At 33.9% G+C, this 230,686-nt stretch carries 226 protein-coding genes, 4 tRNA genes, 1 other RNA gene and 2 pseudogenes (2 of these 233 cut by a window edge); 93 read left to right on the top strand and 140 right to left on the bottom strand.

Annotation, left to right across the window (positions count from 1 at the left end):
- Nucleotides 1–1,786, top strand: the 3' portion of a protein-coding gene (locus ACFFVB_RS18640; RefSeq protein ID WP_382384815.1) for a M1 family metallopeptidase. 521 nt of this gene lie to the left of the window's left edge; only the last 1,786 of its 2,307 coding nucleotides appear in the window; its start codon lies beyond the left edge, outside the window; the stop codon is at nt 1,784–1,786.
- Nucleotides 1,787–1,866: 80 nt separating this feature from the next.
- Nucleotides 1,867–2,154, top strand: coding sequence for a Sec-independent protein translocase subunit TatA/TatB (locus ACFFVB_RS18635; protein WP_382384813.1), 288 nt, complete (start codon nt 1,867–1,869; stop codon nt 2,152–2,154).
- On the opposite strand, the gene ACFFVB_RS18630 is transcribed toward ACFFVB_RS18635, so the two are convergent.
- The 5 genes from ACFFVB_RS18630 to ACFFVB_RS18610 form a co-directional block, all read right to left on the bottom strand.
- The gene (locus tag ACFFVB_RS18630; protein WP_382384811.1) at nt 2,155–2,796 is read right to left on the bottom strand and encodes an O-methyltransferase; all 642 of its coding nucleotides are present in this window, start codon (nt 2,794–2,796) and stop codon (nt 2,155–2,157) included.
- 192 nt (nt 2,797–2,988) lie between these two features.
- Nucleotides 2,989–3,438, bottom strand: coding sequence for a hypothetical protein (locus tag ACFFVB_RS18625; protein WP_382384809.1), 450 nt, complete (start codon nt 3,436–3,438; stop codon nt 2,989–2,991).
- A 1-nt stretch (nt 3,439) separates the two neighbouring features.
- The gene (locus ACFFVB_RS18620) at nt 3,440–4,222 is read right to left on the bottom strand and encodes an SDR family oxidoreductase (protein ID WP_382384808.1); all 783 of its coding nucleotides are present in this window, start codon (nt 4,220–4,222) and stop codon (nt 3,440–3,442) included.
- Nucleotides 4,223–4,441: 219 nt separating this feature from the next.
- Nucleotides 4,442–5,107, bottom strand: a complete 666-nt coding sequence (msrA, locus tag ACFFVB_RS18615) for a peptide-methionine (S)-S-oxide reductase MsrA (RefSeq protein ID WP_382384807.1) — start codon at nt 5,105–5,107, stop codon at nt 4,442–4,444.
- Nucleotides 5,108–5,213: 106 nt separating this feature from the next.
- Nucleotides 5,214–6,359, bottom strand: a complete 1,146-nt coding sequence (locus tag ACFFVB_RS18610) for an acyl-CoA dehydrogenase family protein (protein ID WP_382384805.1) — start codon at nt 6,357–6,359, stop codon at nt 5,214–5,216.
- A 95-nt stretch (nt 6,360–6,454) separates the two neighbouring features.
- Here ACFFVB_RS18610 and ACFFVB_RS18605 point away from each other — a divergent pair, with 95 nt between their 5' ends.
- The 8 genes from ACFFVB_RS18605 (at nt 6,455) to ACFFVB_RS18570 (ending at nt 12,648) form a co-directional block, all read left to right on the top strand.
- Complete coding sequence (locus tag ACFFVB_RS18605) at nt 6,455–7,525, top strand: anhydro-N-acetylmuramic acid kinase (protein WP_382384804.1); 1,071 nt, start codon at nt 6,455–6,457, stop codon at nt 7,523–7,525.
- A 325-nt stretch (nt 7,526–7,850) separates the two neighbouring features.
- Nucleotides 7,851–8,552 (top strand): MotA/TolQ/ExbB proton channel family protein, encoded by a 702-nt coding sequence (locus tag ACFFVB_RS18600; RefSeq protein WP_382384803.1) that lies wholly within the window; start codon nt 7,851–7,853, stop codon nt 8,550–8,552.
- Between the two features lies 1 nt (nt 8,553).
- Nucleotides 8,554–8,949, top strand: coding sequence for an ExbD/TolR family protein (locus ACFFVB_RS18595; RefSeq protein WP_382384801.1), 396 nt, complete (start codon nt 8,554–8,556; stop codon nt 8,947–8,949).
- A 1-nt stretch (nt 8,950) separates the two neighbouring features.
- A complete protein-coding gene (locus ACFFVB_RS18590) occupies nt 8,951–9,835 on the top strand; it encodes an energy transducer TonB (protein WP_382384799.1) in 885 nt (294 codons plus the stop codon).
- A 3-nt stretch (nt 9,836–9,838) separates the two neighbouring features.
- Nucleotides 9,839–11,056, top strand: a complete 1,218-nt coding sequence (locus ACFFVB_RS18585) for a bifunctional folylpolyglutamate synthase/dihydrofolate synthase (protein ID WP_382384798.1) — start codon at nt 9,839–9,841, stop codon at nt 11,054–11,056.
- 64 nt (nt 11,057–11,120) lie between these two features.
- Nucleotides 11,121–11,195 (top strand) — tRNA-Val (locus ACFFVB_RS18580).
- An 86-nt stretch (nt 11,196–11,281) separates the two neighbouring features.
- Nucleotides 11,282–11,356: transfer RNA gene (locus ACFFVB_RS18575), tRNA-Val, on the top strand.
- Nucleotides 11,357–11,463: 107 nt separating this feature from the next.
- The gene (locus ACFFVB_RS18570; RefSeq protein WP_382384796.1) at nt 11,464–12,648 is read left to right on the top strand and encodes a tyrosine-type recombinase/integrase; all 1,185 of its coding nucleotides are present in this window, start codon (nt 11,464–11,466) and stop codon (nt 12,646–12,648) included.
- On the opposite strand, the gene ACFFVB_RS18565 is transcribed toward ACFFVB_RS18570, so the two are convergent.
- From ACFFVB_RS18565 to ACFFVB_RS18490, 16 genes are all read right to left on the bottom strand, one after another.
- On the bottom strand, nt 12,640–14,490 hold the full coding sequence (locus ACFFVB_RS18565) for a hypothetical protein (RefSeq protein WP_382384795.1): 1,851 nt from the start codon (nt 14,488–14,490) through the stop codon (nt 12,640–12,642). The genes ACFFVB_RS18570 and ACFFVB_RS18565 overlap by 9 nt on opposite strands.
- Nucleotides 14,468–16,657: a hypothetical protein gene (locus ACFFVB_RS18560; RefSeq protein ID WP_382384793.1), complete on the bottom strand. Its 2,190-nt coding sequence runs from the start codon at nt 16,655–16,657 to the stop codon at nt 14,468–14,470. The genes ACFFVB_RS18565 and ACFFVB_RS18560 overlap by 23 nt, the downstream gene beginning before the upstream one ends.
- Nucleotides 16,658–16,659: 2 nt before the next feature.
- Nucleotides 16,660–17,061, bottom strand: coding sequence for a hypothetical protein (locus tag ACFFVB_RS18555; RefSeq protein WP_382384791.1), 402 nt, complete (start codon nt 17,059–17,061; stop codon nt 16,660–16,662).
- The gene (locus ACFFVB_RS18550; protein WP_382384789.1) at nt 17,061–20,960 is read right to left on the bottom strand and encodes a phage tail tape measure protein; all 3,900 of its coding nucleotides are present in this window, start codon (nt 20,958–20,960) and stop codon (nt 17,061–17,063) included. The genes ACFFVB_RS18555 and ACFFVB_RS18550 overlap by 1 nt, the downstream gene beginning before the upstream one ends.
- Nucleotides 20,961–21,069: 109 nt before the next feature.
- Complete coding sequence (locus tag ACFFVB_RS18545) at nt 21,070–21,255, bottom strand: hypothetical protein (protein ID WP_382384787.1); 186 nt, start codon at nt 21,253–21,255, stop codon at nt 21,070–21,072.
- A gap of 205 nt (nt 21,256–21,460) precedes the next feature.
- A complete protein-coding gene (locus ACFFVB_RS18540; RefSeq protein ID WP_382384786.1) occupies nt 21,461–21,919 on the bottom strand; it encodes a hypothetical protein in 459 nt (152 codons plus the stop codon).
- Between the two features lie 9 nt (nt 21,920–21,928).
- Nucleotides 21,929–22,573, bottom strand: coding sequence for a heavy metal-binding domain-containing protein (locus ACFFVB_RS18535; protein ID WP_382384784.1), 645 nt, complete (start codon nt 22,571–22,573; stop codon nt 21,929–21,931).
- A gap of 67 nt (nt 22,574–22,640) precedes the next feature.
- Nucleotides 22,641–22,844, bottom strand: coding sequence for a hypothetical protein (locus ACFFVB_RS18530; RefSeq protein ID WP_382384782.1), 204 nt, complete (start codon nt 22,842–22,844; stop codon nt 22,641–22,643).
- 35 nt (nt 22,845–22,879) lie between these two features.
- Complete coding sequence (locus ACFFVB_RS18525; protein ID WP_382384781.1) at nt 22,880–23,236, bottom strand: hypothetical protein; 357 nt, start codon at nt 23,234–23,236, stop codon at nt 22,880–22,882.
- 16 nt (nt 23,237–23,252) lie between these two features.
- Nucleotides 23,253–23,441: a hypothetical protein gene (locus ACFFVB_RS18520; RefSeq protein ID WP_382384780.1), complete on the bottom strand. Its 189-nt coding sequence runs from the start codon at nt 23,439–23,441 to the stop codon at nt 23,253–23,255.
- A gap of 41 nt (nt 23,442–23,482) precedes the next feature.
- Nucleotides 23,483–23,941 carry a hypothetical protein gene (locus ACFFVB_RS18515; protein WP_382384778.1) on the bottom strand — a complete coding sequence of 153 codons (459 nt, stop codon included), beginning with the start codon at nt 23,939–23,941 and terminating at the stop codon, nt 23,483–23,485.
- A complete protein-coding gene (locus tag ACFFVB_RS18510) occupies nt 23,938–24,873 on the bottom strand; it encodes a hypothetical protein (RefSeq protein WP_382384777.1) in 936 nt (311 codons plus the stop codon). Before ACFFVB_RS18510 ends, ACFFVB_RS18515 begins: the two co-directional genes overlap by 4 nt.
- Nucleotides 24,870–25,175: a hypothetical protein gene (locus ACFFVB_RS18505; protein ID WP_382384776.1), complete on the bottom strand. Its 306-nt coding sequence runs from the start codon at nt 25,173–25,175 to the stop codon at nt 24,870–24,872. Before ACFFVB_RS18505 ends, ACFFVB_RS18510 begins: the two co-directional genes overlap by 4 nt.
- Nucleotides 25,176–25,204: 29 nt before the next feature.
- Nucleotides 25,205–26,176 (bottom strand): DUF6712 family protein, encoded by a 972-nt coding sequence (locus ACFFVB_RS18500; RefSeq protein WP_382384774.1) that lies wholly within the window; start codon nt 26,174–26,176, stop codon nt 25,205–25,207.
- Nucleotides 26,177–26,179: 3 nt separating this feature from the next.
- The gene (locus ACFFVB_RS18495) at nt 26,180–27,547 is read right to left on the bottom strand and encodes a hypothetical protein (protein WP_382384773.1); all 1,368 of its coding nucleotides are present in this window, start codon (nt 27,545–27,547) and stop codon (nt 26,180–26,182) included.
- Entirely contained in the window at nt 27,537–27,800 is a 264-nt protein-coding gene (locus ACFFVB_RS18490; RefSeq protein ID WP_382384772.1) for a hypothetical protein, read from the bottom strand. The genes ACFFVB_RS18495 and ACFFVB_RS18490 overlap by 11 nt, the downstream gene beginning before the upstream one ends.
- 466 nt (nt 27,801–28,266) lie before the next feature.
- On the opposite strand from ACFFVB_RS18490, the gene ACFFVB_RS18485 reads away from it, so the two are divergent.
- From ACFFVB_RS18485 to ACFFVB_RS18465, 5 genes are read left to right on the top strand one after another with little or no spacing between them, the layout of a single operon-like run.
- Nucleotides 28,267–28,641: a hypothetical protein gene (locus tag ACFFVB_RS18485; protein WP_382384770.1), complete on the top strand. Its 375-nt coding sequence runs from the start codon at nt 28,267–28,269 to the stop codon at nt 28,639–28,641.
- 59 nt (nt 28,642–28,700) lie between these two features.
- A complete protein-coding gene (locus ACFFVB_RS18480; RefSeq protein WP_382384768.1) occupies nt 28,701–28,925 on the top strand; it encodes a hypothetical protein in 225 nt (74 codons plus the stop codon).
- A gap of 2 nt (nt 28,926–28,927) precedes the next feature.
- The gene (locus ACFFVB_RS18475) at nt 28,928–29,377 is read left to right on the top strand and encodes a JAB domain-containing protein (protein WP_382384766.1); all 450 of its coding nucleotides are present in this window, start codon (nt 28,928–28,930) and stop codon (nt 29,375–29,377) included.
- Between the two features lie 19 nt (nt 29,378–29,396).
- Nucleotides 29,397–29,774, top strand: coding sequence for a hypothetical protein (locus ACFFVB_RS18470; RefSeq protein WP_382384765.1), 378 nt, complete (start codon nt 29,397–29,399; stop codon nt 29,772–29,774).
- Nucleotides 29,767–30,411, top strand: coding sequence for an N-6 DNA methylase (locus ACFFVB_RS18465; protein WP_382384763.1), 645 nt, complete (start codon nt 29,767–29,769; stop codon nt 30,409–30,411). The genes ACFFVB_RS18470 and ACFFVB_RS18465 overlap by 8 nt, the downstream gene beginning before the upstream one ends.
- An 83-nt stretch (nt 30,412–30,494) precedes the next feature.
- Here the strand turns inward: ACFFVB_RS18465 and ACFFVB_RS18460 are convergent, their stop codons facing one another.
- The 39 genes from ACFFVB_RS18460 to ACFFVB_RS18270 form a co-directional block, all read right to left on the bottom strand.
- On the bottom strand, nt 30,495–30,911 hold the full coding sequence (locus ACFFVB_RS18460; RefSeq protein ID WP_382384762.1) for a hypothetical protein: 417 nt from the start codon (nt 30,909–30,911) through the stop codon (nt 30,495–30,497).
- 5 nt (nt 30,912–30,916) lie between these two features.
- A complete protein-coding gene (locus ACFFVB_RS18455; RefSeq protein WP_382384760.1) occupies nt 30,917–32,011 on the bottom strand; it encodes a hypothetical protein in 1,095 nt (364 codons plus the stop codon).
- Nucleotides 31,998–32,381: a hypothetical protein gene (locus tag ACFFVB_RS18450; protein ID WP_382384758.1), complete on the bottom strand. Its 384-nt coding sequence runs from the start codon at nt 32,379–32,381 to the stop codon at nt 31,998–32,000. The genes ACFFVB_RS18455 and ACFFVB_RS18450 overlap by 14 nt, the downstream gene beginning before the upstream one ends.
- A gap of 34 nt (nt 32,382–32,415) precedes the next feature.
- Nucleotides 32,416–34,119, bottom strand: a complete 1,704-nt coding sequence (locus ACFFVB_RS18445; protein ID WP_382384756.1) for a hypothetical protein — start codon at nt 34,117–34,119, stop codon at nt 32,416–32,418.
- On the bottom strand, nt 34,091–34,735 hold the full coding sequence (locus ACFFVB_RS18440; RefSeq protein ID WP_382384754.1) for a hypothetical protein: 645 nt from the start codon (nt 34,733–34,735) through the stop codon (nt 34,091–34,093). Before ACFFVB_RS18440 ends, ACFFVB_RS18445 begins: the two co-directional genes overlap by 29 nt.
- Nucleotides 34,719–35,186, bottom strand: a complete 468-nt coding sequence (locus ACFFVB_RS18435) for a hypothetical protein (RefSeq protein ID WP_382384753.1) — start codon at nt 35,184–35,186, stop codon at nt 34,719–34,721. The genes ACFFVB_RS18440 and ACFFVB_RS18435 overlap by 17 nt, the downstream gene beginning before the upstream one ends.
- A 186-nt stretch (nt 35,187–35,372) precedes the next feature.
- Nucleotides 35,373–35,615 carry a hypothetical protein gene (locus ACFFVB_RS18430; RefSeq protein WP_382384751.1) on the bottom strand — a complete coding sequence of 81 codons (243 nt, stop codon included), beginning with the start codon at nt 35,613–35,615 and terminating at the stop codon, nt 35,373–35,375.
- A gap of 13 nt (nt 35,616–35,628) precedes the next feature.
- The gene (locus tag ACFFVB_RS18425) at nt 35,629–36,249 is read right to left on the bottom strand and encodes a hypothetical protein (protein ID WP_382384749.1); all 621 of its coding nucleotides are present in this window, start codon (nt 36,247–36,249) and stop codon (nt 35,629–35,631) included.
- Nucleotides 36,242–36,646 carry a hypothetical protein gene (locus ACFFVB_RS18420; RefSeq protein ID WP_382384748.1) on the bottom strand — a complete coding sequence of 135 codons (405 nt, stop codon included), beginning with the start codon at nt 36,644–36,646 and terminating at the stop codon, nt 36,242–36,244. The genes ACFFVB_RS18425 and ACFFVB_RS18420 overlap by 8 nt, the downstream gene beginning before the upstream one ends.
- 110 nt (nt 36,647–36,756) lie before the next feature.
- Nucleotides 36,757–37,443, bottom strand: a complete 687-nt coding sequence (locus ACFFVB_RS18415) for a hypothetical protein (RefSeq protein ID WP_382384746.1) — start codon at nt 37,441–37,443, stop codon at nt 36,757–36,759.
- A gap of 369 nt (nt 37,444–37,812) precedes the next feature.
- Entirely contained in the window at nt 37,813–38,640 is an 828-nt protein-coding gene (locus ACFFVB_RS18410) for a hypothetical protein (protein WP_382384744.1), read from the bottom strand.
- A gap of 28 nt (nt 38,641–38,668) precedes the next feature.
- Nucleotides 38,669–40,852: a hypothetical protein gene (locus ACFFVB_RS18405; RefSeq protein ID WP_382384743.1), complete on the bottom strand. Its 2,184-nt coding sequence runs from the start codon at nt 40,850–40,852 to the stop codon at nt 38,669–38,671.
- A 32-nt stretch (nt 40,853–40,884) separates the two neighbouring features.
- Nucleotides 40,885–41,748, bottom strand: a complete 864-nt coding sequence (locus tag ACFFVB_RS18400) for a S49 family peptidase (RefSeq protein WP_382384741.1) — start codon at nt 41,746–41,748, stop codon at nt 40,885–40,887.
- 269 nt (nt 41,749–42,017) lie between these two features.
- Complete coding sequence (locus tag ACFFVB_RS18395) at nt 42,018–42,458, bottom strand: hypothetical protein (protein WP_382384740.1); 441 nt, start codon at nt 42,456–42,458, stop codon at nt 42,018–42,020.
- On the bottom strand, nt 42,373–42,735 hold the full coding sequence (locus tag ACFFVB_RS18390; protein ID WP_382384739.1) for a hypothetical protein: 363 nt from the start codon (nt 42,733–42,735) through the stop codon (nt 42,373–42,375). Before ACFFVB_RS18390 ends, ACFFVB_RS18395 begins: the two co-directional genes overlap by 86 nt.
- 98 nt (nt 42,736–42,833) lie before the next feature.
- Nucleotides 42,834–43,367: a peptidoglycan recognition protein family protein gene (locus tag ACFFVB_RS18385; protein ID WP_382384737.1), complete on the bottom strand. Its 534-nt coding sequence runs from the start codon at nt 43,365–43,367 to the stop codon at nt 42,834–42,836.
- Nucleotides 43,364–43,555, bottom strand: coding sequence for a hypothetical protein (locus ACFFVB_RS18380; protein WP_382384736.1), 192 nt, complete (start codon nt 43,553–43,555; stop codon nt 43,364–43,366). The genes ACFFVB_RS18385 and ACFFVB_RS18380 overlap by 4 nt, the downstream gene beginning before the upstream one ends.
- 22 nt (nt 43,556–43,577) lie before the next feature.
- Nucleotides 43,578–44,021, bottom strand: coding sequence for a hypothetical protein (locus ACFFVB_RS18375; RefSeq protein ID WP_382384734.1), 444 nt, complete (start codon nt 44,019–44,021; stop codon nt 43,578–43,580).
- 9 nt (nt 44,022–44,030) lie between these two features.
- Nucleotides 44,031–45,155, bottom strand: coding sequence for a leucine-rich repeat domain-containing protein (locus tag ACFFVB_RS18370; RefSeq protein WP_382384733.1), 1,125 nt, complete (start codon nt 45,153–45,155; stop codon nt 44,031–44,033).
- On the bottom strand, nt 45,152–45,544 hold the full coding sequence (locus tag ACFFVB_RS18365) for a hypothetical protein (protein WP_382384732.1): 393 nt from the start codon (nt 45,542–45,544) through the stop codon (nt 45,152–45,154). Before ACFFVB_RS18365 ends, ACFFVB_RS18370 begins: the two co-directional genes overlap by 4 nt.
- Nucleotides 45,534–46,088, bottom strand: coding sequence for a hypothetical protein (locus ACFFVB_RS18360; protein ID WP_382384730.1), 555 nt, complete (start codon nt 46,086–46,088; stop codon nt 45,534–45,536). Before ACFFVB_RS18360 ends, ACFFVB_RS18365 begins: the two co-directional genes overlap by 11 nt.
- A complete protein-coding gene (locus tag ACFFVB_RS18355; RefSeq protein WP_382384728.1) occupies nt 46,085–47,395 on the bottom strand; it encodes a hypothetical protein in 1,311 nt (436 codons plus the stop codon). Before ACFFVB_RS18355 ends, ACFFVB_RS18360 begins: the two co-directional genes overlap by 4 nt.
- A gap of 58 nt (nt 47,396–47,453) precedes the next feature.
- Entirely contained in the window at nt 47,454–48,029 is a 576-nt protein-coding gene (locus ACFFVB_RS18350) for a hypothetical protein (protein WP_382384726.1), read from the bottom strand.
- Between the two features lie 13 nt (nt 48,030–48,042).
- Nucleotides 48,043–48,561: a hypothetical protein gene (locus tag ACFFVB_RS18345; protein ID WP_382384725.1), complete on the bottom strand. Its 519-nt coding sequence runs from the start codon at nt 48,559–48,561 to the stop codon at nt 48,043–48,045.
- A 1,062-nt stretch (nt 48,562–49,623) separates the two neighbouring features.
- Nucleotides 49,624–49,869: a hypothetical protein gene (locus ACFFVB_RS18340; protein WP_382384723.1), complete on the bottom strand. Its 246-nt coding sequence runs from the start codon at nt 49,867–49,869 to the stop codon at nt 49,624–49,626.
- A 4-nt stretch (nt 49,870–49,873) separates the two neighbouring features.
- The gene (locus tag ACFFVB_RS18335) at nt 49,874–50,125 is read right to left on the bottom strand and encodes a hypothetical protein (RefSeq protein WP_382384722.1); all 252 of its coding nucleotides are present in this window, start codon (nt 50,123–50,125) and stop codon (nt 49,874–49,876) included.
- Nucleotides 50,126–50,143: 18 nt separating this feature from the next.
- Nucleotides 50,144–50,455: a hypothetical protein gene (locus ACFFVB_RS18330; protein WP_382384721.1), complete on the bottom strand. Its 312-nt coding sequence runs from the start codon at nt 50,453–50,455 to the stop codon at nt 50,144–50,146.
- A 67-nt stretch (nt 50,456–50,522) separates the two neighbouring features.
- Nucleotides 50,523–50,756 carry a hypothetical protein gene (locus ACFFVB_RS18325; protein ID WP_382384719.1) on the bottom strand — a complete coding sequence of 78 codons (234 nt, stop codon included), beginning with the start codon at nt 50,754–50,756 and terminating at the stop codon, nt 50,523–50,525.
- A gap of 56 nt (nt 50,757–50,812) precedes the next feature.
- Complete coding sequence (locus ACFFVB_RS18320) at nt 50,813–50,980, bottom strand: hypothetical protein (RefSeq protein WP_382384718.1); 168 nt, start codon at nt 50,978–50,980, stop codon at nt 50,813–50,815.
- A gap of 259 nt (nt 50,981–51,239) precedes the next feature.
- Nucleotides 51,240–51,401, bottom strand: coding sequence for a hypothetical protein (locus ACFFVB_RS18315; RefSeq protein ID WP_382384716.1), 162 nt, complete (start codon nt 51,399–51,401; stop codon nt 51,240–51,242).
- Between the two features lie 12 nt (nt 51,402–51,413).
- Nucleotides 51,414–51,725: a hypothetical protein gene (locus ACFFVB_RS18310; RefSeq protein WP_382384715.1), complete on the bottom strand. Its 312-nt coding sequence runs from the start codon at nt 51,723–51,725 to the stop codon at nt 51,414–51,416.
- Nucleotides 51,722–52,093 (bottom strand): hypothetical protein, encoded by a 372-nt coding sequence (locus ACFFVB_RS18305; RefSeq protein WP_382384713.1) that lies wholly within the window; start codon nt 52,091–52,093, stop codon nt 51,722–51,724. Before ACFFVB_RS18305 ends, ACFFVB_RS18310 begins: the two co-directional genes overlap by 4 nt.
- An 11-nt stretch (nt 52,094–52,104) precedes the next feature.
- The gene (locus ACFFVB_RS18300) at nt 52,105–52,509 is read right to left on the bottom strand and encodes a hypothetical protein (RefSeq protein WP_382384711.1); all 405 of its coding nucleotides are present in this window, start codon (nt 52,507–52,509) and stop codon (nt 52,105–52,107) included.
- Between the two features lie 162 nt (nt 52,510–52,671).
- Complete coding sequence (locus ACFFVB_RS18295) at nt 52,672–52,860, bottom strand: hypothetical protein (RefSeq protein WP_382384710.1); 189 nt, start codon at nt 52,858–52,860, stop codon at nt 52,672–52,674.
- 10 nt (nt 52,861–52,870) lie between these two features.
- Entirely contained in the window at nt 52,871–53,176 is a 306-nt protein-coding gene (locus ACFFVB_RS18290) for a hypothetical protein (protein ID WP_382384709.1), read from the bottom strand.
- Nucleotides 53,177–53,178: 2 nt separating this feature from the next.
- Nucleotides 53,179–56,070: a hypothetical protein gene (locus ACFFVB_RS18285; RefSeq protein ID WP_382384708.1), complete on the bottom strand. Its 2,892-nt coding sequence runs from the start codon at nt 56,068–56,070 to the stop codon at nt 53,179–53,181.
- Nucleotides 56,071–56,072: 2 nt separating this feature from the next.
- The gene (locus ACFFVB_RS18280) at nt 56,073–56,282 is read right to left on the bottom strand and encodes a hypothetical protein (RefSeq protein ID WP_382384706.1); all 210 of its coding nucleotides are present in this window, start codon (nt 56,280–56,282) and stop codon (nt 56,073–56,075) included.
- Nucleotides 56,283–56,502: 220 nt separating this feature from the next.
- A complete protein-coding gene (locus ACFFVB_RS18275; protein ID WP_382384705.1) occupies nt 56,503–57,060 on the bottom strand; it encodes a MalT transcriptional regulator family protein in 558 nt (185 codons plus the stop codon).
- A gap of 11 nt (nt 57,061–57,071) precedes the next feature.
- Entirely contained in the window at nt 57,072–57,347 is a 276-nt protein-coding gene (locus tag ACFFVB_RS18270; RefSeq protein WP_382384704.1) for a hypothetical protein, read from the bottom strand.
- A gap of 87 nt (nt 57,348–57,434) precedes the next feature.
- Here ACFFVB_RS18270 and ACFFVB_RS18265 point away from each other — a divergent pair, with 87 nt between their 5' ends.
- Nucleotides 57,435–57,761: a helix-turn-helix domain-containing protein gene (locus tag ACFFVB_RS18265; protein ID WP_382384703.1), complete on the top strand. Its 327-nt coding sequence runs from the start codon at nt 57,435–57,437 to the stop codon at nt 57,759–57,761.
- A 132-nt stretch (nt 57,762–57,893) separates the two neighbouring features.
- On the opposite strand, the gene ACFFVB_RS18260 is transcribed toward ACFFVB_RS18265, so the two are convergent.
- Nucleotides 57,894–59,177 carry a UDP-N-acetylmuramoyl-tripeptide--D-alanyl-D-alanine ligase gene (locus tag ACFFVB_RS18260; protein WP_382384701.1) on the bottom strand — a complete coding sequence of 428 codons (1,284 nt, stop codon included), beginning with the start codon at nt 59,175–59,177 and terminating at the stop codon, nt 57,894–57,896.
- Nucleotides 59,178–59,244: 67 nt separating this feature from the next.
- Complete coding sequence (gene gldJ, locus ACFFVB_RS18255; protein ID WP_382384834.1) at nt 59,245–60,909, bottom strand: gliding motility lipoprotein GldJ; 1,665 nt, start codon at nt 60,907–60,909, stop codon at nt 59,245–59,247.
- A 268-nt stretch (nt 60,910–61,177) separates the two neighbouring features.
- Here gldJ and porU point away from each other — a divergent pair, with 268 nt between their 5' ends.
- From porU to ACFFVB_RS18200, 11 genes are all read left to right on the top strand, one after another.
- Complete coding sequence (porU, locus tag ACFFVB_RS18250; protein ID WP_382384699.1) at nt 61,178–65,032, top strand: type IX secretion system sortase PorU; 3,855 nt, start codon at nt 61,178–61,180, stop codon at nt 65,030–65,032.
- 34 nt (nt 65,033–65,066) lie between these two features.
- A complete protein-coding gene (gene porV / locus ACFFVB_RS18245; protein ID WP_382384698.1) occupies nt 65,067–66,317 on the top strand; it encodes a type IX secretion system outer membrane channel protein PorV in 1,251 nt (416 codons plus the stop codon).
- A gap of 108 nt (nt 66,318–66,425) precedes the next feature.
- Nucleotides 66,426–66,908, top strand: coding sequence for a cytidine deaminase (gene cdd, locus ACFFVB_RS18240; protein WP_382384696.1), 483 nt, complete (start codon nt 66,426–66,428; stop codon nt 66,906–66,908).
- A gap of 88 nt (nt 66,909–66,996) precedes the next feature.
- A complete protein-coding gene (pdhA, locus tag ACFFVB_RS18235; protein ID WP_382384695.1) occupies nt 66,997–67,995 on the top strand; it encodes a pyruvate dehydrogenase (acetyl-transferring) E1 component subunit alpha in 999 nt (332 codons plus the stop codon).
- Between the two features lie 3 nt (nt 67,996–67,998).
- The gene (locus tag ACFFVB_RS18230) at nt 67,999–69,618 is read left to right on the top strand and encodes a dihydrolipoyl dehydrogenase family protein (RefSeq protein WP_382384693.1); all 1,620 of its coding nucleotides are present in this window, start codon (nt 67,999–68,001) and stop codon (nt 69,616–69,618) included.
- 162 nt (nt 69,619–69,780) lie between these two features.
- Nucleotides 69,781–70,461: an SDR family NAD(P)-dependent oxidoreductase gene (locus ACFFVB_RS18225; RefSeq protein ID WP_382384692.1), complete on the top strand. Its 681-nt coding sequence runs from the start codon at nt 69,781–69,783 to the stop codon at nt 70,459–70,461.
- Nucleotides 70,462–70,463: 2 nt separating this feature from the next.
- Nucleotides 70,464–71,111 (top strand): HAD family hydrolase, encoded by a 648-nt coding sequence (locus ACFFVB_RS18220; protein WP_382384690.1) that lies wholly within the window; start codon nt 70,464–70,466, stop codon nt 71,109–71,111.
- A gap of 56 nt (nt 71,112–71,167) precedes the next feature.
- Entirely contained in the window at nt 71,168–72,103 is a 936-nt protein-coding gene (gene ctlX, locus ACFFVB_RS18215) for a citrulline utilization hydrolase CtlX (protein ID WP_382384689.1), read from the top strand.
- A gap of 164 nt (nt 72,104–72,267) precedes the next feature.
- Nucleotides 72,268–74,046: an arginine--tRNA ligase gene (gene argS, locus ACFFVB_RS18210; RefSeq protein WP_382384687.1), complete on the top strand. Its 1,779-nt coding sequence runs from the start codon at nt 72,268–72,270 to the stop codon at nt 74,044–74,046.
- A gap of 247 nt (nt 74,047–74,293) precedes the next feature.
- Nucleotides 74,294–74,626: a hypothetical protein gene (locus ACFFVB_RS18205; protein ID WP_382384686.1), complete on the top strand. Its 333-nt coding sequence runs from the start codon at nt 74,294–74,296 to the stop codon at nt 74,624–74,626.
- Nucleotides 74,627–74,673: 47 nt separating this feature from the next.
- On the top strand, nt 74,674–75,699 hold the full coding sequence (locus ACFFVB_RS18200) for a TQO small subunit DoxD (RefSeq protein ID WP_382384685.1): 1,026 nt from the start codon (nt 74,674–74,676) through the stop codon (nt 75,697–75,699).
- Between the two features lie 75 nt (nt 75,700–75,774).
- On the opposite strand, the gene ACFFVB_RS18195 is transcribed toward ACFFVB_RS18200, so the two are convergent.
- From ACFFVB_RS18195 to ACFFVB_RS18130, 14 genes and pseudogenes are all read right to left on the bottom strand, one after another.
- On the bottom strand, nt 75,775–76,824 hold the full coding sequence (locus ACFFVB_RS18195) for a DUF481 domain-containing protein (protein ID WP_382384684.1): 1,050 nt from the start codon (nt 76,822–76,824) through the stop codon (nt 75,775–75,777).
- A gap of 202 nt (nt 76,825–77,026) precedes the next feature.
- The gene (locus tag ACFFVB_RS18190) at nt 77,027–78,550 is read right to left on the bottom strand and encodes a carbon-nitrogen hydrolase family protein (RefSeq protein WP_382384683.1); all 1,524 of its coding nucleotides are present in this window, start codon (nt 78,548–78,550) and stop codon (nt 77,027–77,029) included.
- Between the two features lie 75 nt (nt 78,551–78,625).
- Entirely contained in the window at nt 78,626–79,078 is a 453-nt protein-coding gene (locus ACFFVB_RS18185) for a tRNA (cytidine(34)-2'-O)-methyltransferase (RefSeq protein ID WP_382384682.1), read from the bottom strand.
- Nucleotides 79,079–79,144: 66 nt separating this feature from the next.
- Entirely contained in the window at nt 79,145–79,288 is a 144-nt protein-coding gene (locus tag ACFFVB_RS18180) for a hypothetical protein (RefSeq protein ID WP_382384681.1), read from the bottom strand.
- Between the two features lie 88 nt (nt 79,289–79,376).
- Entirely contained in the window at nt 79,377–80,153 is a 777-nt protein-coding gene (gene trpA, locus ACFFVB_RS18175; protein ID WP_382384680.1) for a tryptophan synthase subunit alpha, read from the bottom strand.
- 294 nt (nt 80,154–80,447) lie between these two features.
- The gene (locus tag ACFFVB_RS18170) at nt 80,448–80,726 is read right to left on the bottom strand and encodes a GIY-YIG nuclease family protein (protein WP_382384678.1); all 279 of its coding nucleotides are present in this window, start codon (nt 80,724–80,726) and stop codon (nt 80,448–80,450) included.
- A 227-nt stretch (nt 80,727–80,953) separates the two neighbouring features.
- Nucleotides 80,954–82,135 carry a tryptophan synthase subunit beta gene (trpB, locus tag ACFFVB_RS18165; protein WP_382384832.1) on the bottom strand — a complete coding sequence of 394 codons (1,182 nt, stop codon included), beginning with the start codon at nt 82,133–82,135 and terminating at the stop codon, nt 80,954–80,956.
- Between the two features lie 48 nt (nt 82,136–82,183).
- Nucleotides 82,184–82,762, bottom strand: a pseudogene (locus ACFFVB_RS18160) (phosphoribosylanthranilate isomerase); the annotation flags it as partial.
- Between the two features lie 23 nt (nt 82,763–82,785).
- Entirely contained in the window at nt 82,786–83,571 is a 786-nt protein-coding gene (gene trpC, locus ACFFVB_RS18155) for an indole-3-glycerol phosphate synthase TrpC (protein WP_382384677.1), read from the bottom strand.
- Between the two features lie 4 nt (nt 83,572–83,575).
- Nucleotides 83,576–84,568, bottom strand: a complete 993-nt coding sequence (trpD, locus tag ACFFVB_RS18150) for an anthranilate phosphoribosyltransferase (RefSeq protein ID WP_382384676.1) — start codon at nt 84,566–84,568, stop codon at nt 83,576–83,578.
- A 2-nt stretch (nt 84,569–84,570) separates the two neighbouring features.
- Entirely contained in the window at nt 84,571–85,137 is a 567-nt protein-coding gene (locus ACFFVB_RS18145; RefSeq protein ID WP_382384675.1) for an anthranilate synthase component II, read from the bottom strand.
- An 11-nt stretch (nt 85,138–85,148) separates the two neighbouring features.
- Entirely contained in the window at nt 85,149–86,552 is a 1,404-nt protein-coding gene (locus tag ACFFVB_RS18140) for an anthranilate synthase component I family protein (protein WP_382384673.1), read from the bottom strand.
- Nucleotides 86,553–86,848: 296 nt separating this feature from the next.
- Nucleotides 86,849–87,415 carry a YceI family protein gene (locus ACFFVB_RS18135; protein ID WP_382384671.1) on the bottom strand — a complete coding sequence of 189 codons (567 nt, stop codon included), beginning with the start codon at nt 87,413–87,415 and terminating at the stop codon, nt 86,849–86,851.
- Nucleotides 87,416–87,510: 95 nt separating this feature from the next.
- Complete coding sequence (locus tag ACFFVB_RS18130) at nt 87,511–87,966, bottom strand: MarR family winged helix-turn-helix transcriptional regulator (protein ID WP_382384669.1); 456 nt, start codon at nt 87,964–87,966, stop codon at nt 87,511–87,513.
- A gap of 278 nt (nt 87,967–88,244) precedes the next feature.
- Between ACFFVB_RS18130 and ACFFVB_RS18125 the strand changes: the two genes are divergently transcribed.
- Entirely contained in the window at nt 88,245–88,559 is a 315-nt protein-coding gene (locus ACFFVB_RS18125; RefSeq protein ID WP_382384668.1) for a rhodanese-like domain-containing protein, read from the top strand.
- Between the two features lie 6 nt (nt 88,560–88,565).
- Nucleotides 88,566–88,961 (top strand): rhodanese-like domain-containing protein, encoded by a 396-nt coding sequence (locus ACFFVB_RS18120; RefSeq protein WP_382384666.1) that lies wholly within the window; start codon nt 88,566–88,568, stop codon nt 88,959–88,961.
- A 103-nt stretch (nt 88,962–89,064) separates the two neighbouring features.
- On the opposite strand, the gene ACFFVB_RS18115 is transcribed toward ACFFVB_RS18120, so the two are convergent.
- The 7 genes from ACFFVB_RS18115 to ACFFVB_RS18085 form a co-directional block, all read right to left on the bottom strand.
- Nucleotides 89,065–89,550, bottom strand: coding sequence for a DUF192 domain-containing protein (locus tag ACFFVB_RS18115; protein WP_382384665.1), 486 nt, complete (start codon nt 89,548–89,550; stop codon nt 89,065–89,067).
- Nucleotides 89,551–89,562: 12 nt separating this feature from the next.
- Entirely contained in the window at nt 89,563–90,489 is a 927-nt protein-coding gene (lgt, locus tag ACFFVB_RS18110) for a prolipoprotein diacylglyceryl transferase (RefSeq protein WP_382384664.1), read from the bottom strand.
- Nucleotides 90,490–90,590: 101 nt separating this feature from the next.
- Nucleotides 90,591–90,812: a membrane protein insertion efficiency factor YidD gene (yidD, locus tag ACFFVB_RS18105; protein WP_382384663.1), complete on the bottom strand. Its 222-nt coding sequence runs from the start codon at nt 90,810–90,812 to the stop codon at nt 90,591–90,593.
- 48 nt (nt 90,813–90,860) lie between these two features.
- Nucleotides 90,861–92,345, bottom strand: coding sequence for a cysteine--tRNA ligase (gene cysS / locus ACFFVB_RS18100; protein WP_382384661.1), 1,485 nt, complete (start codon nt 92,343–92,345; stop codon nt 90,861–90,863).
- Nucleotides 92,346–92,357: 12 nt separating this feature from the next.
- Entirely contained in the window at nt 92,358–93,035 is a 678-nt protein-coding gene (gene folE / locus ACFFVB_RS18095; RefSeq protein ID WP_382384660.1) for a GTP cyclohydrolase I FolE, read from the bottom strand.
- Between the two features lie 157 nt (nt 93,036–93,192).
- Entirely contained in the window at nt 93,193–94,716 is a 1,524-nt protein-coding gene (locus tag ACFFVB_RS18090) for an OmpP1/FadL family transporter (protein ID WP_382384658.1), read from the bottom strand.
- Nucleotides 94,717–94,744: 28 nt separating this feature from the next.
- Nucleotides 94,745–95,839: a hypothetical protein gene (locus ACFFVB_RS18085; RefSeq protein ID WP_382384657.1), complete on the bottom strand. Its 1,095-nt coding sequence runs from the start codon at nt 95,837–95,839 to the stop codon at nt 94,745–94,747.
- A 29-nt stretch (nt 95,840–95,868) separates the two neighbouring features.
- On the opposite strand from ACFFVB_RS18085, the gene proS reads away from it, so the two are divergent.
- From proS to rpsT, 3 genes are all read left to right on the top strand, one after another.
- Nucleotides 95,869–97,347, top strand: coding sequence for a proline--tRNA ligase (proS, locus tag ACFFVB_RS18080; protein WP_382384656.1), 1,479 nt, complete (start codon nt 95,869–95,871; stop codon nt 97,345–97,347).
- Nucleotides 97,348–97,520: 173 nt separating this feature from the next.
- Nucleotides 97,521–97,592 (top strand) — tRNA-Glu (locus ACFFVB_RS18075).
- A 26-nt stretch (nt 97,593–97,618) separates the two neighbouring features.
- Nucleotides 97,619–97,870, top strand: a complete 252-nt coding sequence (gene rpsT / locus ACFFVB_RS18070) for a 30S ribosomal protein S20 (RefSeq protein WP_382384655.1) — start codon at nt 97,619–97,621, stop codon at nt 97,868–97,870.
- 1,135 nt (nt 97,871–99,005) lie between these two features.
- On the opposite strand, the gene ACFFVB_RS18065 is transcribed toward rpsT, so the two are convergent.
- The 3 genes from ACFFVB_RS18065 to ACFFVB_RS18055 all read right to left on the bottom strand — a co-directional run bounded on the left by ACFFVB_RS18065 (nt 99,006) and on the right by ACFFVB_RS18055 (nt 105,200).
- Nucleotides 99,006–99,965: a T9SS type A sorting domain-containing protein gene (locus ACFFVB_RS18065; RefSeq protein ID WP_382384653.1), complete on the bottom strand. Its 960-nt coding sequence runs from the start codon at nt 99,963–99,965 to the stop codon at nt 99,006–99,008.
- A gap of 363 nt (nt 99,966–100,328) precedes the next feature.
- Nucleotides 100,329–103,985, bottom strand: a complete 3,657-nt coding sequence (locus tag ACFFVB_RS18060) for an AAA family ATPase (protein WP_382384652.1) — start codon at nt 103,983–103,985, stop codon at nt 100,329–100,331.
- A 12-nt stretch (nt 103,986–103,997) separates the two neighbouring features.
- The gene (locus ACFFVB_RS18055; RefSeq protein WP_382384650.1) at nt 103,998–105,200 is read right to left on the bottom strand and encodes an exonuclease SbcCD subunit D C-terminal domain-containing protein; all 1,203 of its coding nucleotides are present in this window, start codon (nt 105,198–105,200) and stop codon (nt 103,998–104,000) included.
- Between the two features lie 368 nt (nt 105,201–105,568).
- Between ACFFVB_RS18055 and ACFFVB_RS18050 the strand changes: the two genes are divergently transcribed.
- Entirely contained in the window at nt 105,569–106,450 is an 882-nt protein-coding gene (locus tag ACFFVB_RS18050; RefSeq protein WP_382384649.1) for an NAD(P)-dependent oxidoreductase, read from the top strand.
- Nucleotides 106,451–106,615: 165 nt separating this feature from the next.
- Here ACFFVB_RS18050 and ACFFVB_RS18045 read toward each other — a convergent pair whose 3' ends face one another.
- The 3 genes from ACFFVB_RS18045 to ACFFVB_RS18035 all read right to left on the bottom strand — a co-directional run bounded on the left by ACFFVB_RS18045 (nt 106,616) and on the right by ACFFVB_RS18035 (nt 109,397).
- A complete protein-coding gene (locus ACFFVB_RS18045; protein WP_382384647.1) occupies nt 106,616–107,359 on the bottom strand; it encodes an NYN domain-containing protein in 744 nt (247 codons plus the stop codon).
- A gap of 276 nt (nt 107,360–107,635) precedes the next feature.
- On the bottom strand, nt 107,636–108,844 hold the full coding sequence (locus ACFFVB_RS18040) for a sensor histidine kinase (protein ID WP_382384645.1): 1,209 nt from the start codon (nt 108,842–108,844) through the stop codon (nt 107,636–107,638).
- A 241-nt stretch (nt 108,845–109,085) separates the two neighbouring features.
- Nucleotides 109,086–109,397: a hypothetical protein gene (locus ACFFVB_RS18035; protein ID WP_382384644.1), complete on the bottom strand. Its 312-nt coding sequence runs from the start codon at nt 109,395–109,397 to the stop codon at nt 109,086–109,088.
- A 559-nt stretch (nt 109,398–109,956) separates the two neighbouring features.
- Here ACFFVB_RS18035 and ACFFVB_RS18030 point away from each other — a divergent pair.
- A pseudogene (locus ACFFVB_RS18030) lies at nt 109,957–110,121 on the top strand (IS110 family transposase); the annotation flags it as partial.
- Nucleotides 110,122–110,330: 209 nt separating this feature from the next.
- On the opposite strand, the gene ACFFVB_RS18025 reads toward ACFFVB_RS18030, so the two are convergent.
- The 3 genes from ACFFVB_RS18025 to prmA form a co-directional block, all read right to left on the bottom strand.
- Nucleotides 110,331–110,404, bottom strand: a tRNA-Arg gene (locus ACFFVB_RS18025).
- A 133-nt stretch (nt 110,405–110,537) separates the two neighbouring features.
- On the bottom strand, nt 110,538–110,813 hold the full coding sequence (locus ACFFVB_RS18020; protein WP_382384642.1) for an ATP-dependent Clp protease adaptor ClpS: 276 nt from the start codon (nt 110,811–110,813) through the stop codon (nt 110,538–110,540).
- A 14-nt stretch (nt 110,814–110,827) separates the two neighbouring features.
- Nucleotides 110,828–111,661: a 50S ribosomal protein L11 methyltransferase gene (prmA, locus tag ACFFVB_RS18015; RefSeq protein WP_382384640.1), complete on the bottom strand. Its 834-nt coding sequence runs from the start codon at nt 111,659–111,661 to the stop codon at nt 110,828–110,830.
- A 69-nt stretch (nt 111,662–111,730) separates the two neighbouring features.
- On the opposite strand from prmA, the gene ACFFVB_RS18010 reads away from it, so the two are divergent.
- Nucleotides 111,731–112,930, top strand: coding sequence for a porin (locus ACFFVB_RS18010; protein WP_382384638.1), 1,200 nt, complete (start codon nt 111,731–111,733; stop codon nt 112,928–112,930).
- Nucleotides 112,931–113,003: 73 nt separating this feature from the next.
- Here the strand turns inward: ACFFVB_RS18010 and tpiA are convergent, their stop codons facing one another.
- From tpiA to ACFFVB_RS17990, 4 genes are read right to left on the bottom strand one after another with little or no spacing between them, the layout of a single operon-like run.
- Nucleotides 113,004–113,753, bottom strand: coding sequence for a triose-phosphate isomerase (gene tpiA / locus ACFFVB_RS18005; protein WP_382384637.1), 750 nt, complete (start codon nt 113,751–113,753; stop codon nt 113,004–113,006).
- A 21-nt stretch (nt 113,754–113,774) separates the two neighbouring features.
- Nucleotides 113,775–114,851, bottom strand: coding sequence for an ABC transporter permease (locus ACFFVB_RS18000; RefSeq protein ID WP_382384635.1), 1,077 nt, complete (start codon nt 114,849–114,851; stop codon nt 113,775–113,777).
- 10 nt (nt 114,852–114,861) lie between these two features.
- Nucleotides 114,862–115,968: a BT_3928 family protein gene (locus tag ACFFVB_RS17995; protein ID WP_382384633.1), complete on the bottom strand. Its 1,107-nt coding sequence runs from the start codon at nt 115,966–115,968 to the stop codon at nt 114,862–114,864.
- A 25-nt stretch (nt 115,969–115,993) separates the two neighbouring features.
- Nucleotides 115,994–116,539: a DUF1599 domain-containing protein gene (locus ACFFVB_RS17990; RefSeq protein WP_382384632.1), complete on the bottom strand. Its 546-nt coding sequence runs from the start codon at nt 116,537–116,539 to the stop codon at nt 115,994–115,996.
- A gap of 131 nt (nt 116,540–116,670) precedes the next feature.
- On the opposite strand from ACFFVB_RS17990, the gene folP reads away from it, so the two are divergent.
- Genes folP through ACFFVB_RS17975 form a run of 3 tightly spaced genes read left to right on the top strand, consistent with a single transcriptional unit; the run spans nt 116,671 to nt 118,913 of the window.
- A complete protein-coding gene (gene folP / locus ACFFVB_RS17985) occupies nt 116,671–117,444 on the top strand; it encodes a dihydropteroate synthase (RefSeq protein WP_382384831.1) in 774 nt (257 codons plus the stop codon).
- Nucleotide 117,445: 1 nt separating this feature from the next.
- The gene (locus tag ACFFVB_RS17980) at nt 117,446–118,090 is read left to right on the top strand and encodes a hypothetical protein (protein ID WP_382384631.1); all 645 of its coding nucleotides are present in this window, start codon (nt 117,446–117,448) and stop codon (nt 118,088–118,090) included.
- Nucleotides 118,091–118,127: 37 nt separating this feature from the next.
- Nucleotides 118,128–118,913, top strand: coding sequence for a diadenylate cyclase (locus ACFFVB_RS17975; RefSeq protein ID WP_382384629.1), 786 nt, complete (start codon nt 118,128–118,130; stop codon nt 118,911–118,913).
- On the opposite strand, the gene ACFFVB_RS17970 is transcribed toward ACFFVB_RS17975, so the two are convergent.
- Complete coding sequence (locus ACFFVB_RS17970; RefSeq protein ID WP_382384627.1) at nt 118,910–120,676, bottom strand: ABC transporter ATP-binding protein; 1,767 nt, start codon at nt 120,674–120,676, stop codon at nt 118,910–118,912. The two genes, ACFFVB_RS17975 and ACFFVB_RS17970, sit on opposite strands and share 4 nt — an antisense overlap.
- Complete coding sequence (gene truA / locus ACFFVB_RS17965) at nt 120,677–121,420, bottom strand: tRNA pseudouridine(38-40) synthase TruA (protein WP_382384625.1); 744 nt, start codon at nt 121,418–121,420, stop codon at nt 120,677–120,679. It lies immediately after the preceding gene.
- Between the two features lie 73 nt (nt 121,421–121,493).
- On the opposite strand from truA, the gene ACFFVB_RS17960 reads away from it, so the two are divergent.
- Nucleotides 121,494–121,985, top strand: coding sequence for a metallophosphoesterase family protein (locus ACFFVB_RS17960; RefSeq protein ID WP_382384623.1), 492 nt, complete (start codon nt 121,494–121,496; stop codon nt 121,983–121,985).
- Between the two features lie 59 nt (nt 121,986–122,044).
- Here ACFFVB_RS17960 and ACFFVB_RS17955 read toward each other — a convergent pair whose 3' ends face one another.
- Nucleotides 122,045–122,455, bottom strand: a complete 411-nt coding sequence (locus ACFFVB_RS17955; RefSeq protein ID WP_382384621.1) for a DUF4293 domain-containing protein — start codon at nt 122,453–122,455, stop codon at nt 122,045–122,047.
- Nucleotides 122,456–122,654: 199 nt separating this feature from the next.
- On the opposite strand from ACFFVB_RS17955, the gene rho reads away from it, so the two are divergent.
- A complete protein-coding gene (gene rho, locus ACFFVB_RS17950; protein ID WP_382384619.1) occupies nt 122,655–124,400 on the top strand; it encodes a transcription termination factor Rho in 1,746 nt (581 codons plus the stop codon).
- 150 nt (nt 124,401–124,550) lie between these two features.
- Here the strand turns inward: rho and ACFFVB_RS17945 are convergent, their stop codons facing one another.
- The 5 genes from ACFFVB_RS17945 to ACFFVB_RS17925 form a co-directional block, all read right to left on the bottom strand.
- Nucleotides 124,551–125,573: a helix-turn-helix domain-containing protein gene (locus ACFFVB_RS17945; RefSeq protein WP_382384618.1), complete on the bottom strand. Its 1,023-nt coding sequence runs from the start codon at nt 125,571–125,573 to the stop codon at nt 124,551–124,553.
- Nucleotides 125,574–125,632: 59 nt separating this feature from the next.
- The gene (locus tag ACFFVB_RS17940; protein ID WP_382384616.1) at nt 125,633–125,779 is read right to left on the bottom strand and encodes a hypothetical protein; all 147 of its coding nucleotides are present in this window, start codon (nt 125,777–125,779) and stop codon (nt 125,633–125,635) included.
- A 228-nt stretch (nt 125,780–126,007) separates the two neighbouring features.
- The gene (locus ACFFVB_RS17935) at nt 126,008–126,454 is read right to left on the bottom strand and encodes a response regulator (protein WP_382384615.1); all 447 of its coding nucleotides are present in this window, start codon (nt 126,452–126,454) and stop codon (nt 126,008–126,010) included.
- 145 nt (nt 126,455–126,599) lie between these two features.
- A complete protein-coding gene (locus ACFFVB_RS17930) occupies nt 126,600–129,419 on the bottom strand; it encodes a PAS domain-containing sensor histidine kinase (protein WP_382384613.1) in 2,820 nt (939 codons plus the stop codon).
- A gap of 122 nt (nt 129,420–129,541) precedes the next feature.
- A complete protein-coding gene (locus tag ACFFVB_RS17925) occupies nt 129,542–129,832 on the bottom strand; it encodes an HPF/RaiA family ribosome-associated protein (RefSeq protein ID WP_382384611.1) in 291 nt (96 codons plus the stop codon).
- Between the two features lie 203 nt (nt 129,833–130,035).
- On the opposite strand from ACFFVB_RS17925, the gene ACFFVB_RS17920 reads away from it, so the two are divergent.
- Entirely contained in the window at nt 130,036–130,944 is a 909-nt protein-coding gene (locus tag ACFFVB_RS17920; protein ID WP_382384609.1) for a YihY/virulence factor BrkB family protein, read from the top strand.
- A 67-nt stretch (nt 130,945–131,011) separates the two neighbouring features.
- Here ACFFVB_RS17920 and ACFFVB_RS17915 read toward each other — a convergent pair whose 3' ends face one another.
- A complete protein-coding gene (locus ACFFVB_RS17915) occupies nt 131,012–131,197 on the bottom strand; it encodes a CsbD family protein (protein ID WP_382384608.1) in 186 nt (61 codons plus the stop codon).
- 254 nt (nt 131,198–131,451) lie between these two features.
- On the opposite strand from ACFFVB_RS17915, the gene ACFFVB_RS17910 reads away from it, so the two are divergent.
- The 7 genes from ACFFVB_RS17910 (at nt 131,452) to ACFFVB_RS17880 (ending at nt 135,136) form a co-directional block, all read left to right on the top strand.
- Nucleotides 131,452–131,697: a DUF7218 family protein gene (locus ACFFVB_RS17910; protein WP_382384830.1), complete on the top strand. Its 246-nt coding sequence runs from the start codon at nt 131,452–131,454 to the stop codon at nt 131,695–131,697.
- Nucleotides 131,698–131,740: 43 nt separating this feature from the next.
- Nucleotides 131,741–132,781, top strand: coding sequence for an AI-2E family transporter (locus ACFFVB_RS17905; RefSeq protein ID WP_382384607.1), 1,041 nt, complete (start codon nt 131,741–131,743; stop codon nt 132,779–132,781).
- A gap of 116 nt (nt 132,782–132,897) precedes the next feature.
- A complete protein-coding gene (locus ACFFVB_RS17900) occupies nt 132,898–133,590 on the top strand; it encodes an SOS response-associated peptidase family protein (RefSeq protein ID WP_382384606.1) in 693 nt (230 codons plus the stop codon).
- Nucleotides 133,591–133,724: 134 nt separating this feature from the next.
- Complete coding sequence (locus ACFFVB_RS17895) at nt 133,725–133,889, top strand: DUF1328 family protein (RefSeq protein WP_382384604.1); 165 nt, start codon at nt 133,725–133,727, stop codon at nt 133,887–133,889.
- Nucleotides 133,890–133,915: 26 nt separating this feature from the next.
- Nucleotides 133,916–134,089, top strand: a complete 174-nt coding sequence (locus ACFFVB_RS17890; protein ID WP_382384602.1) for a hypothetical protein — start codon at nt 133,916–133,918, stop codon at nt 134,087–134,089.
- 107 nt (nt 134,090–134,196) lie between these two features.
- Nucleotides 134,197–134,544, top strand: a complete 348-nt coding sequence (locus ACFFVB_RS17885) for a hypothetical protein (RefSeq protein WP_382384600.1) — start codon at nt 134,197–134,199, stop codon at nt 134,542–134,544.
- A 37-nt stretch (nt 134,545–134,581) separates the two neighbouring features.
- Entirely contained in the window at nt 134,582–135,136 is a 555-nt protein-coding gene (locus ACFFVB_RS17880) for a helix-turn-helix domain-containing protein (RefSeq protein WP_382384598.1), read from the top strand.
- Between the two features lie 80 nt (nt 135,137–135,216).
- On the opposite strand, the gene ACFFVB_RS17875 is transcribed toward ACFFVB_RS17880, so the two are convergent.
- Nucleotides 135,217–135,753, bottom strand: coding sequence for a lipid-binding SYLF domain-containing protein (locus ACFFVB_RS17875; protein WP_382384597.1), 537 nt, complete (start codon nt 135,751–135,753; stop codon nt 135,217–135,219).
- A 243-nt stretch (nt 135,754–135,996) separates the two neighbouring features.
- Here ACFFVB_RS17875 and ACFFVB_RS17870 point away from each other — a divergent pair, with 243 nt between their 5' ends.
- From ACFFVB_RS17870 to ACFFVB_RS17855, 4 genes are all read left to right on the top strand, one after another.
- Entirely contained in the window at nt 135,997–136,590 is a 594-nt protein-coding gene (locus ACFFVB_RS17870) for a DUF502 domain-containing protein (protein WP_382384595.1), read from the top strand.
- A gap of 161 nt (nt 136,591–136,751) precedes the next feature.
- Nucleotides 136,752–139,106, top strand: coding sequence for a TonB-dependent receptor domain-containing protein (locus tag ACFFVB_RS17865; protein WP_382384593.1), 2,355 nt, complete (start codon nt 136,752–136,754; stop codon nt 139,104–139,106).
- A gap of 122 nt (nt 139,107–139,228) precedes the next feature.
- Nucleotides 139,229–139,675, top strand: coding sequence for a universal stress protein (locus ACFFVB_RS17860; protein ID WP_382384592.1), 447 nt, complete (start codon nt 139,229–139,231; stop codon nt 139,673–139,675).
- 55 nt (nt 139,676–139,730) lie between these two features.
- Nucleotides 139,731–140,090 (top strand): hypothetical protein, encoded by a 360-nt coding sequence (locus ACFFVB_RS17855; RefSeq protein ID WP_382384591.1) that lies wholly within the window; start codon nt 139,731–139,733, stop codon nt 140,088–140,090.
- A 72-nt stretch (nt 140,091–140,162) separates the two neighbouring features.
- Here the strand turns inward: ACFFVB_RS17855 and ACFFVB_RS17850 are convergent, their stop codons facing one another.
- Nucleotides 140,163–140,657 carry a c-type cytochrome gene (locus ACFFVB_RS17850; protein WP_382384589.1) on the bottom strand — a complete coding sequence of 165 codons (495 nt, stop codon included), beginning with the start codon at nt 140,655–140,657 and terminating at the stop codon, nt 140,163–140,165.
- 245 nt (nt 140,658–140,902) lie between these two features.
- On the opposite strand from ACFFVB_RS17850, the gene ACFFVB_RS17845 reads away from it, so the two are divergent.
- The 15 genes from ACFFVB_RS17845 (at nt 140,903) to ACFFVB_RS17775 (ending at nt 162,299) form a co-directional block, all read left to right on the top strand.
- Nucleotides 140,903–142,240 carry a Kelch repeat-containing protein gene (locus ACFFVB_RS17845; protein ID WP_382384588.1) on the top strand — a complete coding sequence of 446 codons (1,338 nt, stop codon included), beginning with the start codon at nt 140,903–140,905 and terminating at the stop codon, nt 142,238–142,240.
- Between the two features lie 356 nt (nt 142,241–142,596).
- The gene (locus tag ACFFVB_RS17840) at nt 142,597–144,954 is read left to right on the top strand and encodes a polysaccharide lyase 6 family protein (RefSeq protein ID WP_382384587.1); all 2,358 of its coding nucleotides are present in this window, start codon (nt 142,597–142,599) and stop codon (nt 144,952–144,954) included.
- Between the two features lie 33 nt (nt 144,955–144,987).
- On the top strand, nt 144,988–147,219 hold the full coding sequence (locus ACFFVB_RS17835) for an alginate lyase family protein (protein WP_382384585.1): 2,232 nt from the start codon (nt 144,988–144,990) through the stop codon (nt 147,217–147,219).
- Nucleotides 147,220–147,874: 655 nt separating this feature from the next.
- The gene (locus ACFFVB_RS17830) at nt 147,875–151,096 is read left to right on the top strand and encodes a SusC/RagA family TonB-linked outer membrane protein (RefSeq protein WP_382384584.1); all 3,222 of its coding nucleotides are present in this window, start codon (nt 147,875–147,877) and stop codon (nt 151,094–151,096) included.
- Between the two features lie 10 nt (nt 151,097–151,106).
- Nucleotides 151,107–152,654: a RagB/SusD family nutrient uptake outer membrane protein gene (locus ACFFVB_RS17825; RefSeq protein ID WP_382384583.1), complete on the top strand. Its 1,548-nt coding sequence runs from the start codon at nt 151,107–151,109 to the stop codon at nt 152,652–152,654.
- A gap of 13 nt (nt 152,655–152,667) precedes the next feature.
- Nucleotides 152,668–153,843, top strand: coding sequence for a PKD domain-containing protein (locus ACFFVB_RS17820; RefSeq protein ID WP_382384582.1), 1,176 nt, complete (start codon nt 152,668–152,670; stop codon nt 153,841–153,843).
- A gap of 12 nt (nt 153,844–153,855) precedes the next feature.
- Nucleotides 153,856–155,331 carry a PKD domain-containing protein gene (locus tag ACFFVB_RS17815; protein ID WP_382384580.1) on the top strand — a complete coding sequence of 492 codons (1,476 nt, stop codon included), beginning with the start codon at nt 153,856–153,858 and terminating at the stop codon, nt 155,329–155,331.
- A gap of 12 nt (nt 155,332–155,343) precedes the next feature.
- Entirely contained in the window at nt 155,344–156,264 is a 921-nt protein-coding gene (locus ACFFVB_RS17810) for a polysaccharide lyase family 7 protein (protein WP_382384579.1), read from the top strand.
- A gap of 116 nt (nt 156,265–156,380) precedes the next feature.
- Complete coding sequence (locus ACFFVB_RS17805; protein WP_382384578.1) at nt 156,381–157,085, top strand: FadR/GntR family transcriptional regulator; 705 nt, start codon at nt 156,381–156,383, stop codon at nt 157,083–157,085.
- Between the two features lie 112 nt (nt 157,086–157,197).
- Nucleotides 157,198–158,481, top strand: a complete 1,284-nt coding sequence (locus tag ACFFVB_RS17800; RefSeq protein WP_382384576.1) for an MFS transporter — start codon at nt 157,198–157,200, stop codon at nt 158,479–158,481.
- Between the two features lie 52 nt (nt 158,482–158,533).
- Nucleotides 158,534–159,298 (top strand): SDR family NAD(P)-dependent oxidoreductase, encoded by a 765-nt coding sequence (locus tag ACFFVB_RS17795; RefSeq protein WP_382384575.1) that lies wholly within the window; start codon nt 158,534–158,536, stop codon nt 159,296–159,298.
- Between the two features lie 207 nt (nt 159,299–159,505).
- Nucleotides 159,506–160,108, top strand: a complete 603-nt coding sequence (locus ACFFVB_RS17790; protein ID WP_382384574.1) for a TetR/AcrR family transcriptional regulator — start codon at nt 159,506–159,508, stop codon at nt 160,106–160,108.
- 53 nt (nt 160,109–160,161) lie between these two features.
- Complete coding sequence (locus tag ACFFVB_RS17785) at nt 160,162–160,962, top strand: haloacid dehalogenase type II (protein ID WP_382384573.1); 801 nt, start codon at nt 160,162–160,164, stop codon at nt 160,960–160,962.
- 67 nt (nt 160,963–161,029) lie between these two features.
- Entirely contained in the window at nt 161,030–161,764 is a 735-nt protein-coding gene (locus ACFFVB_RS17780; RefSeq protein ID WP_382384572.1) for an SDR family oxidoreductase, read from the top strand.
- A gap of 172 nt (nt 161,765–161,936) precedes the next feature.
- Entirely contained in the window at nt 161,937–162,299 is a 363-nt protein-coding gene (locus ACFFVB_RS17775) for a DUF1304 domain-containing protein (protein WP_382384571.1), read from the top strand.
- Between the two features lie 94 nt (nt 162,300–162,393).
- Here ACFFVB_RS17775 and ACFFVB_RS17770 read toward each other — a convergent pair whose 3' ends face one another.
- Nucleotides 162,394–163,251 carry an outer membrane beta-barrel protein gene (locus ACFFVB_RS17770; RefSeq protein WP_382384570.1) on the bottom strand — a complete coding sequence of 286 codons (858 nt, stop codon included), beginning with the start codon at nt 163,249–163,251 and terminating at the stop codon, nt 162,394–162,396.
- A gap of 232 nt (nt 163,252–163,483) precedes the next feature.
- Here ACFFVB_RS17770 and ACFFVB_RS17765 point away from each other — a divergent pair, with 232 nt between their 5' ends.
- Both ACFFVB_RS17765 and ACFFVB_RS17760 read left to right on the top strand, forming a co-directional pair.
- Entirely contained in the window at nt 163,484–164,173 is a 690-nt protein-coding gene (locus ACFFVB_RS17765; protein ID WP_382384569.1) for a peptidoglycan DD-metalloendopeptidase family protein, read from the top strand.
- 148 nt (nt 164,174–164,321) lie between these two features.
- Nucleotides 164,322–164,852 (top strand): dihydrofolate reductase family protein, encoded by a 531-nt coding sequence (locus tag ACFFVB_RS17760; RefSeq protein WP_382384568.1) that lies wholly within the window; start codon nt 164,322–164,324, stop codon nt 164,850–164,852.
- 104 nt (nt 164,853–164,956) lie between these two features.
- Here the strand turns inward: ACFFVB_RS17760 and ACFFVB_RS17755 are convergent, their stop codons facing one another.
- The gene (locus tag ACFFVB_RS17755) at nt 164,957–165,436 is read right to left on the bottom strand and encodes a thioredoxin family protein (protein ID WP_382384567.1); all 480 of its coding nucleotides are present in this window, start codon (nt 165,434–165,436) and stop codon (nt 164,957–164,959) included.
- A gap of 12 nt (nt 165,437–165,448) precedes the next feature.
- The gene (locus ACFFVB_RS17750; protein WP_382384566.1) at nt 165,449–167,803 is read right to left on the bottom strand and encodes a TonB-dependent receptor; all 2,355 of its coding nucleotides are present in this window, start codon (nt 167,801–167,803) and stop codon (nt 165,449–165,451) included.
- A 103-nt stretch (nt 167,804–167,906) separates the two neighbouring features.
- On the opposite strand from ACFFVB_RS17750, the gene ACFFVB_RS17745 reads away from it, so the two are divergent.
- Nucleotides 167,907–168,554: a metal-dependent transcriptional regulator gene (locus ACFFVB_RS17745; RefSeq protein WP_382384565.1), complete on the top strand. Its 648-nt coding sequence runs from the start codon at nt 167,907–167,909 to the stop codon at nt 168,552–168,554.
- A gap of 83 nt (nt 168,555–168,637) precedes the next feature.
- Here the strand turns inward: ACFFVB_RS17745 and ACFFVB_RS17740 are convergent, their stop codons facing one another.
- Entirely contained in the window at nt 168,638–169,219 is a 582-nt protein-coding gene (locus ACFFVB_RS17740) for a YdeI/OmpD-associated family protein (protein WP_382384564.1), read from the bottom strand.
- Nucleotides 169,220–169,234: 15 nt separating this feature from the next.
- Complete coding sequence (locus tag ACFFVB_RS17735; RefSeq protein WP_382384563.1) at nt 169,235–170,188, bottom strand: CorA family divalent cation transporter; 954 nt, start codon at nt 170,186–170,188, stop codon at nt 169,235–169,237.
- Nucleotides 170,189–170,399: 211 nt separating this feature from the next.
- Between ACFFVB_RS17735 and ACFFVB_RS17730 the strand changes: the two genes are divergently transcribed.
- A complete protein-coding gene (locus ACFFVB_RS17730; RefSeq protein WP_382384562.1) occupies nt 170,400–171,356 on the top strand; it encodes a phosphatidate phosphatase App1 family protein in 957 nt (318 codons plus the stop codon).
- Nucleotides 171,353–172,246, top strand: coding sequence for a diacylglycerol/lipid kinase family protein (locus ACFFVB_RS17725; RefSeq protein ID WP_382384561.1), 894 nt, complete (start codon nt 171,353–171,355; stop codon nt 172,244–172,246). The genes ACFFVB_RS17730 and ACFFVB_RS17725 overlap by 4 nt, the downstream gene beginning before the upstream one ends.
- A gap of 338 nt (nt 172,247–172,584) precedes the next feature.
- Here ACFFVB_RS17725 and ACFFVB_RS17720 read toward each other — a convergent pair whose 3' ends face one another.
- Nucleotides 172,585–172,911 carry a winged helix-turn-helix transcriptional regulator gene (locus tag ACFFVB_RS17720; protein WP_382384560.1) on the bottom strand — a complete coding sequence of 109 codons (327 nt, stop codon included), beginning with the start codon at nt 172,909–172,911 and terminating at the stop codon, nt 172,585–172,587.
- A gap of 136 nt (nt 172,912–173,047) precedes the next feature.
- Between ACFFVB_RS17720 and ACFFVB_RS17715 the strand changes: the two genes are divergently transcribed.
- On the top strand, nt 173,048–174,049 hold the full coding sequence (locus ACFFVB_RS17715; RefSeq protein WP_382384559.1) for a YhdH/YhfP family quinone oxidoreductase: 1,002 nt from the start codon (nt 173,048–173,050) through the stop codon (nt 174,047–174,049).
- A gap of 97 nt (nt 174,050–174,146) precedes the next feature.
- Here ACFFVB_RS17715 and ACFFVB_RS17710 read toward each other — a convergent pair whose 3' ends face one another.
- Entirely contained in the window at nt 174,147–175,097 is a 951-nt protein-coding gene (locus ACFFVB_RS17710) for a sterol desaturase family protein (RefSeq protein ID WP_382384558.1), read from the bottom strand.
- A gap of 874 nt (nt 175,098–175,971) precedes the next feature.
- Between ACFFVB_RS17710 and ACFFVB_RS17700 the strand changes: the two genes are divergently transcribed.
- Nucleotides 175,972–180,690 (top strand): chondroitinase-B domain-containing protein, encoded by a 4,719-nt coding sequence (locus ACFFVB_RS17700; protein WP_382384557.1) that lies wholly within the window; start codon nt 175,972–175,974, stop codon nt 180,688–180,690.
- Nucleotides 180,691–180,779: 89 nt separating this feature from the next.
- On the opposite strand, the gene ACFFVB_RS17695 is transcribed toward ACFFVB_RS17700, so the two are convergent.
- From ACFFVB_RS17695 to ACFFVB_RS17670, 6 genes are all read right to left on the bottom strand, one after another.
- On the bottom strand, nt 180,780–181,550 hold the full coding sequence (locus ACFFVB_RS17695) for a patatin-like phospholipase family protein (RefSeq protein ID WP_382384556.1): 771 nt from the start codon (nt 181,548–181,550) through the stop codon (nt 180,780–180,782).
- A 306-nt stretch (nt 181,551–181,856) separates the two neighbouring features.
- Nucleotides 181,857–182,576, bottom strand: a complete 720-nt coding sequence (locus ACFFVB_RS17690; protein WP_382384555.1) for a 3-ketoacyl-ACP reductase — start codon at nt 182,574–182,576, stop codon at nt 181,857–181,859.
- 227 nt (nt 182,577–182,803) lie between these two features.
- A complete protein-coding gene (locus ACFFVB_RS17685; protein WP_382384554.1) occupies nt 182,804–182,950 on the bottom strand; it encodes a hypothetical protein in 147 nt (48 codons plus the stop codon).
- Between the two features lie 22 nt (nt 182,951–182,972).
- Nucleotides 182,973–183,275, bottom strand: a complete 303-nt coding sequence (gene hpf / locus ACFFVB_RS17680; protein WP_382384553.1) for a ribosome hibernation-promoting factor, HPF/YfiA family — start codon at nt 183,273–183,275, stop codon at nt 182,973–182,975.
- Nucleotides 183,276–183,297: 22 nt separating this feature from the next.
- The gene (locus tag ACFFVB_RS17675; protein WP_382384552.1) at nt 183,298–183,696 is read right to left on the bottom strand and encodes a VOC family protein; all 399 of its coding nucleotides are present in this window, start codon (nt 183,694–183,696) and stop codon (nt 183,298–183,300) included.
- Nucleotides 183,697–183,834: 138 nt separating this feature from the next.
- A complete protein-coding gene (locus tag ACFFVB_RS17670) occupies nt 183,835–184,752 on the bottom strand; it encodes an AraC family transcriptional regulator (protein ID WP_382384551.1) in 918 nt (305 codons plus the stop codon).
- A gap of 206 nt (nt 184,753–184,958) precedes the next feature.
- On the opposite strand from ACFFVB_RS17670, the gene ACFFVB_RS17665 reads away from it, so the two are divergent.
- Together ACFFVB_RS17665 and ACFFVB_RS17660 are read left to right on the top strand one after the other, a co-directional pair.
- Nucleotides 184,959–186,455, top strand: a complete 1,497-nt coding sequence (locus ACFFVB_RS17665) for an aldehyde dehydrogenase family protein (RefSeq protein WP_382384550.1) — start codon at nt 184,959–184,961, stop codon at nt 186,453–186,455.
- 65 nt (nt 186,456–186,520) lie between these two features.
- On the top strand, nt 186,521–186,880 hold the full coding sequence (locus ACFFVB_RS17660) for a DUF779 domain-containing protein (protein ID WP_382384549.1): 360 nt from the start codon (nt 186,521–186,523) through the stop codon (nt 186,878–186,880).
- Nucleotides 186,881–186,882: 2 nt separating this feature from the next.
- On the opposite strand, the gene ACFFVB_RS17655 is transcribed toward ACFFVB_RS17660, so the two are convergent.
- On the bottom strand, nt 186,883–188,187 hold the full coding sequence (locus ACFFVB_RS17655; protein WP_382384548.1) for an ABC1 kinase family protein: 1,305 nt from the start codon (nt 188,185–188,187) through the stop codon (nt 186,883–186,885).
- A gap of 9 nt (nt 188,188–188,196) precedes the next feature.
- Nucleotides 188,197–188,853 carry a TetR/AcrR family transcriptional regulator gene (locus ACFFVB_RS17650; RefSeq protein ID WP_382384547.1) on the bottom strand — a complete coding sequence of 219 codons (657 nt, stop codon included), beginning with the start codon at nt 188,851–188,853 and terminating at the stop codon, nt 188,197–188,199.
- 1,099 nt (nt 188,854–189,952) lie between these two features.
- Between ACFFVB_RS17650 and ACFFVB_RS17645 the strand changes: the two genes are divergently transcribed.
- Together ACFFVB_RS17645 and ACFFVB_RS17640 are read left to right on the top strand one after the other, a co-directional pair.
- Complete coding sequence (locus ACFFVB_RS17645; protein ID WP_382384546.1) at nt 189,953–191,275, top strand: glycoside hydrolase family 2 TIM barrel-domain containing protein; 1,323 nt, start codon at nt 189,953–189,955, stop codon at nt 191,273–191,275.
- A 203-nt stretch (nt 191,276–191,478) separates the two neighbouring features.
- Entirely contained in the window at nt 191,479–195,024 is a 3,546-nt protein-coding gene (locus ACFFVB_RS17640) for a glycosyltransferase (protein ID WP_382384545.1), read from the top strand.
- A 184-nt stretch (nt 195,025–195,208) separates the two neighbouring features.
- Here ACFFVB_RS17640 and ssrA read toward each other — a convergent pair.
- Nucleotides 195,209–195,605, bottom strand: a transfer-messenger RNA (tmRNA) gene (ssrA, locus tag ACFFVB_RS17635).
- A gap of 247 nt (nt 195,606–195,852) precedes the next feature.
- Here ssrA and ACFFVB_RS17630 point away from each other — a divergent pair.
- The gene (locus tag ACFFVB_RS17630) at nt 195,853–197,058 is read left to right on the top strand and encodes an NAD(P)-dependent oxidoreductase (protein ID WP_382384544.1); all 1,206 of its coding nucleotides are present in this window, start codon (nt 195,853–195,855) and stop codon (nt 197,056–197,058) included.
- A 130-nt stretch (nt 197,059–197,188) separates the two neighbouring features.
- Here the strand turns inward: ACFFVB_RS17630 and ACFFVB_RS17625 are convergent, their stop codons facing one another.
- Genes ACFFVB_RS17625 through ACFFVB_RS17605 form a run of 5 tightly spaced genes read right to left on the bottom strand, consistent with a single transcriptional unit; the run spans nt 197,189 to nt 202,571 of the window.
- Nucleotides 197,189–198,736 (bottom strand): PepSY-associated TM helix domain-containing protein, encoded by a 1,548-nt coding sequence (locus ACFFVB_RS17625; protein ID WP_382384543.1) that lies wholly within the window; start codon nt 198,734–198,736, stop codon nt 197,189–197,191.
- Between the two features lie 4 nt (nt 198,737–198,740).
- Nucleotides 198,741–199,040, bottom strand: coding sequence for a hypothetical protein (locus ACFFVB_RS17620; RefSeq protein ID WP_382384542.1), 300 nt, complete (start codon nt 199,038–199,040; stop codon nt 198,741–198,743).
- 10 nt (nt 199,041–199,050) lie between these two features.
- On the bottom strand, nt 199,051–199,389 hold the full coding sequence (locus tag ACFFVB_RS17615) for a hypothetical protein (RefSeq protein WP_382384541.1): 339 nt from the start codon (nt 199,387–199,389) through the stop codon (nt 199,051–199,053).
- Nucleotides 199,390–199,449: 60 nt separating this feature from the next.
- Nucleotides 199,450–200,166 carry a DUF4198 domain-containing protein gene (locus ACFFVB_RS17610; protein ID WP_382384540.1) on the bottom strand — a complete coding sequence of 239 codons (717 nt, stop codon included), beginning with the start codon at nt 200,164–200,166 and terminating at the stop codon, nt 199,450–199,452.
- A 14-nt stretch (nt 200,167–200,180) separates the two neighbouring features.
- On the bottom strand, nt 200,181–202,571 hold the full coding sequence (locus ACFFVB_RS17605; protein ID WP_382384539.1) for a TonB-dependent siderophore receptor: 2,391 nt from the start codon (nt 202,569–202,571) through the stop codon (nt 200,181–200,183).
- Between the two features lie 179 nt (nt 202,572–202,750).
- On the opposite strand from ACFFVB_RS17605, the gene ACFFVB_RS17600 reads away from it, so the two are divergent.
- Complete coding sequence (locus ACFFVB_RS17600) at nt 202,751–203,116, top strand: DUF1801 domain-containing protein (protein WP_382384538.1); 366 nt, start codon at nt 202,751–202,753, stop codon at nt 203,114–203,116.
- Between the two features lies 1 nt (nt 203,117).
- Here the strand turns inward: ACFFVB_RS17600 and ACFFVB_RS17595 are convergent, their stop codons facing one another.
- The 4 genes from ACFFVB_RS17595 to kdsA are packed head-to-tail and all read right to left on the bottom strand — an operon-like array spanning nt 203,118 to nt 206,106.
- Nucleotides 203,118–203,585, bottom strand: coding sequence for a GNAT family N-acetyltransferase (locus ACFFVB_RS17595; RefSeq protein ID WP_382384537.1), 468 nt, complete (start codon nt 203,583–203,585; stop codon nt 203,118–203,120).
- Between the two features lie 2 nt (nt 203,586–203,587).
- Nucleotides 203,588–204,394 (bottom strand): META domain-containing protein, encoded by an 807-nt coding sequence (locus ACFFVB_RS17590; RefSeq protein ID WP_382384536.1) that lies wholly within the window; start codon nt 204,392–204,394, stop codon nt 203,588–203,590.
- An 18-nt stretch (nt 204,395–204,412) separates the two neighbouring features.
- Nucleotides 204,413–205,270, bottom strand: a complete 858-nt coding sequence (locus ACFFVB_RS17585) for a hypothetical protein (RefSeq protein WP_382384535.1) — start codon at nt 205,268–205,270, stop codon at nt 204,413–204,415.
- 17 nt (nt 205,271–205,287) lie between these two features.
- On the bottom strand, nt 205,288–206,106 hold the full coding sequence (kdsA, locus tag ACFFVB_RS17580) for a 3-deoxy-8-phosphooctulonate synthase (RefSeq protein ID WP_382384534.1): 819 nt from the start codon (nt 206,104–206,106) through the stop codon (nt 205,288–205,290).
- Between the two features lie 477 nt (nt 206,107–206,583).
- Between kdsA and typA the strand changes: the two genes are divergently transcribed.
- Nucleotides 206,584–208,383, top strand: coding sequence for a translational GTPase TypA (gene typA / locus ACFFVB_RS17575; RefSeq protein ID WP_382384533.1), 1,800 nt, complete (start codon nt 206,584–206,586; stop codon nt 208,381–208,383).
- Between the two features lie 350 nt (nt 208,384–208,733).
- On the opposite strand, the gene ACFFVB_RS17570 is transcribed toward typA, so the two are convergent.
- The gene (locus ACFFVB_RS17570) at nt 208,734–209,885 is read right to left on the bottom strand and encodes a glycosyltransferase family 2 protein (protein ID WP_382384532.1); all 1,152 of its coding nucleotides are present in this window, start codon (nt 209,883–209,885) and stop codon (nt 208,734–208,736) included.
- A complete protein-coding gene (locus ACFFVB_RS17565) occupies nt 209,882–211,171 on the bottom strand; it encodes a hypothetical protein (RefSeq protein ID WP_382384531.1) in 1,290 nt (429 codons plus the stop codon). Before ACFFVB_RS17565 ends, ACFFVB_RS17570 begins: the two co-directional genes overlap by 4 nt.
- A 326-nt stretch (nt 211,172–211,497) precedes the next feature.
- Between ACFFVB_RS17565 and ACFFVB_RS17560 the strand changes: the two genes are divergently transcribed.
- The 5 genes from ACFFVB_RS17560 to ACFFVB_RS17540 are packed head-to-tail and all read left to right on the top strand — an operon-like array spanning nt 211,498 to nt 217,302.
- Entirely contained in the window at nt 211,498–212,946 is a 1,449-nt protein-coding gene (locus tag ACFFVB_RS17560; protein WP_382384530.1) for an MBOAT family O-acyltransferase, read from the top strand.
- Nucleotides 212,947–213,855 carry a hypothetical protein gene (locus tag ACFFVB_RS17555; RefSeq protein ID WP_382384529.1) on the top strand — a complete coding sequence of 303 codons (909 nt, stop codon included), beginning with the start codon at nt 212,947–212,949 and terminating at the stop codon, nt 213,853–213,855.
- 16 nt (nt 213,856–213,871) lie between these two features.
- Nucleotides 213,872–214,849 carry a GNAT family N-acetyltransferase gene (locus ACFFVB_RS17550; RefSeq protein WP_382384528.1) on the top strand — a complete coding sequence of 326 codons (978 nt, stop codon included), beginning with the start codon at nt 213,872–213,874 and terminating at the stop codon, nt 214,847–214,849.
- Nucleotides 214,846–215,946 carry a DegT/DnrJ/EryC1/StrS family aminotransferase gene (locus tag ACFFVB_RS17545; protein WP_382384527.1) on the top strand — a complete coding sequence of 367 codons (1,101 nt, stop codon included), beginning with the start codon at nt 214,846–214,848 and terminating at the stop codon, nt 215,944–215,946. Before ACFFVB_RS17550 ends, ACFFVB_RS17545 begins: the two co-directional genes overlap by 4 nt.
- On the top strand, nt 215,947–217,302 hold the full coding sequence (locus ACFFVB_RS17540) for an O-antigen translocase (RefSeq protein WP_382384526.1): 1,356 nt from the start codon (nt 215,947–215,949) through the stop codon (nt 217,300–217,302).
- Here the strand turns inward: ACFFVB_RS17540 and ACFFVB_RS17535 are convergent.
- A complete protein-coding gene (locus ACFFVB_RS17535; protein ID WP_382384525.1) occupies nt 217,299–218,438 on the bottom strand; it encodes a glycosyltransferase in 1,140 nt (379 codons plus the stop codon). The genes ACFFVB_RS17540 and ACFFVB_RS17535 overlap by 4 nt on opposite strands.
- Before the next feature lie 33 nt (nt 218,439–218,471).
- Between ACFFVB_RS17535 and ACFFVB_RS17530 the strand changes: the two genes are divergently transcribed.
- Nucleotides 218,472–219,575, top strand: a complete 1,104-nt coding sequence (locus ACFFVB_RS17530) for a glycosyltransferase (RefSeq protein WP_382384524.1) — start codon at nt 218,472–218,474, stop codon at nt 219,573–219,575.
- Nucleotides 219,548–219,982 carry a sugar 3,4-ketoisomerase gene (locus ACFFVB_RS17525; RefSeq protein WP_382384523.1) on the top strand — a complete coding sequence of 145 codons (435 nt, stop codon included), beginning with the start codon at nt 219,548–219,550 and terminating at the stop codon, nt 219,980–219,982. The genes ACFFVB_RS17530 and ACFFVB_RS17525 overlap by 28 nt, the downstream gene beginning before the upstream one ends.
- Here ACFFVB_RS17525 and ACFFVB_RS17520 read toward each other — a convergent pair.
- The 3 genes from ACFFVB_RS17520 to ACFFVB_RS17510 all read right to left on the bottom strand — a co-directional run bounded on the left by ACFFVB_RS17520 (nt 219,965) and on the right by ACFFVB_RS17510 (nt 222,589).
- Nucleotides 219,965–220,906, bottom strand: a complete 942-nt coding sequence (locus ACFFVB_RS17520; RefSeq protein WP_382384522.1) for a glycosyltransferase family 2 protein — start codon at nt 220,904–220,906, stop codon at nt 219,965–219,967. The two genes, ACFFVB_RS17525 and ACFFVB_RS17520, sit on opposite strands and share 18 nt — an antisense overlap.
- 3 nt (nt 220,907–220,909) lie before the next feature.
- Nucleotides 220,910–221,800, bottom strand: coding sequence for a glycosyltransferase family 2 protein (locus tag ACFFVB_RS17515; protein WP_382384521.1), 891 nt, complete (start codon nt 221,798–221,800; stop codon nt 220,910–220,912).
- A 105-nt stretch (nt 221,801–221,905) separates the two neighbouring features.
- Nucleotides 221,906–222,589, bottom strand: a complete 684-nt coding sequence (locus ACFFVB_RS17510) for a cell division ATP-binding protein FtsE (protein WP_382384520.1) — start codon at nt 222,587–222,589, stop codon at nt 221,906–221,908.
- A gap of 183 nt (nt 222,590–222,772) precedes the next feature.
- On the opposite strand from ACFFVB_RS17510, the gene ACFFVB_RS17505 reads away from it, so the two are divergent.
- The 3 genes from ACFFVB_RS17505 to ACFFVB_RS17495 all read left to right on the top strand — a co-directional run bounded on the left by ACFFVB_RS17505 (nt 222,773) and on the right by ACFFVB_RS17495 (nt 228,219).
- On the top strand, nt 222,773–225,790 hold the full coding sequence (locus tag ACFFVB_RS17505; protein ID WP_382384519.1) for a tetratricopeptide repeat protein: 3,018 nt from the start codon (nt 222,773–222,775) through the stop codon (nt 225,788–225,790).
- 30 nt (nt 225,791–225,820) lie between these two features.
- Entirely contained in the window at nt 225,821–227,530 is a 1,710-nt protein-coding gene (locus ACFFVB_RS17500) for a porin family protein (protein ID WP_382384518.1), read from the top strand.
- Between the two features lie 149 nt (nt 227,531–227,679).
- Complete coding sequence (locus ACFFVB_RS17495) at nt 227,680–228,219, top strand: DUF2059 domain-containing protein (protein WP_382384517.1); 540 nt, start codon at nt 227,680–227,682, stop codon at nt 228,217–228,219.
- Here the strand turns inward: ACFFVB_RS17495 and ACFFVB_RS17490 are convergent.
- Nucleotides 228,209–228,913, bottom strand: coding sequence for a class I SAM-dependent methyltransferase (locus tag ACFFVB_RS17490; protein WP_382384516.1), 705 nt, complete (start codon nt 228,911–228,913; stop codon nt 228,209–228,211). The two genes, ACFFVB_RS17495 and ACFFVB_RS17490, sit on opposite strands and share 11 nt — an antisense overlap.
- A 68-nt stretch (nt 228,914–228,981) precedes the next feature.
- On the opposite strand from ACFFVB_RS17490, the gene ACFFVB_RS17485 reads away from it, so the two are divergent.
- Together ACFFVB_RS17485 and ACFFVB_RS17480 are read left to right on the top strand one after the other, a co-directional pair.
- Nucleotides 228,982–229,473 (top strand): YkgJ family cysteine cluster protein, encoded by a 492-nt coding sequence (locus ACFFVB_RS17485; RefSeq protein ID WP_382384515.1) that lies wholly within the window; start codon nt 228,982–228,984, stop codon nt 229,471–229,473.
- A 3-nt stretch (nt 229,474–229,476) separates the two neighbouring features.
- Entirely contained in the window at nt 229,477–230,376 is a 900-nt protein-coding gene (locus ACFFVB_RS17480; protein ID WP_382384514.1) for a hypothetical protein, read from the top strand.
- An 85-nt stretch (nt 230,377–230,461) separates the two neighbouring features.
- Here the strand turns inward: ACFFVB_RS17480 and ACFFVB_RS17475 are convergent, their stop codons facing one another.
- Nucleotides 230,462–230,686 carry the 3' end of an exo-beta-N-acetylmuramidase NamZ family protein gene (locus ACFFVB_RS17475; protein ID WP_382384513.1) on the bottom strand. The gene runs 999 nt beyond the window's last position, so 225 of the gene's 1,224 nt are visible here — the last part of the coding sequence; its start codon lies off the right edge, out of view; its stop codon occupies nt 230,462–230,464.

The following is a 230,686-nucleotide window of genomic DNA, read 5'->3' as shown; positions in this document are numbered from 1 at the left end:
ACCATTAAAGAATGGAGAGAAATATTCGTTCTCAATTAAATGGTGGTACAATATAAATAACCATGTCGACGGACGTGGACGTTCAGGATACGAGTATTTCCCTGAAGACGATAACAGAGCTTATGTAATAGCTCAATTCTATCCAAGAATGGCTGTCTACAATGACGTAGAAGGATGGCAAAATTCTCAATTCTGGGGACGTGATGAATTCGCATTACCTTTCGGAGATTTCGAAGTAAATATTACAGTTCCTGCAGATCATATCTTAGATGGTACAGGGGAATTAGTAAACAGAAAAGAGGTGTACTCTAAAGAAATGCTAAAGCGTTATGAAAAAGCAAAAAAATCTTTTGACGAGCCTGTTGTTATTGTAACACAAAAAGAAGCTGAAGCTGCAGAGAAAAAGTTTAGTACAGATACAAAAACATGGAAATTACATGCTAAAAATGTACGTGACTTTGGTTTCGCAACTTCAAGACGATTTATTTGGGATATGATGGCTGTAGAAATTGGTGGTAAAAACATCATGGCTGTATCTATGTACCCTAAAGAAGGAAATCCATTGTGGGAACAATGGAGTACAAAAGCTGTAGCTAGTACTTTAAAATCGTATTCTAGGATGACTTTCGATTACCCTTATCATAAAGCAATTTCTGTTCATGCTAAAAATCAAGGAATGGAATATCCTATGATTTGCTGGAACTACGGACGTCCAGATAAAGAAGGTAAATATACAGATAGAGTAAAATTCGGGATGATTAGTGTAATTATTCATGAAGTAGGTCATAACTTCTTTCCAATGATTGTTAATAGTGACGAACGTCAATGGACATGGATGGACGAAGGGTTAAATAGTTTTACGCAAATTGTTGCAGAAAAAGACTTCGGAGAATCATATCCAAATGCATTATCGGAAGGACAAACAGCTTATCCTTCACGAAGAGGACCGGTTGCTAATATAGTGCCATATATGGGAGGAGATCAAGATTATATTGCTCCTATTATGACAAAAGGATTAAATACATATCAGTTTGGAAATAATGCTTACGGGAAACCTGCTACTGCTTTAAATATTTTAAGAGAAACAGTAATGGGACGTGAGTTATTCGATTATTCTTATAAAGAATATGCACGTCGTTGGATGTTTAAACACCCTACACCAGAAGATTTCTTTAGAACTATGGAAGATGCTTCTGCATTCGACTTAGATTGGTTCTGGAGAGGTTGGTTCTATACTACAGATTATGTAGACATAGGCGTTAAGGATGTTAAGAAATACTACGTTTCATCAGAAATAAATGAAGCGACTAAGGCGCAAGCAAAGCGTTATAATATGGAAGTTAGCGATTTGCCGTCTTTAGTATATATGGTTGAAGAAGGTAGTGAAGAGTTTAAAGAATCTCTTAAAAACGGAAATTCTATGGAAAACTCTACAACATTAAAAGAATATGTTATGGACAATTTTACACCAGAAGAGCGTAAAAAATTAAAAGAGCCTAAATATTTCTACAATGTTACTTTCGAAAAACCAGGTGGGTTAGTAATGCCTATTATTGTAGAATATAAATATGCAGATGGGACTTCTAAAACAGAAACGTACCCAGCACAAATCTGGAGACTTAACGATTTAGAAGTAAGTAAATCTATTGCTTCAGATAAGGAAATAGTTGGAATAACTGTAGATCCAAACCTTGAAACTGCAGATGTAGATACATCAAATAATTCTTGGCCAAGAGAAACAAAACCAAATGAATTTGAGGCTTTTAAATCTAAGTCTAAAGATTAATTAAAACATTATGTTAAAGCCAACTTTTTTAAGTTGGCTTTTTTTTATTTTTGTAACCAAACACTTAGTATATTTACATCGTGATACAACATTCTACATTTTTATTTATTAGTGGTACAGAAATAATGTTTATATTATTTATTGTAGTCATGGTTTTTGGTGCCGATAAGGTACCGGACATTGCACGTGGTTTAGGTAAAGGCATGAAAGAAATTAAAAATGCCACCAACGATATTAAATCAGAGATCACAAAAACAGCAAGTAAAAGTGGTTTAGATACCTCTGTCACTAAAGATGTCCAAGACCAATTAAAGCAGGTAAAGGACGATTTAGAAGACTTTACAGGTTCTGTGCGTCGTAAGATGTAATTACTTTTTTCTGCTAATCGTTAAGCCATCCCGAACAGATAACAAAACGGTTTCAATTCTAGAATCTTCTTTTAAAAGTGTGTTATACTCCAAAACAGCTTTTGTAGATAAATCTTTCGGATTTAAAGGTTCAATTACTTTTCCACTCCAAAGGACATTATCAGATAGGATAACACCACCTGGATTAAGATTGTCTATAATCAAGTTAAAATAATTAGGGTAATTCTCTTTATCAGCATCAATAAATATTAAATCGAAGGTTGGTTCTAAAGTCGGAATGATATCTATGGCACTTCCTAAATATTGATGTATTTGAGTTCCATACTCAGAAGCATCAAAATACTTTCTCTGAAAATCGAACAATTCCTCATTTACATCTATAGTGTGTAGCGTTCCCTCTTGTTGTAAACCTTCAGCCAAACACAATGCAGAATATCCTGTATATGTGCCTATTTCCAAAATATGTATTGGTCTTATTAACTTAGAAATCATACTTAAAATGCGCCCCTGATAATGCCCACTAAGCATACGCGGTTGTAAAATTTTTTGGTAGGTTTCTCTTGTAAGTTGCTTCAGTAATTTTGGCTCGTCTTCCGTGTGTTTTACTACGTAATCGTCCAATTCTTGAGGTATAAAGTGCATGTTCTTAAATTCTAAATATTACTTTTTTAAGTGTTGTTTTGGGTGTTACTTTTAATTATTCAAAAGGAATACTCAAAAGTCGGGCTTTTCGTTATATCTTTTTTAATCAGAAAAAGAATAAAAAAGGATGCCACTTCAATCCCTAACACAAATTTACTGTTGTTTTATAATGTAGGATATTCAATAAGAAAATTATTCATTTTTAAAATTTTGAGTCATCACTCTCTTTCCTTTTCTTAAAAATAAATCTAAAATCTCATTTGGAAATTTAGACATATCTATTCCGACATAAATTTGATATGCAGGTTTTAATCCGTTCTTTTTTTCCTTAAATATAGTACGTTCATACCAAACTATAGGGGAAGAGTCTGTAACAGTTGTGATATCTTGTTTGGTGATTTTATTTCTAGGGTACGTTTTAGAAATATAAACAGATTCAATATTTAAATACGTTCTATCAATTACTTCGTCACTAGCTAAGCTGGGGTCTACACGTTCGGGTTGTCCGTAATGTATCCAGTTTACCACTTGTTCTATCGTTTGGAGTTCATTAATTTTTGCATTCGTGTAATTTTTTACCTGTAATTGCGCTTGTGCTTGTAGGCTAATAAAAAGAATAAATGCACTTAAAAAATATTTCATATTATAAACTTTTAGTTCGTCCACCATCAACCGGTAGATTAATACCATTAATATAAGCTGCTTGCTCACTAGCTAAAAAGACTATGGCATTTGCAATTTCCTCGGGTGCTGCAAATCGATTTACAGGAATAGACTGTTTTAAATTTTCAGCAACCTCTTCTTCTGTTAGTCCGGACTTATCAGCAGTATCTTTAAGGATGTCAAATAGACGATCTGTAGCTGTTGCGCCAGGAAGTACGTTATTTATTGTAATACCAAATTTGGCGACTTCGTTAGACAATGTTTTGCTCCAACTAGCTACAGCGCCGCGAATGGTATTACTTACACCAAGACCATCTAGGGGTTGTTTTACAGATGTTGAAATAATATTTATAATGCGACCAAATTTGGCATCCTTCATAAAAGGAACAACCGTTTGTGCTAGCACATGATTACATTTTAAATGTTGCGTAAAGGCGAGTTCGAAAGCATTGAGTGTTGCCGTAAAAATGGGGCCAGCAGCAGGACCTCCCGTGTTGTTAACTAAAATATGAAAGCCATGATTTGCGGCAATAAAAATATCTAGCTTTGTTTTTAAGTCTGTTGGATTCGAAAAGTCTGCCACGATATAACTATGAAGTTCAGGATTTGGTAATTCTGAACACACGTGTTTTAATTTTTCCTCGTTTCTTGCAACTAAAGTGATTGTTGCTCCCTCTTCTGCTAAAAGAAATGCAGTGGCCTTTCCGATACCTGCCGTACCGCCGCAAACTAGCGCGTATTTATTTTTTAAGTTGAAATTCATATAAAATAGATGTGAATTTTAAGATGCAAAAATAAGGATTATAATATGTTAGCGATTAAAAGAAGGAAGAGATTAACATATAACAAACAAAAACGCTTCAGTTGTTAATTACAACTGAAGCGTTCATCATATATATAGACGCGTATCGCGGAATGGTTACACTTTATATACGTTTGAAATACCTGATTTGGATGTCGAAATCAAGATTAATTTCGGAATTTATTGATTTTCCTTTAATAATTTAGGAAATTTCTTTTTGAAAGCATTTGTTCTAGGTACAGAAACATTTTGAATATATCCGTTATTTGGATGATGTTTCTTGTAATCTTGATGATAATCTTCTGCTATCCAGAATTTTTGAAACGGCATGACTTCAGCACCAACTTTCTGATTTAAAGATTTTTCTAAAAGTGATTTTTTCTTAATGATAATTTGCTTTTGCACATCATTCTGGAAAAAAATAATAGAACGGTATTGGGAACCATGATCTGGCCCTTGTCCATTAACTTGTGTTGGATCTTGCGAACCAAAATAAACATCTACTAAAGTCGCAAAATCTATTACAGTAGGATCGTAAATAACTTCTACAGCTTCTGCATGTCCTGTTCTTCCTGTATTACTAGCCTCGTAAGTTGGGTTTTTAGTGTGTCCGCCAGAATATCCAGAAATTACTTCTTTAACGCCAATAACACTGTCGTAAATAGACTCTACACACCAAAAGCATCCGCTTGCAAAGTAGGCACGAGCTTCGTTTTTAGTAGAAGCGACTGCTACCGGTTCTGCATTTTTAATAGCATCTTGTTTAGAATTGGTTTGGGCTTCGTTTTTACAACTAAAAGCAAACACCGTAATCAGTGTAAGTATGGATAGTTTTATGGATTTCATATACTGTTTTTTTAGTCAGTCGGATATTTATAGTAAACCTTAAAAAGATAAACGTAAAAAGTCTAACTATAAAGCTAGACTTTTTCAATTGTGAATTTTAGAGACACTATTTCGTTCCTATAAGTCGTCTTGAAATTATAATTTTCTGAATTTCGGATGTGCCTTCATAAATCTGTGTGATTTTGGCGTCACGCATTAAACGCTCTACGTGGTAATCTTTTACAAAACCATTTCCGCCATGTACTTGAACAGCTTCAATGGTGGTGTCCATAGCAACTTGCGAAGCGTATAATTTGGCCATCGCTCCAGAAACGGTATAGTCCATATTTTGATCTTTTTCCCATGCCGCTTTCATACACAAATGTCGGGCGGCTTCAATTTGAGTCGCCATATCTACCAATTTAAAAGCAATAGCTTGGTGGTTACAAATAGCTGTTCCAAACGTTTTACGTTCTTGGGAGTATTTTAAAGCCAATTCGTATGCGCCAGAAGCGATACCTAAGGCTTGTGCTGCTATACCAATTCTACCTCCTGCAAGTGTTTTCATTGCGAATTTAAATCCGAAACCATCTGCTCCAATTCTGTTTTCTTTCGGAACCTTTACATCGTTAAATTGCAAAGAGTGCGTATCACTTCCTCGAATTCCGAGTTTATCTTCTTTTGGGCCGATATCAAATCCTTTCCAGTTTTTTTCAACAATAAAGGCATTAATACCTTTATGTTCTTTTTCGATGTGTGTTTGTGCTATAACCAAATAAAAATCGGCTGTACTCCCGTTAGTAATCCAATTTTTAGTACCGTTTAAAAGATAATAATCGTCGTGTTCTATCGCAGTTGTTTTTTGAGAAGTTGCATCACTACCCGCTTCAGGTTCGCTTAGACAAAAGGCGCCTAATGATTCTCCTGTTGCTAATTTTGTAAGATATTTTTGTTTTTGTTCTTCGTTGCCAAAATGTTCTAAACCCCAACATACCAGAGAATTATTAACAGACATAACTACAGATGCAGAGGCGTCTATTTTAGAAATTTCTTCCATCGCTAAAATGTATGAAATGGTGTCTAAACCACTTCCTCCATATTTAGGGTCGACCATCATACCTAAAAAACCAAGTGCTCCCATTTTTTTTATTTGTTCTTTAGGGAATTCTTGTTTATTATCGCGTTCTATTACTCCAGGTAATAATTCTGTTCGTGCAAAATCGCGAGCAGCATCACGAATCATGATGTGTTCTTCGGTAAGGTTAAAATCCATAATTTCTGAAATTAATTGTTGATTTATCAAAAGGCCTTCTCAAATATATATTATTATTGGTAAATATGTAAAAAATGGCATTAAATTTTTAAGATATGTTAAAAAATAATTATAATATAATTGGAGTCATGTCAGGAACGTCTTTAGACGGAGTCGATATTATTTATGCGAGTTTTAGCTATTTTAATACTTGGGAATATACAATTATAAAATCAGAGACAATTCCGTATAATTCAGATTGGTTAACTGTTTTAAATCAGTTGGTTAGTTGCTCTAAAGATGAGTTGAAAGAGATAGATAAAACGTATACATCGTATTTAGGAACTCTAATCTTGCAATTTATTGAGAAACATAAATTAAAAGACATTGATGCCGTATGTTCTCATGGGCATACAGCGCAACATGATCCGGAACACGGATATACCTATCAATTAGGAAATTTGCCCAAACTAGCGCGAATTTTACGACAAGATGTGGTTTGCGATTTTCGCGTCCAAGATGTGGAACTTGGAGGACAAGGAGCTCCTTTAGTGCCTATAGGCGATGCGTTACTATTTTCGGATTTCGATTTTTGCTTGAATTTAGGCGGGTTTTCAAATGTGTCTACAGAAATTGATGGTGAACGTATTGCTTTCGATGTTTGTCCGATGAATATTGTATTAAACCATTATACTAAAATTATTGGATTCGATTATGACGATGGCGGAAAATTAGCGGCATCTGGAATGGTACATGCAGCTTTACTTCACGAATTAAATGCGTTACCTTTTTATAAAGCAGAATACCCAAAATCATTAGGATTAGAATGGGTTATGGCTCATGTTTTTCCTTTAATAGATAGTAAGAATCTAGAAACTCACGATATATTAAGAACGTTTGTAGAGCATATCGCGATTCAGATTGGAAAAATTTTACCAGTAACAAAATCAGTATCATTATTAATAACAGGAGGCGGTGCTTTTAATTCATTTTTATTAGAACGTTTAAAGGCATTAACTACTTGTGAGATTACAATTCCTAACCAATTAGTTATAGAATATAAAGAGGCTCTTATTTTTGGATTACTCGGAATACTAAAATTAAGAGGTGAAATTAATTGTTTAAAGAGTGTTACAGGAGCAAACAGAAACCACTCTACAGGTATAATTTATTCACATACAAAATAAATGTAAAATTAAACTTTCTGGATGTTTCATTCTTAATAAAGGGCCTAAAGCAGACCTGAAACAGGTTTTTAAACCTGCTTTAAGCGGGTAAATAGTGTTAAATATTTATAATCTACAATGGATTTAAGTGGGCTTAGCTTGATTCTTATGTTAAAAAACTAAATCTGAATTTAGTTATTTTATAATGTTGTGCAAGATTGAATAAAATTGATATTTTTGTTAGAGGATATTAAACAATACATAGTGCAAAAAGAACCGTGTGTTTAATATACTTAAGTAGAAAATTAAACGTTAATAATTCATCTAGTAAACTATTAAATAACTTATGTTAAACGCCCTTATTCAAAATCCTACAGAAGGAGTTGAAGTATTAACAGATACAGAACCTGTTAAGAAAACGCTTTCAATAATCGAGTTAATCAGCAGCGGGGGAGTTGCTGGACAATTTATTATTGGTCTCCTTTTTATTCTATTAATCGTTGCGCTCTATATTTATTTTGAACGTTTATTTGCTATAAAGGCAGCGTCTCAGATAGATCGGAATTTTATGAATGAAATCAAAGATCATGTTACCAACGGTAAAATAGATTCTGCTCAAACCTTATGTTCACAACAAAATACACCTGTATCTCGATTAATCGGAAAAGGAATTTCTAGAATTGGAAAACCTTTGGAGGATATAAATACAGCTATAGAAAATGCTGGTCGTCTTGAAGTCTATGGTTTGGAAAAGAATGTAAGCGTTTTGGCTACAATTTCTGGAGCAGCACCCATGATTGGATTTTTAGGAACCGTAATTGGGATGATACTTTCTATTTTTGAAATCGCGAATTCTGGTGGGCAAATAGATATTAAACTTTTAGCAGACGGACTTTATACTGCCATGACTACTACAGTTGCTGGTTTAGTTGTTGGTATTGTCGCTTACATTACTTATAATCATTTAGTGGTAAGAACAGATAAGGTTGTATATCAAATGGAATCTAATTCATTAGAATTTTTAGATCACTTAAACGAGCCAATTTAATATGAATATTAGAGGACGAAATAAAGTAACGCCAGAATTCAATATGTCGTCTATGACAGATATTGTATTCTTGCTACTTATCTTTTTTATGTTGGCATCGACTTTGGTAACTACAAATGCTATAGATGTTTTGCTGCCAAAAGCTAGTGGTAAAACAGAAAATAAACAAACCATAGCCGTTAGTATCAAAAAGGATTTAACGTATTATATCGATCAAAAGCGTGTTGGAGAAAGTGTTTTAGAACATGAAATTATAAATGCTTTAGCTAACGAAGATAAACCTACCATTGTGTTACGTGCAGAGCAATCTGTTCCTGTAGAACATGTGGTAAAGGTGATGGATATTGCAAATAGAAATAAATTTAAAGTGATTTTGGCAGTACGTCCAAATGATTAATATGAAATATTTAGAAACAAAACATGAACGCAATTCGGCAACAATTACACTATTAATTAGTGTGATTCTTTTGTTGTTAATGTTTGTTATGGGGCCACCTTATATGGATCCGCCTGAGGAATATGGCGTTGCAATAAATTTTGGAACTACAGATTTTGGTAGCGGAAACGTACAACCAAACGAGCCTATTAAATCGGAACCTGTTAATGTGAATAAAGTGCCGGAAGAGGTTACAGAGCCTGAGCCTGTAAAACCTGTTCCTGCTGAAGCGTCCCAAGTTAAAGAAAATGTACTGACCGAAGATAATGCTGAAGCTGTAGCCATTAAAAAGCAAAAGGAAGCCGATGCTAAAGCAAAAAAAGATGCCGAAAATAAAGCAAAAGCAGTAGCAGATGCAAAAGTAAAAGCGGAAGCCGAACGTGTGGCTAAAGAGCAACGCGAAAAAGAAGAGAAGAAAAAGAAGTTAGATGCCTTAATTGGAGGAGTAAGTAAATCTGATGGTACAGCAAAAGGTAGTGAAGGAAACGATAATAAAGTAGGCGATAAAGGACAATTAGATGGCGACCCATATGCTCCAAGCTATTTTGGAGGTGCAGGATCCGGAAGTGGTGGCGTTGGTTACGGATTAAATGGTCGAGGTAAAGCTAACTTTAATATCGTAAAACAAGATTGTAATGAATCCGGATTGGTTGTGGTGCGTATAGAGGTAAATCAACAAGGTGTAGTAACTAAAGCAGAACCAGGAGTTCGAGGTACTGAAAATACAAGTAAGTGTTTAATGGAACCAGCTCAAAAAATTGCTATGTCTCACAGATGGAAACCCGACCCAGATGCACCAGCAAGACAAATCGGTTTTGTAAGTATAAATTTTAGTGTAGGTCAATAAATTATGACATATCAAGAAACCGTACAATGGATGTTTTCTCAACTTCCCATGTATCAGCGTCAAGGCCAATCGGCGTTTAAGAAAGATCTTAGTAACACCATAGCGCTAGCGAATCATTTGAATCATCCAGAACACCATTTTAAATCTATTCATGTTGCTGGTACTAATGGAAAAGGTTCTACAAGTCATATGTTAGCGTCTATTCTTCAAGAAGCAGGATATAAAGTGGGGTTGTATACATCGCCTCATTTAAAAGATTTTCGGGAACGTATTCGGATTAATGGTGCCAAGATTTCAGAAACCTTTGTAACGGATTTTATCGCTTCTAATGAAGGATTCTTAGCACAACAAAAATTATCTTTTTTTGAAATGACAGTGGGTATGGCTTTCGATTACTTTAATAAAGAAGAAGTCGATATCGCCGTAATTGAAGTGGGTTTAGGAGGTCGATTAGATTCTACAAACATTATAACACCCGAAGTTTCTGTAGTCACGAATATAGGATTAGATCATACGCAGTTTTTAGGAACGACTTTAGCTGAGATCGCTTCAGAAAAAGGAGGGATTATTAAGTCTAAAGTTCCTGTTGTAATAGGAGAGACTCAAATTGAAACTGAATCTATTTTTAAAACTATTGCTGAAAAACTAGATTCTAAAATTGTATTTGCAGATCAAACTATTTCTAAAATATATCCAAGTGATTTAATAGGAACCTATCAAATTAAGAATATAAAAACGGTTTTACAAGCGATTGAAGAGCTAAGATTGTTAGGGTATTCTATTTCTGAAACACAAGTGAAAAAAGGTTTGCTAAATGTTATGAAAAACACAGGGTTGCAAGGGCGTTGGCAAGTGTTGCAAGAACATCCTAAAGTGGTTTGCGATACTGGGCATAATAAAGAAGGGCTTTTAGAAGTAATGAAACAATTGGAATTAGAACCTTTTGCAGCATTACACATGGTTTTTGGCGTGGTGAATGACAAGGACGTAACCTCTATTTTACCATTATTACCTAAAACGGCGAGATATTATTTTTGTAAACCCGATGTACCTAGAGGAATGCCTGCAGAAAATTTACAAGCTAGTTTTATAGCGTCTGGATTTGAAGGAGATGTTTATAATTCTGTAAATGAAGCATATAAAAGCGCGCTGTTACACGCCAAGCCAGATGATTTTATTTATGTTGGTGGTAGTACTTTTGTTGTTGCAGAAATAATTTGAAAAAAAATAAAAAAAAGTTTTTGTAGTATCAAAAACAGGTGTATATTTGCACACCTAATAATTAGGGCGCATAGCTCAGTTGGTTCAGAGCACTTGGTTTACACCCAAGGGGTCGGGGGTTCGAATCCCTCTGCGCCCACAACAGCTTCTCGACGTGAGAAGTTTTTTTATGATTTTTTAGCTTAGTAAAAAATCAAATTGTATTGAATACCTAATATAATATTAGGGCGCATAGCTCAGTTGGTTCAGAGCACTTGGTTTACACCCAAGGGGTCGGGGGTTCGAATCCCTCTGCGCCCACAATTACACTCTAATCGCAGGGTAAATCACACAACATATTGCAAACATTAAGCTTAAGAAAGCCTGTAAAATCAAGCTTTTCGCCTTAATCCCTAACTTATTGCAATATGAACTCCACCACAACGTATTTTGACACAAGAGTTGACACAAGCAAAGTCTATGTGCCAATGAACTTTAATTTTAAACCTAGAAACTACGAAAACAGTTCTGGAAAATCTCCTGTTTACTTACACGTAACCTCGAAAAACAAGCGTAAACGCATACATTTAGACGTTTATATTAACACTCAATATTGGGATGATAAATCAGCCAAATTATCTGGCCCAAAAGAAATTGTTTGTGACACAAATCTAATTCTCGATAATATCCGTGCCAAGATCACGAATATTCAAACTATGTATAAGTTATCGTCCAAAACGTTAACTATAGATTCTTTTATGGAAGAGTTTAATAATGAAATGCCACGCGTAAACTTCGTGTCTTTCATGAAGAAACTTTTAGCAGATCGAAAAAACACAATTAGTCCAGCTACCTACGAGAAAGAATATTCTATTTACAAGAAGCTTTACGCTTATAAAGAGGAAGTTTTATTTTGTGATATCGATAATTATTTTTTCCTAAAATATAGAAGCTATTTAGCTGGATTAGGGAACGTAGCTACAACAAGAAATGGAAATGTGAAAGTCATTAAAAAGTATCTTCGTATAGCGACCAAAGCAGGTATTAAATTACCAATTGCCCTGGACGATATTGCCGTGGGATCTACAAAAGGAAACCGGACATACTTAACAGCATTTGAGGTTAAATGTTTGTACGACTATTTTACAGCAACTTATATTTCTAAAAATATTAAAATAATTTTAGGATACTTTCTATTTAGTTGCTTTACTGGATTAAGAATTTCGGATGTCATGAATATTAAACGTGACGATTTGAAGCACGGAGTTCACACATTTAACCACATTAAAACAGGAAAACAGCAGGTTATAAAGTTAAATGGGAAAACGAAAGACATAATTGGAATGTGTCCGGACCTATTTATTACCAAATATTCAGATCCTTATATTAATGAAACTTTGAAAAGTATTTCAGCTCACGTTAACATAAACAAGCACGTTACATTTCACGTGGCTAGACATACATTTGCTACTAATTTTATATTACTAGGAGGTAATGTTGTTAAATTGCAAATGCTATTAAACCATAGCGATATTAAGGACACTATGGTTTACGTTCATCTTGCTGAAGGTGAAAAAAATACAGATATGAATTTAATGGATAACTTATTTTAAAGTTAAAATCTCAGCTTCAACATTCCAAATACCTCTACTTACCAAGTCTTTTGCTACAGATTTAATTATGTTATTATTTTTGTAGCAATAGACTTTATTCCTGATTTTTAAATCACGTAAATTTTCTTCCGTCATTTTAAAAGACCACTTAAATAGTGATCCGGTTAACCTTATGTTTAACCATTCTTGGTAATCACTTTCGTAGATAGATTGAATAAGTACATAAAAAGGATCTTGCGCTAGATTGCCTCCAGTTCCGTTATAGAAGATTAATTTTAATTTACTAGAATCATCTACAAAATGATGTGCTGTTTTTACACCATTACGCTCTATGATAGGTAAAGGAACTGCATTTATACTAATTTCTGAAGTGTCATCGTTAGTCGTAAAATTATTAATGGTTATTTTATTTTTCTCGATAAATACCTGGTCATAACTGTATTCATCAGATGTTATATCTTGAAACTTTAACAAGTAAGAATCTCCTGAAGACTTGGTTATTAGAGGTGCTTTAATTTCATAATTACGTAAATCCTTAACATCTGCAGGTGCTAGTTGATTATGTATATAATTTAAACCTACATAATCAGGCACTGAAAAATCTAAATCAAGATTTTTCCAATTTTTTAAAATCGTCATTAAATCTCCGAATGTCATATCCGGCACACATTCTGTTAATTTAATATCGTCTGGAGCAACTAATGAGGGTTCAAAATTTCCGCTTCCATCATACGATGAAAGCTTAGTTATTGTTAAATCTGATATAGCCTCGGTGCTAATATCGCCTTGGTAACCATCAGGAAACCGTGTTCTGTTTCCTTCAGATATCATACCAATAATTCCATCACCGGAAATATACTCTACAACAATATCTACTTGATAATAAAATGTGCCTGATTGCTCGTAATGCGTTAAGTGTTTAACGATATACTCACCTCCAAATTCCAAAGCGATTGCTCCCCAACTATACCATTTTCTAATAAATAAATTACCGGCAATTCTATAACGACCATAAGACGGAAGTGTATAATAATTAAAAAAATCACCATACCAATTCCCTCTTATTTGATATTCAGAACTAAATTCAGACATTTCCACTAGCCATGTGTCACTTGTGCCATTAATGGTTGAATAGTATTCTGAAACTTCAGAGAATAAAGCTTTTTTCCAGTTAACATCGTTTACTAAATCGCCTGTTATTTGTCTGCCAAACTCTGCAAATCCAACCTCTAATACATGCATTAAATAGGGCTGTGGTTGCATAATATTTCTATTCAACTGCAAATCGTCCACCGCATCATATTCATTTTCAATAAAAGCGCTTCCAACTCTTTTATTTAGTAAACCTTCAAAAGCTTGCCACTGATCACTGTCTGTGTCAAATTTATCTACATGTACTGCAGTGAAATTATGTGACACTTCAGGCCACGACTTACTAACCACACTATTTGCGTAGTCATATATATTACTATAAGGCGTATCGTCTAGATTAACATAATCTAAAGCGAGCTCGCTTAATTTGGTGTTGTGATTTGGTAAATCCTCATATCCAAAACGGATAGAAATACTCGCCTCACGTCCTGTAATATCTTCAATTTCTAGTACAGCTTCATGCTCTACCCCTAAATGATAACAATATCCTGACTCAATAGTTTCGGAGGAATCGGAATTATAACTTAATATATCTCCAAGCTTTTCATTCAATTCGTCTGTTATCGTTACTGTGATAGGTAACGTTTGTTTTGTTAAAAATCGGTCGCTAAACCAATGATTTTCATCTACAATAGACATGTTGTAGTTAGTAAGATCTAGCTCGAACTTAGAACAAGTAAATTTCTCCATCTTTTTTTAGATTTACATCAAATTGAATAGTATAGGCGTATAATTCCTGGTCGCTGTCGTAGTTTGTTATTTTGGTTGGTCTAGGTACTAATTCTATATGGTTGCCATCGTCGCGAAGTAACCAGGCTTTTTTACCGTCAAGAATCGCATCAATTATAGTCTGGTTTTTTCTAAAAACAACACCCGTGTTTACCGTTAAAACCACTTCACTTTCACTATCTACATTTTCAATAACACGATTTAAATCGCGGTAATAGCTCACGTTTTCTTTTTGAATATCTGAGGTTAGCACAATCGAACCAGTACACTCTAATAGCTCTAATACCTTGAAACTATTTACAAATGCAATATGATTGCTGTACTTCTCTTCAGGAACTACAGCGTATACTTTGGTAAATGTATTCCCGTCTGAAACGACTTGAACACGAACAACGTCTCCTGGTAAATAAGCGGAAAAATTAAAATAGTATCTAAATATATTTTGAGTTCCTGTAGAGTTAGCTGCTACTATTACTGCATCATCATTGTTTTTCTGAAGCTTCACGGTGTAATAACCTTTATCTACTAAAAAATTCACAATTTCCCGACTATTAGGAGTCACTCGTTTTATTCCTTCCGGCTTTGTTAGTATGCATTTATTCGCTGTAAAAGCATCAGGCTTTATACCTGCCACAAACTTCATGTCATGAATAGTCTTGTTGTATACAGAAGCTTTCGCAGTTTTATTAATGATATTCACAATAGCTTTTACAGAAGCAGGTTTGTAAACAGGTAGAACAGGGTATATTGTATCGAAATTATTGAGCATTCCAAAATCTGCTAAAGTAGCTGGCTTATCCATTAATCGCTCTACGATTTCCCCAATATGAATTTGAGTTTCATTATTAAAATACGGTAACGTATAGTCATAAGTAAGCTCTTTAGTTAAAAATGTTACATAATTATACACCGTAAAAACAAGTTGTAATTGTACATAATTAAGGGCTTCATCATAACCAGTCCTTAGTAAATTGTAAACTCTAAAATATTCCACTTCTTTGGTAAAGTTATAATTACCATCATCCAATAAGGTGTATACTGTGCCGGCAATTTCATATACTACTGGTAAAAAATATTCAGTGTCATCTGCAGCTGTAAGCACAATATTGCCTTCGTATTTTCCTTCGGTTAAATTTTCTGTAATTAAAGGAGTTACTGTAAATGTACCTGTATCTGTTCCAGAAGTACCAGACAACGTTAACCAGGAGGGTGTTGTTAGTGTATAAGCACCAAAACCAAAGACACTAAAATCTAAAGGTGTCGCCTCTCGTAAACCAATTACAGCGAAAAAAGATAAGCTTGGTGGATTAAAAATAAAGGTTTCGCTTTCGAAAATAGTAACCAAAACCTGAACAATTGTTGAAAATCCTTCTGTGTTTTGAAAAGCTATTTCGGTTAAAAAAGTAGATTGTGGCACTGTAGCCAACCCTGATTTAAAAGTAATATTTAAGTCTACATTTCCTGGTGCAGAAATTATTGTTTCTCCAGGCGTTGATGTGTCGCTAATTCCAGTTCCTGTAATTGCTAATAATGGAGACGTGACCAAGGTCCAACCGTAAGGAGAAGATACAGATAATGTTTTAGAGATTGGTAAATCACCATTTCTAACATACACATAAGATAAACTTTCTGGGGATGTTGTAATACTTCTTGGATTAACAACATGTAAGATTAAGCCATAATTTACTTGATCTATATTTTCTCGTAATCCAGTATTTTTATTCCTAGCTGTTACCCCAAATATCATATTTCCGTTATAATCCCCTTCTAGTAATAAACTTAAATTTTGAAGCGTAACAGTAGTTGTAACCTCTAAATTAAATTTAGTTATAACATAACGCGGGGTCGCAGCAGTAATCTCTCCTGAAACTGTAAACCAGTTTAAATTAAAATTTTCTGAATACGCAAGTATGGCAATACCTATTTCATCATAGGTATTGCTAGGAAGTGATGTAACATAATTTTTTATTCTAGTCTCAATATCTACGGGAACAGGAGTTACTGCGCCTAACTCATACGTAATTTCTAAAGTTGGAGAAGGATTAAACTCCCATCCATTTGCTAACGGGGCATTACTTCCAGATAGAGAAAATCCACGTGTTGGAGATATATTTATATTATAAGCCATAATTAAAGAATATTTACGGGGATTTCTGAATCGTCTTGAGCGTAAATGCCATTTACTTCTACAAAATTGACTAAGGCATTATACCAGATCTCAATATTAAATAAGCTTCCTACAATTTGAATCCTGTCTTGAAATACAACTGAATTAAATACAGCAATATGCGTCTGTATCTGGGTAGCAAACCAATTATATATATCAGGATCGTTAGTTACAAATGCAACTAACTTTACGTCTTCTAAAGCAGAACCTTGAATAATTTTCGCTACCGTTCCTGTTAATCCAAATGCATTATTGACAAGAGTTTCTGTGAATTGATTTTCTAATGCATCCATGATATTATTACAAACCACATTTGCATTCTGATTCGCAAATACGCCCTCGGTTGTGTATAGAGAATATGCCATTATATTTTACGTTTTTGTTTGAATTTATTATACTTTTCCTGTTCTTCTTGAAGCTCTTTTAAGTTTTTAAAATTGGTACTAAGAACCGCCATTACTCCATTTTTATTTAAAGCATCCAGCAACTCATTGGTTTTGGTAAGTGTAGCCAAGAGTAAAGGGTCTGAAGAATTAGACTGTGCAGAAAACTCTGGTGTACTGGTTTGATTTTGATAATACCCCGTCTCGTAACCTTTCATTCGGGCAACTTCGCCATATAAAGCTTCTTTTACATATGGGTTCATTTGCTTCATCGTACCACCATCAATAACCATTTCAGGCCAATTCTTACCACCTTCTCCAGCTAAGAAATAAGTAGGTTCGTTTACCATACCTGAAGTGGTTGTTCCTCCATATTTCGCATTGAATACCTTACCGTCCTGTTCCCGTTGTATGTTTTGATACAAACCTTGTTCGTAACCTTTTGCAGGAAGTGGTGCCTTAGCCACTGTAACTGCTTGCGCTAAACCTAATGCACCAACGACACCTGTTAATATACCGGCTGAAATACCAAAATCGAATTTAGGCACTTGCGCCCATATCCCCATAATAGCAGTTGCTGTATTAATAGCAATAGCCATTAAAGCAGCTTCCTTTTCACGTTTGGCTTGGTTGTATGCTATTTCAGCTTTTTTCTTTTCAAGGTCAGCATCCATTGCAGCAACACCTTCATTATACTGACGTTCGGTTATCATGCCTTGGTCTAATAACTCTTGGTGCCGTGACTTTTTAATATCTGTAGTCTTCTCGAAATCTGCCAACTCACGAGCTTCTCCTGCTGCAACAAATTCTTGATACATGGCAAAAGCTTCACCCATAGCGCGCATACCTAGAACTGCAGCGTTAAGCTTCCCTACGGTAGTATCTAAATTAGCAAACGTACTATCCCATTGTTCCGGAGTAAAACCTAAAATATCGGCTTGACCTCCTATAAATTGTAAATCGTCTTCACCGCCTTTACCACTCATTTTTCCTAAAAGAGCATTGATTTCTGAGATCGACAATCCAAGTTCTTTAAGTCTAGCTTTTATGGCGTTTACCTGATCTTCTGAAAGGACTTCTAAATCGAATCCTTTAAATTCTTCAGCATTCATTACGTTGAAGAATTCTGCTTTTACAGTTGCTAAATGTAATTTTTCGCGGACTAAACGATCTTTATTGTATTGTTGAGTTAAAGCCTTTTTAGCCTCTTCATTATCGCCTAATGCTACTAATTCGTTATTAAATGCGGTTTCACGATCTATCTCTGCCTGATTAAATGCATCTAAACGCGTTTGTAAATTATTAGTAATTCCATTCTCTAATATGGTAGCTTTTCTGATTTCGTGTAGTTGGTTCTCGCTTTCTATCTGGGCATTCAATTCTTTATTTTTAGCAATATAATCGTCGGCTAAACTGGTGTCTCCTTTAGCGATTGCACTGTTAATTGTGCCTTGACCTATAGTTTGATTATTTAAGTCTTCGATTTTTCGACGGTGATTAGCTTCTTCTATAGCCATTTCACGCTCAAAACTATCTTGTATTAATTCTAGGCGCGCATCTTCACTTGCACGTTGTAGTTTTAATAATTCCTCTGCTCTTTTTTTTGCCGTATCTATAGTTTTATCTGGAGTCCCTGTAGGCTTATTTATGACTGCTATCCATTTTCCATTTGAATACTTATATGTAACGTCTCCAATTGTTTTTACATCTCCTTCTTTTGGACCTGCATCTCCAGTTGGTACTTCTGGAGTCGCAAAGAATGCATCGGCATCTGCTTCTGTAAATTCTAACTCTTTAAGTTTCGCGTTTAAATCGGCTAATTTTTTATTCTTATTATACAGTTCCTGGTTTATGCTACCACTTTTTAAACGTGCTTGGTCCAAAGATTGGTAACCTTCTAAGCGTTCTAATTGTTGCTGTTTTTCTATAGCAGAAAGGCTACTAGCGTTTTTAATAGCTTCAATATCCTGTTTATTTACTAACTCGAAACCTTTACGTTCTTGATCTAGTTTTGATTCCGCTGCTTTTTTCTGAGCCTCTAAGTCTGCAATAGCATCTTTTACACCTTGCCGTCTTGACACCAAAGTTGAAGCTTCCTCGTCTGCAGATATTCGTTTTAAACGAATCTGCTCCCGAACAGCTGCAGTATTTAAAATATAAGCACCCGTTTCTTTATCTATTTCTATAACAGACTCGCCAAACATGTTTTTTAATCTAAACATTACAGTGTCTAGCTCTTCTTTTTGTTCGATGGTTGGTTCTAGAACCGCATTAAGTTCTTCGTACTTTTTTAATAAATTCTGACCTTCTGATACTAACTGCCTATTTGCTTTCGCAGTTTCGTAAGATACTTTTACTTCTTTATCGAATTGTTCGTTTACATCTTCAATAGCTCCTATTAGTTTACCAAACCATGAGGTTAATCCTGTAAGTCCGGCAATTACTGTTTCTGAAGAAAACGCACCAATAAGTTTCTTTTTAATTTTATCTAAAACCCCTGCTAAATTGTTGTTTTTTAGAGCGTATTCATCTGTTAACGATGTAGCCTTTTCGAGCGATTCATTGGACGTTAACTGTCTTTTTTCTAAAAGCTCTGTGTTGTTGGCTAAAGCAGAAAGGGCAGCAACCCCACGATCTCCACCAACTTCTAAATCTTCTAACTGGATTAACATTGCTCTTAAACCTGCATTATTTCCGTTTAATCCTTTTAAGAATTTAAGCATAGCGGCATTGGCATCTGTCTTTAATAAAGTCGTAAAGTCTTCTAGTGTTTCTCCAGCTATATTTGCATATAAATCTGTGTTTTTAAACATGTCCATCCAAACCTTATTCATAGCGGTTGCGGAGACTTCTACAGATTGTCCAATTTCATCGAATGTCGCAGCGTAGGCTAAATTATCTTCTGCAGATACATTTGCTTGTGCAGCAATACCGGCTTGTCGCTTTAAATAATCAACTAAAAATGAGGCATTGTTAGATCCGGATGCAGAAACTTCATTAATTGCAGAACCTAAAGCGAGCATTGAATTCTTAAAGTCTTTTCCTGTTTTTTCCCCGACTTTATAGACATTAACCATTTTACCGACCTCGCGAATAGCCGTGTCGCTTAAATCGTCGCCCAGTGCTACTTTTAATTGGTTAGCTACTTCAACAAAATCTTTTACATTTTTAACACCCTCAATACCTAATCGTCCAGCTTCTTCTGCGAGTTGCAATAATTCTATACGTGCGGTTCTGGTTTTAAGCAGACCGAAAGATTTAGTAAGCTCGTCGACTTCGTCTTTAGTTAAGCCGGTTGTTTTTTGTACGTTAGATTGTGCATCTGAAAGTTTACCATTATAATCTATTAATTGCTGAATAGACAATACGATACCTGTTAATGTCGCTATTACCGATGCACCTAATGCGGCGTAACGGTTAAACCCATCTGCAATACCACCAAGCGATAGTTTTGTTGCCTGAGCGTTTGTTTTTAATTCTTTTAATCTAGCGTTTACACTTTTTAAATCTGCATTAAGACGATTATAATCTGCACTACCAGGAACCATATTTCGTAACTGTAGCCTTAGTTGAGATGCACGAGTAGTTAATTGAGCCATTGTAAGACCTGTAACACCTATCTGCTTTTGCAGAAGCGCCATTTGAGTTTTATTACTCTTTATTGTAGCGGTATTGTCTTTTATTGTAGCTGTTAATGTTTTGTATTCGGCAGTGTTTTCCTTGCCTTGTGCAACTAACCGTTTTTGTTCTAGACGATATTGTTTATTCTCTTCGTTAAGTTTACGTGTAGATTTTTCTAGATCTAAAAGTTCTTTTTGTGCTTCATTGCCATTAACGACAATGGAAAACCTCATTTCTTCGTCTAAAATTCTTTTAGCCATAATGCGTTACATTTCTGTAATATTACCGCTGTTTATGGAGAGCATTTAAGACATGAGAACGCATAAAAAAAACGCCAACATCGAGATGCTGGCGTTTTGAGTTTAATAATTAATTATCTACTTTTTTAAAATGAAGACTATTTGCAGGCATTGTAGCAAACTGATCATCATCTACTAAAACAAATTCATTTGTTTTTAATTCCCAAAGGCTTTCGGATTCTACCAAAATACCTTCTGTTGTTGTTAGTTCTATAGTGTTGCGAAAGAACAGCGCTTGATTATTTTCTTTAGACATATCGAAAATTATTGAAACGCGAAGCCCACCCTTAGGTGTGTCTAAACAGTCTAGGACTGGATTTACCCTGTTTTCACGAGGGATCACCATAGACGGACTTCTATATTAAAATATGTAGTTTCGGATTTCTCCTAAACCTGTTTAGACGATGCTAATTTATATAATTATTTAATAGAAATACAACCTTATGGCTTAAAGTTGATAATTACCAAGTATCCTGCTTCTCGAGATTAGATATAACCTGCGGTAAATTTTCATTAATAAAGCTAACCCAACGTTTTTGAGACCCTTTTTTTAAGGTTTCTAAAGCGACTGTTCCGTAGCGAACATCATTAATTTTGAAGTTATTAATAGTTAGCTTGTATCTACCTTCTTTAAAGATTATTAATGCGTTATAGTGCATTTCCATGGCAGAACCGTATATCATTTTTGTGAAGAAAGATTCTCCTTTTACTCGGTCTTCGCTTATCTCCGTATCATCGTAATTTAATTCCTTTAAGTTGTTTTCAAAGATTTTAAGTCTAGTTTGGATATCTCCTTCATATTCTTGAACTTTTGTGAATTCGTATAGATTTAAGGATTCATTAAATGTGACTTCTTGGGCCGAAGCATTTAATGATAAGTAAGAAATTGAAACGAATAGAATAAGTAATTTAATTTTCATAATGTATAATTAAAATTGTTGCAATTTATTCAAGTACCTTAATCTATTAAAGATTTCATCATATTTACCAAAAACACGGGATCTACTTTCACCTAAAACCTCTAAGTTTTTTAATTTTATGGCGGTTCCTGTCATACAAACCATTAATATTCCTTTACCACTTCCTACTTCAGCGTAATCAATATCAGTAGCAATTACGGCATTCCCTCCTAAATCATAGGTTTGTTTTCTTAATTGAAACATGCATAACTTTTCTCCAGTTCTTAATTTTGAATTATGTCTGCCTGATGATTGTCCAAAAAAATCGGTAAAAGAAGAAGCAAATTCAGTAACAACACCAGTTCCTGTAGTAGATTGTCCAGTAACCATTTCGAGAGTGTCATAATCCCAATGTAAAGGTGAATGGGTTGAGACAACAGGTATCTGTTGAATTAGATCATTAAATCTGTCAGTTAAATGATTTATTTCTTTATTCATTTTCTGTGACGCAATCTTATATTTATCTCCAATACATTTAGAACAATAACCTTCTTTTGGGGTTTCCTCATACTCATTTATTATAACAGTTTGTTTATGATCAGACTGAACAACGCTTTTTAGTAATGTGGTTTTAAGTTCTGTCCCACAATTTGGACAATTAGAGTTCTTATTCATATAGTAAAGTATTTATTATGAGTAGCTAAAATAAAAAAACCCATCGAGAAAGACAGGTTTAGTTGGTTTAAGTTGGTTTAATATCTTTTAGTTTCTTTATCTGTTCTAAAAAATAATACACTTTTTGTCGTTTCTTTTTAGAATTAGCAACATCGCTATGCAGAAATACGTTAAGTAGTTCTGAGGTTATCATTTCAATGTCTTCTGGTGGGAAAAAATCGGATAGGTTGGTTAGCCAGTCGGTAATCTGGCACTCATTGTTAATAGGCATATAAATAAGAATTTAGAGTTCTTATAATCTAACTATTAACTACCACTTTGGGAGATTGTATTGTAAAGTTCTTGCATTTGTTCCTTTACGGCTTCGGTATATCCAAAATGTAATCGCTTTACAATGTTGTTAGCATGACCATACAATATACGGTTATGTATAGGGTGATTCTTTTTTCGTTTTTTTCCTGCTTTACTTTCGCGCGTTCGCATATCTACAAAACGGTGCTTAGCTAAGTGATCGTACTGCAGAGTTGTATCTGTAACTTTAAATCCTCGATCACTATAAAAATTAGAGGTGCTAAAACCACGACTTTGCATAAGTGAAGTTTGAGCACCATCGATAGCCACAGATTCTTCCTGTAATTGCTGTTTAATGAAAATGTTTTTCAATATTTGACTATTGGCATCAGTTCGCTTCTGGAGCAGGTTCATATAATTTTAATTTATTAGCTCGCCATAATACTTCTAGCTTGGTTGCTACCGTAAAGCGATGTCTAAGGTTATAGGTGGTCTTTTTATCGATGCCTAATTCTGCCTTTAGTACTTTGTTTTTTAATACTGATTCTAGAGCATCGTTAATATCTTGTTCGGTCATAAGTGTTAATTGTTAAGGTCGCTTAATATAGGACTTTTTAATTAACTATCAAAATTAAATTCTACACTCCAACCATTACATTCTGCTTTTGCCCAAATGGGAGTGATACGAATACTTTGAGCATTTAATTGTTTCATATACATACAGCCTGCGGCAGAATAATCGAACTTATCTGCAATCATTTTTTCTTTAATAGCCGTTGCCGTTAATAAAGTTTCTTGCATAATATTTAAAAACTCGTCGTGATTAACTTCGCTGTAACTGGTTTTGTTTAATACCAGAAACATGGTATCGGCTTTAAACTGTAAATCGTCTACATTCTTCCCGTCTGGATTAAAGTCTGGAATAACACAAAACAGTAAATGATTGTCGTGTTTGCTTCGGTCTTCTAAAAATCGAATCATTTGAGAATCGTCGACAATAACTTTATTAAAATGAATAGCGTCAATACTATCTTGTAACCGTTGGGTGTAGCCTTTAAGGAAATTAATGTCTATCATTTTGTTTTCGATTTAGATTTTGCTTCTGCAGCTTTAGCTCGTGCCTTTTCGTCCTGGTGTGTTTTTGTAATGTCGTAAAGCCGAATAAGTATTTCCCATAAGTTTGTTTCGCGAACCTCTGTATTGCTACCAAATACACCAGACTCTGAAATTTGATATTCGATGCTCTTTAAACCAATGCCCGGCATACCGCTTGATATTTGTTTTTCGGTAGGCTCGTCGAACAACATGCCTATACGTATTTGCTCACCATTTAAAGTGATTTCGCTATTGGTTAGGTATTCGTGGAAACTGGCAAACAATAAATAAAAGCCATAGGCGTAACCGTCAGGTAATAGTTTAATTTCTTTTACACGATCTTCTATTTTATGCTCGTTGTAACGTTCCCGAACATCTCCATTATAATTAGGCAACCGCTTTTTTAACCAATGAAATGCTCGTTTTTTACGGTAAAATACAGCCATTAAAAAGTATAATAATTCAGGTTCTTTTGTTTTGTTGAATTCCATAAAGAAGTTAAGCGCATCGCTATACTCACCTTCTGTTACATTTTTAAACGCATCTGATGGTCCATAAAACGTACACCATAATGGAGCAATGGTTGGAATGGGGTTGTGAATAAAATTTAGTTTTATCCGTTTTTCCTTAGCACCATCTTCCTCAATAGTTTCAAAATAAGATTCTATTAATTGAGATAAAGCGTAAATATTAGCATTCTTTTCTTCTTCGTGAGCTTCTGTAATGTTTTTGGTTGGTTTAAGATTTAGCAATTTGTAAACGGCCTTAATTTTAAAAGCTTCTAAGTCTATTTTATGCGCGTTATATTTCGCAATAAGATTACACATGTTAATGTATTGCTCGCTGTCGCATTCGGCTAAACATTCGGGCAGATACATATTTAGATTACGTTCTGGAATGTCCAAGGTTATCATAGTTTAACAAATTTAAGTTTACTGTTAAATGTTAAGCCATGCGCTCTTAACGCTTCACCATATTGATTATGAACTTCGGCAACTATTTTTTCTCTATGCTTAAATTTAGTTGGAATGTACTTGCTACGTCCGCCAATATTATATTCTTCTAATAAAAACAACCGTACTTTCTTTACCAGAGCAATACGGTCTGAATTTTTAATAATAATAGCGTCTTCTATTTTACCATTAATTTCTGAAATGATTTGTTTAGGAAAGAAGCGTAACCAAAATTTTAAAATAAGTTTTCTTAGTGTTTTCATGTGTTTTATTTGATGGTTATTTGATTGATTTAAAGTGCAACAAAACCGTCGCAATCGTCGAAGCCGAAAAACGGATCTGTAGGATCTAAGTTTTCTAAGTCTTCAGTGGTTGGTTCTGGAGCAACAAAATTTTGAATTTCTGTAAGGACTTGATCCGATAGCTTCTTGAATTCTTGTCTAGCGAGTTCGGTTTCCATTTTAGCAGATGGTAACTTTCCTTGAGTAGTCATTCTGTCTGATACGTAACGCTGAAGAATACCTTCTGGAAATAGCGTAACACGAAGCACTCCCATACTCCAAGCTAAAGCAGAGTATATGCAAGCATTCTTAATAAGCTCAACCAATTCTATTTCTTCTGGATCTAATTCGGTTCCTTCTATTATTTTTGCTTTTAAAGCGGTGTTTTTAATCGTGGTTATTATTGGTGGAATTTGCTTTTCAGCAATACGCAGTCCTGGTATTAATTTAAGTAATAATAAACGTGATGAAATAGGGAAAGTATCCTCAAAATCGTCTATTGTTCTCACATAATAGCGTTGTGATTTCGCGTAAGCATCGGAAGTTTTCCAAGTCTCATTTTCTTCGTCTAGATAATCGATAAGATTGTCTAACGCTTTGTAATATTTACGCTCGAACGCTTCATCGTCTCGATCAATCATCCACTCGAATGGCACTTTAATATGTTCGTCTACCCGGATTTTTCGTCCGTTGTTACCGTGAGTAATATCAGAAGACTTCGCATAATTTCTATACCCTTCTAAAGCTATTGGATAACGCACACGTTTAATTAAAGTTACATCGCCTATATCTTCAGATTCAGCTTTATAAAATGCTAAAGCTTCTGCATATACTTCTTTTCCTATTAGCTTAACAACTTCTATAGTGGCATCCTCTAAATCTGATTTTAGTTTTTCGAAAGAAATATCCTTGTCAATATGCCCGATTAATTCATATAATTCTGAGTCTCCCGATTTGCTCCCGTAGTTAAATAGTAATTCCATAGCTTATGTTTTAGGATTTCTGTCTTGTGGCGAAGTATCTTCCATTTTCTTTGTTCCTAAATGGTAGAAGCCAAGTTTTAGTTTTTTGGTTGGGAAATTGGCTTTAATAGCATAATTAATTGCCTTTAGGATTATCATTTCTGGAATATCTACAGATGTAGCCAAATAGTTATTTAATGCCTGATATTGCTCACTACCACTATCTGATTTACCTTGCTGACCAACATTAGCCAATGCAGAATGCACACCAGTAGAACCGGTAAGCACATGATCTGCACGTTCACTGATTTTGATTTGAGCAGTAACATAATCTTTAATATTCTGATCGATTTCTTTAATCGTCCAGCCGTGTTGTAATAGGTTAGTTCCGTCTACCTCTAATCGTAGAGTAGTGTGCAGAAATTTTCCAACATTATCCTGTCCAGATAAAACAGCGGTAATCTTTTTAAGATATTTTTTTTGATATTCAACTAGCATTGAATCCTTATATTCAATGCCTTTTTTTGTGCAGGATTCATTTATTTTTCGCTCCGCTTGGTCCCAAAAATATTCAGGCGATTGGATGTGATATTTTATGTTGATTGAATTGTCTGTAAGCGCCTTGAAAATTACAGGCACAGCAGTACTTCTTTTTATCCACTCTAACGAACCATACAACTCTGGAATAGTATAGTACTCTGTACAGAAGGAGTACATATTGCTATAAAAGATACTGTTCTTATGAGCGAAAGGTTTCTTATAATCGAATTTATGATAGGCTTTAGCCGATAGTATAGAATCTACGTTTTTAAACGCCCAATCTGTAATAACAACGTGAGTCGGCTTATGGTTTTCTAACGATGCAATGTGAGTTGCTAATCGTGCCTTATCTGGTTGCATATGCTCTAGTTTAGCAATAGCCTCTGTTCTGCCGCTTCTATTCCCTCGCTTTAAATATACCTTAGAGAATACTCCTTTTAAGTAGTTATAATCGACCACACATTTTAGTATATAGTCTTCGTATTCCCAAGAGTCTAACCATTCTTGGATCTCGGCATCTTCCTGCCAATTGTATATAAGTTCGCCTTCTTTAAACTCTTCCTTATATAACTTAGGTCCTTTACCCCATAGCATATTAGCCTGTTTATTAAGAGAGCCTGGTGCAAGGTGATTCTGTAGTACCGTCTCTTTAATAATGGTAGGTAGATTATTAGTATCTCCATAAGGATGAATACACCACTCACCAACAATATTCTGTTGGTTGTTCCAATTTAGAGTATCGGTATTACTTCTATAACCCTCAAAATCTCTAGGCGTTTCTGTTACTTCGAATGTAAATGCGACATTACTATCGTTTACAATGGCATTCTTGCCTATGAATTCAATTTCCATGATTGATTAGCTCTCCGTTAAACTTGATTATTAATGGCAAATGAACGTGCTTCGGTTCATCCGTTTCTAAATTAGTATAAGACAGCAGGGTGGTTGATGATGTTTGCCTTGCCACACGTAACAACGCCTTATTAACTACAACTAAACCCTTGCTGTTTTTTTCTGCTTGATTTAGCCCGATAAACTCCATACTAAATGGAATGCCATTATTAGAAAAGTATCGCATCTTCTTTATCACTTCGTATGTAACCATATTACTGTATTTAGTACAATACTAGCTATAAGGCACGAAATCCTTTAAGACATGAAAAGAGCCTTTATTGGTTGGTTCTTATACACTTCTGAAAAGAAGGGTAAAAGAGGCTAATTGGTTGGGTGCGCTGAGAAGTACCGCCAACACTAGGATTGTCATATGTCCATGGTTTTTTACATGAACACGTGCAAACACGGCTTTTAGCGGGACGGGGTATAACATCATACAAAAACAACACTCAACCCGCTACGCATGGTTTATTAGTTGTTTTTTAGATGTTTACATTTTTTTGTTTTTTATAAGGTGAGTTTTTTCGAGTTTTTTAATTCTGTTTTCACACTGTTTAGAACGTGTTTAAATAAGTGTAAGACGCACGTTTTAAGGGTGTTTTGTTGTTTAAAAAGTCGCTTATTTGGGTACTTTTTTGTATCTTTAAGTAAGTTAATAACAATAAAATTTTATAATTATGAGTACAAATGCAAAGGCAAAAGCGCCACAAACGGAAACAAAACCTAAAGAGGTTTTAAAAAAAGTAGAAAAAAGCAATACAGAGGTAAAAGATCTCTTCAACCCGACTGCAGAAAGCAGAATTAAAAGAGCTGAAAATTTTAAAATCTTAGCAGACAAATTCAAGTTTCTAAATGACAAAAACGACGATCTACAAAAATTTATTGTTTCGAGCGATGGAACAAAAGAAAAGATTGTTTTAGAAAATGCGCAAGGCTTCAAATTTGAGGTTTCAAATTCTAATGTAATTGAAAAAGTTTTAGATGTAGTTAAAAGCGAATTACAGAATATAACCAACGAAGCAGAAAAAGAAGTTTTAACCTTTCAAATATAACAAACAAAATGCCCTTACATTTTGCGGATGTGAGGGCATTAATAACAATATATTTTATCATGACCACACGACAAAACACAAACAAATGTAATCCTTTTTTAGTAAGTAATCAAGTTAAAGAAATTTTAACTCAAAAGGGTTTTTCTTCACTTTTCAATTATTCTGATTACGATTATTTTAAAAACCAATGCAAAAACGCATTTAACAAAGCCGTTGCAATAGCAGAGTTATTTATCCAGGAGGCAACACAAGAAAAGAACGATTTTAACGAATACATTTTTTAATTATGGTTAGCCTTTTAGACGTTCAAGAGATTGAAATCTCATACAAAAATAATGTACCAAAAGCAGACCGTTATATTATTACATGTTCCCAAGATGCTTATGCAGTTTTTTTAAAAGCATTCCATGAAAAAGTTGAATACAAAGAGCTTTTTTACATCATGATGTTAAACAATTCTAACGAAGTTTTAGGAATTACAAAAATAAGCGAAGCAGGTATTACAGGCACTTTAGTAGATACTAGAATTGTTTTTCAAACTGCATTAAAAGCACATGCAACCGCTTTAATACTTGCACACAACCACCCAAGCGGAAAACTAGAACCAAGCCAAGCAGATAAAAATTTAACAAGCAAGCTTAAAACAGCAGGCGAATATTTAGACATCAAAGTTTTAGACCATTTAATTATAACCAAAGAAGGACATTTAAGTTTTGCGGACGATAACCTTCTATAACAAATAACAATTTTAAGATATGACCACAACACAAACAACTTTAGCCGAACAAATGCACCAATGTGCAGACAGAACCGAGCGCAAACAGCTTTTAAAAGCATTAAGCAACGAAGCAAAACAAATTATAGAGTTAAACGGACTTGACAAACGAGTTAACGAAGTTTTAGTGCAAATGATGACAGACGGCACGCACAAAGAATTTAATAATTTTTGGGAGTGGAAAAAACAAGGGTACAAGGTAAAAAAAGGTGCAAAAGCTTTTTTTATATGGAGTAAGAAACGAGAAGCTACAAAACAAACCGAAAGCGGAGAGGACGAAGAATTTAAATTTTTTAGTCTTGCTTATTTGTTTTCTAACGCACAAGTCGAACCGTTAACAAAAAAAGCAAATGCCTAAATCTGTAGACGTACCAACGGAGTTAAAAAAGTTTAACTCCGTTTTTAATATGTTGTCACGCAAATACGATGCGAGCCAAGTTTTTAACGACTTTCTAACAATTGTTATTTGTTGTATGTGCAGAGAACAGCAGGAAACTTTATATTTTGAAACTATAAAAAGATACGAAAAAGACGAGTTAAACCAATTTGCACAACTTTTTGGAGAAATAGCGCTTATTTATCACAATGCCGAAATTTTAGGCAAATGGTGTGACCCTCTAGGGCAGTTTTACGAAGCCTTAGCGAGTAACTATAAAAAAAGTAGTTTCGGGCAGTTCTTTACGCCTAAAGCGATTTGCGACTTAATGAGTGGTTTTATTTTGGAGCCAAATACATTTGGTAAAAAAGTAAACGAACCCGCTTGCGGAAGTGGGCGAGCTGTTTTATCTGCAAATAATTATGCTCCGGGTAATTATTATATTTGTCAAGATTTGGACCCGATTTGCTGTAAAATGGCAGCTATAAATTTATGTTTTCACGAGGTTAGGGGAGAGGTGCATTGCATGGATACATTAAGAATGTCAGACCCCACACAAAGCTATTATATTAATTACGAGTTTTGGAAACATAAAACAAAGCTAATAATCATGAAATAAACCGCTATAATAGGCGGTTTTTTTACGTCCAAACTAAACGTAAAATTAACTCAAAAAAAATCGCCCTAGGGGGCGATTGTCTGCTAACACCTGTTAGCTATATAAACTTTGTGAATCCTTTCATCTTCCAAATCCTCAACCCCAGAAACTCTTACCAATTCTCCATTGTACATAATAGAATCACTTAATTCAAGAGGTTTATCTAATTCATAATCAATATGCACGCGCTCAAATTGTCCTGTAATATTTTCTCTCATAAAAATTACATCCCAACGCTCACCGTTTTTCAATATTCTATTATGGGAATTTGTTTTAAATTGAAACAAAATTTCATTAATCTGCTTTCTCTTTTCATTATCATTCAAATAAACCTGCATTAATTTATATAAATCAATTTCGCCATCAGATCCACTTTGAAATTTTAATTTATCACAAAAACTTATTACAGCATCGTTAATAGAATCTATGTTTCTCTTATACTTCTCTTTAGTTTTATTCATATATATTAGTCTCTGTTTTTTAATAAATACTGTAATGTTTCAAATTCCTGTTGTGTGAACCACCTACCTCTATTAGCTTGTAAATCTCTTAAACGCTCAATTTCATCACTAATAAAAGTTATAAATATAAATTCTTTAGGCATATCATCTTTAAAAACAAGTAAGAAACCTCTATATCTCCTTGGCGATTTTGAATCTGAAGATACCACATGATTTAAGCTCTCTAAAAGTTCTTTTTTACTAGAATGTAAAGTTAAACAGTAGTCTTCAGTTATTGTGTTATCAGGAAGGTTTAGTTTGTCAAGAAACGTATCAATATCGAAAGCTCCAAATTGCTCATTTGGTTTTGGTATTGTAGAGTCGCAATAATAACTCAGTTCATTTATTGTAGAACTCCCGTACAAACCTAATGGATTATCTTTCGGAATATTCAATTTAACACCATTGGCCATTTCAAGATTAAAATCACTGCATTCATCAATAAAAATATGCGTGTAACGTTTACCATTATCCTTATTTAAGGAATCTTTCCTAAATGAATCTGGTGATAATCGCCTAGTTTCTTCAAAAAATGAACGCTTTCGTTCAGAATGCGCTTTCATTTCTTTATCCCAAAAATTTATCAATTCTTCATTTAAAGGTGTAGCTTCTTCAAAACAGGAACGTGAAACTTTACCGTCTTCAACTTTCATTTTATGAACAAAGGATTTCTTACTTACACTTAAACATTTGTCAGCTACAGAAGATTTACTCATGTTATCATGTAAATCTTTCTTATCTTCTGAAGAAAGCGTATCATAAATACTTTTTTCAATAGCTATAACATCGGAATAAATCCTAGTGTTTTTATAGAATTCCGAAGATTTATAAATGTTAACGGCTTCATCAATATTTCGATCAAGCCACTCATTTAAAAAATGCACATCGGTTTGAGCATACATAATTCCTTCCCCTGATATATGAGATATGTCAACCGTTACTTCTGGGTGATTAATCATTTCATATGAGAATTTTAAATCTAGAGCTTTTAACCTCTCAATATTCTCCTGGTACTTCGCTTCTTCGTTGGTCATTGCTTTTAATCTTTTAGTTGTATTCAATAAAATCAAATTGATTTGTAAAGCCGTTAAATCTAAATTTTAATTCGACAACATCATTTACTTGATCTCCCTGAAAACTAATACTTCCTGTTGGCCACTTTTTTTTAACAGAATAAATATTACCGTCTCTAGGTTTTTCAATTTTATTTAAATCACCCACTGCCTTCATTTTTAATTTAGCATCATAACTTGAAGCCCATCTCTTCGTGAAATTATCTAAACTAGAAGCATCCATCTCCTCACTCTGAAGTATATGATAATTCAGTGTTCTAATTCTAGCTACGCCAGTAGATGATTTAAGAGCATCCTTTACAAATTCTGATTTAAGCTTTAAATCTTCTAAAAGAAGTGAAATGTTTTCTGTGGTCATAATTATTTTGTCTATAATCAAATATACCTAAAAATCAAATAACATCGGGTGCACTCATACCTGTATTACTTCGTTTATCTGCAATATTTACCCAACTAGATCTGTATATTAAATATTTAAAAGCATCACTAAAGTTCGTACTAAACATGGGTCTGTGTTGTAATGGCAAGGCCTCACTACTTTTATCTTTATGTATGGTAGTTGTACTTTTTTTGTCTTTTCTTATTTTGGTTTTTGTGAGCTCTAAACTACTCTTTAAACACTTGCACTGAAATTTATCTATCTTTATTTTAGGCAAATTTGGGTAATATTCTCCTAGCAATTTCTTTGCAAAACTGTATTCCTCTTCTTGTGTAATAGTGGCTTGATTTCGGGACATTAAATTAACTTTCCATCCGGTACTACTACCATTGTATTTTTCAATATGATCTTTAATTTCGTACGCCCAATCACGTTTCAGTTTTTGGTATTGGTTCCCCGATCTGTCATAATACAAGTCTAGAACTTTGTATTGGTGATGCTGATAAAAATCTATAAACTGCTTCGCCAATTCTTTACTCGAATGTGGTGCCAACGTCCAAAACTCCTTTAAACAATAAAAATAATTTCCAGAAGGTTGCCCAGTTACCATACTACACATATCGCCAAAGTCCATTCCTGCTTCGATAGGTTTTTTGTGCTGAATATACTTCAATCCTAAACTTACACTCTGGAAATCTTCGCCTATAGCGTACTTCTTATAATAATCGTCTATAACGCCATCGCTCATGTAATGGTGTGCACCTAAATGCATGTAGAATCGCTCGCCCTTTTTTATTTCGGCTTTAAAACTTAAAACTGCAGTTTTAAATTCCTCTACGCCTAAAGACTTCAAGGCATCGCTAAAGTAACCAGGTGTTAAAATATCTGCATTTACTAAAGATGAAGCGACGTAAAAGAACGTCGTGTCTTTTCTTGCACGAATCCAATAGCCTTTCCATCTTGCATAGGCTTTTTTCTGACGTTCAATTTCGTTGAAATCGTTGAATTTTATTGCTCTGTAATAGGCTTTTTTAATCTTATTTAGTTCCAAGCCTACCTGTAACGCCAATAAAATACGGTCTTTATCCATATTTAGCGCCTGATTCAATATCCAGTCGTGATCGCCTTCGGCAATATTAGGCATATCGGTAGTGGCCGTCATACCACGGTAATAAGGCGAATGTCCAAAATGCGTATAATCTCCACGCATTGCAGGAAATAACTTCTTTAATTTCTCGAAATTGGTATTCCGCGCTTCATCTATAAAAATATGTTGGTAACTGTTACCTGCCAGTCCTGTAGGTTGTGCCAAACTTCCTAGGTTATAAAAGCATCCATTCCACATACTAATAGTGTGTTTAAACGTCTGTGGTGGCTTGTAAGGCTTCTCAAAATGTTTCGGAGGCCGTTCATCCAAAACGTAATGAACACCTTCCTGCAGCCCTTTTCTTTGGCTCCATCCCTCTATTAAAGTAGGTACAATGTTACGCAGGGCATTGTCGTACGTATCTGCAACAAAGGCGAGGTTACTTCGTGGCATTTCGTACATAATGTCGATAGAACGATCTGCATGAAAGTCTGATGTTTTTGCACCACCACGTCCCAGAACTAAAAACGCATTTTTAGGACCAATCATGTCTACAGCTTGTTTTAGCCAACTGGCATAGCGACCTTCTACGTCGCCATTCTCAAGACTTACGTGGGTCTTCGTGCTCATCTAAAAATAATTTTACAGGCAAGGTGTTCGCCTCCTGGTGAAGTCTTAATTTTTCGCGCTCGCTAATTTCTGGCAAGCCGTCTATTAAGTTCTTTAAATCTGTTCTGTTAATTTCTGGAATACCTAAGAATTTAGCATCTACACTATACATTTTAAACGGTTGCGTATAGGCTTTTTGGTCTACTTCTACAGGGTCAGGCTGGTCTAATCTTAAAGTCTTCGCCATATCGATAAGTATCTTATTTGCTGTACCAATATCTTTAGGATCTTTAGCAAGCTGAATCGCTAACAAATAGTTTTTTTGCATGTACTGCGCAATAATATTTCGCCAGGCATCGCTACTAATTTGTTTATCGGCATAGAAATACTCCATCGCATCGTTATAGATGTTGCTGGCAAGGTATCTCGACAGTTTTTCAACTTTCATTAAATGCGCTACTATAGCATCTTTATGCCCAAATTCGTCTATACGCAAATGCATACTTCGGCATTTATCTAACAAATCCAAATACTCCACTATAGCAGGATCTGTATTTGCAGACTCATCTTCTATTTTGCCTGTATTTACATATTCGTAAACATGGGAAAGGGTAATATCTTTAAGTTTCAGAGCCATAAAATATTTTCTTTTTTAAATTCTCTGTACGCTGTAATTCCGACAGATTAAGGTATATCTGTGCAGATGTTATGTTTCCCGATTTTGCGCCTTCCAATTGCTTCTGGTGAATCTCGAACTGTGCCTGAAGCACACCTTTATTAAAATGGGTACGGATTAAACTATCCGGATTAAACCAATCGCGCATAAATGCTACTTCGTCTACATCTAAATACAGCGCTATTTTTTCGGGCAAGTAATTACATGCCGCCAAATCTTCTATTTGTTCCAGTTCTTCTTGGCTTAATCTTACTTTTGCTTCAATACCAACTTCTACAATTTTATCTAAAGTGGGAACCTCAAGTTTAAGCTCATGGCATTTATTTCTTATTAAAGCCCAGGCCATACTAGGAGAGCCACATTTTGCCTTAAAACCATGAATTAAATCTGTATATGTTTTTTCTGTTCCCATATATCTAACAAAAGAATTGTTCTATTTTTTCGGAATGCGCTAATAGGTTTATAATTATCATTGATAAGATGAATAATCGTGTTCGTTGTTTAGAAGCCTTTCCAATACTATTTTTAATATCATGTACAGAATCAATTACAAAAATTGTTACTAGAACTGCTATTATAATTTTTAACCACATAATTCTTATTTATAAAATTTGCTTTTAAATAATTTTACATGCCATTCTATTATACTTGGAAGATCTTCGTCCCCACCATTGTTTCGCGAACCCATCGAATAACTAAAAAGCCTATGGTCAAATCTGCAATAGTTTGACCCCTCAATGCCATTATCAAATGCCATTTTTTTCCACAACCATTTTTGTTTAATTAGCCAAATCTTAATTTTATCAAATGTTTTTAGCTCAATATGTTTTGGTTTTTCCATTATTGTCAATGCTTTACCCCACAGCTACAACGCCACCGCTTTCCGCTTTAGCTCGTATATGGGAATTTGTGAATAATTCTTTTCTAAACTCAAATAAGCCCCTTGCGTTAGCAAAGGTGTATTGTTCGTAATAGGCGTTTTCTGCCCAGTTCCCCGAGCCTTCAACAATGTAATGATCTGTTGCAGTTTCCATAATGCAGACTTTAGCATGTACCCAAGCAAACAGTACTTTTATGTTTGGGCGGTTGTTTACCATGCTACATAAATTGTCTATAGTTTTAGGGTTTCGCCTAATCATACTATCACTAATCATTAAGGTAATTTGCTCCACCATGCCCGCATCGTGCAACTCTATTAACGCATTCACCACTTTGCTACTAATGCTATACGTACTGGCGTACAAATGCTTTATTGCGAATTGCTTGCACACGAACGGAATGAACGTGAACGCGTTAAACGAATTGTCTGTTTGCAAGAAGAAGAACTCTTCCTTACTTGGTAACCGGGTTAAATCCTTTTCTAGAGATTCTAATTTTTCGAAATGAGACAGTAAATATCTACTTTCAAATTTCTCTGATATTTTTAAGGTGTTTACCTTCTTTTTAGTGTTGGAAATGTCAAAATATTTACTCATCAAGTTTGTGTATTTTGGCGATTAACTCACGCTCTTCCTGTTTTAGTTTTAGTTTGTTTTCAAACGCTTCGCGCTTGTCTTTATCTGTAATGCTTTTTAATTTTTTAGTGTCACGATATATATAGTTGGTTAGTAACATATGCCGTTTAACAGCCGAAGCTTCACGCATAGATTTTACTTTTTCGGTCAGTTTTAAAACCCTAAAAACAGGATGTACACCTAATACTTTTTTTGTGTCCTGGTAATAATTAAACTCGTCGTAAATAAGTTGGTTCTCTGCAAAATTATTATTGGCAGAAAGTGCCGTGGTATACAATTGGTCTGCTGTTAAAGTTGGTGTTGCTGGAGTGCCATCTGGATTATAATAATTGGCTTTAAGTGTGTTAAACAGATGCACATAATTATCTAACGCTATCTTTTTCTGAGCATATAATTCTTTAAACTCACGAGGGCAATCCGCTTCGTATAGAAACGGAAATTGCTCGCGTAAAGGTTTATATGCTTTATTTACTTTTTTTCGGTGTCCGCAGTTATTTCATTAGCATTAACTGTAGCTTCAGTAGTTACGTCTGTACCTTCAGGAGGAACATCTCCCAAAACATTAGCAGAAGCTTTCTCGATCATCTTGTTTTGTTCGTCTTCAGTAATATCTATACCTGCAAAGATTTCGGCTTTCATTTCTGGAGTTACCTTTTGGCCCTCGCTCATAGCTTTTACCACGCGGCTAAATGCAGTTTCTCTTACCGTGGCTTCACGTTGTATCGTTTCGGCAGCTGTAACTTCTAAATGCTTTGCATTCGCATTGTCTATAAAGTCCTGAATCGCTATATCTAAATCGGCATTCTTTCCAGAAGCAGCTTCAATTTCGTTAACCTTGCAGTATTCTTTGCGTTCTTTATTGCCAGGCGCTCCTGTGCTCCATTCAGGAACTTTAAAACGTGGTACTTGTTTTTTTATAAGCTGTACTACTTTAGGTGCTTTTTTTACCAAATCGGCATCTGCAATGCCATAGGCTTGTTTTAAATCGTAAACTAATTCGCTTAGTCGCTGTGGCGAATAACCAGATACATTATGGTAACGTACAACACCGGGATTTGCATTTTCCGAGCGCATATAAAAAGACAGTGCCTGATTATATTGCCCTTCTGGACGAATAGACTCGTCGCTTAAAAAGGTAATGACTTCATTTCTCATGAGTTTTGAATTTTAAAATAACAATTGTGAGAGTGAAGATGCGAAGACTAGCCAAATTTGTTTAAGACATGAAAAACCCGAAACTATTACGGCTTCGGGCTCTTCGCTATCAATCTTATAAAACTTCGCTACATGGTAAATATAATTAAAATATACTTATGTGTATATTATTTTGTCCTTAAAATGTTTTGTTTAAAATAAAAAACCCCAATACATGAGTATTGGGGAATGACATTGACTAATAATAAGAAAAAGATACACAGCTAAGATAGTTAAAATATACATATGTGTATATTTTTTAATTTAAAAAAGCCCTTAACATCACATTAAGGGCTTTTAAACAAACCAACTAACACTAAAAAAACACTTTTATTTTCGTGATACTTCTATTAAATATGTTGCTGCGCCGTCGTTAAATACACTTAAATTAATAACTGCATCTTGTAACGCTACCCAGTCGGTTCCTGCTGTTAGCAATACCGTTGCTGCTGTTCCTGCTCCTGTACTTAACGTAGCTGGAGCAACACCACCGCCACCAATTAAGCTGACAACCTGACCGTGTTCCAGATCTATACTTGCAATATCTACTGCATCTGTAACAGCAAAACTTGGTAATTGGTAAATATTACCATTAGCCTCTAAAACTGCTAAATCACCGTCAGTAGCTTGGAAATATGCACCTTCTGTTAATACACCTGTATAATATGCAGGTAAATATTCTACCGGATTTGGCTGCTCGAAGCTTAACATGTGCTTCGTTCCTTCTTTATTCGATTGAAAGGTAGGAGATAGTTTTAAAGGTGAACACTGTGTACCGTACACATTCATAGAATTGTCTCTACAATTCTCTTCAAAAATAAGCGCAGGTCTACCAAGCCAATTTTGTATAAACTCTTTAATATCTAAAGACTCGCCTGGATGCTCGCCTTTAAAGGTTTGGGTAAATACTTTACCGTCTTCTGGTCCATCTACTTCAAAACCTGCATCAATAGTCTCAGGAGTCATGTAAATACGTATCATATTAGCGTTTGGCTTTAATACGTAATTACCTGTAGTTTTCACACCTTTACTGTCGCGCCCAGGATACGCTAAAACATCATCTGCATCTACTATTGCAACATTAGGTTTTTTTGCTTTGTAGGCACCCGGGGAAGCATTCCCCGTGTTTCTGCCTACACTTAATTTTATATAAGTCATAATTACTTAAATTTTTAAAAGATTAAAACTATGCTGCTGCAATGGTTCTTGCAGTTTCCGTCCAAACACCGTCTATATTAGCAAACGTAATATTATCGTCTCCATCGGCTAAAACAGCAGCAGATCCAATTGCAATATTACCTGCTACATTAGCAAACGTTAATGCACCACCTGCGCCACCATTAATTACAATGATTTTACCTTCTACACCACCAGTTATAGCAGTTACAGTTGCAGCACCTCCTTTGTAAGCGAAAGACTTACCAGAGTTAGCATCTATTGTTGTGCCGTTAAAATCTATAGTTCCTGTTGGTAAAGCTTCAGGTGTAGCTGTGCGCTTCACTTCTGTAACCGTTCCGTCTCCATTAGCAATTAATGTTAATGTTCCGCCAGACTTTAAATTGAAAGCAACATCTCCAGTTAAACTAATTTTCGTACCATCGGCAACCGTTGTAGCACCTGCTAAACTTGTGTTTCCTTTTACACGAATAATTTGTCCTTCGTACGTATTAGAGAATTCTGTAATTGTAGTTTTCCAACCTGCAGACACTTCTAAATTGCTGTATTTCGCGTTTACAACACCAGTTTCATCATCGAAAACAGGAATGTAGAAATCAGATTTAAATAATGGTGCATCGTTACTCCAGATAGATTGTACTTTAAATTCTAAAGGATCACCATCTTTTGTCGTAGTTCCAATATGAATTAAACGAATACCTAATTTGTAATCTGCAAAAATGTACATAATACGTTTTAGCATTTCGAAGTGGTATTTACCTTTTTCTGCAGGAATGTTTTCAAGAACTTCGATGTTATCATCGAACGTAATAAACATACAGTCTAACCCAGTAAGATCTACTAAAGGTTCAAAATCGATATTATTGTAATCTTTTGGATTAGTAGGGTAACCAGAATAATCGTTATACGTTCCGTGCGTTTGCTCGTAACGTCTTTTATATGCTTTTAACCAATCTGGAGATAAGTATAATTTTAATCCGAATTGCTCGCGCACATCGTCTGGCAATGCTTTAATTAAGGCATCGATATAATCTACTATGTTCGCTGTAGTTGGTAACCCTAACTGGAATGGCTTTAATTTTTTAGTTACAAATATTGCTCTCCAAATTTGGAATAATAAACCATCCTGTCTGTTAATCATTCTACCAGCTTCTGTAGCATCGTCTGGAGTTGCTACGTGAATGGCTTTAATAGAAGAAACTCTATCTTCAACACGTGCTTTTTTGTCTAATTCAGACACTAAAAACATTACGAAAGACACTTTGTAAGCCTGAGAACCTTCTTTGTTCATCATGTTTAACCAAGAGGCTTCCATTTTCTGAAGGTTGTATCCTATAAATTCAGCATCAATTTGTACTGGGAAGATACGTCCTTCTTCAGCTTCAATTTTTTGCTTATTTTTTGGTAACCATGGTAATTTTCTAGCTTGTGTAATTTCTGCAGAAACAATTGTTCCGTCGCTTACTTTATCGTCTACATTTAAACGCTTAGGCCAGAATGCCGGTAAACCAAACATATCACGGTGGAGTGATTTAATTTTGTCCGGATTTTCTCTGTAGTATAAGTCCACATCTCCATTCAGTTTTTCAACCTGAACTTTATCAGAGAAATCTGTTGCCATAGTAGTATGTCCAGCAGCTAACTTGTTCCAGTTTCTTCCGTCGAAAGAATCGTACCCTTTGTTAGAAGCAAATAGGTGAGATGCAGAATGCATTACTTTAGCAGCACCAGGAATAGCATTTATAATTGCTGCAGGAACATCGCCTTCTGCACTATCTGCTAATTTTTGAATTTCTTGTTTCATTCCTGTAATTTGGGCAGTTAAGTCTCTATTTACAGCTTGTAATTGTGTTGCAAGTCCTGCAGCATCATTAGCATCTGTTTCTAGTAACTTTTCTTTTTCTTCAGCGCCAAGAGATGTTTGATCAAGCATTGCTTTTAGTTCCTTGTGAACTGCAGATAATGCAATTTGTTTACTGCCTTCCGCATCTGCAGCTTCAGTAATTTCTTTGTTAATAGCACCAAGGACAGTGTCTAAATCAAAAGATTCGCCAAGCGCATCTTGTAATTTTTGTTTATCCTCGTCGGACACCGCTAAGGCATTGTCCTTAATTGGGACTTCTGCGCCCCATCCTAAAAACGCTGCAAAACCCAATAGGGTTTGAGTAAACGCTTTCGATTTAAATCCTTTCATTTTGTTCGATTTTTGATTAATGATTAAATAATTTATAATTGAGTTTTTAACTCCGCATACATGTTGGCGATATTTACCGCCATTTTAAAACTGCCAATCCCATCTATAACATTAAGTCCTAAAGCTTTATCGGCATCATAGGTTGCACCAGTAAGAACCCCTGCTTCTTCACGAAGTTTAGGACGCCCCGCAAGCACCGCATTCTGAAACTTACGTGCCATAGGGTTTAAATGTTCAGCCTTAATAGCTTCATAATTACCTTCTAAAGCCAATTTGAAAACTTTATTCTTATCACCAGAAACATCTGCATACACTTCGTGAAATACATATCCTTTTTCTTCCCAGTGTTTTTTTGCATCCATAAATTGAGACACAACCCCCACAGATCCAAATCGTGCAGAAATATCATTGTCGGCCATTATGTAATCACATACAGAAATAGCCACCCAATAATGAAGCGACATACAAGCATCGGCAAGACCAATTATAGGTTTTTTCTTTTCTAGTGCGAATTGCAAGAATGGACCAATAGCGCTAACTGCTCCGCCTGGACCATCTAGCTTTAAAATAATTGCTTTTATGTTTGGATTAGAATTTGCATAAGACAGCTCTTCAACAATATCGGTAGCACCATAAGTACAAGCCGTACCGTATTTCATAGCGGCGCCAATCATACTAACCACGGCAATACTCCCTATAGGGATTTCTGTTCCTGGTCTTAATCGTCTTCCGGAATCATCCATAATAGATAAGCAACTATCTTGCTCCTCTAATTGCTGTACGTTAGGCATGCCTTTTAATAAATTGTCTACCATAGGCGCTGCGCCAGATATCCAATTAACATCTAGTAGCCATTCACCGCGAAAGAGATCGTTTAAAAGTGGATTTAATTTCATTGCTTAAATAATTTCTACGAAGATGCGTGAAGCAGTAGAAATCGTTTAAGACATGTTTTTTTGAAGGTAATAGGAAAGAATATTTTGGTTACTGAATAAAACCAAATATTTTAAGAGCAACTAGAATCAAAACAATAACAAGTAATACCTTAATTATGTTTTTTGTAATTGGGTTAGTGTAGAACCAGAACCTAGAATCTCGATCAAAATTTTTCATATTAGGAATTTAAGATATTTAATAGAAAATTACAAGTATGAATCTAATTAGGTTAACCAAACACCACCCCAAAAACTAACGCAACAATGGCACCAATAGAAAAGCCTAGGAAAAACGAACTTGTTTTCTCCTGGGCTTTTCCTTTAAAATACAAGAGGTCCAATTCGTGCTGTGCATCTTTCCCTGACAGTTCCAAACCTAGTAGAGCAATTTGTTTGTTTTTTGTATCGTTTAAACTCTGTAAGAAATTAACCTCTAGGTTAAGTTTTTCGATATTAGTATTCGATATTCTAAGCTCTATTTGGGTAGCGTTAAGTTGAGCCGTTCGTAATTGAAGTCTTAAAATAGATTCTGCGACACGATCCATCTGTGCTACCGAAATTATAACAGCATCTTCGCCCTGGTATTTAGTCTTTACGGGTAACAAGCTCTGAGAATATAATGAAGCGTTCATTATAATTCCCACGGCGATAAGTAGCAATTGCTTTTTCATTGAATTCTATTTTTTTATTAGCATCTTCTAAATCTATATTCTGGGCATCAATTATTTTCTGAAGGGAATCTAAACGCCTTACGTATTGAATAGAGTCTAAACGAATACTTTGTTGCAGGACTTCATACTTCATTTTATAGATCTCCGATTTGCCGTCTAATTCTTGTTTATACAGATCGTAAATTTTCTTAGATAAATTGGGTTTAAAAACAAGTGCTAATACAAGTATTGCACATGCGCATATTATAATTTTAGTGGTTGTCGAGATCTTATTCATAGTTGGATTTAAAATTAAAGCGGGGTCTTTTTAAGCGTAATACATTAAATAGATTCCTCCTTTCTGTTAGTGACACTTCCGGCTAGTGCCCCGCTTTATTATGGGAATAATATTCCTAGTTGGTTTAAGCTATTGTATAAGTTTTTACCAGGACAAAGTGTGCCTTTATAATCGCGATGGCCTTTAATACCTTTAATTTTTAGTTCTTCGCAAATCACTTCGGTCAACATAGTAAATGCTTGCATCGCTTCGGAAGTGGGTTGCTCTGTCTCGAAATTCCCTAGAAAGACAATGCCTATTGTATTGGTATTGTCTGCAGAATTATGATAAGTTCTTTTTTCTAACGCATTAAGAAAATGAATTTCGCCATTTGGCTTAATCGCTAAATGGTAAGCGATACCCGGCCAGCCTCGTGTATCTACGTGGTAACTAGCAATATCTTTTAATTTTTGAGTGCCAGGCGCTGCAGTATGATGTACAACAATAGTTAAAGAATCGGTAATGTTTCTATCTAAATACGCTTTTACTTCGCTCTTAGGCAGGTCGCTTGTATCTACATGATCTACTACTCCGAATGTTAATGCTGACACTGAAATAAGAAGAATTAGTTTCCTGATTATATTTTCTTTCATTTTTTTCGATTTTTGTATTTCTCGATGCGTGTTTTAATCTTTTCCTCGAAAACAATTAAGTTAATGGCGACAGTTAAAACCGCGGCGATAAGCCAAATATATCCGGCTATTAGATTTATATTGGCAAGCCCTCCGATAGTCCCGCTTCCTAGAGTAGTGAAAATTGATATTTTGGTTTGTGCGTCCATTGTAATGTATTTTTATTTCATTTTATTTTACTCGTTGTAAATATTGCTCTCTTGTTTCTTTTACATAAAGTGTGTCCCTAGAATATGTAGGGTAGAACTTTTTAGCGTGAGTGTTGTCATAAGGTATGAATACAGTCAGGGAGTTGTTTTTTGACACCGCAATATTAAAAAGTATTAAGCTGTCGTTACTTGATACCGCAACAACGTAAATACCTTCGGGAAATGTAGATATATTTTGTATTTGCACCTCCTTGGCCCCATCTGTGTAGAACTCAAACACATTGGTATTTCTTCTGTTTATAAACTCTACTTTACGGATTCCAAACTCTGTTTTTAAACACAGTGCGTCTCCTTTTATTTCTTGGGTTAAATGAGCTACGTCCGGGCTGATATTTGGCTTTAACGTTGCTTGTGAAAATCCTGTCAGCGATGCCAACAGGATTAGTACTACTATTATTTTTTTCATAATTAATGTTTATAAGGTTGAAACGTAATCGCCTGCATCGTCGTAAAATTCAATTGTGCATCCCCTTGTATCTTTAGCATAAATTAAATCACCGTCTGCACCACCTAAATTATTTGTTGCTAAAGCTATATTTACTCTTATTAAGCATCCTGTTTTTATGTTGAAAAACACAATATTGTCGCCGGTGTTATTTCCTAAAGTAAGGGACTTTATTATATTTATTTCTGTAGCGTTACTAGATTCGGCAAATGCTCCATACTCTACAGATGTTGCATTTGGGAAATCAAAAACTTCAACACTTGTGTTTCTAAATGTTTGATTTCCTACCACTGTTAAGGGGGCGCTGAAAGAGGTCATGTCTGTACAGTTTCTAAAGCACCCAGAGCCGGCACTTGTTAATGATGTGCTATTAAAAAGTGTTATTCCCGACCCTTGAAAAGCAGATGTGCCTAATGATGTAATTATATTATTTACAACAGGTTTGTTTAAATTTGAGGTATTGTAAAAAGCAAAGTTACCTATCGATGTTAAATTTGAGAAATATATAAAATCCTCTAAAGATGTGTTATAAAAACAATAAGATCCTACGGATGTTATCGCCCCTCCAAAAGTTAAGTTTTCCAATAAATTAGAATCCCTAAAAACGCTACCCGATAAAACCCCACTAAACGAAGGTAAATTTATACTTATTGCGTCTGTTTCTCTAAAGCATCCAAACCCTAAGACATTTGCATTATTGACTTCAATAATACTTATTGGCGCTTTATAAAAAACGCTTCCGCCTATAGTAGTAGATGCGTTAAATTTTGCTTCGTTAAAATTAACAGCTTCTCTAAAAATTAGATTATTTGTTATATGTGCTTTTAATCCTAAGTCGATATAATACGTTATATTTAAATCATAGGCAAAGGCATCTAATATAAGGTCATAATCTACGTCAATAAAAAATTCAATATTACTTCCTATAACTTTCAGTCCTTTAATTTCGCTCTCAGTGACTGGTATTAAAGTGTCTTTATAGACCATTTTTTGAGAAACTAAAAAAGGAGTGTTTAAAACACTGCTTACCCCCCCTATAAAGGTATTAGGCAAATAACCCTTCTCTCCCGAAACTATTCCTGCTCTTCTTTTCATAACCATTCAGGTATTAAATCCCCCTTAAACTTTAAACGTATAATATGTCTCAATTTGTTTACCCATGTCCATTGCATCCATTTGCATCGTTCGAAAATTCTGTTTTCACCATAATTCAAGGCTAGCATAATACGTATAAAATAGAGGTCTGGTTGCTTACCTACGTACCCAATTTGATTAAGGTAATCGTGTATAAATGCGGCAATCTCCCAATAGTTCCCATTATTTTCTACAACAAAGGTTGCCCCGTCGTAATCCCATTTGTACAGAATAAAATTACGCCATGCATGTTCCAGAGCATTTTCTATCCACTCTATGCCATTACACTGTTGTAACAGGTCTTGGTAAATATTTTTTTGTTCGGTCTTATTTAGGTCGCTATATTTCATTTGCTAGTATAAAAATGTTATCTAATTCGGTTTCTGTTATTCCTAGTGCTGTGGCTAATGCGTTTAATTGCGCATCTTCACGTTCGTAAAATTCGGCATAGTGCCATTTTGTAAGCGTGGTTTCTCGTAAAGCTTCGTCGGGGATACTTGCTATTACGGCTTCAATACTTGCTAATGAAACTCCACTTTGTATACATGCTAACCTAAAATGGAGCTTCTTTACACTAGAAGGAATAAGGCTCTTTTGGTAGTTTGTAATTTCTTCTGGTGTTTTATCACTAATTGCATAAGCATAACATAATTCTTCGTTTTCATTTATGTAATCGCTTAACGTATTGGCTTTATTTTGCGTTGCCACATCGTAAGGCAAATGCACTACGTTACGCCAACCGTCGGCATCGTGAAGGTCTGTACGGTTGGCATAACCGCCATCTATCTTTTCTACACCACAAAATTTGTTAGGTAGACTTGTTAGAAAACCACTTTGTTGTAAGTGAGGATTCTTTTCTGCTATTTCAGGCGTTATTTTAAGGGCTTTGCTCATTCTGCTGTTCCGTATGTTGTTATTATTTGAAGTCCACCAACTGCAGTATTATACATGTTTACAAACACGGTGTTTTTTGTGCCATCTGCTTTAAATTCCCCGCTGGTAAGTGTAGCATTTACGACTCCAAAAGTTTGGGTTGTTGTGCTTTTTACCGTTCCAGTAAACGCTTTTGTCTTTCCAACTGCAGGCAGATCGGTAATGGTTACACTTGTGTTGCCTGTTAGTGTAAAATCGAAATGAGCTACTGCGTTTGCGCTTAGGTTTATTGATCCGGTCGCAGTTGTATTTTCTAATACTGAACCGCTTATTTTTTCTTCTAGGAAGCTTGAGAGTAGGACATAAACCGTATCGAAATACGCTTTAAAATTAGCCTTCATGTTAGCATACGAAATTCTAAACCAACCCAGTGTTGCATCTTTAAAATTAAATTCGTCTGCATCTACTAAAGAGGTGTCTGCAGCAGATGGAGCGTTCATGTTGTCCTGATCAAATGCATTGGCTTCTTTACCGTCGGGATCGTAAGTTGCTTTGTCGAAATACCCGCTTAAATCTATTGGGGTACCACCACCACCTTCTCCAGGAACATATGGCATGATGCTTAATTCTAGCGAAGCATCTAAAAGAATATCTGCATTTAAAATAGTAGGGCCAACACTTACTTTACAATTAGATCCTGTAAAGGTCATTGCTGTTATACTTGCAATATGAGTGCGTGTTTGGGTTTTGTTATAAAACACTAAACTAAAATTGAACGATGCTTTTAAATCGTTAAATTTTGCTAGGTAACTACTAAATCCGGTATTAAAATAAAAATCGGTAACATAACCAGAGGTTCCATTATATTGCAGGTTTAGTTTTTCGGCTTCTGGAAATACAGGTGCCGTTGTGCTTTTGGCACTAACAGTAAACGATCGGTAAGATAAACTAGATGTTACTGCTACAGCTTCTCCAGCTGTAAGCGTTCTGTAATCTGTAGCGATGTTACCTGTGGTAAATCCTAAATATTCGTAATAGGTTTTATTGGTGGTTACGTATTGCAGGAATCCAACGGTTTGGTATTCCTGATTCTCTACTAATTCGGCAGTATTAAGATAATTATGTTCTATAGGCTTGTTTGCCGATATTAAATCTATACCCAATATCTTTACCAATTCGGCTTTGCTAACTTGGTAGCTAGAACCATCTGGATGCTCTGTGTCATCATCTTGATCTACCACATAGAACTGCAAATTATTACTTGCAGTATTTGCAAGCAAAGGTTGCCTATCTGTTAATCTGGAAATATCTGAATTCTCCTCAGCCATTGGTATTAAATTTTATCAAACTTAATCCTACATGGCCATTTTATTTAAGACATGAAACCTACACGTAATTTAGTCCGCGATTACTTACCGCAGTCTGTACTCGTCGGCATGTTGCATTACTTTTTATTTCGCGTTCGTAGTATTTCTGAAGCGTTTGTTTAGAAAATCCGTATTCTAATAAGTTGTATGTGTCCAGGAACACTGTAAGCGCTTCGGCAACGGTTCGTTTTTTTTCGAATAATGTCGTTTGCGAAGATGATGCCGTGTACCCAATTACAAAACTGGTAAGCGCCATACGAAAAACATCTTCTAAATAATCATTAATAAGTTTTGCACCCGATTCTGGCATACGCAAAAAGGTATGCTTACCGTTTTGCGCCTTGTAAATATGACCGAAAAAAGAAGAGCGTTCCCGATTCTGAATAGATAAAAATGCCTGAAAGTTTTCTATACGTTCGGGCCTATCCGACTTTACCAATAAGAGACGAATAATTTTACCCAGATTAGATCGGGTAGAGATTTTGGCGGCTTTTACTTTTTTCGTTAAATACTGAGCCTCGATACCTTCAAATTCCTGATAAAAGAACGGAATAAGGTGGGGCCTTATATTTACAGGCACTATAGATCTCGACATACACGAGGTTGGTTTAAACATTAAACGCGCCTCCGTCTTGGAATACAAACTGTAGTCCATCCTGAAACGCAAAATTAGATTGAATTATGAAGCCTAAAGACTTCGTGCTTTTTTGTGTATATGTGATTTGTGTACGTTTTTCGTCGCTTGAAGTTTTACACTTAGGTGGCGTATTTTGGTAGAGATCGTTATCTCCGAAAAAGAATTTTGATTTATTTGTTAGCTGGATGGCTAAAAACTTTACACGCTTAAACTGGTCTATGCGTTCACCTCGAAAGGCGTCTGTAGTAGGTAAGATAAATACAACCTGTTGGGTGTAGATGGTGCCTTGTGTCGTAGTTTCTGAAGATTCTTTAACCTGAATAGATCCTGAACTTACATAAAGTTCATCTTCTACAGCATCGGCAAGCGTAACATTAAAGAATCGTCCAAGCGCATCACTTACTGAGGGTGTTGAAATGGCGTTAAAAAATAAGCCGATTTTACAAACTGTAGGCGAAGCAGGAACACGTTTAGAATTATCTATACTCACAAGGACTTTTTTAATTTACTTAAAAGTATATCTTTTGAACTTAATATACAAATCTGTATAGTTTTAAGTTTTGAGTCTTCCTGTCAATATTCCCTATAAAAAACTGTAACTCTGTAACCTTGCTTTGAAACCCTTATAAACACTCACTTTTTTAGTTACAACCATTTTGTAACCGAGAGGTTAAAGGAAAAACCATTTTTGTAACCTTTTCTTTAGTTACATTTTTTTTGTAACCTTAGTTACAATTCAATTATAAAAATGTAACCTATAAATCCCTTTAAATACAGGGTTTTCCGTGATTGGTTACAAAGTTACAGTTTTTTTTTACTAGAACTTAGAGGGGTAAAAGGGGAGATTCCCACAGCCCGCATTTGGCCTGTTAGGCGCTTTTAATAATTAGTGTCCCGGGGCGGCATATAATAACGGAGAATTACGCTTCGCTGTATTTATTTAATTACTGTCCAGGAGTGGCATATTGGAATGGATGTTCTTAAAGGAAGTCTCTTCTATATAAATTGATACGACTTTGTATCAATTCAGGAGCTTATTTAGTTTCTCTGTTTATATTTGAATATATAATATTTAGGCCTTTTAAGAAGGGCGCAAAAAAAGTAAAAAATTATGACTTTAGGAGAAGAAACAAGTAAAACGTTATACAGCAATGTTGATAAGTTTGTTCTGTAATCCGAATGTTTCGTAGTAATTTTACATCCGTTGGTCGTCAACGGCTTGAACAAAAAAACCTGAAGTGTCCGCTTCAGGCTTTTGGGAGAGATTTTATTAACCTCAAAAAAATATATTTCGGAATGGAAATAATCTGTTTTTTTATTTTGGCAACGGCTTTCGTTAAAGCTGTTACTGAATTAATCAAAGCAACTAAACAGTAAAGTTTAGTTGATTAATCGTTTAAAACAGTCCCTAGAGTTTTTCTCTGGGGCTTTTTTGTTTTTATATTCGATACAAATATATAACATATATTAAAAATAGGACATCTGGTTTTTAATTTTTATTAAAAAAATAGGACATCTGGTTTTTTGACACCTTAAACTAATCTGTTTAAAATCAATAATATCTTAAATATTCGAACAAACATTCGCTACCGTCTAGCATAACCATATCGTCTGGTAGCTCTGGTATAATAACATTTACTTTTAGTTTTATTAGTGTGTATTTACCGTTTGGAGACACGGTTAAAGTGTATGTTTTGCCTTTAAATTCGTTATGTATCATTTCTAATACAGGCTCGTCTTTTATAACGAATACAATTTCTGTGTTTGCTGGAGGTGGTGTTGGTGTGTTTTTATCCATGAGTTTAGTTGTTACAAGTCCATAACCTTTTAGATTCGTCTACATACTGGCTGTCTATAATTAGTTTTTTTGCCTCTAATAGATTATCTATATAATCGCATTCGTAGGCCGTGTCTTTTGGTCTTTTGCAAATTTTTTCAGCTTCATCTTTAGTGAATTTGTGAGCGTTATTAATATCGCAAGTATATCCATTACGTCCTTTTTTCCACCACATTAATGCGTTTCCTAAATACCCTTCGTTTCTTATATAATACATAGTCTTATTTTTAAATGATTAATAGACAGGAAAACCAGTTACATGGTTAATCCTTCTTTCCCAAAATGGAAGGTTGTGTTGTGGTTGTGGTTTAGGTTTAAGACTAACGGCTTCTCTTTTAGGAGAACCACTGCGATGGTATTTGCCTATAATGTGCTTTAATTGTTCTGGAGAGAGCGTTAAATTATTTAACCGCATAAATTTTCTGACTCTAGAATAAGGGACATCAAGCTTCGCACACATATCGTTCATAGATGTTGTGGTGTAATTATTGGTTACGTAGGTTTGTTCGGTTGGGGTTAGTTCTGCTTTGTTACGTGGTGTTTTCATAAGTGTATTGTGATTTAGTCGTTGGTGAAAAAAACAGGAGGTGTGTTTATACGTATGTTGTAGTGAATTAACATCTTTCTCTGCAAAGACCTCTACAGTTATGTTTACATTCATTTCCTGTATCAGTACAGATATTAGGAGAACTCACCACAACACTATCTATAGGTAATGTTTGCCCTTTAGGTTCGTTATTAATTATATCTCTAAGTCTTTTCACAAAGTCTGTATTTCTATTTTCTCCATAAACATCAATCAGTCTATTATGTATAAACTCTAGGTGTATTTTATCTTCTATATTCATAATTCATTTATTTTAATTCGGGCAATCACTACCCATAGATTTAACATTAAGGTGCATTAGAGACACATCACTACAACAATTCCAATTATTACAATTAGTACTATTGTCGGTAATATAAAATCACCAGCAGTATCCTGCCCTACAATCATTGGGTCATTTACTAAATCATCCCAAGCCATATAATCTTCTTCTTTAAGTTTGTCTAAATATTCTTTATCGATCATAATTCAAATAACGCACCCTAACACTTTATATAAATAAGTGGTTGGTGTGCTTGGTCTTTAAGGTTAATATTTAATGTTTGTTTTGTGCTTGTGTACGGTATTTTTTCCTTCGGAAAAACCACCTATTCATATAATTTAACGTTATCTCTCTAAATAAAACCTTTAGCAAAATCCCATATAATCGGAATTAAGCACAGGGTAATGAATACTATAATAAACGCTACTAGACAGTCTGCTAAATTGGTTTTTGGTTGTGGTTTCATAATGCTTTTAGATCGTTTAAAAATTCTTGGACTACGATTTTGTTTATCTTCCAGTTTTGTGCCATAGAGTATTGTGTAGACTTTACAGCCGAATTTATTCTGACTTCGCAGTCTTTTAATTCTTCTTCGTATTTTTTAATTAAGTCTTCTATTGTCATAAGATTGTAGTTTTAAAAATTAGATACTTTACTTAGGTACTCTTCGGTGTTTTCTTTTACTTTTTTACGTTCCCTTTCAATAATTGGTGCCCATCCAAGGGCTTTGTTCCAAATAATATTTATCCCCATGGTTAAGACTTCTGTGGTGTCTGTGCCATTAATTTTTAACTCGGGATTGTAAGTGAAAACACCTGTTTTAAGTGGACGTTCGCGTTTGTTTAATCCGAACTGGCACCAAATACCGTTTTCGTAACCACGTTTTCTTGCTTCTCGAGCTAATTTTGTTTGCGTGGCCATTTGCGCTATTGTCAATGGTTTCCTCATACTCGCTTTCTTTTTGTTTTAGGCTTCGGAACCATCACTTTAAAGGATTGCTTATAAGGATCGAACTTGTACTTCGTTTTACAGCAATAGCATTCTAAATCGGGCATACAGGAATCAATATCTAAAGATTGGGTGCTTTGATTTTCGGTGTCAATCCTGCTTTCGTTATATTCTCTAAATGCTGTACCGCACTTAACACAGGTTATCACTATAGATGCGCGAATAGTTAACGACACTTTATCTAATGGGATATTGTTTTTTAGAGCCGTCTCCAGGTTCTTATTTCGTTTTACAACTAAATCTCTATGGAGTTGATTTGTTAGGTCTAGCGGTACTTCGCTTTTGTAATAATCGAATGGTTTGGTCATGATATTTGTATTTAATTGTTATTAATCGCTTCAATTAAAAGGTTTTGATTTCTAATAATTCTAGGGTTGTAATTGTATCTTAAATAATCAGTTAACATCATCTGTTCTGACAGATATATGTAATCAGTTAGTTTTATGGAGTGAATAAAATCTGCTCTATCTATTCGAAATCTAAAACTACCATCAGGATTCTGTTTTTTAATCCTGCATTCAATATCTATATATTTTATAAATTCATTGTTTTCATATCTTGTGCAAACAGGCCAAAAGCAACTGTCCGGATCTATTAACCATTCACCATACAATACCGCAAAAGAATTTATCATTAATTGTTCATTTTGATTAAGCTTAATATTTAAGAAATCTATTAACTTATCGTTTTTAACCGTTTGTATTACTTTATTTTCTAATCCCATATTAAAATGTTTTTCCGCAGACTTTACAGCTTTCAATCGTATCAAATTCATCTTGAGGAACGCATGGCTTTATAGCTTGTCTAGGACTGCAGTTAATTGGTTTTCCGTTATTGATTTTAAATTTTTGGGTTTTACCCTGGATCTTTAAATACGTAATTTTCATTAAGCCTTACGTTTTAATTCGGTAGCACGCATCATGTATAGCTTACTCACTACAGGCCTATATGTTTGGGCTCCTATAATATTTAAGTAGCCTATAATTCTGCTAGCCTGGTCTAATTCTGAAGGGGTTTTGCAACCTGAAAAAATGGCTACAATTTCATCGTCTCTGTATGTTATGGTTCCGGTCATGATTTTATATTTAATTGTTATTGTTACGATCTTTAATTTCGAAAAGTGAAGCAGCTACATAAACCATAGTCTGACGCATGTACATCCGGAGCTCGTTCCAGTCGGTATCTTCATGTATTTGATACTGTCTGTTATCTACCTCGCCATCTTTTATACTTTTAAGCCAGTAAGGTTGCCCGATTTTAGGTACTGTTTTGTTTATCACTCTTCCGTTTTCGGTTACAAAGGCAGTCGTTTTAAAATCGGCTGCCGTTGCTACTCGTAATTTGATTTCTACGTGTAGAAAGTCTTGGTTCTGTATTGCTACTGTTTCCATAATTAAAAAGGTAAGTCGTTTTCTAAATCGTCGGCAGATTGCTTAGTAGCATCTGTGGTTGAAGCTGCAATGGCTTCGTCTTTTTTAGGTACTTTACTTTTTATGTAAAACACTTCCTTAGTTTTTCCGTCAACCTTCTGCATTTTTCTGCCATTTTCGTCCAATCCAATTTCCTCTGGATTAAAAATCCATTCGTTGTATTTTGCGTAAGCAGCTAGTTTTTTCTTAAATGAAGTCGAAGAGAATTTTAAACCGGTTTTCTGCTTTAAATCTTCGAAGGCTAAATCTTTAACTACGAAGTTGTCTAGGTTCTTATGTGTTTCTTCACCTCGCATCTCGTCGGTAACCATATCTGCAAAAAACACATCTGCCCAGTCCTTAAATGAAGCTCCCATTTCGCTTAATAGATTACGCATGGACACATTACCCATTGGTGGATCTATCTTTTTATTCTGAGCCAAATAAAACTGTATACATTGTGCGCAGAAATTGTAAAACTGATTCCATTCTTTAGTGTCCCATTCCTTAAATAATGTTTTACCATTAAAATCGTCTGAAACAGAACGGCTTTCTCTATACTCGTTATCCTGGTTAAAGTGGTAGTAATCTGAAAATACAACGTACAGTAAACGACGTGCTAAAGACGGATCTAAATTGTTCGGAGGATAGTTAGAACTAAAAGCCATTTTCGGCACCTTATCGAAATTGATTACGAATCGTAAACCATTTTTATTATTCACTTCTAAATCTCCAGTTATGGCAGAGAAAAAGAAACCATAGTCTAAATACTGATTGCAATCGTCTACCAATATATAGTCTGTGTCTTCTGTAATACCGTGATAAATAAAATCGTCGCTCGTTTTTTTTGGGTCACGCCCTGGTATATAATGGTTCTTTTTTAAGAGTTGTTGAATCGCTTTTTGAAACACCGATTTTCCAGAACCCCCATGGCTTTCAGAAATATCTGCAAGCTTATTGTCCATAGCATAAACTGCCCATGGTTTGTGTGGCGATTTATAAGTATGAAGCATGTAACCAAGAGCGAAAATTTTATTTATTAAATGCTCTTTTTGTTCCTGACGTTCTTCTGGTAAAAGGTTAGGTCCTGCTATATTAAATTTGTTTGCTTCTGTATAAGCAATGGCATCTTTAGAAGATGGATCTCCTAGGTTCTCTTCAAATTCTTTGCGCCAATGCACACGAGAAGCATTCGTTAGAAACTGCAAAAACATATTGTCTTTAGCATGAATTGCGATATCCGGATTACCATGCACATCTTTACTTATTGTAAACTGTGGAGCTGTTTCCAATAGAACATTGTGTTCAATCTTTTTGTTTTCCCAAATAAAACGATCTACATCACCTCGGTTAATTTTTTCGATTGCTGCAGGTGTAATCTTTAAAATAGCATTATCGAAAAACATGTATTGCGTATCACTTTCAGATGATGAAAATTCAATATTAAAAGCATCTAATTTGTTTAGTGAATTCGCATTTAATTGTTTGCTGTAAATTAAATCGCGGAGCTCGATAGGTAACTGACGGCTTTTTAAGAAGCCATGCACAAAGGTTTCAATCTCTACAGGCAATACTTTACGCACGATGTTTCCATCTAAATGCACAAAGTGGTATCCGTCTTTTGTATGCTCGTCTTTAATTCTGCCGAAGCCGTTAAGCTTTAAAAAATTGTAGAATTGCGTGTGACGGAAATTAAATTTTAATCCTGTTTTAGTGTAAATCTTTGTCCAAAACTGCGCAGGTAAAGCATTCTCGATTAACTTCTGTAAACGGTTAGAAAATGAAGCAAATTCGCCTTCTTTGTAATAATTAACTACAAAATCTTTAAAATCTTTACATGGGTTACCACGTTGGTCTTTTTTTAATTTTAAATAGCTCGGTAACATCAAGATTTTAATATCCAAATAAGTAAGCGCTAATTTTTGCGCCTGCTTTACACCTGTAGAATCTATATCTGCTATGTAAACAATTTCTTTAGCATAGGTTTGTAGTTTACGGTATTCTTCAAAATTTAAGGTTTCACTTTCTGAGTTAAACCAAATAGGGAAGTAGCCAAAGCTTCTTAAATTAAGTCCGTCGCTTCCTCCAGATACTATAAATGCATAATCTACACGCGGGTCTTTTTTCTTACCTGTTTGCGCTTCGCCTTCCTCGTTAATGGCATCGTCCATCTCTTCATTCTCCAGGCGTTTTTTATTCTGCTTGAATTGGTTCTCTAATAAATCCATTCCGTATATAAAACGTGCAGGTTTCTTTCCTACAAAGCTGAAACGGTATTGTTTATTAAACGCTAATGGCTGATAGATTTTTGCCCAACCTTCATGGTCGAATGCATAAATAGGAAACGTTTCTGTAGCTCCTAATACAAAAGCTTCGGTCGCTTTACAAAATGTATAATCACTAATAGCTGTTAGGCTAAAATCGTGGCAATGTGAAGCTTTAACTGCAGGACCAAGTAGGGCTAATTCTTCAACCGTAAATTCAGGTTTTAATGTCAATAGATAATCCTTTGCTTTTTCGGCTTCCTTTAAAGGCCTAGTTTCCCAAGTTGGCTTAACTTCCGTCCACGCTTTATCACTTCCTTTTACACGAAATTGGGATGCTAAAAACTGAACAGCTTCTGCAAATGTTTTATCGGTTTCAATCATAAACCAACCAATAGAATTACGCTCTTTTTGGTCGCCACCAAAGTCTGTAACGTGGTAATGCCCATCTTTTAACCGTAAGCTTGCCGATGCTGTTTTCTCGCCAACACGAGCTTTAAATTTTTTATCTCTAGAAGTAAGAGCATCATCTACTTGAGGGAAAACTAATCTTAAAATATCTAATCCGTTATCGGTCGCATTAATTACGTCCATCCATTCTACGTATGCCATAATTATATGCCTGAATTAAAAGAGTTGATACTTGGTTCTAGTTTATCATTAAAAAATGTAGCTATTGGATAATCTATTTTAGCTTGAAGAAACTGTAATTCCTTCCTGTTTACATTAATTAATTTTTCGCGTTCTAATTCGGTGAATAGATCGCTAGTTTCTATTTGTTTGATTCGGCTTTTTACCGTGTTTATTTTAGATTGAGTATTCATTCGAATATTTATTAGATACAATTAATAATGAAAGCGAAAACAGTAATACCACCGATTATGAGAAGGCTATACATTGCACATTGATAATCTTTAGCTGTTTTGTTGTAAGGTTGTTTCATATTAATTGTTTTAGATTTTTTTTAAAACCGCCGATTAAAGCGGTTTTCACATACATATTGCTCACATAAGCACTTGAAAGAACGTAGTATTAAGCTGTCGCTTAAATAAGGTTTAGCAAGACTGCAGCAATTACTGCTTCTGGCTTTGTTTGTATATCTAATTTTTGGTATAGCTTTCTTTTAAATACATGAAAAGAACCTAGAGGCATATTCATTTCTTCGGCTAGGTTATCGTTCGTTAAAGAAGTGTGAAGTAGTTTTAGCAATTTGATATCCATGTTAGTTAAAGGATTGCCTTTGTATGAAATTGATTTACAAACTTTACCTTCTCCTTTGCAAGATCCGCGAAGTGGGCAATCCCAATATTCGCCTTCTTGCAGTTCCATGTCTTTAATGTCTGGAGTGAAATCTAATCCACCGAAACGGCATTTTACAAAGTTTTCGTGGCGTTTCATTTCTGAGTCCGGGTGCCATTCTTTTAGAATGTCATTAGCTTCTGGTTCTGCAACCAATGCATCTTTTAATACTTGGTGATATCCATATGGCAAATCGTGAAAATCTATCATAGCACCATTGTTAAAGGCTTTGACTTGATTGTTATGGTTGAAAAATTCGAGGTTAGAGCATGCAAGCCCTGGGTAGATACGTTGTGTGGTCATAAGTATATTGTTTAAATGTTCTCTAATGTCTTTTGCAGTTTCACTTTTGCTTTTTTATTCTCGATCGCAACTTCTAGAATAGCATTGAAGATTACTGCGTTTTTAAATGTGCCAAATTTTACCTGTCGAATAGATTGCAGAGGAACAATAACACCTTCGTCAAGAAGCTTTTTTTCTACTTTTTTAGAATATCCGCTAGGCAAATGATTTTTAAGTAAATCTTTAACCTTTGCTCGTTTATGCGAATGCACATCGTAGAGTGTGTATAATTTGTTTAAATTTGTCATAATTCGTTAAAACTTATATACAAATATATACACATAAGTATATAATAACCAAATTATATTCAGAAAAGTATATAAATAATTTTCTATATGGAAAAATTCGGCCACAAATTAAAACAGTTAATTAAAGAAGAACATAAGACAGTATCTGCCTTTGCAAAGAAAATAGACATGAATTATACTCAAGTCTCCAGGTACTTGAATGGTGACAAACCAAGTGTCGATTTTTTAGAAATTGTAATGCGCGAATTCCCAACCTTAGATTTAAACTGGTTGTTGCGTGAAGATTCTAGAACAGATCTGCAGCTCTTAAATGAAACTCAAGGAGCGTACGAATCGCCTGTAAATAATGAAGATTTAATAATGGGAATGGAGAAGCTTTTAAACCAGTTAAAAAGCAATTTGTCACAAAAATGACACACACCAAAATAATGTATACTGATTATTAATTAGTTAACTCTTATGTAGGAGTCCCTCTGCGCCCACAAGCAAATAAAAAAGCTTCTCATTTTTTGAGAAGCTTTTTTTGTTTTTAATAGTATTGTAATCTTAGATTAAATCGAGGATGCGTTCTAATCTCATACCTCGTGAAGCTTTGATCAGAACAGTAGATTGTTCTAAGTCCGATGGGATCAAGGCGTTTTTAAAGGCCTCAAAAGTATCGTATGCTTGTATTTTGTTTGAAGTTGTTTTGGTTGCATTGAAAAGTGTTCCAACAACGATCACCTTGTCTATATTTAGACTGTCTGCCAAATCGATAATATGTTGGTGTTCTTGCTCCGCAGTTTCTCCCAACTCAAACATATCTCCAATAATGGCGATCTTTTTAGAATCTTTTAATACATGAAAGCTTTCTAAAGCAGCCTTCATACTGGTTGGATTCGCATTATAAGCATCAAGGATTATTTTAGTGTCCCCTTTTGTTATTATTTGAGATCTATTATTTGATGGCGTATACCCTTCAATAGCATCCTTTATACTCGTGTTTGAAACTTTAAAATAAGATCCGATAGCTATTGCAGCAGAAATATTCGTGAAATTGTATGCTCCAATTAGCTGACTTTGTACCTGTAGATTTTCGTAGCTGGTAATAACAAATGGATCTGCATTTATTAGATCGATAACCGTTTCTGTGTGTGTTGTTTGATCACCAAAGGAAACCGTTTTAATGTCGGCTGTTATTTCTATTTGTTTATCGTCTTTAGCATTAATAAAAGCAAGACCATTAGTCAATTTTAAAAAGGCATATAATTCCGACTTCCCCTGAATAACACCTTCAATGCTTCCAAAACCTTCTAAATGGGCTTTACCGAAGTTCGTGATATATCCAAAATTAGGTTTTGCTAGTGTGCAAAGAAATTCTATTTCTTTGAGGTGATTTGCACCCATTTCAACAATGCCTATTTCTGTCTTATCATTCATAGAAAGTAGCGTTAAGGGCACGCCAATATGGTTGTTTAGATTACCTAGGGTTGCTGTGGTTTTATATTTTTGAGAAAGGACAACATTTATAAGTTCTTTGGTTGTTGTTTTTCCATTACTACCTGTAAGCGCTATAATAGGAATGTTTAAATAATCGCGATGATAAGATGCTAAATTTTGTAAAGTCTCTAAGGTATTGTTAACTACGAATGTCTGTCCTGGAATGTGGTATTCAGAATCGTCTATTATGGCATATTTAGCACCGTTATCTAATGCTTTTTTAGCAAATGTATTCCCATTAAAATTATCGCCTGTTAAAGCAAAAAAGAGGTCGTTTTCTTTTACTAAACGTGTGTCTGTACATACGGTGTTGCAACCTAAAAACAGGGTGTGTAAATCTGATGTTTTCATAATATAAATGTATAAAAAAAGTCCTAACACTAGGTTAGGACTTTTGAAATAGAATTGATATTTGTGTTTAATTTCTCGATTTTGTCTCTGATCTCGTTTTAGAACCTACTCTAGACATTGCACATCTAAATCCGATGTAGTCTGTCGCCATATCTTGTGGGAAATAACGTCTTTGTGCAGGGTCTAACCAGTATTCTCTATCTTTCCAAGAACCTCCTTTATATACGCGAACTTCATCGCTAATTAGAGAGGTTTTGTTGTTGGACTTGTCGTATTCTCTAACAATGTTTCCTGCTGAATCTCTACTTGTAGAGTTTTTAGGAGAATGATACATGTTATTTGTTTTCGAGTCATCGCCATTAAAGTCTGCATAGTAACGTGAAGAACGTTTATCACCATCTCTAAAATCACGGTTATCACTTGTAGAGAAGTTAGATCTTAAATAAGTGTCATTGTCGTCAATAGGAATCTGTAATAGATCTCCAGGTAAATTTCTAGCTACAATTTTTCCGTTACTTAAGGTGTCGTATACCACATTGTCTGTAGTTACTATTTTTACTGTTCCGTCTTCGTTAATTGCATTTTTAGTGTAGACATTACCTCTATAGTAGTTAAAGTCATTAAAGTCATCATCAACTATTGGGCGATACACATCGGCTACCCATTCGGCAACATTACCTGCCATATCGTAAAGTCCATTGTCGTTTGGCTCATAAGTTTTAACGGCAGCAGTAATATCTGCATTATCGTCAGACCAACCAGCTATTCCACCGTAATCACCTTTACCTTGTTTAAAGTTTGCCATTTGGTCTCCCATTGATCTACGTTCTGAAGAACGTGTATATTGTCCGTCCCATGGGTATTTTTTTCTACCTCTGTACGTATTATATTCTCTTAACTCTGAAAGGCCAAGAGCTGCATATTCCCATTCTGTTTCTGTAGGTAGTCTGTATGAAGGTGTAAGGATTCCTGATTCACGAGTTGCGTAAATATTTGACTCGTTTCCATCTTCATCAGTTCTTACATTTCCTCCTCTACCGGTTGTTTTTATCTCTTCGTTTCCAGCAAAAGTTTGTGATGGAGCATTGATGTATGCACCTGTACTAAAGTTTGAAGTTGCAGTCGATTCTGTAAGTAGAGCATCTTTATCTAAATATCCTGCTCTAGCTAGGTTATATTCATTAACACGGTCTGTTCTCCATTTTGAAAACTCTACAGCTTGTATCCAACTTACTCCAACTACAGGGTATTCTGCATAAGCAGGATGACGTAAGTAATTGTCGGTCATAACTTCGTTGTAACCTAATCGGTTTCTCCAAACTAAAGTGTCTGGTAATGCACCGTTATATATCGCTCTAAAGCCTTCTGTTGTTGGTGGGAAAACACGTTTTAAATGATCTAAATATTCAAGATACATGATATTGGTAACTTCCGTTTCGTCCATGTAAAAAGATTGAACGTGTTGCTGTGTTGGAGTATTATTCCAATCATGCATAACATCATCCTGAACTTGACCTTTTGTATACGTACCTCCTTCTATAAACACCAATCCTGGAGCTGTTTCTTGTTCTCTGTACTGAGTGTTGTATTGAAAACCTCCATCTCTGGAATTAATTTCCCATCCTGTCGCCCTCGAACTATTCTTCGAATCAGAATTTTTACAGCTAATAGCGGCTAAAGCGAGTGTTAAGATTAACATGCCCTTTATAGTTACTATGTTTTTCATATTCATACTTTTGAGTAAGCAAAATGTTTTATTTGGTGCCGCAATATATGAATTTAACCGCATACTGCAAGCGTTTAAGATGTTTTTGAATTAAAAAATCGTGCGCTTTAACTTGATTTCCAGTCATTATATCGATGTTTTTTTCTGCAGATATTCATGTCCTTGTGTACGGTAATAACGCTCGTTTACTAAATTATTATTGTACTTTTGACTCGTTTCTTAAATTAAAACTGAGGTTTTATATTTTTATTGTATGTTAAACGTTATTTAAATAATGAAAAAAACAGCTGTTTTACTACTAATATTCTTTTCTTTTATAGGGTATTCCCAACAAAAACAATTTCAACTAAATTGGAAGGGATATAATACTATTACATCAGGTGGTTTTACTATTCAGGTACCCGGGTTTAATGCAGATAATTTCGATTTTAGTGTTGAAGATGGTTTGAGATTTGTTGCGCAATGGGAATTGAATACGGCTTTAAATGAAAACTCTGCCAAATTAGAAGATGTCATCTACACTTCAATTTCGAAATCAGAATTAAAAGGCCTTGATATATCTACTATTCCTGAAGCCTTGGAATTTAAACTTTTTAAATCGGAAGCGCGCTTTAAATCCTATGGGGTTTTAGAAGTCTCTCCTATTATTAAGGATGGTGAAAATTCATTTAAAAAAATCACGTCTTTTAAGTTAACGTATGCAACAACAGATTCCCGTAATAGTACAAGTCGAAATATTGCGGCCACCAATAGGGTGTACAGTTCCGTTTTAAAAACGGGTGATTGGTATAAGTTTTATGTGGATACTACAGGTGTTTATAAATTATCTAAATCGTTTCTGAAAGATTTAGGTGTCAATGTAAATAATATAAATCCAAAGCAATTAAAGATATATGGTAATGGTGGACAAATGATGGCTTATAAAAATTCGGAAACCCAATATTTTGATATTACCGAAAATGCTATAAAAGTGGTCGGAGAAGACGATGGTTCTTTCGATGATAGTGATTATATATTGTTTTATGCTGTGGGACCAAAAGGGTATAATGCCGAAAGTAATACGAACATAAATAGTTATACCACGAGAACATCTTATTTCTTAAAGGTCGATGGAAACGACGGTTTACGAATTCAGCCCTTTGTAAGTTCGGCAAGTCCTGCTAATATAATTGTAGATACACATCAGACGTATCTATTTCATGAAACAGACGATTATAATCTGGTTAGTGTTGGACGTCGTTGGTTTGGAGATCGTTTTGATGTGTCCTTGGATAAATCTTTTAAATTCAATGTACCCGATTTAGTAACTACAGAATCTATAGCATTTAAAACTTATGTGGCATCCACTTCAGATAGTCGTTCCACGTTCGAGGTATCTGTAAATGGTTCTTCTCTGGGGACCTTAAGTCTTAGTGGGGCAAGTGATCCTTCTTATGCTAGTGAAGCTTATATAGCTAGAAATATAGAAAGTAATAGCTCCGATATTACAGTGGACTTAACATACAACAAGCAGGGTAACCCTAGTGCTTTAGGTTATATAGATTATATTTCGATAGAAGCAACTCGTGATTTGCGATTTTACGGAAAGCAATTCGGATTTTATAATAATAAGGTCGCTTTAGCTAGTGGAGTGGTTGAGTATCGGGTAGAAAATGCGTCAAATCTGTCTGAAATATGGAATGTTACCAATCCTTTTTCGATATCATCATTGTCAAATTCCGCTTCAGAAGCAGTTTTCAGTTTTAAGCGTCCAGCTGGTGGTTTAGAAACATTTGTTGCGGTAACGTCATCAGATTATTATGTACCAGAACAAGATTCAAACTCTAGAGTCGAAAACCAAGATTTAAAGGGATCTGTTTTTTTAGATGAAAACGGAAATTTTCAAGATGTAGACTATATTATAGTGGCCCCCACAAATTACTATTCACAAGCGGTTCGTCTAGGCGAAATTAATAAAACACAATACGGTTTAAATGTAAAGGTCGTTACCTTGCAAGAATTATATAACGAGTTTGCTTCAGGAAATCAGGATATTGTTGCCATTCGAAACTTTGTAAAATATGTATACGACAATGCCAGTTCGCAAGATAAGGCATTAAAATATTTATGTATGTTCGGGGATAGTTCTTACGATTATAAAGGACGCCTATCTAACAACCAAAACTATGTGCCGTCATGGCATGCGTATTCTAGTTTTAGTTTAACAAGTTCTTTTATTTCAGATGATTTTTATGGAATGATGGATGAAAATGAAGGTGCTATGGTAAGCTCAGATCGTTTAGATATTGCAGTGGGTAGAATTCTAGCAGATAATCCAAACCAAGCAAAAACTATGGTCGATAAAATTGAACGCTATTACAGCGAACCGTCTTATGGAAGATGGCGTAATAGTGTGGTTATGGTTTCTGACGATGTGGATGAGTCGTGGGAGTTTATTCTTGAAGAAACCACAAATAAGATTGCGGATGAGATTTCAGAAAAAAAGCCATTTATAAATGTTACCAAGATTCACTCTGACGCTTTCGAACAAGAATCTTCTGCGGGAGGAGATCGGTATCCAGCAGTAAATGAGGCTATGGTAAATGCGATGGAAACCGGTGCATTAGTTGTAAACTATTTTGGTCATGGAGGAGAAGATGGATTGGCTCATGAGCGTATCTTTCAGCAACCAGATGCAGATGATTTAAACAACACCTATAAGATGAATTGTTTTATTACGGTGACGTGTGAGTATACACGTTTCGATAATCCGTTACGAGAAACAGGAGGAGAGATTATGTATTGGAATCCTGATGGAGGTGCGATTGGATTACTCACAACAACACGTCAGATTTTTGTTAGTGTAGGTATAGATTTTAATACAATTTTAAGTGAGTATCTATTTTCTTATAATAGTGGCGATAATTATTCGGATAATGAATATCCATCTATGGCGGAAGCATTGCGTTTAACTAAAACAAATCCTGCTGTGTCAAGTTCTAGTCAGAGACATCTAGTGTTTTATATTGGAGATCCAGCGATGAAATTAGCGATACCTGAGCCTAATATAAAACTCACTGAGATTAATGGTAAACCCATTTCTGGAGAGGTCGATACTTTAGAAGCTCTGGGGAGAATGTCTTTTTCAGGAGAAGTTGTCGATACTGCTGGAAACCTGTTAACAGATTATAATGGTGTGCTTGCATCTACTATTTACGATAAAGATATAAATAGGAGTACACTGGGAAACGACAGTGATTATATTATGGATTTTACAACACTTGGGGAAATTATTTTCAGAGGGCAAGCGTCGGTAACTTCTGGTAAGTTTAATTTCGATTTTGTAGTGCCTAAAGATATTGGTGTTCCTATTGGTTATGGTCGAGTTAGTTTTTATGCCAAAACAGATAGTCCTATTCAAGATCAGAATGGTGCAAGTATAAATACCATAAAAGTAGGTGGGATAAACGAAAATGCTGTAGAAGATAATATTGGACCCGTTGTAAATTTATATATGAATGATGAAAATTTTGTAACAGGCGGGATTACAAACGAATCACCATCGTTATTAGTGAAATTAGAAGATGAAAATGGTATAAACACAGCGAGTGGAATTGGGCATGATATTGTGGCAATTATAGACGGCGACGAAACAAATCCATATGTTTTAAACGATTATTATCAGACAGAAGTGGATGACTATCAGAGAGGTGTGGTGACGTATCCGTTTAAGAATTTAGAATCCGGAATTCATACATTAACAGTAAAAGCATGGGATGTTTACAACAACTCATCGGTATCCGAAATTCAATTTGTAGTACATAATCAAAATGAAGAACTGGTGATTTCAAATGTATTAAACTATCCAAATCCGTTTGTAAATTATACAGAATTTTGGTTTAATCACAATAGTTCGGGCCCTTTAGACGTTTCTATACAAATCTTCACTGTCTCCGGGAAATTGGTAAGAACAATTAATGGACAAACAAGTAACAATGGTACATCATCATTATCACGAGATGTTGTTTGGGACGGAAGAGATGATTTTGGAGATAAAATAGGAAAGGGAGTTTACATTTATAAACTTAAAGTTAGATCTGTATCACTTAATAAAACAGTCGAAAAAATAGAGAAACTTGTTATCCTATAATAAAAATATATATTTGTTAAATAAACTAATTTAAATGAAAACAACACTATTAGCAATTCTTTTTGTCTTACTAGCCATTAATGTTCATGCACAAGATCCAACAGTTATAATTCCAAATGCTAACGATTCTAGAGTCATCACTACGGGAATGCCATTTTTATTAATCGCAGCAGATGCTAGAGCAGGAGCTATGGGAGATATGGGAGTTGCAACCTCTGTAGATGGGTTTTCTCAACAATGGAACAATTCGAAATATGCGTTTTCAGAAGCAAAATCAGGGGTGGCTTTAAGTTATACACCGTATTTAAGTAGTTTAGTGAACGATATTTTCTTAGGAAGTTTTACGTATTATAACCGTATAGACGAGAGAAGTGCGTTTGCCGGAAGCTTTAGATACTTTTCTTTAGGAGAGATTCAGTTTGTAGATAATGAGAATTCTACGCCTTTTGATGTAAAACCATACGAATTAGCTGTAGATGTTTCTTATGCTTTAAAGTTGAGTGATCAATTCTCAATGGGGGTTGCGATGCGTTATATGCGTTCGGACTTAAGATTAAATATAGGGAATAACGACGCTTCTGCGGCAGGTACATTTGGAGTAGATATTAGTGGATATTACCAAAGTGAAGAAGAAGCTTACAACGATTTTAATGGGCGCTGGAGAGGTGGATTTGCCATTCAAAATGTTGGTCCTAAATTTAAATATGATGAAGAAGGTTTCGAAAACTTTCAACCTACGACCTTGCGTTTAGGGGGAGGTTTTGATTTTATTTTAGATGAATATAATACCATCTCTGTAACTACAGAAGTTACTAAATTATTAGTGCCGACTCCTCCAATTATGGGAACCGAATATCAATATACAGATGAAAATGGAAATGGAGTATACGACGATGGTATTGATACATTAGGAAGCCAAGAGTCTACAAATAATGGTGTTATATACCAAGGACAGTCAAGTGACGTCGGGTTTATGAAAGGAATGTTCCAGTCGTTCGGAGATGCACCAGGCGGTTTTAAAGAAGAAATGCAAGAGTTTACATGGGCGTTAGGAGCAGAGTATATGTACCAAGATTCTTTTGGGTTTAGAATGGGGTATTTCCATGAAGCCGAAAACAAAGGAGCACGTCAGTTTTTAGCATTAGGAGCAGGCTTTAAATACAATGTAATTAATATAGATTTATCGTATTTATTCTCGACTTCAAAAATACAGAGTCCTTTGGAAAACACATTACGTTTTTCTTTAACGTTTAATTTAGGAGCAGGGACATATAGAGAGTACTAAATACTATTTTAAGTACTACGATTTTTAAAAAACTATTGCATCAAGCAATAGTTTTTTTGTTATAAATAGTTTTATATCTTTAGTAAAGACAACTTAAGATGTTTTTTAATGAAGATAAAAAAAATAGAAACGCAATTTGAAGTTTACGACGATGTCAACGAACTTCCAAAAGACGTTTCAGAATTAATGGCAGAAGCCGTTAAAGCGCGTCTACGTGCGTACGCTCCATATTCAAAATTTTTAGTAGGTGCAGCCATTTTATTAGATAATGGTGAGATTATTACAGGTAATAATCAAGAAAACGCGGCGTATCCATCAGGCTTATGTGCAGAGCGCACCGCGATATATTATGCAGGGTCTCAGTATCCAGAGGCTAAAATAATACGGATGGCTTTAATAGCGGGGTCTGTTAAGAATAAAACAACAATGCCAATACCTCCTTGTGGCGCATGCCGACAAGCCATTTCAGAATACGAAATTAATCAAGATTTGCCAATAGATATTTACTTTATGGGTGAGTCTGGGGAAGTGATGCGTTCTAAGTCGTTATCAAATTTATTACCTTTAGTCTTTGAAAAATCAGTATTATAAATTTTTTATGTAATTTTTACGAGATTCAGCTTTTTGGTTAACCACGAATGTGTTACTTTTGTTTCTCGTTTTTAAATTAACGCTACTCATGCAAAAAATCACAAAGGAAACATACATTAAATGGTATGAAGACATGTTGTTTTGGAGAAAGTTTGAAGATAAACTAGCTGCAGTATACATTCAACAAAAAGTAAGAGGATTTCTACATTTATACAACGGACAAGAAGCCATATTAGCAGGTGCTTTACATGCTATGGACTTGTCTAAGGATAAAATGATAACCGCCTATCGAAACCACGTACAGCCAATTGGTATGGGTGTGGATCCGAAGCGTGTTATGGCAGAATTATTCGGAAAAGCAACAGGAACATCTCAAGGTTTAGGTGGATCTATGCACATTTTTTCTAAAGAACACCGTTTTTATGGTGGACATGGAATTGTTGGAGGTCAAATTCCTTTAGGTGCAGGTATTGCTTTTGGTGATAAATATCATGGTAGTGATGCTGTAACACTTTGTTGTTTTGGTGATGGTGCTGCTCGTCAAGGGTCACTTCACGAAACATTTAACTTAGCAATGTTATGGAATTTACCAGTTGTTTTTGTTTGTGAAAACAATGGTTATGCAATGGGGACTTCTGTTAAGCGTACTGCTTCTCACGAAGATATTTGGAAATTAGGTTTAGGGTATGAAATGCCTTGTGGACCAGTAGATGGAATGAATCCAGTAAAAGTTGCTGAAGCTTTCGATGAAGCTATTCAGAGAGCTCGAAGTGGAGGAGGACCAACTTTCTTAGAATTAAAAACGTACCGTTATAGAGGTCACTCAATGAGTGATGCGCAACATTACCGTACAAAAGCTGAAGTAGAAGAGTACAAAAAAATAGATCCTATTACACAGGTAAAGGATATTATTCTTTCTAAGAAATACATGAAAGAAGAAGATCTTAAAAAGATCGATGCAGACATTAAAAAACGTGTACTTGAATGTGAGAAATTTGCAGACGAGTCTCCTTATCCAGAGAAGAGTGTAATGTACGATGTTGTCTACGAACAAGAAGATTATCCATTTTTACAACATAAAATATAAGCTATGGCTGAAATTATTAACATGCCTCGTTTGAGCGATACCATGGAAGAAGGTACCGTTGCAACGTGGTTGAAAAAAGTTGGAGATAAAATATCTGAAGGAGATATCCTTGCTGAAATCGAAACAGATAAAGCAACAATGGAATTTGAATCGTTTCATGAAGGAACTTTACTTTTCATTGGTGTCCAAGAAGGAGAAACGACTAAAGTAGATGAATTATTAGCTATAATTGGTGAAGAAGGTGAAGACATTTCTGCACTAACTAGTGGTGGTTCACCTGCAGCCGCAGAAGAAACAACAACTGAAGCACCAACAGAAGAAGCTCCTGCAGCATCTACTGCTAGTGCCGAACTTCCAGAAGGTGTGATCGTGGTTACTATGCCTCGTTTAAGTGATACCATGGAAGAAGGTACTGTTGCTACTTGGTTGAAAAAAGTTGGTGATAATGTAGAAGAAGGAGATATCCTTGCAGAGATTGAGACGGATAAAGCCACTATGGAATTCGAATCTTTCAATACAGGAACTTTATTATATATTGGATTACAAGAAGGTGAATCTGCAAAAGTAGATGCATTATTAGCTATTATTGGCCCTGCAGGAACAGATGTTTCTGGAGTAGCTAGTAATTTCGGTGCTGCACCAGAAGCTCCTGCCGCTAAGGCTGAAGCTCCTAAAGCTGCAGCTCCAAAAGCAGAGGCGCCAAAAGCCGCTCCTGCTGCTAAAGCTGCTGCACCTGCAGCAACGCCTAAAGTAACTAGCGATGGCGGACGTTTATTCGTGTCTCCATTAGCTAAGAAAATTGCAGACGAAAAAGGATTTAATATTGCAGATATACCAGGTTCAGGAGAAAGTGGACGTGTTATTAAACGTGATGTTGAAAACTTCGTACCTAAAGCTGCCGCACCTGCTGCCGCTGCCGGAACTGCTGCACCAGCATCAGAAGAGAGTTTTGAAGAAGTTAAAAACTCGAACATGCGTAAAGCGATTGCTAAAAACTTAGCAAAATCGAAATTTACTGCACCTCACTACTACTTAAATGTTGAGTTTGATATGGATAACGCAATTGCTTTCCGTAAGGAAGTAAATGCTGTTCCTGATACTAAAATTTCATTTAATGATATCGTAGTTAAAGCTTGTGCAATGGCTTTAAAAGAACATCCTCAAGTAAATTCTCAATGGTTTGACGACAAAATGAGATTAAACAACCACGTACACATTGGTGTTGCGGTTGCTGTTGAAGATGGTCTTCTTGTACCAGTTGTGAAATTTGCAGATCAACGTAAGTTGACTCAAATTGGTGCTGCGGTTAAAGAATACGCGATCAAAGCTAAAACTAAAAAATTATCACTTGAAGAAATGGAAGGTAGTACTTTTACTATCTCTAACTTAGGTATGTTCGGTATAGAGACATTTACATCTATTATCAACCAGCCTAACTCAGCAATTCTTTCTGTGGGAGCAATTGTTCAAAAGCCAGTTGTAAAAGACGGAGCTATTGTAGTAGGTAATACTATGAAACTTTGTTTAGCTGCCGATCACAGAACTGTGGACGGTGCTACTGGAGCTTTATTCCTTCAAACATTAAAAGGATTTATTGAAAATCCAATTTCGATGTTATTATAATCGAAGTGAACACATATTTAAAAAAGCCATCCTAGTGATGGCTTTTTTTATGCGTTAAATTTTGCTTTTATATAAAGTATTACTAAAAGCGATGTCAATTCAATGTGGACAAGTATATTTGTTATAGATATTATTTTGAAGATTAAACTCTCGTATTACATTATGAAAAACGTTATTATAACAGGCACAAGTCGTGGCATTGGATTAGAACTAGTGAAGTATTTTGCTGAAGCAGGACATCAAGTGTTAGCCTTGTCTAGAAATGAAAAACCGATATCGGATTTAAAACTTAAGAACGTCGCTACTTTTTGTTTCAACTTAGAGGAGGATGCCGATTTCGAAAAAGTGAATCGCTTTGTAAAGGAAAATTGGAAACAAGTGGATGTTTTAATTCATAACGCAGGCGCTTTAGTTAATAAGCCATTTTCAGAATTAACAAAAGCCGATTTTCAAACCGTATATAAAACGAATGTCTTTGGCGTTGCTCAACTGACTCAAACCATACTTCCGTTTATGCTAAAAGGAAGCCATATGGTTACCATTAGTTCAATGGGAGGTATTCAAGGCAGTATGAAATTCCCTGGACTTGCTGCTTACAGTTCTAGTAAAGGTGCCGTCATTACATTATCAGAATTACTTGCCGAAGAATATAAAGAATCTGGAATCGCATTTAATGTGTTGGCTTTAGGAGCAGTACAAACAGAAATGTTAGAAGAAGCTTTTCCAGGCTATATAGCGCCAACAACAGCAGAAGGTATGGCGAGTTATATTTTCAATTTTTCATTAACAGGACATGCTTTTTATAATGGGAAAGTGTTACAAGTGTCCTCTACAACTCCATAATTATGAGTAAATATAAATGTGTGATTTTCGATTGCGATGGTGTCCTTGTCGATAGTGAAGCCTTAAGCAATGGTGTTTTGGTAGAGTTAGGTAATCATTATGGTGCAAATTTAGATTTAAGTTCTGCCATTAAAATGTTTAAAGGCTGTTCCATGAATGCGTGTATCGAAAAAATAGAGACTTTAATTAATAAACCTTTACCTGAAGATTTCGAGTCGCAATATAGAACCTTAAGTATGGAAGCTTTTAAAAACCATATAAAACCTATTAATGGTATTAAAGAGGTTCTAGAACAATTAGAATTACCATTTTGTGTCGCATCAAGTGCGCTCGAAGCTAAAATGAGGTTAAATCTAGAATTAACCGGTTTATTGGATAAATTTGAAGGCCGATTATTTAGTTGTTATACCATACAGAAATGGAAACCAGATCCAGCTATCTTTCTTTGGGCAGCGGAATCTATGGGGTTTAAGCCTGAAGAATGCCTTGTAATAGAAGATAGTTATTCTGGTGTTACAGCGGCTAAAGCTGGAGGATTTGATGTATTTGGCTATACTGCAGACGATATACATAATCAACTAAAAGGCTATCCAACTTTAGAATTTAATAACATGAATCAATTAATCTCATTAATTCAAAACGCGAAATAAAAGAGGCCATTCTATATCAGAAAAAAGACTAATTTTGCTCGAAATTTTTAACAAATATGCAACATACTACAGATACCATTTTAATGGTTCGTCCCGTTAATTTTAGAATGAACGAACAGACAGCTGTTAATAATTATTATCAAACAGCGATGAAAGGTGTTTTGCCAGAAACGGTAAATGTAAAAGCACAACAAGAATTTGATAATTTTGTTGAGAAATTAACAACCATTGGAGTACAAGTTATTGTAATAAATGATAACGAAAAATTGGACACTCCGGATTCTATTTTTCCTAATAACTGGATTTCATTTCACGAAAATGGTACGGTGGGATTGTATCCTATGTTTGCAGAAAATAGACGTTTAGAACGTCGTGAAGATGTTTTTGATGTACTAGAAGAAAAAGGTTTTGTAATTAACGATGTACTGGATTATACGAGTGCCGAAGAAGAAGGCTTGTTTTTAGAAGGTACCGGAAGTTTATTATTAGATCGTGTAAATGGAAAAGCATATTGCGCATTGTCTGCTAGAGCCGACGAAGATTTATTTATAGAGTTTTGTGAAGATTTCGATTATTTTCCTGTTGTTTTTACAGCTTATCAAACGGTAGAAGGGGAGAGAAAACCTATCTACCATACTAATGTAATGATGTGCTTGGCAGAGAATTTCGCCGTTATTTGTTTAGAGAGTATAGACGATAAAAAAGAACGTAAACAGGTGCTTCAGCATTTAAAGGAAAGCGGAAAAGAAATTATTTCGATCACAGAATCTCAAGTAGAGCATTTTGCAGGAAATATGCTTCAAGTTCGTGGAATTAACGATGAGTTATTCTTAATTATGAGTAGTTCTGCACATCAATCATTAACGGGGTCTCAAATTAATACCATTACTAAACATTGTAAAATTGTACATAGTTCTCTAGATACAATTGAAGCTTGTGGTGGTGGAAGTGCACGCTGTATGATGGCTGAGGTATTTTTGCTTAAAGCGTAATTTTCTATTAATTGTAAAGATCTGTTTGTTTTAAATGAGGTAACGTTGTTTATTCTCGGATTTTAGAGTCCGTTGGAAACGTTTATATCATCTTTCCATATTACAATCTTTCCCTTTAATGTGATAAAAATAGTATCTTTGGCCTCTTAATTAAATCAATTGTAATGAGTATACAAGAGTCTTTGTCGCAACACGTCAAACAAGCCATAAAATCTATTTATAATGCCGAATTAGAAACAGTAGAATTTCAGTCGACTCGTAAAGAGTTTGAAGGAGATATTACTGTGGTCGTTTTTCCTATGTTACGCGTTGTAAAAGGAAATCCAGTTCAAATTGGTGAGGCTGTTGGTGCATATTTACTTAAAGAAGTAGAAGATGTAACGGGCTATAATGTCGTTAAAGGATTCTTGAATATTGTAATTGCAGATTCTTATTATCAGAATTGGTTTAATAGTATAAAAGCAGAACCTACTTTCGGATATGTAACTCCAATTGAAGATGCTAAAGCTGTTATGGTAGAATATTCTTCTCCAAACACAAATAAGCCGCTTCACCTTGGACATATCAGAAATAATTTATTGGGATATAGTGTTGCCGAAATTTTAAAAGCTTCAGGGCAAAATGTATACAAAACTCAAATTATAAACGACCGTGGTATTCATATTTGTAAAAGTATGTTGGCTTGGGAACGTTTTGGAGCTGGTGAAACACCGGAAAGCACAGGTTTAAAAGGTGATAAGTTAGTCGGGAATTACTATGTAAAATTCGATCAAGAATATAAGAAGGAAATAGAAACTTTAAAAGCAGATGGACTTTCTGAAGACGATGCTAAAAAGCAAGCACCAATTCTTTTAGAAGCACAAGCCATGTTGTTAAAGTGGGAAGCAGGAGATGAAGCCGTTGTTTCGCTTTGGAAAACCATGAACCAATGGGTTTACGATGGTTTTGAAGTGTCTTATAAAAACTTAGGTGTAGATTTCGACTGTTATTATTACGAAAGTGATACGTATTTACTAGGAAAAGAATTTGTTGCCGAAGGTTTAAAAACGGGAGTGTTTTTCCAGAAAGAAGATGGATCTGTATGGTGCGATTTAACTGAAGAAGGTTTAGATGAGAAAATCGTTTTACGTTCAGATGGTACCGCAGTGTACATGACGCAAGATATTGGTACTGCCATTCAGCGTATAAAAGATTATCCAAATGTTGGAGGTTTGGTTTATACCGTTGGTAACGAGCAAGATTATCATTTTAAAGTCTTATTCTTAATTCTTCAAAAATTAGGATTTGAATGGTCTAAAAACCTATTTCATTTAAGTTATGGTATGGTAGATTTACCAAGCGGAAAAATGAAGAGTAGAGAGGGAACTGTTGTCGATGCCGACGATTTAATTTCTGAAATGGCTGAAACAGCAGGAGAAATTTCTGAAGAATTAGGAAAGTTAGATGGGTATTCGCAAGACGAAAAAGACGAATTGTATAGCACAATTGGTCTTGGCGCTTTAAAGTATTACATCCTAAAAGTAGACCCTAAAAAACGAATTTTATTCGACCCTAAAGAATCTATCGATTTTCAAGGAAACACAGGGCCATTTATTCAGTATACCTATGCGAGAATTCAGTCTATAATTAGAAAAGCAGACTTCGATTATACGATAGATACTCCAAAAATTGAATTACACGAGAAAGAAAAATCGTTGCTAAAACAATTACAATTGTTTCCTGAAGCGATTCAATTAGCAGCAGTGCAATATAGTCCTGCAATAATTGCAAATTATACTTACGATTTAGTAAAGGAATTTAATTCTTTCTACCAGAATGTATCTATTTTAGGAGCAGACGATTTAAATGAAAAAATATTTAGAGTGCAGTTGGCTCAAGCAGTTTCTACAACTATAAAAAATGCGTTTAAGTTATTAGGAATTCAAGTTCCAGAACGCATGTAATTTTAAAATTGTTTTAAGGAAAATATGAGAGAAAAATTAAGACAAATTGCTTGACTAATTTAGAATCATAAATATATACTCAAAAAATATAAACGTATTAGTGATAAGCTAATGCGTTTTTTTTGTTTTAAATTTAACGTCGCTATAACGGTTGGGTGTGTTTACAATATCTATTTTTATAGATTAAATGGTTAAGGTAAAAACACATAATAGTTTCATTCAATTTCTCAAGATTTTTAGTCTTGGAATGCTTTTGTTATTGTCTCCATGTTCGGTTAGAACGAGTTTACAATCCGCTTTACAACTTGATAAAACTGAAGTTACTAGTAAAAGTAAAATAGCTCAATTAAATAGGAGTTGTGACACGTTTGAAGTCTCCGAATTTAGTACTTCAGACAATAGTAGTAAGCATATTAAGATTGCTGGAATATTACCTCTACATTCAAAGTACATTGGCTTAGAGACCGTTTTGGTTTTAGAGAAACCGATTCCTTTTCTTGCACAAAGTAAACGTGTTCATCCTTTAAAAATTCCGCTTTATATTTTGTATAAAAATAAGAAAGATGTCATTTTAACGTAACGATCAACTACGTTAAAATTATTTTTCATTTTACAAAATATACATTCATGAATACAAATATATCGCAGTCATATACTACGGCTGGTATGTTTACTCTCAGCTTACGTTTAGTTGTGGGGTGGACTTATTTTTCTGCTTTCTGGCGCAGATCAATATTAGCAAATAAATTAGATCCGGAAACAGCAGGTTATATCGGAGAAAAATTCAATCATTTTTTACCAAACGCTCTAGGTATAAAACCTATAATTCTTCATTTAGTAGAAAACCCAGATTCACTTTGGTGGGCAATGGCTAGTTTTACTATTATAGAAGGTATTGTAGGACTATTAATTATGCTTGGACTATTTACACGTTTAATGAGTATAGGCGTGTTTAGCTTGGCTATGGGGATTCTATTAGGGTCTGGTTGGATTGGTACCACTTGTCTTGACGAATGGCAAATAGGTGTCTTGGGAATCGCAACAGGATTTACATTGTTCTTAACAGGAAGCGGAAGATATTCTTTAGATTATTACTTTATGAAGAAAGGATTTCCTATTACCAAAAAAACGATGTTTAAATGGTTGGGTTCTGGGCCACTTCCGCTAACAGAAAAGTTTGTCTCTAGAGTGACTCTTGTTGGTGCTGTTGGAATATTATTTCTAACTCTATTTACTAATCAGTATTTCCACGGTGGTGTTTGGGGAACTTTACATAACAAATCGGTAAAGCCTAAAATTGAAATTTCTAATGCACATATTAAAAATGAAACATTAAACTTTGAGGTTTTTAGAGTTGAAGGTGTCGATGTCTATGGTTCTTTTCTAATTGGAATTGATGTTATGAATCAGGATAATCAATCTGTTTTATCATTAAATGGGGAACAATTAGCTGAATTTAAAACTGAAATGATTAGTAATAAATATGTGGCCAAAGTAAAACCTGGAGCACATAGCTTAATTATTCCATTAGGATCTCGGGCCGAATTAAAGTTAATAGATAATCGTTTGAAGCTTTTACCAAAAGGAGAATTGACTTTAAAGCTAACAGATATTAGTGGGATAACTTGGGAACAAGAAATCTCTATGAATTAAGTTGATAAAGAGGCTTTAAAACAAAAAACGTGTTAGAAATTCTAACACGTTTTTTTTATGAGTATTTTATTTAGATTAGTCCAATTCCCAACCAATGGTAGTTTGAAAAACATAATCGGTAGTTGATGCACCTTCAATAGGTTGACTATCGTAGTTATGTGTTAGACCTAATTGCACAAAGAAATCTAAAGGTAAATCATATTTAACATTAAGATTTAAATCGGTTCTTATACGATCACTTTCTGTTAAACTAGGGTATACTACAAATTTAGAATATAGACTTAAATCGTCGTAATCGAACATATTTAATTCTAATGATAAAAAGGCTTCTAAACTGTTTTTTGTTTTAAGTGAAGGGTCTGTATAGTTTTCATTGGTCCAAGCTAAACCAGTACCTGTTGCAAAATATACACGATTTGAATGAATAAAATATTTACCAATACCTCCTTGTGTTGAAGAACGTAATTTTAATAACTGCTCGTCGTTAGATAAGAAATCGGCATTTGCTAAAGCAAACCAATCACGTTTCATAAAGTATTTTGCACCAATATTTGCATCTGTACGTTTGGTTTCATCTACATCGTCCTGATTACTTCTAACGGAGTTAAAACCTGCGGTGAATCCCCATTTATCTGCCGTATAGCCTATATTACTTAATATAGAAAACTGCGTTAAATTGTTAGTTTTTGCAAAGTTAAATCCGATAGATAAGCTAGCATCTACACGCGAAATAAAACTACCTTTTATAGCTTTAATATACACAATATCTTCAATATCACTTACCAATTCTATATTATCCTGTACAAGTGTCACCTTTCCTTCTTCACCAGGTGTAGATTTAAGAATACTATTAATTCGTCTTCCGTCCGATAAAGTCATTAGGTAGGTTTGGTTACTACTTACCTTAACAACTTCTTTCCATTTTACTTTAAAATCGCTGTCGCTATAAGGAGTTTTTATTGTTAAAACGCCTTTAGACATTTCCTTAATTTCTCCAATAAGTTTATCGTTATTTTTAAGGACTAAAGTGTCATTTTGAGCACGAATTTGATGAATTGATGAAATTAAAAAAGCTAAAAACAAGATGTGTTTACACCATTTTGATGTTTTAAAGTGTTCTAACATAGAATGTTGGTTTTAGTAGTATTTAAGCTGTAATGATAATATTTATTTGATCGGTGCGAAGATAATAAACTTTGGAGAAAATGAAAGCAGTCGAATATTTTATCTTAAATATTTGTTAATTCTTGTCCTTTTTTGATTAAAAAAAAAGCATCATATCTTTTCAAATATGATGCTTTAGTTTATGGTAATAATTTTTTAAACTCTATTTTTTTCTTAATTCAAAAATATCTTTTCGTCTATCTCTTAAGTTTTTTACACTTCCAAATTGGTTAAGATTTCTAAGTAGGTCGATATCGACGTCTGCTATTAAAATCATTTCGGTGTTTGGTGTTGCTTCAGCTTTAATCCCGTTTGCAGGAAAGGCAAAATCACACGGTGTAAAGACCATAGATTGTGCAAACTGAATATCCATGTTATGGACCTTTGGTAAGTTACCAACACTTCCAGCTATGGCGACGTAACATTCGTTTTCAATGGCACGTGCTTGTGCGCAATGTCTAACTCGAGAATATCCGTTTTGAGTGTCTGTTAAAAATGGCACGAATAAGATGTCCATTCCTTGATCGGCTAGCAATCTGCTTAATTCTGGGAATTCAGAATCATAACATATCAGAATACCTATTTTACCACAGTCGGTATCGAAAGCTTCAAGCTTGTAACCACCTTCCATTCCCCAGACTTTAGCTTCGTCTGGTGTAACATGCAATTTTTCATAGCGTTCTGTCGTACCATCTCTTCGGCATAAATAGCCAACATTATACAGTCGGTTGTCTTCAGCGATTTCTGGCATACTTCCCGTAATAATATTGATGTTATAAGAAATAGCTAGCTTAGAGAATCGTAAAACAATTTCTGCAGTGTGTTCAGCTAAATTTCTAATTGCATCAGGTTCCGATAAATGATTATCGTCTGCCATTAACGGTGCATTAAAAAATTCAGGAAACAAGGCGAAGTCACTTCTATATCCAGAAACGGCATCGACAAAATATTCTGCTTGTTGCATTAATTCATCCAAATCGTTATAAGGACGCATTTGCCATTGAATTAATCCTAAACGAACTATCTTTTTTGTAGTAGCTGCTTTGGTTTCTTTCTTCTCATAATAAATGTTATCCCACTCTAAAAGCACGGCATAATCTTCAGAATTACTATCGCCTTCTAAATAATTTTTAAGCACACGAGTAGGATGAAAGTCGTTAGAAATTTGAAAGTTTAAAACAGGATCGTGAATCTCTTTACGTTTTACTTTATCAATGTATTCTTTAGGACTAAGCTCGTTAGAAAATTTATGATAATTAGGAATACGTCCACCAAAAGCCAAGCCTCTTAAATTAAGACGTTCGCACAATTCCTTTCGGTAATCGTAAAGACGTCTACCTAAGCGTAAGCCTCTAAATTCTGGTTTAATAAACACATCGACGCCATAAATAACGTCGCCGTCTTTATTATGGGTGTTAAATGTGTAATTTCCTGTAATATCTTTGTACGTATGCGCATTGTCAAACTGACTATAATCTACAATTATAGAGAGTGCACAACCCGCAATTTGGTTGTTTATTTTTATAACAACTTGTCCCTCTGGAAATTGTTTTAATAGGGTTTCTATTTGATGTTCTCTCCAATAGGAATCGGGCATGCTGCTGTACGACTCAATCATTGCTGCTTTAAGTTCTTGATAATCGTCAAGACTTAAATAAGCTAATTCAATATTTTCAATATCTTCCATGAAAATCTGTTTACTAGTATTTTAGGGGCGAAATGTACAAATTAATTAATCAGCTTTTTAAATTAAATTGAGGTGCTAACTTAATTTTTTTAGGCCTTCATAAACGACAATTCCAACGGCATTAGCTAAGTTTAAACTACGGACGTGTTCACTAAAAAGTGGAATTTTGAAAAGGTCTTCTTTGTGGTTTTCAATTAGTTCCTTTGGAAGTCCTACTGATTCTTTTCCGAAGATGAGAAACATATCATCTTCAAAATTGATATCCCAATGGTTCTTTTCGCCGTGACTAGACAAAAATGCCATTTTTTTGTTTTCATTTATTTTGAAAAAATCTGTAATAGAATCGTAATACGTCACATTTAGATGTTGCCAATAGTCCAAACCTGCGCGCTTTAACCGCTTGTCGTCTATTTCGAAACCAAAAGGTTTTACTAAATGTAAGTTAGAGCCTGAGGCCAAGCTTAATCGACCAATATTTCCCGTATTATTTGGTATTTCTGGCTCAAAAAGAACAATGTTTAGTGGCATAATGTAAGTGGTATAGTAATAGAAAAAAGACTTTTCGTTTTCTGAAAAGTCTTTTTTAAAATTTAATTATTTTTTATTTTGTTGTTCTTTAATTGTTTCGCTATTCATATCGAACTTTCTGGTGTCCTGATCGGTATTTGCCGTAGGATTTGTTGGATTCGATTGTTTTTGTTTTGGATTAAATTTCTTTTGATCTTTAATAATTCCCATGATATTCATTTTTATTAGTTCATCCATAAGGTATAAAAATGAATATTCACAGGTCGCCAAAACCGTCTTAAACCCTTGTTAACAAACGTTAAGCTTTAAGTTGTGGTTTAATTTTAGATGTGAAATCTCCAATATTATTAATACCATTTTCGGTAATATACTTTATAAATGCACTTCCAATTATAGCTCCTTTGGTGTATGTTGCTGCCTGATTAAAAGTTTCAGCATTATTAATTCCGAATCCGATGATTTGTGGTGTTTTCAAATTCATATCAGAAATACGTTTAAAGTAAGCGGTCTGCTCGTCTCCAAATCCTGACTGACTTCCAGTTACACTTGCACTACTTACCATATAAATAAAACCGTTAGAGATGTCATCTATAAACGCAATACGATCGTTAGACGTTTGAGGTGTAATTAAAAAGACGTTTACCAATCCGTATTTCTCGAAAGTGTCTTGGTAGTGGTCCTTGTATTCGTTTACAGGTAAATCAGGAATAATAAAGCCATCGATACCAATCTCTTGACATTTTTTACAGAAGGCCTCTACACCATATTGTAAAATAGGGTTGAAGTATCCCATTATTACTAACGGTATTGATACTGTTTTTCTAATGTCTTTTAACTGTTCGAATAACTTTGCTGTAGTCATTCCGTTTTTTAGGGCTTGCGTAGAACTTGCTTGAATGGTTGGACCATCGGCTAATGGATCACTAAAAGGTAACCCGATTTCAATCATATCCACGCCATTTTTTTCAAGGTCTTCAATGATGCTTACCGTATCGTTTAAACTAGGATATCCAGCGGTAAAATATATAGACAATAATTTTTTGTCTTCTTGGAGTTTTTGATTTATTCTGTTCATAACAGTTTTGTTTTTTTCAGTTGAATTAGATAAATACTAATTCAGGTAAATTCTTTTTGTTCGTAAGTCTAAACAGGTTACATGTTCTCTATATTCAATTTAAAAACCTTTCTAATGTGATGCTGAAACGAGTTTAGCATGACGATCTGTTGATGTTTTAGTCTTAATTCAATATTAACACATCCGTCACCCTGAATTTATTTCAGGGTCTCATTATTTATTATTTCGTGTGATACTGAAACAAGTTCAGTATGACGCTTCGATTTTGTTTTAGTTTCTACCTTTAGATTTTTACTAGAGTATTAATGTCTCAAGGGTTGGATTTTTCTGTTTTATTAGATTCAATTTCCAGACTCTTTTCCAGTTTTTTAGTTGTTTCTCTCTAGCTATTGCTTGTTTTATATCACTAAATTCTTCATAATAAATAAGGTCTTTAAGATTATACTTTTTAGTGAAAATAGAACCAATCCCATTTTGATGGTTTGTAATACGGGTAATCAAATTAGAGGTTACACCAATATATAGAGTTGTTCTATGTGTATTGGTTACTATGTAAACGAAACTTGATTTCATTTTTGCTATTCTCTTGTGTGATGCTGAAATGAGTTCAGCATGACGCTTCGATTTGTAATTTGTTTTAGATCATCTACGTCAACCTGAATTTATTTCAGGTTCTCACTAGAGAATTAGAAAGTGAATTATAACCTTTCAATTAATTTTTATACTCTGGTGTGATATTGAAACCAATTCAGTATGACGCTTCGAATCATATTTTTAGATTCTCACTAGCGCATTACATTCTAGATTTTAAAATAATCAATGTAATTCTGTAAATCTTTATCACCACGACCAGATAAACTTAATACAACGACCTCTTCTGGCTTGAATTTTCTATTTTTAAATACAGCCAAAGCATGAGAACTTTCAATAGCGGGAATAATACCTTCTAATTTACAAAGTTCCATTCCAGCGTTCATAGCTTCGTCATCTGTAATTGAAATAAATTCAGCACGGCCTGTAGCAAATAAATTGGCATGCATTGGTCCGACACCAGGGTAATCTAAACCGGCAGAAATCGAATACGGTTCAGTGATTTGTCCGTCGTCAGTTTGCATGAGTAAGGTTTTACTTCCGTGAATAATACCTTCTCTTCCTAAAGCAGAAGTGGCTGCACTTTCTCCTGAATCTACACCTAAACCAGCAGCTTCAACAGCGATTAAATTCACGTCTGTTTCATCTAAATATTGATAAAAAGCCCCAGCAGCATTACTACCACCTCCAACACATGCAACAACATGGTCTGGTTTTGTACGTCCTTCTTTTTCTTGCAATTGCCATTCTATTTCTTGAGATACAACAGATTGGAAACGAGCTACCATATCTGGGTACGGATGAGGTCCAACTACACTTCCAATTATGTAATGCGTATCTACCGGATTATTAATCCAATCGCGAATTGCTTCGTTAGTCGCGTCTTTTAACGTACGACTTCCAGATAGTGCTGGAATAACAGTCGCGCCTAACATTTTCATACGTGCCACGTTTGGTGCTTGACGAGCGATATCAATTTCACCCATATATACAATACATTCTAGGCCCATAAGTGCGCAAACCGTTGCTGTCGCCACACCATGTTGTCCAGCTCCAGTTTCGGCAATAATACGTTTCTTACCTAAGCGATTGGCCATTAAAATCTGACCAATAGTATTGTTTATTTTATGTGCTCCAGTATGGTTTAAATCTTCGCGTTTAAGATAGATTTTAGTATTGTATTTCTCGCTTAATCGCTTTGCGAAATATAACGGAGATGGTCGCCCAACATAATCTTTTAATAACTGGTCGAACTCTTCTTTAAATGAAGGTTCGGCCATAATTTTTAAATAGTTTTGGCGTAACTCTTCAACGTTAGGATATAGCATTTCCGGGATGTATGCACCTCCAAATTCGCCATAATAACCTTTCTCATTTACATTGTAACTCATGGTATGTTGTTTTGCAGCTATGTTGCTAAATAATTGCTTTTTAAATTGTTTTACACGGTCAAAATCTTTAAAACCTGGCTTGATTTCAAATTTACTATTTACATCAATGGCATAACAATATTTTGATGCTTTACTTTTCGAAAATTCTAAAACATCTTCTATTTCAGAATCTCCAATACCTCCACTTAAAAAATAAGGTTTTGTTGAAGGATACTGTTCAAGAATATTCCAATTGAAGGTATAACCATTTCCGCCAGGAAGTTTACCTTTTGTATCGAAAAGGAAATAATCGCATACGGTTTCAAATGGTTTTAAAACATCAAAATTAAATTTATCCTTGATGGAAAATACTTTAATAATTTCAATATTAGGAAGCTCTTCATTTATTGTTTTACAATAATCAACCGATTCTTCTCCATGAAGTTGAACTGCTTGCAAATTGTTTGCCAAAACGGTTTTAATGACGGTATCAGTTGAAGCATTTACAAATACACCAACTTTTTTAGTGCTTTCTGGGATGTTAGGAATTTCTGTGTTTATAAAACGTGCCGATTTATCGTAAAAAATAAATCCCAAATAATCAGGTTGTAAACTCCCTATTTCTGTGATGTTTTCGGGGAATTTCATACCACAAACTTTTAGTTTCATAACTATTGGTTTAAGGCATTTATAAACTCGGTTGCACTTGCTCCTGCATTGTCCGTTTTCATGAAATTTTCACCAATAAGAAAACCTTTATAACCATAGGGCTGAAGTATTTTAATGGCTTCGATATTACTAATACCGCTTTCAGATACTTTTACAAAATCGTTTGGAATTAATGTGCTTAATTCCTTACTGATGTCTAGCGACACTTCAAAAGTTTTTAAATTTCTATTGTTTACACCAAGCATATCTAAACTTGGCATTAATGATTTGTGAAGTTCTTCTTCGTTATGCACTTCTAAAAGTACATCTAAGTTTAAGCTTTTTGCGAATTCTGAAAACGTTTTAATTTCTTCTCGCGTTAAAATTGCCGCGATTAATAAAATCACATCTGCACCGTAAGCTTTGGCTTCAAGAAGTTGATATTCATCTATGATAAATTCTTTGCGGAGTAAAGGCAAGTTACAACTCGCACGAGCGGTAAGTAAATCGTCTAAACTACCTCCAAAATATTTGCCATCGGTTAGTACAGACATTCCACACACTCCAGCATCTTCGTATCCTTTTGCGACATCAAACACATTTAAATTATGGTTGATGACCGATTTTGAAGGAGAACGACGTTTATGCTCTGCTATAATACCACTTGTACTTGCTTTTAATGCCGCCGCCAAAGAATTTGTAGTTCTTGTAAACAATATAGATTGCTCTAATTGCTTTACAGGAATAAGCGATTTTCTTAATGCAACTTCTTTGCGTTTATCGGCAACAATTTTATCTAAAATATTCATACTATTATGCACTTAAATGGACTAATGTTTTGAATCGTTTTAAGGCTTCTCCAGATTGTAAAGATTCCTTTGCGGCCGCAAAACTATCGGTTATCGATGTGTCTTTTACCGTTTTTATGGCCATGGCGGCATTCGCGCAAACCGTATTGTTTTGGGCTTCTGTACCTTTTCCTTGTAGGATACTCATAAATATATCTGCAGCATCTTTAATGGTGTCTCCACCAAAAATGTCTGATTGTTTTATTTTTTGTACTCCAAAATCTTCAGGGGATAACATGGTCTCAGAATGATTCGAAATCACTTTTGTTTCACTTGTTAGTGAAATTTCATCATACCCGTCTAAAGCGTGTAGAATCGTAAAATTCTTGTCTGTATTCTGATATAAATAACCGTATAGCCGCGCTAATTCTAAATTAAAAACACCTACCAATTGGTTCTTCGGAAACGCGGGGTTTACCATTGGACCAAGCATATTAAAGAATGTTTTTACACCTAATTCTCTACGAATTGGAGCGACATGTTTCATCGCTGGATGAAATAGAGGCGCGTGCAACACACAAATCCCCGCTTTTTCTAAACTGTTTTCTAAGAAGCCGGCATCGTTGGTGAATTTAATTCCTAAATGCTCCATCACATTACTAGAACCAGAAATGGAAGAGACTCCGTAATTTCCGTGTTTCGTAACATGTACGCCTGCTCCTGCAGTAACAAAAGAAGCTAATGTAGACACGTTAAATGTGTTTTTTCCATCACCTCCAGTTCCGCATAAATCTATTGTGTTATACCCGGATAAATCTACTGCCAAACACAATTCTAAAAGCGCATCTCTAAAACCTTCTAACTCGTCCGTGGTGATGCTACGCATCATATACACTGTTAAAAATGAGGCAATCTGACTTTGGTTATATTCCCCGTGAGAGATGTTGACCAGCACACGTTTTGCTTCTTCTTTCGAAATATGTTCGTCGTTTATAAGTCTGTTAAGTATCTGTTTCATAATTAACTATTTATCCAGTTTTTAAGCATTTGCTTTCCGTTAGGTGTCAACACCGATTCTGGGTGATATTGTACCCCGCGAACATCGTAAACTCTGTGACGTAAAGACATAATTTGTCCGTTTTCATCGAAAGAAGTAGCTTCCAATACATCTGGTAATGCATTTGAAACGACCCAAGAATGATAACGACCTACAGGGAATGTCTTGTCGAAACCATCGAATAATTTTTCGTCGTCTACACACAAGGTAACGTCTGTAGCTACACCATGATACACATTATCTAGGTTTTCAATGCTTCCGCCAAAAACTTCGGCCATAGCTTGCTGACCTAGACACACTCCTAAAATACTTTTAGTTGGAGCGTATGTTCTAATAATTTCTTTTAATAATCCAGCTTCATCAGGAATTCCTGGGCCAGGAGATAATACAATTTTGTCGAAATTTGCAACCTCGTCTAAATCAATTTTATCATTTCGTTTTACGGTAACTTGGCACCCTAAATCTTCTAAATAGTGCACCAAATTGTAGGTAAAACTGTCGTAATTATCTATAACTAATATATGTTTCATTTTGTACACTATTAAATGTTTTTAGCTAAATCTATAGCTTTGGTTAAAGCACCTAGCTTGTTGTAAACTTCTTGTAATTCGTCTTCAGGTTTCGATTTTGAAACGATTCCTGCTCCCGCTTGCCAATGTAGCTTGTGGTCTTTGCTTAAGAACGTTCTAATCATAATCGCATGATTAAAATTACCGGTAAAATCCATAAACCCGATTGCTCCACCGTAAAATTCACGACTTGTTTTTTCGTATTTTTCAATCAGTTGCATCGCTTTATGCTTAGGTGCGCCACTTAATGTTCCTGCAGGAAATGTGTCTGCAACTACTTGCATGGTGATCGTGTCGGCATGTTTTTTACCAATTACTTTACTTACTAAGTGAATCACGTGCGAAAAGAATTGCACTTCACGATACGTATCTACAGTAACTTGGCTTCCGTGACGACTTAAATCGTTTCTTGCCAAATCGACAAGCATCACATGTTCTGCATTTTCTTTATCGTCTTTTGCTAATTTTTTAGCAAGTTCTGCATCTTGTTCATCATTACCTGTACGCTTAAATGTTCCTGCAATAGGGTGAATTTCGGCATTACCATCTTGTACAATCAGTTGCGCTTCCGGAGAACTTCCGAAGATTTTAAAGGTGCCGTAATCAAAATAGAATAGGTAAGGGGATGGGTTAATACTTCTTAAGGCGCGATAGACATTAAAGTCGTCTCCCTTAAATTCTTGAGAGAATTTTTTAGATAAAACCAATTGAAAAACATCGCCTCTAGCACAATGTTGTTTGGCTAAAACCACATTCTTTTTATATTCTTCGTCTGTTAAGTTGGAAGCAATGTCGTCTTCAGGAGTAAACTGATAGGTTGCGAATTGATTTGACTTTATAAGCTGATTTAAGTCATCGATATTATTTTCGCCATCGTAACAATGTGCAAAAATATAAGCTTCATTATTAAAATGATTTATCGCGATTATGTTTTGGTAAACCGCATAATATATATCGGGAATACCTAAAACCTTGTCTTTTTTAGTGATCTCGATATCTTCGAAATAACGAACGGCATCATAACCTATATATCCAAAAATACCATTATTTATAAATTTAAACTCTTCATTCTCGTCTGTCTTAAAACGTTTGGTAAAGTTGTGAATCTCTTCAGTAACCATACCGCGTTCTGTAATAGGTTGAGAAATGATTTCACCATTAGGAAATTCCTGAGTAATCGTTTCGTTTTGGACTTTTATTGAGGCAATCGGATTACAGCAAATGTAAGAGAAACTGTTATCGTTAGCGTGGTAATCGCTACTTTCAAGTAAAAGACTATTAGGGAAACGATCTCTAATTTTTAAATAAATGCTAACCGGTGTAATAGTATCGGCTAATATTTTTTTGTAGTGTGTTGTGAGTTTAAATTGTTTCATTTTTTTGTAATAAAAAAAGGCTTGTCGTGAATGACAAGCCTTGTTATTTTGAGTTTAAAATATACAATAGGTTTAGTTCACGAAGATTGAATTTCGAGAGCTCCACCACCAAGTAATATTTAAATTTGTGTTCAATTCTTTAATTATTTGATTCAAATATAGGAATGTAAATTTAGTTATCAAATTTTTTTAGAAGAAATTTAAAAAGAGAATTCCTGTAGGTCCGTAAATTAATACATAACACCACAGGAATTTAACTCATTCACACACTGTAACTAACAATTGAATTAGGAATGTTAGAATTTTAAAGACACATTTAAGTCAAATTCGTTATAAATGGCTTTGTCTTGTAAGTCGTCGAAGAAACTCGCCGAACCGTATTTAATATCGTATTTCGTTCTGTCTATTTTAAAAGCTGCTTTTGCGGTACCTTCTGCAACAGTCATATTAAATGTTACAGGCTTTGTAATGCCTTTAATAGTTAAATCTCCAGTTACAGTATAATCTGTAGCTCCACCTTCAACTTTAGTAAACTTTAAGGTTGCTGTTGGGTATTTATCAGTTCCAAAAAAGTCATCTGCCTTTAAATGTCCATCTAATTTGACCTTAGATTTTCCTTCAAGATCGGTTGTGTTTATAGATGTCATGTCCATAGTGAATTCACCTCCGACTAATACTTTTCCATTGAATTCTAAAGATCCATCTTTTAATGTGATGGTGCCGTCATGTTGTCCTGTAACTTTGTGTCCTGTCCAAGTTATCTGGCTTGTTTTTACGTCTACTTTCTTTGTTTTTAAAGCTGAGAACGATGCTACTGTGATTGCTAAAACTAATAGCATTGCGATTTTTACTGTGTTTTTCATTTTAATTTATTTGTGTTTGGTTACTATTTATAATGGATTACTATTGTTATTAATTGATTTCAATTTATTAGTATTTTGTACTGTTGGTTAGAACCTTATGATCTTAATTTAGTAAGTAAATAATTCAAATTTTCTAATTCCTCTACAGATAGATTTGAGGTCACATTATCTTCGGTTTTATTAATATTCGGATCTATTTCTTTTAAGAGTTTCAGACCGTCTTTGGTGATGAAAATGTCAACTTTTCTTCGATTTTTCTCACAAATGAACCGTTCTACATACCCTTTTAAAATAAGTTTATCTACCAGACGTGTAGTGTTACTCATCTTATTAATCATTCTATCTTGAATGTCTTGTAGGTTTGCAGGACTTCCTTTTTTACCTCGTAAAATACGCAGCACATTAAACTGTTCGTTAGAAATGTCGAAAGATTTTAAAACAGGGTGGGTCATATCTTTTATCCAAATGGCCGAGTACGCAATGTTTAATACGGTCTTTCTGTTTAACGGAATGGGCTGACTTGTTTTAAGTATGTCTTCTAACTGTTTCATGTACAACTATTGTATATACAAATGTATAGTATTGTGCCTTTATAAAGTACACTCTTTTATATAATCTTTTGTTAAAGATTGTATTATAGCTTTTGTGGATGCCTCTGCATTAAAAATCCGAATTGTAGTTATTGAGTTACGGAGTAGAAATAGTTTAGTAAATGTGAGGAAAACAAACCTTGAACAAATAAAAGGATCGGAATATGTAAGACTTCTTGTTTTTTTTCGATTATATATTAAAGAAATTATAAATTTGTAACCAAAACATATATACTACAATGGCAGATTTAACACAAGAGGAATGGGTAGAGCAGTTAGCTAGCGATAGCAATGCTGTGATTTTAGATGTTCGTACAGACGATGAAGTAGATCAAGGTTTTATAGAAAATGCTAAGCATATTGATTTTTATTTAGGTCAAGAATTTGTAAATCAGCTTGATGAATTAGATAAAACAAAAAACTATTATGTGTATTGCCGTTCAGGAGCAAGAAGTGGTAAAGCTTGTGAAATGATGGATCAATTAGGAATCGAAAATGCGTATAATTTATTAGGCGGATTTAATGAATGGGATGGAGACGTTGCAGAGCGCTAAAATTAGATGAAAAAAATAAGTATACTATTTTGCTTGATATTACTGGTGTTTACATCATGTAATCACCAAAACAAAGGCGTGATTGAAGCTGTTACTGCAGAAGAAATGCAATCTCTTATACATTTAGACGATGTACAATTGGTTGATTTACGATCTGAAAAAGATCGGCTATTACAGGGTTATATCGCGAATTCACAACATATCGATTTTAATTCTGATACGTTCGAATCTGATATTGCGAATTTAGATAAAACAAAGCCGGTAGCACTATATTGTAATTCGGGAAAGCGAAGTGCAGAATGTGCAGAAAAATTAATAGAGGCTGGTTTCGTTAAGATTTTCGATTTAAAGGGAGGTGTCTCCGAATGGAAACATCAGGGCAAAGAACTGGTAATAGATTAGATTTTATTACGTGTTAAAACAAAAAAAGCAGGATTAAATTATCTCTAATTTAATCCTGCTTTTTTTTAAATAACTCTAATGTGTTTTAAAAGAGCAATTGGAATTATTTGGTAAACGAAATGGAGTCACCTTCTTTAAGTTGCCATGCATCAGCTAAACCAGAATTAATTTCCAATACATACATTGCTGGTTTATGTGATAATACAGTAGTTTCATCCATAGGTTTTGCGTTTTTAGCAATCGTTACTATGGTTTTATTCTCCCCGATATAAATAATGTCTAATGCAAACTGCGTATTTTTCATATAAAATCCACGAGGTTCTTCATTAGGAAAAACAAATAACATGGCATTCGTATCTTCCATAGAAGATCTATACATTAAACCTGTTTCACGATCGTATTCCGTATCGGCAATTTCAATATTTAAAGTCTTAATTATGGAGTCCGTTTTAGCTTTGTAAAGCTGTAGTTCGCCTTCTTTATGAAATGAAATTTCGGTAGGTGCAAGGTTTACTTTTTTATCATCTTTACAAGACGTATTTAGTATACAAACAGCAAAAACGAGAACAAATAACTTAATAGACTTCATAATAGTTTATTTTTAGGCTTTTTTAGAGACTCCTTTATAGACAAACATAAAGTAGAATCCAACTAATATAAATGGGATACTTAACCATTGTCCTGTGTTTAGAGCCCATGTTGCGCGATCGTCTACTTGGGCTTCTTTTACAAATTCCACAAAGAATCTAATCGTCCAAAGTAGTACTAAAAAGAGTCCGAATAAGAAACCTGGATTGTCTTTTTTATTGGTTTTAGAATAGAGAACCCATAAGATAATGAATACAAATATATAGCAACCTGCCTCGTATAACTGTGCAGCATGTCTGTAAGGTACCGCATCTAATAAGTTTTGAAATTGCGGATTGTTTGCTATGGCATTATAAGCTTCTTTTGGATCTTTAAGTCCTGTTAACTGAACAGCTTCTCGTTTGCTATATTCATCTTGAATAAAACGAACACCTAAATTCGAATCGGTGATTTTTCCTATTATTTCTGAATTGATAAAATTTCCAATTCTAATAAAAATGGCACCTAGAGATACTGGAATCACAATGCGGTCTAAAATCCACATTAACGATTTGTAGTTGTGTTTCTTCCTGTATAAATACATTCCTACAATAATACCAATAGCGGCACCGTGACTTGCTAAACCTTGAAATCCTGTAAACTCTAAAGTCGGATTCGTTCTTATAGGTAAGAAAATACTAAGAAAATCTTCTTTAAACAATTCAGGTTGGTAGAATATAACGTGACCTAAACGTGCACCAATCATGGTTGCTAAAACGGTGTATATAAATAACGGATCTAAATATTCTAAAGATACCTTTTCTTTTTCATAGATACGTTTCATGACGTACCAACCTAATAGAAAGGCTGTAACCCACATTAAACTGTAGAAATGAAGTTGAAAATTACCGATGATCTCAATTCCTGAAGTAGGATTCCAATCGAATTTTAAAAAGTGCATAGTATTTAGTTTTCAATGCGTAAATATAGACATTTGCACAAGGATTAAAAAAGAATAGCGTGTTAAGGACTCTTAAAATATAGTACGTTAAAAAGAATAAATTAAGGAACAGGATCGTATCCAGAGCCTCCCCAAGGATTACAGCTTAAAATCCGTTTTATGCTTAGCCAACCGCCTTTTATAAGTCCATGTTTTGTAAGTGCATCTTTAGTGTAATGCGAACATGTTGGATGGTATCTACAAGACGCAGGCGTTAATGGAGATATAAGGGTTTGGTATATCTTTATTAAGAATAAGAAAGGTGCAATTAATAAACGTTTCATGGTGATATAAAAAACGGACAAGTGAAAATACTTGTCCGTGTTATGTTTTTAATTTGTCGAGAATGATGTGCCGTCTTTACCGTCGTTTAGTTGAATACCAACGTTCGCAAGTTCGTCTCGAATCTTATCTGATAAAGCAAAGTCTTTATTGGCTCGTGCTTCTTGACGTAATTTTATAAGTAAATCTACAGCTCCAGTTAATTTATCTTTACCTGTCTCTATTTGAGATCCGTGAACTAAACCTAAAATATCAAATGTAAAGGTGTTCATGGTCGCTTTTAATTCCTGTAGATCGGCTTCGGTAAGTGTCGCTTTTCCTTCTTTTAATTGATTGATGAATTTTACACCTTCAAATAAATTAGCAATTAATATTGGAGAATTAAAGTCGTCGTTCATTGCATCATAACACTTCTGTTTCCATTCTGCAATGTTAATTGAAGATGAGCTAGCAGCTTTAAGTGTCTCTAAATCTGAAATAGCATCCATTAATCGGTTGAAACCTTTTTCACTTGCTAACAAGCCGTTATTCGTAAAATCTAGGATGCTACGATAATGTGCTTGTAACATGAAAAAACGTGCCACACTTGCACTAAAAGCTTGTGTAATATTCTTGTTTTCTCCAGTAAATATTTCTTCAGGAAGGATGTAATTTCCTGTAGATTTCGCCATTTTTTTACCATTCATAATCAACATATTGGCATGCATCCAATAGTTAACAGGTGTTTGGTGATTACACGCTTCGGCTTGAGCAATTTCACATTCGTGGTGTGGGAATTTTAAATCCATTCCGCCCCCGTGAATATCAAAATGTTCACCTAAATATTTTGTACTCATAGCAGTACATTCTAAGTGCCAACCCGGAAAACCATCGCTCCAAGGCGAAGGCCAGCGCATAATGTGCTGAGGTTCTGCTTTCTTCCAAAGTGCAAAATCTTGTGGGTTTTTCTTATCTGTTTGCCCGTCTAAAACACGTGTATTGTGAATTAAATCTTCAACATTTCTTTTACTTAATTTACCATAATCGTTGGTTTCATTAAATTTTAAAACATCAAAATATACAGAGCCGTTAACTTCGTAGCCAAATCCATTATCGATAATCGTTTTTATTAATTCGATTTGTTCAATAATATGGCCAGTCGCTGTAGGTTCGATACTTGGCGGTAGAAAATTGAATTTATTTAGAATGTTATGAAAATCGACAGTATAACGCTGTACGACTTCCATAGGTTCAATTTGCTCTAAACGTGCCTTTTTAGCAATACGATCTTCTCCTTCGTCTGCATCGTTTTCTAAGTGTCCTGCATCTGTAATATTACGGACATAGCGCACCTTGTAGCCTAAATGTTTTAGGTATCGAAAAATAGTATCGAAAGACATAAAAGTTCTTACGTTTCCTAAATGCACATTGCTGTAAACCGTAGGTCCGCAAACATACATCCCAACATTACCGTCGGTAATAGGAGTGAAAAGTTCTTTTTTTCCTGAAAGTGAATTGTAAATTTTAATGCTTTGTTGCTTGTATAGCTGAGGCATGTTCGTGCTGATTTAAAATTGCGTCTCTAATTTAATGTACTCGATAAACTCTCTTCGGGTGTCTTTTTCTTTAAATTTACCTCCGAATTCGGCAGTAACTGTACTGCTTTCGATATCTCTAATTCCTCGCGCATTTACACATAAATGTTTCGCATCTATAATACATGCAACATCATCTGTGCCTAAAACAGCTTGTAATTCTTTTACGATTTGAATAGTTAATCGCTCTTGAACTTGAGGACGTTTCGCATAATAATCTACAATACGATTCATTTTAGATAAACCTACAACATTACCTTTAGAGATATAAGCAACATGTGCTCTACCTACAATTGGTAAAAAATGGTGCTCGCAAGTGGAGTATAGGGTGATGTTTTTTTCAACTAACATTTCACCGTATTTATACTTATTGTCGAAAGTAGACGCTTTTGGTTTGTTACTAGGGTTTAAACCGCTAAAAATTTCTTTTACAAACATTTTAGCAACACGGTTTGGAGTTCCTTTTAAACTATCGTCGGTTAAATCTAGTCCTAATGTTTCCATGATTTGGCGAACATTTTCGTTTATAGATTTAATTTTTTCTTCATCCGAAAGTTTAAAAGCATCTGCAATCATTGGAGTATCTGTAGCACTTCCAATATGGTCGTCGCCATAAGCATCAAACTCTTCTATATTATTATCAAATTTCATTTTCTAAAAAATAATATTATTTTAATCTGCAAATATAAGTAATTCAGTTTTCTTTAAGTTTGAATTGGGAAACTTATTAATTGCTGTTTGGTTGTATAAAAGAAACAGGTCTGAATTCAAAAAGAAAACAGACCTGTTTTTTTGTTATATAGTCGAATTATAAAGCGAAACTTACTGAAAATGTTAAACTTGAAATTTTAGTATCTAAAGAAGTCGTATCTGTTAAACCTACATTATAGAGCTGATATTCTGAATCGCGTTGTGACTGGTCGAAAGTGACATCTAATTTTGTGGTTCCAATGCTATATCCTAATCCAACAGAATAGCCTGTTAAGTCGCCAATAGTTTCTCTGTTTTTATAAGGGCTTTCTTCAAAACGATACCCACCTCTAAAGCTAAGTTGTTTCAATCTGTATTCCCCACCGACAGCAAAAGAAGATGCGCCTATTAATTCGTTACTAATAATCTGATTTTGCTTGTTAAAGTTTGAGTCGTTTTCTGGTTTGAATTTTGAATTTCCGTAATCTTTATACGCATAGTCAAAACTTATTAAACCATTGCCTCCAAAAATATAAGCTAAACTTCCCGAAAGTTTTCCTGGTGTTTTTAATTGATATTCTGGATGAATATTAATAATTCTAGGATCTACAATTTGAGTTATGTCTCTTCCGTTTTCCGATCTAACAGTAGAAATATATTGAGAAGATTCTTCTTCAATAGTATACCAAGTAGGAGAGTTGTAAGTTAAACCGACTCTTAAATTATCGGTTGCTTTGTATATCGTTCCCACTTGAAATGAAAAGCCGCCACCTATAGTAGATAAGTTGTTTTCAAAATCTACCTGTTTCACAACAGAACCATAATTAGAATTTCCTTCTTCAAAATAAGTATAGCGATCGTAGTTTATAAAATGTGTATTAAGATTAAGTCCTAAATACAATCTGTCGTTTACCTGAGATGCAAAATTTATTGCAATTTTACCATTGTACCCTGTGGCAGAATAGATGTAATGCTGATTGAATGTTCCAGGAGCAATGTTAGATGTATACTCTGTATTATCATCTTCAAAGTTATTTGGTTGCAAAATATAAGATTCATATCCTAAATATGCTTGTTGATTTCCAAACCCATAAAATTTTCCTATTTCAGAATATGCTTGAGAAATAGTTTCATTGGAAAGTGCCGAAATCTGATCTAAACGTTTTCCTTGTGCATTCGACAAAAAATAACCATCGATAGAATTGGAGTTTACACCATGCGATGCCCAATCGTCTTTAAAGTCTTGAGTTTTATCATAGGTAATTGCTAAAGTGAATTTTTCGAAAGAACTATTCATATTCGGATTATAAAACACGAAGGCTGTTCCTATTTGAGTGAATTCGGTAAAGGAATTAGAAAAAGAATCTTGTCCGTTAAAAAACTGGGTATCATTGTCTACATTTATGTTTGTTAACGAAACTGACATAAAGGTATTGTTAAAAACTGCCGATCCTGCAGGGTTCAAACTCGTGGCAGATAAATCTCCTCCTAATGCGCCAAAAGCACCACTTAAGGCTCTAAATCTTGCAGATCCTACAATATTGTCTTGAGAATATCGTACTGCGTCTGTTATGTTTTGAGCATAAAAAGCAGGCACTGTTAAGATGCCTGCTAGAATAAAAACTAGTATTTTAAAATTCATTATAAATATTATGTTTTTTGATTATTTACTATCTACCACCACTTCGCGTTGATCCTGTACTTGATCTAGAACTAGAACTGCTAGAGCTGCTAGACGATCGTGTTGGAGCAGAATAACTTCTGCTGCTACTCGATGAAGATCGACTACTGCTATTGTAAGACCTGTTTGTGCTACTGTTACTATTGTAAGTAGGTTGGGTTCTGCTATAGGTATTCGAATTGTTGGTTCTAGTAGCATTATAATTTCTACTTGTTCGTGTTGTTTGGTATGATCTTCTACTTGAAGTATTCGCTGTATTGGTTCTAGACTCACTATTTCTAGTTAAGTTTTGATATCTACTGCTGTTAGTACTCGAATTGTCTCTTGTAGCGCTATAACGCGTGCTGTTTAAATATCTGTTATTGCTGTTGTAAGCCAAACCTCTTCTGTAACCCATATTATTTCCTCGGTATCCATTATTATGATACCCTTGGTTCCAATATCCTGGATAGCCATAGTGACCTCCGCCGTAACCGTAGCCATAACCCCAGCCACCGCCGTAGCCCCAACCTCCATAATAAGGAGGGTAATAACCACCGCCCCAGCCCCAGAAAGGTCTGTTCCAGCCGGCATAACCCCAACCATAACCATAACCGTATCCAAATCCGCCACCATACATAAATGGATCGTTATTATAAATAGTTATAGAAACACCTTCTGTTTCTTGTCCCCATCCACCATTACCATTGTAATCGTTTTGGTTCGTGTATGTATCTGTATACGCATTACTTTGGTACGTTTCTACATCTGTAAATACAGAATCTTGTTCCATTTCTGCATTATAACTTTCTATTTCTTCATTTTTATCTTTGAAATAGTTTTTATAATACACATTTTCTGCAGTGTCATAATCTTGGTAAACCACAACTCTGTTATTGGGAGAACCGTATATTCCATCGTTATTTTGCTGTGTATAATATTCTTGCGAACTTCCACAAGATGAAAGCACAAGCAAGCTGCAAAGCATTATAAAAAATGGAGCCTTTTGTGTTAATGTATCTTTATATCTCATATCGGGAGTGAATTTATTGTTGAACATAACAAAAATAGTTAGTTTTGCTGAACTATTTAATGTATTTAACATAGTGGCAATATTTATGCCACAACTAAGATATGAGTAAAAAACTTACAAAAAGAGCAGAAGACTACTCCAAATGGTATAACGAATTGGTAGTAAAGGCTGATTTAGCTGAGAATTCTGCCGTTAGAGGATGCATGGTTATTAAACCATATGGTTATGCTATTTGGGAAAAAATGCAAGCCGAATTAGATCGAATGTTTAAAGAAACAGGACATCAAAACGCATACTTTCCATTGTTTGTCCCTAAAAGTTTATTTGAAGCTGAAGAGAAAAACGCAGAAGGTTTCGCAAAAGAGTGTGCAGTAGTTACACATTACAGATTGCAAAACGATCCAGATAACCCTGGAAAATTACGTGTAGACCCTGAAGCAAAACTAGAGGAGGAGTTGGTTGTTAGGCCTACAAGTGAAGCTATTATTTGGAACACCTATAAAGGATGGATTCAATCGTATAGAGATTTACCGTTGTTAATTAATCAATGGGCAAATGTTGTGCGTTGGGAAATGCGTACACGTTTATTTTTACGTACGGCCGAATTTTTATGGCAAGAAGGGCATACAGCTCATGCCACCGAAGCAGAAGCTATAACCGAAGCGGAATTAATGAATAATGTGTATTCAAACTTCGCAGAAAATTTTATGGCCATTCCTGTAATAAAAGGATTGAAAACGGAAAGCGAGCGTTTTGCAGGAGCAGTAGAGACCTATTGTATAGAAGCATTAATGCAAGACGGAAAAGCACTACAAGCAGGAACGTCTCATTTCTTAGGTCAGAATTTCGCAAAAGCATTCGATGTCAAGTTTACATCTAAGGAAGGAAAGCAAGATTACGTTTGGGCTACCTCTTGGGGCGTGTCAACACGACTAATGGGCGCTTTAATTATGACGCATAGTGATGATCATGGTTTAGTACTGCCTCCAAACTTAGCGCCAAATCAAGTTGTTATTGTTCCTATATATAAGACGGACGAACAATTTGATGAGGTTTCTGAAGTAGCGAATACTATTATGAGCGATTTAAGAGCTCGAAATATTTCTGTAAAGTATGATAATCGTACAACTTATAGACCAGGTGCCAAATTTGCACAACATGAACTACAAGGTGTGCCATTACGAATAGCTATAGGACCTAAAGATCTTGAGAACGGTACTGTCGAATTGGCAAGACGAGATACATTAACTAAAGAAGTTGTGGCTTTAGATGCACTTACAGATGTTGTAGAGGGATTAATGACTACAATTCAAGACGATCTTTATAAAAAGGCATTTGATTTTAGAGCAGATCACACCACTAAAGTGGATACTTTTGAGGAATTTAAAGATGTTTTAGAAAAAACTGGTGGTTTTATTTTAGCCCATTGGGATGGGACTAACGAGACCGAAGATAAGATAAAAGAGATCACAAAAGCGACAATACGTTGTATACCAGAAGATTCGGTAGAGGAGTCTGGTGTATGTGTCTTTAGTGGAAAGCCGTCTAACAGACGTGTGTTATTCGCGAAAGCATATTAATTTTAATTTTTTTTCAAAAAACTTTCAAATATTGTTGTGACATTCAAAAAAGGTTGTATATTTGCACCCGCAATGGGATAATTAGTAACAACAAATCACATTGAAAGTTTTTTGAAAAAATGTTTTGCAAATAAGAAATTAAGTTTTATATTTGCACACTCAAAAAAAATAATGGCCCGTTCGTCTATCGGCTAGGACGCCAGGTTTTCATCCTGGTAAGAGGGGTTCGACTCCCCTACGGGCTACAATCATTTAATAAGAAAAGATCAAAATGGCAAATCATAAGTCATCGTTAAAAAGAATTAGAAGTAACGAAGCTAAACGTTTAAGAAATAAATATCAGCATAAAACGACTCGTAATGCTATTAAGAGATTACGTGACGCTGAAACAAAGGAAGATGCTCAAGCGTTATATTCTAACGTCGTATCTATGATCGATAAGTTAGCAAAGAAGAATATAATTCATGTTAACAAAGCGGCAAACCTTAAATCTGGTTTATCTAAGCATATCGCTGAACTTTAAGACATACCTAGTTATATAATAACAGAAAGCTTCTCAGAAATGAGAGGCTTTTTTGTGTTTAAAATATTTCTGAACTCAGTCTAGCATGAAGTAGAAGTATTTTAAACAATACTAACTAAACTGTATCCTCACTACAGGTATGTGGTTTATGAATTAAATAATATTACAATGCTTAGGGAGTTAAAAGTCTTTTTAGAAGTATTTGTGGTTCTTTTAATATAATCATTCAAAATAGAGCTGTAATTACATTTATTAATGTATTAAGTAATACATATTATTTTTTTGTTCTCGACTCCGCTCGAACACCCTGAAGCGACAAGACGTTTTATTGACTTTTTCTCATTTATAACTTTTCGAGATTGCGCCGACATTTGTTTAATAAAACAATATGATGCATGTTCTGTTCTCGACTCCGCTCGAACACTCTGAAGCGACAAGACGTTTTGTTGTCTTTTATCTCATTTATAACTTTTCTAGATTTCGCCGACATTTGTTTAATAAAACAATATGATGCATATTCTGTTCTCGACTCCGCTCGAACACCCTGAAGCGACAAGACGTTTTGTTGTCTTTTTCTCATTTATAACTTTTCTAGATTTCGCCGACATTTGTTTAATAAAACAATATGATGCGTGTTCTGTTCTCGAATCCGCTCGAACACCCTGAAGCGACAAGACGTTTTGTTGTCTTTTTCTCATTTATAACTTTTCTAGATTGCGCCGATATTTGTTTAAATAAAACAATATGATGCATGTTCTGTTCTCGACTCCGCTCGAACACTCTGAAGCGACAAGACGTTTTATTGTCTTTTTCTCATTTATAACTTTTCGAGATTGCGCCGACATTTGTTTAATAAAACAATATGATGCATATTCTGTTCTCGACTCCGCTCGAACACCCTGAAGCGACAAGAGGTTTTGTTGTGTTTTTTCTCATTTATAACTTTTCGAGATTGAGTCATATATAGCTGTTTTAAAAAGGATGTGAAAGGAGTTCAGGGGTAATTAAGAACAATATGCCCTTAAACCGTAAAATTGAAATAAAAAAAATCTCAGATTATTTAAATCTGAGATTTTTAGTTTTAAGAGTTATCTACTTTAAAAGTGGAGACCCTGTTTAGTATTTGTGATTTTGGTTACTCAATAATAACACGTTTGCTTACAGATGTTCTATCTGCTCCATTCACTTTAAGAATATAAATTCCTGAAGCTATTTCCGAAACATCGATAGCGTTATTAACTAAGTTTGAAGCAGAAAGTACTTTAGATCCAAGTACATTGTATAATTCTACAGAGTTAATTTGAGTACCGTTTCCAGATTTAATATTGATGCTTGAACTTGCAGGGTTAGGGAATACTTTTAAACCAGCTGCAAATGCATTGTCACTTACAGATAATGTAGATCCTATGTTTTCTAAAGTTATTGAATAAACATAATTTGTTGCATCACCAGTAGACCAATTATAGTCTCCGTAACCGGCATTACCACCAATTCCTCTAGACATGATAGCAATACTTGTTTCATCTCCACTATTAAAAGTGTATTGATAAAAAACGCGATTATTGTCTCCTGGATATTTAATAATTTCTTCAATTAAATTGTTTTCAGTTTTTTCAGTTTCTGAAATGTCACGATAACCAAAATCTCTTTGAGGTTGTTCTGTGGCATCTGTATAATAAGTAGGAGAATAATCCTCAACATAAGCAGAACCTTTAAGTATTCTAATTTCTAAATCACTTGGGGTTTGGTCATCATCGACACTATCAATTCGTCCTTCGTAAGTTAAAATGTAGTATTTATTTGGTACAACTGCTATTTCTTGATAAATTAAATCAGCTTGTCCAGCATCATATTTTAAAGCATTTTTGTCAGGATCGTTAGCCTCGTTATATTCCTTCTCTTCAGTCGTAAGTCCTGATGTAGATGATCCCGGTTGGTCTCCTAAATCTTTGTTGATCCATTGTGAACAACCACATTCACTCCCTGAGCTTTTTGCGATTTTATAAAAATTTCCATTTTGCACAACAGGTTGTGTTTCTTGAGCAAATACAGATAATGATGCCATTAGGCATAGTGAGAGTAGAGTTTGTTTCATAGTCTTTGTTTTTAAGTGTTATAATATTTGTTTTTTTGATTGGATAACCAATCTGGTTAACCAAATATATGAAAAAAAATGATGCAGAGATTTTTTATTTTTAAAGTCGCAACAAAACAGCTTGTATATAATTAATTTTATGCTTAAAACAGTTTAATATTAAGAGTATGATAAAATATTAACGGATATGACGGATTTGAGGTTGAAGTCCGTGTTTACTAACATTAGAGCCTTTTTTACTAAGAATAAAATATAAGTAATTGTTAATGAGGTGTTAGGTGTTTAATTGGGCTCTTTTTTTTAAAAAAAATCTCAAGTGATATATCACTTGAGATTTTAAGTATTATTTATAAATATTTAATGCTATACGATTTGCACCGTACTTACACCATTACTTTTCTTTGTAATTTGAATTTGAGTTGGAATACGTTCTTTTAAATTCTCGACGTGAGAAATAATCCCAATTAATTTGCCTTGAGATTGTAATGTTTCCAAGGTTGTGATTACCGTTTCTAAGGTGTTATTATCTAAAGTTCCGAAGCCTTCATCAATAAATAAAGAATCTATTTTTACGTTTTTACTCGCTAAATCCGATAATCCTAGAGCCAGAGCTAAGCTAATAATAAACTTTTCACCACCACTAGACGTATCAACCAATCGCACTTGATCCGTTTGGTAATGATCAATTAAATTAAAATTAAGCTCTTCCTTAGGCTTGTAATCGGCTTCCATTTTTAAAGAATAGCGCTTATTTAAATTGTATAGATGCACGTTGGCAAGATCTAACAAATGTTTTAAAGTTAAACGTTGTACATAGACATTGAATGCATCTTTAGAATTTCCTATTAATTTAAATAAAGCTCTCCAAGTGCCACATTCTTTTTCTTGTTCAGCTATTTTTTTGTAAATGTCCTGATTTCTGTTTCTAATTTCTTGGTCTTTTCTAAAGGCTTCTTTAATCTGACCTTTTGTAGTAGAATATCCATCTCTTTTCGCTTTTAATTCACTTAAAGCCAATTTACTATCTGCTTCCGACGTTTCAAAGTTTTTAGCTTGGTTTAGTTTTTCTAATGCTTTTTTATGTTCCTCTTGTAGTGTCTTTAACTTGAGTTGATTATCCTTTAATCGCTGTTTTGATTGTGTAAATCTCTGTTTGTCTTCTGGAGTTAAAAGTGCTTTTTCTATATCCTCTCTATTTAAGAAACTACTTTCCTTAAGCAAGGATTGAAGTGTATTGTCTAAAGCTGATTTTTCTTTGTCTAAAATTTCTAGGTCCATTACATATGATTTTTGCAATGTCTCTTTTTCTCTCTTGGTGTCTAAAAGGCTTTGTAATTCTTTTTTTGAAGTATCTAGGTTTTTTGTTAATTGAGTAATGGTATCCGATAATTGTATTCTTTTACCTTCTACCGTAACTTCTAGTGGTAATATAGCAATTCGATCTGCTTTTATTTTTTCTGCTATTATTCTACTTTCTTCTAGCGCTTTTGTGTATTCTTTTTCAGAATTAATATAGGTCACCAACTGCTTATCTAGGTGTTCTAATGCCGTATTACCTACAGTAATTTTCCCTTTAAGTGCTTCAATATCTTTTTGTGTTTTATTGAAGTTTTTAATTTCTTTCTTTAAGGCTTCTATAAACGAATTTATATGGTCTATTTCTGGTAATTTATAGTCGAATCTAGATAGCTTTGAGATTAGATTTTCTTCCAGAACGGCAGTGGTCTGCGTTAATTTTATAATGGATTTTTGCCTTTGCTCAATTTCTTCATCGGCATTTTTAATAGTTTCACTTAGTGTCGTGTCCTTTGTTTTAAAGACTTCTATCTCTAATTTTAGTTTATCGAGTGTTTTGGATAAATCATCTTTTTGAGATTGTAATTTCTGAGTAGATTTAATGGTCTGGTCTAAAGCTTCTAAAGTGTTTCTACATTGACTTAACTCAATTTTTATTTGTTCAGAATCTGTTAATTCGCAACTTAATTCTAATGATTTTGCTTTTAATTGAAGTGCTGTAATATCTGCATTTATGGTTTCTATCTGAGAGCTATAATTTTCAATTTGCGTTTTTAATGCAATTTCTTTTTTCTCTAAATTGGATTTAGATTCTGTTAGTGTGTTTAAGTATGCACGTCGTGTTTGTACCTCTAATTCTGATTTAGAAACGCCAGCAGTTTCCAAATGTTTTGTAAACGGATGCTCTATAGAACCGCATAATCCACAAGGCTGTCCTGGTTTTAAGTGCCTACGATCTGCATCGTATTTGGCAATACTTTTCTCTAATTCTAATATTTTTTCGGCATCGCTAACTGTAGTGTTTTGCACGACTATTTGCTTAGTTAAGCGCTCCAGTTCTGTTTGAAACTGTTTTAATTCTAATCGCAGTTTTTGTGTATTCGTGGTGCACTTTTCTAAAGAGGCTATTTCTTTTAGCGTGTCTTCTGCATAGTTTTTAAACAGCTTCCAGTCGGCTTCAGTTTTAGATATTTTATCTTTTTTAGAGATAAGATCGGACAATTTATATTTATCTAATTCTAGAGAAATGGTTTTAATTTCCGAAGCAATAGTTTCTATCCCTGTTGTAGAGTTTTTAAGCAATGTTTTATTGTTATCTAATTCGGAAGTCCTTAATGCTATAGCTTTCTGTTTGTTTGTAACGAAAACAGCATGATCATTTAAGGTGTTTTTAGAACTTTTTAAAGTGGATAAATTTGCTGCCCAATTAGATAATTCTGCGTCGACTTCTAGTAAATATTTATTTTCAGAAACAAAATCTGCTTTTGTTTTGATTTCCGATTCTGTTAGAGTTAATGCTTTAGAACGTTCCGATTGTTCCTCCTTAGTCGTTTTAATTTCGAGTTTTAATGCGACTAATTTTTTTTCAGATTTTATTTGATCATCCGTTTCTACTTTTAGCGCACTATCTAATTTTGTAATGTCGTCAAACTTCGGTTGCCAATCATTAAATTCTTTTTTAGATGCTTCTAATAATACGTTTTGTTTTGTACTTAATTTATCTAAAATTTCAATCTTAGGGTTTAATGCCGTTAACTCCGCCTGTAGTTTTTGTAATTGGTTGGCTTTTTCTGTACTGTGCTTTTTATTGGTATTAAAATTCTGAATGAGTTCTTTAAACGGTTCTGCTTTTTCATTCAAGTCTAATAAGTCAAATTCTTGTTTGTTTTTTTCAAGATGACTCGAGATTATATTAGCATGTTCTTCGAGTTGTTTAGACTGAACTGCTAACTCTTCAGATTTCACATACCAACTTACAATTTGTTGAAGCGCTTCTAATTGGTTTTCAGAATCTTTTAATTGTGTATCTAGTTGATTATTTCTTTCATTTAACTCGTTTTTAGCATCATCTGTCAACACATCATCAGCATTAATCTTAGCTTGAATATCTTTCAGTTTAGTTTCTTCTAAAGATTTTCGGTCTAAAATTCCTTGTCCGATTTTTTTGTAAATTTCTTCACCTGTAATTTGCTCTAATAGCTTTCCTTTCTCTGTGCCTTTAGCCGATAAAAATGAAGCAAATTCACCTTGCGCAAGCATAACAGATCGTAAAAACTGACCGTAATCCAATTGTGTCACGGTTATTATGTCGGCAATAACAGCCCGTTTTTGTGACGATAAAATGGTGTTTGTAGTTAGATTCTTTAAACTCACTTCTTCCTGCGGATTGGCATACGGGCGTCCGGTAGTATGATGGGCTAAACGCATTTGCCAAGAGGCTTCGTAGATTACATTTTCATTTTCAAAAGTAACACGACTAAAAGCATGATTAGCACCGTGACTTACAACATCTAACAATGTACCTTTAGAATTGTTAAATCGAGGTACACTGTGGTATAAGGCGATAGTAATAGCATCTAAAATAGTGGTTTTTCCTGCACCAGTAGATCCTGTGATGGCAAATAAACCAACATCTTTAAAATGGTCGTCTTCAAAGTTTATAACACTTGGAGAATCCGATTTTAATGAATTTATATTCTGTAATTCTATTTTTAAAATTTTCATGACTAAACGCGCTTATTGGTTTCTAACTGCTTGTAGGATTTCTTCAAACGCATCCATAACTTTTGGGTTTTTGTCTAAGTCAAAATCCATTTCTTTACATTTTAGTTTAAAAACTTCTGTAGGTTGTAATTCTTTAATCGATTTGCTATTAGCTAAGAGTTCTTCGATGCCTTTAATTTTTCGTTGCTTTTTTAAAGAAATTTTTAAAATTTCGAAGGTATAATTCTCAGCTTCTTTTTTTAATTCATCTGTATTTATAGAATGTGGTTCGTCTAATACAATTTCTATCCAAGGTGTTAAATTATAATTGTTGGTCTCTATCTTTACAAATTGGGAAATACAGTCTTGAAGTGTTCCCGATAATCTTTCAATGTTTCTAAAATCAGGAATAATATCGTCTGCAATGGCTGAGATTTTATTGTTTTCTAACGTTAATACAATTACTTTTTTATCGTAATTAATTTCACTAAAACTTAACACATTTGGAGATCCAGAATATCTCACTTTCTCGTTTCCTCCAATTATTTGTGGTCTGTGTAAATGTCCTAGTGCGACATAATCGAAGTAGGCGGGGAAATCTTCGGCACCGATATGGCCCAAAGTACCAACATATATGTTTTGCTCACTATCCGATACAGAGCCTCCCATGGCGAATAAATGTCCCATGGCTATAACAGGAGCTTCCGTAATATTAATTTTTTGGCAGTGTTCTGCAACTCCATCATAGTGATGTATTAATGCCGTTTTATATTTGTCGGTTAGCTCTTCAAACGTTTCACCAGCGGTAGCGCGTCTGATATCGCCATCTCGTAAAAAAGGAACCGCTCCAATAATTACTTTTTCATTATTAATATCAATTTCAAAAACTTCATCTTCTATATGCTCAGACGCCTTTCCTATAACCTGTATAGACAATGCTTTTAGTAAATCTTTTGGAGCATTCAAAGTACCAGGCGAATCATGATTTCCCCCTGTGATTATTACCGACTTACAGTTTGTGTTTTGAAGTTTCATCAAAAAATTATAATACATGTGTAAGCTTTGATTGGATGGCGAACCACTATCAAATACATCTCCCGAAATTAATAAGACATCAATATTTTTAGTCAGGATATAGCTTTCCAACCACCCTAAAAATAGTAGTTGTTCCTCTACTTGAGATTGTTCGTGTAATCTGTGTCCTAAATGCCAATCGGCAGTATGAAGTATTTTCATGTCGTTTAATTTAATTTTTGCACATTCCGAATGTCTTTCAACATAAATGATATGAGTAGGGGAGGTACTACAAATGTGGGAATTTATAATCCATTCATTAATTATTCAAACATAATGAACGTTCCTTTAAAAAGAAATATTTAATACCGATAGATTTTAATCGAAGTCATTTTTTAATGTAGGTATAATTGACGTTGATTTGTTTTGAGAACTTTAATATGTAAACGTATAGATAAACTATTATAGGTCAGCGATTTTGAATGCGATGGGTTTAGAACGGGTTTTATATTGTTTTTTTAAAATAATTTCGTAAATGTTAACAGCATGCCTATCTTTGTGCCAACAATTATAATTTAAACAAGTTAAATATGAAAAAACCCACTATCGGATTTATCGGACTAGGCCTTATGGGAGGTAATATGGTTGAAAACCTTCAAAAGAGAGGTTTCGAACTAACCGTAATGGATCTTAATAAAGACGAAGTTGCAAAAGTTATCGCTCGCGGTAATGCTACTGAAGCTGCTACACCAAAAGAATTAGCTGAAAAAAGCGATATCATAATGTTCTGTCTTACAACTTCTGCTGTTGTAGAAAAGATTGTTTACGGTGAAGAAGGTATTTTAGCTGGTATTAAAGAAGGTTCTGTTTTAGTTGATTTTGGAACTTCAATTCCTGCATCTACAATTAAAATTGGTAAAGATCTTGCTGAAAAAGGCGCAGGTATGATTGATGCTCCACTTGGACGTACACCTGCTCATGCAAAAGATGGATTACTTAATATCATGGCCGCTGGAAATAAAGAGACTTTCGAGAAAGTTAAACCTGTTTTAGACGAACAAGGTGAAAACGTATTCTATTTAGGAGCTCTTGGTGCTGGACATACAACAAAGCTTATTAATAACTTTATGGGAATGACAACTGTAGTTGCTATGTCTCAGGCTTTCGCAGCTGCGAAACTTGCAGGAGTAGACACACAACAATTGTTTGATATCATGTCTTCTGGACCATCAAATTCTCCATTTATGAAATTCTGTAAGCACTACGCTGTAGATAACGTAAGTGATTTAGGTTTCTCTATTAATAATGCGAATAAAGATCTTGGATATTTTGTGCAAATGATGAATGATCTTGGTTCAACTTCTGCAATTGCAGAAGCGACTTCTTCTAACCTTCAAGCGGCAGTAGCTGCAGATATGGGAAGCGGAAATGTGCCAGAAATCTTTGATTATTTCGTGAACTTAAAGAAATAATTTAAATATCCCTTTTTGTATTAAAAGGGATGTTTTTTATAGAGAAAATAGATACAAAGAATTGTATATTAAATGTTGCGTGTTTGTAAGCCATAATTTTTCGTAAAGAAATCTGACTTATAAAACACGCAATTTTTTTGTTAAAAAGTTAAAGCGGAATTGATATTATTCGCCATTATTATTTTTTACATAAATTAATTTATGTTTGCTTTTTTGATTTACTCTTTGGTCTATTTCGAACTCTCCAATAGATTTTATTAAGGGAGTAAGTTTTTCGAACCCATAATTTCTTGAGTCAAAATTGGGTTGCTTTTTTTGAAGTAAACTTCCAACGTCTCCTAGAAAAGCCCATCCATCTTCGTCTGATAAATCTGAAATAGTTGTAGCGATTAGTTTGGTTACCTTTGGCGTAATTTTATCGATACTATCTTTTATAAGATCTTTCTGGTTAATATTTTCTTTCTTTTCGGTTTCGGTTTGCTTTCTTATTATTTCGATGTAGATAAATTTATCGCAAGCCACGATAAACGGATTTGGTGTTTTTTTCTCTCCGATGCCTATCACTTGCATACCAGCTTCTCTTAATCTGGTTGCTAATTTGGTAAAATCACTATCGCTAGATACAAGACAAAATCCGCTTACTTTTTCGCTATAAAGAATGTCCATTGCGTCAATAATCATCGCAGAATCGGTCGCGTTTTTACCAGAAGTGTAGGCATATTGTTGGATAGGCGTAATGGCATTCTGTAACAGTAGGTTTTTCCATTTGGATAAGTGCGGACTTGTCCAATCGCCATATATTCTTTTAATTGTTGGATTGCCATATTTTGCAATCTCTTCCATCATTTCCTTAACGTCGGCAGATGGTATATTGTCTCCGTCTATTAATACGGCTAAATTCATATTCAAGTTGTTTTTTTGTATGACTTCTTATTAATACTGAAGTTGCTTTTTATTGAATCAGATATATTCAAGCATAGGAACTAATTTAGCGAAAAAGGATGGAATTAGAATGTATTCCGAAAGAATTTATATTTAGACTATAAATTAAATGTGATAACCCATTTTAAAAAGTCTGCTGTTTTAAAGTTTCGGTAAATTAAAAGGTAGAAGCAGAGATGTTATATTTCGTTATAACAGTTTGTTTTTAAGGGAAACCTACAATTTGATCGTTTTTTCTTAAAACTATAACCTTTTAGCAATCGTAAATACAAATTCACTGTATGAGCCGAGTTCTGATGATACTGTAATTATGCCGCCTAAACTTTCTACAAGATTTTGTACTGTAGACAAACCTATACCGTGCCCTTTCTCTCCCGTATTGTCCAAATGACCAATTGTGACAAATAATCCAAAAATAGTTTCAAGTTTTTCTTTTTCTATTCCTCTGCCGTTATCACGAATTTTAAATTCATAGAAATCGTTATTATCACGTGCTTCTATCTCTATAATCGTTTTTTCCTTATCTCCATATTTAAGACTATTACCTATTAAATTAATGAAAATTTGTTGTAGAGCCGTGCTATTACAATTGATATCAATATTTTTTTCAGGCGTTAAGATTTCGCAGTTATCTTTAATGCTCATTAAATCTATAACATCTTCTAATAAGTCGTTAATTCCAAATTGTTGGGTATCATCTATATCGTATGAGATACATTCATAATGGTCTAAAATTTTTGTAATGTAATCACTCATAGAAAGGGACGACTTTTTTAAATAGTCTAAATATTCCTTTCCCTTATCATCTATCTCATTACTATATTTCTTTTTTACAATATCAGAAGTTAGTATTAAATTGGCCAATGGCATTTTAAGGTCGTGAGAGACTACACTGGCAAATTCTTTTAGAAGTCCGTTATGTTTTTTAAGGCTTTCTTTTGTAATCGTTAATTCGTTATTCTTCGTTCTTAACAGTAAAAGTCTTTCTACTTGTTTCCCTAATTTCTTTAATGCCTCTTTTTGTTCGCTAGTAAGAGCGTTAGGTTTATGGTCAATAACGCAAAGTGTGCCCAAAGGAATTCCTTGCTCTGTATTTAAAGGTATCCCTGCATAAAAAATTACGGGGGTTTCAATCTGGGTCAGAGGATTGTCTATAAAACGTATGTCTTTTCTTGCATCGGGGACTTCTAAGATCTCTAAAGGGTCTAGTATGGCATGTGCACAGAATGACATATCTCGAGACGTTTCGCAAGCTGTCAATCCTTTTTTTGACTTAAACCACTGTCTGTCTGTGTCGATAAGTGAAATTAGTGAAATGGGGGTACTGCAAATAAAGCTTGCCAGTTCTGTTAGATTATCATAATCATCATCTGCAACAGTATCTAAAATTTTAAGACTATTTAAAACTTCAATACGCTCCGTTTCGTTGTATGGTAATTTAGCAGGAATCATTTTTTGTTGTTGAGGATTGGTTTATCAAAAAATAAAGGTAATCATTTTCTTGATTTTCACAATCCGAAGTTTTTATTACATCGAATTAGACGTTTAAATGTAAATTCTAATTACCACTGCTTGTCTCTCAAAATTTATTAAATAATGTAGTAGATGTAGTTCTAGAAATAAGGTTTGCTTTTTGATAGATTTGAATTACTGTATTTGGATGTATTTGTTTTACCACAGTATTTTGTTGTGTTTAGTTTTTATTAAATTTAGCTAGATAATCATCGAAACTGCTTGAGTTTTCTGGTAAATCAAAATCACCATTCTTTGGTGCGGCAGTATGACCAAATACGTTATAAAAATTTTCAGATTCCTTAATCCAAAATACGGAAGTCGTTCCAGTACTTCCTGGACTATTATCAGCACCGAAATTTCTGGAATAAATTTCAGATTCTAATTGAGAATCTAGAATTTTAAAATCAAGACTTTTGCTAGATATTTTGTTATAACAGACATACATAAATTGTCCGATTGAATTATAATTAAAATTAAGTACTTGGCTCAACACATTTGAATTAATTAAATTTCCATTTCAGTTCCCAATCCAGAATTATATGTACGATGTATTCTGTTGTTTAATACTTTTAATTTGTTATTGCTATTAGCTATAAAATCAAAACTATTGTTATGTGTTAATTCACCGTTGTTGTTATAAACTCTACATATTTGATTCGCATACCCTTGACCTTGGATAAAATTATTTCTACCAAGTAAGTAAACATTATTGTTTTCAAAATAAACATCATCTACTGTGGGATAATCGGGATTTAAATCGACTTTTTGGGTATTTATAGAATTTCCAGACAGATTAAATATCTTATAATTTAGAGTGTGTTCCTGCGAATCCCAAATCTCGGTGTATGCTAGAAATCCACTTGGATGACTTCTTAGGTTTGCATAAATTGTCTAGTCCTGAAATATTGCTACAGGTTTAAAAATATATTTAGTCAGATAATTGATATACCATATTGGGTATTTTATAATTTAAAGATAAATGTAATCTGATTTGGTTGTATAGATGAATTGCATTTTTTTATGTAAACCTACCTACGGCAGTTGGGTAAAACAAAGCTTGCTGTGATATTTATGAGCGTATAGTCTCCAAAGGAAAGAGTAAAAAGTTAGCATTAATAGCTGTGTGTAATAAGCTACTAAGACAGGCCTTTGCTATAGCCAAATCAGGGTTAACTTATGATAATAATTACAGAAGTGTTTTAATGGAAAATTAATGAATTTTTATTTGTTTTTTGCCACAGTAATTTGTTAGCACCAGTTATTTTTTCTTTAGTTCAATTAATCCACCTGATTTGCTTAAGAAGTCATCTCCGACTAACATTGGACGTAAAGATAGGATTAAGTAAATTGTCTAAGAATTGACAAATGGCAGGTAATAGAAATAAAAAAAGCTTCCAATTTCTTGGAAGCTTTTATACTCTAGTGACCTCGACTGGATTCAAACCAGTAACCTCTTGAGCCGTAATCAAGTGCGCTATTCAGTTGCGCCACGAGGCCCTTTTTTGTGGGTGCAAATATATGAGGTTTATTAAAGTCTACCAAATTATTTGACTTTAAATTTTAATAAAAATCATCTATAATTTTTACACAAAAACGAATCACTGTGTAATGTTTTGTGATTCAGTATGTTTTAAACAATTTCTGCACTTAAGCCTGCTTCTAATAATTTAGAACAACGCGGCTCTAATTCTTTATACGGACCCGTTTTTACAGTGCATTTGCCCTTATAATGTACAATTATAGAACATTGCTCTGCTTGTTCTGGTGTATGTTGACATACATAAACAAGCGTTTCTATAACATGATCGAAGCTATTTACGTCGTCATTATACAACACAATTTCATTTTCTTTCTTCTCCTTGGTTTCAACGAGAACCTCTTCTAATACTTCTTCTCTAGTACTCATTTTAAACTTTTTTACTAATTTAAAAATTTTAGAGCAACCCAATTATTTCGCTCTATTTTTTCGCTTAGTTTTAACATATTGGCATTACATTCTGCCTCAATGGTCGGAATATCATCATTATAAAAGCCACTTAAAAATAAAGTTCCGTTTTCATTTAAACAAGAGGCGTAAGTTTTAATGTCGTTTAATAAGATGTTTCTATTAATGTTTGCTATAATAAAATCGTAAGATTTTCCTTCTAATAAACTCGCATCACCTTCGTAAACTGTGATGTTGTTACAGTTATTGCGCTCTACATTTTCCTGACTGTTTAAATAACACCAATTATCGATATCGATAGCATCTAAGGTTTTAGCACCTCTCATTTCTGCCAGTATCGCTAAAACGCCAGTCCCACATCCCATATCTAAAACAGATTTACCTGTAAAATCAGTTTTTAAAATGTGCTGAATCATCATATGTGTAGTTTCATGGTGTCCTGTACCAAAACTCATTTTAGGCTCTATAATAATATCGTACGCCGTATCGAACTTATCATGAAAAGGCGCACGAACCGCACACACATCATCTACAACTATAGGGTTAAAGTTCTTTTCCCATTCTTCATTCCAATTGGTTTGTTCAATATCTTCGAAAGTGTAAGTGATTTCAAATTCGTCTGATTCCAAAATTTGAATATCTTCAAGAATGTTATCATTCCATTCTTCCTTCTGAATATAGGCGGTAACACCAGTTTCTGTTTCAACAAAGCTCTCAAATCCGGCATAACCCAATTCTGCGATTAATATTTCTACACCTGGTTGTAAAGGCGTTACTTTAAATTCGTAACCTATATATATTTCTGCCATGTAATTTTTTTGACAAATTTACTAAGTATTACGCAGATACCGTTAAATTTGTCCTAAAACTAAACAGTCATGAACAAAATTATTGTTGCCCTTGTATTGCTTGCTATTGGTTTTACTGCAAAAGCACAAAATGACAATGATATTAAGCTCGCAGCTTTGCCTTATTATACCTTCGGAAAAGGGGTTGGGTTAACGTCGCCAGACAGTATTTTTAAGCTAAATATTCGTTTTAGAATGCAAAACCGTGCGACGTACCTCGAATCTGATACCGATAAAAATGGCGTGGAAGCAATGGTTAGACGTATGCGTTTAAAATTCGATGGATATGTTGGAGATCCTAAATTTGTGTATGTTGTACAATTGTCTTTTGCGCCTGGCGATGTAGGTGTGATAGAAGATGGCGATAATATAAATATTATTCGAGATGCGGTTGTGTTTTATCGCCCTAACGAACATTGGAATATTGGTTTCGGACAAACAAAATTACCGGGTAACAGGCAGCGTATAAACTCTTCTGGAGCGTTACAGTTAACAGACCGTTCTATAAATAATGCGAGTTTTAATATCGATCGTGATTTTGGTTTGCAAGTGTATTATCTAAATGAAAAACCAGAAACATTCTCATACAATATAAAAACAGCGATTTCTACCGGTGAAGGTCGGAATTGGACAAAATTACCGGAAACAGGATTGGCATATACAGCGCGTTTAGAGTTGTATCCGTTTGGTTCGTTTACTGATAATGGTACTTTTTTTGAAGGTGATATCGCTCGCGAGCCAACTCCGAAACTAATGCTTTCTGGAGTGTATCACTACAATGATGGCGCACGTAGAACGCGAGGTACTTTAGGATCAGAGTTGTTTGAACAACGCGATTTAACATCTCTTTTGTTTGATGCTATAGTGAAATATAATGGTTGGGCTTTCCAAACGGCTTATATGAAGCGTATGGCAGACAATCCGATTACTTATAATCCGGAAGATACTAGCGAGTTTCGTTATGTCGTTGCAGGGGAAGGATTCGATGCACAAGCGAGTTATATTTTTCCAAATAATTATGAAATTATTGGACGTTACTCTAATCAGAAACCAAATCAGGATGTGGATTTAGTGATGCCGGAAACAAATCAATACAGCTTGGGGGTTACCAAATACATCTGGGAGCACAGTTTAAAGCTTCAGGCCGAATTAACGAAAACAGATTTTACGTTGAATAGTAATGATACTGATAGTTGGTACTTGCGTTTTCAGGTCGAAATCGGAATCTAATGTATTAATTATATAAAAAAAAGAGGCTGTCTTTGTAGTAAAGACAGCCTCTTCTTTTTATGATATTTTGTAATTAAAACGCATTTACAATCGCGAAGAAATCTTCAGCATTTAAAGCTGCTCCTCCAATTAATCCACCATCCACATCAGGCTTAGAGAAAATTTCTTGTGCATTTCCTGGCTTCACACTTCCACCGTATAAAATAGAAACACTATCTGCAACAGCAGCACCATATTTATCTGCTAATGTTTTTCTAATAAAAGCATGCATGTCTTGAGCTTGCTCAGGACTAGCTGTTTCTCCTGTTCCAATTGCCCAAACAGGTTCGTAAGCTAAAACGATATTTTTAAAAGCATCTGCTTCTAAATGAAATAATGCATTTTTAATCTGGCTTCCAACAACGGCTTCGTGGTTTCCAGATTTTCTGTCGGCTAATTCTTCTCCAAAACAGAAAATAACACGCATATCATTTGCTAAAGCAGCATCTGTCTTTTTAGCTAATAATTCATCTGTTTCATTAAAATACGCACGACGCTCACTATGTCCTAAAATTACAGTTTTTACACCTACGCTTTTTAACATGTCAGCACTAATTTCACCAGTATATGCACCGTTTTCAGCAAAGTGCATGTTCTGTGCAATAACTTCGATAGCGTTATCTTTTAAGGTGTTGTATGCAGACCAAAGGTTTGTAAACGTTGGTGCTACCATAACTTCAGCATTAGAAGTTATTGTGCTGTTTTTTAGTGCAGTTAGCAATGTTTCGGTTTGTGCTAAATCATTGTTCATTTTCCAATTTCCTGCAACGATGTTCTTTCTCATAGTTTGAATGTATTAATTTATTTATTGAAGTTTTACCTTGGGATCTAACCAGGCATAAACGATATCTACAAAAATATTGATTATTATGAATAAAAGGGCTATAATTAGCACAGAACCCATAATAATAGGTAAATCTAAAGTATTTAGGGCATTTACTATCTCTTTTCCTAATCCATTCCATCCAAAAACATACTCCACAAACACAGCTCCGGCAAGCATAGAAGCGAACCAACCTGATATGGCAGTTACTACAGGATTTAATGCGTTTTTTACAGCGTGCTTTTTTATGATTTGAAATTCGGTTAGTCCTTTTGCGCGTGCGGTTCTAATATAATCTTGGTTAAAGACTTCTAGTAAGGAATTTCGCATAAGTTGAATAACCACTGCTAACGGACGAATGCCTAAAACAAGGGCAGGAAGGATTAAGTTTTTCCATTTAATATGCATCGCTTCACCAAAGTCGTCGAGTTCGTATAAACTCCCTGTCATTTCCAAATTGGTGTATTCCTGAAGCAGGTAGCCAAAGACCCATGCAAATAATATCGCACTAAAAAACGAGGGCACACTCATTCCAATTGTACTTAAAAACTGTATGCTTTTATCGATAAAAGTATCTTTGTATAAGGCTGAAATAATGCCTAAAAACACGCCTAGAATAATGGCTATTAAAATAGCTGAAACGGCCAAAACAAAAGTGTTTGGTAAGGTTTCTGCTAAAACACTACTTACTTTTTTGCCTTGCTTGGTAAACGATTCTCGTAAATATGGTGTTTTTATAACGACATCGGTTTTCCCTATTTGAAATAGAGGTAAAGCGTTATATTTTCCGTTGCGTAAAAATGTATAATCTTTAGGATTGGTAGAATGGAAGGATACCAGCGATAAATCGTTTAAATAATACCCGTATTGCACATTTAACGGTTTGTCGAAACCGTATTTGTGTTTTATTATGGCTAATTGTTCGCTGTCTTCATTTTGACCCAACATCATTTGTGCGGGATCGCCAGGTAACACATTAAATAAAAAGAATATAACTGTAACTACACCAAACAATGTTAGTAATGCATAAAATAATTTATTGAGTATGTAGTGTATCACAGGGTGTCGCTTAATTCACTTTAATAAGGTTTAAATCGTCAACATCGTTCCAATGTACTTTTTGTGTTACGGTTCCTTTTTCTAAAACTAGAATCCCTGGATTAGAACGTACAATGGTTTTTAATGCCGTTTCGTCGGAGAAGTAAAAGTCAAAATTAAAATGATATTCTTGTTTTAATTGATTTTGAATGTCTTCGCCTGAAGCCGTTAATCCAATTACTTTATATCCGTTCTTTTTGGCTTCATCTCCTACATTTTTAATGGCTTGTAATCCTAAATTTTCGGATTTTTCCAAGCTGTAGGCGATCAATAAAACCACATGGTCGTCGTGTAAAATTTGTTCTGTATAATCTTCGCCATCACGTTCGATTGAAAAATCGTGTATTGGGGCTTCGTAACCAGGATCTATAATATCTGTATCCACGCTAATAAACTCGCCTTCTACAGTCGGGTAGGACCCTTTTGTGGTGTATACTTCCTCTTTTCCGTTTACGTTAAAGGTCCACATATAATCGATATCTGCTTTTTGAGCATCCTCTGGAACAATCATATTCTCCCATAGATTGGCACCTACATTATATGGCCTGAAATCTACAGTTGGTAAATGCATTAGGACATGATATGCGAAACCTAAACATCCAATAAACCCTAAAAGAGCCATCACGGTAGTCTGAAACACACTAAAAACAGGTTTAATATAGCGAACCCCAGCAAACAAGATTAATATGAATACTAACAGAATAATGTCCTTAGAAAACGATTCCCAAGGTGTTAATTTTATAGCATCTCCAAAACAACCACAATCTGTTACTTTATTAAAATACGCCGAGTAGAAAGTTAGAAACGTGAAGAAGATAATCATGAGTAATAAACTCCAAACCGTGAATTTTGGCTTATAACCTATCAATAAGAAAATTCCTAAAAGCACTTCAAAAACGACAACTAATATTGAAATAATTAAAGCGTAAGGCTCTAAAAAAGTTAAATTAAGAACTGCTGCGCTAAAATATTCTTCTAACTTGAATGAAAAACCAATCGGGTCATTTAGTTTAATTAAACCTGAAATGATGAATAATACACCAACGAAAATTCTGCTTATACTTACTAATGCTTTCATGGAATTAGGAATCTTTTTTTTAATCTTAAATTTTATTAACGTCTAAATGAATTAATGCAAACACCGAATAATTAATCATATCTTGATAGTTGGCATCAATCCCTTCGCTAACCAAGGTTTTTCCTTTGTTGTCTTCAATCTGTTTTACACGTAGTAATTTTTGCAGAATTAAATCTGTTAACGAACTCACACGCATATCTCGCCAGGCTTCTCCATAATCATGGTTTTTATCCATCATTAATTGCTTGGTTTGTCCAATTTTCTCATCATATAACTCTGTAGCTTCAATAGTGCTTAAATCAGGTTGTGTGGCAATACCTTTTTCAAGTTGAATTAAAGCCATGATGCAATAATTAATTACGCCAATAAATTCAGAAACTTCACCTTCATTAACTTTTCGAACTTCATTTTCTTGTAAACCTCGAATACGTTGTGCTTTAATAAAAATTTGGTCAGTTAAAGACGGTAATCTTAGAATGCGCCAGGCACAGCCGTAATCTTTCATCTTATTAATAAACAAACTTCTACAATTAGTAATTACTGCGTCGTATTGTTTTGAGGTATCTTGCATAAATTGAATTGAATTTTCCGTAAATTTCGCATAATTTAATGGAATAACAAACTTAAAGCTTTTCTATATCTGTTTTGAATAAAACTATCAACTGCAAAGGGCAACTTATCGATATTTCTACACCGTCTGTAATGGGGATTTTAAATCTTACTCCAGACTCTTTTTATGATGGTGGAAGCTATAAAAATGAACAAGACATTATTACGCAAGTAGAGTCTATGTTAAATGAAGGCGCTACATTTATAGATGTTGGTGCATACAGCTCTAGGCCAGATGCCGATCATGTTAGCGAAGCAGAAGAGCTGGCTCGTATTTTACCCGTGGTGGACTTGCTAATTAATACGTTTCCTAATCTTATTTTATCGATCGATACTTTTAGAAGTCGCATCGCTAAATTGTGTATTGAAGCTGGAGCGTCTATAATTAACGATATTTCTGCAGGGCAATTAGATCCGTTAATGTTGGAAACTGTTGGGGCATTAAAAGTGCCTTATATTATGATGCATATGCGAGGTACCCCACAGAATATGCAAAAACATACAGATTATAACGATTTGCTAAAAGAACTATTGTTCTATTTTTCCGAACGTATGGCTTTAGCCAGACAACATGGCATAACAGATATTATTATAGATCCCGGTTTCGGGTTCTCGAAAACACGAGAGCAAAATTTTGAACTATTAAATAAATTAGAACTTCTAAATATTACAGAATTACCAATGTTAGTTGGTGTTTCTAGAAAATCGATGATCTACAAAACTTTGGAAAACACGCCCCAAGAGGCATTAAATGGGACTACTGTTTTAAATACAGTTAGCCTACAAAAAGGAGCTTCAATCTTAAGAGTGCACGATGTAAAGGAAGCAATGGAATGTATCACGCTTATAACGGCTTTAAAACACTAATATGAAACAGATTTATACAGTATTAATTTGCTTTTTTTGTTTGTCCTGCGCAATGGATAAAGAATTGCAACTTGCAGAAATTCAACATTCTGAAATAACACAAGTTTTAGATGTTTCTCCAGCATATGTATTTTATAATACGAGAGAAAAAGACAGTGTAGAATTAAATAAGCAAAACTTAATTAGTACCACAAATTGGTTAGTAAATGTAGATAAGCGGTTAACGTTGCAACAAGCGATTCCCGTTATCTTAGAGTTACAGGAAAAAAAGAGAAATGCATCTCACAAAAAAGAAGGTGTTAAAAATTATTTTACAGCTTTTAATCCTGAAGTTAAGAATTTGCGTTTTATTGAATTTACAAACGTGAATTATAATTTAGACCAAGCAGTAGAAGATTATGTGAAAACGTCTAAAGAACAACCTGAAGTACTTACCTTTGGTTTAGATGGTGCGCATTTTCAGAATAAGAAGTATACGGTCGAAGCTTTGGTAGAGGAATTAAAATCTAAAATAGATCAACGTCATATCTTTGTTTTAAATTTCGAAAATCAACTGTCGTTTCAAACGTATATGCATATAAAAGATTTACTTTTAACCATTACAAATGCATCGGTGTTAATCAATACCAGCGAGTTTATATTTTAGTCTTAAAATTGTTACATTTACATAAAACAGCTACCCTTTGGAAATCTTTAGTGATCTTTTAAAATTTACATTAATAGACATCATTGATGTCTTTTTAGTCGCATTCCTGCTTTACTACGTCTACAAATTAGTAAAAGGGACAGTAGCGATAAATATCTTTATAGGTATTGTAATTATTTATATTATTTGGAAAATTACGGAAGCTTTACATATGCAGTTGTTAAGTAATATTCTAGGTGGCTTTATTAGCGTTGGGATGTTTGCTTTAATTGTAGTGTTTCAGCAGGAATTGCGTAAGTTTTTATTAATGATTGGATCTACTAATTTTAGTAAAAGTAGTCAGTTATTAAAACAACTTAAATTTTTAAAAACGGAAAGCAACGATGGCACAAATGTGGACGAAATTATATCTGCATGTACAAAAATGGCATCTACAAATACAGGAGCTTTAATTGTTTTTGAACGTAATAATAATCTCGATTTCCTGGCGCAGACAGGAGATGAAATGAATATTACAGTAACACAACCTATTATAGAAAGTATCTTCTTTAAGAATAGTCCGTTGCATGATGGAGCTATAATTATTGCGAATAACATTGTAAAAGCAACACGTGTAATTTTACCTGTTAATAACGAGAAAAATTTACCACAGCGTTTTGGTTTAAGACACAGAGCAGCCGTTGGTGTTTGTGAAAAAACCGATGCCTTAGCCCTTGTTGTTAGTGAAGAAACAGGGCAAATTTCTTATTTTAAAAATGGTGAATTTATTATGTTTGAATCTACAGAAGAACTTAAAACATTAATTAAAAACGATCTGGTTTAAGCAGATCGTTCTTTCATAAATTGTACTTCATATAGGTTTTTGTAATACCCGTTTTCATTTCTAAGAAGTTCTGAGTGTGTACCTTGTTCTACAATTTCACCCGAATCCATAACAATAATTTTATCGGCCTTAATAATGGTTGCTAAACGGTGTGCGATAACTATGGATGTTCTTCCTTTTGTGATTTTATCAGTAGCTGTTTGAATGAGCTGTTCCGAATACGAATCTACAGAAGAGGTGGCTTCATCTAATATTAAAATACTCGGATTAGTCACATAAGCACGTAAAAACGAAATTAATTGGCGTTGCCCAGAAGAGAGCATAACACCGCGTTCCTTTACATTGTAATCGTAACTATTTGGTAAGCTTGCAATAAACTCGTGCACTCCAATATCTTTAGCGGCCTGAATAACTTCCGCTTTAGTTATGTTAGGATTATTTAATGTAATGTTATTTAAAATGGTATCTGCAAATAAGAAAACATCTTGAAGTACGACCGCAATTTGCGAACGTAAAGATTTTAAAGTAAATGCTTTAATGTCTTTAGAGTCGATTGAAATTACACCTTTGTCAATTTCGTAAAACCGATTCAGTAAATTAATAATAGTCGATTTTCCTGCGCCAGTGGCTCCAACAATAGCAACAGTTTGCCCTGCTTTTACTTCGAAAGAAATGTCTTTTAAAACAACTTCATTTTCAATGTAACTAAAACGCACATTTTTGAAAGAGATATCCCCTTTAAATTGATCTGCGATGTCTGTTCCAATGTCGTCTATTTGCGATTTAGTATCGATAACTTTAAACACACGTGTAGCAGCAACCATTCCCATTTGGAAGGTGTTAAACTTGTCTGCTATTTGTCGTAATGGTCTAAATAACATAGGAATCATCATAACGAAAGCTGTTAAATCTCCTAAAGACGATGAGTTTCTCATTACAGCATCTAATCCGCCGTACCAAGCCACCAAACCAATGGTTATAGAACCTGATAATTCTGCGATAGGAAAGAAGATGGAGTTGTACCAAACCGTTTTTAACCAACCATTTTTATGACGTTCGTTAATTTCTGTAAAGTGATTGAATTCAGTGTCTTCTCTTGTAAATAGTTGCAGGATTTTCATTCCTGTAACCCGTTCCTGAACAAACGAATTTAAGTTAGATATTTCTGTGCGTACTTCTTCAAAGGCTTTCTTCATATATTTCTGAAAAACCCGTGTCGCATATAAAACTAATGGAAGCATTAAAAAGACAATTATACTTAGTTTCCAATTTATAAAAACCATAACACCAGCCACAACAACCATGGTTAAAGCATCTCTAAAAATCATAAATAAACCTTCTCCAAAAATATCTGCTATGCGTTCCATATCGGTAACAGAACGTGTAATAAGTACGCCAACAGAGGAGTTGTCGTAATACTTCATTTTAAAACGAAGCATATGATTAAACAATTTTACACGAATATCTTTAACGACACTTTGACCTAACCAACCTGAATAATAAATAAAAACGAGCTGAAAAATAACTTCGAAAACCAATAGCGCTACCATGATTAAGATATAAGGTAGAAAGCCTTCGAGTGTTTTTGTTGCTATATTATTATCTATTGCCTGTTGTAATATATAGGGTCTTATAGCTCCGAAAATAGCCAATAAAACAACAGAGATAAACACTGCGGTAAATACTTTATTGTACGGTTTTATATATTCTAGTAAACGTTTAAATAAACTAAGGTTTACGCTATTTTTTTTATTGTTATCCATTTATAGAACTATCGATTCAGGGTAAATAATTTGAGTTAAATATAGGCCTTTAGCGGGTACCGAATAGCCCGCTTCACTTCGGTTTTTAGATGAGATAATGCGATGTATATCGTCTACTTCAAGTTTTCCTAAACCTACATTAATTAGGGTGCCTACAATGGCACGAACCATATTTCTTAAAAAACGGTCGGCCGTAATGGTAAAATGTAATTCGTTTTCTACGGTCTCTAAATTTACCGCCATTATATTACAATTATACGTTTTTACGTCGGTATTCGTTTTAGAGAAGCATTGAAAGTCTTTATATGCTAATAGTAAACTTGCAGCGGTTCTCATGTTTTCAATATTCAATTTTGGTTTAACCCAATAGGATTCTTCAAAATTAAATACATTTTTTTGAAGTGCAATACGATATAAATACGTTCTGCTTTCGGCATGAAAGCGAGTGTGTGCATCCGGTTTAACAGGAAAAACACGATGTAAAGCGACGTCTTTTGGTAAAAACGAATTCAACTTATAAAGTAATTGGATGTCGTTAAATTCACCTTCAAAATCAAAGTGTGCAAACATCTGTTTGGCATGTACGCCCGTATCTGTTCTGCCGGCTCCCATAATCGCGATTTTTTCTTTTAAAATAACAGACAAAGCCTTTTCAATAACTTCTTGTACAGAGATTGCGTTAGGTTGGTTTTGCCAACCGTGATAGGCTGTTCCGTTATAAGAAAGTTCTAAAAAATATCTCAAGAATAATCGTATTTTTGTTAATGAAGCACAAAGATAATTAGTTTTCCTTGTTTGGACTCACAATATTCCCTTAATGATAAAAATCCTTCTCCTTTCTGATACCCATAGTTACATTGACGATGATGTTTTAAAATATGTAAAGCAAGCCGATGAGGTTTGGCATGCAGGAGATATTGGAAGCCTGAAGGTTACCGATGCCATTGAAGCATTAAAACCACTACGCGCTGTGTACGGGAATATAGATGATGCGCAGGTACGACGCGTATTTCCTGAAAACAACCGATTTATGTGCGAAGGTGTCGATGTTTGGATTACACATATTGGTGGCTATCCAAACCGATATAATATCCTGATTCGAGATGAAATTAAAGTCAATCCACCTAGACTTTTCATCTGTGGACATTCACATATTTTAAAAGTTATGCCGGATAAAAAATTGGGGTTATTACATATGAATCCAGGAGCCATAGGGAAACACGGATTTCATAATGTACGCACCATGCTGCGGTTTACTATAGACGGGACAGATATAAAAGATTTGGAAGTGATAGAATTTAAAAAATAAAAACCCGAAGCACAACCTTCGGGTTTTTTACACGCACTAATACTACTAAGATAATAGGTTTAACGTAATCGATCTACAGATTTTACAAGATCTTCATCCTTTTTAATGGCTTTATTAGCTAACACTAATAATACGATAGAAATTATAGGAAGGAACATCCCAATACCTTTCTCAGAAACGTTAGTTTCTCCAGATAAGTTTAGAGACTGATAAACGAAAAATCCTAGTAAAAAAAAGTTTAATATGATGTTTAGACGGCCCAATACAAATTGAAGCTTTCTATTTGAATACATGAATATGGATACTAACGCTAATAGTGCAGAGCCTAAAAATAAGCCTAAAGTCACTAAATTATCGATTGCATACACTAAGACACCTTCGGTATTTGTCCATAAATTAAAGACAAATATAAGGCCACTGCTTACAATGGCTGCTAATAAAAGGTAAATAGTTTGTATACGTTGTATCATTCGTTTTTTATAAACTAGACAGCAAAAATAGCAGTTTCTTTGAGAATATTAGTATAAAATATTAAAATAAAAGTTGTATAATTGCAATAACAATGTACAACACTCTTTGTTTTAGATTGTTAATTCTTCAGAATAAGATCAAATTTTCTTCAGAATAATTCAATATTTAAATTCTAATCAAATATTCAATTGAACATCAATGTTTGAAATCTCTCAATTAAAAGAAATGAAACTTCCTGAGTTGCAGGAAATAGCGAAAAAATTAAATATTCCTAAGTTTCGGACTCTTAAAAAACTCGATTTAGTATATCAAGTACTAGATCACCAGGCAACTAACCCTAAGGCTGTTATAGAAGTCAAGACCGTTGCAACAGAAACCGTAGCACCTCAAGAAGAAGATGCTTCAAAAACTAAGCGTGAACGTGTAAAAAAGCGTGTTCCTTCAAAGGCGGTAAAACCAAATACAAATACAGAACCAAAAACTGAAGAAGCAGTTGTTTCCGAGGTAAAAGAAGTTATAGAGGAAGCTCCAAAACCAGCACCGGTTAAAAGGCAACCTGTTAGAAAACCTAATCCAAGGCCAGTAGCAGCAAAAGCACCTCAAGCAAAAGACGACAATTCTGCGACTCCAAGTAAAGAAGATAAAGGTCCAAAAGCACCAAATGCTCCTAAAAAGGAAAATCAGCCTAATCGTCCAAAAAGAGAAAATCCCAATCAAAAGAAAGATGGTCCAAATCCTAGACAAAACAATAAGTCTAACGGAAATCAGCATCCTACTAATAATGGAAACAAAGACACTAGAAACCGTTACAGAGAACCAGAATATGAGTTCGATGCAATTATTGAAAGTGAAGGTGTTTTAGATATTATGCAAGATGGTTACGGTTTTTTAAGATCATCTGATTATAACTATTTATCATCTCCAGATGATATTTATGTATCACAGTCTCAAATCCGTTTATTCGGATTAAAAACAGGAGATACTGTTCTTGGTCAAGTAAGACCTCCAAAAGAAGGCGAAAAATATTTCCCTTTAATTAAAGTGAGTAAAATTAACGGTCAGAATCCTAATGTAGTTAGAGACCGTGTATCTTTCGAACACTTAACACCATTATTCCCACAAGAGAAATTTATTTTAGCAGAAAAGCAAAGTACGATTTCTACGCGTATCATGGATTTATTTTGCCCAATTGGTAAAGGACAACGTGGTATGATTGTTTCGCAACCTAAAACAGGTAAAACGATGTTGTTAAAAGACATCGCAAATGCCATTGCTGCGAATCACCCTGAAGTATATCAGATTATTTTATTAATCGACGAACGTCCGGAAGAGGTTACAGATATGCAACGTAACGTACGTGGTGAGGTTGTAGCATCTACATTCGATAAAGAGGCACACGAACACGTAAAGATTGCTAACATTGTTTTAGAGAAAGCAAAACGTTTGGTAGAATGTGGTCACGATGTGGTAATTTTGTTAGACTCGATTACTCGTTTAGCACGTGCTTATAACACGGTGCAACCTGCATCTGGTAAAATATTAAGTGGTGGTGTAGATGCGAATGCATTACACAAACCAAAACGTTTCTTTGGTGCTGCTCGTAATATTGAAAATGGAGGTTCTTTATCTATAATTGCTACGGCACTTACAGATACAGGTTCTAAAATGGACGAAGTTATATTCGAAGAATTTAAAGGAACAGGTAACATGGAACTGCAATTAGACAGACGTATTGCTAACCGTAGAATTTTCCCTGCTATCGATTTAATTTCATCAAGTACGCGTCGTGACGATATCTTATTAGATGAAACAACAATACAACGTATGTGGATTATGCGTAAATATTTAGCAGATATGAACCCTGTTGAAGCCATGGAATTTATCAATGATAGATTTAGGAAGACAAGAAACAATGAAGAGTTTTTAATTTCTATGAATAGTTAGAAATAACACTTAAAGATTTTTATATAAAAAGCGGTTATCTTAATATAAGATAACCGCTTTTTTGTTTGCTAATGTCTGTTTGTAAAAGACACTCTAAAACGTAAAATCGCCCACATAATTAATTATATGGGCGATTTCTTTATATATAAGTTATGCTGTTGCAGCTAACGAATTTTGGTTGTCCTGATATTGTTTTGGACTACAGTTATATTTTTCTTTGAAAATTTTTGAAAAATAACTTCTACTTGTTAACCCAACAGTATAAACAATTTCTGAAATGTTTAAGTCTGAGGTTTTAATTAAATCTTCGGCAGTCTCTACACGTACGTTTCTAATGAAATCCGTTACCGTTCTATCGTGTAATAATTTGAAACCTTCTTGTAATTTTGAAGGTGTTAAACCAGATTTAGAACTTAAATACTTTAAAGTGTATTGTTTTTCTGGGTAATTTTTAATGAAAACAGAAAGATCTTTTATCGTTTCCATTTCCTCTTTATTTAACGATCCAAATTGGTTACTTGCATGCTTAAGGTCGTCCGTATGTTGTTGTATTTCTAACGCTAAAATAGTTTGAACGGTACTTTCTATTAGTAAACGTCTAACAACACCTTCTTGGCTTATTGCTTCCAATTGTTCTATTTTTTCAGCTATCTTAAGATTGTAAGATCCAAAATAGGCGAAATTAGTTGTGTTTTCTTCTGGTCTGAAAATTTCATCCAACTTAGAGTTTAACTCATTGTTTTTAATTGAAACCTCGTCGGTACTCACTACAATTGTAGAGAACTTATAAGTCATATCTTTTTCAAAGTGATATACATTATTTACCGTTTCGGCACTTCTTAAAATGGCTGTCTGAAATGCATCTAACGTATTTGTCTTCCCTTCTACAGAAAAACTATGTTCTACATGTCCTTCAGAACAGTATGTAAAATATACTGGAGACGATTTTAAAATCGTATTCACTAACTTAATGTCTTTTTTAAACTCAATATCAAAAGAAATATATGTAATACTTTTCTTAACACTAATCGCACTTATAGTACCTTGTGCTAATTCACTATCTACAGTTAAAACGTTTTCGTGATTAAGTGAAGTTATAGTTCCTCCAATTTTAGTTTGAAGATCTTTAATCATTTTACTAGCAGAAGTCGATTTTATATATAAGGTTTTCATGAGTTTTTGTTTTAAGTTAAAAATGGTCTTTAATTTTTTCGCTGGTTACTCGAAGACTATTAAATGTGGTTCGTACTGTGTTTAGATCTAGCTCCTGTAGAGGCATTCTCTAAACTATTTATCATGGCGTTTATATTTGGAAGTTTGAAATTTGAGACTTTTCTAATCCTCCCGACGCGTGCATTTTGTTTTGAAGTTGGTTTCATAATTAGATTTAGTTTTTAATAATTGATACTCCAAAATTCGACAAAAGCTAGAGGGTACGTGTTACAGAATTTTCAGATTGTGTTATATAATTTTACGAAAATCAATGTAACTACCTATATTGCAGTATTTTGTATGTTAGTCGTCAAGACATGAAAAAGCCCAATTATTAACATTAATTAACAATTGGGCTATTCTTTTAGGCTTAAAATCTACTCTATATTATATAATTACAGTCGCATTATAAAGTTTTCTTTGTTGAGGTTAGAGGTGTTGTACTGCCAATTAATTTGAAGTACTTTTTCTATAACCGATTTTAATTTCGAAAAATCGTTAGGCTTATTAATATAAATATTAGCACCGTTAACGAAGGTTTCGTCGATATCATTATCTGAAGATGAAGTAGAATAAATAGCAACAGACAATTCTTTCAAGTGATCTGTTGTTCTTATTTCTTGCAAGCACTCTAATCCATTTTTTACAGGCATGTTTAAATCTAAAAATACAACTTGAGGTAAAATTGAATTGGGGTGCAATAGAAAATCCATAAACTTCTGTCCGTTTTCGAATAACGACAATTCCGTTTTAATATGAATCTGGTCTATGGCCTCTTTAAATAGGAAGCGATCGTCTTCATCGTCGTCCACTAAGGCAACTTTTAATCTTTGTAAGTTCATAAAAACGGGTGGAATTTATAACAATGTTTTGATTTATAACATGTTATAAATTGCTTTAAGTTAAATTCCTATTAAGTTAATTTGTAAATGGGAAAAGCTAATTTACGAATTAATTTAATTCAAAATCATAAAAAATACGTCACACCTAAGAAATATCTGTGGGGATATAAATATTGAATGTAACTCCTTTGTTTTCTTCACCTTTAGCGAATATAAACCCGTCGTGATTTTCTACTATTTTTTTAACAATGGCTAACCCAATTCCTGTACCTTCGTATGCGGTTCTGGTGTGTAAACGTTCGAAAACTTCGAATATTTTTTCTCCATATTCTGGATCAAAACCAATACCATTATCCGAAACTTTTATGTGACAATATTCGCCATCTGCAGTGAGTTGTTCTAATTTAAAAGTCGATCCTTTGTCGATAACGCTATCTATTTTAATAACAGAAGGCACGCCTTCGCGAGCAAATTTTATAGAGTTATTAATAAGGTTATTCATAAGCTGAATAAACTGAAACGGAATAATATATGCGGTACATAAATTCCCAACTTCTACAGTTACATCATGTTCTTTAATCAGTTCTTTTAAGTCTATTTTAACTTCGTCGAGCACAGTGTTTAAATCTGTTTTTTCAAATGAGCGAGTCGATGTATTGGTTCTAGAATACGTTAGTAAATCCTTAATTAAAACTTGCATGCGGTGTGCTGCATTTTGCATGCGATTAAAATAATTGGTACCTGTTTCCGAAAGATTATCTTTTTCAAGGTCTAAAATACGAGATGAGAATATTTGAATTTTACGCAGGGGTTCTTGCAAATCGTGACTCGAAATATATGCAAAAGACTGCAATTCTTCATTCATGCGCTGCAATTCTTCAATAGAAGATTCTAGCTTTTCATTGGCCTCTCCTAAAAGTTTAGTACGTTCCTTTACTTGACGTTCTAATTCTTGTAAAAACATTTTCTGATCCTGAATATCTGTGCTTGTTCCTACCCAACGTTGGATTTTTCCTTTGTTGTCGCGTTGCGGAATGGCACGGCTTAATTGCCATCTGTATTGACCGTCGTGTCTTATAAAGCGATGTTCGAAAATGAAATCTTCTCCAGTCTCTATCGATCTTTTCCAAAGGAAGGCATTTTCTTCCTTATCATCAGGATGTACAATTGTTAACCAATTTGTCGGATTTAAAGTTTCTTTGGTGTGCCCAGTATAATCGTAAACAGTTTGGTTGTAATAGTCTAAAACACCATCTGTATTTGCTGTCCATATTTTCTGAGGCATGGAATCGGCTAAAAGTCTGAATTTTTGTTCGTTATCTATTAACTGTTGCTCGTTACGTTTTTCTAACGTTATTTCTCTAAGTGTTCCAAATAGCTTTGATGGCGATCCATTCTCATCATAAAATACTTTTCCGTGGGTACGAATCCAAATTATAGAATCATCTTTTTTTCTTGTACGTACTTCGTATAAATAGGTTCCCGTTTTTAAAGCTTTTTTGTAAGCAGGTATCAAAATAGTGTCTAAATCTTCTGGAACGGTACGATTTCTTATAAAATCTTTAGTGAGATTATCACTTTCTGGATACCCTAATATATGAGGTAGGCGTTTACTATGCGTGAGCGCCTTAGTGTTTAGGTCCAATTCCCAGGTTGCGAGTTCTGCTGCTTCAGTCGCGATTCGTAAACGTGTTTCTGTTTTTTCAATACGCTTTCTAGAGTTTACTTTTTCGGTAACATCTACAGCCGTAATAATAAGTCCAGTAATAATGTGATCGGCTTCGTAAATAGGAGTGTAGTCCAAATCGAAATAAAAATTTCGGGTACCATCTTTACCATCTATGGTCGCTAAGGCTTCTCTTTCGCTATACGCTTGTCCAGTTTTATAGACATTATCTAAAAGGTCTGGGAATTTTTGATGCGCTAATTCTGGGAAAACATCTAATAATTTATGGTCAATACAGCTGTCGTAATCCTTTCTCCAAATATCGTTTAACATGGTATTGTTAGCGATCGTTATTATGTGATCTGGTCCATGAAATACTGCAATCGGAATAGGGCTTCGCAATACTAGATTTTTAAATCTATTTTCGCTTTCAAAAACAGCTTGCTTGGCAGTAACAGAATCTGTAACTTCTGTTGTCGCTAGAATTAATCCAGTAATAACTTCGTTTTCGTCTTTTATAGCTTCTCCTAAAAAATTGTAATAGTGTGTTCTAGACGTTTCTTTATGTGTTAAGGTTATTGGTATTTCTGTTAACTGGAAACTTTTACCTGTGTCGAGCGTTTTTAAGATATCCGACTTTAAATCGAAAGGTGTTTGTGGTAAAGCATCTTCAAAATTGTCGCCTACTGCAACCTTATAATTTTTATTAAATAGTTGTCTGTATTTCCAATTAATGGTGTCTACCATTTTTGTTCTCGAAGATACAATTAACACGCCTATAGGTGCTTGTTTTACGATGTTGGTAAATCTCGAGGTTAATTTACTTAATTTTTTACTAGCTCTAAATTTTACAGTATCGTCTATGCAAGAGACCAAAACCCCCTCTGCTAAACTGTCATGTATTTGTAAAGGGACGAAGTTGAAAGTCCAATACGTTTTATTTAGACCTTCATATTTAACTTCTAAAGCATCTAAGCTTGAGTATGTTCTAGATTTTAAAGTATTTTCTAAAGGATTAATGAGTTCCGAAAGTACTTCTGCCGTTATATTTTTAAATGATTTACCAAGATAATCATGATTGTTGTTGTCGATAAAAAAGGCATCGTAAAATGCCTGATTATAATAGAACAGCAAATCGTCTCCCCAACATAAAAACTGAGGTTGCTGATTTTGTAGCAGCATATTTAAAGTGAATATTAAGTGCTGTGACTTCGTTTCGATTGAAGCATAAAAGTCATCAGAATTTAATAATCTTCCAATTTCGGAATGTGTGATTAGTTTATGTTGTGTTTTGCTCATGATAAAGGCATTGGGCTAAAAGGTGTTGAACTTAAAAACCTCCAAAATGATTTTTGAAGGTTTCTAATTACATATTAATATAATGTTCAAGGTAATAAAATTCTTGATTTATCTGAAAAAGATTAATTATTATCATTACTATTTATTAACTTATTTTCTATGGCGTTGTATGTTTTTTGTATGGCTTGTTCTATAGATGCTTCGTGAGCCACAACGTAAATGCTTGATTCTTGGGTGTCAAGTTTTATTTCGCAAATGTTATCGCATTCGTCTGTTTTGTTTTCAATTTTAAAGAACACATTAGCGCTAATAACAATAGGGAACTTTTTCGCTAAAGGATTTAATTTTTCTTCGACTAAATATTCAAAATAGTTATTTCTTGGTATGTTCACATATTCAAACTGTAGTTCCATGACCAGATAATTTAGAGATTATTCTTATTTTACTAGAAGACAAATCTAAGTAGAAATAATAGTGTGCTTTGACTTGAATGCATTTTAGATGTGCTCAAATGATAATTTTTTGTTAAAAATATTTATGAAATTGAATTTTTTGAGACGGTTTCAGTTCATATAAAATCTTTACTTTTATAAATGTAAAATTCACGAAATACCATATGGCACATATATTTAATGATAACTTTAAAATAAAAGATTTCCCTTTTTTATTAAAGGAAACATTTAAAAGATGGATGGCAAGCGATCCTTGGCGTTTAAGCGCAATTATTGCGTATTACTCCATATTATCGTTACCAGGACTTTTGGTTATAATAATAAATGTAATAGGATCTATTTGGGGAACAGCGATTGTAGAAGGGGAATTAACAGAACAAATTTCGAGTGCTTTAGGTCAAGATGCAGCCGAATCGATTACGACAATGATTGCAGAAACTCAGAATACGAGCCGGAACGTTTGGTCGACTATAGTAGGAATTGCTACTTTGCTTTTTGCTTCTACCGGGGTGTTTTATCAATTGCAGTTATCTTTAAACGATGTTTGGGATATAGAAATGAAACCGGGGTCTCCCTTTAAGCATATTTTAATAAGTCGTGTGCGTGGTTTTGCTTTTATTCTTGTGGTGGGATTTTTACTTTTGATTAGTCTTATCGTATCTGCTGGAATTTCAATTTTAAATAATTATATCCAACAGGTATTTCATAGTGAGGTCTTATATGCTGCCTATGCTATAGATTTAAGTGTATCGATTGCAATAATATCAGCACTATTTTCTCTAATGTTTAAATATTTGCCAGATGCCAAAATACCATGGAAAAGTGTGTGGTCTGGTGGTTTTTTAACAGCTGTTCTGTTTGTGGTCGGGCAATCCTTATTAGGATATTATTTCACAAAAGCTAATCCAGGCTCTACTTACGGCGCTGCAGGAACTGTTGTGTTAATGCTTCTCTGGGTTTCTTACTCTTGCCTGATTTTGTTTTTCGGAGCTCAATTTACTTGGGTGTACGCTAAGCATTATACCATAGATATTACGCCTACCGAACATGCACGCATTAAAAGTGATAAATGAAAATAAAGAACCCCACTAAAAATAATATTTAGCGGGGTTCTACCTATAAAAATTAACTAACAATATTTTACCAGTTATTGATTTCTTCTTGAAGTTCTTCTTTTGTCTTACCTGTTTTTTCTTGAAGTTTTCCAACCATTTCGTCGAACTGTCCTTCAGAGTATGTAAGATCATCGTCGGTTAATTTACCGTACTTCTGTTTAAATTGACCTTTAATTTGTTTCCACTTTCCTTCTATCTGATCGTTATTCATGATTTTATGTTTTATGGTTATTACTGGTGTAAAATTATCTCAAATCTAGACGGTGCATTATCTGTTTTGGTTTAATTTTTAACGCAATCACAAATTGTGTTTTCTTTAAGATTATTTGTCCGTTTTATTTTGAGTTACAGTAATCTATAATGAGTTATACCTATGTGTTACAGCTAATATTTGATGGTTTTGAATTAATTAATTCAGAATCTTATCGCGATATTTGGTATCAAGTTAATTTAAAATATAAAGTCATGGGAGATAGACCAAGAATTAAAAATGAAGCGCAATATGATGCCTTACGTGACCAAGGAAATAGCAAAGAGAAATCTGCGCGAATCGCAAATTCACCAAATGCTGGAAAGCGTGGAGGAGAAGCAAGTAATTACGAAGATAGAACGAAGGCCGAATTATACGAACAAGCGAAAGCTCTGGAAATTGAAGGCCGATCTAAACTTAAGAAAAAAGACGAACTAATATCTGCTTTGCGTAACCACTAATTTTAATAATTTAAAACGAATAACAATTTATACTCATAAAAATATGCGAAAAAGAATCTCTCCAAGTATAATAAGACAAATTTTTGTTTTATTACTAATTTGCTTTTTTGGGATCATTATAATTATGGAGCTAATTCCATATCTATCTGGAGTTTTGGGAGCCATAACCTTCTTTGTTCTACTTCAAAAACCAATGACATTTTTGGTTAAAAAGAAAGGATGGAAACCATCTATTGCTGCTGTAGTTCTATTAATAGCATCCTTTATTGGTATATTAATTCCAATAGCGGGAACTGGTTTATTACTAGGGAGTCGTGTAGAAAAAGCAATTTCGAAATCAGAGGGGTTTGTAAAAACAATAGAAGATCAAGCTACCGTTTGGGAAGAGAAAATGGGATTCGATTTTACGTCTAAAATAGATACGTCTTCCATTTCGACTTGGTTATCCCAAAATGTACCAGATTTACTGGGAACAACATTTAATGTATTTATAGCCATTGCCTTAATGTATTTTATGTTGTATTATATGTTAAGTAACAAAAAAGCTTTGCAAAATGCGATGCTCGACTATATTCCTTTTAGTAACGAGAACTTACGCATTATAGGTAACGATAGTTTAGGAATGGTAAAATCTAATGCCATTGGTATTCCATTAGTTGCATTTGCCCAAGGTATAGTGGCATTAATAGGGTTTTTAATTTTTAATATTCAAGATCCGTTTTTTTGGGCCGTTATTGTGTTTATCGGTTCTATGATTCCGTTTGTTGGAACATTACTTGGGACATTACCCGTATTTATATTAACCTATATTAGTGGGGACACCGCACAAGCCTGGGGAATATTGGCCTATGGTATAATAGTTATAAGTTCTACAGATAATTTATTGCGCTTGGTGATTTTAAAACGTTTAGACGATGTCCATCCGTTAATCACACTATTCGGAGTGTTAATTGGTGTGCCATTGTTCGGGTTTATTGGACTTGTATTTGGTCCCCTATTAATTAGTTTGTTTTTACTCCTTCTTAGAATCTATAAACAGAAATATGGTAAAGAAGATGAAGATACTCATGAGAAACGATTATAACAGATTAAAAGGAGGATAGACTTCAAACTTGGCTTGAAGAATACCTTATTAAATGAACTTCTATGAATGAAAATCATTCCGCTTCAGTTCATTTATAATTTCAAAAAAATACAATCATGTTTTATCAAATATCGAATATTGCAAGTAGAGTTTCTGTTGAAGATACACTTTCGGCAAAATTCAAATTTCCACACTTATACAAACCTAAAAAAAGAATAGATGGCACTGCAGAGAGTGTATTGCCTATACTTACGTCTAAAGATAGCAAACATTTACAGTATGCTATTTGGGGCATGTTACCAGAATTTTTCCGAGGCGATTGGAAACCGTATCAGAATAGCCAGAATACTTTAAATATAAAAACAAGAACGTTAAAGAAGCATTTAGAATTTTATAGAAATAGCGAAGTTAAACGCTGTTTGGTTCCTATAACAGGGTATATGGATTTTAGTAAGTCTGAAGGTGAAGTCACTCCGTTTTTTGTAAATCATACTAAAAATACTCCATTTTGTGTGGCGGGTATTTATAATCAATTAGAAGATGGGTTTTATACCTTTTCAATTATTATAGACGATCATTTAAATGAAGAATCAAATTCAATTTCAAAATTTCAACCCGCAATCCTAAAAAGAGAGCTTCACGATCAATGGTTAAATCCTAGAATAGATACATTACACGCCTTAGAGTTTCTTGAAGAACCGCACGATTATGCTTTAAATAGATTCCCAACATCTACACACCTATTATTAAGCTGTTCTTCTACAAATCAGGAAGATGAAGAGGAGTTGGGCTTAGAAGATGCAGTTTAATTACGCTTTTTTTATTTGGGTTAAGTTTAAAACTGTTACAGTTAAATGGACCTTTATCATTCCTATATCTTTACAGTATCGAAATAATACAACAGTTATTTCTAATAAACATTAACCATTAAAAACCAGAAATTATGCTACGTTGGACAGTCACATTTATAATTTTAGCCATTATTGCCGGAATCTTAGGATTCGGTGGAATAGCAGCAGGAGCTGCAGGAATTGCAAAAATTTTATTCTTTATATTTTTAGTATTATTTGTAATTTCTCTATTTACGGGTAAAAGCCCAATAAAATAATTAAAAAACCATTAAAAACTCAAAACATGAAAAAATCAGCTTACATAGGATTATTCGCAATTGCAATGATGTTCTCTTTATCGACTTTTACAAGTTGTCGAGACCAGAAAACTACAGGAGATAAAATAGAAGATGTCGCAGATGATGTTGGGGACGGAATTGAAGATGTTGCCGACGACGTAGAAGACGCCGTAGATTAGAAATTTAAGTAAAGAAACTAGTTTCTTTCTAATATATATAAGGGTGTATTCTTAGGAATATGCCCTTTAGTGTTTTAAATAGTATTAACCTTAAAAAATTAAATATTATGATTATTTCAAACGAATTCGCTAAGCACGAAACCGATTATATTAAAAAATATCAAAATAAAGGTTACACAGCAAATTACAGAATTGTGGACAATCAATTGGTCGATTTGGAAACCAAGGAGAGCTTTAATTCAGAATCGGTAACGATAGTAGCAGAGCACCGTTACGAAGGGATGAGTAATCCATCAGACATGTCTATTTTATATGTTATAGAAACGGCATCCGACTCTAAAGGAACATTTTTATCAGGATACGGGCCTACAGCAAATTTAGACGATGCGTCATTCTTTAAAGACATACCTAAGTCTAACTATATCGAAGATGCAAATATTTTAGATGATGAATAACTTATTCGTATTTTGCAGCCAAATTTAAAGGTGGCTTATGAAAGTATTTGTAAAATATGACTATCATGTGGTTTGCAAACGTGTACTAAAAGCGCAACTAGACATGTTAAACATTCCTTATAAATTAAACGGTATTGGAGAAATTGAATTGGCTTCAGATTTAAAAAAAGAAAAACGCGAGGCCCTTATTGAAAATTTGGCATTCTATGGGATAGAAATTATCCAAGACGAAAAAGATGTTCTGGTACAACGTATCAAAGACATTATTTCCGACATGGTTCAAAGTTCCGAAGAAAGCAAAAGCTCTAACACGTCTACTTTACTTTCAGAAAAATTAAATTATTCATATAGTTATTTGTCGGGTATTTTTTCGGAAATCACCTATTCGTCTATCGAGAACTTTGTTATTTTAAAAAAGATAGATTACGCCAAAGAACTCATGTCTAGTAACGATCGTTTAACACTTACAGAAATTGCGCATCGCTTGCAATATAGCAGTGTGGCCCATTTATCGGGTCAGTTTAAAAAAATAACAGGATTGACACCTTCAGGATTTCAGAAGATTATGTCGAAACGACGGGAAAGAAAATAATATTTTATTATATTTTTCCGCATAAAAGAAGTGTTCGGAATATAAAATTCTGAACGCTTCTTTTGTGCGTAGAGAATTAATTAATCGAATGCTTTGTACTTAAAACGTTGTCCGCCAACAGAAGCTTCAGCCATTAATCCTGCTTTAGAGTGTGTATATACAGCCACACCGTCTTTATACTTGGCATCTAAGCTTTCTCCAGCTTTTAAAGCCACAGCAGAAACCCCGGCGTCAAATTCAAATGTACCCGCTTTAAATTTTTCAACATCTTCTAATTCTTCAAAAAAGATAATTTCAATTAAGGCCTGTCCACCAGCTTGTAAACCTACATTTAGTTCTTTTAGATTAGCCATGCCTTTCTTTTTTCCATATTGATACAACACACCATTTCCGGAAGCTCCTCCAACAATAAACCCGCCTTTACCTACATTTGGAAAGATAACGCAACCCGCCGAATTATCGAAAAAAGTTCGCAATCCAGGGTTAACTTCTAAAAGTGTTTTTACGGCAGCGTCAGATTCTTTAATAATTTTCTTGTCCTTTTTGCTTTGTGCATGTAACGTAAATGACATACTACATACAACCAATAATAAAAATACATGCTTTAATACTTTCATAATATCTTATAATTTATAATTGTTAAGAACTTGAAATTACAACATTTTATATAAATATTTTTATTTGATTACCTACTTGCGTGGGATATGGGGTGGCTTACTAATTAAAATGAAGCGCTTTCGTTAGTGTCTCATTGTGAGTGTTGTGCGCTTTAGATTCGTTTAATTTCGTTACTTTTTATATTCTTTAGTATCTTCAACCGCGATAACCAGAATAAAGAAATTCAACTATAAATAATTTTCATGAAGAGTTATAGATTACTTATACGCTATCTTGTTACGGGAACACTTTTTGTTGTGGTCCCTATCCTTATTCTGTTTGTTTTATTTGGTAAAGCACTCGGTATTTTAATGCCTTTAGGACATACACTGACAGAGAAATTTCAATTAACTTCTGTGCTTGGGCCAGCAGCAGTTGTGTTGGTGAGCTGTTTCATTATTTTTGTAATTAGTATTTTAAGTGGTTATTTTATTGTGAATGGCTTTCTGAAACAGTGGAGTAATAAATTTGAAACAACTCTATTCTATAGTTTTCCTTCTTTTCAGATGATGAAATATAGATTTATAGACGAAGAGGATTATCAAAAACAAGGTTTCTGGGAGCCTATTCTTCTAAAAGACGATACAGTCTATCTTATCGCATTTATCACCGATAAAAGTCAACCCGATTTTTTATCTATTTACGTGCCCGGTGCCCCAAAAATGGATTCTGGGGAGGTGCGCTATATGCTAATTTCAGACTGCGAGTATATTCCAATTACGATGAAACAAGCGATGAATGGTTTGCGTAATTTTGGAAAAGGGATGGATCCTGAAGTGTTTTTAAACGCTAAATAATTTAGAAAACGGCTTGAATGAATAAGTGTTCTGCAGCCTCATAATTACTGATTTATTGGCGTTAAAATTATCGTCTAAATTTAAGTGTAAATCGCTACCTGCAATTCCATATATAAGTGCTTATGTTTGTAGCGTCTAAAAACTATAAATTAGAAGTTTGCATGAAGTCATTATTAATATTTCTTAGTCTTTTAAGTAGTATCATCTCTTTACATGCCCAAGAGGTCGAGATAAAGGGCGTTGTTCTGGAACAAGGGGCAAATCTTTCGGTACCGTATGCTACAGTGGTTATTGTAGATTCTAATTCGGATAAACCAATTACGGGAACTACAACAAACGAGGCAGGGGCGTTTAATTTAAAAGTTACGTCTACCGATGTGTATCTTAAAATCAGCTTTATCGGATTTAAAACATTAACCTTTAAGAATCTTGATTTTACAGGTTCTGTATACGATTTAGGTACGGTTTATATGGAACAAGACGCGCAGTCTTTAGACGAGGTTGTGGTGCGCGCAGAAGTCTCTTCGACACAATTTAAACTTGATAGAAAGATCTTTAATGTTGGCCAGGATATAGCAAGCACAGGTGTAAGTGCATTAGAAGTTTTAAATAATGTACCGTCCGTAAATGTAGATATCGAAGGAGCTGTGAGTTTAAGAGGGAATAGTGGTGTTCAAATATTAATCGACGGAAAACCTTCAGTGCTAGCGGACGAAAGTAGTAATGCGCTTGGAACAATTACTGCCGATATGATTGAACGTGTTGAGGTGATTACAAACCCGTCGGCTAAATATGATGCAGAAGGAACCGCAGGGATTTTAAATATTATTCTTAAAAAAGAAGATAAAAGAGGTGTAAATGGTGCGATGTCTTTAAATACAGGAATCCCCGATAACCATAGTATTGGAGTAAGTTTAAATAAAAGAACAGAGAAATTTAATTTGTTTACCCAATTTGGTGGTGGTTACCGGTCTTTACCTAGAGATAATACGTCGGAGAATACAAATTTTGAAACCGGTTCGAGCATTATTAGTGATGGTACAGAGTACAGAAACGAGACGTTTTTCAACTTAACTTTAGGGACCGATTATTATATAAACGATTTAAATGTGCTAACACTTTCTGGAAATTTTGCCTATGAAATCGAAGACCAACCGTCTAAAACTAATTTTAGTTCTTACGATAATTCGACCTTAAATTCAATATGGTTCCGTGAGGAGACTACCGATGCTACAAATCCAAAATGGCAGTACGAATTAAATTATAAAAAGGAGTTTAAAAACAATGAAGAGCATACCTTATTGTTTAGTGCTTTAGGTAGTTTTTTTGGAAAAGATCAAGAATCGGAATTTACAAATACCACCACTTTCGGAGATATTGTAAATGTCGATCAGCAAACAGAAACAGCATTTCAACAAGCCGATTATACATTTAAATTAGATTATACGAATCCGATTTCGGAGGCTATCACTATTGAAACAGGTGTGCAATATCTTATCAACGATGTCGGGAACGATTATGAAGTCCGTGAATTTGATTCGAATGAATGGATTATAAATCCGAATCTGACGAATGATTTTGAATATAATCAGAAGGTGTTTGGGTTTTACGGCACAGGATCTTACGAAGGTGAAAAATGGGGTGTAAAATTGGGACTTCGTGTTGAAGACACCAAGTTGTATACCTTATTAGCGAATACCGACGAAGAGAATGATCAGGAATACACAGATTTCTTCCCAACGGTGCATAGTTCATATAAGATTAACGACGATTTTTCTGTTCAGGCGGGATATTCTAAGCGTATTTTTAGACCGCGTTTATGGGATTTAAACCCATTCTTCAACATTAAAAACAACTATAACATTCGCGTAGGAAATCCGAATTTACAACCGGAATACACGAATTCTTACGAAATCACAGGGATTTTTAAAATCGGAAAAGCGACTTTAAATTCTAGTGTGTTTTATCTGTACACTACAGATGTGGTCGAGCGTGTGTCTGTGTTTCAGGATAACGTAACAGTGACTACTCCAGTAAACGTAGGAACAAATGGTGCACTTGGTTTCGAATTAAACGGAAAGTATTCGCCATTAAATTGGCTGACTTTTAATGGAGATTTTAACTTTAATTACTTTCAGCGTAAGGGTGAATTCGAAGAGCAATCTTTCGATTTTAATGGGGAGCGTTGGAATGGAAGGTTAACGTCTAAAATAGCATTACCTGCAGATTTCGATTTGGAAATTACAGGGCAGTTAGAATCCGATTATCAAACAGTGCAAAGCGAAAATCAAGGATTTACTTTTATGGATCTTGGTGTACGTAAAAAAATACTAAAAGGTAAAGTGGTTGTGAATTTTGCTATTAAGGATGTTTTCGAATCTAGAGTTTATGAAAATACGATTTTAAACGCCAATAACTTCAATACTAATAGAAGTACACGTGGCCGATTTTATACGCTTGGTTTTAGCTATGGATTCGGAAAAGGGGAGGCCATGACTTATTCTGGTAAACGTTAATAAAGAAACGGACATCGTGAGCATTATTCTGAATATAATTAACAATAGCTTAGGGCGATGAAATGGCATTTTAGGTAAATGTTTAGTATCTTAGAGTGCAATAAAATTAAAAACAGGAAATCATGAAAAACATATTAGTTACCATAGATTTTAACGGAAAAGAAGAGGTCTTGATAGAGCGCGCTTTTCAGATGGCTTTTGCTTTTAAATCTAAATTATGGATAATGCATATTGCGGCACCCGATCCAGATTTTGTTGGTTATGATGTAGGACCTGAAGAGGTGCGAGATGGGCGTGCGGAAGAATTAAGAGAGGAACATCGTTTACTCCAAAAATATTCTAAAGAACTTAATGATCGCGGTATAGTTACAGATGGTTTGCTAGTAAATGGAGCAACCATTGAAACTATTTTAGAGCAAGCAGAAAAATTAAAAGCCGACTTAATTATTACGGGGCACGAAAGTCATGGGTTTTTCTATAGAGCGATTTTAGGAAGCACAGCAGAGCAATTATTAGAAGATTCTAAAATTCCGTTGTTGATTGTGCCTTTGGATAAGGAAAAATCGTAATTCTTTAATTTAACAGTACTATTGCCTTTATAAGGTTTTAAAATATAAATACTAAATGACCATTGAAGATTTAGAGGGCACTTTTACCGTAATGGGGAGCAATCAAAACGATAGTGAGCATACCTACGAAGGTACGCTTAGTTTATCTGTAGATAGTGATAAACGTATTCAGGCAACTTGGTTAATTCATAGCGAACAAGAGCAGTTTGGAAGCGGATTTTTTAAAGACAATATATTGGTCGTGAATTTCTATTATTTAGGAGAAGCGGACAAGAAATTTAAAGGTGTTGTGGTATATCGCTGTTTGACTCCCGATATACTTGATGGTTTCTGGTCGGAGAAACATGGTGATCCATCGTTTTTGGGGGCAGAACGTTGTTTTCGTATAAAAGCCAATAATGAAATGCTAGAATAAAAAAATCAGCTTAGTTTTAATTTAGAAACTAAGCTGATTTTTTTTTATGTTTAAAACGAGTTATGTAAAACGTTACGGATTTAAACTTCTTAGATATTCTAGAATAGCTCTCGCATTTTCTTCACTCACAGGTGCAGTTACCATCGGCGCTTTGTCGTATTCTTCATAAATGCCTTTTGCTAAGGGGTCTTTTTTTACCATTTGAGCAGTATTCATAGTCATATTCATGATCCACTCTGGGCTTCTTTTAGCTGTAATATCGCCTAACGCAGGTCCGATAAATTTACGATCTGTTTTATGGCAAGCCATACAGTTTATTTTGAAATAGTTTTCTCCTTTTTTTGCTAAATCTTGGTCTATAGCTTCCTTTATTTCTACCGAAGTAACAGGTCCAATTCCTTTGTTTTCTAAATCAACAATATCTTCAAAAGATGCTTTTTCCTTAGCAGGTGTAGCTTTTTCTACGGTTTTACCAGTACTTGGCGCATATTCGAAAGATTTTTTTTCTTCTTTTTGTTTACAGCCAACAATAAGTAAAGTAAGTGCGATAAAGAGTAGTTTTTTCATGTATATAATTTTTAGAATTAAAAGGAAATGTAAAATTAAATAAAAATATATGTATTTAACATGATGATAATCATGTTGTAGGTCGGTTTTGTGAAAAAGTGTAAGTAACCATTTAACTCATATAAGTTTGTAATATATCCTCAGGTATTAGTCAGCTAATAACTTTCGTTTAAAAAGTATTTTAGTAGTTTTATCGTTTGGTACACAATCTAAATCTTATGTACCCTAAACTTATAAACGCCTAAATGAGACTTGCTTTTTTATTGTTTTTTTCAGTATTTACAATAACCGCTCAAAATATTAAAGGTACTGTTCTGGACAGAGATACTAATATGCCTCTAGAGGATGTAAACATATATTCTGAAAACACATCAAAAGGAACGGTTACCAATGATAAGGGTGTGTTTGTGTTAGAGATTACAAAAGAATTAGAAGCAGATTTTATCTCGTTTTCTAGTGTGGGCTATGCGACTAAAAACTATACAATCGAGGAGATTAAGTCTTTAAACTACATCGTCTTTTTATCTAAAATTAATGAAGAATTAAATGAGGTTGTCCTATATTCTGAGCTTGAATTACAAGAGGCTTTACCGTTTAAAAAAATAGGATCGTTAAAGGAAAGTGTCCATCATTTTGGTGCAACATTAATAGGTGATAAGATTTATGTAATTGGTGGAGATAAAACCATAAAAGATGATGTTAAAAAACGCGCACTTCAGCAGTCTGAATCGATTGCCGAATTATTTAAAAACGTAAGTAAACCCGAGCTTATTTGGAAACACTATAGCGATAAATTACAAGTTTACGACATCGAAAAAGATACTGTTGTCGTTTCAGATTTAAACTTCAGAAAGCGAGCTTATCATAATGTTGTAGCAGTAGATAATCAGCTATATGTATTGGGCGGAAAATCTTTGTCTAAAAGTCAGAATACAGAATATTTAGAAAATAAAATTGAAGTCCTCGATATAGAAACTAATGTATTAGAGTTGGATGATGCGTATCCCCATCAAGCCATTAATTTTACTTCGGTGGCATACCAGGATAATATTATTGTTATGGGAGGCTCTAACAAGCAGAAAGCAAATGGCGATAAAATTTATAGCGCTAAATCGTACATCTATAATATTACGTCTGGATATTGGTATGCGTTGAAAGACATGACAAAACCAAAGGAAGTTCGTGGTGTACTAGTAAATAATAAAATCTTTTTAATTGGAGGTTTTAACGGTGATGTGTTGAAAGCGATTGAATCTTATAATCTAGAAACTGCGACATGGAAAGCCGAAGGTGATTTGTTTTATGGTATGGAAAATCCAAGCTTAACCGTGTATAACGACATAATTTACATATTTAATGACGGTAAATTACTTACCTATAATATAGAAGCCAAGGTTTTAAATGAATATGATATTAGGTTAAAATTAAAAGCAGCCTCACTCTTTTATGCTAATGATAAATTGTACATCGTAGGCGGGCATACAGAGGTGTATTACCAAACCACACCTTCTTCGGATATCTATTCGATCGATTTAAGGGAGTTTCCTAAAACAAGAATTCTACAATCTAAAACAATGAATTAGAATTGGAACTACCGTTTCTTAAATTCATTTTAATACATATATAATAAGTTAGGCGCAAGCGTCTAAAGTATTTCCAGTTTATGTTATTTGATGACTGCTTTTGAATATGCTTTAAACGATACCCTATTATATAACACAACAGAGAGGCTTAAAAATTGCTTTATAAGGAGTGATTTAATCAAGATATAATATGATAAAAATCATTATTTATTACTTTTTCTTCAACATTTGAACTATTTTGTTTCTTGATTTTATCAAATTCATTAATTATTATGATTTAACTTTTGTAATCGTAAAAAAATCAATACTTTTGGTACACCAAATTGGTTAACCAGTTATATAACAAACAAACAACGATGATAAAACAAGAGTCTAAAGTCTTTTTTAACTACTTTTTAGTCCTTATTTTAACCGGAAGTTTCTTATTTACATCATGTAAAGAGAACGAAAAATCAAACAATTTAGTAAGCGATGTAGAGATGTTTAACTCAGCAGTTGCTAATGCTAAACCGGGAGACGAAATTGTGTTAGCTAATGGTGTTTGGAATAATGCAGAGCTTGTTTTTGATGCTAAAGGAACTGCCGAAAATCCAATTACGCTTACTGTAGAAGAAAAAGGAATGGTCACTTTAGAAGGAGAATCAAACCTTCAAATTGCTGGAGAGCACTTAATTATTAAAGGCCTTGTTTTTAAAAATGGATACACGCCAACAAATGCTGTAATTTCATTCAGAAAAAACAGAGAAGAACTTGCTAATAATTGCCGTTTAACAGAATGTGTTATCGATAATTTTAATAACCCAGAGCGTCATGTTCAGGATTACTGGGTAACCATTTATGGAAAGAATAATCGTTTAGATCATAATCATATTGTTGGTAAAAAGAATTTAGGAGTGACTATGATTGTGGGTTTAGATACTAAAGGGAGTGTCGAAAATAATCACCAAATAGATCATAATTATTTTGGTCCTCGTCCAACCTTTGGAAATAACGGAGGAGAAACTTTAAGAATTGGTACTAGTCATCACGCATTAGAAAATTCTGGTACCATTGTAGAATCTAATTATTTCGATAGATGTAACGGAGAGATAGAAACGGTATCTAGCAAATCTGCAAACAACATCTATAGATACAATACCTTTTTCGAGTGTACAGGAACGTTAACCATGCGTCATGGAAATGAAACTTTAGTAGAAGGCAATGTGTTTCTAGGAAATAACAAACCAAATACTGGAGGAATTAGAATTATAAACGAAGATCAGATTGTTAAAAACAATTATCTATTTGGCGTAACAGGATATCGTTTTAGAGGTGCATTCGTGGTTATGAATGGTGTGCCTAATTCGACTCCAAATCGTTATATGCCGGTTATGAATAGTAAGTTGTTAAACAACACGTACGTGAATTGCGATAATATTTTATTCTGTGCAGGAAGTGATGACGAACGTAGCGCGCCACCAACATCTACAGAGATCGCAGGTAATATTTTCTACAACGACCACAAAGACAATATATTTACGGCTTTCGATGATGTTAGCGGAATTTCATTTCATGACAATATTGTAGGACAGAATATTAATACAGATATTGCTAGCGGATTTACACCTGCCGATATTAAATTAGTAAAAAATGAACAGGGATTCTTAATTCCGACTTCAGACAAAATAAAAACACCTATCATAATTAGTGATAAGATTGGGACTAAAGAAAATACAGGAACATCTTGGTATTCTAAAGAAGATCGAACCATAGCACTAAATTCTGGAAATACAATTGCTGTAAAACCAGGAATTAATACGATAACTGCTGCGACTAGAGATTCTAAACCAGGAGATATTATAGAATTAACTTCAGGCGAGACTTATGTTTTAACTAAAGCAGCAAAAGTGAATCACCCGCTTACTTTTAAATCTTCAGGAAAAGAAAAAGCGATTATTTTATTTGAACGTATGATGGCTTTCGAAATCGAAAACGGAGGAAGCTTAGCGTTAGAGAATTTAAAATTTGATGGTGCAAGTGCTCCAGATTATGCAGGAAACTCTGTAATTAGTACGAGTAAAAAATCGATGACAAACAACTATAAATTGTTTATCGATAATTGTGATTTTGAAGATTTAATAGTGAATCATTCTTTTGATGTCTTGCGTGTAAGTAAAGGAACATTTGCGGACACAATAAGCATTCAAAATTCAAAATTTAAAAACATCACGGGTCATATTGCGGCATTAGATACCGAAACAGACGATATCGGAGCGTATAATGCAGAGTATGTTATTATGAAAAATAACATTCTTACAGATGTACAAGGTGTGGCATTAAGATTGTATAGAGGAGGAAAAGATGAAAGCACATTAGGACCATTTTTAGAAATGGAAAACAATGTCTTTAATCATGTTGGTTTTGGTAAAAAAAATAAATACGATGCAGCCTTATCTTTATATGGTGTGCAATCAAATCGCATTGAAAATAATATTTTCAACGAAACAAGACCTGTCGACATGCATTTGGTTGTAGGAGAACCAATCGTGAATATTTTAAACAACGATTTTTATAAAGTCGATGATATGCGAGTTACCGGAGATCAAAAATATACAGTAGCAAATAGCCTTTCTGTAGATCCAAAATTTTCGAATACAGATACATTTGAGTTAGCAACCGATTCGCCTTTAAAGGGAAAAGGTGCAAATGGTAAAGATTTAGGTATTATAAAGTAGATTTCAAACAAACAAACAAACAAACAAACACTTATGTTATTAAAAAGAATCGTTTTTATTTGTTGTGTTCTTATTGCGCAAAACGGATTAGCTCAAGAACATCCCAATTTAATTTTAACCAAACAAGGGGTTAATGATATTAAAGCACAATTGGGGAATGTTCCTTTATTTGATGCGACTTTAGCTCAAGTAAAAGAGAAAGTAGATGCCCAGATTTTAAAAGGAATCGATGTTCCTGTGCCAAAAGATATGGCTGGTGGGTATACACACGAGCAACATAAATTAAATTACTTAACCATGCAAGAAGCTGGTGTATTGTATCAGATTCTTGGTGATGAAAAATATGCCATTTATGTGCGTGATATGTTAATGGAATACGCAAAAATGTTTCCGGGCTTACCAAGACACCCACAAGAAAGATCGTATGCAAGAGGTAAATTATTCTGGCAATGTTTAAACGATTCGGTTTGGTTGGTATATACGAGTCAGGCTTACGATTGTGTGTATAATTTCTTATCGAAAAAAGAAGTTAAATACATCGAAAAGAACCTTTTTAAACCTATGGCAGATTTCTTGTCTGTAGATACACCTCAGTTTTTTAACAGAATTCATAACCATAGTACATGGGGGAATGTCGCTGTTGGTATGATTGCCTTAGTTATGGATGACGATGCTTTAGTGGATAGAGCATTATACGGAATTAAGGATTTAAAATTAGATGCAGGTAAAGATAACGATGGTGGTGATATTTTTGTTGAAGGACAAAAAGCAGGTTTCTTAGCAAACTTAGAAGAGCCTTTTTCTCCAGATGGATATTATACCGAAGGTGCATATTACCAGCGTTACGCGATGTACCCATTTATGATTTTTGGTGAAGCATTACAAAATGTAAAACCAGAAGTAAAACCATTCGAACATAAAAATGGTGTGTTATTAAAAGGTGTAGATGCATTAATGAATTTAACCGATAAAGACGGTGAGTTTTTTGCCTTAAATGATTCTCAAAAAGGAATGTCTTATTATACAGCGTCTTTAGTATCTGCTTTAGATATCGCATATTATTATGGAGATAGAGACCCAAGCTTATTAAGTATTGCGCAAGAACAAGGTCGCGTACAATTAGATCAAACAGGTTTAGCAGTAGCAATGGATATTCGCGATGGTAAAGCAAAACCATTCGATAAGAAATCGTTGTTATTAACAGATGGTGCAGATGGTGATCAAGGTGCTATTTCTATATTACGTTCAACTAAAAATGATGACTTAACACTTGTAGGTAAAAATGCCGCGCAAGGATTAAGCCACGGACATTACGACAAATTATCTATTTCACTTTTTCATGAAGGAAATGAAGTCTTACAAGATTACGGATTAGCACGTTTTGTAAATATTGAACAAAAAAATGGTGGTGGTTATTTAAAAGAAAACAAAACATGGGCAAAACAAACTATTGCTCATAACACTATAGTACAAGATGAAACATCTCATTTTGGTGGAAAATATGACGTAGGAAGTCTACACCATTCAGATATGTATGTGTTCGATGTCGAAAATCCAGATGTTCAAATTTCAAGTGCAAAAGAGGTTAACGCTTACCCAGGAACTGTAATGCAACGCACAACGGTAATGCTTAACAACGAGAGTTTTGAGCAACCAGTGCTTTTAGATTTAATGCAAGTAAATTCAGATAAGAAGCATCAGTTCGATTTGCCATTCTATTATTTAGGACAAGTGATATCAACAAGTTTCGATTATGAGAAGTATCAGACACTTTCTACATTAGGTAAAGATCATGGATACCAACATTTATGGAAAGAAGGGTCAGGACGTTCTACAACTGGAGATGCTGCGTTAACGTGGAGAAGTCATGATACATTTTTTACACTTACAACTACAGCAGATGCAGAAGATGATTTAATTTTTGGACGTATAGGTGCAAATGATCCAGAGTACAACTTAAGACCAGATCCTGTTTTAATAGTAAGAAAGAATACCGATAGTGCATTATTTGCTTCAGTTCTTGAGACACATGGTAGTTATAATTCGGTAAGTGAGTTTTCTGAAAATGCATTTTCTAGTATTTCAAAACTAAGTGTATTGAAAAGTGGTGTAGATTATTCTGCTATTCAAATCACAATGATGAATGGTGATGAATTTGTATTTATTATGTCAAATTCGGAGGCTTCAAAAACTCAGAAACACGAGTTAAAGTTAAACGCTAAAGTTTATACTTGGACGGGAGTAAGCTACTTTAAAAAACAATAATTTTTACGGACTAAATACGTCGTAAGATTTAAAATTATTTTGAAGACTTCTTTAATTAAAAACAAGGTTAGAGATTTACGGCTCACGAACACTAATTTGTATTTTAATTAACAATTGAAGGTGTTTAATGTGTTTTAGAGCCATTTAAGCACGGGAGAAACCGCAAAAGAATCGAGAAAATTAATTAATGTATTTAGTTCGAAATATGAAGGCTTTATAGCCAAGTAAAATTGCAATAAAAAATAGGGTATGTTTCTAGTTTTGAGAAATATACTGTGGGATCAAGTGCCTTTTAATAATTATTATTAAAAGGCACTTTTTTTTGTGGCATTATTTTTTTTTAACATATAATTAATATATCTTTGGTCAACCAATCTGGTCAACCAGATTGGTTTTTTTAACAAACCTTAAAATTGATTAGTTCTTATTTTTTACTGATTTAGAAACAAAATTATTTGATTATCCTCTACTTTTCTTGGGGTAAATCAAGTGGTTCTGCTACTGTTTAAAAGTAGGTGCTGTTGCAAAATAAATTGAATTAAATACATTTTGCGTCGGCAGTTATTTAGAACACAGGAGCTTGTTTTCTATTGAAAGTTTAAGATTACTAGTCTTAAAAAAAGTTCTAAATTTTTTATTACTAAAACAACAACAAATGAATTTGAAAAAACAATTAGTATTGTATGTAGTTCTGTTGCTAAACACGGCATTGTTTGCACAGGATGTAGTTTCGGGTCTCGTTTCAGACGAACAGGGTGTCCCGATTCCGGGGGTAAATGTCCTTGTTGTAGGAACATCTCGTGGAGCAACTACAGATTTTGATGGAAATTATGAAATTAAAGTAGATCAAGGTGAAGCTTTACAGTTCTCTTACATTGGTTACGTGTCTCAAACTAAGACAGTACAAGCCAATCCATCAATGAATGTAAGTTTAGTTGAGGATGTATCTCAATTAGACGAAGTCGTAATTATTGGTTACGGTGACCAAAAGGAAAAGAATATAACAAGTGCCTTAACTAAAGTAGATTCTAAGGAAATCGTAGATCGTTCTGTATCGCGTGTAGAAGATGCATTACAAGGTAAGGTTGCAGGTTTAAGAATTCAAACCGTGTCTTCTGAGGCTGGTGGGGATCCTAAGATTACAATGAGAGGACCTGGTTCTATCACTGGTTCTTCGTCTCCATTAATCGTTGTTGATGGTGTTGTTTTAGGTTCAGAGCCAGATATTTTAGGTTCTATCGATAACAACAACATTGAATCTTTAAGTGTATTAAAGGATGCGTCTTCTGTTGCAATTTACGGTTCTCGTGGTGCAAATGGGGTAATCCTTGTAACGTTAAAAGAAGGTGTTGCGGGGAAAACGTCTTTCTCTTATAACACGTTTACGGGTTATAAATTTACAACCAACAACGATAACTTTAATACCACTATTAACGACGAAAGAAATAGATTAAATGGGTTACAGGAAACTGTAAGCGCTATTTCTCCAAGTAGTTCAAGATATGATGATATTAATAGATATTATGATAATGCATATGCAGAATTAGAAGCTATGGATTTTATTGCTTCTTTAGGAGGTGGTGAAACAAACTGGCAAGACGAAATTTTTAATGGTGGTTTCATTAAAAATCATTCATTAGCAGTAAGAGGTGGAACGGATTTAACAAGCTATACGGCTTCTTTAGGTTTTCTTGAAGACGAAGGGGTAGTTTTAAACGATAACTTCTCTAAGTTTAATGCAAGAATAAAAGTAGATAGTAAGTCTAAAAATAAGAAAATTAAGTTTGGTGCTAACTTGTCTGCAAACTATAATGATCAAGTTAGAGTACCAACAAGATTTACAGATCCATTAAGACAATATGGTCATTTACCGCTTTACTTAACTGAAGAGCATATGCCATATGTAACTAATTTTTCTACAGAACCAGGAGTATCGACTGATGCGGGTAAATTATTCGAAAATTTAGGTGTTGGTAGTTATGGTTTCTCAAGAGCTTTCGATCACGTGTTTACTGTAGATCCTGATAATCCAAGAGCTATTGCTAGAGATCCTAATACAGGTCTTCCTTTAGTTAGCGATTTAACTTCTGGTGGTTTAACATTATCTACAACTAAAAACGTTCACCCATTAGTACATTACTTAGAACGTTCTAGATTATCTAAAAAATTAAGTTTAAACACTTCTGCTTATTTAGATTTTAAATTAGCGAAAGGTCTTAGTTTTAGACAAGGTATTTCTGGTGTATTCAGACATAGCAAATCAAATAATAGCGATTACTTATACGGACAAGAAAACAGAGATCAAGAATCTTTCCGTTTAGAGTCTAGAGATGAATTAAATCAATATGCATTCGAATCTTTACTTAAGTATAACACATCATTTGGTAAACACGATTTTAACTCAGTGTTTGGTTTCGAATATACAAGAAGAGATTTTTACACTCAAGAATCTGAAGCGGTAGGGTATACTAACGATTTTAATAACAACATTGCTCTTGCAGACGGAGGAACAACATTTACAGATAACGGTACAGATAAATTAGTATCATACTTCGGAAGAATAGATTATAACTATAGCGAAAAATATTTAGTGCAATTATCTGCGCGTACAGATGGTAGTACTCGATTTGGAACAAACACAAGATTTGGTTTCTTCCCTGCAGCTTCTGTAGGTTGGGTGCTGTCTAACGAAGATTTCTTATCGTCTAGTGATTTTGTAACCTTCTTAAAATTAAGAGCGAGTTACGGTATTTCAGGTTCTAACGAAATTACAAGTAACATTTTTAACTCACTTTACAGATTCGAAGAAACGTTTAGTACTGTTGGTTATAATGGCGTAACAGGAGTTAAAGCGGTAACATTAGCAAATCAAGATTTAGGATGGGAACAATTAGTAGAATTTAACCCAGGTGTCGATGTTACTTTTGGTAGAGGAATAATTACATTAGGTGTAGATTACTATACTAGAAGTAGTAAAGATTTAATCCTTTTTGCTCCAGTACCAGGTGTTTACGGAACAGATAATTATTTACAAAACCTTGGAGAGGTTAAAAATGAAGGTGTAGAAATTGAATTAAGCGCTAGAATTATCTCTACAGAGAATTTCAGTTGGAGAGCTTCAGGACAATTTTCTTTAAACAGAAATGAGGTTGTGAGTTTAGGTAAAAACGATCAAATTATTTCAAGAATTGATCAAGATACCAGAGCAACAGAATTTATCGCTAGAAATGGTCAGCCTATTACATCATTCTACGGTTGGGTTTATGAAAAAGAAATTCCATTAGAATGGGTAGACAATCCTTTCAATAGATTTAATAATGATTTTGCAGATGTATATGTAAAAGATTTAAATAACGATGGTATTATCGATGATGAAGATAGAACGGAAATAGGTAACCCTTATCCAGATTTTAACTGGGGTGTTAATACAGACATTAGATTGTACGATTTCGATTTCGCAATGCAATGGCAAGGATCTCAAGGAGGAGAAGTAAGAGTAGCAGATTTAGATCAGCTGTATTACGCTAGTGAGTCTTCAGTAAATGAAGTCGCTAACTTCCCAGACAGAGACTTAACAGTACACAGAAGATTTACAGACGATCATATTCAAGATGCTTCATTTATAGCATTAAGAAACGTAACTATTGGTTACACGATTCCTGAATCATTTACTTCTAAGTACAAAATCGATAGACTAAGATTCTATATCTCTGGAGAAAACTTACTTTTCTTTACAGCTAGTGATTACGAAGGATTTAATCCAGAAGCAGCAGGTCAAACTTCAGATAATGCGAATACACCATTAACAGCGGGTTACCAAAGAGGAGATGGTCCAATAGTTAGAACCATTTCAGCAGGGCTTAACTTTCAATTTTAAATAATTAGACATGATGAATTTATATAAAAACATATTAATTTGTTTTTCACTTGTAGCTTTATTTACAAGTTGCGAAGAAGAACTTGACCTTTCAAACCCGACCGCTCTTTCTATTGAAGAGTTACTTCAAACAGACGACGGGTTTAAATTCTTAGCTAACGGAGTTTTAGATGCCTATCAAAAAGTTCCTGCTAACGAATTTTTAATTTCTGAATTGAGATCTGATAACGTTAGAGCCAATACAGAAAACGGAAACTATCCAGCGTTTAATGCGTATAACATCGACCCTAATAACGGCGATGTTGCAACATATTACTCAAACAATATGTCAACCATTAAACATGCAAATACAATTATTGATAATAGATTTTTAGCTCCAGAAAATCAGCAGTACACTGTTGGTGAAGCTTATTTTATGAGAGCATTATGTCACTTTAACTTAATAAGAGCGTATGAAAATATTCCTTATATAGATACTGTATTAGACATTAACGCAGACGAAGCTTACGACTATCCTCAATTGGACCCAGCTGTAGTTTACGAAAAAATTATAGAAGATTTTAAAACCTCTATTGCTTATTTACAAGACGCTACAGTAGATAGATACAGACCGTCTGCAGGTGCTGCAATTAGTTTTGCTGCAAAAGCGTATTTAAGTCAGCCTTCTCCTAATTATAAAGAAGCAGAACTTTTATTAGCTTCTGTTGTAGAAAATAGTTCTACTTACGGGTATAGCTTGATTTTTACAGAACAAGGTAGTGACGATTCAGACTTCGAGAATTATAAAAATTTAATTCAAGATTTCGGACATGTATTCGGTAACGATATCGATGGGACATTTACCGATGGTGTGCCAGATGGTTCTTGGTCTAATAACTCAGGTTTAGAAATTAACGACGAAGTTATTTTTTCAATCGCTTACGATTTAGTGAGTAGTGATACTTATGTTACTGCAGATAGTTCTTTAGACGAACAAGTACAAACAGATTCAGAGTCTTTTAGTTTTGCAATGACCTTACAAGGACCTTCTAATGGGGTGAACATCGCTTCTAACGAATTTTTAGAAGTTATGACTCCAGAATTACAACCAGTAAGATTTTATGTAAGTTTTGATGCCTTGTCTTATAACCCAACACTTGAAACAAACGATACGTTTAACGCTAAATTCCCTACACCTGGTGAAATTGGAGATAACGATTGGATCGTATTAAGATATGCAGATGTGTTGTTATTATATTCTGAAGCAATATTAGCTGGTGGTAATAGTACTACAGATTCTAGAGCGATAGATGCTTTTAACGAAGTAAGATTAAGAGCTGGACTTGATGAGGTTGTTAACTTAACGAAAGCTGATTTATTAGCCGAACGTAGAGTAGAGTTTGTTTATGAAAACCAACGTATGTATGATTTAATAAGATTTGGTGAAGCAGATAAAGTTTTACAAGAATTTTCAAATCAAAATAGTTTGTTTTATACAAATGAAAAGAAATACCTTCCTTTTCCTCAAAGAGAATTGGATAATTTACCTAATTTTTATAATCAAAATGACGGATACTAAAAATCTAAAAATTATGAAAAAACATTTGTTTAAATTAAAATATATAGTTTTAGGTGCACTTGTGTCTTTAACTGCCTGTGTTAGTGATGATCTACCTGAAGTAGGGGATTTAGCTGACATTACTGGGCCACAGCCTTTCTATAGTTACGTTGATGTTTCAACGTCGTCATTCGATTGTAATGATGTGGAATTGGAAGCGAATTACGATTACTTTTTTCAAGCAGGAACAAATCTAGCTGTGAATGGTACACAATACGAATGGGTTGTGATTCCATCGGAAAATGTAAACTTAATCAATAAAGATAAACCTGTTTTAGAATTACAAATCGAAGCAGAATTAGCTACGGTTGTTGCTCTAGAAGAGGAAATCGCTAAAGCAGAATTTAAAGTTCCTTGCGAAAGTGACCCTGCAAAATTAGCGGTATTAGAACAACAAATAGCAGACTTCGAAGTGCAATTAGCAGCGGCAGAAGCAGCGGTTTCAGACGAAACTAAAGCAAATGTAGCGGCTCTAGAAGCTGAAATGGCAGCTTTACCAGCAGCAACTTTAGAAGACAGAGAACTAATTTTCGAATTTCCTGGACCAGGAGAATATACTGTAGGTTTAACAGTAACAGATAACCTTGGTAAATCAGATTATACCGAAAAAATAGTTGTCGTAAATCAAGCGATACCAACAATTGCTATTCCAGAAATCGGGGAAGCTGGTTTTGAAGCTGGTGACTTATTTGATGGAAGTGGAGATGGTAGAGATTCTTGGAGATCTCCTAGTAGTTCTAAATGGGGAAGTGTATTCCAAATTAACACAAAATCAGAATTAGGTGTTTTACCAGAAGGATATAAAGCAGCTAAATTCCCTTCAGACGGAACTCGAGTTGGATATCAAGAAATAGATGTAACTCCAGGAGCTACTTATGTCATCTCTTATTTTAGTAGTTTAGATCCAGGAGCTAGCGGAGACTTAACGGTTTCTATAGTGAATCCAAATGCTGATAATATTGAAGAAGCACGATTAGAAGCTAATATTCTTGCTTTTAAAACAGAAGATAATGCTTCAAGTACACAAGATGTATTTAAAAAGAGTGCAATTACATTCGAAGCAGGTGAGTTAGAAAAAGTGATTATTTTAATTTCAAACTCCGGTACCGAAAGTAGAGTAGATGCTTTTGATATTACAGTTAAACTATAAAAAAATTGAATTATGAATAATAAATTAATTAAAAAACAGAATACAGGTTTCTTTGTCGTGCTATTTTGTATGTTTTTGGGACTAATATCTTGTTACGATGATGGTTACGAAGCATTCGAACCGCCTGTAGGAAACATAAATAATATTCAGCCAAATACGTTGTTTACAACAAGTATTGATCCTGATAATACATTAGCATTAGTATTTAGAAGTTATTCTACAGATGCAGATTCTTATGCGTGGGATTTTGGAGATGGTAATACATCTACAGAAGCAAATCCTGATTATACTTATGAAAATGGTGGGTTATACACTGTAAAACTTAGTACAACAAGTTCAGATGGCTTAATCGCTGTAGACTCATCAGACGTTTCTCCTATTTTTGTAGATTTCAATTTTTCTATGGAAGACACTCAAGTAACTTTCGATAATTTTACATCTGGGGCGAGCTCTCTTGTATGGGATTTTGGAGACGGTTCAACTGTAGAATGGAAAGCAGAAGATACAGAAGAAGATGCTAAATTTAACCCAGTACATGTGTATTCTAGCGCAGATCCTGTTCTAGCGACATTAACAGCAACTAATTACTTAGGACATGAGTTTGTAGTAAGCAAGAATATAGAAGGTTTACAACTTTCTACAGTTCCTGAATTTTCATTTACAACCTCAGCTTTAACAGTAGAATTTACAGATGCTTCAATATTAGCAGTCGCTCATAGTTGGGACTTTGGAGATGGTGCTACTTCTACAGAAGTAAATCCTATTCATACTTATAGCGAATCTGGTACTTACGATGTTGTCTTAACAACGACTAACGAATCTGGAGTATCTAGAAGTATTACTAAAGCTGTACCTGTTGGTGGTGTAGAGCCTACATTTAAAGCAATGGTTTTAAATGGTAGTTGTGATGAGTATACAGTAAACACTGGAGACAATGCAGATGCATGGGATATGACGCCGAACAGTACTATAGAAGACGATGTTTTAGGAACTATAGATAGTCCGTATAGAGCACTTTGGAATAATACTGAATTGAATGCTTATATCGATACGGCCTACGGAACTAACGAACAACCAGGTTCTTCTAGTGATGGTACCTATGTAAATGGTGAAAAAACGAGAAGTGTTAAGTTTTCTGATAGTTCACGTCGTTTATACCAAGTTGTGGCAGTAGAGCCAGGAATTGAGTATACGTTTACTATCGATACACGTTCTGAGGCTGCTGGAATTAATACAGAAGTGTTCTTATTAAATACAGAAATTACCACTGAAGTAGGTATCGAAGATTTTACTGATGCTTATATTAATATCACAAACGATTTTAATGAAGAAAAACCTTCAGAAGGTAACAATACATTTACAACTAGTACAGTAAGATTCGAAGCGACTTCAAACTTCATAGTAATCTATGCAAGAGCTTTAAATGCTATCGATAGTAGTAATGAAGTGTTTATTGATAATATTGATATTATTACACCTGGATTTTAATTTTAATTTGAAATGATAAATTTTCGAAAAGAAATATTAGGAGTATTAGTAATAGTTTTTCTTTCTGTTAGCGCTACTTGTCAAGAAAAGACAAGTAGCTCTACAGATTCGGATTCTAAAGTCGAAAAAAATGACAAAAAGAAGAAGAAAAAAAAGAAATACAAGTTACCTGATGTAGATTTAAGTCATTGGAGTGTAACCACGCCAGAACTAAATCATAAAGGTAGTGCCATGAATATTGAGCCACCAGAAATTTTGGATTATGCTACAGATGAAAGGTTATTACCTTATATGTATAATGATTCTACGCTTGGAGCTTTGGTTTTTTATTCTTTTCCTAGTGATGCCACTACAGCCAATACAAAATATACTAGGTCCGAATTAAGAGAGCAAATGGTTCCAGGTGATAATAACACAAACTGGACTTTTGCAGAAGGTGCTTATATGAAAGGTAAATTACAAATGGGAGATGTTTCTAAATCTTCAGACGGTAAATACCACAAAGTAATCATCATGCAAATTCATGGTCGTTTAACTGACGAGCAACGTGATCTAATTGGACAAAAAGATAATAATGCGCCACCAATATTAAAAATATATTGGCAAGATGGTAAAATTAGAGTCAAAACGAAAGAGTTGAAAAACTTAAGCGCTAGTGATAATGAAATCTTAGGCAAAGACGCTTGGGACGATGATAAAGGATTTACGTTCGAACAAGAAGTCGGATTCGGGAAATTCACATTAGAAGTAGATGTGTCTGATGGTAAAATGGTAGTCATTTTAAATAAAAATGAATATGCTGTTTACGACAACGTTCATATGAAAAGGTGGGGAGTCTTTGAAAATTATTTTAAAGCAGGAAACTACTTTCAATCTAGAGACGAAGGAGCCTTTGCTAAAGTGAATTACTACGAGTTAGAAGTTAAACACTAATAAATGTTAGTGTTTGTACGATATTAACATAAATATGTAATTCTATAAATACAAATTGATAACTTTTTTTGTAGTTTTGTCCAGCTAAAACTGGTTAACCAATTTTTTGATAATAGATGAAAGTAGAAGTTTTAATGAGTAATGATAATGATGAGGTTCATAATAAGATTATAGCAGACATTGCTGAACTTATTAACTCAAAAAATCTTGAACCTGGGGATAAGTTACCATCAGAACGTATGCTTTCCGAAAAATTTGGTGTAAGCCGTGGTTTAGTAAGAGAATCCATAAATAAATTAGAATTTTATGGGTTATTAAAATCAATTCCACAAAGTGGAACTTTTGTTGCAGAGATGGGTATTATCGCAATGAATGGAATGGTTCAAGATATTTTAGAACTTGAAGTTCCTGATTTTAAATCCTTGGTTGAAACTCGAATTCTTTTAGAATTAAAAATAGTTAAGTTAGCCTCTTTAAGAAGAACTGATGCCGATTTATTAAATATAAAACATGCGTTAGAAGCTTATGAAGAAAAAATCTTAAACGGACAAAAAGCTGTTCAGGAAGATTTATTATTTCACTTGGCCATTGCGAAAGCATGTGGAAACAGTATGCTTAACGCGTTCATGTTAAAAATTACACCAGAAATTATTACCAATTTTAGGAAATATCATGTTTGTGTAAATGAACTAACAAAGTCAGCCATAAATGAACACAGAGCCATTTATGAAGCGATTAAAGCAAAGGAAACAACAACGGCTCGTGAGGCTATGAAAGTACATTTTAAAACATTATATCAGTATTGCTATAATGTAGAGTAAAATATTAAAGAAGATTAAATATCTGTAAGTTTTATCTTCTTAATGCAAACAATTAATTAATACCAAGAGAAAACTGTTAATCTCATTTTTTCTTGAAAATCTAAAAATTATTATGAAAGTAAAAGGATTAAGGTGGTTTATTATTGGGCTCATATTTTTGGCCTCAGTAATTAATTACATCGACAGAAGTGCACTAGCAGTAATGTGGGGAAATGAAAACCTTCCAGGGTCTATTTCTTACGATTTAGGTTTAACCAAAACAGACTACGGTTATATTCTTAACATTTTTATGGTAGCATATGCTCTTGGGCAATTGTTTTCAGGGAAATTGTTTGATAAAGTGGGAACACGTTTAGGTTACGTTATTAGTATTGGAGTTTGGGGATTATCTTCTTTCTTACATTCAACCGTTAGAGGATTTTTAGGACTTGCATTTTTTAGAAGTACATTAGGTTTATCTGAAGCTGGTAACTGGCCAGGTGGAGTTAAAAGTAATGCCGAATGGTTCCCGATTAAAGAGCGTGCTATTGCGCAAGGTTTGTTTAATGCAGGAGCTTCTATTGGTTCTGTAATTGCACCACCGTTTATTGCATTAATTTTTGTGGCTTACGGATGGAGAACAACCTTTATGGTAGTAGGGTCTTTTGGGATCTTATGGATCATTCCTTGGTTATTAATTAATAAAGCAGGTCCAAAGAAACACCCTTGGATTACAGAAGAAGAACAACAATATATCTTAGACGGTCAAAGTCAGGCAGATCGTGATGCTAAGGATACAGATAAAGGTTTAAGTTTAAAAGAAATCTTATCACACAGAGAAGCTTGGTCTATAGTTGTAGGTCGATTTTTCTTAGAGCCAATCTGGTGGTTATTTGTAGGTTGGATGCCTATTTACTTATTCGATATTTACGGATTTGATGTAAAAGAAGTGGGTATGTTTGCTTGGGTACCTTATGTTGGTGCTGCAATTGGTAGTATTGCCGGTGGTTATGTTTCAGGACAGATTATTTCTAAAACAAATTCTATAGACAAGGGACGTAAGACAACTATTTTAATTGGTGGTATCATCATGTTCTTAGGTTTAGTAGCTACAGTATTCTTTGGTAATACACCAGAACGTTTTGTAGGTATTGTATTTGTCGTATTATTCGGTTTCCAATTCGCTATTGGTAACGTTCAAACTTTACCAAGTGATTTCTTTAATGGTAAAAATGTTGGATCGTTAGCTGGATTAGGTGGTATGGTTGGTGTATTCTCTGTAATCATCATGAACTTCTTAGTTCCTATTGTTGCTGAAGTATCTTACACACCAATATTTGTCGCTATCGCAGTATTCGTTCCGCTAGGTATTGGATCAATCTATTACTTCGCGAAAGAGATTAAGAATGTAGAGTAAAGAGTAAAAAAAAAATAAGAGTAAAATTAATTAAATATTAAATATTAATAAAATGAGTGATTTAAAAAATAAAGTTGCGGTTATTACTGGAGCTACCGGTGGAATTGGTTTCGAAGTAGCAAAAAGATTAGGTCAAGATGGTTATACTGTTGTTTTAAATGGTATTGAAGATGAAATTGGTGCAGAAAAAGTAGCTGAACTTACTGCTGCTGGGATCACTGCTGAATATTTCGGATTTGACATGACTAAAGACGAAGCTGTAACTGAAAACATTACTAAAATTGGTGAAAAATACGGGAAAATCGATGTTCTTGTAAACAACACTGGTGGTATTGGTGTTAGAGCTAGATTTGAAGAAATGACGACTGAACAATACAGATTCGTTATGGCTTTAAACTTAGATTCAGTATTTTTTGCTTCAAGAGCTGCGATTCCTTTCCTTAAAAAATCGGAAAATGCATCTATTATTAACTATACGTCTAATGCTGCTTGGAATGGTGCAGGACCTGGAGCTGGAATTTATTCAGTTTCTAAAGGTGGAGTACAATCTATCACTAGAGCGTTAGCTAAAGATTTAGCTGAATACGGAATTAGAGTAAACGCAGTATCTCCTGGTACTATTGATACGCCTTTCCATGCTCAAATTAAAGCTACTAAACCAGAAGTTTTTGCTTCTTGGGCTAATAGTGTTTTATTAGGTAGATTAGGTGAGCCGGAAGAAGTTGCTGGTGTTGTTTCTTTCTTAGCGAGTAAAGATGCGTCTTTCATTACTGCTGAAACTATCCAAATTGGTGGTGGTCAAGCTTTAGGTATCTAATTTTATATCAAATTATATTTAAAAGGGTCTGCGTTATGCAGACCCTTTTTTTTATGTCCATTTTTAAGGTTTTAGAATTTTGAATAAACAATTGCGTTGCACATAGCATAGTTCCCAATGCACTCGATATTTCATTCTATAATAGCCTTAACTCTAACATTTTGTTAAAAAACATTCTAACCGGTATCTTTTGTTTAGGTTTGTACTATGCAACAAGGATTAAAATCGGAATTAACCAAGCAAATTATTGTAGATGAGGCTTTTAAACAGTTTTACGAACAGGGTTTTAAAACCACGAGTATCGATAAAATAATGAAAGCATCTAAGCTAACAAAAGGTGCTTTTTATCATCATTATAGTAATAAGAAGCAATTAGCTTTGGAGGTTATTGCTCTAAAAGTTCAGAAAAGAGTGAGTAATAGCATGATCCTCCCGTTGTATGAATCGGGAGATGTGATTGCGATTCTAGAGTCCACATTTTTAAATAGAATTAAATCGTTCAACGGTTACGAAAAGCAACATGGTTGCCCAATGAATAATTTAATAAATGAAATTGGAGATTCTGAAACGGCCTATCAATTGGCTTTAAAGCACATCGTAAATACATGGAAATCTGCTTTAATTGCCTTGATAGATAGAGGTAAATCCGAAAAAACAATAAGAGAAAATGTGCCTAGTAAAGCCACTGCCATATATTTAATAAGTGCTTTCGAAGGTGTTCGTGGTATTAGAAAACTGTACGACGACGATATGATTTTAGACGATTACCTTTTAGGATTGTCGGATTATATAAAACAATTACAAGCTTAATATTTTTTTACCATTTAACATACCGTAAAGTATGTTTTTTACAAATACCAATTATGATAAATAACAGAAGAGATTTTATTAAAAGAACAGCCATGTTAGGTTTAGCTGGAGCAGCCATTCCGCAATTTGGTTTAGCCGCAAATGAAATTTTAAATAAAGAAGACAACATGATGAACACAAGACCCAAAGTATTATTTTTCGATGTAAATGAAACCTTATTAGATCTTACAACTATGAAAAAGAGTGTAGGTGATGCACTCGGGAATCGTAGCGATTTATTGCCATTATGGTTTACTACAATGCTACAATATTCTTTAGTATCTACGGTTGCCAATCAGTATAACGATTTTGGAATTATAGGTGCCGCAGCGCTTCAAATGGTTGCCGCAAATAATGGTATTACCTTATCCGAAGAAGAAGCTCAGGAAGCTATTTTAGAACCTATAAGATCATTGCCTGCACATCCAGAAGTAAAGGCTGCCTTGCAAAAATTAAGAGATGCAGGCTATACATTGGTATCGTTTACAAACTCATCTAATAAAGGTGTAGAAACCCAATTTAAAAATGCGGGCTTACTAGATTATTTCGACGAACGATTAAGTATCGAAGATATCGGAAAATTTAAACCACATTCAGATGCTTATGCATGGGCAGCAAGAAAAATGGGTGTAGAGCCTAAAGACTGTTTATTAGTTGCCGCTCACGGATGGGATATTTCTGGAGCATTATGGGCAGGCTGGAGAGGTGCATTTGTTAGCAGACCAGGAGCACAACTTTATCCTTTATCTCCTAAACCAGAAATAAACGAATCTAATTTATCATTGATTGCAGATCGTCTAATTGCTTTAAAATAGTAATACCATTTACCGGAGCTAAGCCATCGGTTTGTTTTTATATTAAAATCTTAAAAAATTAAATACTATGAATCTAGAAAATAAAGTTATTATAGTAACGGGGGCTTCTCGCGGTATTGGTAAAGAAATTGCTTTATTGTTATCTAAAAACGGTGCTAAAGTAGTGGTGAATCATTCCAACAGTGAAGCAGATGCAAATGAAACGGTAGCTACCATTACCAAAAATGGTGGTCATGCTATTGCGATTAAAGCCGATGTAAGTAATAGGAAAGATGTCAGTAGGCTATTCGATAAAACCATCGAGACCTACGGAAAGGTAGATGTGTTAGTGAACAATGCCGGTGTTATGAAAGCAAAGTTGCTTAAGGATAGCACGCAAGACGATTTTACAACACAGTTTGAGGTGAATGTTAGAGGTCTATTTAATACGTTACAGGAAGCCGAAGCAAAATTAGCCGACAACGGAAGTATCATTAACATCTCGTCATCTACCGCAAAATTAATGTTTCCTATGTATGCCATATATTCGGCAACTAAAGCCGCAGTAGAGCAAATGACTAAAGTGTTCTCTAAAGAAATAGGCAGAGGAATTTCTGTTAATGCATTAGCGCCAGGACCTACAGAAACAGATTTGTTTTTATCAGTAAAATCTGAAGAAACCTTGAATCAATTAAAAGGTATGAATGCGTTTAATCGTTTAGCACAGCCTATAGATATTGCAAGAGTGGTATTGTTTTTAGCAAGCGACGACTCTAAATGGGTTTCCGGACAAGTTATCGGTGCAAATGGTGCTATGGTGTAATTATAATACTGCTGTTTTTATGTGTATCTAAAGTAGGTTTAGCAAAGCTGTTTTGATTAGTTATAGAGAAATATGTATGATTTTATTTTAAAAGAAACGACTTCATTTAAAATAGATTCCTAATTTTGAAGTTTTAAACAAACCTAACACCTAACACCTAAAACCTAACCCTATGCATATCGTTGCCCAAGTACTTACTGTTATTGTTGCCCTAGAACATCTTTATATTTTATGGTTCGAAATGTTTGCTTGGGATACTGTAGGAAAGAAAACCTTCGACACGCTTCCAGCAGAGTTATTTAAAAGCACAAAGGTCTTAGCTGCAAATCAAGGGTTGTACAATGGTTTTTTGGCGGCAGGATTAATATGGTCGTTTTTTATTTCAGATCTAGTATGGGTAGAGAATATTAGAATCTTTTTCCTAGTGTGCGTTATCGCAGCAGGATTATATGGAGCCAAAACAATCTCTAAAAAAATAGTAGTAGTGCAAGCTGTTCCAGCTATTTTAGCTTTAATATTTGTATTACTATCCTAGAATATTATTATCATATTCTATTTTTTAAACACACAAAAAGCGAAGGGAAACCTTCGCTTTTTGTGTGTTTAAAGTGCTGTATAAAAGGTTCTGCTTAATTAGCAGAACCTTTAAATTTATAAGTAATCCCAACATTAATACCGAAAGAAGAATAGGGTACCTTTTGAGCTAATTTCTTCGAAGAATCTGTATTTGTATGCGCTAATTCGTCTACATACGTCGTTTCTTTTACATAACCATCAGGTAAATTATCTATAGTGTATAAACCTTCAACAACTACAGTCCCATCAGGTAAAACAACGTTTGTGTTGAAACTTTGAATTTCAGAATCTTTACGTTTTAAACTAATACCGTAATATTCAGCTTCGGCGAATAAACTTAAATTAGAATTTAGATCGTATTTATAACCTAAAGCCGCTACAAAACCAAGAGGAAATACCCCGTGAAAATCTTCAACATAATTTGTTTGAGTATAAGAGCCAGAAGGAAGTCCTTGTGCAGCAGCAACCTCGTCAGAGAAAACAGCCTTATTACTAACAACAGCTTCAGTTTTACCACCTACTTTTAGTAAGGCACCAAAACGCCCATAGACATTGTTTGTAAACTTATAAACCATAGATAGCGAAGCACCATAAGCACGCGCTCTAGCAATGGCATCTACCTGCTGATTAGGTAAATCTACTTCAGAAATGGTTTGATCTGCACCGTTTAAATACCCAAAACTTAAATCGGCTCCAAAGGTGTCGTTAAAGAAATATGTTCCGCGTATTTGAAAGTTTACACCTTCACCATAACTTCCATATGCATTTTCTGTACCTGATGCATTTATGGATTCACCTGTTTTCATTCCTGCACTTCCGATCGCGTAACCTGTACTTGCTGAGATTTGAAATTGTGCATAAGACATCGTGCTTAATAGAACGACTGCCATAGTAAGTATTGTTTTTTTCATAGTTGTTTTATTTTTTGTAAAAATAGAATTTTAAACAGTTTAAAACACTGTTTTTTGTGAATAATTCATTTATACGGGTAAATATTGGTGTAATTAACACAATTATTTTGTAATTCCATACTTAATAATTAAAAATTTTTCATCGTATTCTGTTTTTTTAACAATACTTATCTTTCAAATAAGTCTTTAATTCCGTTAAAAATATGTTTTACATTTGAATAAATACCAGATTATGCCACAGCATTCTTTTTCCGATTTCCTTAACCATATAGATGAGAATCCTATAGCGGTTTTAGCTCTCGAAATTGAAACTATAAAGTATGTGTTTTTAGATTTATCTGAAACGCATTTAGAATTAAAAACAATCGATTTATCGTCTTCCAAGGATTTTGGTCAGTATATAAATGCATATTCAAAGGCGCAAAATGCAAATATTGCTTTTGGTGGTTATTTGGAGGTGAGAGACTTATATAAGCGAAGTGCGTATTTTAATTCTGAAAATAAACAAACCGAACGCAATATCCATTTGGGGATCGACTTGTGGTGCGATGCAGAGACACCTGTTTTGGCGGCACTAAACGGAACCGTGCACAGTTTTAAAAATAATATAAATCATGGCGATTATGGGCCGACTATTATCTTAAAACATAGCGTTTTTAACATGGAATTTTATACCTTATACGGACATTTAACTTTAGATTCAATTTCAAATATTAAAGTAGGGGATGTGGTTAAACAAGGCCAAGAGATTGGACGTTTAGGCACTGCGGCAGTGAATGGCGATTATCCGCCACATTTACATTTCCAAATTATAAAGGACATTCAAGCTTTTACGGGGGACTATCCTGGCGTGTGTAATCAATTAGATTTAGAGTTCTATGCTACAAATTGCCCAAATCCTAATTTGCTATTAAAAATTTGATATTTTAGTTTTAAGATATTTGATTTTAACTTAAAATTTAAGACCTTTATATCCGTGTTAAATAGAACTATTTACAATCAGTTTGATTGATTATCAGAACTAAAGTTGTTTGTGTTATATTTATATTAACCAGTTCCAAATTCTTTATATGAAAAAAGTAAAATTGTACATCGCCATGAGTTTAAATGGGAAAATTGCTGCTGCCGATGGTGGTGTAGATTGGCTAGAATCTATCCCAAATCCAGATGAATCTGATTACGGATATTCAAGTTTTTATGAATCTATCGATACTACAGTTCAGGGGCATTCTACATATAAACAAATTTTAAGTTGGGATATCGAATTTCCTTATCTAAGTAAAAGAAATTATGTCTTTACAAGGGACGAAACGAAACGAGACGATAGAAATGCCATGTTTGTTTCAGAAAATCCTGTAGATTTTATGAGAGATTTAAAATTAAAGGACGGTAAAGATATTTGGCTTATTGGTGGCGGACAAATAAATACATTGCTTTTAAATGCAGGCTTAATTGACGAAATTCAAGTATACGTTATGCCTATTATTTTAACTACAGGAATTAATCTATTCGAAGCCTTACCTAATACAACCAATTTGAATTTAGAATCTACAAAAACGTATAAGAGTGGTGCTGTCGAAATGTTATACACCATTAATTAAACATACATATATTTTAAGTTTTAATCGCTAATTGAACTAGCTATTGGTTAGTCTGCTTGTACCTTATATAAGCATCTAATTAGCTATTGGATACGACTTGCAATCTAGGGAAGCTTTAAAAGTTCGAGTAATTCGCTAGATGTATAATATTCAAACACTCTGTTTTTTACAGTAAAATCTTTGTTTAAAAGAACAGTAGCAGGAAGTGAAAAAGGAAATCCCGCTCTAGAACCTAGAGATAAGGGGATTTCATGTATTCCATTTCGCTGTGTAAGTGATTGCGTATTTGTAAATACAACATTATCGAATACAATAGAATCTTGGGTTTCTACATCCATTTTTAGAGCGTAGTATGCATCGTTCAACGTCTTAATAACATCTGTTTTAGTAAATACTTTGCGTTCTATCTTTTTGCAATAAGCACACCATTTGGCATGAAAAAAGATGAAAACAGGCTTAGGATTTTCGGTTAGTGCAACTTCTAATTCAGGAAAGGTTATCCAATGAATCTCGTCGGTACTTTGAGAGATTGCATTGGAATATCCTCCGAGAAAAACACAAATTAAAATGAAAGATTTTAGCATTGTAAATGTCTTTTAAAAATCACCAAATTTTAGTCCAACAAAGACTGTTCTTGGTCGGTTTGGACCATAAATGTATGTAGAATCACGTCCTGCACCAGAATCAAAATCATCTTGGTAACTATTAAATATATTCTGTACTCCGCCACTAATTTCCACATGGAAAGCTTCAATAGGATCAAAGTGATACGTTAATTTTGTGGTCATATCAAAAAAGGCATCCGTATCTACAAGCTCCATAAATCCAGAATCACTTATAATATGAGGCACAACCATAGATCCTGTATAACTACCGGTAACGTCAAGTCTTAAATCTTCGATAATCTCCCAATTCGTATTTACAAAGCCATAAACATTTGGGGAGCGTGCGAATTCATCTAAAATAACATCTTCCTCTCCTGGGAAACTGCCGTCAGCTTCAAAAAGCACTTGGTCTTCTTTATATATGGATTTCTGAAATGTTATTCCAGCCTGAAAAAATAACGACGGACTAGGAGAAACACTTAATTCTATATTAGTTCCAGCTACGTAAGCGCCCGCTCCATTTCGTGATTCCTCTAAAATAGAACCATTGGGTAAAGGTGTTCCTGTGCTTACTATGGTAAACGGATTTTGTAATGTGGTATAAAACCCTTCAGCTAAAAAATTGGTTTGCGTTTTATTAAAATCTTTAGTGAAATTTAAAGATGCTGTATAGGCATTAGAGAATTCACTCTCTAGATTATCGGACAGGATAACGAAACTTTGCTCGCCACCAACAGATGCAATATGCAGGTCTTCGTTAAATGCTTGTGGCGCACGGAAACCTCTGGCATAACCTCCTCTAAATTGAAGGGCTTCATTAATATTATATAAGATCGTTAAACGCGGACTCAAGACCGTCTCGTTAACTTCTGAAGAACGTTCTATATCTTGTATTGTATAATATCCATCAACATCTACATGATCTAACCTTGCTCCAATCAGGGCTGTAAAGCGTTCGGTTGGTTTCCATTCGTATTGACCATAAAGGCCGTAATTATTAACGGTCTGATCTACCAAGCGATTGTATCCCGTAATAATATCTTTGGTGTCATTCATTTGATATTCTACTCCTGTGGTAAGCACGTCGTTATTCTTAAAGTTATGGGTAAATTTTGCTCCAGCAACTAAAGCTAAATCTTTAGTCGTACCAAAGGCATTATTGGCCGCAATAGAATCGGCATGCGTACGTCCGCCGCCCAATCCACCATAATAACTATCTCGATCTGTATTTTGTACAGAAATATAAGTGCTTAAAGCATTTGTTCGTGCGTCGTTAAATAATTCGTAATCAAGTCCTGCAAAAATAGTATTATGGTCTAATTGTTCTGTAACATCTGTAAATTGAGGGGACAGTTCTAATCGGTCTCCACCACGTCTATATTCTTTAATAGCCGTAAAATCTATTCCAATTCTGCTGTTATCGTTAGGCTTTACAAATGCCTTCGTGCCAAGAGAGCTGTTGGTAAGTTTCGTGATTTCACTAAAACCATCTGCATTGGCATCGTAAGAATCTCTATTCCTGTACATACCGTATACTGTTATACCGGTGGTTAGTGCTTCGTTAACAATAGAGGCATTCATATTCACACTGCGGTCTGGTGTTTTTCCATCAATAAATCCCAGATACGAACTCACATCCCAAGTGTTATTTACAGGTTCTTTTGTTATTACATTCACTGTTCCTGCAATAGCGTTAGAGCCAAAAAGGGCAGATCCTCCACTGCGAACAACCTCTACACGATCTATAATACTTACGGGTATTTGTTCTAATCCGTAAACGCCATTAAGGGCACTAAAAACAGGACGACTATTTACAAGTACTTGGGTGTACTGACCTTCAAGTCCGTTAAGACGAACCTGAGTAAAACCACAATTTTGGCAGTTTGTTTCTACGCGAACTCCAGGTTGATAATTTAATCCGTCTGCTAAAGAAATAGATTGTGTGGCTCGAAATAATTTCCCACTCAAGACATTTACAATAACGGGCGCTTCTTTTTTACTAATTCTATTTCTTGTAGCACTTACAACCACTTGGTCTAGACCTAGAGCATCTTCGGTTATATTAAAATCTATAGTTTGATTCACTCCAGATTTAACAGTTATTTTTTTATTCTGAGTACGATACCCTTGAAACTGCACGATTAGCGTAATATCTCCCTCTGGTACGGTTAAAGAATATTCCCCATTAGCATCTGCATCGATACCTTGAGTCCCAGATTTTACATAAATACTGGCAAACGGAATAGGTTTGCCCTCAGAACTTATAGTTCCTGATATGGTTGTGTTTGATTGTTGTGCCGAGACGACAAAACCGATCAAAAATAGAAAGTAAAATATTTGTTTCATAAGATATAAATATATTTATTTGGTTGACTAATTAAAAGTTTAGGCAAAACTAAAACTTTATTTTGTAAGAATATAATGTATCTTTGCATTTTATTTGAAAATTATGTTCACGCAATCCGAAGAGAATTATTTAAAGGCCATATTTCACTTACAACAAGATGCAGATGGAGGCGTTTCTACAAGTAGTATTTCTGAAGTATTAAAGACAAAATCTGCATCGGTTACCGAAATGGTTAAGAAGCTTTCTGAGAAGAAGTTAGTAGATTATCAAAAATATTATGGGGTACATTTAACCGAAGTAGGCAAGACGCATGCCTTAAATATTGTGAGAAAACATAGGCTATGGGAATGCTTTTTGGTCGAGCGTCTTAATTTTAATTGGGATGAAGTGCACGACGTTGCAGAGCAGTTAGAACATATAAAATCTGCTAAATTGGTGGAAGAATTGGATAAGTTATTGGGAAGACCCTCTTACGATCCGCACGGAGATCCTATTCCAGATGCTAATGGTAATTTGCCTAAAACCTCTAGAAAGAAACTGTGTCAGTTAAATGTTGGAGACCAAGGTGTTTGTAAAGGTTTTAAGGATAATTCGCCTTCTTTTTTGCAGTTTTTAGCAAAGCAAAATATCAGTTTAGGAACTGAAATTGATGTTTTAGATGTTGAACCTTTTGATGAAAGTATGAAAATAAGAGTCGACAAAAAAGAGGTTACACTTTCTAAAGTCGCTACCGATAATATTTTTGTGTAAAATTGATGCTTTTAAATTCTGTGCGCTTACTAATGTATGATTCGCTCGGTTAAAAAGAAGTCTTCTATCTTTCAATATGCCGATTAACGAAACGGACTTGGACTTATTTTTTTACTCGTACTTTCTGCAATCTCTAAAATGCGTTTTGCACGTGTATCTTCTCTTTTTGCACTTAAAATCCAGTATAATACATTTTTCTTAACCGAATTACTTAGGCTCTCGTAGTACGTTTTCGAGCCTTCGAAATTTGCAAATTGCGCTTCTAAATCATCAGGAATTATAAGGGTATCGACAGGATCTAAAAAAGACCAAGATCCATTTTCTTTAGCAATGTCAATACAGATTTGTCCGGCATCCGTCATCAATCCGTTTTCGGTTAAAGAGTCAACTTTATCTTTATTAACTCTAGACCAGATACTATTGGGTTTTCTTTTGCTGAAAAACTGCATATACCTTTCGCTGTCAATAGATTTTTTCACACTGTCAATCCAACCAAAGCAAAGTGCGTGGTCTACAGCTTCACTCCATGTAAGATTCTGATTTGGCGTATTTACTTTATGAATAATAAGCCAAACAGAGGCTTTGTTTTTATGATGTGCTTTTAACCAATTTCGCCAATCGTGTTGGTGCTCTGGGCAAAACTGTTCAATATCTTTTTTTATCATGAATTTAAAATAAATCTATAACCACTTTTTCTTTTTAAAATACAAGAATGGTAACATCGCCGATAAAATCATAATAATCAGAATTATTGGATAACCATAAGCGCTGTTTGTTTCGGGCATATTATTAAAATTCATTCCGTAAACTCCAGCAATAAATGTAGGCAGTGAAATACACACCGTAACTACAGTAAGGGTTTTAAAAATATGATTTTGCTCCAAGTCAATTTTGTTAGAAACATTTTCTCTTAAATCATCTAAACGATCAAAATTAAACTGAATATAATCAGAGACCACTGTTAAGTCATTTAATTCGTCTTTTACCTCAGAGCGAATATCCATTTTTTGTTCCCAACTACTCTTTATATATAAGCGAAATACTCGAGTAGTTTCAATAAGTAATTCCTTAATAAGAAGGTTATTAAAATTAAATCGCGTTATAATATCCATTTCATGACTTGAAATATCCTTTTCTATTAGAATGGAGTTAGCGAGTAACTTTATTTTGCGAGACAGATTTTCTGTGATGTCGGCATAATAATCTGAAATAAAAGCAAACTGAAAATTAAAAAGACTTCTTATGTCTGTGGCTTTGTGTAAAAGACCTGCCTTATTGGGATAGATATCATTAATATATTTATCCATGCTACTCGATGAGAATAGAAAGAGTCCATCTTCACAAATAATTATAAAATAAGGTTCTTCAATTAATTTTTTATCTGCGTTATAATACGGAATAGAAAAGTGAAAGGCTGCTTGATTGTCGTCTTCCAGAAAGTGAGAACTAATTTCGATGTCCTCGTAATTTTTCATAATTGAAAAATCGAGATTAAATTTTTCCGTCAGGTAATTTAAATCAGATTGGGAATAATCGAGGAAATGCATGATGAAAAAATCTAAATCGGAAGGGACTTCGCTAACACTTTCCGCTTTAATTATGGTTTTACTTTTTAATAAAATGTCTATCATCATACAATTTTTGTGCGGGACAATTTAATTATAATAGATGGGTAATAAAAAATATCGTTACTATTTAAAATAAAGTATTGTAGTAAGCTTTTAATATTTTAAATAATGAGGATTTTTTACGTGTATTTAAGTGTGGAAAATTAGAATTTCTAATGCCGTATTTTTTTTAGGTTAGCCGTGAGTTTTATATCTTTTAGGAGAATTTAGTATGCCTATGGTTTATAGTAAAAAAGCAACAGTTTGGGAATTATCAGTTTTAAAACTTTCAGCCGATAAAGTCTGGTATAAAGGTGTTGTTTTAAAAGGAAATCAGGATATTCAAAATAAAAAAGGGAAAGCATTTCGAAATGCAATTAATGTGCTTCGCTCATATTTTACATCTGTTTTTGCGAATCAAGAGATTTGTATTCATACAAACTCAGGTACGATACTTACAAAAACAGATGCCTTTGGTCGGTTTCAGGTTATTTCTGAAAAGGCGTATAGTTTAGATTTAAAAATCACACTTTCAGATGCAGACCAGGTTTTAAAAATTGTTCAGAATTATCCCGTGATTTTTGAGGAAGAACAGAGAACTTTGGATATTATTTCAGATATAGACGACACCATTTTAGTGTCTAATACTGCAAATATTTTTCAACGTATTAAAACCTTATTGTTTCTTGTGCCTGAGCGACGAACAGTAATCGAGTTTACCAAAAACATATTTCTGGCGTGGGAAGATGTGAATCCTAGATTATTTTATGTGTCTAAAAGTGAGAGTAATTTATTCGGACTTTTAACTACATTTATAAAGCATAATAAGTTGCCTTTGGGCGTATTAACACTCACACCGTATTTAAGTTTCGCTCAGCTGGTAAAAGGACAAAAACCAGTAGATTTTAAGTTGAATGCTATTCGGTTTTTAATCACACAGTCGAGAAGTAAACATTATATTTTGGTTGGAGACGACAGTCAGAAAGATATGGCAATTTATACCACTTTGGCCAAAGCATATCCGGAACTTATTTTGAAAATATATATTCGTCGAACTGGAAAAGAGATTAATAAAACACAGCAAAATATGTGGGAAACGTTGTTGGCTACAGGAACTTCTGCATCCTATTTTTTACCAGAGCATGCTGAAACTATTTTAGACGAAATAGAGACATTAAAACATGAATTAATATGAAATTATTATTTGTAGTAAATCCGATTTCTGGAGGTGTAGATAAAGAGCCTTTTCTAAAAGAGGCTAAGACGATGTGTGATAATTACGGTTTAGATTATAAAATATTTAAAACTACAGGACGCTCAGACGAAGCGGAAATTAAAGTCATGTTAGAGGAATTTCAACCTGATAAAGTCATATCGGTTGGGGGAGATGGTACAACCTTGTTTACTGCTGTCGCTTTATTGAACACGGATATTCCCATGGGGATTATTCCTTTAGGTTCTGCTAATGGAATGGCTGTAGAATTGGGAGTTTCAGAAAAACCAATCCAGGCATTTCGAGACATTGTTATGTCTAATATAATTGGAGATTTAGATTTGGTGCGTGTCAATAAAAAACACTATTCCATTCATATTGGAGATGTCGGAATTAACGCTACAATTGTAAATGGGTACGAAAAGGATGAAAACCGGGGTATGGCTACGTATGCTAAATATTTTATTGAAGCCTTAAGTAATGTCACGCCTTTTAAAATGAAGATTGAATGCAACGATAAAGTATTTCACTCGGAAGCCGTTATGCTTGGGGTGTGCAATGCGAGAAAATATGGGACCGGTGTGCCTTTAAACAGTGAAGGCAATCCAATGGACGGTTTGTTCGAGATTGTTTTAATTGAAAAAATCAATGTTAATGTATTAATCAAAGCTGGACTATCTAGTTTTGATGAGACATTTTTGGACAGTCAGAATAATAGCGTTATTAGCACATCTAAAGCTAAAATTAAGTTTAATGAGCCCCAATTACTACAATTAGACGGCGAAGTAATAGGTGAATTTAAAACACTAAAAGTGAAAATATTAAAAGGAGCCGTTAAATTAATTACGAGCAAACAGAATGTGTATATATAGAGTGCCATCTAAAGTCTAGATATACCTAAAACTATAATATGTCTTGAAATAGAAAGACAGACTCATTCTTCTGCTTTATTAACAGACTTTCTTTTCTATACTATGTTCTCTGGTAACACGTGTTTAAATAAGAATAATGCGATATCTGCAAGAGGAACAGCGATTCAATGGACAACTTCGGAGATAGAATCTTGAATTCTTCTTTAAAGTTCGTGGTCAATTTTATTATAAGAAAGAGAAAAAAGAGTGGTTTTTTACAGTTGTTTATTAGTGTATTAGATTTGTTTATCAATAGAGATAGTTACAACTAAATACTATTTTAATAAAGTATATAAAAATCAAAATTCAGAATTTTCGAGCGATTTTTCAAAAAGAATACCACCTCTGTACATACCTTTAAGATAGGGCTGGATTTCTTTTCCTAAATCGGTTAAACTGTATTCTACTTTTGGTGGAACTTCAGGGAATACCGTTCTGATAATTAAACCATCAGCTTCTAATTCTTTAAGCTGTTTTGTAGTCATGCGCTCGCTAATATCTGGAAGTAATTTCACCAATTCTCCATATCGTTTATTGCCTTGAAAAAGGTGTAAAATAATGGTTCCTTTGCGTTTGCCTTTTACTACATTTATAAAGGTGTCGATGGGACAATAACTTTTTTTCATTTTTTTTCTTTGCTAACCTATTGCACAGTACAATTTAGCATAAAATGTTCGTTACCCAACATTTTGTAAGTTGTTGGTTATTACTAATATTATGCTGAAATTTGTATAAAAGTAAGTAAAATTAAACAGAATTAAGATGAAAGCAAACAATTCAATATTCAAGGCTTTTCGAGTAGAAGAGGTCGATGGTACTTATAAAACTTCAATTAAAGAGATGGCATTTAGCCCTTTAAAGGAAGAAGAAATACGTGTAAAAGTAAATTACAGTTCTCTTAATTATAAAGATGCTTTATCGGCATCAGGAAATAAAGGTGTCACTAGACATTTTCCGCATACACCAGGAATCGATGCCGTAGGAATTATTGAAGCGTCTTCTAGCGATACTTGGCAAATTGGGGATCACGTAATCGTAACCAGTTACGATTTGGGAATGAATACCGATGGTGGTTTCGCCGAATATATTACCGTTCCTGCACATTGGGCTGTGAAATTACCAGAATCTTTAACAATGAAGGAGGCTATGATTTACGGAACTGCTGGATTAACAGCGGGAATGTCTGTGCTTAGACTAACACAATTAGTAAAACCTGAAGATGGTAAAGTTGTGGTTTCTGGAGCTACTGGAGGCGTAGGCGCTTTAAGTGTTGCCATGTTAAATAAATTAGGATATACTGTTGTTGCAATAACAGGAAAAGAATCTGAATCTGATTTTTTAAAAGCGCAAGGTGCTAGTGAAATTTTGTTGCGGAATGATATTGAAAACTTCGATAAAAAACCTTTGCTAAAACCCTTATTTGCAGGAGGAATTGATACCGTTGGTGGTGTGATTTTAGAAAATATTATAAAAGCAACTCAGCCTATGGGAGCCGTTACGAGTTGCGGAAATGTAGCTTCACCAAAATTAGATTTAACGGTGTTTCCGTTTATTTTACGAGGAGTGACTTTAATCGGAATTGATTCTCAGAATTATCCAATGAACTACAGAACTGAGGTTTGGAACAATCTAGCATCCGATTGGAAAATCAGTCAGTTGGAAGATACCTGTACCGAAATTACTTTGGAGCAGGTCGATGAAAAAATAGAATTAATGCTGAAAGGACAATTAAAAGGGAGAACCATTATTAAGATTACAGCGTAGTTAAAATGTAATCTCTTATTACACTTTGGGCATAAAAAAAAGATATCTCTATAATTAGAGATATCTTTTTTTATTTAGTGCGATGTTTGACTAAAAACTAAGCGGGGTTTAAGTCATTGTTCTTAGCCTCTTCTGCGATCTGTTTACGCATTTGTTTTACGGTTAATGTGCTTCCGTCATGACTCCAACCCGGAGGTGCAAACATATACATAAACTTATGGTACCAGTTTTTACTTTTCTTCATATCTGCCCAGATGTTTTGATACTCGTGCATTAAAATCACATACAAGTTATAAGATTCTGGAGGTGTAGAAACACCATATTCAATTTCAATATTTTCATCTAATTCTTTCCATGTTCCGAAAATACGGTCGAATACATTTAGAAATCCACCGTGATTTTTATCCATGTACTCTAAATTTCTAGCATGGTGCACTTGGTGCATGGTATGTGTATTTAGGAATTTCTCGAATATCCCTAATTTTTTTACGTACTGTGTGTGGAGTTGAAATTGCCATAACGATTCAATTCCTAAGCAAACCACTAGCATTTCTGGCGGAAACCCAATAATTACAATCCACACATAAAAGAAGGGTTTGTAAAAAAGTGTAAACCATCCGTTTCTTACGGCGGTACCTAGATTAAAATTATCGGAAGAATGATGCACGATATGTGCGGCCCATAATACACGAACCATATGGTTCTGTCTATGAAACCAATAATATGTGTAGTCGTCTAAAAGCATACAAATTGCCCAAAAATACCAAGCATAACCAAACGATTTATAACCCATTATATTGGTGCGAACCCCATTTACTTCAGGATTAAAAAGGTCGTAAGCGAAATTAAAAATCAATATAACGGAAACCGTCTTTATAAGTGCACCTAAAACAGCAGAACCTACACCAAGGGAAAGACTAGAAATAAAATCCTTTTTCTTGTATAAATCCTTTTTATCCTTGTCAAAAACTTTACTATACGAGAATTCCAAGACAATAAAGCCTAAAAAACAAGGAACACCATATACTAAAGGGTTAGTGAAATCCATAAATTATCATTTTTTTTCGCAAGATATAATATATTTTACTCGTAATGGAATCTGTGCAAGATGATTTAACTTTTCATGGGGTTTATTACTTCATTTAGTCTGATCTAATCATTTTATTCATGGAAACTAAGCTCTTTGTATTGATAATTAGGTTGTTAAATTTAAGATTGTCAGTAAATAAAATGAAATAAAAATGGGCATTAGAACTCTTTTTAGGTATTATAAATAAGCCAAATGCTAAATCGAAACCATGTAAAAAAGGACAAATACTTCCGTTTTCTGGTGACGAACAAGCCAAGTTTTTTCATGTTAAAAGCGGACTCTTAAGACGTTATACCATCGGTGAAAAGGGCAAGGAACATATTTTCAATTTTGCTCCTGAAGGTAAATATATCTCCGATGTCGAATCTCGTCAAAACAATATACCAACAAGTCTTTTTATAAATACGATTCAAGATAGTGAGATTAGCGTGGTGCCTTTGGAAAAAGAATGCCGTTACTAGGTTTACTTCTGGTAACTGCATTTTTGTACCACAGAATTCTCGTTAGAGCGTATAGATACAAAATATTGAATTATAATAAGTTGTGAGAGAATATGTTAAATTTTTAACTATTTATCTATCGATTTAATAGGTTTTTAGAATAAGTATTATGTGAGTGAGAGCGCGGTTTTTTGCCATTATCTGGAGGTTTTAAAACACAGAATTTTTTATCTAATTGTAAGATTTTACTTATTACACTTTATCTAAAAACCTGATAATCTGTTGTTCATCCGATTTATTTTGTATACTTTGGCAGAAGTAAAAATTGGTTAACCAATTAATTGAGGCCTCGATTAAACAGACCAATTCTTTAACAAATAGCTAATTAAACAATGAGACAACAATTATTTAGTCGCATGTGCCAAACCACATTATGCGTCATAGTATTTCTTTGCGCCTTTCAGACGTACGGAGCAGATTACACGGTAAATTCTGCAAGTGAATTTAATAACTTAAGTCTTTCTCCTGGAGATGTTGTGACTTGGGTAAATGGAACATATAGTAGCGATCAAAGAATCAATTTTACAGCAAATGGTTCATCTTCTAATCCTATTATTTTAAGAGCGGAAACGCCTGGTGGTGTTATTTTTACTGGGCAAACCAATATGGATATTTCTGGTGACTTTGTTATTATTGACGGCTTCTACTGGAATGGAGGAGCAGGAAGTAATAATCACATTCAATTTAGAAAGAGTAGTGCGTATGCAAATAATTCTACCATTCGTAATTGCGCGTTTAATAATTTAACACCTAGTGGGACAGATAAGCACCGTTGGATTGTGCTTTATGGGACGAATAACACCGTAGAAAACTGTTCGTTTTTAAATAAAAACAGCCCAGGAGCACTAATTTTAGTAGAATTAGAGTACAACGATTTTAATCCTGTCGGACATGTTATTAAAGATAACTATTTCTTCAATTTTATTAAGAGAGATCCCTCGACTACGCATTCTGGAGATAGTGAAACCATTCGAGTGGGGACAAGTGAATTTCAAGATAAAAGTGCCAGTGTCACTGTATCGGGGAACTATTTCTATAAAGCAGATGGTGAAAATGAAATTATTACAAACAAAAGTGCCGATAACACCTACCGAAATAACACCTTTAGAAGATGTAGAGGTTCGTTAGTAATGAGACATGGCGCTCGTGCAACTGTAGATGGGAATTACTTTTTAGGAGAAAATGTTGAAGGTACAGGAGGAATCCGTATCACCGATAGTTACCACGTAATCACCAATAATTACATTCAAGATGTGGTAAGTTCTGGTGATAAATGGAACAACGGAATTACCCTTGTAGGAGGTTCAGATACCTCTGGAGGAATTACAAATGGATACCAAAAAGTAGATGATATAGTTGTAGAAAATAACACCTTATACAATGTGGATTCTCCAATTTTTTATAACGATCGTTCTAGTTATGATCCATCTGGAGTTTTAAACAATAATGTAATTTATACAACCTTAACCAATATTGTAAGTGGAGATATTTCAGGTACGGGGCAAAGTATGACTTATAATGGGAATGTATATTACGGTGCTTCATTAGGTATTTCTAATAATGGATTTACAGAAGCTAATCCAGAATTTTCTGCAAGCGGAGAAATTTATAGTGCAAGTAGTTCTGCAGTTTCTGGTAAAGGATCTTCAATTAGTAACCCTCATACAAACAGTATGGTTGGAGTCTCTGTAGGAGCTAATTTCTTAGATGCTTCAGGGAATTCAGCCTCAGGAGATTATTTAACAGTGTCATCTGTAGATGAGTTTACTTCAGAAGAATCAACGAAAACAATTAGTGTGTCTTCTAGTGTCAATTGGAATGCTTCTGCAAATCAATCATGGATTTCTGTATCTCCAAGTTCTGGTAATGGAAATGGAAGTATTTCGGTAACAGCATCAACAAATTCATCTGAAACATCTAGAACAGGAACAATTACAGTTACTGGTTCTGGAGTATCTAATCAAAGCATTAATATCACGCAATCTGGAAGCGCAGATTCGGGAGGAAATGCAGGTATGCCCTCAGATTTAATGGCCAATTGTAACCAATGGAAAATTACGTATCCTACAGGAGTAGAAGATAAAACGATATGTGACGAACCTGGTAATGAGTTCTTTTATGTAAATGAAGCAGGAAATGCCATTGTATTCCGTGCTCCAATAAGAAGTGATAATGGAACCACGCCTAATTCGGATAACATTCGTTCGGAACTAAGGGAACGTGAAGCCGATGGTTCTAAAGATATATATTGGACTACCGAAGGGACACACGAGCTGTATGTAAAACAAGCGATTACACATTTGCCAATTAACAAATCGCAATTGGTAGCGACTCAAATCCACGGAAATAAAGCTGATGGCATTGATGATTCTATGGTGATGCGTTTAGAAGATTCTCACTTGTTTTTATCCTTTAACGGTGGGGAATTAAGAAGTAATGTCACGATTACAGAAAATTATACCTTAGGAGATATTCATGAAGTGATCTTTAAAGTTATTGACGGTAAGCATTATTGTTACTATGCTGAAGACGGAAATTTGTTAAGCGCTTATAATAATGGAAGTGCTTCTCAATATTTAGTGCAAGCCGATGGTAATGATTATGTAATGGATTTAAATTACGATCAATCGTATTTTAAAGTCGGGAATTATACGCAAAGTAACCCTGTTAAAGAAGGGGATGATACCGACGATCCAGATAATTATGGCGAAGTATTAGTCTACGATTTTTCTGTAAGTCATGGCGAAGGTGGAGAGCCAACAGATCCAATTGCTGTTACAAGTGTGTCGTTCTCGTCTAGTACAATAGATTTAGCATTAGGAAGCGCGCAACAATTAACAGCAACAGTAAGTCCGTCGGATGCAACTAACAAAAATGTAAGTTATAATAGTAGCAGTTCTTCTATTGTTTCGGTGAGCAGTAGTGGAGAATTAACAGCAGTTTCAGAAGGAAATGCAATAATTACCGTAACCACTGCAGATGGTGATTTTACAGATACGGTTGTTGTACAAGTTGTCGCGCCATCAAGTGGAGATAATTTAGCATTAAATAAATCTATTTCAGGAACAGGAACTCCAGATGGCGATAATACCGTTGCTAATTTAGTCGATGGTAATACCGAAACACGATGGTCGGTTTCAGGAATGCCGCAATCGGCAACTATAGATTTAGGAGGAACTTTTACCTTAGGAAGTACAGCATTGGTTTGTTATAGCGATCGTGCGTATCAATACACCATTTCGGTATCGTCTACAGAAAACGGAACCTATACAGAAGTTGTAAACAGAAGTTCGAATGCGACCTCAGGTTCGATTTCAAGTCCAATATCAGATGAATTTGATAGTGTAGATGCTAGGTTTGTGAAAATTACCGTAACAGGAGCATCATCATACGAAGGAAATTGGGTAAGCCTTTTAGAGTTAAGCGTATTTGCTGGAGAGGGAGAACCAGCGATAGTGGACGTGACTTCAGTAGCATTGAATTCATCTAGTATCAATTTAGAAGACGGTGAAACAGAACAACTTTCTGCAACTGTTAGTCCAAGTGATGCTACAAATCAAGATGTGAGTTATACGAGTAGCAATACTTCGGTAGCGACAGTAAATTCAAACGGATTGGTAGAAGCTATTTCTGAAGGATCGGCAACGATTACAGTAACTACAGACGATGGATCGTTTACAGATACGGTTGCCGTAACCGTTAACGGAACACCGAATGGGACAACACCTTATAGTATTTCTAAATTCCAAGATTATTTGGCGCAATGTAAATTACAATCGCCTTTAAGTGGTACTGAAGCGACTGATACTGAAATTATTTCAGGGTATGCTTCAAATACATTTTATGTGGCCGATGGTAATAAATTAGCCTTTTATCAGTCTAGAGATGACGCAGGTACGCGTCAGCGATCAGAATTAAGATTCCTAGAAAATTGGAATGTAAACGATGATCAAATCTTTCATGCCAATGTAAATATTGTAAACCAAACCTGTGAGCAGTTGACGTTTATGCAAATCCATGATGATGCCAATGTAGGTAGTGGTCCAAATAAACCATTATTAAGAGTATATCAAAGTGAAGGTCATTTATGGGCTGCGGTAAAAACTGACGATGGTGGTACAAATACAAGTCATATAGATCTTGGAGAAACACCTAGTGGTTATTTTGATTGCGATATTATTTTAGATTCAGGAGTTATGAGTGTTGAAATTAATGGTTCTGAAAAACTAAATACAAATGTATCGTATTGGACGTATCCAAGTTATTGGAAAAATGGTGTGTATTTACAGGATAGCGGAGAAGCAACGGTTTATTTTAATGAATTGACATTAACGAGTAATTCTACAACGACTCCTCCAAATACTGAATCTACAAACGTAGCATTAGAGAAATCGGTGTCTTTTTCTACTGAACAATCCTCTAACCCAGCGTCTAATTTAGTCGATGGAGATGAAGATTCTAGATGGTCTGCACAGTCTTATCCTGTATGGGCAACTGTAGATTTAGGAAGTTTACATACTATTAATAGTACTGAAGTCATTTGTCATAACGACCGTGCGTATCAATATATTATTGAAGTATCTACCGATGGTAATAACTATACGCAAGTAGTCGATAGGTCTAATAATGCTACGTTAGGATCAAATTCTAATCCGATTGCAGATGCATTTTCGAATGTAGATGCGAGATATGTAAGAATGACGGTGACGGGAGCAAATAGTTACGATGGAGATTGGGCAAGTATAGATGAACTTAGAGTATTTGGATATGCGAAATCTTCGACAGCAAGAACTGTTTTGCAAGAAGACCAAATAGCGGGTATTACTGAACCCGAGTTAGCATTATATCCAAACCCTACAACAAACAGGGTTAATATTCGTGGGGCAAAAGCCTACCATACATTAACGGTTTATGATCAAGTAGGGAAAGTGATTTTTAACCGTCCGTTAGACGGAGAAACGGTTGATATTTCTAATTTAAAATCGGGGATGTATATCTTTAGATTATCAGGAAATGAAACTGCAGTTAACAAACGCATTATTAAAAAATAAAAGTTAGTTTAGTTTGTAATTAAGGTAGATGGAGGTTTCTTCATCTGCCTTTTTTTATGCCTGTTATATAATAGCGCTAAAATTAAGGTCTAAGAAAAATCCAGCTTGCTTAATTCTTTTATTGCTTCGGTATAGCCTAATTCGAAAACTGTTTTTATATGAGTTTTTGTAAAAGCTTCATATTTTCCAATTTCATGCGGTGCAATAAGCACATCGCAATCTTTAAATTTGGCTTCACAATCCTGAAACCCCGAAATGCTATATGATCGATTCACAACAGATTTTGTTGTTTTTAGACTCTCTTTGGTTATTTTAGAAAATGAGTTGAGGTAAACACCAATAATTTTATCACAATACACTTGCAATGGAGCGATAGGGAAATTGTCTGTTACTCCGCCATCACACAATACATAGCCATTATATTCTATAGGTGTAAACATCCCTGGAACAGAAGAGGAAGCAACTATAGGTGGAATAATTTTTCCTTGAGAAAAAAAACGGGTTTTACCTTCTAGTAAGTCTGTGGTGGCTATAAACATCGGGATGTCTAAGCTCTCGAAACTATCTTCTTTAAAAAAAGAACCGAGTTGTATTCCTATTTTATTACCATCGAATAAACCGGCTTTTCGCAAAGTGAAATTTTGAAATGAAAACAGATCAATCTTAATAAAGAAATCTAAAATATCTTGCCAAGGGTGTCCTGCTGCATAAAGAGATCCAACAATTGCACCTGCGCTTGTGCCAGAAATGTAGTCAGGTTTTATACCTAATTCGTCCATGGCCTTTAATACACCTATATGGGCGACCCCTCTATAGCCTCCTCCTGACAATGCGAGTCCTAATTTTTTTTTGATTTCCATTTTATTTTTATTTCAGAAACGTGTGTTATATGTTTAATAAATGGTGTGCTTTTTCTTAATTTCTGATGGGTTTCGTTTTGCTGTTTTATGGTTTGTACATCATGTGTTTTACTCTTAGTAAAGGTAACAAATATGAAAATATGGAAGGTGTAGAAATGCTCGTTTGTGAATTTTTTAAGACTATATGAATAATTTTTAAAACGGATTATTTTTTGTTTTTTTTGCGAATAGCGCGATGTCATCATAAAAAAAAGCGAGCTATAAATAATTTTATAGCTCGCTTTTTAATTGTAATGTCTTTATGTATTATGGATTAGTAGACCATAACGACGCGCTTTTAAGCATCGCTCTTTTTGGTAATTTTAATCCAGCAAGAATTAATTCTGCAAAATCTTCAGGTTGTAAGACGCTGTCTTCAGAGTCTTTTGTTGCGATACCTAAACCTATAGACATGTCTGAAGCAATTGTGCTAGGAGTTAGTGTACATACTCTAATGTTATTTTTACGCACTTCTTTCATTAAAGATTCTGACATTCCGATAACTGCAAATTTAGATGCAGAATATGCTGAGGTAGTTGCATTTCCGCTTAAACCAGCTGTTGAGGATACGTTAATAATCTCACCATCATTTTGTTCGATTAAATGAGGTAAAACTTCTTTTGTTACGTAATACATTCCCATAACGTTGGTCTGTATAATTTGCGTCCATTGGTCAACTTCCATATCATTAAAGGTTCCAAAAGCAGCAATTCCGGCATTGTTTACTAGAATGTCTACACCGCCAAGTGTGTTTATAAGGGTTTTTATAGCTGTTTTTACTTCGTCGTGATTACTCACATCGAACACAGCGTAAGTCGCTTTCACGCCTAGCGCTTCCAATTGGGCAACGGTTTCTTTTAAAACAGCTTCTGTTCTTCCAGTAATCGCCACATCAATACCTTCTTTAGCAAATGCTATAGCTGTTGCTTTTCCTAGTCCTCTACCACCTCCGGTGATTATTGCTTTTTTACTTTTTAATTCAGTCATGATTTTTCTTATTTAAAATATGTGTCGTAATTCTATAGGATTTACTACACAAATAGCATTCTTTTATTAAAATCTAAATTACAAAATTTAGCTTAGAATGGGGCGTTTCTAAAGTTGTATTAGTGTCAATATTTTTTTGTAAACCCTTATGAAATTAGAAAAGGTTGTCTATAAATTAGTTATAGACAACCTTTAAAATTAGTATTAATTTATATTTTAAGGAGTGCTTATTGTGTAAGTTCTGCTTTGCTTTCGCGTTTATCTTCCAAGTATCTGTGAGCCAGATAACCTAACTGTAGCGCAACAAACACAATCTTTAATCTCTTACTTTTTATAATAGCAGATGCAGCTCCTAATAGAATTGATGGTTTCATATTGTGTCGGTTTTAGTTGTTATTAATAGGTGCTCATTTTTTCTTTACGTTTACGTAATTGGCGTTCTATATCGTTTATAGATTCTGATACAGAATCAGAAAAATTATCGTGACTTGCTTCAGCAAATAATCGCGGTCCTGGTAAGCTTAATCTGATGTTACAGATTTTACCAGTTTCGTCCGAAGTCGTATTTTCTGTTTTAAAAAACACATCGGCACGGATAACATCTCCATATTTTGATCCTAGTTTTTCTAATTTTTCTGTAGTTGTTTGTTCTAATGCTTCGCTTGCCGAAACATCGTGATATTCAAATATAATTTGCATAATGTTGAGTGTTTAATTAAAATTATTTGTCACAGTTTACCATCCAATTGATACCAAATTCATCCGTGCATCGTCCAAAATGACCCCATTCTCTTTCTCTAAAATCATGGTGTACTTTTCCGTTTTTGGAAAGTTGCTCAAAAATAGTTTTAGCTTCCTCTACAGAAGATAAATCGACACTCATATGTATTTGATTACCGTGATTTATAGGAGTGTCTGGTGCAGCATCATAAGCCATAAAATGCACCCCTTTACCTTTTAATTCGGCATGTTGAAATTTCTGATGGTAAGACGATGGAATGTCAATCTTTGCATCTTTATACGTTTGTTTATTTTTTATTTCAGCATTAAATATGTTACTGTAAAAGTTAAGTGCTTCTTGGCAGTTGCCGTTAAAGGCAAGATATGCTTGTACGTTCATAATAATTGTTTTTTCGGTTCAAGAACTAAGGTACATTCTTTGTAAAGCGTAGATTAACTGAAAGAATTTTAGTTTTGCCTCAAATAAATTCATTCGTAATATGGTTGGCTTAATTCCTTATTATATAAGAAGCTGCACTTACGCCATAATAGATTTCTTAAATTGCAATGGTGTCATTAGTTCCATTTTTTTAAACTGTCGGTTAAAATAACTGATACTATTAAAACCTGTTTTAAAAGCGATATCAGAAATTCTAAAATCTTTACTGTTTTTAATCAGTTTTTTCGAGAATTTAATTTTCTCAGAATTAATATAATCTATTGGAGAAATTCCTAATGTGCTTTTAAATTTCTTGTGAAAATGAGACGTACTCATACAGGCTTGTTCTGCTAAAAGATCGACGGTAATATCCTTATTCGTTAAATTGTCTTTTATAAATTTTATTACAATTCCTATACGGTTGTCATCTAACATATGCTCTGTGTTATTTAGTAGAATAAACTTCGCTTTGGTTTGAAGTAAACGCACGATGAGCTCCTGAATCATTAAATCTAATAGCACATCTTTAGACGTGTTATTATTGGTGAAAGTGTAAATTAAGCGTTTAATTAACTGACTAACCTCGGTGTTGTTTGTTAAGTGATTGGCTGTAGAGTCTAGAGTCCAGGCCGTGTTGTCGTTTTCAATCTGCACATTATGGTTAAACCTATCGACCACTTCTTTTATTTTAGAACTATCTATACCTAGCGCCAAACATTTGGTCGGGTTTTGCATGGTTGCCAATGGGAAATCAATAATCATTTCTTTATTAGATGGCATGACCACGGATTCTCCAGGATAAAAATCAAAGGCGGGTAGACCTTCAAGATGCATTACTTTTTTTCCAGTAAGCATGCTCACAATTATAGGGAACTCAAATTTTAATTTCACCTGCTCTGCATATTCATGGGTTTCAAAAATATTTAACTCTGCGAAATTGGCATTGTATGTCGTTCTGTTTTCAACTAAAGTGGTGAGTTTTCTGTGCGTGTTGTGATGTCTTAAAATATGATCCATAGTTTATAATACTGATTATTTACAGGTACGTTTTCGAAATAATAGGATAGTACTAAAATATAATAAATATGTTCAATTGTTTTAGACTTTAACAAAATAACTTTACATAAAATGATAATAATCATTTTTTAGGATTAAAATTTTACACATATAGCAATTAGTGTTTTTGTGTAATTAGACTGTTTAACTAAAAAAACATAAAAATAATGGGATACTCAAAACCAAAATTTAAGCCACAATATGAAAATTTTATAAACGGTAAATTTGTAAAACCTGTTAACGGGGATTATTTTGAAAATACTTCTCCAATAGACCAAAGTGTTATTGCTAAGTTTCCGAGATCGCAAAAAGAAGATGTCGAGCTTGCTTTAGATGCGGCAAATGCTGCAAAAGAAAGTTGGGGAAATACACCCGCTGCAGAACGTGCTAGTCTCTTAAATAAAGTTGCCGATATTATTGAAGCAAACCTAGAAGAGTTTGCAGCCATTGAAACATGTGATAATGGAAAACCGATTCGAGAAACTCTTAATGCAGATATTCCATTGGCAGTAGATCATTGGCGTTATTTTGCGGCTTGTATTCGCGCAGAGGAAGGTAGTGCAACAGAGTTGGATGCTAATACATTATCGATGAACATTAAAGAACCTCTTGGGGTTATCGGACAAATTATACCTTGGAATTTTCCCTTATTAATGTTGTCTTGGAAATTACCTCCGGCTTTAGCTACCGGAAATTGCGTGGTGCTTAAACCCGCTGAACAAACGCCTGTTTCTGCAACGATATTAATGGAGAAAATTGCAGATGTGTTTCCTCCGGGAGTCATAAATATTATTCACGGATTTGGTCCTGAGGCAGGAAAACCTTTAGCATCGAGTTCTAAAGTAGATAAAGTGGCATTCACAGGAGAAACGACTACAGGACAATTAATTATGCAATATGCTTCTAAAAATCTGAATCCGGTAACTATGGAACTGGGAGGGAAGTCGCCAAACATATTTTTTAATAGTGTAATGGATCACGACGATGCATTTTTAGATAAGGCCATTGAAGGTGCGGTGTTATTTGCCTTTAATAAAGGTGAAGTCTGTACCTGTCCTTCAAGAATTTTGGTTCAAGAAGATATTTACGATGCGTTTATGAAACGCGTTGTAGAACGTACAAAGGCGATTATTCAAGGTGATCCTTACGATGTAAATACACAGGTTGGTGCACAGGCTTCTAACGATCAATATGAGAAAATTCAGTCGTATTTAAAGATCGGAAAAGAAGAAGGGGCTAAAGTCTTATGCGGAGGAGAAGCCAATACAGAAGGCGATTTGTCTAAAGGGTTTTATATTCAGCCAACCATTTTAGAAGGTCATAATAAGATGAGAGTTTTTCAAGAAGAAATTTTTGGGCCTGTGGTTTGTGTTACAAAATTTAAAGACGAAGCTGAAGCTTTAGAGATTGCAAACGATACGCTTTATGGACTTGGAGCTGGTGTTTGGACACGAGATGCGCACCAACTATATCAGATTCCTAGAGCGATTAAATCTGGACGTGTTTGGGTGAATTGTTATCATGCCTATCCTGCTCATGCACCATTTGGAGGATATAAAAAGTCAGGTTTTGGTAGAGAAAATCATCTTATGATGATGGATCATTACAGACAAACCAAGAACATGTTAATTTCTTACGATAAAAATAAATTAGGTTTCTTCTAATAGTGTGATTAATAGCAATTAGGTTGGGTTAGTAGTTTAACTCAACCTTTTTAATTTATAAAAATATGGAACGTATAGCAATAACAGAAGAAGCAAGTAAAATAGTAAATCAACTAAAAATAAAACATGGTGCATTAATATTTCATCTTAGTGGTGGTTGCTGCGATGGATCGTCCCCAATGATTTTTGAAAAAGATGAAATGTATTTAGATGAAAGCGATATTCATTTAGGAATCTTGGAGAATGTGCCTTTTTATATGAATCAAGATCAGTTTGAATATTGGAAACACACCCATTTAACCGTAGATATTACGACAGGGCGCGGTTCCAGTTTTTCATTAGAAATCCCAATGGGACTTCGGTTTATTATTCAATCTAGATTATTAACAGATGAAGAAAACGCGATTCTAAATCCAAAATCATGATTTTATATCCACGTTTTAATATTTACATCCTTCGCTTTTAAATCGAACATTAAATTATATAGTCCAAAGAAGGTACGGTTCATATAAATAAAATGTTTAGAACCTCGGTTCGCGTTCAATTTTCTTAATTGGGTGTTTTTAGAATATTTCTCTCCCAGATCTGCAATTTTACCAAAGAATTCTGGATTCGAAAAATCGAAAACGTCTTCATGTAAAGGTTGCGTAAATAAGGTTAGCATTTCGTGAAACATTGCTGTGAAAAATATAATTTCTTCCTCAGAATCGTCTGTTCTTAAAATCTCAAGTTCGTAAAGTTTCGCTTGAAATAATTCGGGGTTATCCATGTTGTCTTTTAAAGCCAACTCAAAATACGGCCCGTAGAAATCTTCTGGGATGGTTTTCATACATCCAAAATCCAAGGCTATTAAATCTCCAGCTTTAGAGACTAGAAAATTCCCAGGATGTGGATCTGCATGAACTTTTTTCAACTTATGAATTTGGTACATATAAAAATCCCAAAGCGCTTGTCCTAATTGATTTGCTAAATCTTGATTGGTATTATAAGCCGTGAATTCAGATAAATGTTCACCCGTCATGTAATCCATAGTTATAATACGCTCAGACGACCATTGCTCGTAATATTTTGGAAATTTTAAATGTGGAATATGGGCGCAGGCCTCAGAGATCTCCTTACTTTGCTGTACTTCTAAAATATAATCGGTTTCTTCAATAAGTTTGTTTTCAACCTCTTTAAAATATTTGTCAGAGCCTTCACCTTTAATATTAAACATACTCATGGCAATGGGTTTTACCATAGCTAAGTCCGATTTAATACTATCTGCAACACCAGGATACTGAATTTTAACAGCTAATTTTTTGCCTTCTTTTTCCGCAATATGTACTTGTCCGATACTCGCTGCATTTACAGAGTTTAAATCGAACGTATCAAACAAATCTTCAGGTGGTTTTCCGAAGTATTTTTTAAATGTTTTTAAAACGAGCGGTGGTGATAGTGGCGGTACAGAAAATTGAGCTAAAGAAAATTTTTCCACATACGCCTGAGGCATAATGCTTTTTTCCATACTTAACATTTGTGCCACTTTAAGTGCACTTCCTTTAAGCTGTTTTAGGCCATCATAAATATCGGAAGCATTACTTGCATTCAGTTTATCTTTGGCTTCAAGTTCTGTTTTTGTGATTTTATCGCCGTAATATTTAATATAATTTACACCAATTTTAGCCCCTGTAGAGACTAACTTGGATGCACGTTCTATTTTAGATGTTGGAATTTTGTGTATCGCTTTCATAGTTTTCTTCTATTTCATCTGCACTTTTTCCTTGAAAAGGAATTTACCTAAATCGAATAAGCTTTTTAGCGGTGCAGTATCTAAAAAGTCAAACGTTGTGTTTATAGATTTTTCAATAAAAATATCTGTTTTTTCGAATCCAGACGAATCGTCTTCCATCCAAAATTTTAAAGTGATTAGTAATTGTACCCAAGCACTTTCTTGTAATCCTTTCTCTTGAAATTTGTCAATTTTTTCCTGTTTTGTTTCTAAAGTCTCAATATCTAAACTTGAAATATATCCCAGAAATTCTTGTCGTAGTTTGGTTAAACTCTTTAGGTTTTTTAGTTTGTTTTGGTGCTGATTTAAAGCAAACAAAACAAAACTTCTGTTAGCTGTTAGATTTTCAAAAAACGTGAAATAAAAGCTTAGTAGTTTGGTTCGGGCATCGAAAGAATCATAATTTTCACTTACCTGAAGCACTTTTAATGTATTATCGAAAAAGGCTTTAAAAATATGAGCTTCCAAACCTTGAAAAGAAGCGAAAAATTCATAAAACTTCTGTTCTTCAAAGTTACTTGCTTTCGCGAAAGCATAAACCGTTTTTGGTTGTTGGTCATGTTCTAAAACATAATCCATGTATAAATCTATAATTTGTTCTTCTGTAATTATTTTCTTTTTTGCCATAATAAAATGCTTAGTATTAAAAAGATATCGTATAAATTTACGATGATATTTTATAAGAATCCGAAAGTAACCAAGGTTTTACGATGATTTTAACGCTTTTCTAAAAAGCGATTAACTTTGAAGTTTTCTTTTGTTATTATTGTTAGACAAGGGAAATTTGTCTAATTGTTTAAATGTGTCCTAGAGATGATAAATAGACTCTATTTATAGTTTGTTTTGTTTGTAAAAGAAGCCATAACATTACACCACATAGATTGTAAGCCTAACTTTTTCAAACAATTTAGACCGTGTTTGTGGCATTATATAAAGTAGTGTTTTATGATTTTGGTTTAGTGTTTTTACATAAAATGGGGTTAAAACCAAAAGGCTTTAATGTGCGAAATTTAGTTTTTTATATCATATTCATGTAATCTCTAAAGCTAACTCCAGTTTCTAAATGCAACTTCTTTTTTAGTCCATCTTTAGAAATATTCATAACAGTACATAAATTATTCGACGACATATTAATTTTCATATAGGCGTAAAATCTTACTTCTGTACGCGATAAATCGGGATGAAGCGTCTTAAGTTTAGTGAAAAAATCTTTATGAATATTTACAAATAATTCTTTAAAATCACTCCAGTTATCTTTCGCTTTCAGTTGGTGATTTTGTGTTTTTAGAAATTTAAAATTTCTATTTCAAGCGCATGTCCTTCATAATGTTTTACAATATATTCTAGTTTGGTAGATACGCTTTTAAGAAAATTGCTATTTCGATTTCCTCTTATAGCCAAGGCTAAGATTTCTTTCTGTTTTTTTTAAGATAAGTATCGTTTATTCGTAATAATGTGGCATTAAAAATACATAATTATTGTTTTTATAAGGCTTAATGTCAGATTGTTGTAGTTTGTTAGTGTGTTCAAAAAATAATAAAAAACTAAAACTAAAACATGGATATGTTATTGGATTTTTCCTACATTTATTATACAGTACAAAATGTTAGAACGTGCGAAAAGGAATAGTAAAGAAGGAACGTGTATCGATATATCTAATGTTCTTTTTAGCAATGAATTGATTTTTAGTCTATTTGTGTTTTTGTATTAGATAATTGTTAGGTTTATGAAAAAATATTTTTTTTATATCATTTTGATAGGAATCTCGATAGTTATGTTACTGTTGTATTTTAATTATTCTAGACCTTATAATATCGATATAACTAAAAGTGTATATCTGCAAAAAACACCCACAGGTAAACAGCTAATGCGTCATGGATTTCCATTCTATATTAAAGGAGTGTCTGGTACTGCTTATTTTAAAGAATTAGCTAAAATAGGAGGGAATACAATTAGGGTGTATGATACTACAAATGTTGGTCATATTTTAGATGAAGCAGAGCGCTATAATTTGGCTGTTATTGTAGATATACCGTTACCTAAATTTGGAAAATATTATAACCCGTATTCAGAAGAATCTTATAATATTCAATTGCAAAAGGATGTTAAACGGTTTGTTAATAAACATAAAAATCATCCGGCATTATTAATTTGGAATCTAGGGAATGAGTTAAACTATCCTTTAGTTATTAGAAAGAATAACTTTATAAAAACATTTAACTCATTAATAGATCTCATACATCTAGAAGATCCAAACCACCTAGTAAGCACCACAATCAGTGGTACATCCAGAGGACAGACCTTTGGTATTTATATACATTCTTCAAAAATAGATCTTTTGGGATTTAATGTGTTTAGTAATCTTAAAGATTTAAACGCCCTAAATTCAAAAATTTCTTTTGTCACAGAAACTATTCCGTATTACGTAAGCGAATGGGGAATTAATGGACCTTGGGAGGCTGCAAAAAATGATTGGGATGCGATTTTAGAGTTGAATAGCACCCAAAAGGGAGCCTTTTCTAAAGAGACGTATAAAAATTATATCAAAAATGATGATTTAAGTCTTGGTAGTTTGGCTTTTTATTGGGGAACAAAAATAGAAGGCACGCCAACATGGTTTAATATTTTTGATGCAGATGGACGAAAATCGCAAACGTTTTATGATTTGCAATCGTTGTGGAGTACACCCAAGAATTCAGTGAAATTACCACCTCAAATTAATGCAATGTTCTTGAAAGGTATGATAGACCAAGAGCATGTTGTCTTGAAGCCAAATGATTTAGTCGATGCGCGAATTAGTTTGCAAAATGAAAGAGATACAACATTAGTTTATAAATGGGAAATTTATAAAGAAGGTTGGGGCAATCAAGAATGGATATATGAAACGTCTTTAAATACATTTCAAATAAATGATGACGACAAAGGTAAAAGTATAACCTTTATTACTCCGAGGAAAGAGGGGCCTTATCGATTGTTCGCCTACGTTTATGATACCCACAATAATTTTTCAACAGCTAACATTCCTTTTTACGTACTAAATGGTCAATAACAGCAAATTTAAAGAACCGAATAAAAAACAGCGTATAATTCTAAGGATAATGATTCTCTTAGGATTAATAAGTATCATTCATTTTTTTTTACTGGTTAATTAATAAAGATTTTATAGATAACGTGTTTCTATATAGTTTGTTAATAATACTTTTTAGTTTCGATGGCTTTAGAGTAATTTATATATGGTACCATTATTGGAATATGAGTGTTCCTAAAAAGCCAAAGCTGACTAAAAACTTTAATGTTGATATTTTAACTACCTATTTTCCCGGAGAACCAATAGAAATGGTTACTGAAACATTACTTGCAATAAAAAAGGTTAGATATCCTCACACTACCTATTTATGTGATGAAGAAAATAATGGATATTTAAAGAAGTTTTGTTTAGAGCACGATATAATTCATGTCACTCGAAATGTGAGGACAGATGCAAAAGCGGGTAATATAAATAATGCATTGAAAAAAGCTACAGGAGATTTATGTCTTGTTCTGGATCCTGATCATATACCCTCAGAAAATTTTTTAGAAGAAGTAATTCCTTATTTTCAAGAAGATTCTATTGGTTTTGTTCAGACCGTCCAGGCTTATTATAATACTACAGAGTCTAAAGTCGCAGCAGGTGCGGCAGAGCAAACCTTTCATTTCTATGGTCCTTTGATGATGGGGATGAATTCCTATGGAACGGTAAATGCCATCGGAGCCAATTGCATTTTTAGAAGAACAGCCTTAGATTCTATAGGAGGACATGCTCCAGGATTATCTGAAGATATGCATACGGCAATGCAACTCCATGCTAAAGGATGGAAATCTGTATATATACCTCAATCTTTCACAAAAGGTTTAGTTCCGGCTACACTAACATCTTTTTATCAGCAGCAATTAAAATGGTCTAAAGGTACCTTTGAATTATTAACAGAGGTATACCCTAAATTATGTAAACATTTCACTTGGAGACAAAAGTTACATTATGGTGTTTTACCACTTCATTACTTGTCTGGCCTTATGTTTATGATCAGTTTTCTAATTCCTGTAATTGCTTTGTTTTTTTCAATTACACCTTGGAAAGGAAATGTCTTAAATTTTGGATTAATTGTCTGTCCTGTCATCGTAAGTATTATTTTTATTCGGTTCTATGTTCAACAATGGGTTATAAATAAAAATGAAAGAGGAATACATCTTATCGGGGGGTTATTGTTACAGTGTACTTGGTGGGTTTTTCTAATCGGAGTCTTGTTTACTTTTATAAGAAAAAAAGTGGTTTATATTCCAACGCCAAAATCCGATAAAGAGATCACTAGATTAGGAATCGTTTTACCAAATATAATGGTTGCCCTAGTGTCTTTGATTTCAATAATTTATGGTTTAAATGCAGATTTTACACCGTTTTCAATACTTATGGCTGCTTTTGCTTTATGGAACTCAAGTATCATGCTTTATACTTTAAGTCTGGCTTACGAAAAAAGAAGATTTTTGAATTATGATGAGTTTATTAACATTCAAAAGCATTCTATGCCGAATATTAAAAAGGATAGAGTGTTCCAAATCTTAAATAATTGGGCATTAATTCTGCTTTCATTTGTTATATTGTCTTGTATCGTTCTGCAATATAATAAAGACCAAAAAAGAGTAAATGGTGTGGTTTATGAAAAACCTCTTCTTGAACATGTTAAGTATGTCGGTGTGTTCGCTCCAGATAAAGATAATGGTATTTCAGTTGATAAAAATATTAAGGAAGTCGAGCAGGTATTAGATAAAAAAATGGACATAATTTCATTTTATTTAGCTTGGGATAAGACTATCGATTCTAGTTTTTTTAATGAAACAATGGCATCTGTTTATAATAGAAATGCAATACCAATGATTACATGGGAACCTTGGTTAAATACATTTGTAGGTCTAGTACCCGGAAATAAGCATGTGAACGAGTTAATTATAGATGGCTACCTAGATGCCTATATAAAAGAATTTTCTCTTGAATTAAAAAAGTTAAATAAACCTATTTTCTTAAGGTATTCACATGAATTCGATAATCCTTTTTATCCGTGGTATGATAATGCTGAAAATGCGTCCACAAAATTTAAAGATGCTTGGATACATGTTCATGATATATTTAGAGAAAATGGCGTAGAAAATGTAATATGGGTTTGGAATCCATGGAAGCATAAAAATATAAAAACATTCTATCCTGGTCCGGATTACGTAGATTGGTTTGGGGTTAATATTCTAAACTATGCAACATCAAAAAATATGGATAACTGGTATAGTTTTAAACAATTATATGATTCTTTTCATAATGAATTTGAGAACTTGCCTGATACACCTGTTATGATTTCAGAATTTGGAGCCTTAAAAGATGGAGATAATCAAAGAAAATGGTTTTCAAGCGCCTTTAATACCTTAAAATATGAGTTTGATGAAATAAACGCTATAGTCTACTTTAATAGCAAGTTAGATAATAATTTGCCAGAAGGAATCGAATCTTCAAATTATTTTGATTGGACGATTTCAAAAGGAGATATACCGGAAAATAAATTTAAAAATTATTTTCAGCATAAAATTTTTAATAATTCCGAGGTTTTGGCAACTAAGGAAAATGATTCAAAATTTAAATTAAGACATAACATAAAAGGGGTTAATTTAAAAAAAGGGAGATATTGGAGTCAAGATTATCATATCTTAAGTCGACAAAATTTAATTACAGATTTTGAAAACATGAAAAAGGTAGGGATAAATACTATAAGATTTAAAGAAAATTCAGCGTATGACTATAATGTTTTAAAGTTAAGTAAAGCATATAATTTAAATGTAAGCTATGGTTTTTGGATTCCAGAAGATATAAATTTTAGATTCGATACATTAAAGCTTAAACAACTTGAAAATAAAATTCTCGATAAGATTGCTAAGAATAATCATAGGACTAATATTATTTCGTGGTCCATACAAAATGATGTGTTATCAAATCAAAAAAATATTTTTAATAAACCAGAATTGTTTTATCAGAACCAAGCCTATCTATTATGGCTAAATAATATTGTCGTTAAGATCAAGAATATTGATTCTAAACGCCCTATAATTTTGGATGTAGAAGTAAACAATAAAAGTATCCATCATTTTAATATGATTGAGGAGCAGGTACCTAATATAGATGCTTTAGGTTTAGTTATTAAGGATAATGATAATTTAGAACATGTGTTAGAATACTGTACGAAGACTAATATTCCTTACTTACTAAGCGATATTGACCCCGCCGATTTAATAGATATTGCAGGTGTAGAAAATAATTCGTCTTTTTATTTGAAAGAATGGCAAGACCAATACGGGAGCAATTCCTTGACTTTCGATGGTTTAATAGATAGAAAAGGAAGATTTAAATCTAATTATTTTAAAATATTTAACATTTTAAAGAGTGCTAAAAATAATAATGAGTGTTTAAAAATTAATATATTAAAACCATCTCGTATAACTTATATTGGTAATGTTTTTACTTATCATGCCATGATTTTTGATCTTGAAAAGGGTTGGATCTTTGGAAAAAAAATAGATGGTTTAGAGTATGAATGGTCCTTGATTAAGAGTGATAAATTTGGGAACCCAATAACAATCTTAGATATAGGGCATACGTCAAAAGTCGAATTAGAAATTCCAAGTAATAATAATTTATATCAATTACTACTTACCATAATTGATGGAGACTGCGTTACAACAACAATAACTACTCTAAATACGCCTAATAATGTAAAAGATTAGTACTTAATATATAGGGATAACAGCCGAATTCTTTTCGGTATGATAGCATATGGATATTATTTTCTACCAAACTCCTTACATGCTATAAACATTAGGGAATTGTCTTTTTGTAGCTTTAAAGCATTCTTTAAATTTTTACTAAAAAAACAAAAAGCCCCGTAAACAATGGGTTTACGGGGCTTTTAAGTGGAGTCGGAGAGAATCGAACTCTCGTCCAAACAAGTCACCAAAGGGCTTTCTACACGTTTATTCTTTTCTTGGGTTTTCGTTTGTAAGCTGGTTAAAGACAACCCACTTACAACTTATCTTCTTTAGTTTCAAAACCGAGTCAAAGTGCCTCAGTTTCTATATTGACATTTACGATGCCTCAAAATGGAACGCCGTCAATCAAGGCTTTCCGGAGACATAAAGCTTGTACACCTGGTGTACCTAGGCCAATCCTACTATAGTTCGGATTAAGCAGCTAAAGCGTAGTTATTCTCGCCGTTTAAAAAGTTTGATCTAGCCTTTTACGTGTTTCAAAATCATTACACGACGTGCTTACCGTTCAATAAATCTCGCTGTCAAAACCAGTCGACCCCATTGTAGTAAGTGTTTTGGGCGTTTCCCCTCCGGGTCAGGTCTTCCGTTATATCTTTTTAATTTGTATTGAAATTAAAAAGGATGTCACTTCAACCGGTAACGCAACTTATTTCAACCTAAAACATATAGGGAAAAATAAGGACTGCAAAGCTATTAAAAAAATTTGTTTAAACTCGCAATTCCATGTAATTTAGTACAAAATTTGTGCCAATATATTAAGGTGTCAGAACTCTAAAATCTTCAACTATGAAATTTGCAATTATAAAAGAACGTAAATCCCCTCCAGATAGACGTGTAGTGTTTTCTCCGAAAATATTATTGCAAGTCAAACAGCAGTTTAAAGAGGCGAGTTTTAAAGTCGAAAAATCAAAAATCAGAATCTTTCCAGACGAAGTTTATAAACTTACTGGATTTACTTTAGCCAAAGACATCTCAGATTGCGATGTCTTTATAGGTGTAAAGGAAGTTCCTGTAGATTATTTAATTCCGAATAAATCGTATTTCTTCTTTTCGCACACCATAAAAAAGCAGCCGTATAATAGGAAATTATTACAAGCCGTTTTAGATAAAAATATAACGCTTTACGATCATGAAACTATAATCGATGCTAAGAGCAATCGACTAATTGGCTTCGGACGTTATGCTGGAATTGTTGGGGCATACAATACGTTTAGAACTTGGGGATTAAAGTATGATACATGGAATTTACCTAAAGCAACGACTTTAGCCGATCAGAAAGCATTAGACACGCAGTTACATAAAATTGCAGTTCCAAACATAAAAATTCTTTTAACCGGAGGCGGTAAAGTGGCTCAAGGTGCTATAGAGATTTTAGAAGCGCTTAAAATTCAGAAAGTAAGTATAAACGATTACTTGACAAAAAGCTTTTCGACAGCAGTATATTGTAATATCGATTCTCTCGATTATAATGCACGTAAAGATGGTAAGGTAAAACCTCTTAAAGATTTTTTTAAGAATGGTACGCAATACGAATCAACTTTTATGAGATTTGCAAAAGTATCCGATATGTTAATTACGGGGCATTTTTATGGAGATGGCGCGCCGTATTTATTTACTAGAGACGATGCCAAAACTGCAGATTTCAATATAAAAGTCGTTGGAGATATTAGCTGTGATATCGATGGGCCGGTAGCGACAACAATTCGACCTTCAACTATCGAAAATCCGATTTATGGTTACAATCCGCAAACGGAAGAAGAAGTCGATTTTAAATCTGAAGATGCTATTGCTGTTATGGCAGTCGATAATTTACCTTGCGAATTACCAAAAGATGCTAGTGTAGGTTTTGGTAAAATGTTTCTAAAAAGTGTAATTCCTGCCTTCTTCAACGATGATGCAGATGGTGTTTTAGAGCGTTCGCGAATGACTCAAAATGGAAAATTAACGCCGCGTTTTGCTTATCTACAAGATTATGTAGATGGGAAAGAGTAAACATTAAAAACGTTATGGCTTTCAAATAAATAATAGAGAGTGCTATTCTATAAAATTAAAAAGAGAACTATTTATATAAGTATAAGTAGTTCTCTTTTTTAATTTCAACTCCATGGTATTCTATACAGAGCTAGTCCTTTGGTTTGCTTTTTAGTTTAAAGTATGCAAAGAGTGTTATTGCAGATAAAGCGATCCAAAATACATCGATAAAAAAGATTTGGAATTGATCGTTTTTATAGCTTGACCAAATCCAATTATTAGTCATTATGCCATTTGTAATCGGGATTAAAAATCCGAATATGGATCCTAAAAGCAGCGTATTCTTATTCGTGAAATAATTGTCTTTTTTTATACTATAAATCAACGTTAACAGCAGCCATCCTATAAAATAGAAGCTATAAATAAACGTTTTACTTGCATGATCGTTTATTTTTACAGCAATAAATGAAAGCGCCGTAATAGGGTACATGCTTAAACAAATGGCAAGATAAATGGTAACCAGCCATTCGTTAAATCGTCTTTTCTTATCAGAAGTTGTTTTCTTGTTTCTTGCAACGCCCCAAATCATAACCCCAGAAAGAATAACTAGACATGAAATAAGACCAAGTAGAAAACTCACTAGTTTTAATGCCATGCCTCCATAATCACCATAATGCAATCGGAACAATATATTCTTGACGCTATCTAAATATGTAGCATCTTGGTAGGGATCTTTTTTATGAATTAGCGTATTGGTATTTACTTTATAAATGGCTTCTCCAACTGCGGTATATTTATCTTTATATTTTAAATGCCCTTCTATCATAACATGCATGTTGGCATCTCCATAATTGAAAACATGGATTTGAGTGGCATCAAAGTTGGGCCATAAAGCTTCCGTTTTGTCGACGTAATAATTAAGACTAAAATCTTTATCTAAAGGTGTATGTGTGTATTCGTACTCTGGATGAGAATATCCTAAGTCATCATAAAATTTAGCCGAATCACCGTTAAAAAGAAAAAAAACAGTAGGGGCAATTATAATAGCTTTTATCATAAAAAACGCACCCGTTACGGCATACACAAACTGAAATGGTAAGCCGATAACTCCTAACGAGGTGTGAGCATCTGTCCACAATGTTTTCAACTTTGCATACGGTCTAAAGGTGTAAAAGTTTGAGACAATTTTACTCCAATGCACAATAACTCCTGTAATGATGGCAAACAAGAAAAAGAACGCGATAAAGCCGGCGAGCATATAACCTATAGGTTGCATTTGTGCAAAAAAGTGCAGACGGTATAGAAATTCACCTAATGTGTAATCTCCATCATAAGAATTCTCTGCATAGGTTTTAGTATCTAAAGTTGAATACCTAATTGCCTTAGTATTTGGATTAAGTATGGTGTCTTTAGGAGCAGAAAACGCTACGCCTATACGTTGTTCTATAAAATGTTTAGAGAGTTCTATATCTCTACTATTTAAATTATAGGTTGTATTTAAGGTATCTAATGCCTCATCGAAATCTAAATCGAAGGCTTCAGTATTTTTTACTGTTTGATTGCGCTCCCAGTTTACAATTTCATCTCGAAAAAAAGAAAACGAGCCTGCGAAAAATATCACATAAAGCAGTACGCTAATTACGATACCACTAATGGTATGCGTATGAAATAGAATGTTATAAATTCTTTTATCGCTCATAAGTTTAAACTAAGGGATTATAAAGAGTTCCTAGATATAATATTGAAGAGAACAGTAAGGTTGTTAGGATGTATAAGCCCCAAATTTTCCATCCGTTTTTAGCTATAAACGCCACAACCATAAGTGTCGCCCATAAGATGAATCCAGTAAATGCTGAGGTGATAATTATGTTGGTCGCACTTATCCAAGAGGTTAGTGCCATATGGAAAGACATGCTTACCAAATAACCGCCAAGTATTCCCGCTGTTATTTTAGCAAACCGTTGCCATGGTGATGTTGTAAGATATTTTTTATTTGCAGGCATACAATTAGAATTAAGGAATGTGGACTAAAAATTCGACAGCAACACATAACGCCATGCAAATAAAAAGCATTTTGGCATTGAACAATTTTAAAGGCGCTAATAGCACAATTAAACTCGCAACCGTCATAAGATTAATTAAAAATAAAAAGATTCCTGCACCTAAACCAAACACGTTTATTGTTAAAATACAAGACAGTATAAGTAAAATGAGTCCTGCTATTTTCGAAGCCGATTTATGCTGAACCAATTGGTTTTCGAAACCTAATAGTTTTGGCGCATCCATCTTTTCTGATGTTGTATAAAGCAGATAGAAGCCTATAACAACCAATAAAATTGCAAATGAAATCATATTATTTTATAAATTGAAACAAATCTGAAAGGATTGCTCTCAGAGTTGTCTTTAAGTTTTTTATTGAATACAGTAAGTTGCACAATGCCAGATAAACTGATAATCTTTGCCATTATACTTACCTGGAATCTCTTCTTTCGTAGTGGTTTCAATAATGTATTTTGTTTGCCACGGACGTTTAAAAGTGATGTAACCTTCTGAGTCTGTTGTTAGTTTTTTAGACCAATTGTCGGCTACATAAATATCTGCTTGTTGATCCTTTAAAGGCTCTCCTTTAAATAAGATTTGTAGTTTTACGTCTTCAGTATTATTTGCAACTTCAATAACAGAAATACCTGTGTCATTACTATTATTCGTGTTTGTTGCTTTTTTTCCAACTTGCACGATGGCAGATGCATTATAATGCGTTTTGAAAATCCCGAAATCATATTTTGTATAATCAATAACATCAATTTTATTGTTATCTAAAACAATAGTATACGTCCCGTTTGTTGCAGGCGTAAATTTAGCAACATATCTGTCTGTTTTAGCTATAACACTTAACTGTGTTTTTTTTCCAGTAGCATCAATAACCCAAAGCGTAAAATCTTTTACTTTAGGGAAAGCTTCTCCCGATACTTGTTCTGTCACTCCGTAGGTATATTCGCCATAGAACACGTTTACTTCTTGTTCTTTTCCGGTTTTGCCTTCAGCATTAGTTTCAATCCATAAGTAGTGAGCAAAAGTAGGAGTGACTGCTGAGACTATAAAGGCAAGGGTTAAAATTAATTGTTTCATAATTAAATACGTTTTTAGAATTTAAAAGCAAAATTAGCCAATACAGATCTTGGCTGCTGTGGTGTTAATGTAGACCAACCTGAATAGTATTCTTCATTAAGCATGTTGTTTAATTTTAAACCTACGCGGTATTTGTCTGCTGCATAATATATAGAAGCGTTAGCAATAATATAACTTGGTACGCTAAATACGCCAGAAGTATATCCAGAAGCATTTATAATATCGCGTTCGCTAGCACCGTTAAATCCTGCTCCAATTCCAAAACCTTTTATAGCACCAGTTTCAAAAATATAATCGGCCCATAAGTTATATACGATATCTGAACCTGCTTCTGCTGGTCGTTCTCCAATAGTAGACGCTGTACTCGATTTTTTAATCTCACTATCGTTATAGCTATACCCTGCTCGTATGTTTAATCCATTTACGGGGTTGGCATTAATTTCTAATTCAAAACCTTTGCTAGAAACTTCTCCATCTTGAATTTTTCCAAACGCATCGTTTGGATCTGTCATAAGTCTGTTATTTACAAGAATGTTATAGTAGTTTACCGTTGCATTTAAGCGGTTATTAAAGAAGTTGGTTTTAACTCCAAATTCAATTTGATTGGCTTGTTCTGGTTCGAAATTTTTAAGTTCCTGTCCTGTAGTTGCGTTTGGGTCTCCAACCAATTGCGGACCAATATTTGTAAATCCGTTTTGCCAGTTTGCAAACACAGACAATTTATCTGCTATAGGTTGGTATAATAAACCAAATTTAGGAGATATAGCAAATTGATCGTAATCATCGTCATTACTCGTAATATCACCTTCATTATCAAATTGGTCGAAACGCACACTTGCCATTGCAGATAATGTAGATGTAATATCTAATACATCTGAAACATACGCGCTATACACATTAGAACGTGTTTTGTAATTGTTTATACTCGCACCAGCTAAAGCTGCATCGACTCCAGCTGTAGTTAACGGATAACCATCAACTTCTTCTCCGCTAGATGGCGTAACAGCGCCGTAACCAACATAACCACTACCGTTATCTATCCCAGTTACTGTATAATAATCTAAACCAATAACCACACGGTTTCTTAAGTTTCCGATTTTAAAGTCACCATTAAAATTTTGTTGAATATCTGTAGTTCTGGTAAGCGCATCTTGTTTGTTTAAATAACGAGAAAATGTACCAGCACCTGTTAAATCGTATAAATAGGTGTAATACCCTTTAGTAGAGGTGACACTTCTAGACACTAAGGTTTGCGAGTTCCAAGATTCAGATAATTTATAATCCATTTCGACTCTGTAATTCTGAGTAGGATTTTCTAATGTTAGAGCATTGCTGGTGTACGATTTTTTATTATCGTAACCCAATTCATCTAAGTTGGCATATTGCATTGCTCCAGCACGACTTAAAAATAACATGGTTGGATTTGTTTTTTCGGCCTGAGTGATTTCACCATAAAAAGAGAACGATAATTTATTGTTTACCTGATAGGATAACGATGGTGCCACGAAAAATGATTTGCTAAATCCGGCGTCTTGGAAACTATCTTCTGTATGGTATGATGTGTTTAATCTGAAATAAATGTTTTCAGATTCATCTAAAGCCGTGTTAAAATCTCCTGTAACTACATTTAATCCGTAAGATCCAGCTGTGTAAGAGACTTGTCCGCCAAATCCTTTATAAGGTTTTTTAGTCACCACGTTTATTAATCCACCATAAGAGCTCACTGAAGAACCAAAAAGCGTAGCAGATGGGCCTTTTATAACTTCAATACGCTCGATGTTTGCTGCGTTAATGGTTCCGTTTGTTAATCCCGGAACACCATTTACTAATTGTGGTTGCACACTAAATCCGCGTAACGAATAAAATCCAGCGCCATCTCCACCACGTCCGGTAGAGGTCCACAGTTTTTGTATCCCTGTTGCATTATCTAACGCTTGTTCAAAATTAGTTACAATTTGTGATTCTAAAAGATCTGTGGTAACTGTAGAATATACCTGAGTATTTTCTAAATCTTTTAATGGTAATTTAGAGACGTAGGCCGTTTGTTTTCTAGCAAACATATTACGTCGCTTACCATCTATAACAACTTCGGATAAGATTTCTTGTCCTTCGTATAATACAACTGTTGGTAATGTGGTGTTTCCGTTAGATACGGAAAAAGGAAGTTCTTTTGTTTTATAACCTAAGTAAGATACTACTGCAGTATAGGATCCTGCTTCAATTTCAATTTTAAAGTGGCCATCTATATTGGTCTGATTTCCTTTGTTTGTATTCTTTATTAGAATGTTTGCTCCAGCTATAGGTGTGTTTTCTGAATCTGTAACCGTTCCGTTTACAATTATTTGTTGCGCATTTATAACAAAAGATGTTAGGAGGAATACAGCAAAACTGAATAATTTTTTCATTGTTTTTATTTAGACTTAGTATTAATTGGGAGGTATTTTTTCGACAAATGTATATTAGAGTGTTATATTATCAAAGCTTATTTATAATTAATTTAAATAAAAATAAAAAAGACTTTGGCAGACCTTGAATTTTAGTCGTTAATAGTAACTTGACATTTGAAATAAGATGATTAAAACAGATGAAACCCGCCGAAGAACACATATTACGTCAACTAGAACCGTATCAATCTATTATGTTGTATGTGAGGAGTGTAATAATGAAAACATTGGATGTTGAAGAAAAATACAGTTATAAACTTCCGTTTTACTATTATAATAAAAAGTCTTTTGTGTTTTTAAATGTGTTAAAAGGCACCGATTATGTCGATGTGGTTTTTATGGATGGCGCGCTTTTAGAAACTGAATTTCCAGAATTACAAGACGCTAACAATAGGAAGCGGGTGCGATCTATTCAAGTTAAAAATTTAGAAGATTTAGATGAATTACGCTTTGTGGAATTGCTTAAGTCTGCTTCAAAAATTAAACTGAAAGCTAAGAAGAAGTAACTTACAGTGTTTTCTTCACAATATAATTCTCGAAGACTAAACCTTTAAAGGACTTTTTCTGTTTTTTAATAATGTCGTAATATTTATTTTCGAAAAAAGGCAATGCCGTTTTACTAACATCTGAGCGGATTTCAGGAAATTCTTCTACCATAACTTGCGATTCCATAGTGCGGAGTAGAGAAGAAGCGACACCTTGCCTTTGGTAGTCCTTATGCACGAATAAACCATCTAAATAATAGCCTTTCTTTAAATACGCGAAACCAACAATTTCTGTTTCGTTTTCTGCTACGATAAAGTAAAACTCAGAAATGCGTTCTAACCACAAATCTGTTTCATCTGCGCCAGAAGCCCAAACCGTAATTTGTTTTTCGTTGTAATGTTTCGAATTTATGTGAGTAATGGTGTTTCTAAAAAGTGAGGTGATTTCAGGTAAATCTTCGGCTGTGGCCTGTCTAATAGAAATATCCATAATTAATCTACTTTTTTAAATGTTAGTGTGTTTCCGTCGGGATTAGATAAATATAAACGAAGGTTTTCAATTTTAAATTGTGTGCTACGTTCTAACTCTTTTATAAATTGAACTTCTTTATTTGTTGGCAGACACATTTTACGAGTCGTTATAATTTGTTTAAAACGAATTTTAGATTGTTCAGAAAAAATAGAACCACGCATAGTGTTACAACCGGCATAACCCATAAATGAATTTTCACTGCTGTTAATTTCCAAATTAGGTAATTCTTTAGTGAATTGATCTCTCGTTACTTTTTCATCGTTAATTGATTCTAAAACCCAAATATCGTGCAAGCGATAGTCTGTAATATAGTCACCACAACCTTTAAGAGCAGTGAAATCGACATCAGTATTTTTTTTAAAATCTATTGAAACCGTATATGGATGTGGTTTAGATTCTGAGTCTGTACATTCAGTCATTGAAATCTGAATCTTAATTTGTGCAGATTCAGTTTCCGTACGATACATTTTTACATTAGCATCTGCTGCCAAAATGGGGTTTGGCAAAGGGAAACTAAAATCTTCATCTTGCAATGAAAATTGAATGGCATCTTGTGTTAGTAGAAGTTCCCAGTTAGGAGTTGTTCCTAAGCTTTTAAAAAACGGTGTAGCGTTACTTCTTGGTGCTTTATTTATAGCCGTTTTTATTGCGTTATCAGTAGAATCGTTAACCGCTAAAGTCGAATTTACGCTTTCTTTTTTCGATTGTCCGCAACTAAAAAATGTAACCAATAGGAGAAATGCAAGACTGTTTTTTAAGAACGTCATAAGTTAGAATATCAAAAATTAGAGTCTAAAAATTCCACCAATGGATAATATGGTTTCTCCAAAGAAAAAGTGCTGAGATGCGCGATCTGTTGGATTATTAGTTGTACGAATGTCTGGCATGTTTATAAAACCACCTTTTAAATCGGCTTGAATAAAAAAGTGTTTAAAGAAGGTCAGGTTTAAACCTGCGCTAGCAGAAAGGCCATATCCCGCAATATGGAATTCATCGTAACGATCGTAAACTAAAAGTTTGGCATTGGTTTTTGGATATAAAACACCACCACCAACAGATTCTGTTAAATTAACTTGAAACACATCGGTGTTATTAATTCCGAAAAGGCTAGAAATATCATCATACCTCGCAACTTCTAAATGTACGTAATTTAAACCATCGGTATGTTCGAAGGTTAGAAAGCCTTCATTTAAATACACGGGATCGTCTCTAAAGGTATTGTTGTAAATAGCACTTTCATCGCCTTCTGGGATGTCAATATATCCATTTCCACGAACTACTTGGTTATTCGTCATCACATACTTCATGTGGTCTAAACTCGCTGTAATCGCATAGTGATCACTAATAAAATATCCCAATCTAAAATTAGTTTGGGGTATGGTCATACGAGTTGGATTTATATAGTCTACATGCCAACCTTTAGGTTTGTCGTGAGCATCTACATCGTACAGTGTGAAATTATAGTCGTCACCCGTAAACGTAATATCCGATTTAGAATAAGTATCTCGATTTCCGCCCCAACTTACAAAGAATTTACCTTTGTTAGAGGAAGTGTATTTTAGAGTGTCTGCACTCTGAGCATTTAAGTTTAATAAGGGCAATAGAATACTTCCTATTAAAAATATAATAGTCTTTATTTTCATTAAAATGGAGTCTAAATTTAAAACGCAGTTATAGTCTTTCTAATCGCAACAAGATGTTTTAATAAACCTTCTAAGTGGTCTAAATGTAACATGTTTGCGCCGTCACTTTTTGCATTTGCTGGGTCGAAATGGGTTTCAATAAACAATCCATCAACGTTATTTACAATTCCAGCTCTTGCAATGGTTTCAATCATATCAGGCCTTCCACCTGTAACACCACTTGTTTGATTTGGTTGTTGCAGTGAATGCGTAACATCTAAAACTGTAGGTGCATATTGGCGCATGGTTGGGATTCCTCTAAAATCGACTATCATATCTTGATACCCAAACATGGTTCCGCGATCTGTAATCCACGCTTTATCGTTTCCAGAATCTTTTACCTTTTGCACGGCATGTTTCATCGCTTCAGGACTCATAAATTGTCCTTTCTTTAAGTTGATTACTTTTCCTGTTTCGGCAGCAGCAACAAGTAAATCTGTTTGGCGTACTAAAAACGCTGGAATTTGTAAGACATCTACATATTCGGCAGCCATAGCAGCATCAGAAATTTCATGAATATCTGTTACAGTTGGGATGTTGAAGGTGTCTGAAACTTTCTTTAAAATCTTCAATGCTTTTTCGTCACCTATTCCAGTAAAACTATCAATTCTACTGCGGTTTGCTTTTTTAAAGCTTCCTTTAAATACAAACGGAATTTGTAAAGCATCTGTGATAGATACTATTTTTTCGGCAATACGTAATGCCATGTCTTCCCCTTCGATGGCACATGGCCCAGAAAGCAGGAAGAAGTTATTAGAATCTGTATATTTTAATTGAGGAACATCTGAAAGTTTCATATGCTAATATTTTTTTAGGGCACAAAGTTACGGAAAATTAATACGCTTTTATAGGTGTGGGTTTAGGAGTTTAAATTGATTGTGTTTTAAAATTTAAGAAAAACGATTGAAATTAATGTGGATCGATTATAATATTACGATTTGTAAAAAAACTAAAGTTTAATTGGGACTGAATATTGTAAAATTAAAGTGATAAAATTGATGTGTTTACGAGGCTGAATACCTATATAATAAGGATGAAATTATTAAAATGATCTTCAGGTTGTAAAAACCGACATTGAAATTATGTATTTGGCAATTATCTAATGCTTTTTTAATGATTTGATATGCAATTAGTAAGGTGTTAATTTATGTTCTAATGCGGGTTGTTAGTAAATAAATTGGAGATGAGATTAACATATCATTAATTAATAACATTTTAATCATTATACTATAAAAATAAAACGTACATTTGCACGCTTAAATAAGGCATCAATTATGGCTAATATTAAAAACATTGCAATTATTGCACACGTAGATCACGGGAAAACGACGTTGGTTGACAAAATTATGTACCACTGTCATTTATTTCGTGATAACGAAAATACAGGAGACTTAATCCTTGATAATAATGATTTAGAACGTGAAAGAGGAATTACAATTACTTCTAAAAACGTTTCAGTTATTTATAGAGACACTAAAATCAATATCATTGATACTCCTGGTCACGCCGATTTTGGTGGTGAAGTAGAGCGTGTGTTAAACATGGCCGATGGTGTGTTATTATTGGTAGATGCTTTTGAAGGGCCTATGCCTCAAACGCGTTTTGTATTACAAAAGGCAATCGACTTAGGTTTAAAGCCTTGTGTTGTTGTAAATAAAGTAGACAAAGAAAACTGTACGCCAGAAGAAGTACATGAAAAAGTATTCGACTTAATGTTCGAATTAGGTGCAGAAGAATGGCAATTAGACTTCCCTACAGTATATGGTTCTGCAAAGAACAACTGGATGAGTGATGATTGGAGAAACGAAACAGATAACATCGAACCATTATTAGATATGGTTATCGAACATATTCCAGCTCCGACAATTACTGAAGGAAATACTCAGATGTTGATTACATCTTTAGATTTCTCTTCATTTACTGGTCGTATTGCTATAGGACGTTTAACAAGAGGTGAATTAAAAGTGGGCCAAAACATATCATTAGTTAAGCGTGATGGTTCAGTTGTTAAAAATAAAATTAAAGAACTACACGTTTTCGAAGGTGTAGGACGTTTAAAAGTTGAAGAAGTTCAAACAGGAGATATCTGTGCGATTGTTGGTCTTGAAGGCTTTGAAATTGGTGATACTGTTGCTGATTTTGAAAATCCAGAAGGTTTAAAAACAATTGCTATCGATGAGCCTACTATGAGTATGTTGTTTACAATTAACGATTCGCCTTTCTTTGGTAAAGACGGAAAGTTTGTAACATCTCGTCATATTAAAGATCGTTTAGCTAAAGAATTAGAGAAAAACTTAGCATTACGTTTAGGTGAAACTGGAAGTGCAGATAAATTCATGGTTTTTGGTCGTGGCGTATTACACTTATCAGTTTTAATTGAAACGATGCGTCGTGAAGGTTACGAATTACAAATTGGACAACCACAAGTAATCATTAGAGAAATCGATGGTGTAAAATGTGAGCCTATTGAAGAATTAATGATCGATCTTCCAGAAAATGTATCGGGTAGAGCTGTAGAGTTCGTAACATTACGTAAAGGAGAATTGTTATCTATGGAGGCTAAAGGAGATCGTATGGTATGCGAATTCATGATCCCTTCTCGTGGTATTATTGGTTTACGTAACCAATTATTAACTGCTACTGCAGGTGAGGCTATTATGGCACACCGTTACAAAGAATACCAACCCTTAAAAGGAGCTATTCCAGGACGTGTTTCAGGATCTTTAGTATCTATGGAAAACGGTAAAGCTATTCCTTATTCTATCGATAAATTACAAGATAGAGGTAAGTTTTTCGTTGAACCAGGAGAAGATATTTACGAAGGACAAGTTATTGGTGAAAACTCGCGTCAAGATGATATGAACATTAACATTACTAAAGCTAAAAAGCAAAGTAACGTACGTTCGTCTGGAGCAGATGATAAAGCTAAAATTGTACCTGCAATTAAATTCTCTTTAGAAGAAGCTTTAGAATATATCCAAAAAGATGAGTACGTAGAAGTTACTCCTCATTTCTTACGTCTTCGTAAAATTCACTTATCTGAAGTTGATCGTAAGCGTAATAAAATTATGTAATACTTACAGACTTTTAATAGTTATTGTAAGATTATCAATATATTTAAAGAGGAATCCTTTGTTGGGTTCCTCTTTTTTGTTTTCTATACTTTAATTTAAAAGTGACACTATGGATGTTTTAGGGATTTCGCTAACGGAATGGATAGGCTACTTCGCTTCTTTTGTATTACTAATTTCTTTTACAATGAAGGATGTTGTAAAATTAAGAATAGTGAATTCTATTGGTTGTGCATTCTTTGTGGCTTATGGCTTTATGTTAGATACATCCTGGCCTATAGTAATTACAAACGGTGCCATAATACTTATTAATTTTTATTATTTATTTGTGAAGAAAAAGTAATGTTTTCAGTTTATGAATTTTTTTTAAGTCCGAGTATACTGAAGAATAGGCTGAATAAAATGACCTGAATTCCGAGTAAAATAGTAAATACTGCCGGAATAACAATTCGTAAGGTACTTGTTGGATTTAAGTTTCCAAAATCAGTGCGTTTCCATAAATATAATCCGTGGTAACTTAATCCGCAACCTACAATTAAAATCAAAACTCCAAGAACCAAACCACGTTCTAAGTTAATGTATTTAAACAATGTGTCGTAGCGGTTGCTTTTGGGTAATAAATCGTTTTCTACCGCATAAATTTTAGTTAAGCAATAAAAAACTAAAAACTGAAATCCTATTAAAACAAAGCTAGATGTATACAGTAAAGTATGGATATCTAAAATTATATTGTCAATTTGAATAGGGTTTATAATAAGAAGAGTCGAGCTAATTAATCCCATGATTATAAGAAAAGTTGCGGGATACAAAAATAACCAATTCGGACTGTACAGAGATAAAAAACGCAAATGTCTCCAACCATCCTGCCAAGTATTTAAATGTGGTTTCCGGGTTCTTCCATCGGGATATAAAACTGTAGGAACTTCTGTTATTTTTAAATTTTTAAGTTTAGATTTTACTATCATTTCTGAAGCAAATTCCATTCCCGAAGTCTTTAAATTCATTTTAAGAAACGCTTCTTTAGAAAAACCTCTAAGTCCGCAGTGAAAGTCACCAATTTTAATTCCATAAAATAATTTACCAATAAAAGACAAAACAGGATTGCCTAGATATTTATGTAGAAAAGGCATAGCACCTTTCTTGATTCCGCCTTTAAATCTATTACCTACAACCAAATCGTAACCTGCACGTAATTGTGTTAAAAAGGGGAGTAAAGCAGCAAAATCATAACTATCATCGGCGTCGGCCATAATAATGTATGTTCCTTTTGCGGCTTCAATACCTCCTTTTAAGGCACTACCGTATCCTTTTTCTGTAACATGTACCACTTTTGCATTAAGTTGTTCTGCAATTTGTATAGCCCCATCTGTACTGCCATTATCTGCAATAATGATTTCGCCTTCTACTCCGTGAATTTCAAAAAAAGATTGCGCTTTTTTTATACAAATTGCTAATGTTTCAGCTTCATTTAAACATGGCATCACTACCGTTAATTCAATACTCATGGCTTCGGTTGGTTTACTAGATTTTTAGTACTTATTAGAATGAAGAAAATAAGAAAAAACACCCAATCATTATAAAAAGTAAAACGTTTTAAAGTATGCATTCCTATAGATACTAGTGCTACATTTCCTATGCTTAAAAGTGAAATGAATAGAATAATTTTATATTTCATCTGATTCGTTTTTAAACTTTTTATAAGGCTGAAAATTAAAATTATGAAAAGGAGTAAGGTGTATTTTGCATTACCAAAAGCATAGATGAAATTTTTAAAATATAGTTTCGTCCAAGGTTTAAAATTATCAAGAATAAGAGGAAGACTCATTTTCTTGGTGAGTAGATCTACTTCTATTAATTTTTCATCCTGTGTTTTCAATGAATCTGCAAGTTTCAATCCTATTGGTAAAATGGTGAAATTTGCGATTTCGGCGTAATGTTCTACATAAATATGGAGTTCATCAGTACTGTGAGATTCCGCTTCAAATTCATGAATATTTAAATGTTTTTCGGCCAAACCTGAGTATATATTTTTATACAACTCCTGTTCTGTTTCAGATTTATAAATCGAAAAATCTTCGGAATTAGCAACAAAAAAGGCGGGTGTTAATAAATGAATTCCGGTCCATGGCGTAGAAACAAAGTGGTTATGTGCTATTTTATGATATGTTTTGTCTGTAATAGCGCTTAGTATTGGAAATATTACTAGAATTGCTAATAACCATTTGTGTTCTAGTTTTTTCTGCTGATACCAAAACCATAATACAATTCCAATGGCTAAGGGAACTAAATACAGAAATTGACTTCTCGTTTGAATAAGTATTAAAAGTACAGGTAGTGCTGTTACAATAGGATTTATTTTAGAAATAAAAAGGCTCTTTAAAAACAACCCAATAGTAATTAAATACAAGGGATATGCGAGTGCTTCAGATAGAAAAACATTTGCTAAATTATGATTATATAAATAAGGGACAAGTAAAATGGAATTAAGTAAAATTAGCCAAATGAACTCTAATTTATAGTGCTTTTTTAATGTAAAAATGAAAAAGTAAATGGAATAAACACCCAGCAAATATTGAAGAATTATGGTTGTAATGTTGAAATAAGAACCAGAAAGAAAGCGTATGATATTTAGAAAAATAGGATAACTCGCAGATCTAGTAATTACCATATTTAAATAGCCTTCAGAATCATTTACTATTAATATGGGGTTATTAATTACAATAATAAAACCAACTAAAAATGAGGATATAATGATGTAATTATATAACTTTTGGGATAGTTTAATAGACACGTTTTATGCTTGTTTGTTGTTTTTAGTAAAGATATAGGAAAAGAGAAAATAGGAATGTAAAATATAATATTTGTTACTTTATTTTACGTTTTAAATCTTTAAAGATTTTAACCAGCTATTTTTTTAGAGAAATGATTTGATCTGAATCTAGAAGTTTCTCATCCATTTCTATTAAAGGAATTGCTCGCTTAAATAAAGCGAAACTCGATGCTAATTTTTTATATTCGTTGTTTAATTATAGATTCACAAATTATAAGGTCCTAGCTTTATTTTATTTTTAAGTTTTCTACTGAAAACGAGAGTGAAATATTGACGAATATTATTTTATGTTATTCAACTCCATAGATTTCGCAGTGTTTTTACCAATAGTTTTTATACTCTATTGGTTTGTTTGCAATACTAAATTGGGTGTTCAGAATATACTTATTGTTCTTGCTAGTTATTTTTTTTATGCTTGGTGGGATTGGCGTTTTCTTTCTTTGATTTTTTTTAGTACTACAGTCGATTATTGTATAGGCTTGGCGCTCTCCAAACAAGAAGATATATTTAAAAGAAAAGTATGGCTATGGACAAGTGTTTGTATTAACCTTGGATTACTGGGAGTCTTTAAATATTACAATTTCTTTCTAGAAAATTTTATTCAAGCCTTTTCTCTATTTGGAGGAGACTTACGCTATAACGCTTTAAATATTATTCTTCCTGTGGGAATCAGTTTTTATACATTCCAAACGTTAAGTTATACTATCGATATTTATAGAAAGCAATTAGAACCGACTAAAAATTTTGTGAGTTTTATGGCTTTTGTTAGTTTCTTTCCGCAGTTGGTTGCAGGACCAATAGAGCGCGCTAGAGATTTATTACCTCAGTTTGAAGTGAGACGTAAATTCGATTTCGATAAAGTTGTAGACGGATTAAAACAAGTGCTTTGGGGACTGTTTAAAAAAATGGTAATCGCCGATAACTGTGCCATTTTTGTAGATGAGTTTTTTGGAAATCACGAAGCCTATTCGGGAAGTACCTTGTTAATTGGTGCTTTTTTCTTCACCATTCAAATTTATTGTGACTTTTCAGGATATTCTGATATTGCTATTGGAGTATCTAGATTATTCGGTTTCAATCTATCTAAGAATTTCGCATTTCCATATTTTTCCAGAAATATTGGCGAGTTTTGGAGACGGTGGCACATTTCGTTAACCACATGGTTTAGAGATTATTTTTATATCCCTATAGGCGGAAGCCGTGGCTCTAAGCTATTCCAAATTAGAAACACTATTTTAATCTTTTTAGTGATCGGATTGTGGCACGGGGCTGCTTGGAAATTTATAGTGTATGGACTTATAAATGCATTACACTTTTTACCGTTAATAATTTGGGGAAGAAAGAACACTGACAAAAAAGAAGTTGAATCACATGGTCTATTACCAAGTTCAAGTGAATTATTCGGAATTTTAAAAACGTTTACCTTTTTAGTATTAGTCCGTGTGTTTTTTAGAGCAGACGATTTGCAAACCGCAGTAAGTTATCTTACCGAAATATTCTCAACCTCGTTGTTCTCAATACCAGAATTCGTAAATCGTACAGGAGCCATAATTGTTTTTCTAGGGATTATAATTTTTATGAGTATCGAATGGCTTGGGAAAACACACGAATATGCGATCGAGAAATTAGGACTTACTTGGAAACGCCAATATAGATGGGGATTTTATTATATACTTGTATTCTGTATTTTTTACTTTTATGCCAAACCACAACAGTTTATCTATTTCCAATTCTAAATGAAAAAATTCCTTAACCTTTTTCTGCTTTTCTGTTTGCCCGTTTTGGTGGTAGGTTGCGTTATGGAATTTGCATTACGACAAATTCCGAATGCATATCAGGTGAAATCGGATTATTTAGAAACACATCGTGGTCGTATAAAAACGCTGCTATTAGGAAGTTCACATATTTTATATGGCGTTAATCCCGAATATTTAACTGAAGAAGCATTAAATTATGGTCATGTATCGCAAACTATAGATATAGATTACGATATATTACATCGGTATATAAGCGATTTGGAGGCTTTAGAAACGGTTGTTTTAAGATTATCATATACAACGCTTTTTGAGCAATTAAAGGAAGGAGACGAAAAGTGGAGGATTAAAGATTACACATTGTATACCGATATAAGTTTAGATTCAAAAATAAAGGACCATTTCGAAATATTGAGTGTCAAACTAAAGTATAATTTAGAGCGGATTTATAAGTATTACATTTTAAATGAAGCTGTAGAACATGTAAATAAATGGGGTTGGGCATCTCAAGAAAGAGAACAAACTCCAGAAAATATTGAAGCAGTTAGTATGCGTGTTGCGAAAAAACACACGGCGCCTTCTGATGTGTTTTACAGCGAGAATTATAAAATACTAGAAAATATTATAAAAGAATGTACTGAAAAAGGCATAAAGGTCGTTCTTGTTACTATGCCAGCATATAAAGATTATATTCAGCACTTAGATGCATTACAATTAGAAAAGACAATAAACGCAGGTATGCGTATGGATTTGGAATATAGTAATTGTACGTATTTAAATTATTTGAATGATAATCGTTTTGGAAGGTCCGATTTCTTAGACGCCGACCATTTGAATACGCAAGGGGCAGAAAAATTTTCGAAAATAATAGATGGTATACTTAGACAATAAACCGTATTTTTAATTAATGAACCAACTTAAAGTAGAACGTTACGCTAAACATCATTTTAACCTTTGGAATACTTTTGTTTCTAAGGCTAAAAATAGTACCTTTTTATTTCATCGTGATTTTATGGAATATCATGAAGATCGTTTTGAAGATTTTTCATTACTGGTTTTTAAAAATGATAAACTTATTGCCGTTCTACCTGCTAACAAAAAGGATGATGTTATATATTCCCATCAAGGTTTAACTTATGGAGGATTGATTTTTGATTCTAATCTGAAGTTTCAAGTCGTCTTAGATATTTTTAAATCGGTTTTAGAGTGGCTATCATCTATAGGTGTTTCAACTTTAAATATTAAAATGCTACCTTCATTTTATTCTGCAGTACCTAACGACGAAATGTTATATTTAATGTTTTTGTTGAAAGCAGACTTATATCGTCGGGATTCACTTTCTGTAATCAATTTAAATGCTCCCATACCATTTTCTAAAAATAGATTAGAAGGGTGTAAGCGTGCAAAAAAACATGAGTTAGTTATTAAAGAAGACCATTCTTGTGCTACTTTTTGGAATCTCATTTTAATTCCGAATTTAATTGAAAAGCATGAGGCTTCTCCTGTGCATTGCTTAGAGGAAATCACGTTACTTAAGGCTAAATTCCCTGAAAATATTCGTCAATTTAATGTTTATCATAAAGGGGAAATAGTTGCTGGAACCACGGTTTTTGTAACAGAAACTGTTGTTCATTCCCAATATATTTCTGGAAATTCCTCAAAAAACATCCTAGGAAGTTTAGATGCCTTACATGAACATCTAATCAACACCGTTTTTAAAGATAAATTTTATTTTGATTTTGGAACGTCAAACGAAAATGATGGAAAAAACATAAACAAAGGTCTACAATATTGGAAAGAAGGTTTTGGAGCTCGTACAAGTATTCAAGATTTTTATAAATTAGAGACAAAGAATTTTAATACCTTAGAAGGTGTTTTTATATGATTAAATTTTTAGACTTACATAAAATTAATGCTCGTTTTGAAAAGGCATTTCAATTAAAATTTCAAGAATTCTTAAATTCAGGACACTATATATTAGGGCAAGGTGTTGCTAAGTTCGAAACCGAATTTGCAACTTTTTGTGGCACGACACATTGTATTGGTGTCGGGAATGGTTTAGATGCCATTACACTAATTTTTAAATCGTATATCGCCTTAGGGAAATTAAAAAAAGGTGACGAAGTTTTAGTGCCGGCAAATACCTTTATCGCTAGTGTTTTAGGGGTCATCCAAGCGGGGCTGATTCCTGTTTTTGTAGAACCCGATATTAATACATATAATATATCTGTTTCAGAATTAAAGCAGAAAATTTCATCTAAAACGAAAGCGGTTTTAGTGGTTCATCTATACGGTCAATTAGCAAATATGGATGCGATCAAAAAGTTGGCAACTCAGAACAATTTATTAATTATAGAAGACGCAGCCCAGGCTCATGGGGCTCGTTATTATGATGGTAGAAAATCAGGTAATTTAGGAGATGCTGCAGCTTTTAGTTTTTATCCGAGCAAAAATTTAGGTGCGTTAGGAGATGGAGGTGCAGTGACTACAAACGATGCTGTCTTAGCAGAAATGATAATGAAGTTTAGAAACTATGGTACTTCGTCTAAATATGTAAATGATTTTTTAGGTTGTAATTCCCGTTTAGACGAAATTCAAGCACATTTTTTAAGTGTTAAATTGAGACAGTTAGATGCAGATAATGTGTACCGACAAAAAATTGCAAATCGCTATCTCTCAAAGCTCAAGAATCACAAAATAGTACTACCTTTAGAAACGGATTTGAAATCTCATGTTTTTCATCTTTTTGTAGTTCGGGTAGACCATAGAGAACATTTTATCAGTTTTACTAAGAAGCATAATATTGAAATTTTAATCCATTATCCAATTCCTCCCCATAGACAAAGAGCATTAAGTAGTTTCAGTGCTTTAGAACTGCCAATTACAGAGCGTATTCATGATACTGTTGTGAGTTTACCTATTAGCCCTGTAATGGACGATCAAGAAGTAGATTATATAATAAATGTATTAAACGGGTATTAATTGAAGAAAATAAAAAATTATATAAATAATAATGTTCTAATTAAGGTCGCTTCTTTAAATTCAGCTTCAGTACTGACTAAAGTTCTAACTGGATTTTTAACCTCTAAAGCCATCGCTATATATATTGGTCCCGAAGGTTTAGCGTTAATTGGAAATTTAAGAAACCTAGTCAGTTCTGCGCATTCTTTTTCTATTTTAGGGATGTATAGCGGTATTATAAAGTATATATCTGAGTTTAAAAATGATACTGTACAACTTAGTAAAACGATATCTACAGCGTTTTATCTCGGATTTATTTCAACCACAATCATTTCTTTTTTCTGTTATTTTAATGCAGAATATATAAACACACTCGTTTTTCCTACTTACAATGATTATGCTTACGTTATTCGGATATTGGCCATAGCGTTGCCTTTTTATTCCATGAATATGTTTGCGTTTTCTATAATGAATGGGTTTTCAAAGTTTAAAATGATACTCATTATTAATATTATAGGACAGGTATTAGGAGCGTGTATCACCCTTATTTTGATCTATCAGAATAGAATCGATGGTGCTTTAATTTCTATTGTAATCTCCGAATCTTTTGTCTTCTTAATCACAGTGGTAGGTGTTATTAATCAGCGTAGTTTACTTCCGTTGGTGCGATCTAGTCGAGTTAGTTTTACATTCGTAAAGCGGTTAAGTACGTATTCTACAATGGCCTTATTTTCTGCTATTGTATTACCAATTGTTGCTATTTCTATTCGGTCCTATATTATTGATAATGTAGGGTATAAGGATGCTGGTTTCTGGGAGGCAATGATTAGGATTTCAAAATATTATTTAATGTTTGTCAGTTCCTTAATGGGGCTTTATATTCTACCTCGATTTTCTGAAATTGATAATATTAAAGAGTTTAGAGAGGAAGTATTTGGATTCTATAAAACCATTATTCCCGTATTTGGATTGGGCTTGTTTGTTATCTATTTACTTAGACGTTTTATTGTTGCCATTATTTTTACTGAAGAATTTAAGCCCGTAGAAGATTTGTTTTTATGGCAACTTTTAGGCGATTTTGTAAAAGTGCTTTCTATTGTTATTTCGTATCAGTTTTTAGCGAAAAAAATGTTTTGGCATTATATTATTACTGAAGCATTTTCTGTAATCATATTGTATTTAACGAGTGTATATTTTATCGATTTATACGGTGTTAAAGGAGCGACTATAGCTCACTTTGTTACTTATGTTATGTATTATGGTATTATTTTATTAATTTTTAGTACATCCTTATTCGGAGTGTTACCTGAAGATGAAATTCTTAATGGAGATAATAATAAGGACGAGGTTAAGAATATTAAAGAAAAAGAAGATTAATTTTTAGTCCATAAGTCTAAATATAGCTTTGCCGAGTCCATATAATTATGTTTGTCTACAATAAAACGATGTGCATTTTTAGAAATAGATTCAATTTTATCAGGATTCAAAATAAGCCATTCTAGTGTGTTTACTAAATAATTTACGTCTGGTAATGCATTTATTGCAACAGTGTTTTTGCTTAGTGAATAATAATCTAACCACTCTTGCTCTGCTCCTGTAAAGACAACTTTTCCTTTAGCCATAGCTTCCAGAGCATTAAAACCTTGATCGTAAGCATAAACCTGATCTAATACAATATGTGCTTTGTTAAAAGCTTCAATATATTCGATATAAGGAAGATCTGTAACGGTAATTATTTCAACTTTATCTTTATATGTTTTCTGAATCTCATCTAAAGCTTCAGCAAAGAAATTGTTTCCTTTCTTATAATATTTGGAAGCATTTATACCATGAAAAATTACGATCTTATCTGAAATATTTATAGGGACATAATCTAATTTATCTGTGTTTATTGGGTTAGGGACAAGGCCTAAATATTTAGGATTATGTTCTAAAGGAATGTGATAGTCTAAGTCTGAGGCAATAACCCCTTTAATGTTTTTATAAATGTAGTTATGTAAGTTTTTATAGTGTTCTGTGGTGAATTTTAAAGCATAATAAAACGATTTTTCAGATTCTCTACCTTCAAACCAAGGATTTAAAATAGAGTATCTAAATTGCTTTTCCATGGCATAACGTATGCTGATGTAATCGGTACCACACGACATTAAAAACACATTTTTATTGTTGGCGAAAATAAATTCTAATAGTTTTATTTCAACCTTTGGTATCGTTTTGAAGGCATTTTCATTAATAAGTTGAACAACATCGTAACCTACAAGTTGCTCTTTTATAGCCTCCACTTGTTTCTGAATATGTAACGAAACTAGATCAATTTTAAAGAGTTTGTGGATTATACGTTTAAAGTATTTAGAAAACCCAGATTGATAGTCTAGATCGAGTTTTATATCTACTGGATAATTTTTAAAATAATCGCTAAAACCAATAATTGTAACGGTATGACCAAGTTTTTCTAAACCTTCTTTTAAAGAATTATGAAGTCGGCTATATTCTCCAATTAATAAGATTTTCATTTAGTATATTTGAAAGGTGTAAACGTATTTAAAGTGCAAAGTAACAATAAAAAGATTTGTATTGTAGCATCGTCTTTGGGAAAAGGTGGTGCAGAACGCTCGACAGCGCAATTGTCTAAAATGTTGCATAGTTTAGGTCACGATGTGCATATTGTTATCGTATTAGATCATGTTGATTTTGAATACAAAGGAACACTTTTAAATTTAGGAGCTTTAAAGAATGCAGATGATACACTAGTAGGACGATTAAAGCGGTTTAAATATTTTAAAAACTATTTAAAAAGGCACCAGTTTGATCTGATTATAGACGGGAGATCTCGAGTACAGGCCTATCGGGAATTTTTGATTTCTAAATGGATATATTCTGGAATACCTGTAGTTTATGTATTACATTGTTATAAGATTGAAAAAGCGTTTACGCCATATAAATGGTTGAATACTTATTTGTATAAAACCGAAAAAATGGTTGCAGTTTCTAAATTAGCAACCTCACATTTTAGAAAAGAATTAGATTTGGTTAACGTAGAAACCATTTATAATGGTTTCGATTTTCAGGAGATTATCGAGATGGCAAAATCTGAGATTTCAGATATTCCTAAGTATGAAAAATATATTGTTTTCTTTGGAAGAATTCATGATGAACCTAAAAATCTAAAACTATTATTGGATGCATATAAGGAATCTAAGCTGCCTAAAGCAGACATTAAGCTATTATTGATAGGTGATGGTCCAGATTTAGAAGTCATTCAAAATTATGTTTCGAAATTAGAATTGAATTCACATGTTGTTTTTAAAGGGTTTACCAAAAATCCGTATCCATATGTGAAACATGCCCACTTTTCAATGTTAACTAGTAGGCATGAAGGGTTTCCTATGGTAATTCCAGAAACATTAGGTTTAGGTACGCCAATGATTTCAGTAAATTGTAAATCGGGACCAAACGAAGTAATCACATCTGGTTATAATGGAGTTTTAGTAGAAAACTATGATGTAAAGGCAATATCTCAGGCGATGAATAGTTTTATAAATGATGAAACTTTATACCAAACCTGTAAATCGAATGCAAAAGAAAGTGTGCAACGATTTTCGGTTAAAAACATAACAAACGATTGGAAAAAACTACTAGACAAAATGTAACATCAACTGTGAATGATTTACATCGTATTGAAATCCCAAAAATAAAAGAACCTCGCGGGAACTTAGCGGTGATTGAAAAGGATTGTATTCCTTTTGAAATTAAACGCGTATATTATTTGTACGATGTACCAAGTGATGCTTCTCGTGGAGGTCATGCCCATAAATCGTTATATCAGTTTTTAATTCCTTTAAGTGGAAGCTTCGATATTCGTGTAAAAGATGGTGAAAACGAGCGATTAATTACTTTAAATAAGCCAGATATAGGATTGTTAATTGTTCCTGGAATTTGGCGTGAAATTGAAAATTTTTCTTCGGGATCGGTCTGCTTAGTATTAGCTTCAGCAGAATTTAATGAGGATGATTATATTCGAAATTTCGAAGATTATAAACTATTTAAAAGCTGTTAGGTAGATATTGTTTTTTAAAAGTTTAAACTGAACTTTTTTTAGAAAGCGTAATAAAAATGCAGGGGAGTGTAATAGTAACCTCTGTTTGATATTTAAGTTTTTAAAATTTAAGTCAGATTTTAACTTATTGTAATTATCAAAATCTCCATTTTGTTTTCTTTGTATGGCTGTCGAAAATCGGTTTGAATCTAAATATCTTTTTAAACTTTTATTATCTGTTTCATAAGACTTAAACGTTTCAAAAATTTGAAGCCTATCTATACGGCTTTCAGAATAAGATAAGTGATTTTCTACATCGGTGATAACCTTGGTCGCTGTTGGTTTTTTAGAAAATACGACTTGTTTTTGTAAAGCAATCCGAATCCAAAGTTCTGTATCTTGGCCTGAACGCATATTTTCATTAAAAGGGCCAATGGCTTCGAGAGTAGATTTAGGAATCATTACTGCAGAAGTCCAAGCAATATTATCTATCATTGAGGCTTCAAAAAAATTGGAAATTACGCCAGAATATTCTTCAGGAATAGTATTGTATGTCGCTTTAAATCGTGGTTTATTAAAATATTGCTTGTAATATCCTGTAGCGAATAATCCGGTATTCGGATAAGCTTCAGATAATTGAAATAAGGTTTCTAAATGATTTTCTTCCCAATAATCGTCTGCGTCTAAAAATACGATATGTTCGGTAGAGGTTTTACGAACTCCAAAATTTCGTGCAAAACTAACACCTTGATTTTCTATGGTATAAATGTTTAGTCTAGTATCCGAAATTGTATTTATAACGTCAAGGCTGTGGTCTGTAGAACCATCATTAACAATAATAATTTCAAAATCTTTAAAGTTCTGATTGATTACAGAATCGATCGTGTTTTTTATATGATTTTGCTTATTGTATAGCGGTATTACGACGGAAAAAAAAGCGTTCATAAATTAAGAATTTTGGTCTACATAACACATATAAGAAATGCGATAAAATTGCAATAGATTTATCGAAGGAGTTTTACCACATAAATTATGTTCCATTTGTTTATTAAAGGCATTGTAAAATTTAGAAAGGATAAAATTTAATCTATTTTTCTTTAGAAACATAAAAAGGGATAATAGATCGTTATTATGTGTCTTCATTTTATCCTGTTTTACAAGTAATAAGAGAGTGCAGACTGCCGATTTTAATTTATTTAAATACACTTCATTTTTTTCTAAACCAAGATGAAATACAGGATTATTTATGTGTAAAACTTTAATTTTATTGTTTTTTAGTAAAGCACCAAAATAATTATCTAAACCATATACCTTGTGTTGTATAAGTGAATTTAATGTTTTGAAAATTGATTTTTTTATTAAAAAATTTCCAGATATTATAATTTTATACGGATTTGTGTTCCTAATGGAAGCATCGACTTCTTCCTTGGTTTTGCCGTATTCCCATCTTAATATATAATGACTTGAAGGTTTGCTTTTATGATAAGAAAATCCGCCAAAAACAGCTTCGTTTTCAGGATTAATAGCGGTTATGTATTCAGAGATAAAGGTACTACTAGCAGGGATTGTATCTGCGTCTAAGAATAGCAACCAGTCATATTTAGAAGATTCACAGAGCAGTTGTCGTGTTTTTGTGCGTCCGTTATTTGCTGTAGATTTTATAAATGAAGTAAACTCAAGAGATTCAATCTGACTGTTCTTTGAAATGAATGCTGTTTCTGAAGCATCGTCTAAGCAAATAATTTCAAAGACATAGTTAGCTAACGTAAGTTGCCTATGCAAGTTTTGCACTAAAGCGACAACATTATAATTATATATAGGAATTAATACAGATAACATGCAGTGAAAGGTGGTCTAGAATTGAATGTATAACGGTATTTTAGAGAAAAAAGTGTAAAAGAAAGTTTAATTGTAATGGATTAAACAATTTTAAAAGAAGTGAATCTAACTTTTTCGTTGTACCACTTCGTAAAGTTGGTTGTCGTCACATTTTAAGGTCTTACTCGGGTATTTAAGCAATAAAGCATAATCGTGAGTCGCCATTAAAATAGTATTTCCATTTTTATTTATGTCTTGAAGAACCTTCATAACTTCAATACTTGTTTGCGGATCAAGATTTCCAGTAGGTTCGTCGGCAAGTATAAGTTCGGGGTCGTTTAATAATGCACGGGCAATGGCCACACGTTGTTGTTCTCCTCCAGAAAGTTCGTGAGGGAATTTAAAACCTTTTGTTTTCATACCTACTTTTTCTAAGACTTCATCGATGCGCGTTTGCATTTCAGATTTGTTTTTCCAACCTGTCGCTTTAAGTACAAAGCGTAAATTTTCAATAATATTACGATCGACTAAAAGTTTAAAATCTTGAAAAACTACTCCCAATTTTCGTCTTAAATATGGGATTTCTTTTTCCTTTAATGTACGTAGGTTAAAGTCAACAATACTACCTTCACCTTCAGTAAGGGCTAGGTCGCCATAAAGTGTCTTCATAAAACTACTTTTTCCTGTTCCTGTCTTTCCTATTAAATAGACAAAATCACCTTTGTAAACTTCAACGTTAACATTAGAGAGTACGAGACTATCGCCTTGAGAAATGGAAGCATCTTTTAAATAAAGAACAGTTTGTGGCATAAGAATTGTAGATTTTTTGTGTGTTGTAAATGTATCATTTTATAATAACTTTTAAAACATAGCAGGATTGCTTTTTTTAAAGAATATTTGAAGTTTTATTTTTTTAATACATAATTATAACGCTAAAATTTCGTTATAGAATTTAGATTAAATTATCTTTGATTTAATTAAAACTTAAGGTTAATGATTAGGAGTAAAATTTTATTATTTTTATTAGCTATTGTGATGAGTGGCCAGATGCTGGCACAACAATCCGCAATTTATACAAACGACCAAGCAGAATATTTTAAAGCACTATCCTTATACAATAATAAGCAATATTTAGCGGCTCAGGATATGTTTACTGATATCCAAAGGAAGTCTACAGAGCAAGTGATACAATCGGAATGTGCTTATTACATTGCGAATATTGCGGTGCGCCTAAACCAAATTAAAGCAGACAATCTTGTAGAACAATTTGTTACGGATTATCCTACAAGTCCGAAAAGAAATTCTGCATATATGGATGTGGCTGACTTTTATTTTAAAAGTGGAAAATACGCACATGCTAAAAAATGGTATGATCGCGTAGATGAACGATCGTTAACCGCTTTTGAACACGATAGATATAATTTTAATAAAGGATATACGGCCTTTATTACTAAGAATTATGGAAATGCAAAGACGTATTTAGCTAAGGTCGAAAACTCTAAAACGTACGGGGCACAAGCCAAGTATTATATTGGGTATATGGCCTATCAAAGTGATGATGCTGGTCAAGCTAATCAGTATTTCGATCAGGTGAAAGATCAGTCGAAATACAAAGAGAAAATGACTTATTATAAAGCCGATTTAAATTTTAAATTGGGAAAATTTGAAGAAGCAATCGCTTTGGCTAAGGAACAAATTCCATATAGTAGTCGAGACGAAGAATCTGAACTGAATAAAATTGTTGGGGAGAGTTATTTCAACTTAGGGAATTACGACGAGGCGATACCGTATTTAACACTATATACTGGTAAAAGAGGAAAATGGAGTAACACAGATTACTATCAGTTAGGGTATGCGTATTATAAGCAAAGTGATTACGACAGAGCCATTTCTGAATTTAATAAAATTATAAGCGGAAATAATAGTGTCGCTCAAAATGCATATTATCATTTGGGAGAAAGCTATATCCAATTAGGTAAAAAAACGGAAGCTTTAAATGCGTTTAGAAATGCATCTCAGATGGATTACGTGGTTAAAATCCAAGAAGATGCCTGGTATAACTATGCGAAAATTAGTTATGAAATAGGAAATCCATATGAATCCGTTCCTACAGTGTTGTCAGCGTATATTGCTAAATATCCAGAAAGCCCACATCGCGCTAATGCTGAAAGCTTATTAGTAGATTCTTATATTACCTCTAAAAACTATAAAGAGGCATTAAAAATATTAGAAAGTAAAAAAGATGCAACGAGTAAAGAAGCTTATCAAAAAGTTTCATTTTATAGAGGTTTAGAGTTGGTAGAAGAAGAAAAGTATACCGAAGCATTAACTTTTTTCGATCTTTCATTAAAGGAACTAATTAATACAGAATACACAGCACGCGCCAATTTTTGGAAGGGAGAATGTAATTATAACTTAAATAATTATGCCGAAGCGGTTATAGATTTTAAGTCTTTTAATCTCTTTTCTGGAACACATACGGAAGAGCATGAGGTTGTAGATTACAGTTTAGGCTACGCTTATTTTAAGCAAAAAGATTATAATCAAGCAACCGATTATTTTAGCACATTTACTAAAAATTACAGCGGAGATCAAGTAAAACTGAACGATGCCTATTTACGTTTGGCCGATGGTTATTTTGTATCAAGTAATTACGAAGCAGCTATTAAAGCTTATGATTCGGCAATTAAATTAAGTGAAATAGAAACAGACTATGCGGCATTTCAAAAAGCGATTAGTTATGGTTATATTGGTAATTCCAAGACAAAAGTTTCAGAATTAGAACGTTTTATAGATGCTTATCCAAAATCTAAATTAAGAGACGATGCGATGTACGAGTTGGGAAATGCGTATACCAAATCAAATCAAAATGATAGAGCGGTGGCCATGTATAATACCTTGAGTTCAGAATATAGAATGAGTTCTTTAACTCCTAAAGCTATGCTTCGGGAAGGGTTAATTTTTTACAATGATAATAAGAACCAAAAGGCATTAGAGCGATTTAAATTGGTAGCAACAGATTATCCAAGCACTCCAGAAGCCATTCAAGCGGTATCTACAGCGCGTTTAATTTATATTGATTTAGGAGAAGTTGATGCGTATGCAACTTGGGTGAAAACTTTAGATTACGTAAAAGTCACAGATGCCGATTTGGATAATTCGACTTATCAATCTGCAGAAAAGAGATATTTAGATAATGATGTCGATGATGCAATAAAACAATTTAACGGATATCTAAATAAGTTTAAGCCAGGTTTACATACTAACCAAGCACACTTCTATTTAGCACAATTATATTATCAAAAAGGGCTAAGTGTAAATGCTACGCCTCACTATAAAAGTGTTGTAGATGCGCCACGTAGCGAGTTTACTGAAGAAGCCTTAGTGCGATTGTCTCAAAGTTATCTTGATGGGAAAAATTGGTTAGACGCACTTCCTGTACTACAGCGATTAGAGACCGAAGCTACGTTTCCTCAAAATGTAGTATTTGCGCAATCAAATTTAATGAAGGCTAACTATCAATTAAGTAAATACAATAGTGCTGTAAGTTATGCCGAGAAAGTATTGGCTAACAAATCTATAGATAATAAAATTAAAAGTGATGCTCATATTATTATAGCAAGATCGGCTTTTAATACCAACGATTTAGATCGTGCCAAAGTGGCTTACGAAGAAGTGAGTAAAGTCGCTACGGGAGAAACTGCGGCAGAAGCCTTATACTATAGTGCTTATTTTAAAAATCAGGATCGCTATTATGAAGAATCGAATGCACTAGTACAACGTTTAGCAAAAGATTATTCGAGCTACAAATATTTTAGTGCGAAGGGACTAGTTGTAATGGCTAATAATTATAAGGAACTAGGCGATGCCTTTCAAGCGACTTATATTTTAGAAAGCGTTATTGAAAACTTTCAGACTTATAAAGATGTTGTTTCAGAGGCAAATAAGCAGCTAAAAACCATTAAGCAAGAGCAAGCTAAAACCAATTCGTCAGTACAAACTCAAGACTAAATTAAAACCGTAAAAACACCTACTTATATTATGTATAAGCAATTTCAATATATATTAACATTAGTCGTAATTATTTGTAGTTCGACTTTTATGTTTTCTCAAGAAAAGGATACCATACAGACCGATGTTATTAATGTCGTTAAGCCATATACTCCTACGATTTCTGATGCGTTTAAAGTGAAAACAAAACCAACGTTAGATGATAATTCGACGACAGAAAAGAAGCCCATTGATTATGAAATTCTTTCAGTACCTGTAGCATCTACATTTATTCCTACAAAAGGGACGGCGGCAACAGTGGAAAAAGAAAAACCAGAACGTTTTTACGATAGCTATATTAATTTAGGCTTAGGGTCTTACGGTAATTTAATTTCAGAATTATACGTTGCTAAAGAGTTTAATCGCATTGGTATTTTTGGAGCAAAGATTGCTTACGATAAATCGAATGGTGGAATTGAAGACGTAAAATTGGATAATGGATTTTTAGATTTTAAAGGAGATTTCGAATATATTAATAGACAAAGAGACAAGACCTGGAGTATTATGGGAGGACTGGAAAGGCAGCAATACAATTGGTATGGTACCGAAAATGCGAATCTTAAAAATATAGATGTTGCTCACGATTATTTTGACTTATATCTAGCAGGGGAAGTTGCTTACGACTACACTTATGTGAAATCTGCAAGCGTAATCTTAAGACGTTTTTACGATGATTTTGAATCTCAAGAATCTCATCTTAAATTCACAGGAAAGGTAGATTTACCTGTTTTAGATGAAGAAATTACAACAGATGTAAGATTTGAATATTTTTCTGGACATGCAGGAACTTCATATGATTCAGAGCAATTACCTGAATATGGGAATTTATTAATGGGAGTCTCTCCAAAGTATCAAATAAATCGTGAAGATTTTACATTAAATATTGGAGCTTCAATGTATTATATGATTGGAACAAATAATACAGAGAGTAACTTTTATGTGTATCCAAATATAACAGGAACGTTTAGAATTGTAGATGAAGCTGTAATTGCTTACGGTGGATTTACTGGTGATATTATACAAAATACATATCGAGATTTTGTTAAAATCAATCCGTATTTATCACCCTCTACCAATGTAAAACCTACAGATAATAATTACAATGCATATGTGGGTATGTTAGGGAAATTTACAAACGAAATAGGCTATAATGTAAAGGTGGGATATACTTCTGAAGATGATAAATCCTTATTTAGAAAAAATGGAATTTCTAATAATAGTGGTGAAAAGTTTAGCTACGGAAATTCATTCACTGTAGTTTACGACAATATTAAAACCATCCAGGCTTTAGCCGAAGTGAATGTAAATATGAATAAGAATTTGAAAGTAGGGTTTAGAGCCGAGTATAATAACTACAACACAGAGTTAGAAGCGGAGGCATGGAATTTACCAAATATAAAAGCTTCTGTTTTTGGAGATTATGTGTCTGATCAAAAATGGTTTGCAGGGGCAAATATTTTTTATGTAGGAAAACGTAACGATCAAAAAATAAGTGGTTTTGATCCAAATATTACCTCAGAAACTATTGATGTTGACGGGTATTTAGATTTAAACCTAAATGGAGGGTATAATGTAACTAATTCATTTACTGTTTTCTTAAAACTGAATAATATCACAGCGCAAAATTATGAACGTTGGAATAATTACGATGTTCAAGGCTTTCAAGTGTTAGGAGGAGCGATTTTTAAATTCGATTTCTAAAACCAATATCATTTAATTTAAAAAGCATCTTTAGGGATGCTTTTTTTTGTGCTTTATTATATTTCAATTTGTGGGCTTGTAAAAAGATATATTGTTTTATTTAGTATATTTAATGTGTTAAATACCAAATCTCATCATAATTCATATTTATGAAATCTATTTTATTTTTGTCTGTAGGCTTATTTTTTAGTGTTAGTGTTAGTGTTTTATCGCAATCTGCGGACTATTCAGATCAGGCAATGCAATGCCTTAAAAGTAATGGAACATCTGCGTATTATGAAACTGTTTTCGAAACCTGTTTTAAGCAAATACAAGAGCAATATTATAAACTCGATATCCCTGCAGATACTTGGACGACCTTAAAGACTGAAAAGCCCGAAGCGATGCAAAGGGTTAGCCAGAAGTTGGTAACTGCATATTCCGATTTTTTTACCATTGAAGATATTCAGAATATGAATGATTTATATGGGTCTCCTACAGGGCAGACTATGATTAAAAATCCGAATGGCTTAACTAAAAAAGATAAGAAAGTAATCGATAAATTTTATAAAACGTCCACAGGAAAAAAGATTGTTAGTTCGCAATCAGAGATGAATGAGAAGATGCAAGTGATTTCAGATTTTTGGTGTGGCGATATTTATAAACAGGTAAACGAAAAATTAGAAGCTCAGGGGTATTCTATTCGCTAATAGTTAGTTTTGCAAGATAATCGAAATGATCGCCATCTTGTACATTCTCACAGTTTAAACCTACAGTAATACAGGCTGCCTTTAAGGTTACAAAATCTAAATATAACCAGGTTAAAGGTGTCTCTTTTTGGCCTTTGTAACTTAAATAATAATCGAGTTCACCGTAATAATTGGCATTGGTGTCTATCCATAAACCGCCATCTTCATCTTCGTACATATATTGAATGTCTGAAGAATCAATTAAAATTTGCCCATTTGTTTTTAATAGTGATTTTAAATGAGTCAAGTATTTGGTAACGTAACTTAACTTTTCAAATATTCCTGTCCCATTCATCAGTAATAGAATCGTATCAAAATGTTCCGTTTCATCTAAAAGTGATGCCGTATACGCATGATTTACACCACGAGTTTTACATACAGAAATCGCGCCTTCAGAAATATCTATAGATCTTACAGCTAACCCTTTGTTTTGGAGATATAAACTATGTCCGCCAGCACCACAACCAACATCTAAAATGTAACCTTTCGCTAGTTCTAAGGCCATTTGTTCCAACTTAGTCATATCTTCATAGTCCCGAAACAAATAGGGAAGAGGTAAGGTGTCTTCTTCACTAATGTTTGTAGACGTTATTATATCTTCAGTATAATTGTTGTTTTGGTAATCTAAAAGTGCTTGTCCGAAAAGATCTTTCATAATAAATTGTATGGATTTTCTTAGTGGTCTAAAAATGGATTTATTTAATTAAATTGTATTTTTGCCACATGCAAGACATTTTAAAAAATCTGCCTCAAGAGGCCAAAGATAAGCATAACGAGAATACTAACTTTTTTAAAAAATTAAAAAAGAAACCGCCTAAGCAATTAGATTACATTATGCAGGAATTGCATGATGCCGAATTTAAGCGTACAGATTGTTTAACGTGTGCAAATTGCTGTAAAACGACAGGACCGTTGTTTACAGATAAAGATGTTGAACGTATTTCGAAGCATTTTAAAATGAAACCGCAACGCTTTATCGAACAATTTTTAAGAGTAGATGAAGAGCATGATTATGTGCTACAAAGTGTTCCATGTACATTTTTAGGAGCCGATAATTACTGCTCCATTTATGATGTTAGACCAAAAGCATGTCGAGAATTTCCGCATACGGATAGAAAAAAATTCCAGCAAATTTCTAATCTTACATTAAAAAATGTTTCTATTTGTCCTGCAGCTTTTAATATTGTAGAAGAGATGAAAAAACGAATCCAATAAATTATGAAAAGAGTACTATTCTTTATATCCTTTTGTTTTTTTATAAGTACAAGTTTCGCACAAGAGTGGCTAACGAGTTTAGACGTTGGCGAACGATTGGCTCTAGTTCAAAATAAACTCCTTGTTGTAGTCTGGGAAAACTCCTACTACGACGGTGCTTCTGCGTATGTAAATACGAGCGATGGAAAACGTGTGTTTATAGAAGAGATGTACGAGAGTCCAGAAATAGATAGTTTGTTATGGGCACATTTTGTTCCTGTAGTATTAAGTGAAAATGAATACCCGAGACTGTACGATGAAATTAAAAAGACAAGATCGATGGGGTATATCGATAAATTTCATGATGAAAGTTTAAAGGTTATGGATTCTAATGGTAATATTATAAATACCACACAAGACATGCAACTTTTAAACCTTTCTGAGTTTATTCTTAAATACAGCATGGATACGTCTTTTTTGAATTCTAAAATGCTAAATTATAAGAGTGAGAAGAACTTTTATTCTGCATTTTACCTCGCCTCTTCATATATGGATTTTGCCTTTTTCGCAAATAATGATGTAAGACCGGAATTAGTCGATTTATCTGCTATATATCTTGATGAAGCTTCCGAGTTTTTAAAAGATGATAAATCAGATAATAAACCCATGTTAGAACAGCGTGTGGATTTGTTAGAGATTCAGAAAGAACTTCTCCTTCAAGATCCTAAAAAAGTACTTAGGAAATTAAAACGGATTAAGGTTTCTGAAGTAGCAAAACAGAATCTAAATTTGCGTGCTTTTTTATATTATTCGGCTTATAAAATGTTACAAGACGAAGAGAACGCTTCTGTTTGGCAATCTGAAGTTTCGCTCTTAGATCTAAAGAAAATTAATAATATAGTAAGTCCAACAACAGAAGATTAATCTTTCAAAGTGTTAATTTTACCATTAAGGATTAGTTATAATACTTATTTTTAAGCACCGGCGATTGTCAACCAGAAGCATGCTATTAATTATAAAGCATATACTTCTTACTCATTTTCTTATAGGCATCTAATCCTGTTTTCCAAGACTGTTTAATTTCAGTGACACTTAAATTACCTTCAATTTGTTTCTGTAGTTTTTTAGACCCTGCCAATTTTGTGAAAAATGAATTAAAAAACTCCGTTTTGTTACTTGTAGCATGATAGGCCTTAATAATATAAGCTAAGTTAATCTGATTCAGTTGTTTTTC

Source organism: Formosa undariae, assembly GCF_042427615.1.
GTDB classification, from domain to species: Bacteria; Bacteroidota; Bacteroidia; order Flavobacteriales; family Flavobacteriaceae; genus Formosa; species Formosa undariae.
This window is presented reverse-complemented; position numbering and strand designations above follow the sequence as displayed.

Bases quoted from the DNA above. Each gene is read 5' to 3' on its own strand.
- ACFFVB_RS18630 (WP_382384811.1), bottom strand. From the start codon at position 2,796: ATGCACTTTATACCTCAAGAATTGGACGATTACGTAGTAAAACACACG.
- ACFFVB_RS18625 (WP_382384809.1), bottom strand. From the start codon at position 3,438: ATGAAATATTTTTTAAGTGCATTTATTCTTTTTATTAGCCTACAAGCA.
- ACFFVB_RS18620 (WP_382384808.1), bottom strand. From the start codon at position 4,222: ATGAATTTCAACTTAAAAAATAAATACGCGCTAGTTTGCGGCGGTACG.
- msrA (WP_382384807.1), bottom strand. From the start codon at position 5,107: ATGAAATCCATAAAACTATCCATACTTACACTGATTACGGTGTTTGCT.
- ACFFVB_RS18610 (WP_382384805.1), bottom strand. From the start codon at position 6,359: ATGGATTTTAACCTTACCGAAGAACACATCATGATTCGTGATGCTGCT.
- ACFFVB_RS18605 (WP_382384804.1), top strand. From the start codon at position 6,455: ATGTTAAAAAATAATTATAATATAATTGGAGTCATGTCAGGAACGTCT.
- ACFFVB_RS18600 (WP_382384803.1), top strand. From the start codon at position 7,851: ATGTTAAACGCCCTTATTCAAAATCCTACAGAAGGAGTTGAAGTATTA.
- ACFFVB_RS18595 (WP_382384801.1), top strand. From the start codon at position 8,554: ATGAATATTAGAGGACGAAATAAAGTAACGCCAGAATTCAATATGTCG.
- ACFFVB_RS18590 (WP_382384799.1), top strand. From the start codon at position 8,951: ATGAAATATTTAGAAACAAAACATGAACGCAATTCGGCAACAATTACA.
- ACFFVB_RS18585 (WP_382384798.1), top strand. From the start codon at position 9,839: ATGACATATCAAGAAACCGTACAATGGATGTTTTCTCAACTTCCCATG.
- ACFFVB_RS18570 (WP_382384796.1), top strand. From the start codon at position 11,464: ATGAACTCCACCACAACGTATTTTGACACAAGAGTTGACACAAGCAAA.
- ACFFVB_RS18565 (WP_382384795.1), bottom strand. From the start codon at position 14,490: ATGGAGAAATTTACTTGTTCTAAGTTCGAGCTAGATCTTACTAACTAC.
- ACFFVB_RS18560 (WP_382384793.1), bottom strand. From the start codon at position 16,657: ATGGCTTATAATATAAATATATCTCCAACACGTGGATTTTCTCTATCT.
- ACFFVB_RS18555 (WP_382384791.1), bottom strand. From the start codon at position 17,061: ATGGCATATTCTCTATACACAACCGAGGGCGTATTTGCGAATCAGAAT.
- ACFFVB_RS18550 (WP_382384789.1), bottom strand. From the start codon at position 20,960: ATGGCTAAAAGAATTTTAGACGAAGAAATGAGGTTTTCCATTGTCGTT.
- ACFFVB_RS18545 (WP_382384787.1), bottom strand. From the start codon at position 21,255: ATGTCTAAAGAAAATAATCAAGCGCTGTTCTTTCGCAACACTATAGAA.
- ACFFVB_RS18540 (WP_382384786.1), bottom strand. From the start codon at position 21,919: ATGAAAATTAAATTACTTATTCTATTCGTTTCAATTTCTTACTTATCA.
- ACFFVB_RS18535 (WP_382384784.1), bottom strand. From the start codon at position 22,573: ATGAATAAGAACTCTAATTGTCCAAATTGTGGGACAGAACTTAAAACC.
- ACFFVB_RS18530 (WP_382384782.1), bottom strand. From the start codon at position 22,844: ATGCCTATTAACAATGAGTGCCAGATTACCGACTGGCTAACCAACCTA.
- ACFFVB_RS18520 (WP_382384780.1), bottom strand. From the start codon at position 23,441: ATGACCGAACAAGATATTAACGATGCTCTAGAATCAGTATTAAAAAAC.
- ACFFVB_RS18515 (WP_382384778.1), bottom strand. From the start codon at position 23,941: ATGATAGACATTAATTTCCTTAAAGGCTACACCCAACGGTTACAAGAT.
- ACFFVB_RS18510 (WP_382384777.1), bottom strand. From the start codon at position 24,873: ATGATAACCTTGGACATTCCAGAACGTAATCTAAATATGTATCTGCCC.
- ACFFVB_RS18505 (WP_382384776.1), bottom strand. From the start codon at position 25,175: ATGAAAACACTAAGAAAACTTATTTTAAAATTTTGGTTACGCTTCTTT.
- ACFFVB_RS18500 (WP_382384774.1), bottom strand. From the start codon at position 26,176: ATGGAATTACTATTTAACTACGGGAGCAAATCGGGAGACTCAGAATTA.
- ACFFVB_RS18495 (WP_382384773.1), bottom strand. From the start codon at position 27,547: ATGGAAATTGAATTCATAGGCAAGAATGCCATTGTAAACGATAGTAAT.
- ACFFVB_RS18490 (WP_382384772.1), bottom strand. From the start codon at position 27,800: ATGGTTACATACGAAGTGATAAAGAAGATGCGATACTTTTCTAATAAT.
- ACFFVB_RS18485 (WP_382384770.1), top strand. From the start codon at position 28,267: ATGAGTACAAATGCAAAGGCAAAAGCGCCACAAACGGAAACAAAACCT.
- ACFFVB_RS18480 (WP_382384768.1), top strand. From the start codon at position 28,701: ATGACCACACGACAAAACACAAACAAATGTAATCCTTTTTTAGTAAGT.
- ACFFVB_RS18475 (WP_382384766.1), top strand. From the start codon at position 28,928: ATGGTTAGCCTTTTAGACGTTCAAGAGATTGAAATCTCATACAAAAAT.
- ACFFVB_RS18470 (WP_382384765.1), top strand. From the start codon at position 29,397: ATGACCACAACACAAACAACTTTAGCCGAACAAATGCACCAATGTGCA.
- ACFFVB_RS18465 (WP_382384763.1), top strand. From the start codon at position 29,767: ATGCCTAAATCTGTAGACGTACCAACGGAGTTAAAAAAGTTTAACTCC.
- ACFFVB_RS18460 (WP_382384762.1), bottom strand. From the start codon at position 30,911: ATGAATAAAACTAAAGAGAAGTATAAGAGAAACATAGATTCTATTAAC.
- ACFFVB_RS18450 (WP_382384758.1), bottom strand. From the start codon at position 32,381: ATGACCACAGAAAACATTTCACTTCTTTTAGAAGATTTAAAGCTTAAA.
- ACFFVB_RS18445 (WP_382384756.1), bottom strand. From the start codon at position 34,119: ATGAGCACGAAGACCCACGTAAGTCTTGAGAATGGCGACGTAGAAGGT.
- ACFFVB_RS18440 (WP_382384754.1), bottom strand. From the start codon at position 34,735: ATGGCTCTGAAACTTAAAGATATTACCCTTTCCCATGTTTACGAATAT.
- ACFFVB_RS18435 (WP_382384753.1), bottom strand. From the start codon at position 35,186: ATGGGAACAGAAAAAACATATACAGATTTAATTCATGGTTTTAAGGCA.
- ACFFVB_RS18430 (WP_382384751.1), bottom strand. From the start codon at position 35,615: ATGGAAAAACCAAAACATATTGAGCTAAAAACATTTGATAAAATTAAG.
- ACFFVB_RS18425 (WP_382384749.1), bottom strand. From the start codon at position 36,249: ATGAGTAAATATTTTGACATTTCCAACACTAAAAAGAAGGTAAACACC.
- ACFFVB_RS18415 (WP_382384746.1), bottom strand. From the start codon at position 37,443: ATGAGAAATGAAGTCATTACCTTTTTAAGCGACGAGTCTATTCGTCCA.
- ACFFVB_RS18410 (WP_382384744.1), bottom strand. From the start codon at position 38,640: ATGACTTATATAAAATTAAGTGTAGGCAGAAACACGGGGAATGCTTCC.
- ACFFVB_RS18405 (WP_382384743.1), bottom strand. From the start codon at position 40,852: ATGAAAGGATTTAAATCGAAAGCGTTTACTCAAACCCTATTGGGTTTT.
- ACFFVB_RS18400 (WP_382384741.1), bottom strand. From the start codon at position 41,748: ATGAAATTAAATCCACTTTTAAACGATCTCTTTCGCGGTGAATGGCTA.
- ACFFVB_RS18395 (WP_382384740.1), bottom strand. From the start codon at position 42,458: ATGAAAAAGCAATTGCTACTTATCGCCGTGGGAATTATAATGAACGCT.
- ACFFVB_RS18390 (WP_382384739.1), bottom strand. From the start codon at position 42,735: ATGAATAAGATCTCGACAACCACTAAAATTATAATATGCGCATGTGCA.
- ACFFVB_RS18385 (WP_382384737.1), bottom strand. From the start codon at position 43,367: ATGAAAGAAAATATAATCAGGAAACTAATTCTTCTTATTTCAGTGTCA.
- ACFFVB_RS18380 (WP_382384736.1), bottom strand. From the start codon at position 43,555: ATGGACGCACAAACCAAAATATCAATTTTCACTACTCTAGGAAGCGGG.
- ACFFVB_RS18375 (WP_382384734.1), bottom strand. From the start codon at position 44,021: ATGAAAAAAATAATAGTAGTACTAATCCTGTTGGCATCGCTGACAGGA.
- ACFFVB_RS18370 (WP_382384733.1), bottom strand. From the start codon at position 45,155: ATGAAAAGAAGAGCAGGAATAGTTTCGGGAGAGAAGGGTTATTTGCCT.
- ACFFVB_RS18365 (WP_382384732.1), bottom strand. From the start codon at position 45,544: ATGAAATATAGCGACCTAAATAAGACCGAACAAAAAAATATTTACCAA.
- ACFFVB_RS18360 (WP_382384730.1), bottom strand. From the start codon at position 46,088: ATGAGCAAAGCCCTTAAAATAACGCCTGAAATAGCAGAAAAGAATCCT.
- ACFFVB_RS18355 (WP_382384728.1), bottom strand. From the start codon at position 47,395: ATGGCTGAGGAGAATTCAGATATTTCCAGATTAACAGATAGGCAACCT.
- ACFFVB_RS18350 (WP_382384726.1), bottom strand. From the start codon at position 48,029: ATGTCGAGATCTATAGTGCCTGTAAATATAAGGCCCCACCTTATTCCG.
- ACFFVB_RS18340 (WP_382384723.1), bottom strand. From the start codon at position 49,869: ATGGATAAAAACACACCAACACCACCTCCAGCAAACACAGAAATTGTA.
- ACFFVB_RS18335 (WP_382384722.1), bottom strand. From the start codon at position 50,125: ATGTATTATATAAGAAACGAAGGGTATTTAGGAAACGCATTAATGTGG.
- ACFFVB_RS18330 (WP_382384721.1), bottom strand. From the start codon at position 50,455: ATGAAAACACCACGTAACAAAGCAGAACTAACCCCAACCGAACAAACC.
- ACFFVB_RS18325 (WP_382384719.1), bottom strand. From the start codon at position 50,756: ATGAATATAGAAGATAAAATACACCTAGAGTTTATACATAATAGACTG.
- ACFFVB_RS18320 (WP_382384718.1), bottom strand. From the start codon at position 50,980: ATGATCGATAAAGAATATTTAGACAAACTTAAAGAAGAAGATTATATG.
- ACFFVB_RS18315 (WP_382384716.1), bottom strand. From the start codon at position 51,401: ATGACAATAGAAGACTTAATTAAAAAATACGAAGAAGAATTAAAAGAC.
- ACFFVB_RS18310 (WP_382384715.1), bottom strand. From the start codon at position 51,725: ATGAGGAAACCATTGACAATAGCGCAAATGGCCACGCAAACAAAATTA.
- ACFFVB_RS18305 (WP_382384713.1), bottom strand. From the start codon at position 52,093: ATGACCAAACCATTCGATTATTACAAAAGCGAAGTACCGCTAGACCTA.
- ACFFVB_RS18300 (WP_382384711.1), bottom strand. From the start codon at position 52,509: ATGGGATTAGAAAATAAAGTAATACAAACGGTTAAAAACGATAAGTTA.
- ACFFVB_RS18295 (WP_382384710.1), bottom strand. From the start codon at position 52,860: ATGACCGGAACCATAACATACAGAGACGATGAAATTGTAGCCATTTTT.
- ACFFVB_RS18290 (WP_382384709.1), bottom strand. From the start codon at position 53,176: ATGGAAACAGTAGCAATACAGAACCAAGACTTTCTACACGTAGAAATC.
- ACFFVB_RS18285 (WP_382384708.1), bottom strand. From the start codon at position 56,070: ATGGCATACGTAGAATGGATGGACGTAATTAATGCGACCGATAACGGA.
- ACFFVB_RS18280 (WP_382384706.1), bottom strand. From the start codon at position 56,282: ATGAATACTCAATCTAAAATAAACACGGTAAAAAGCCGAATCAAACAA.
- ACFFVB_RS18275 (WP_382384705.1), bottom strand. From the start codon at position 57,060: ATGACCACACAACGTATCTACCCAGGGCTTGCATGCTCTAACCTCGAA.
- ACFFVB_RS18270 (WP_382384704.1), bottom strand. From the start codon at position 57,347: ATGACAAATTTAAACAAATTATACACACTCTACGATGTGCATTCGCAT.
- ACFFVB_RS18265 (WP_382384703.1), top strand. From the start codon at position 57,435: ATGGAAAAATTCGGCCACAAATTAAAACAGTTAATTAAAGAAGAACAT.
- ACFFVB_RS18260 (WP_382384701.1), bottom strand. From the start codon at position 59,177: ATGAAAACATCAGATTTACACACCCTGTTTTTAGGTTGCAACACCGTA.
- gldJ (WP_382384834.1), bottom strand. From the start codon at position 60,909: ATGAATATGAAAAACATAGTAACTATAAAGGGCATGTTAATCTTAACA.
- porU (WP_382384699.1), top strand. From the start codon at position 61,178: ATGAAAAAAACAGCTGTTTTACTACTAATATTCTTTTCTTTTATAGGG.
- porV (WP_382384698.1), top strand. From the start codon at position 65,067: ATGAAAACAACACTATTAGCAATTCTTTTTGTCTTACTAGCCATTAAT.
- cdd (WP_382384696.1), top strand. From the start codon at position 66,426: ATGAAGATAAAAAAAATAGAAACGCAATTTGAAGTTTACGACGATGTC.
- pdhA (WP_382384695.1), top strand. From the start codon at position 66,997: ATGCAAAAAATCACAAAGGAAACATACATTAAATGGTATGAAGACATG.
- ACFFVB_RS18230 (WP_382384693.1), top strand. From the start codon at position 67,999: ATGGCTGAAATTATTAACATGCCTCGTTTGAGCGATACCATGGAAGAA.
- ACFFVB_RS18225 (WP_382384692.1), top strand. From the start codon at position 69,781: ATGAAAAACGTTATTATAACAGGCACAAGTCGTGGCATTGGATTAGAA.
- ACFFVB_RS18220 (WP_382384690.1), top strand. From the start codon at position 70,464: ATGAGTAAATATAAATGTGTGATTTTCGATTGCGATGGTGTCCTTGTC.
- ctlX (WP_382384689.1), top strand. From the start codon at position 71,168: ATGCAACATACTACAGATACCATTTTAATGGTTCGTCCCGTTAATTTT.
- argS (WP_382384687.1), top strand. From the start codon at position 72,268: ATGAGTATACAAGAGTCTTTGTCGCAACACGTCAAACAAGCCATAAAA.
- ACFFVB_RS18205 (WP_382384686.1), top strand. From the start codon at position 74,294: ATGCTTTTGTTATTGTCTCCATGTTCGGTTAGAACGAGTTTACAATCC.
- ACFFVB_RS18200 (WP_382384685.1), top strand. From the start codon at position 74,674: ATGAATACAAATATATCGCAGTCATATACTACGGCTGGTATGTTTACT.
- ACFFVB_RS18195 (WP_382384684.1), bottom strand. From the start codon at position 76,824: ATGTTAGAACACTTTAAAACATCAAAATGGTGTAAACACATCTTGTTT.
- ACFFVB_RS18190 (WP_382384683.1), bottom strand. From the start codon at position 78,550: ATGGAAGATATTGAAAATATTGAATTAGCTTATTTAAGTCTTGACGAT.
- ACFFVB_RS18185 (WP_382384682.1), bottom strand. From the start codon at position 79,078: ATGCCACTAAACATTGTTCTTTTTGAGCCAGAAATACCAAATAATACG.
- ACFFVB_RS18180 (WP_382384681.1), bottom strand. From the start codon at position 79,288: ATGGGAATTATTAAAGATCAAAAGAAATTTAATCCAAAACAAAAACAA.
- trpA (WP_382384680.1), bottom strand. From the start codon at position 80,153: ATGAACAGAATAAATCAAAAACTCCAAGAAGACAAAAAATTATTGTCT.
- ACFFVB_RS18170 (WP_382384678.1), bottom strand. From the start codon at position 80,726: ATGAAATCAAGTTTCGTTTACATAGTAACCAATACACATAGAACAACT.
- trpB (WP_382384832.1), bottom strand. From the start codon at position 82,135: ATGAGTTACAATGTAAATGAGAAAGGTTATTATGGCGAATTTGGAGGT.
- trpC (WP_382384677.1), bottom strand. From the start codon at position 83,571: ATGAATATTTTAGATAAAATTGTTGCCGATAAACGCAAAGAAGTTGCA.
- trpD (WP_382384676.1), bottom strand. From the start codon at position 84,568: ATGAAACAGATACTTAACAGACTTATAAACGACGAACATATTTCGAAA.
- ACFFVB_RS18145 (WP_382384675.1), bottom strand. From the start codon at position 85,137: ATGAAACATATATTAGTTATAGATAATTACGACAGTTTTACCTACAAT.
- ACFFVB_RS18140 (WP_382384673.1), bottom strand. From the start codon at position 86,552: ATGAAACAATTTAAACTCACAACACACTACAAAAAAATATTAGCCGAT.
- ACFFVB_RS18135 (WP_382384671.1), bottom strand. From the start codon at position 87,415: ATGAAAAACACAGTAAAAATCGCAATGCTATTAGTTTTAGCAATCACA.
- ACFFVB_RS18130 (WP_382384669.1), bottom strand. From the start codon at position 87,966: ATGAAACAGTTAGAAGACATACTTAAAACAAGTCAGCCCATTCCGTTA.
- ACFFVB_RS18125 (WP_382384668.1), top strand. From the start codon at position 88,245: ATGGCAGATTTAACACAAGAGGAATGGGTAGAGCAGTTAGCTAGCGAT.
- ACFFVB_RS18120 (WP_382384666.1), top strand. From the start codon at position 88,566: ATGAAAAAAATAAGTATACTATTTTGCTTGATATTACTGGTGTTTACA.
- ACFFVB_RS18115 (WP_382384665.1), bottom strand. From the start codon at position 89,550: ATGAAGTCTATTAAGTTATTTGTTCTCGTTTTTGCTGTTTGTATACTA.
- lgt (WP_382384664.1), bottom strand. From the start codon at position 90,489: ATGCACTTTTTAAAATTCGATTGGAATCCTACTTCAGGAATTGAGATC.
- yidD (WP_382384663.1), bottom strand. From the start codon at position 90,812: ATGAAACGTTTATTAATTGCACCTTTCTTATTCTTAATAAAGATATAC.
- cysS (WP_382384661.1), bottom strand. From the start codon at position 92,345: ATGCCTCAGCTATACAAGCAACAAAGCATTAAAATTTACAATTCACTT.
- folE (WP_382384660.1), bottom strand. From the start codon at position 93,035: ATGAAATTTGATAATAATATAGAAGAGTTTGATGCTTATGGCGACGAC.
- ACFFVB_RS18090 (WP_382384658.1), bottom strand. From the start codon at position 94,716: ATGAATTTTAAAATACTAGTTTTTATTCTAGCAGGCATCTTAACAGTG.
- ACFFVB_RS18085 (WP_382384657.1), bottom strand. From the start codon at position 95,839: ATGTTAAATACATTAAATAGTTCAGCAAAACTAACTATTTTTGTTATG.
- proS (WP_382384656.1), top strand. From the start codon at position 95,869: ATGAGTAAAAAACTTACAAAAAGAGCAGAAGACTACTCCAAATGGTAT.
- rpsT (WP_382384655.1), top strand. From the start codon at position 97,619: ATGGCAAATCATAAGTCATCGTTAAAAAGAATTAGAAGTAACGAAGCT.
- ACFFVB_RS18065 (WP_382384653.1), bottom strand. From the start codon at position 99,965: ATGAAACAAACTCTACTCTCACTATGCCTAATGGCATCATTATCTGTA.
- ACFFVB_RS18060 (WP_382384652.1), bottom strand. From the start codon at position 103,985: ATGAAAATTTTAAAAATAGAATTACAGAATATAAATTCATTAAAATCG.
- ACFFVB_RS18055 (WP_382384650.1), bottom strand. From the start codon at position 105,200: ATGAAAATACTTCATACTGCCGATTGGCATTTAGGACACAGATTACAC.
- ACFFVB_RS18050 (WP_382384649.1), top strand. From the start codon at position 105,569: ATGAAAAAACCCACTATCGGATTTATCGGACTAGGCCTTATGGGAGGT.
- ACFFVB_RS18040 (WP_382384645.1), bottom strand. From the start codon at position 108,844: ATGATTCCTGCTAAATTACCATACAACGAAACGGAGCGTATTGAAGTT.
- ACFFVB_RS18020 (WP_382384642.1), bottom strand. From the start codon at position 110,813: ATGAGTACTAGAGAAGAAGTATTAGAAGAGGTTCTCGTTGAAACCAAG.
- prmA (WP_382384640.1), bottom strand. From the start codon at position 111,661: ATGGCAGAAATATATATAGGTTACGAATTTAAAGTAACGCCTTTACAA.
- ACFFVB_RS18010 (WP_382384638.1), top strand. From the start codon at position 111,731: ATGAACAAAATTATTGTTGCCCTTGTATTGCTTGCTATTGGTTTTACT.
- tpiA (WP_382384637.1), bottom strand. From the start codon at position 113,753: ATGAGAAAGAACATCGTTGCAGGAAATTGGAAAATGAACAATGATTTA.
- ACFFVB_RS17995 (WP_382384633.1), bottom strand. From the start codon at position 115,968: ATGAAAGCATTAGTAAGTATAAGCAGAATTTTCGTTGGTGTATTATTC.
- ACFFVB_RS17990 (WP_382384632.1), bottom strand. From the start codon at position 116,539: ATGCAAGATACCTCAAAACAATACGACGCAGTAATTACTAATTGTAGA.
- folP (WP_382384831.1), top strand. From the start codon at position 116,671: ATGGGGATTTTAAATCTTACTCCAGACTCTTTTTATGATGGTGGAAGC.
- ACFFVB_RS17980 (WP_382384631.1), top strand. From the start codon at position 117,446: ATGAAACAGATTTATACAGTATTAATTTGCTTTTTTTGTTTGTCCTGC.
- ACFFVB_RS17970 (WP_382384627.1), bottom strand. From the start codon at position 120,676: ATGGATAACAATAAAAAAAATAGCGTAAACCTTAGTTTATTTAAACGT.
- ACFFVB_RS17960 (WP_382384623.1), top strand. From the start codon at position 121,494: ATGATAAAAATCCTTCTCCTTTCTGATACCCATAGTTACATTGACGAT.
- ACFFVB_RS17955 (WP_382384621.1), bottom strand. From the start codon at position 122,455: ATGATACAACGTATACAAACTATTTACCTTTTATTAGCAGCCATTGTA.
- rho (WP_382384619.1), top strand. From the start codon at position 122,655: ATGTTTGAAATCTCTCAATTAAAAGAAATGAAACTTCCTGAGTTGCAG.
- ACFFVB_RS17945 (WP_382384618.1), bottom strand. From the start codon at position 125,573: ATGAAAACCTTATATATAAAATCGACTTCTGCTAGTAAAATGATTAAA.
- ACFFVB_RS17940 (WP_382384616.1), bottom strand. From the start codon at position 125,779: ATGAAACCAACTTCAAAACAAAATGCACGCGTCGGGAGGATTAGAAAA.
- ACFFVB_RS17935 (WP_382384615.1), bottom strand. From the start codon at position 126,454: ATGAACTTACAAAGATTAAAAGTTGCCTTAGTGGACGACGATGAAGAC.
- ACFFVB_RS17930 (WP_382384613.1), bottom strand. From the start codon at position 129,419: ATGAGCAAAACACAACATAAACTAATCACACATTCCGAAATTGGAAGA.
- ACFFVB_RS17925 (WP_382384611.1), bottom strand. From the start codon at position 129,832: ATGGAACTACAGTTTGAATATGTGAACATACCAAGAAATAACTATTTT.
- ACFFVB_RS17920 (WP_382384609.1), top strand. From the start codon at position 130,036: ATGGCACATATATTTAATGATAACTTTAAAATAAAAGATTTCCCTTTT.
- ACFFVB_RS17915 (WP_382384608.1), bottom strand. From the start codon at position 131,197: ATGAATAACGATCAGATAGAAGGAAAGTGGAAACAAATTAAAGGTCAA.
- ACFFVB_RS17910 (WP_382384830.1), top strand. From the start codon at position 131,452: ATGGGAGATAGACCAAGAATTAAAAATGAAGCGCAATATGATGCCTTA.
- ACFFVB_RS17905 (WP_382384607.1), top strand. From the start codon at position 131,741: ATGCGAAAAAGAATCTCTCCAAGTATAATAAGACAAATTTTTGTTTTA.
- ACFFVB_RS17900 (WP_382384606.1), top strand. From the start codon at position 132,898: ATGTTTTATCAAATATCGAATATTGCAAGTAGAGTTTCTGTTGAAGAT.
- ACFFVB_RS17895 (WP_382384604.1), top strand. From the start codon at position 133,725: ATGCTACGTTGGACAGTCACATTTATAATTTTAGCCATTATTGCCGGA.
- ACFFVB_RS17890 (WP_382384602.1), top strand. From the start codon at position 133,916: ATGAAAAAATCAGCTTACATAGGATTATTCGCAATTGCAATGATGTTC.
- ACFFVB_RS17885 (WP_382384600.1), top strand. From the start codon at position 134,197: ATGATTATTTCAAACGAATTCGCTAAGCACGAAACCGATTATATTAAA.
- ACFFVB_RS17880 (WP_382384598.1), top strand. From the start codon at position 134,582: ATGAAAGTATTTGTAAAATATGACTATCATGTGGTTTGCAAACGTGTA.
- ACFFVB_RS17875 (WP_382384597.1), bottom strand. From the start codon at position 135,753: ATGAAAGTATTAAAGCATGTATTTTTATTATTGGTTGTATGTAGTATG.
- ACFFVB_RS17870 (WP_382384595.1), top strand. From the start codon at position 135,997: ATGAAGAGTTATAGATTACTTATACGCTATCTTGTTACGGGAACACTT.
- ACFFVB_RS17865 (WP_382384593.1), top strand. From the start codon at position 136,752: ATGAAGTCATTATTAATATTTCTTAGTCTTTTAAGTAGTATCATCTCT.
- ACFFVB_RS17860 (WP_382384592.1), top strand. From the start codon at position 139,229: ATGAAAAACATATTAGTTACCATAGATTTTAACGGAAAAGAAGAGGTC.
- ACFFVB_RS17855 (WP_382384591.1), top strand. From the start codon at position 139,731: ATGACCATTGAAGATTTAGAGGGCACTTTTACCGTAATGGGGAGCAAT.
- ACFFVB_RS17850 (WP_382384589.1), bottom strand. From the start codon at position 140,657: ATGAAAAAACTACTCTTTATCGCACTTACTTTACTTATTGTTGGCTGT.
- ACFFVB_RS17845 (WP_382384588.1), top strand. From the start codon at position 140,903: ATGAGACTTGCTTTTTTATTGTTTTTTTCAGTATTTACAATAACCGCT.
- ACFFVB_RS17840 (WP_382384587.1), top strand. From the start codon at position 142,597: ATGATAAAACAAGAGTCTAAAGTCTTTTTTAACTACTTTTTAGTCCTT.
- ACFFVB_RS17835 (WP_382384585.1), top strand. From the start codon at position 144,988: ATGTTATTAAAAAGAATCGTTTTTATTTGTTGTGTTCTTATTGCGCAA.
- ACFFVB_RS17830 (WP_382384584.1), top strand. From the start codon at position 147,875: ATGAATTTGAAAAAACAATTAGTATTGTATGTAGTTCTGTTGCTAAAC.
- ACFFVB_RS17825 (WP_382384583.1), top strand. From the start codon at position 151,107: ATGATGAATTTATATAAAAACATATTAATTTGTTTTTCACTTGTAGCT.
- ACFFVB_RS17820 (WP_382384582.1), top strand. From the start codon at position 152,668: ATGAAAAAACATTTGTTTAAATTAAAATATATAGTTTTAGGTGCACTT.
- ACFFVB_RS17815 (WP_382384580.1), top strand. From the start codon at position 153,856: ATGAATAATAAATTAATTAAAAAACAGAATACAGGTTTCTTTGTCGTG.
- ACFFVB_RS17810 (WP_382384579.1), top strand. From the start codon at position 155,344: ATGATAAATTTTCGAAAAGAAATATTAGGAGTATTAGTAATAGTTTTT.
- ACFFVB_RS17805 (WP_382384578.1), top strand. From the start codon at position 156,381: ATGAAAGTAGAAGTTTTAATGAGTAATGATAATGATGAGGTTCATAAT.
- ACFFVB_RS17800 (WP_382384576.1), top strand. From the start codon at position 157,198: ATGAAAGTAAAAGGATTAAGGTGGTTTATTATTGGGCTCATATTTTTG.
- ACFFVB_RS17795 (WP_382384575.1), top strand. From the start codon at position 158,534: ATGAGTGATTTAAAAAATAAAGTTGCGGTTATTACTGGAGCTACCGGT.
- ACFFVB_RS17790 (WP_382384574.1), top strand. From the start codon at position 159,506: ATGCAACAAGGATTAAAATCGGAATTAACCAAGCAAATTATTGTAGAT.
- ACFFVB_RS17785 (WP_382384573.1), top strand. From the start codon at position 160,162: ATGATAAATAACAGAAGAGATTTTATTAAAAGAACAGCCATGTTAGGT.
- ACFFVB_RS17780 (WP_382384572.1), top strand. From the start codon at position 161,030: ATGAATCTAGAAAATAAAGTTATTATAGTAACGGGGGCTTCTCGCGGT.
- ACFFVB_RS17775 (WP_382384571.1), top strand. From the start codon at position 161,937: ATGCATATCGTTGCCCAAGTACTTACTGTTATTGTTGCCCTAGAACAT.
- ACFFVB_RS17770 (WP_382384570.1), bottom strand. From the start codon at position 163,251: ATGAAAAAAACAATACTTACTATGGCAGTCGTTCTATTAAGCACGATG.
- ACFFVB_RS17765 (WP_382384569.1), top strand. From the start codon at position 163,484: ATGCCACAGCATTCTTTTTCCGATTTCCTTAACCATATAGATGAGAAT.
- ACFFVB_RS17760 (WP_382384568.1), top strand. From the start codon at position 164,322: ATGAAAAAAGTAAAATTGTACATCGCCATGAGTTTAAATGGGAAAATT.
- ACFFVB_RS17755 (WP_382384567.1), bottom strand. From the start codon at position 165,436: ATGCTAAAATCTTTCATTTTAATTTGTGTTTTTCTCGGAGGATATTCC.
- ACFFVB_RS17750 (WP_382384566.1), bottom strand. From the start codon at position 167,803: ATGAAACAAATATTTTACTTTCTATTTTTGATCGGTTTTGTCGTCTCG.
- ACFFVB_RS17745 (WP_382384565.1), top strand. From the start codon at position 167,907: ATGTTCACGCAATCCGAAGAGAATTATTTAAAGGCCATATTTCACTTA.
- ACFFVB_RS17740 (WP_382384564.1), bottom strand. From the start codon at position 169,219: ATGATAAAAAAAGATATTGAACAGTTTTGCCCAGAGCACCAACACGAT.
- ACFFVB_RS17735 (WP_382384563.1), bottom strand. From the start codon at position 170,188: ATGATGATAGACATTTTATTAAAAAGTAAAACCATAATTAAAGCGGAA.
- ACFFVB_RS17730 (WP_382384562.1), top strand. From the start codon at position 170,400: ATGGTTTATAGTAAAAAAGCAACAGTTTGGGAATTATCAGTTTTAAAA.
- ACFFVB_RS17725 (WP_382384561.1), top strand. From the start codon at position 171,353: ATGAAATTATTATTTGTAGTAAATCCGATTTCTGGAGGTGTAGATAAA.
- ACFFVB_RS17720 (WP_382384560.1), bottom strand. From the start codon at position 172,911: ATGAAAAAAAGTTATTGTCCCATCGACACCTTTATAAATGTAGTAAAA.
- ACFFVB_RS17715 (WP_382384559.1), top strand. From the start codon at position 173,048: ATGAAAGCAAACAATTCAATATTCAAGGCTTTTCGAGTAGAAGAGGTC.
- ACFFVB_RS17710 (WP_382384558.1), bottom strand. From the start codon at position 175,097: ATGGATTTCACTAACCCTTTAGTATATGGTGTTCCTTGTTTTTTAGGC.
- ACFFVB_RS17700 (WP_382384557.1), top strand. From the start codon at position 175,972: ATGAGACAACAATTATTTAGTCGCATGTGCCAAACCACATTATGCGTC.
- ACFFVB_RS17695 (WP_382384556.1), bottom strand. From the start codon at position 181,550: ATGGAAATCAAAAAAAAATTAGGACTCGCATTGTCAGGAGGAGGCTAT.
- ACFFVB_RS17690 (WP_382384555.1), bottom strand. From the start codon at position 182,576: ATGACTGAATTAAAAAGTAAAAAAGCAATAATCACCGGAGGTGGTAGA.
- ACFFVB_RS17685 (WP_382384554.1), bottom strand. From the start codon at position 182,950: ATGAAACCATCAATTCTATTAGGAGCTGCATCTGCTATTATAAAAAGT.
- hpf (WP_382384553.1), bottom strand. From the start codon at position 183,275: ATGCAAATTATATTTGAATATCACGATGTTTCGGCAAGCGAAGCATTA.
- ACFFVB_RS17675 (WP_382384552.1), bottom strand. From the start codon at position 183,696: ATGAACGTACAAGCATATCTTGCCTTTAACGGCAACTGCCAAGAAGCA.
- ACFFVB_RS17670 (WP_382384551.1), bottom strand. From the start codon at position 184,752: ATGGATCATATTTTAAGACATCACAACACGCACAGAAAACTCACCACT.
- ACFFVB_RS17665 (WP_382384550.1), top strand. From the start codon at position 184,959: ATGGGATACTCAAAACCAAAATTTAAGCCACAATATGAAAATTTTATA.
- ACFFVB_RS17660 (WP_382384549.1), top strand. From the start codon at position 186,521: ATGGAACGTATAGCAATAACAGAAGAAGCAAGTAAAATAGTAAATCAA.
- ACFFVB_RS17655 (WP_382384548.1), bottom strand. From the start codon at position 188,187: ATGAAAGCGATACACAAAATTCCAACATCTAAAATAGAACGTGCATCC.
- ACFFVB_RS17650 (WP_382384547.1), bottom strand. From the start codon at position 188,853: ATGGCAAAAAAGAAAATAATTACAGAAGAACAAATTATAGATTTATAC.
- ACFFVB_RS17645 (WP_382384546.1), top strand. From the start codon at position 189,953: ATGAAAAAATATTTTTTTTATATCATTTTGATAGGAATCTCGATAGTT.
- ACFFVB_RS17640 (WP_382384545.1), top strand. From the start codon at position 191,479: ATGAGTGTTCCTAAAAAGCCAAAGCTGACTAAAAACTTTAATGTTGAT.
- ACFFVB_RS17630 (WP_382384544.1), top strand. From the start codon at position 195,853: ATGAAATTTGCAATTATAAAAGAACGTAAATCCCCTCCAGATAGACGT.
- ACFFVB_RS17625 (WP_382384543.1), bottom strand. From the start codon at position 198,736: ATGAGCGATAAAAGAATTTATAACATTCTATTTCATACGCATACCATT.
- ACFFVB_RS17620 (WP_382384542.1), bottom strand. From the start codon at position 199,040: ATGCCTGCAAATAAAAAATATCTTACAACATCACCATGGCAACGGTTT.
- ACFFVB_RS17615 (WP_382384541.1), bottom strand. From the start codon at position 199,389: ATGATTTCATTTGCAATTTTATTGGTTGTTATAGGCTTCTATCTGCTT.
- ACFFVB_RS17610 (WP_382384540.1), bottom strand. From the start codon at position 200,166: ATGAAACAATTAATTTTAACCCTTGCCTTTATAGTCTCAGCAGTCACT.
- ACFFVB_RS17605 (WP_382384539.1), bottom strand. From the start codon at position 202,571: ATGAAAAAATTATTCAGTTTTGCTGTATTCCTCCTAACATCTTTTGTT.
- ACFFVB_RS17600 (WP_382384538.1), top strand. From the start codon at position 202,751: ATGAAACCCGCCGAAGAACACATATTACGTCAACTAGAACCGTATCAA.
- ACFFVB_RS17595 (WP_382384537.1), bottom strand. From the start codon at position 203,585: ATGGATATTTCTATTAGACAGGCCACAGCCGAAGATTTACCTGAAATC.
- ACFFVB_RS17590 (WP_382384536.1), bottom strand. From the start codon at position 204,394: ATGACGTTCTTAAAAAACAGTCTTGCATTTCTCCTATTGGTTACATTT.
- ACFFVB_RS17585 (WP_382384535.1), bottom strand. From the start codon at position 205,270: ATGAAAATAAAGACTATTATATTTTTAATAGGAAGTATTCTATTGCCC.
- kdsA (WP_382384534.1), bottom strand. From the start codon at position 206,106: ATGAAACTTTCAGATGTTCCTCAATTAAAATATACAGATTCTAATAAC.
- typA (WP_382384533.1), top strand. From the start codon at position 206,584: ATGGCTAATATTAAAAACATTGCAATTATTGCACACGTAGATCACGGG.
- ACFFVB_RS17570 (WP_382384532.1), bottom strand. From the start codon at position 209,885: ATGAGTATTGAATTAACGGTAGTGATGCCATGTTTAAATGAAGCTGAA.
- ACFFVB_RS17560 (WP_382384530.1), top strand. From the start codon at position 211,498: ATGTTATTCAACTCCATAGATTTCGCAGTGTTTTTACCAATAGTTTTT.
- ACFFVB_RS17555 (WP_382384529.1), top strand. From the start codon at position 212,947: ATGAAAAAATTCCTTAACCTTTTTCTGCTTTTCTGTTTGCCCGTTTTG.
- ACFFVB_RS17550 (WP_382384528.1), top strand. From the start codon at position 213,872: ATGAACCAACTTAAAGTAGAACGTTACGCTAAACATCATTTTAACCTT.
- ACFFVB_RS17545 (WP_382384527.1), top strand. From the start codon at position 214,846: ATGATTAAATTTTTAGACTTACATAAAATTAATGCTCGTTTTGAAAAG.
- ACFFVB_RS17535 (WP_382384525.1), bottom strand. From the start codon at position 218,438: ATGAAAATCTTATTAATTGGAGAATATAGCCGACTTCATAATTCTTTA.
- ACFFVB_RS17520 (WP_382384522.1), bottom strand. From the start codon at position 220,906: ATGAACGCTTTTTTTTCCGTCGTAATACCGCTATACAATAAGCAAAAT.
- ACFFVB_RS17515 (WP_382384521.1), bottom strand. From the start codon at position 221,800: ATGTTATCTGTATTAATTCCTATATATAATTATAATGTTGTCGCTTTA.
- ACFFVB_RS17510 (WP_382384520.1), bottom strand. From the start codon at position 222,589: ATGCCACAAACTGTTCTTTATTTAAAAGATGCTTCCATTTCTCAAGGC.
- ACFFVB_RS17505 (WP_382384519.1), top strand. From the start codon at position 222,773: ATGATTAGGAGTAAAATTTTATTATTTTTATTAGCTATTGTGATGAGT.
- ACFFVB_RS17500 (WP_382384518.1), top strand. From the start codon at position 225,821: ATGTATAAGCAATTTCAATATATATTAACATTAGTCGTAATTATTTGT.
- ACFFVB_RS17495 (WP_382384517.1), top strand. From the start codon at position 227,680: ATGAAATCTATTTTATTTTTGTCTGTAGGCTTATTTTTTAGTGTTAGT.
- ACFFVB_RS17490 (WP_382384516.1), bottom strand. From the start codon at position 228,913: ATGAAAGATCTTTTCGGACAAGCACTTTTAGATTACCAAAACAACAAT.
- ACFFVB_RS17485 (WP_382384515.1), top strand. From the start codon at position 228,982: ATGCAAGACATTTTAAAAAATCTGCCTCAAGAGGCCAAAGATAAGCAT.
- ACFFVB_RS17480 (WP_382384514.1), top strand. From the start codon at position 229,477: ATGAAAAGAGTACTATTCTTTATATCCTTTTGTTTTTTTATAAGTACA.